Origin of the sequence: Streptosporangium sp. CA-135522, from assembly GCF_050949235.1 — a bacterium.
Taxonomy (GTDB): domain Bacteria; phylum Actinomycetota; class Actinomycetes; order Streptosporangiales; family Streptosporangiaceae; genus Streptosporangium.
In genome coordinates this window covers 2,262,104-2,490,250 of sequence record NZ_CP192026.1, presented here as the reverse complement: position 1 = coordinate 2,490,250, position 228,147 = coordinate 2,262,104, and the positions used below count along the sequence as shown (strand labels likewise).

Here is a 228,147-nt window from a genome sequence, read left to right as displayed (position 1 = left end):
GCCAGGTTGGCGTGGGTGGCCGCCACGCCCTTGGGACGGCCCGTGGTGCCGGAGGTGTAGAGGATCTGCGCGAGGTCTCCGGGGTCGGGGTCGACCGTCTCGTAGGACGTTTCGGCCCGCAGGCCGGCGACCGTGGCGGTCCAGCCGACCTCGGGCGCGGCGAACCCGCCCGCGTGGACGACTCCGCTCGCGCGGCAGTGCTCCAGCATGAACCGCAGGTCAGCGGAGGCGAGCCGGTCCGACAGCGGCACGGCGGCCGCACCGGCGGCCAGCACTCCGCAGAACGCCACGGCGTAGTCCGCCCAGTCCGCGCTCCCGAATACCAGACCCACCCGATCGCCACGGGCGACACCGCGCGCCACCAGCCCGTTCGCGACCACGACGGATCGCTCGTACCACTGGAGGTAGGTGAGCGGCGCCGAGCCGTGCACGATCAGCGCGACCCCGTCGGGGTCGGCGGCGGCCCGGTCTCTGAGCAATTGGGGAACGGTCAGGTTCACCATGTGAACCTCCCAATAAAGATCGGACGTATATGAGCTCGATGCGCACGGGCACCCGAGCCACAACAGGAAAGAATCTTTACTATTGTAAAACGAGCGACAGTCTTACATGATCGCCACGGCCACGCAAGCCCTTCGGCGAAGGTCGGCGAAGCGACGGGAAGCCCTGCCCCATAGGGCCTTGCGCACCCCGGACAGAGGTGTAACACTAACCACCCGGAACTAACTGAAAGGTTTCTTTCCAGAAAGAACCCTTTCCCATTACGTGCTCAACTCGGCAAATATGCGCGGAGCGGGCTTTCGCATACCCATTTTTCTCGCCCTCGCGCGAAGGGGAGCCCGCGGCCGACGAAGGAGCTCTGCGTGCTTCAGCCAGAGACCGTTTCCCCCGGCCAATCAGGGACGGAATATCCGCTGTCGTACGGCCAGCAGCGGCTGTGGTTTCTCCACCGGCTCGATCCCGGCGACTCGACCTACAACACATCCTATGTTTACAGGTTGAAAGGTCGCCTTGACACGACCGCGTTGGAGGCCGCGTTCACCGCGGTGGCCGCCCGGCACGAGAGCCTGCGGACCCGGTTCGGCGAGGCGGCCGGACAGCCGCTGGCGATCGTCGACCCTCCCGCGCCCGTGACCGTGGAGCGGCTGACCGCCGAGGACGGGCAGGAGGCCGTGACCCTGGTCTCCGCGCTGACCAACACGGCCTTCGACCTGCGTGCCGCACCCCCGTTCCGGGTCTCGCTGATCGAGCTCGGCCCCGATGACCACGTGCTCTGCGTCGTCCTGCACCACATCAACGGCGACGGCTGGTCGCTGAACGTGCTCCGCTCCGAGGTCGCCGCCCACTACGGCAGCCACGGCGCCGCTCCCCTGCCCGAGCTCCCCCTGCAGTACGGCGAGCACGCCCGTGCCCAGCGCTCGGCCGACACCGGGCTGCGGTGGTGGGTCGAGCGGTTGACCGGGGTGCCGCCCCTCGAACTGCCCGCCGACCGGCCACGTCCCGTGCAGCGGACCGGCGCGGGTGGCGAGATCGACTTCCGGATCGAGGCGGACGTGGCCGGGGCGATCCGGGACCTGGCCCGCCGCGCCCGCTGCACGCCGTACATGGTGCTGCTGGCCGCCTACCAGGTCCTGCTGGCCCGGCACACCGGGCAGGACGACTTCTGCGTGGGCACCCCGTCGGCCGGCCGCGACAGCACCGAGCTGGAGACCATGATCGGTTTCCTCTCGACCACGCTGGCCCTGCGCTGCGACCTGTCCGGCGACCCCACCTTCGGCGAGCTGCTCAAGCGCACCCGGCGGATCGTGCTGGACGCGCTCTCCCGGCAGGACGTCCCCTTCGAACGGCTCGTGGCCGAGCTCGACGTGGAGCGCGACCTCAGCCGCACCCCGCTGTTTCAGACCCTGTTCGCCTTCCACACCCACGGAGAGTGGGCCGAGCCGCTGCCCGGCCTCATCGCCACGCCCTTCCCGCACGGCTGGTCCCGGGCCCGGCTCGACCTGTCGATGGACATCTCCCCCGCCGATGGGGGCCACCTGCTCGGCAGCGTCGTCTACAGCACCGACCTGTTCGACCGTGACACCGTGCAGCGGCTGGTCACCCGGTTCCTGGAGCTGCTCGCGGCCGTCGTGGCCGACTCCGAGGTCGCGGTGAGCTCGCTGCGGATGCTGCCGCGGGCGGAGCTGGAACTGCTGCGGGAGTGGAACCGGACCGGCGCCGAGCTGCCCGGGACGACGCTGGTCGACCTGGTGCTGGAGCAGGCCGCCGCCACCCCGGACGCCATCGCGGTGCAGAGCCCGCGATCCCTGCCGGACCCGGGCTCCACGGCGGGCGCGCTGACCTACGCCGCGCTGGTGGAGCGGGCCGCCGAGCTCGCCCGCCGGCTCGGCGCCGCGGGCATCGGCCGCGGGTCACTGGTCGCGGTCCGGATGGAGCGCGGCACGGACATGGTCGTCGCGCTGCTGGGCGTGGCGATGAGCGGCGCCGCCTACCTCCCCGTCGACCCCGACTACCCGCCGTCCCGCGTCGCGTACGTGATCGAGGACTCCGCGGCCGCGCTGGTGCTGACCGGCCTCGACGACCTTCCACCGCTCTCACCGCTCTCACCGCTCTCACCGCTCTCACCGCTTCCGCCGTTCTCACCGCTTCCGCCGTTCTCACCGCTTCCGCCGCTTTCCCGGGGAACCGCCACGCTCGCGCGCCCCCGCCCCGACGACACCGCCTACGTGCTCTACACCTCGGGGTCCACCGGACGCCCGAAGGGCGTGGTGGTGCCGCACCGGGCGCTGACCAACTTCCTGCTGGCGATGCGGGCGCTGGTCGGCTCCTCACCCCGGGACGCGTGGCTGGCGCTGACCTCGCTGTCGTTCGACATCTCCGCCCTGGAGATGTATCTGCCGCTGGTGACCGGCGGCCGGGTGGTCGTCGCCGACGCCGAGACGGCCCGGGACGGCGCCCTGCTCGCTCGCCTCGTCCGGGACGCGGGCGTGACCCACGTCCAGGCGACGCCGTCGGGCTGGCGGGTCCTGCTCACCGGCGACCTGCCCCGCGTGGTGGGCCTGACCGGCGGTGAGCCGCTACCGCCCCGCTTCGCCCGCGAGCTGCGGCCCCGGGTCGATCGGCTCGTCAACGTCTACGGCCCGACCGAGACCACGATCTGGTCCACCGCCTGGGAGGTCCCCGAGGACCCCGGCGAGATCGTCATCGGCCGCCCGATCGCCAACACCACCGTCCACATCCTCGACCCCGCCGGCGGCCCCTGCCCGATCGGAGTGCCGGGCGAGCTGCTCCTCGGCGGCGCGGGAGTGGCGACCGGCTATCTCGGCCGCCCCGCGCTGACCGCCGAACGCTTCGTGCCCGGTCCGGACGGCTCCCGCCTCTACCGTACGGGCGACCGCGCCCGCCTGCGGGGCGACGGCACCCTGGAGTTCCTCGGCCGCACCGACAACCAGGTCAAACTACGCGGCCACCGCATCGAGCTGGGCGAGATCGAAGCCGTGCTCGACGCCCATCCCCGCGTACGGCAGGCCGTCGTCGCCGTGCGCGGGGACCGGCTGGTCGCCTTCATAGTGCCGGCCACGGCCGCCGGAGCGCTGGAGGAGGCGCGTGAGCACGCCGCGCGGGAGCTGCCCGGCTACATGGTGCCCAGCGTGTTCGCCGAGGTGGAGGCGTTGCCGCTGACGCCGAACGGAAAGATCGACCGCAACGCGCTGCCGGACGCGGACGAGGGGCCCGAGCCGAACGCGACGGCGCCGCGCACCCCCGGCGAGCGGCTGGTCGCGCGGGTCTTCGCCGAAGTGCTCGGGGCCGCCGAGGTCGGGGCGCACGACGACTTCTTCTCCCTCGGCGGCCACTCGCTGCTGGCCACGATGGTCACCGCGCGGCTGACCGCGCTGTCCGGCGTGGAGTTGGCCGTGCGGGAGGTGTTCCTTCGGCCCACGGTCGCCGGGCTGGCCGAGCTGGTCGAACCGGCCGGGAAGGCCGGAAAGGCCGACGGGCCGCGGCCCAGGCCCGAGGGGACCGCTGCGCCGCTGTCCTTCGGCCAGGAGAGGCTGTGGTTCCTCAACCGGCTCGACCCGGACGACGCCTCCTACAACATGTGCCTGGTCCGGCGGTTGCGAGGCCCCCTGGACCCGGCGGCGCTGACCGGGGCCCTGGACGGCACGGCGGCCCGCCACGAGAGCCTGCGCACCCGGTTCCCCGAGGTGGACGGCGCGCCCGCCGCGGTCGTCGACCCGCCGGGCCGCGTCCCCGTCGACCGGGTGAGCGCCGCCGACGAGAGCGAGGCGTCGGAGCTCGTCGCGACCCTGACCAACGCGCCCTTCCCCGACCTGGCCTCCCGGCCGCCGCTGCGGGTCACGCTGATCAGGATCGGCGAGGACGAGAACGAGGACCATGTCCTGTGCCTCGTCATGCACCACATCCTCGGTGACGGCTGGTCGCTCAACCTCCTCTTCGAGGAGTTGTCCCACCTCTACTCCGGCCGCGCCGACGCGCTGCCCCCGGTGCCGCTCCAGTTCGGCGACGTCGCCCGCTGGCAGCGCGAGCGCGACACCGGCGACCTGCTCGCCTACTGGCGGGACCGGCTCGCCGACCCGACCCCGCTGGACCTGCCGGTCGACCGGCCGCGCACCGCCGGGGCCGTCCGGCGCGGCGAGGTGGTGGAGGCCCGGCTGACCTCGGCCGAGGCCGACGCCCTGACCCGGCTGGGCAGGGAGCACGGCGCCACGATGTTCATGGTCCTGCTCGCCGCCTACCAGGTGCTCCTGGCCCGGCATACCGGGCGGAGCGACATCCTGGTCGGCACGGCCACCGCGGGCCGGGACCGGGTCCAGCTCGAACCGGTCGTCGGCTATCTCAGCGACACCCTCGTCCTGCGCGGCGACCTGTCGGCCGACCCCGCCTTCACCGACCTGCTGCGCCAGACCCAGATCAACGTCCTGGACGCCTTCTCCCACCAGGGCGTCCCGTTCGAGGAGCTGGTGACGGCCCTGCGGACCGAACGGGACCTCACCCGCACGCCGCTGTTCCAAACCATGATCATCCTGCACACGCAGGACGCCGGGCACGCCCACGACGCCTTCGCCGGGCTGACCACCACGGCGTTCGAGCACGGCATGCGGCAGGCCAAACTCGAACTGGCGCTGGAGGCCTGGCAGGACGAGCACGAGCTGCTGATCAACCTGGTCTACGACGCCGAGCTGTTCGACCGGGCCACCGTCGAAGGGCTGGCCGCGCGTCTGCGCCTGCTCCTCACCGCGCTGCCCCGTGTCGCCGGCGAGCGGGTCTCCGCGCTGCCGCTGCGCACCGCGGACGACGACGCGCTGCTCCGGCGCCTGTCGCAGGGGCCGGCCCAGCCGCCGGCGACCACCGTGCCCGACCTGTTCGCGGCGGCCGTGCGCGAGACCCCCGACGCGGTCGCGGTCGGGTGCGGGGACACCCTGCTCACCTACGCGGAGCTGGACTCACGCGCCGACGGGCTGGCCGCGCTCCTTCGGGCGCGCGGCGTCGTCCCCGGCGACGTGGTCGGCGTCCGGCTGGGCCGCACCCCGGACGCGATCGCCGCGCTGCTCGCCACCTGGCGGGCCGGAGCCGCCTACCTCCCGCTCGACCCCGACTACCCCGAGGACCGGCTCGCCTTCCTGGTGCGGGACAGCGGAGCGTCCTGCGTGCTCGCCGATGCCGTGCCGTACCCGGAGACAACGGAGACAGCGGAAGCCGCTCCGCGTGACGCCGTGCCGTACCCGGAGACAGCGGAAGCCGCGCCGCGTGACGCCGTGCCGTACCCGAAGGCTCCGCGGCCCGCGCCGCACGACGCCGCCTACGTGATCTACACCTCCGGCTCCACCGGCACGCCCAAGGGCGTCGTGGTCGAGCACGACGGGCTCGCGGCGCGGGTGGCCTGGATGCGCGAGGCGTACGGCCTGCGTCCCGGCGACCGGGTGGTGCAGTTCGCCTCGCTGAGCTTCGACGCCCACGCCGAGGAGATCTATCCGGCCCTGGCCGCCGGAGCCCGGCTGGAGCTGCTGCCCGACGGCGGCGTCACCCTGCCCGACCACCTGGACCGGGTCACCGTGCTCGACCTGCCGACGGCCTACTGGCACGCGCTGGTCGACCAGATCGACGAGATCGCCTGGCCCTCGACGCTGCGCCTGGTGATCCTGGGCGGCGAGCAGGTGCACGAGGCCGCGGTGGCCCGCTGGCGGGAGCGCTTCGGCGACCGGGTGCGGCTGGTCAACACCTACGGTCCCACCGAGGCCACGATCATCGCCACGGCCGCCGAGCTCGACGGCGCCCCGGGAAGGCCACCGATCGGCAGGCCCGTCGGCGGCACCCGGGTCATGGTCCTGGACGGGCACGGCGAGCCCGTGCCACCGGGAGCGCCCGGCGAGCTGTGCGTCACCGGAGCCGGGGTCGCCCGAGGATATCTCGGCAGGCCCGCGCTGACCGCGCGGCGGTTCGTGCCCGGCCCCGGCGGCTCGCGCGTCTACCGGACCGGGGACCGGGCGCGCTGGCGGGGCGACGGGCAGCTGGAGTTCCTCGGCCGCGACGACGACCAGGTCAAGGTCAGAGGCTTCCGGGTCGAGCCGGGCGAGATCGAAGCCGGTCTCCTGACCCACCCCGGCGTCGGCCAGGCGGCCGTGGCCGTGCGGCAGGAGACCCTGGTCGGCTACGTCGTCGGCACGGCCACCGGCGAGGAGCTGGGCAGGCACCTGGCCGGTCTGCTCCCCGCCCACATGGTCCCGGCGCTCTGGGTGGGCCTCGACGCCCTGCCGCTGACCCGCAGCGGCAAGATCGACCGGGCCGCGCTGCCCGCGCCGGAGGTCAGGGCCGAGGCGAGGACCGCCCCGCGCGGCGACGCCGAGCTGCTGGTGGCCGACGTCTTCGGCGAGGTGCTGGGCATCGAGGAGATCGGCGCCTTCGACGATTTCTTCGCCCTGGGCGGGCACTCGCTGCTCGCCACCCGCGTCATCGCCAGAATCCGCGCCCTCGTCGAGGTGGACGTGCCGATCCGCACCCTGTTCGCGCGGAGCACCGTGGCCGGGCTCGCGGCCGCGGTGGAGGAACTGCTGGTCGCCGAGCTCGACGAACTGTCAGATGAGGAGGCCGCCCGCCTCATGCGAACGCCTCACGGAAACGGGGAGCCCAGATGAGTCACCGCGTCGTGGTCAACCACGAGGAGCAGTATTCGATCTGGCCGGTCGGCCGGGATCTGCCGGACGGCTGGCGGGAGGAAGGCGTCCACGGCACCAAGGAGGAGTGCCTGGCCCACATCGAGCAGGTCTGGACCGACCTGCGCCCGCTCAGCGCGAGAAGGGCCGCAGATGTCTGACGAATGGATCTGGATATCCACCGACGAGCGCGGACACCGCGCGGGAGGAGCCGGCGATGGTTGTTAGGGAACGGCTGGCCGCGATGGTGGCCACCGCGTCGGACGGCGCGGTCACGGCCAAGGAGGCGCTGGCCGCGACGGTCCCGCTGTCGGCGCTCGGGGTCACGTCCCTGGCGCAGATGCGGCTGATCGACGCGGTGGAGACCGAGTTCGGAGTCGAGATCGACCTGTCGGGCGACGGGCTCGGCCTGCTGGACGACCTGGACGCGCTGGAGCGCCACATCGCCGCCGCCGGTCGCGTCGGCTCCTGACGAGCAGTTCCAGAAAGCGTTTCGGAACGGGGAGAGGCACATGGACATCCGGTTCTCGGGGAGCCGGTCGGGTACGGCTCCGCTGACCTGGGGGCAGCGGGCCATCTGGGACGCGATCCAGAAGACGGCACCGGACGACCACTACTTCAACTTCGGCCGTGTGCTCGCGGTGCCCAGGCGGGCCCGGCCGCTCACGGTGGAGCGGGCCGCCGAGGCCCTGGGCGCGCTGGTGGCGCGGCACGAGTCGCTGCGGACAAGGCTGGGGACAGGGCAAAGGGCAGGGCAGAAGCCAGAGCGGGGATCAGAGCGGAAGACGAGGCAGAAGACAGGACCGTCCCAGGTGCTGGCGGCCTCCGGCGCCATCCCGGTCACCGTGTCGGACGGCGATCCGGACCGGCTGCTGGAGACCCTGGCGGAGAAGGCCTTCGCCTACGACGGCGAGTGGCCGCTGCGGGTCGGCCTCGTGGTCGCCGCCGAGGCCACGGGGCCGACCGTCACCCACATCGTGCTCGTCTTCTGCCATCTGGCGGCCGACGGCCTCGGCGCGGAGGTGGCGATCACGGACCTGCGGTTGTTGCTGCTGCGCGGGGCCGTACCGGGTCCGGTGCCGCCCTCGCCGCTGGACCTGGCCCGCTGGCAGGGGTCGGAGCAGGGGCTGCGGGTCGCCCGGATCGCCGCCGAATACTGGGAGAAGGAATACCGGCGCATTCCCCCGACCATGTTCGACTGCCCCGTGGCCGCACCGGACAGCCCGCCCGTCTGGCGGGCGCGGATCGTCTCCCGGGCGCTGGACATGGCCGTCCAGCGGATCGCCGCCGTGCACGGTGTGAGCACCTCGACCGTGCTGCTGGCCGCCTCGTCCGCGCTGGTCGGCACCGCGACCGGCCACGACGTGTGCGCGATGCTGCCGATCGTGGGCAACCGCTTCCGCGGCGACACCGCCAACGCGGTCACCACGCTCTCCCAGGAGGGCCTGTTCGTGCTGGACCTGCGCCAGGGCGGTTTCGCCGACCTGCTGAAGGCGGCCAGGCCCGCCGCCCTGCGCGCCTACCGCTCGGCCTACCACGATCCGGACGACCGGGACCGGCTGACCGAACGGGTCGGCCGGGAGCGGGGCACGAGGATCCACCCCTACTGCTGCTTCAACGACATGCGCTTCGTCGACCGGGTGGACGCCTCCCACGACGAGCAGACGGTACGGCGGGCGATGGACGAGACGACCCTGACCTGGCCGCTCAGCCAGGATCAGCTCAACTGCCGGTTCTGCCTGCACGTGACCGCCGAGCCCGGTGGGCTGGGCGTCTCGCTGACCGCCGACACCCGCTTCCTGCCCCGGCCCGCCATGGAACGCTACCTGCGCGATCTGGAGTCCCTGCTGGTCGAGGCGGCGTTCCACGACGTGCTGGAGCCGGTGGGGTGACGGTGTACGCCTACGCCGAGGCCACCTCCTGCGTCCAGGGGGGCGCGCTCCGCTTCCACCTCGCCCGTGCCTCCCGGGCTCCGCTGCGCGGCTCGGTCCTGGTGGAGGACGTGGCCGCGGACGTCGCCGTGCTCGACGGGGAGTTCGGTGGGCCGCTGTGGACGCTCGACGTGCCCGCCGACCTGCCGAGCTCGCTCTACCGCGCGACGTTCACCGCCGACGACGACGCCTCGGACGACGCCTCGGAGGTCTACTTCGCCGTACGGGCCGCCCGGCCACGCTCGCCGATCCTGCTGTCGATCCCCTTCCCTACCTGGCAGGCCTACAACCGGGCGGGCATCCCCGGCGAGTCCATCTACTGGACCGAGCAGGCCACCCGGGCCGCACGCGTCTCCTTCGACCGGCCCGGCGGGGGTCCGCCCCCCGAGCGCTGGGAGGAGGGGATGCTGCGCTGGCTGGGTCCGGCCGGATACGACGTGGACCACTGCTCGGGGCTGGATCTGCACGACGGTTCCGCGCTGCTGTCCGGTTACCGGCTGCTGGTGGTCAACGGCCATGACGAGTACTGGTCGGCGGGCATGCGCGACAGCGTCGAGGAGTTCGTCCGCCGCGGCGGCAACCTGGCCGTTTTCTCCGGCAACACCTGCTGGTGGCAGTTCCGGCTGGAGGACGACGGGCGGACCATGGTCTGCTACCGCGACGCGGTCGCCGACCCGATGGCCACCGTGGAGCCCGGGCTCACCACGGTCGAGTGGTCCAGCGCGCCGGTGAACCGTCCGGAGAACGCCCTGACCGGGGTCAGCTTCCGGCGCGGCGCCGGAACGTGGGGACCGTACATGAAGCTGATGCACGAGGAGACCTACACCGTCCGCTTCCCCGAGCACTGGGCCTTCGACGGAACCGGGCTGGGCGAGGGCGCCACGTTCGGCCGGGGCGCCCTCGGCTACGAGACCGACGCCTGTGACTTCGTCGAGGTGGACGGTGTCCCGGTGGCCACCGGCCGCGACGGCACCCCGCCCTCCTTCGTCATCCTCGCCACCGCCGACCTGCGTCATTGGCACCGGTACGGCCAGGGCGGCATGGCCACGATGGGCGTCTTCGGCCTCGGCGCCGGGACGGTGTTCACCGCCGCCACCGTGAACTGGGGCAACACCCTGCACGATCCCACCGTGGACCGGATCACCCGCAACGTGCTGGACCGGCTGTCGCGCCCGTCCGCCGGGTGGGAGGTCATCGGCCCCGCCTGCTCGCTGCGGGCGCTGACCGCGTGCGGCTCCTGGCTCTACGGCGTGGGCGCGGACGGCTCGCTGTACCGCAGGGAGGTCTCCGGCCAGAACCTGCGCTGGCACCGGCTCGACTCCGGCGGCGGCGTCGTCGCCATGGCCACCCCGCGCGAGGCGTCCACCACCAGGCCCGTCGGCCTGTACGGTCTGACCGCCGATGACCGGCTCGTCTATCGCGACCCCGGCCCCGCGGGCGCCTGGACCGTGCTCGGTGAGGCGCCCTCCGGCGGGGTCGGGCTGGCCCTGGTCGACGGCGACCTGTGGGCCGCCACCGCCGACGGCGGGCTGTGGCACCTGCCCCCGGAGACCTCCGGTTGGACGCTGGTCGAGGGCGAGGCCGGCGCCGTGGCCCTCACCGCCATGAACGGCCGCCTCTACGCCGCCGACCTCGCCGGCCGCATCCGCACCCGGCTGCCGACGACGGCCGCCACCGGGTGGGCCGACCTCTGCTCGGCCGGCGGCTGCACCGTCCTCACCGCCCACGCCGGCCGGCTGATCGGCGCCGGCGCCGGCCGTCCCCTGTCCTGGCGCGCCCCCGTTCCCGACCTCCGGATCCCCTACGGCCCCGCCGCTCAGACGGATGTGGGGCCGTAGACGGCGGAGGCGGCCCCGGTGGTCATGGCCCAGTAGCGGTCGCCGTAGGACCAGTGCCACCACTCGGTGGGGTAGTTGACCAGGCCGGCCGAGCCCAGTGCGGCGCCGAGGAGGTCGCGGTGGTGGCGGGCCTCGGGCGACAGGCCGGAGGCGCCGGTGTAGCAGGCGCCGTCGCTCTGCTCGGGGGTGGCGTTGAGCGGGGTGCCCATGTCGAGCTCGTCCCCGTCCTCGGTGCACAGGGTCAGGTCCACCGCCGCACCGGCGGTGTGCGGGGCGACCGAGACGGGTGAGACGTATCGGCTGGCCGCCACACAGATCTCCTCGGGCGACATTTCCGGAAATATCACACGCAACTCCGCCGAGTACTCCTCGAAGATCCGCTGCTGCATCGCCTGCGGGCGATAGCCCTCCACTACCAGCAGCCGGTAACCGGCCGGGAGCTGCGCCTGCGCGTCCTCCAGCCGGATCAGCAGCCCCTCCCGCAGGTGGGCGAAGGCTCCCTCGGAATCCGCCAGCCGCCCGTCCACCCGCAGCCGCCCCCGGACGTCGGCCAGCCGTTCCCCGGACTCCTCGACGGGGATCGCCGTGACGCGGGGATCGGAGATCAGAACGATGTCGTGCATAGCCGCAATTCTCACACCGTCTGCGAGAAGACCTGTTCCCGGGCCTGCTGCAGAGCCGAGTCCAGGGCGCCGCGCAGCACCGGATTGCCGCGGACCTCCGTCGTCACCACCCTCGGCTGGCTCGGGCAGATCCTGGCCACGGCCTCCTCGACCCCGGCGGCGAGCGCGGCCCCGCCGGCCCGGCCGACGTCGCCGCCGAGCACGATCAGCGCGGGGTCCAGGACCACGGCCACCGCGGCCACGCCGACCGCCAGCCGCTCGGCGAGCTCGCCGAGGAAGCTCTCGGCGCCGTCGGCGACCGCCGTACGGACGTAGTCACCGACGGAGCTCTCGGCGGGACCGCCCGCGGAGTCGCCCGAAGATCCGCCCGTAGAGCCGCCTGCAGAGCCGCCGAGGGGGGCGCCGTCGACGCGGTGCGCACCCGCCAGGCCGATCACGGCGTCGCCGCCGACCAGGCGCTGGAACGAACCGGACTGGGGCTCGCCCACGTCGGTGGGGAGCGGCTCCCCGGGAACCGGGAGCCAGCCGATCTCACCCGCGCCGCCTGTGAAGCCGCGATGCAGGCGTCCGCCGAGCATGACCCCGAGGCCCTGGCCGACCCCCGCCCACACGAGCACGAAGTCGTCCATCCCCAGCGCCGCGCCGTGGGAACGCTCGGCCAGCGCGGCCAGGTTCACGTCGTTCTCGATCGTCACGGGGACGTCGAGGTCGTGGTGGAGCCCGGCGAGCACGCCCGCGTGCCAGGAGGGCAGATCGAAGGAGAAGCGCACGTCGCCGGTCCGGGGATCGACGACGCCCCGGGTGCCGATCACGAAGGCGCGCAGCTGGTCCAGGGTGATGCCCGCCGACTCGCACGCCTTCCGCACGGCGCTGTGCACGAGCCGGACGGGGTCGTCGTGGCTGTTGGGGTCCACCGAGATCTCCGCGACGATCTCTCCGGTGATGTCGGCCACCCCCGCGCTGATCCGGTCCGGCAGCACGTCGAGGCCGGCGACGAAGGCGCACGAGGGCACGACGCCGTACAGCGCGGCGTTGGGACCGCGCCCGCCGGCCTGCTCGCCGACCACCGCGACGAGGTCGCGGTCCTCCAGCCTGGCCAGCAGCTGACCGGCGGTCACCTTGGACAGGCCGGTCTGTTCTCCCAGCTCGGCGCGGGTCAGCGGGCCGCTGGACAGCAGGAGCTCCAGCGCCGCGCGGTCATTGAGCTGGCGCAGCAGCCGAGGCGTCCCCGGACGTTTGGACAAGATCGGCTCCCCCGTCACGATCCGCTAACGATCGTTTCTTTTAAGAAAGTTTCTTGTTAGTTTAACCGTAGTCAGCCCGCAGGCAAGAGTCACAGCAGGCTGCGGGATGTCAGAGCGCCGACCGTGAGGAGGCGCCTTCGACCAGGTGTGGCGAGGCATGGGGACCGCGCCGGCACCCGAAGCGCGACCCCGACGCGAAGCCGGGAAGGGAGAACCCCGAAGTGAAAATCACGAAGATCGCGGTTACGACTGCTACCACTGCCGCCCTGGCCCTGGGCCTCGCCGCTTGCGGCTCCGACAGCGAGCCCGCCAAGAGCGCCGAGCCCCAGGCCGGCGCCTCCAGCGCCGCCGCCGGCCCGAAGTACGCCGGCCAGACGCTGACCATGTGGCGCCTCGGTGACAGCAACCCGGCCGCCCAGAAATACATGGACGAGCTGAACGCGGCCTTCGAGAAGGAGTCCGGCGCCAAGGTCAAGCTTGAGTGGATCCCATGGCCGCAGGTGAACGACAAGTTCACCGCCGCCGCGGCGGGCGGCGCCGGCCCCGACGTCACCGAGATCGGCAACGACCAGGTGCCGCTCTGGCAGAGCCAGGAGGCCCTGGCCCCGGTCACCGCGCTGGCGGAGGGCGACGACCAGGCCCAGATCCCGAAGAACCTGCTCGGCCTGGAGACCATCGACAACGAGGTCTACGCCCTGCCCTGGGGCGCCGGTTCCCGCGCGGTGCTCTACCGCAAGGACTGGTTCAAGGACCTCGGCATCGAGGTTCCGAAGACCTGGGACGAGTTGGTCGCCGCGGCCAAGAAGATCCAGGAGAAGAAGGGCAAGGACGTCGACGGCTTCGCCTTCAACGGCGGCTCCGACGCCAACCACCTGCTCGGCGCGTTCGCCTGGTCCGAGGGCGGCGAGTACGCCGTCAAGGAGGGCGGCAAGTGGGTCGGCAAGGTGACCGACCCCAAGTTCAAGGCCGGTTTCGCCACCTACACGAGCCTGGTCACCGACGGCCTGTCCGGTAAGTCGCGTCTCACCCAGAACACGGTGGACATCCGCAAGCGGTTCGCCAACAACAAGGTCGGCATGTACCTGACCGCCGGCTGGGACCTGCCCGGCATCGAGGTGGACAGCAAGGGCAAGCTGAAGGCCGACAAGCTGGCCTTCTTCCCGCTCCCGGCCAAGTCCGGCGGTGAGGCCCCGTCCTTCTTCGGCGGCAACGACCTCGCCGTCTGGGACAGCGCCAAGAACAAGGAGCTCGCGGCCGACTACATCAAGATGGCCACCAGCAAGGAGTGGGCCGGCCGTTACGCCACCGAGGGCGGCCTGCTGCCGATCTACCCCGAGGCGCTGGCGAAGCTGAGCTCGGACCCGGCGCTGGCCCCGTTCGCGGCGGCCTTCGCCAAGGCCAAGGCCTTCCCTGCCGACCCCAACTGGACCGAGGCCAACGAGACCAAGGCCGTGCTGCAGAACGCCGCGCGGTCCGTAATCGAGGGCAAGGCCACCCCTGACGAGGCTCTCACCAAGGCCAACGGGGAAATCGAAGAGATTCTGAACCAGTAGTCACATGACGAACACGTCTACGATCGCCCGGGGCGGAGGCAACCCCTCCGCCCCGGGGCGGCGCCGCCACAGCTCGCAACGCCCCGCCAAGGCCAGCGGGCTCCCTGCGTGGGTCATCCCGTACGTCCTGCTCGCGCCCGGCCTGCTGGTGATCGCTGGACTGCTGCTCTACCCGCTCGTCCAGATGATCGTCATCTCCTTCCAGAAGGTCGGCATCCCCCAGATCAACGGCAAGAAGCCGGCGAGCTGGGTGGGCTGGGAGAACTACACCAAGGTCCTCGACAACGAGATCTTCTGGTCCTCGCTCCGCAACACCGTCGTCTTCGCCGTCATCACGGTGACCCTGACGCTGGTCCTCGGGACCGCGGTGGGCACCCTGCTCAACAAGCTCGGCAAGAAGATGTCCACGTTCGTGGTCGTCGGCATCATGTCCGCCTGGGCCGTGCCGCCGGTCGCCCAGGGCGTCATCTGGCGCTGGCTCTTCGACGCCGACGCCGGAATGATCAACTGGTCGCTCAACCTGCTCCCGGACTGGCTGTCCGACCTGCTGTTCGGGCGGGCCGACTGGACCGGCGAGCCCTGGCTGAACGACGCGATCACCATCTACGTCGTGCTGATCATCTGCGTGGTCTGGGCGTCGTTCCCGTTCATCGCGGTGTCGGTGCTGGCCGGTCTCAAGGGCATTCCCACCGAGCTCTACGAGGCGGCCAGGGTCGACGGGTCCACCCCCTGGCGGACCTTCAGGAAGATCACCTTCCCGTTGCTCAAGCCGGTCTTCTCGGTGCTGACGATCCTGTCCATCATCTGGAACTTCAAGGTCTTCAGCCAGCTGTACGTGCTGATGAACGGGCCGACCAACCGCGAGGCCTTCAACCTGTCCATGTTCTCCTTCGCCGAGGCCTTCCGCAGCCCGCCGAAGATGGGCACCGGCGCGGCGATCGCGGTGATCCTGACGCTGCTCCTGCTCGTCATCACCGCCGTCTACGTCCGGCAGATCGTGAAGACGGAGGAGATGTGATGACTCCGATCGCACGCAAGCGCCTCGGGAAGATCGCGCTCAACACGGCCGGCGTCCTGGTCTTCGTATTCGCGGTGTTCCCCGTCTACTGGATGGTCTCGACCTCCTTCAAGACCAACGACCAGATCTTCACGACGAAGTTCATCCCGTTCCCCACCGAGTTCACTCTCGACCACGTGGACCGGATCCTCACCGAGGGCGTGGCCGGCAACTCCATCTGGCTCTACATGCGCAACAGCGCGATCGTCGCCCTGGGCACCGTGTTCATCGGCGCCGTCCTCGCGCTGCTGGCGGCCACCGCCATCGCCCGCTTCACCTTCAAGGGCCGCACCAGCTTCCTGGTCCTGCTGCTCATCGTCCAGATGATCCCGGCCGAGGCCCTGCTCATCCCGCTCTTCCTCAACGTCAAGCGGCTCGGCCTCTACGACCAGCTGCTGGGCCTGATCGTCATCAACGTCGGGCTGACCCTCCCCTTCGGCATCTGGATGCTGCGCACGTTCGTCGCCGCGGTGCCCAAATCCCTGGAGGAGGCCGCCTGGATCGACGGCGCCAGCCGGTTCACGACCTTCTGGAAGGTCCTGTTCCCCCTGGTGGCCCCCGGCCTGGTGGCGACGAGCATCTTCTCGTTCATCACCGCCTGGAATGAGCTGATCTTCGCGCTCATCCTGATGTCGGACTCCTCGGGCTACACGATGCCCGTCGCGCTGCAGTTCTTCTTCGGACAGCGCGGCACCGACTGGGGCGCCATCATGGCCGGCTCCACGATGATGACGATCCCGGTCGTCATCTTCTTCCTCCTGGTGCAGCGGCGGATGGTCACCGGCCTCGTCGCGGGCGCCGTCAAGGGCTGATCCCCTCTGGCGCTGGTACGGCCGCGCGCCCACAAGGCGCGGGCCGTACCAGCCCTGTCCACGTCCGACCCCCCTATCCTCAGGTAAGGAATCAGGTAGCGCCATGTCTGAGTACATCGCGAACTCCAGCGATCAGGGGCTGCGTCGCCTCGCGGCCGGCACGTTGCTCGTCGCCTTCCAGGGCACCACCGTCCCCGAATGGGTTCTCCGGGATCTGGAGAACGGTCTCGGCGGCGTCACCCTCTTCGGATTCAACGTCGTCGATCCCGCCCAGCTCTCCGCCCTCACCGCCCGCCTGCGCGAGGCCGGCGAGCCGATCGTCTCGCTGGACGAGGAAGGCGGCGACGTCACCCGGCTCGACTACCACGTGGGCAGCCCCTACCCCGGCAACGCCGCCCTCGGCGCCGTCGACGACGTCGAGCTGACCCGGCGTGTCTATCGCTCCATCGGCGACGATCTGGCCCGCTGCGGCGTCAACCTGGACATGGCCCCGTCCGCCGACGTGAACACCGCCGACGACAACCCGGTGATCGGCACCCGCTCGTTCGGATCGGACACCGCGCTGGTCGCCCGGCACACCGTCGCGGCCGTCCACGGCCTGCAGTCGGCCGGCGTGGCGGCCTGCGTCAAGCACTTCCCCGGTCACGGCGCCACCCGCCAGGACTCCCACCTGGAGGTCCCGCTCGTCGACGCCTCCCTCGAACTGCTACGGGAACGCGAGCTCGTGCCCTTCCGCGCCGCGATCGACGCCGGGACCAGGTCCATCATGACCGCGCACGTGCGGGTTCCGGCCCTGACCGGCGCGATCCCCGCCACGCTGTCGACCGCCGCCCTGACCGGCCTGCTGCGAGGCGAGCTGGGATACGACGGGGTGGTGGTCTCCGACGCCCTGGACATGAAGGCCGTCACCGACACCTACGGCCTGGCCGGCGGCTCGGTGCTCTCGCTGGCCGCCGGGGCCGACCTGCTCTGCCTCGGCCCGCTGCCCACCGAGGACGACGTCCACCGCATCATCGACGAGATCGTCGCCGCGGTCGGGGACGGCCGGTTGCCGCCGGCCCGGCTGGAGGCCGCCGCCGAGCGGGTGGCCCGCCTGCGCGCCTGGTTCGGCACTCCCCGGTCGGGTGCGGCCGAGGAGAACGTGATCGGCCTGACCGCCGCCCGTCGCGCGGTCAGCCTCACCGGCTCGGCGTCCCCGCTGGTCGATCCGCTGGTGGTCGAGGTGGACACCCCGCCGACCATCGCGGTCGGCGACGTGCCGTGGGGCCTCGCGCCGCTGCTGCCGCAGGCGGAGGTGGTCCGGGTCAAGCCCGAGGCCGCGGACGTGCCCGGCATCCTGGAGCGCGCCATCGGCCGCTCCCTGGTCGTCGTGGTCAAGGACGCCCACCGCTACGCGGCCAGCCAGTCGGTGGTGTCGGCGCTGCTCGCCTCACGCCCCGACGCCACGGTGGTGGAGATGGGCCTGCCGATCTGGCGCCCGGAGGGCGTCACCTACCTCGCCACGTACGGCGCCGCGCGCGCCAACGCCCAGGCCGCCGTCGAACTGCTCGGCGTCTGACCTCGCATCCTCCGGGCCGGTACGGCCCGCGCTCGGGAGGACCCCCCTGAGCGCGGGCCGTACTGTTCTCGCCGTTCGGGACGGGAGTCCAGGGTGGAAGTTCGGGACAGGAGTCCGGGATGGAAGCTCGGGGCGGGAGTCCAGGGCGGGAGGGAACCGAACCGGTCGGTCACCGAAGCTCCTCGCCGGGTTCGGGACGAGCCGGCGGAAGGTCCGCGACCCGCGCGTGCGGCTCGGTGGCGATGGTGCGCAGCAGGGCGCGCAGGTCTCCCGCGATGCGAGCCACGTCGTCGTGGCCGAGCGCGGTGGGGTTGAAGCGGAGACCGAGGGTGAGGCTCATATCCCCGTCCACGGCCTGGACCTGCAGCGCGCCACGGGCGGTGCCGTTGAAGACCGTCCACTCCACGCCGGTCCCGAGACCGGGAAAGCGCGGCGCGGATACCCGCCTGCGGTAGCCGAGCAGCACCGGGGCGGAGGTCGCCGCCGGCGGCGCGTGCCGGAACCGGTACAGCTCACGCAGTTCGGCCCGGACCGCGCGCAGGTGGGCGGGGAAGCCCTCGCCGGGTTCCGGGCACGGGACGAACGGCACCTCCGCGACGAAGTTCCCGATGTGGTGCCGCGTCTCGCCGGTGCGGGTGCCGAGAGCGAGGGCGAGCGGCGAACCGGTGGTGCCGTAGCCGCGCAGCAGTACGCCCACCGCCGCCACCAGCAGCTCGAACCTGGTCGCGCCGAGCGTCGCGGCGGCGCCGACGAACGCCTTGAACTCGGCTCCGCCGAGCACCATCTCGATGATCTCGCCGGGGCCGACGCCGCCGGGATTCGCGCGCAGACCGGGCAGCACGAGCTCGGCGGGTTCGCGGTCGCGCTCCTTCCAGAACACCCCGGCACCGCCGTCCTCGGGACGCTGCTCGCCGTACGGCGCGGCCAGCCGGGGCAGCGGGGCGCGCGAGAAGTAGGCGTCGGCCAGGTCGCGCAGCAGCAGGTCCTTGGAGGCGCCGTCGAAGACCGTGCCGTGCGCCGTGAAGATCAGCCGGTTGCGGTCCCGTCCCAGCCCGGCCAGCGTGAACCGGGCGAGCGGGCCCCGGTCCGGGTCGAAGGGGCAGGCGACCTCCGCCGCGGCGAGCTCCGGGTAGCGCGCGGGGGACGAATCGACCCGGACGACCCGGGCCCGGCCGAGCACCGGGTGTCGTGCGGCGACGGCGGCACATGCGCCGAGCAGTGCCGGGACGTCAAGTGGGCCGTTCAGGTGGAGCGCCAGCGGGATTCCCCGGAGGTCGAAAGGGGCGTGCGACATCCTGTCCGTCTCCCTCGTGGGTGACTTCTCTTCGTGCGGGTGGCGGGGGCATGGGTCACCCCGGACAGTCAACTATTAGGAAAGTTTCCTTTTTATTTACGCAATCCGAATGCTACACATGTGGTACGCCTGAAACAAGCGACTCGCGAGGAACCCAAGCAGGAGGCATTGATGATCGTTCGCGGTGGACCGGGTGGCGTGAGCCCAGAACTGGCCCGGCTTGCCGACACCGTCCTGCAACCCGGGTTCGTGGGCGTGGAGGTGCCCGACTGGCTGCGCAGACGACTTGGCGAGGGCCTCGGCGGGGTCGCGCTCTACTCCCGCAACCTTGTGGACGGCGTGCAGGTCAGAGCGCTGACCGCCGCCCTACGGGCGGAGAACCCGGACGTGGTGATCGCCACTGACGAGGAGGCCGGTGACGTCACCCGGCTGGAGGCGCTCACCGGCAGCTCCCGCCCGGGAAACCTCGCCCTCGGCGCGGTGGACGACCCCGGGCTGACCAAGTCGGTCGCCCGCGGAGTCGGGCACGACCTGGCCGAGGCCGGCATCACTTTGAACTACGCCCCCGTGGTGGACGTCAACTCCGATCTGGACAACCCCGTCGTCGGCACCCGCGCGTTCGGCTCCGACCCGTGGCTGGTGGCCCGGCACGCCCGCGCGTGGGTCACCGGCCTGCAGTCGGCCGGGGTGGCCGCCTGCGCCAAGCACTTCCCCGGCCACGGGGCCACCGCCGTGGACTCCCACAACGACCTGCCGACCGTGTCCTACACCTCCGAAGAGCTCGCCGCCACGACGCTCCCGCCCTACCGGGCCGCCATCGAGGCCGGGGTCCAGGCCGTGATGACCGGCCACCTGCTCGTCCCCGCCTACGACCCCGACTCCCCCGCCACGATGAGCGGCCGCATCCTGGTCGGGCTGCTTCGCGAGGAGCTCGGCTTCGACGGCCTGATCGTGACCGACGGCGTGGAGATGCCCTCGGTAGCCGAGCGGTACGGCGTGACCGGCGCGGCCGTCCGCGCCCTGGCCGCCGGGGCCGACGCCGTCTGCGTGGGCGGCGAGCGCAAGGGGGCCGGCGTGGTCGGCTTCATGCGCAACGCCATCATGGCCGCCGTGATCGACGGCACCCTGCCCGAGGAGCGCCTGGCCGAGGCCGCCTCCCGGGTGCGCCGCCTGGCGGCGTGGTCGGCCGAGCAGCGCCGGGTCACGTGGGCCACGGACCGGACGGCCCTCGCCTCGACTGGTCTCGCGGCGGCCCGGCGCGCCGTACGGGTCCACGGCGAGGGCCTCCCGCTGACCTCGGCGCCGCAGCTGATCGAGTTCGTGTCCGAGACGAACATCGCCATCGACCGGACCACCCCGTGGGGTGTCGCCGCACCGCTGACCGGGCTGCTGCCCGGCACGACCGCGCTACGGCTCGGCGCCGACGACCCGCTCCCGCCGCTGTCCGGCGGGCGCCCGCTGGTGATCGTGGTGCGGGACGCCCATCGGCACGCCTGGGTGTCGGCCCGGCTCGACACGCTGCTGTCCGGGCGGCCCGACGCGGTCGTGGTGGAGATGGGCCTGCCGGGCCCCGAAAGGCCCGGCGGCACGCACATCACCACCTACGGCGCGACGAGCGCGTGCGGCCAGGCGGCGGCCGAGCTCCTGGCCGGTCGTTCCTCGACGGTCCTCACCGGCTCACGCTGAGACGATCCGGTCCCCTCCCACGGGCCGGTGCGGTCCACTTCCGCGGACCCCGTGGTCCCTTCCGCGGGACGGTGTGGCTTCCTCCGGCGGGCCGGCGTGGTCCCCTCTCGCGGGCCACACCGGCCCGCGCCGAAGGAACCGGTCGATTCTCGACGGCCCACACCGGTCCTCCCTGCCCGCAACGGGCGCGAACCGGGAAAGACCGCCTGCTTCATCGGGGCTCTCAGGACGTGAAGATCTCCTCGCGCGCCTGCTCCAGAGCCGCGATGACCGCACCGCGCAGCACCGGGTTCCCCGTCACCTCGCTGGCCATCACCTGCGGGCGGACCGGGCAGATCCGAGCCACCGCCTCCTCGATCCTGGAGGTCAGCGCGCCTCCGCCCGCCTGGCTGACCTCTCCGGCGAGCACCACGAGCCCGGGGTCGAGCACGACGGAGACCGACGCCACCCCCAGAGCCAGCCGTCCGGCGATCTCATCCAGCAGGGGTTCGCCGCGCTCCCCCGCCGCGACGGCCGCCGCCACGCATTCGGCGGCGGCCCCCTCGAAGCCGTGGCCGGCGGCGAGCTCGGCCACCGCCTCGGCGCTGACCAGCGACTGCAGGCCGCCCGCGAGCGACGGGAGCCGTCCGGGCACCGCCCGCACGTCTTCGGCCAGCGGCACACCCGGCACCGGGAGGTAACCGATCTCGCCCGCGCTGCCGGACCGGCCGCGGTGCAGCCGGCCGCCGAGCACGACGCCCATGCCGATGCCCCGGCCGACCCAGAGCAGCACGAAGTCGTCGACGCCGCGCGCCGCGCCCAGGGTGTGCTCGGCGACGGCGACGAGGTTCACGTCGTTCTCGATCTTGATGTCGCGACGCAGGTCACGGGCGAGCGCCTCGTGGATGCCCTCGTGCCAGCCCGGCAGGTCGAAGGAGAACTGCACGTCCCCGGTCCGGGGATCGACCACACCCGGGGTGCCGATCACGACCGCCCGCAGCTTCGACAGCGCGACCTTGGCCGACCGGCATGCCTTGACGACCGCGCTGTGCACGAGGGCGACCGGATCGTCGTGCCCACTCGGCGCGACCGTCACCTCGGAAACGATCTCTCCATGAATATCCGCGATGGCGGTGGTGACGAATTCCGGGCCCACGTCCAACCCCGCCACATAGGCAGAAGATGGAATAATCCCATAAAGCGCCGCATTGGGCCCCCTGCCGCCCGCCTGCTCTCCCGCCACCTCGACAAGGCCGCGCTCCTCCAGGCGAGCGAGCGTCTGTGACGCCGTCACCTTGGAAAGGCCGGTGAGCTCCCCGATCTGACCCCGCGTCAGCGGTCCCGAGTCAAGCAACAGCTCCAGGGCGGCCCGGTCGTTGATCTCCCGCAATAGCCTGGGCACGCCAGGACGTCGCTCCATACGCATGCTTTCTTGTTCGCCGTTTCCCCGTCGCTTTTACATTCGGATAAGAATAGTGGTTTTATTCATTAATAAAGCTTCCTGACAGCTTAGCCCCGCGCCGGCCCCTCAGCGGGCGCAGGGGGCACTCCTCGCCACATCGCCGCCATCTCACCGCCCTATCGCCGCCACCTCACCGCCATGTCGCCGCCCTCGCCAGCCCGTCCCGCCGCCCTCCTCCGCCGGAAAATCCACCCTTGCGACGCGCGCCCGCCGCGTGGAACACTCCCGAAAACGGTAAAGGTTCTTTTCAGTAAGAGCCTTGGCGCGTGGGGCGAGGCAGGCTCGACATGAACACCGTCAACAAGACCGCGGCCATCAGGATCGCAGCCGACTACGCAGGACGACCGACCCGCAACGGGCCCGTCACGATGGGGCAGGCCAACATGGCGCGTTGCGTGCTCCGCGACCCGCCGCTGCACATGAACTTCCGCGTCACCAAGCACCTTCCCGCGAGAACGACCTTCACCGCCGTCGCCGAGGCGGTCGGACGGCTGATCTCCCGGCACGAGAGCCTCCGGACCACGATCCGCTCCGGCGTACAGAACGTGCCCGGATCCGGGACGTTGCCCATCGAGGTGCACGACATCATGGCCGGCGATCCCGGAGAGGGCGCCGCCACCGAGCACATGGTGGACGAGCTCGCCGAGGAGATCGGCCTGCGGATGCAGGGCGTCCGCTTCGACGTGGAGACCGAGTCGCCCATCCGGGTCGCCGTGATCACGGAGCGGGAGGCGCCGCGCCGGGCGGTCTTCGTGCTGCCCCACACTTCGGTGGACGCGATCGGCCTGGCCACCGTCATGCGCGAGTGGGAGCGGCTGATCCGGGGCGACGCCGTGCCCGCCCCGTGCTCGACGCAACCGCTCGACCTGGCGATCTCCGAGGGCACCCCGACCGCCCGGCGCCGCACCGTGGCCGCGTTGCGACACTGGGAGACCCGGCTCAGGCGGGCGCCGCAGGCCATGTTCGCGATCGACGAGACGGCCCGCGCCGACGCGCCGCCCGACGCCGACGCGATCCGCCCCCGGCTGCGGGTACGCTCCGCCGTGGCGAGCCAGGCACTGGAGGCCGTCGCGGGACGCACCGGGGCCAGCCACTCGGTGGTGACCCTCACCGCGCTGGGCGTGCTGATCGGCCTGCGGACCGCCCAACGGACCTGCGTGATCGCCTCCCTGTCGAGCAACCGGGTCCGTCCCGAGCTGCGCGACTACGTCGGGCCGCTGGCCCAGGACGCCCTGATCGCCGCCGACCTCGACGTCCCCACCTTCGACGACGCGGTTCGCCGCTTCCGCGCCGCCTCCCTGGCCGGGTATCAACACAGCCGGTTCGACTCCGCCGCGCTCTGGGAGGTCATCGAGTCCGTCAACGCCGAGCGAGGCGTCGACTTCGCACGCGACTGCGTGTTCAACGACATGAGCGGCGTCACCGTCGCCGACCGGGAAGCCCCGCCGCCGTCCGACGTCGAGTGCGACTGGCTGCCCGAGGCTTCGCTCCCGGCGCATCTCGCCCTCTGGGCCAACCGGCTGCGGGAGGAGGTGGACCTGACGTTCTGGATCGACCCCCGGGTGATGTCCCGGACGGAGGCGGAGGACTTCGGGACCGGGCTCGTCAGGCTGCTGATCGAGGCCGGGCGGCGGGTGATTCCGGTGGCGGAGATCGCGGCCGTCTCCGGGGTCACACCCGTCGTCCACGGTCCGGGCTGGGTCCACGTCGACTCCTGCTGGGTGAACCTCGACGCGGTGAGGCGGCTGGTCGGCGAGGCCGTCCGCGGACGGCCACACCACGTGACTCATGACGCCGACGGCCGTCTGACCTGCCACGTCACCTCCGGTACTCCCGCGGAGATCCACGCCGCCTGCCTGGCCCTGCTGCCGGGCCGTACCTCCGCCATGGCTCCGCACCACTACGTCGTCCACTCACCCGCGCCCGGGAACGCCTGGCTGCACCGGCCTGTGATCACGGAGGGTAACGGACGTCAACTCGATTCTTTCCCGCCCTCGCGCATAAGCAGTCAATAACAGGCGGGATAATCGATTACATGCGTCTATCCGCTCGTGTCGACTATGCCCTGCGTGCCGCCGCCGAACTCGCCGCCGCCGGCGACGGTCCAACCACCGTGGGTGAGCTGGCCAAGGAGCAGGACATGCCGCCCAAATATCTGGAGAACATCCTTCTGCAGATGCGCCGGGCCGGCCTGGTCCGCGGTCAGCGCGGCCCCGAGGGCGGTTATGTGCTGGCTCGCCCGGCGACGGAGATCACCTTGGCGGATGTGATCCGCGCCGTGGACGGTCCGCTGGCCAACGTGCGGGGCGAGCGCCCCGAGCACGTCGACTATCGTGGCCCGGCCGAGTCGTTGCAGCAGGTCTGGATCGCGCTGCGGGCCAGCGAGCGAGCGATCCTGGAGGAGGTCACGCTCGACAACGTGGCCACCGGCGCGCTTCCCGAGCGTGTCCGCCAGCTCGCCGCCGACCCTTCCGCCTGGGACTGAGCGAGGTCCCGTGCCCGAGGGCGACGTCGTCTACCGCACCGCTGGACGGCTCGGCCACGCACTCGACGGCCGGGTCCTGACACGTTCCGACTTCCGGGTGCCACGCCACGCCACGGCCGATCTCACCGGCCGGAGCGTGCTGGAGACCGTCTCGCGCGGCAAACATCTGCTCACCCGGGTCGAGGGCGGCCTGACCGTGCACACCCATCTGCGGATGGAGGGGAGCTGGCAGGTCTCGCCCGCGGGCCGCGGACTGCCCCCGGGCGACGTGATCCGCCTGGTGCTGGCCAACGCCGACTGGCAGGCCGTGGGCGTACGGCTCGGCATGGTCGATCTGGTGGCGACCGGCGACGAACATCGGCTCGTCGGGCATCTCGGCCCCGACCTGCTGGGAGCGGACTGGGATCCGGCGGAGGCCGTGCGGCGGCTGACGGGGAGACCGGGGCTGGCCATCGGAGAGGCGCTGCTCGACCAGCGCAATCTGGCGGGGATCGGCACGATCTATCGAGCCGAGACGTTGTTCCTCGCGGGGGTCTCGCCGTGGCGGCCGGTGGGGGCGATCGAAGACGTGGGAAGGATAGTGGCGCTCGCACGGCGGTTGCTGCACGCCAACAGGGAGCGTGAGAAGCGCGTGATGACGGGCGATCCTCGCCCGGGTCGGGGCATGTGGGTCTACGGCAGGGCAGGAAGACCATGCCTGCGCTGTGGGTATCGGATCAGTCGCGGGGAGGTAGGGGCACAGCCGCAAGAGCGGCTGATCTTCTGGTGCCGTCGCTGCCAGCCGGGCGAACCGGCGGACTAGGCGGCGACCATGTCGTTGACCTCAGGGAAAACGGAGTCCGAGATGGCACCCGGCACGGTCTCGGCGATCGGCAGGCGCTCCCGCTCGGGGACATCGCCGGCAAGCACCGGGGCGTGCTGGAGCTCGGCCAGCGCGAACTGGTCGGAAACCTCTCGGAGCACCTGTGAAAGCGGCACACCCAGGGCACCGCAGATTGACGCGAGCAGTTCGGAAGAGGCCTCCTTCTGCCCACGCTCCACCTCGGACAGGTATCCGAGAGAAACACGAGCCAGTGTGGACACCTCACGCAAGGTGCGACTCTGCCGCACCCTCAGCCGCCGCAACACGTCACCGAGCAGCTGACGCAGCAGGACCATCTGTCGCTCCCTCCCCGGCGCGGGCGCCTTCACGACACTCCGCGCGATCGGTTCGTGCCGCCCGTTCTTCGAACGCGACCCTTGGTACATACTCCTCGCCGTCATCATCGCTTGACCTTTACCTCACTCACATCTCCACCGTACCTGTATGGACCGACACCGCGGCAGACCGTGGAGAGCATGTTCGCTGGGGACGTAACGCGGTAATCACCCGGAATGTTCCCCCAAGTTCGACTCAAGCACACCTTGAAGTAGGTCTACGGCTTCATTGACTGTTGCTTGCCGAATCTCCTCACGCGACCCGGCAAGGTGGAGATCTCGGTGCCATACCCGTCCGTCGGGCCCGCTAACGGCCAGATGCACGGTGCCGACCGGTTTACCGTCCTGCGGGTCGGGACCGGCCACCCCGGTGGCGGCCAGGCCGTATGTGGAGCCGGTGAGCCTGCGCACACCGGCCGCCATCGACGCGGCCACCTGCGGGTGCACGGCTCCCTCGCGCTCCAGCAGATCGGCGGGGACACCCAGCAGGCGGTGCTTGAGGGCGGTGGCATAGGAGACGACCCCGCCCACGAAGGCCGCCGACGCGCCGGAGGGGCCGGTGAGCGCCGCGCCGATCAGCCCGGCGGTCAGCGACTCGGCCACGGCCACCGTCTCACCCTTGCGGACGAGCAGCGAGAGCACGTTGGTGGCGGCGAGCAGGCGGTGGCTCATCAGGCACGCGCCCGCTTCGCCACCTGCCGCAGCTTGATGGCGCGAATCACGTAGTCGAGTCCGGTGGCCACGGTCACGACGACCGCGGCGCCCATGACGGCCCAGCGGATCGGCACGGGAACGTCCGGCCACATGTAGGAGACGATCGCCGCGATCTGCAGCACGGTCTTCACCTTGCCGCCGTAGCTGGCGGGGATGACCCCGTGCCTGATGACCGCGAACCGCAGAAGGGTGACACCCAGCTCCCTGCCGAGGATCACGGCGGTGACCCACCAGGTCAGCTCCTCCAGGACCGAGAGGCTGATCAGCGCGGCGCCGATCAGAGCCTTGTCCGCGATCGGGTCGGCGATCTTCCCGAAGTCGGTGATCAGACCGTAGCGACGGGCCAGCTCCCCGTCGAGCAGATCGGTGAGTGAGGCCACCAGGAAGACCACCAGCGCGGTGACACGCCAGCCGGAACCCGGCAGGAAGAGGCAGACCACGAAGAACGGGACCATCGCCAGCCGTATCACCGTGACGACATTGGCGATGTTCCACGCGCTCACTTTGGGGCGCGCGGCTGCCGCGGTCGAGTCAGTGCCGGTCTCTGGCGGGTTGGTCATACGCTCTCCCGGCCCGGTGGCGCGTTCACGAGGCGGCCTTGATACGGGCGATGAGGTCGACCCCTTCGGAGTCGACCACGACGGCCCGGACGATCTGACCGGGGACCAGGCCGATGCCCTGGACCGTGACGGAACCGTCGACCTCCGGCCCCTGGTGGGCCGCGCGGCCTTCGTAGCCGCCGTCACCGAGGTCTTCCTCGATGAGGACGTCCACCTCCGTGCCGATCCGCTCCTCGGCCCGCTGGGCCATGAGCTCCTCGGCCAGCTCGGTGAGCGCGGCCACCCGGGCGTCCACGGTCTCCTGGTCCAGCTTGCCGGGGAGCGAGGCGGCCTCGGTGCCGTCCTCGTCGGAGTAGCCGAAGACGCCGATCACGTCGAGCCTGGCCTCCTGGAGGAAGTCGACCAGCTCGCCGAACTCCTCCTCGGTCTCGCCGGGGAAGCCCACGATGAAGTTGGAGCGCACGCCTGCCTCGGGGGCGCTCTCCCGGATCGTCTCCAGCAGGCCGAGGAAGCGGCTGGGGTCGCCGAAACGGCGCATCCGGCGCAGCACCGAACCGCTGGCGTGCTGGAAGGAGAGGTCGAAGTAGGGGGCCACGCCCTCGGAGGAGGCGATCATCTCCAGCAGGCCCGGACGCAGCTCGGCCGGCTGCAGGTAGCTGACCCGCACCCGCTCGATGCCGTCGGTGGCGGCCAGCGAGGGCAGCAGCTTCTCCAGCGCCCGCAGGTCGCCGAGGTCCTTGCCGTAGGAGGTGGAGTTCTCGCTGACGAGCACGAGCTCCTTGACGCCCTGCCCGGCCAGCCAGGCGGCCTCGCCGAGAAGCTCGGCGGGGTCACGCGAGACGTAGGCGCCGCGGAAGGCGGGGATGGCGCAGAACGTGCAGCGCCGGTCGCAGCCGGAGGCCAGCTTCAGCGAGGCCACCGGACCGTCGCCCAGGCGCTTGCGAAGCGGCCGTGGACCGCTGGCCGGGGCCACGCCCTCCGGCAGCTCGCCGTGGCCGGGGATGTTGGTCTTGGGGGCGGCGGCACGCTCGACCGGCGAGATCGGCAGCAGGGTCCTGCGGTCGCGGGGACTGTGCGGGACGAGCGGTTTGCCCGCCAGCACATCGTCCAGACGCGTGCCGATCTGGGTGTAGTCGTCGAAGGAGATGACGGCCGACGCCTCGGGCAGCGCGTCGGCGAGCTGGTCGCCATACCGCTCGGCCATGCAGCCCGCGGCGACCACCTTGGCCCCGGAGTCGGCCGCGGCGAGCAGCGTGTCGATGGAGTCCTTTTTCGCTGAGTCAATGAAGCCGCAGGTGTTGACGACGATGACATCGGGGTCGTCGTCGCCCACCTGCCAACCGGCAGCCTCAAGACGCGCAGCGAGCTCCTCGGAGTCGACCTCGTTGCGCGCGCAGCCCAGTGTGATCAGCGATGCGGTTCGGCGGGATGACATGGTGAACACTACGGTATCGGGAGTTGGCCACTACCGATGCACCTCCCCCGCCTCAAGCCCGCCTCGGGCTAGCGCGTCTGGGGCGCGGGGGCCTCGTAGGAGCGGTTGAGGATCTGTCCCGAGGGCCCGGCCGTCCCGAGGTTCTTCCCGTTAACCTGCAGCAAGAAGGCTCCGCCGTCGCCGAAGGTGACCTTCACCCCCTTCTTGGCCTTCCACACGGAGGTTTTACCCGCCTCCAGCATGCCGGAGAAGAGTTTTCGTCCTCCGCTCTCCCGCACGTCGATCCAGGACGAGCGCTTGGCCTTGACCTGGAAGACGACCTGGTCGCCTCGCTCGCCGGTGGCCAGCGAGGCCGCCCGGCGCGTCGGGCCCGGCTTGCCGGGCGCGTCCGGCGGAGAGGCCGACGGCGGCGGCACCGCCGGCACCGAGGCCGGACGGACCTCGGCCGTGGGCGTGTCCTCCCCGCCCATCGCCTTGACCACGCCGAACACCACGACGATGGCCAGCGCCACCGCCATGGCGGTCGTCCAGTTGGGCGACCGGTTCTCCCGGATCTTGATGGGCGTGTCGGCCTGGAACACACTGGCCGCCCGCACCGGCAGCGGCACGCCACCGTGCAACTCGTCGTACTCGTGCACCATGGCCTCCGGGTCCAGCCCGACGACCTTGGCGATGTTACGGATGTGACCCCGCGCGTAGAAGTCTCCCCCGCACTGGGAGAAATCGTCCCGTTCGATCGCGTGGATCAGCGCCTCGCGAACGCGCGTGCGCGCGCTCAACTGCCCGACTGTCAGACCCGCCGCTCGACGCGCCTCTGCCAGATCGCTGCCAATACTCATAGCGCACGCCCCCCAGCCCCCGACGTTGCGTAGTGGATCCTATTCAATCAGTAACCGAACGGGGGTCGTACGCTGGGGGGTCATTCTCCGCGCAGGTCAGCCAGGAGGCCGGCGAGCTCGTCGGGTTTGACCATCACCTCCCGGGCCTTCGAGCCCTCGCTCGGACCCACCACGTTCCTGCTCTCCAGCAGGTCCATCAGGCGGCCCGCCTTGGCGAAGCCCACCCGCAGCTTGCGCTGGAGCATCGAGGTGGAGCCGAACTGGGTGGTCACGATCAGCTCGGCCGCCTGGATCAGCAGGTCGAGGTCGTCGCCGATGTCCTCGTCGATCTCCTTCTTGGCGGTCGCGGCGGCGGCCACGTCGTCGCGGTACTCGACCGCCATCTGGGCCTTGCAGTGAGTGACGACCTCGTTGATCTCCTTTTCGGAGACGAAGGCGTTCTGCAGCCGCATGGGCTTGCTCGCGCCCATCGGCAGGAACAGCGCGTCGCCCTGCCCGACCAGCTTCTCGGCGCCGGGCTGGTCCAGGATGACCCGGCTGTCGGCCAGGCTGGAGGTGGCGAACGCCAGCCGGGAGGGCACGTTGGCCTTGATCAGGCCGGTGACGACGTCCACCGACGGGCGCTGGGTGGCGATCACCAGGTGGATGCCGGCGGCGCGGGCGAGCTGGGTGATGCGGACGATGGAGTCCTCGACGTCGCGCGGGGCGACCATCATCAGGTCGGCGAGCTCGTCGACGATGACCAGCAGGTAGGGGTAGGGCTGGTAGACCCGCTCGCTGCCCGGCGGCGGCACGAGCTTGCCCGCGCGCACCGCCTTGTTGAAGTCGTCGACGTGCCGGAAGCCGCTGGCGGCCAGGTCGTCGTAGCGGCGGTCCATCTCGCCCACCACCCACTCCAGCGCCTCGGCGGCCTTCTTGGGGTTGGTGATGATCGGCGTGATGAGGTGCGGGATGCCCTCGTAGACGCTGAGCTCGACCCGCTTGGGGTCGACCAGCACCATCCGGACCTCGTCCGGGGTGGCCCGCATCAGGATCGAGGAGATCAGGCCGTTGACGCACACCGACTTACCGGCGCCGGTGGCGCCGGCGATGAGCAGGTGCGGCATCTTGGCCAGGTTGGCCACGATCGTGCGGCCCTCGACGTCCTTGCCGAGGCCGACGATCATCGGGTGCTGGTCCGCCTGGGCCACCTGGGAGCGCAGGATGTCGCCCAGCGACACCAGGTCCTTGTCGGTGTTCGGGATCTCGACGCCGATGGCCGACTTGCCGGGGATCGGGCTCAGGATCCGCACGTCGGCCGACTTGACCGCGTAGGCGATGTTCTTGGTGAGCGCGGTGACCTTCTCGACCTTGACTGCCGGGCCGAGCTCGATCTCGTAGCGCGTCACCGTCGGCCCGCGGGTGAACCCGATCACCTGGGCGTCGATGGTGAACTGCTCCAGCACGCTGGTCAGCGCGTTGACCACGACGGTGTTGGCCTTGGTCTGCGGCTTGGGCGCGCTGCCCGGACGCAGGAGCTGCGAGTCCGGCAGGGTGTACGGCCCGGCCTGCGGGGAGAGCACCAGCTGCTCCACCTTGCGCGGCGCGGGAGTCGGCTCCGGCGGCTCGGCCCGGCGGACCGGCGGCTCCTCTTCCTCCTCTGCCAGACCGGGCACGATCTCCGGGGAGTGCTCGACGGGCGGCTTGCCCTGCGCGTCGGTGACGACCGGGGTGTCGTAGGGCTTGATGTGGTCGCCGACCTCGGGCCCCTCGTCCGGCTTCTTGCGCGGGGTCCGCTTCCTGGGCGCGCGTGGTGTGGCGGGCAGATCCCTGTTGAAGAGCATGTGCCGGATCTCCGCCAGCCGCTCCGGGATCCGGTGCACCGGCGTGGCGGTGATCACCAGAACTCCGAAGCCGGACAGGATCAGCAGCAGCGGGACGGTGATGAAGGCGGGCAGGATGCTCGCCGGGGGCGCCGAGACGACGAAGCCGATCATGCCGCCGGCGGCCGACACCTTGTCCATGCCGTCGGTGCCGCCTCCCGACGGGTACGGCACGTCGTGCGCGACGTGCACGACGCCGAGAACGCCGATGGTCAGGGCGGACCACCCGATGCTCATCCGGCCGGTGTCGGCGTTCTGGTCCGGGTGGCGCAGCAGCCGCCAGGCCAGCAGCGCCAGCAGGATGGGGATCAGCCAGGCCATCGATCCGAACACGCCGCGCATGACGGCGTTGACCACCTCTGAGACCGCGCCCGTACTGTCCCGCCAGGTCATCGCGGCCAGCACGATCGCCCCGGAGAAGACCGCCAGGCCGAGCCCGTCGCGGCGGTGGACCGGGTCCAGCTCGCGGGCGTTCTGCCCGAGGGCCCGCGCCGCGCTGCCGATGCCACCCGCGAGCAGCATCCAGATCCCCATGAACAGCTTGCCGATCATGGTGAAGACCCAGCCGATCGGGTCCTGGTTCGGGGTGACGGGCCTGCGGGCCGAGGTCGTGGTCTTCGCCCGCGTGGTGGAGACCCGCCTGGCGGGGGCCCTGCGGGGCGAGGAGGACCCGGACCGGCCAGAGGACCCCTTGGCGGGGGTCTTGCCTGAGGCGCCTTTAGACGTACGGGTGGCCATGCTATTGAGGCTAACGAGACGGGTGATGGATCGCGTGGAGGCTCGCCGGAGGAGGTGCGGACCGTACCCGAACGCGCGCGGCGAATCAACGATCGCCACACGGCCCGATCACGCGGCGGAGCGTCGGCGGGGGTGGCGCGTCCACTCCCGCCGCACCCGTCTCCCTTCGGAGCCCGGCTCATCGAGCCTGTCAGGTGGGCTTGAAGATTGTTTCATTACATAGAACATAATCCCTTTAAATGGGAAATCTTCCGAGTCGGCTATCTCCGCACCTCCAAAGAAGCACGTTCTGTCCTATGTATTGACATCATGTTTTATGTAGTGGAACCTCCTCACCAAACAGGACGTTGGGAGGAGACGCATGTCCGCACTCGACTGGTCCGTTCTGGGGGCGTACTTCCTTGTCATGATCGGCATCGGCGTGTGGTCGAAAGGTCGCATCAGGACCGTGGTCGACTTCTTCACCGCGGGGGGCCGGATCCCCTGGTGGCTGTCCGGCGTCTCCCACCACATGTCGGGCTACAGCGCGGTCATGTTCGTGGCGTTCGCGGCGGTCGCCTACACCTACGGCCTGGCCATGTACGTCTGGTGGGCGCTGACCATCGGTATCGGCGTCGGCATCGGCGCGTTCGTCTGGGCGGCCCGGTGGAACCGGCTGCGCTCCAAGCACGGCGTGGTCTCGCCGCTGGAGTATCTCTCCCGCCGCTACGACCTGCCCACCCAGCAGGTGCTGGCCTACAGCGGCGCGCTGCTGAAGGTCGTGGACATCGCGGCCAAGTGGGTGGCGATCTCCATCCTGCTCAGGGGTTTCGCGGGAATCCCGATCCAGTGGGGCATCGTGGTCACCGGGGCCGTCACCCTCGTCTACATCACGGCCGGCGGCCTGTGGGCCGACGTGCTGACCGACTTCGGGCAGTTCGTCATCCAGGGCGTCGCGGGGGTCGCCATGTTCGCCGCGATCATGGGACACCTGGACGGCGTCGCGACGCTGTGGACGATGTGGGACAGGCTGCCGCCGGGGCACGGCGATCCGTTCGCCGGGCCGTACACGACGACGTTCTTCCTCGCCCTGCTGTTCATCAAGACCTTCGAGTACAACGGCGGCATGTGGAACCTGGCCCAGCGCTACATGGCCTCCCCCTCGGGCTCGGCGGCCAGGCGCTCCGCACTGCTGTCCAGCGCGCTGTGGCTGGTCTGGCCACTGGTGCTGTTCATCCCGATGTTCGCCGCGCCGCTCATCGTGCCGGGCCTGGCCGACGCCGAGGAGGCCTACGTCCGGCTGGCCCAGACCCTGCTGCCGCAGGGCGTGATCGGACTGGTGCTCGCCGGATTCTTCTCGCACACCATGGCCATGGTCGCCTCCGACGCCAACGTGATCTCCTCGGTCATCACCAGGGACATCGCACCGGTGATCGTCCGCAGGGTGCGCGAGCTCTCCGCGCGGGCCGAGCTGACCTTCGCCCGGGTGACCACGTTCACCTTCGTGCTGGTCAGCATGGCGATCGCGATCCTGACCGAAGGCGAGGGCGTCGTCCTGAAGATCGTCGTCGATCTGGTCGCGGCCACGATGGGACCGATCTCGATCCCGCTGATGCTGGGCATGCTGCCCTGGTTCAAGCGGAGCGGCCCGACGGCGGCGATCACTTCCTGGGCGGCGGGTCTGGGCGTCTGGGCATGCGTCAAATGGATCGTCGAATCCAAGGACACCACGATGGTGGTCGGGGTGCCGCTGGTCACCTCGCTGGTCCTCTACGTGGCGATCGGGCTGCTGAAGCCGGAGAACCGGCACGACCGCGACGCCCTGGTCGACTCGCTCGGCGCCGACCCCGGCTCCGAGCGGGCCGCCGCGACCGCCTGAGGGCCACCGGCGCGCGCGGCCGTCGCCGGGCAGCGTCGGACGGCATGAGGAGGGGCCGGGTCCGCCCGGCCCCTTTCCCCGCGCCTACTTGTCCGCCTCCAGGACGCCGCCGTTGGCCACGTCGGTCTTCTCGATCTCCGAGAAGACGATACGCACCGCCTCGGGGCGGACTTTCAGGATGCCCACGGCGGCCTCCGTCACCGCGGTGACGAACTCGCGGCGCTGGTCGAGGGTCCGGCCCGAGAGCAACTCGACGGTGATGTTCGGCATGCTGTCCTCCCGCTGCACGATGTTGCATGACATGAGATCACATCCCGTTACATGAAACAAGGAGTCGACGCGGGCGACGGAACGCCGGGCGAGCCGCCTACGCGGCCCGGAAGCCCTGCCCGTCCGAGGCCCACCTTTCGTCCCCCCGGCGGCCGGCCCGTGGCCCGCCTCGCGACATGTCAGCGGTGGGCGGCGGGTGCCGGGGCGCCGAGGGCGAGGGAGACCTCACGGGCGGCCGCGACGACCTCGGGCGCGAACTGCTCGACGTCGTCGCGGCTCATGTCCATGGCGAGGGCGGAGATCGAGATGCCGCCCAGCACCTGGCCGGTGTGGTCGAAGACCGGGGCCCCCACGCACAGGACCCCGGGAAGGTTCTCCTCGTCGTCCAGCGCGTAGCCCCGGGCGCGCACCTCGGCGAGATGGGCCAGCAGGCCTTCCACGGTCGTCAGCGTCTTGGGAGTCATGCCGGGCAGACCCGTGCGGGCGCAGACGGCGCGGACCTCCTCGGCGGAGAGCTGGGCGAGCACGGCCTTGCCGATGGCGGTGCAGTGCAGGCGCAGGCTCATGCCGACGCGCGAGGGCATCTGGTACGGCCGGCGGCCTTCGAGCTTGTCGACGTAGACCGCCTCGTCACCGCTGCGGATCGCGAAGTGCGTGGTGTAACCCGTGCGTTCGTGCAGGACGCTCAGCGCCCCGGAAGCCTGGCGGGCCGGGTCGAACCGGCTCATGACACGACCCGCCAGGGTGAGGATGCGGGGACCCGGTTCGTAGCCCCCGTTCCCGTCGGGCCGCGCGAACCCCCACTCGACCAGCGACTGAAGGATGCGATGGACGGTCGACTTGGACACACCCGTCGCCACGGCGATGTCGGTGACGCGGTGGTGCTCGGCGATCGCCTCCAGCACCGCCAGCGCCTTGTCGATGGAACTGCCTTCCCTGACCACGATCGTGAGCCTACTGGTCAACGCGCCAACCAGCCTCCGTCCACCGCCAGCACATGACCGTTGACGTAGTCGGAGGCGCCGGACGCAAGGAAGACCGCGGCGCCCACGAGGTCCTCCGGCTCGCCCCAGCGGCCCGCCGGGATGCGCCCTCTGATCTCGGCCTCCCGGACGGGGTCCGCGCGCAGCCGCTCGGTGTTGCCGGTCGCGATATAACCCGGGGCGATGGCGTTGACCTGCACCCCGCGGGCCGCCCACTCGCACGCCAGGGCTCGGGTGAGCCCCGCGACGGCGTGCTTGGCCGCCGTGTAGCCGGCGACGTTGACGCCTCCCTGGAAGGACAGCATGGAGGCGATCATGATGATCTTCCCGGAGCCCCGGGCGAGCATCCGCGCGCCGACGGCCTGGCTGAGCAGGAAGGTCGCGTCGAGGTTGACGTCGAGCACCTCGCGGAAGGCGGCGTGGGAGTGCTCGGCGGCGGGTGCCCTGCGAATGATCCCCGCGTTGTTGACCAGCACGTCGATCGGTCCCAGACGCCCGGCCGCCTCGACGATGCGGCCGGGATCGGACAGGTCGAGGATCCACCGGCCGGCCCGCCTGCCGGTCTTGCGCACCTCGGCCTCGACCTCGTCCAGGCCGTCGTCGCGCCCGTGCAGCACGATGTCGGCCCCCGCCTCGGCCAGGCCCACCGCGAGGGCCCGGCCGATCCCGGTCCGCGCGCCGGTGACGAGGGCGGTCTTGCCCTCCAGGGAGAACATCAGCGCATCTCGCCGATCGCGACCTGCTCCATGTCGTCGAAGGCCTGGTTCTCCCCGCCCATGGCCCAGACGAAGGAGTAGCTGTGCGTGCCGAATCCGCAGTGCACCGACCAAGGCGGCGAGATCACCGCCTGGCGGTCGGCGACCACCAGGTTGCGGGTCTCGTCGGGCCGGCCCATCAGGTGGATCACCCGCTGGTCCCCGGGCAGGTCGAAGTAGAGGTAGATCTCGGTCCTGCGCTCGTGGGTGTGGCAGGGCATGGTGTTCCACATGCTGCCGGGCTCCAGCACGGTCACGCCCAGCACGAGCTGGCAGCTTTGGATGCCCTTGGCGTGAACGTACTTGTAGATCGTGCGGTCGTTGGAGCCCTCCCGGCCGCCCAGCCGGACCGGCTCGGCGTCCTCCAGGGTGGCCCTGACCGTCGGGTGGCCGGTGTGCGCGGGGGTGGAGACCAGGTAGAACACGCCGCCCTCGAAGCTCACCTCACGGGCCCCTCTGCCGACGTAGAGACACTCCTTGGGAGCCAGCTCGTACGGCGTGCCGTCCACCGTCACCACTCCGGCCTCGCCCACGTTGACCACACCGAGTTCGCGGCGCTCCAGGAAGTGCTCCGCTCTGAGCGGGTCGGGGCAGGGCAGCTCGAGCGGCCCGTCCCCGGGCAGCGCGCCACCGACCACGACGCGGTCCTCGTGGGAGTAGAGCAGGCGGACCTCCCCGGGCACGAAGAGCTGCTCCGCCAGGAACCGGCGGCGTAGCCAGTCGGTCGTCGCGCCGGGGATCTGGTCGGGTGCCGTGGCGTGCCGTACCTCCATCGACCCTCCATGTGTTCTATTACATGAAATTGAAGGCTGCTACATAGAACAAATTGAGCATACAACGCCGCCTTTCCCGGCGCATCCGCCGAAAAGCGCCGCCGGCAGGAAAGGGCTCCCGCCGTACCCGGTGGGAGCCCCGCAGACCGTCAGGGAGTGACGGGGATGTTGGTCAGGCCCTTGCCGCCGGTGGAGGTGTTGGAGGAGTACACGACGTTCTTGGCGGAGCAGGACGACTGGTTGTTGACGTGGATCGCGTAGCCGGGAGCCGCGCCGAGGTCGAACCGGTTGGCGCGGAAGACGTTCCCGCAGCCGTAGGGCGAGTAGACCGTCTGCACCCGAGCGCCCTCGGTGTAGGGGTTCACCCCGGTGTTGGACTCGATCAGGTAGCCGTCGCCTTTGATGTCCAGCCAGCTGTCGCCGGAGTTCTGGTTCTGCTCGCCGGTGCCGTCGAAATGGTTGCCGCGGATGACACCGCCGTCGGTGCCCTCCTTGGCGTCGACGGCCTCGGCGGCGACGTTCGGGCCGATGGTGTTGCCGATCACCTGCACGTCGCGGGTGCGGTCGACGCCGTCGGAGCCGCCGAAGCACGACCAGTTGCTGTTGGCCGAGCCGATGTAGACGCCCTCGCCGTACTGCGGCTTGACCGTTCCGACGTCGGTGACCGTCGAGTTCCTGATCACTCCGCCGGAGCTGCCCTTGCGGAAGTGGACGCCCTCCTCCTGGATGTGGTGGACGTACACCCCGTCGATCACCGTGTCCACGGCGCCGTCCATGACGATGCCCTTCTTGGAGTCGCGCACGGTGAAGCCGGTCAGGCGCCAGTGCCCGGCCCCGTTCAGGTGGAGGCCGTAGGCCAGGTGACCGGACGGGCAGCCGGAGGCGGCGTCGAGGTGGTCGTTCTCCAGCACCGCGTTCCGCGACCCGGTCAGGGTGATGGGGGCGGTGGCCGTACCGGAGACGGTGGCGACGAACTCGTCCTTGTAGACGCCGTCGGCCAGCTTGATCACATCACCCGCGCGGGCGCCGGCGAGCGCGGTCTTGAGCTGGGCCGGGGTGCCCACCTCGACCACGCGACCGCCGCCGGTCGGGGTCGGCGTCGGCGTGGGGGTGGGGGTGGGGGTGGGGGTGGGGGTGGGGGTGGGCGTGGGGGTGGGGCTCGGCGCGGGCGTGCCGCCGGGCCCGTACAGTTCCAACTCGTTCACGGTGAACCCGCCGGTCCCGGCGAACTGGCTGCCGTAGAGCTGGAGGTACCGGGTGGTGACGTCGACGGTCACCTCGTCCGTCCCGCCGTCCAGGCCGGTGCCGTTCTGGAAGGTGCTCCAGCCGCTTCCGTCGGAGGATCTGCGGAATTTGTAGGAGGTGCCGTAGCCGCTCCCCCATCGGACCACGATCCTGGTGATCCGCTGGGGCGAGCCGAGGTCGACGTTGATCCAGTTGGGCTTGGCCGTGGAGGACTGCCAGGCGGTGGCGGGGTCGCAGTCGACGGCTCTGGCGGCGGTGGCGGCACCCGAGTAGACGGTGACGGCCCTGCCGCAGGCCAGGTTCCCGGCCGGTCCGGTCACGGTCGGCGTGGGAGTCGGCGTGACGGTCGGCGTGGGCGTGACCGTGGGAGTCGGCGTGACCGTGGGGGTGACGGTCGGCGTGGGAGTCGGCGTGGTCCCGCTCTTGAGGAACAGCGAGCCCGTGCCGTCGGTCCCGGTGGCGTTCACCCCAGAGTCGGGTGCCGCGGAATAGTCCACGGTCTCGCGGGAGGCCCAGTCCGGGATGGTCGTCCCGCCGGTCGCCAGGTGGGCGAAGACCGCCGGGTCGGCCGCCGAGCTGCCGAACTGGTAGATCCGCCGCCGGTCGGCGTAGGGGGCGAAGTCCGTGTACGGGCCGCCCGCGCCGGTCTGCTTGCGCAGCGTGTTTCCGTAGAAGACGTTCTGCGGGCCGGAGGATCCCGACCACTTCAGCGCCTTGGGTCCGGCGCCCCACCAGATGGGCCACCACGTCGAGTCGTCGGGCGCCGAGCCGCCCTCGTCACCACAGTTGGAGCGGCAGTTCTTGGACGCGTGCTCGAACGGCACGTTCACCGTGTTGCCCTCGAAGAGGTTTCGCCGTTCCCAGCCACCGTGCAGGTTCAGGTCGGAGTCGAGGTCGTTGCCGAGGGCCACGTTGCCGGACGCCGACCACTGGAAGGTGAAGTGGCGCAGGTTGCGGCTGGTGTTTCCGGCGTAGAGGGAGTCCCAGACCCGCGAGCCCCGGAAGTAGCCGTTGCCTCCCTTGCCCTTGTTCCACGAGCCGTCCAGAGTCGTCTCCTGGACCTGGACGTTCTTGGCGTTCTCCGTCACCACCGGGTGCGAGCCGGTCATGTCGGTGTGCACGCGCCGGATCCAGGAGTTCACCGCCCACTTGAGCACGATGCCGTGCAGGGCGTATTCGGGGGCCATGTTGCCGTAGTCGTGCACGGTGTCGGCCCGGTTCAGCGCGTAGGTCCCGCCGCCGAGCTTCGGCAGACCGGTCATGTCCTGGCCGATGGTCAGGTCCTCGATGCCGACCCCCTGAACGACCTTGAGCGGGGTGACGCGGCTGGGATAGGTCGTGCCGCCGATCGCGGCGGAGCCGTCGGAGGTGGAGTCCACCGGCAGGTCGAACTCCAGGGGCTTGTCGATCGTGACGGTCCTGGCCGCGGTGTCGACGGCGGAGATCTGGAAGATCTGCGCCCGCATGTGCTGGTTCAGGTATCGGGTGGAGTCGGTGGCGGTCTGCCGCTGGTAGAACTTCACCGAGTTGGCCGCGCCCACCCATAGGTAACCGCCGGCCTTGAAGTTCGTCATGGAGGCGTTGTTCGCCAGGTGGATGAGCCTCTCCCCGGTCAGCGCGGAGAACCCGGCGGCCTTGGCGCGCAGCGCCACTCCGCCCGCCCAGTGCTGGTTGACGCTGCCCTCGAACAGGTCCTTGCGGTCGGCCGGGGCCGCGGCGTACTCGCCGGCGTATTTGGCCGCCACCTCCCGGGTCTGTACCCGGAACAGGCCGCGGCCCGGCCAGATCCAGCCGCCCTTGGCCGATCCCGAGGTCATGCCGTCCTCGTCCCAGTCGCTGCCGTCCGGGGTGAGGCTGTCGTAGCGGGTGTTCGCGTCGGGCCGGAAGACCACCGAGGTCCGCCCCGCCCCGGCCCCGCGGATCACCAGGTAGTCGGCGTCGAGGGCGATCTGCCTGCCGACGTCGATCCACCCGGCGGGCAGGGCGATCAGGGAGAGCCTGGCGTAGCCGGCGCCCGGCGAGCAGGCCGTCCGGACGTGGTCGACGGCCTGTTGCAGGCCGGTGGAGTCGTCGGCGCCGTCGTCGGGCCGGACCCCGTAGGTGGTGGCCAGCTCGGCGGCGGTGATCTGGCAGGCGCCGTCGGGGTTGATCTCGTCCGGTCCGGGGAGGGCGGCTCCACCCCGGTATCCGGCCTTGCTCCAGTCGGGAAGGCCGGGCACGGGTGCGCGCCGGTTGGCGCTGGTCAGGTCGGGCAACTGCGCGGCCGCCTCCTGGACGGTGGCCGTCGAGGCGCCCATCGCCGGGGGATCCGCGCCCGGCAGGACCGAGGCCAGGGCGAGTGCTGTGAGGGTGGCGGTGGTCGAGACGACGGCGGCGGAGCGCCACGATCGCGGGGGGTGCGTGGTGGGCATGTCGCGTTCCTAGGTCGGTCCCGCCCCGGACTCTGCCGGGGCGGGGACGTGGGGCGCACGCTGTGGGGACTGACCGCGGTTGACGAGGAACGTACGACCCGCGCGAAGACGAAGTCAAGTTAGTAAAGTTTATTTACAAGCATGAACGCCCATTACGTGGCAAACCAACCCATTAGTACATGAATCAGCGGGAATTTGGCCGCCCGGGACACCGCCCGGCTCAAAGTCCTACCAGGAGCCGCCAAGTTCGCGGGTGCAGAAGACCCCGCCCACCAGGGCGTGGACGGGGTCGGCGAGGTCGGGTTCGCCGTGCGCGGCGATCAGGGCGGCCGCGTACGGCTCGGCGTCGTCCTCGGGGTGGTAGCCGATGGCCCGGCCCTCCTCCAGCGACCACCAGCGGCGGGTGTTGGCCGAGACCCCCCACACCACGTGGAAGCCCGTGGCGGCGAGGGACGCCTCCACCAGCCTGGCGCAGTCACCGGGCGACAGCCAGGTGGACAGCCCCCGGGTGTCCGCCGGGCTCTCGGCGCAGGAGCCCAGCCTGATCACCACGACGTTCATGCCGAACCGGTCGTGGTAGAGGCTGCCGAGCGCCTCCATCGCGACCTTGCTGACCCCGTAGAAGGTGTCCGGCCTGGGGAACAGGTAGTCGGGGGCCTCGGCGGGCCGTGCCGTACCGGACGTGCGCGCGAGCGCCCGATGACCGGAGGGAGGCTGCGGCGCGTCCGGCGCTCGCAGGTCGCGGGCGGCAGACCGCACCGCACCGGGCGTGCGGGGATGGAAGCCGACGGCGTGATGGCTTCCCGCCAGCACGACGTGCCGGACGCCGGCCCGGCGGGCGGCCTCCAGCAGGACGTAGGTGCCGTGGACGTTGACGTGGAGGGTGTCGGCCCAGGGCCGCTCACGGCTGAGCCCGCCCAGGTGGACCACCGCCACCACCCCCCTCATGGCCGCCGCCACGGCCGCCTCGTCGGTCAGGTCGGCCGTGACCGCCTCCTCCCCCGGCTCGGGGTCGACCGGGACGAGGTCGAGCAGGCGCAGCGTCCGGCCAGGCCGGGCGAGGCGGGGGCGGAGCATGGCGCCGACGCGCCCGGCGGCGCCGGTGACGAGAACACGCATGATCATCTCCCTTGAGGGTCAGACGGCACCGTTGCGCAGCAGCTCGGTGATCTGCCGGGCGGCCTGCACCAGCGTGGCGACGATGTGTTCGCGGTGGGCCTCGTCGAGGCGGGCCAGCGGCACGGACGCGCTGATCGCGTCGGTCACCGGCACCCGGTACGGCAGGGCCACCGCGAAGCATCCGAGGCCTGGCACGTTCTGCTCGCACTCGCTGGCGTAGCCGTTCGCCCGTGCCTGTTCCAGCTCGGCCAGGAGCAGGTCGCGGTCGGTGGTGGTGTGCGGGGTGAGGGGGGCCAGCACCTCGGGCACCAGCTCGGCCGCCTCGGGGTGCTGGGACAGGACCGCCCGGCCGAGAGCGGTGGCGTAGGCGGGCTGCCTGCGCCCCACCCGCGAGGTGAAGCGCAGGTGGTGCTGGGACTCACGGCTGGCGAGGTAGACCATGTCGGCGCCGTCCAGCCGGGCCAGGTGCACGGTCTCGTTGATTTCTCCCCTGACCTGCTCCAGGACGAGCGCGGCGGCCCTGACCACGGGGTCGCGGTCGAGGTAGGAGGTGCCGACGAGCAGGGCGCGCACGCCGATGCCGTAGGCGGAGCCGGCGAGGTCGCACTCGACCCAGCCCCGGCCGATCAGGGTCTGCAACAGCATGTAGAGGCTCGACTTGGGATAGCCCAGCTCGCGCTGGAGCTCGGCGAGGGTCAGCCACCGATCGGCCCGCGCCAGCGCCTCCAGCAGCTCGACCGTGCGATCGGCCGACTTGACGGGTGCCCGCACATCCATCCCCACTCCTCTGTCCTGACGACTGCTCGTCTGCCCTGACGGCTGCTTCACGGTCACCGTCACGAATGCCGCCGCGGCGTTTCGCCGAGACCGCGCCGATGCAACAAGCGCGTTACGCGCTATTGACACCACCTGAGGTGATTTTTACAGTTGCCGCACGCTGTTCACAAATCTGACCAACGTTCATATTTATGAATGGAGTGCGAGATGCCCACCCCCCGCGGCCTCATGGCCGGGCTAGCGCTCGTCAGCCTCACCGCCGGCCTCACTGTCGGCGCCACCGCCTGCGGCTCGTCCGCGTCCGAAGATGACAAGGCCCTCGAACTGTGGACCCGCTCCACGCCCGCCTCCGCCGAGGTCTACAAGAAGGTGATCGCCGCCTTCACCGCCAGGACCGGCGTCAAGGTCGACTACGTCCCCGTCTACGAGAACTTCGAGAAGAAGATCCAGGAGGCCGCGGCCGCCAGGGACCTGCCCGACGTGGTGATCAACGACGTCAGCCTGCTCGGCCCCGCGGTCGGCCAGGGCCTGGTCGTGCCCGTCGACAAGGCCTCGATCGCCGGTGCCGGGGACACCCTCGATCGCGCGTGGAGCCAGGCCAGGGCCGCCGACGGCAGGTTCTACGGCGTGCCGTTCTCCGTCCAGGCCATGGCCACCTTCATCCGCAGGGACTGGCGCGAGAAGCTCGGCAGGGACCTGCCGAGGACCTGGGCGGAACTCGTGACCCTGGCCAGGGACTTCCAGACGAAGGACCCCGACGGCAACGGCCGGGACGACACCTACGGCATGGTCGTACCCGCCTCCACCGAACGCGGCTACACGGCCTGGTGGGCCGCCTCCTACCTGTGGCAGGGCGGCGGCGACTTCCTCACCGAGTCGGGCGGCCGGTTCACCCCGGCCATCGACCGGCCCAAGGCCGTGGAGTCGGTGAAGTGGATGCAGGACCTGTTCTGCAAGGACAAGGTCGTCGTCCCCGGCGCGCTCACGCTCATCACCGACGACGCCCACCCGTTCTTCGAGACCGGCAAGGCGGGCGTCTACCTGACCGGCCCGTGGATGATGGGCCGCTTCGACAAGAATCTCGGCAAGGACAAGTACGAGGTCATCGCCTCCCCTGCCGGGCCCGAGGGCCAGGCCGTGCTGGGCGAGGGCGAGAACGTCTACCTGATGGCCGGGTCGAAGAAGACCGCCGAGCAGAAGAAGCTGGCCGAGTTCCTGATCAGCGCCGAGGGCCAGCGGCTCGGCATGAACACCGACCAGCCCAACCCCGTCGTCCGGCTCCCCGTCAACAAGGGCGTCGACGTGCTCGCCGAGCGCAAGGACGAGCGGTGGGCGACGGTCAAGCAGGTCTACGAGGGCTCCGGCAGGCTGTTCCCGCAGGTGCCGAACTGGCAGCCGTTCCGTCAGAAGACCGCCGAGACGCTGAACTCGCTCTTCGCCACCTGTGACGCGGACGTGCAGGGCGCGCTCACCAAGCTGGCCGGAGACTACCGCGCGGAGTTGGCCGAACAGAAGGTCTCCACCGGATGACCATGACCCGTCGCGTCTCCCGTACGGCCGCCGCCGGCCGTACGGGCACCTCCCGCGAACGGTCGAGGCGCCGCCGCCCGCCCCTCCACTGGATGTTCCTGGCCCCGGCCCTGTTGCTCTTCCTGTATTTCAAGTACGTCCCGATGGCCCAGGGTGTGTGGCTGAGCTTCTTCAAAGTCCAGCCGTTCCTGGGCGACGAGTGGCTCGGCCTGGAGAACTACCGGCAGGTGTTCACCGACGAGTCCTTCCGCAGGGCCGCCGGCCACACCCTCGTCCTGGCGGTCGCGCAGACCGCCGGGGCCATGCTGGTGGGATTCGTGCTGGCGCTGCTGCTGGAGGGCAGGGCGCGCACGCTCTGGTTCGTGCGCTCGGCGGCGTTCCTCCCGGTGGTCGCGGCCGTCGCGGTCGTCGGCGAGGTATGGCGGCTGCTGTACTTCCCCGGCGGCGAGGGCATGCTCAACATCGTGCTCGGCTGGTTCTCAGCCGGCCCCCAGGGCTTCCTGGACGACCCCGGCTCGGCGCTGTGGTGGGTGATCGTCGTCGGAATCTGGAAGCACGCGCCGTACGACATGATGATCATCCTGGCCGGGCTCGCCGGGATCGACCGGCAGCTCTACGAGGCGGCGTCCCTGGACGGGGCCACGCTCGGGCAGCGCATCCGCCACGTGACGCTGCCCGCCCTGCGGCCGGTCGTGACGATCCTGACGACCCTCGCCTGCATCCGCGGCCTGCGGGTGTTCACCGAGGTCTTCGTGCTCACCGCGGGTGGCCCGGCCGGATCCACCGACGTGGTCATGACGCGGATCTACTCGCTCGGGTTCGAGTCGGGCGACATCGGCTTCGCCTCCGCGGGCTCGGTGGTGCTGTTCGTCACCACGCTGGTCCTCACGGTCGCGGTCACCCTCTACCGCAGGCGGAAGGAGACCTGATGTTCGACACCACGCTCGGCTGGGGATGGGGGCGCGGGCATCCCGTCGCCACCGGGACCCGGATCCTGCTCTACGCCGCGGTGATCGTGGTCTTCTGCGGACCGCTGCTGGCGGTCTTCTCCGGGGCGTTCGACGCCGCCGCCGACCCCACCCGGATGTCACTGATCCCCCGAAACCCCACGCTGGAGAATTTCAGAGTCGCCGCCGACCAGGGCTTATGGGGATATTTCATGAACTCGGTGGTCATCGCCGGCGGGGCGCTGCTGCTGCAGGTGTCGGTCAGCGTGTTCTCCGCCTACGCCCTGGCCCGCAGGCGCTTCCGCGGGCAGGCGTTCGTGCTGCTGGCGATCCTCGCCACGATGATGCTCCCCGAGGAGGTCATCGCGATCCCTCTCTCCCTGGTCCTCGGCGACCTGCCGTTGCTCGGTCTCGACCTGCGCGGCACGATGCTCGGCGTGATCCTGCCGCTGGGCGGCTGGGGATTCTCCATCTTCGTGCTCAGCGAGTTCATGAAGGAGATCCCGGTGGAGCTGGAGGAGGCCGCCCGGGTCGACGGTGCGAGCGAGATGCGGATCTTCGGGCAGATCGTCCTGCCGCTGTGCCGTCCTGCCCTCGGTGTCATCGTCATCTTCGGCTTCACCATGATCTGGGACCAGTATCTGCTCCCGCTGATCGTGGCCCGCACGCCCGACGACTACACCCTGACCGTCGCGCTCGCCTCGCTCCGGTCGGATCCGAACGTCGGGCCCGGTGCCTTGCTCGCCGGCGCTCTGCTGGCGCTGCTGCCCAGTCTGATCGTCTATTTCGCCTTCCAGCGCACCTTCCTGTCAGGACTGGTCGCGGGCGCGGTGAAAGGTTGATACATGCGTCTTGACGGTGTTCTCTTCTTTCCGGTGACCCCCTTCGACGGCGACGGCGGCCTGGCCTGCGAGATGCTGGCCGACCACGTGGCCGAAGGGGTCGCGTCCGGCGCGGGAGGGGTGTTCACCGCGTGCGGAACGGGTGAGTTCAACGCCCTGAGCCTCCGGGAACACGAACGGGCGGTCGCCGTCGCGGTGTCGGCGACCGCGGGCCGGGCCCCGGTGCTGGCCGGGGCGGGCGGCGCCCTGCCCTTCGCACGGGAGTGCGCCCGGCAGGCCGCCGCCGCCGGGGCCGACGGCCTGCTGCTGCTCCCGCCGTACCTGGTCAGCGCTCCCGCCGACGGCCTCGTCCGCTACGCCCGCGAGGTAGCCGCCGTCACCGACCTGCCGATCATCGTCTACCAGCGGGCCAACGCCCGCTTCACGCCCGCCGCCGCGGCCGCGCTGGCCCGCATTCCCAACATCACCGGTTTCAAGGACGGCCTGGGCGACCTCGACCTGCTGCAGCGGATCATCCTGGCCGTCCGGGACGCCACCGATCGCGAGTTCACCTTCTTCAACGGCATGCCCACCGCCGAGATGACCGTTCCGGCCTACCGGGGCCTCGGCGTCACCCTGTACTCAAGCGCGGTGTTCTGCTTCGCGCCGGAGGTCGCGCTCGGATTCCACCGGGCCGTCACCGCCGGCGACGAGGTCCTGGTCCAGCGGTTCCTCGGCGAGTTCTACCGCCCACTGGTGGAGCTGCGAGACCTGGTCCCCGGCTACGCCGTCGCGCTGGTCAAGGCGGGGGTACGGCTGCGCGGCCTGGACGTCGGCGGGGTCAGGGCCCCGCTGGTCGACCCGGCGCCCGAGCACGTCGCCCGGCTGGAGACGCTGATCGCCACCGGCCTGGACATCGCCGGGACGTGAGGCCGCACGATCCACACCATGACCCGCATCACATCGCCGGGACGTGGGGCCGCACGATCCACACCACGATCCGCATCACGAGGAGCGAGCCATGCTGATCCGGGAGATCCGCGTCACCCCGGTCGCCTTCCGCGACCCTCCGCTGCTCAACGCGGCAGGAGTGCACGAGCCGTGGGCCCTGCGCACCGTGGTGGAGGTCGTCACCGACGAGGGCCTGACCGGTCTGGGGGAGACCTATGGCGACCTGGCCCACCTGACCCGGGTCCGGGCCGCGGCGGACGAACTGGCCGGGCTCGACGTGCACGCCCAGCACGCGATGTACGCGGCGGTGACCCGGTCGGTCGGGGCGGACGTGGTCACCGACAAGCACGGGCTGACCGGCGCCGCCACCCGGGAGAAGACCGTTGACCGGGTCTTCTCCCCCTTCGAGGTGGCCTGCTGGGACATCAGGGGCAAGGCGGCCGGGCGACCGGTCGTGGACCTGCTCGGCGGACCGGTCCGCGAGGCCGTGCCCTACAGCGCCTACCTGTTCTACAAGTGGTCCGGCCACCCTGGCGACCCGGACGACGGCTTCGGGGCGGCGCTCGACCCGGTGGGACTGGTGGAGCAGGCACGGCTGCTCATCGGTGAGCACGGTTTCGGCTCGATCAAACTCAAGGGCGGGGTGTTCCCGCCCGGGGAGGAGATCGAGGCGATCCTCGCCCTGCGTGAGGCGTTCCCCGGCCACCCGCTCCGGCTGGACCCGAACGCGGCCTGGACGGTCGAGACCTCGATCGAAGTGGGCCGGGCGCTCGCGGGGGTGCTGGAATACCTGGAGGACCCGACGCCGGGCATCGAGGGGATGGCCCGGGTCGCCGCCGAGGTCCCGATGCCGCTGGCCACCAACATGTGCGTGGTGACCTTCGAGCACCTGCCCCCGGCGATCCGGCGGGGGGCGATCGGGGTGCTGCTGTCGGACCATCACTACTGGGGCGGCCTGACCCGTTCGACCCAGCTCGCCCGGCTCTGCGCCACGTTCGGCATCGAGCTGTCCATGCACTCCAATTCCCACCTGGGCATCAGCCTGGCCGCCATGACCCACCTCGCCGCCGCGACCCCCAACCTCGGCCACGCCTGCGACACCCACACCCCCTGGCAGGACGGCCAGGACGTCATCGCTCCCGGCGCCCTGCGCTTCGTCGACGGCGCCGTCCCGGTGCCCACGGGTCCCGGCCTGGGGGTCGAGCTGGATCGCGACGCCCTGGCCGTGATGCACGAGCGGTACCTCAAGTGCGGCATCACCGCCCGCGACGACACCTCCTACATGCGACGCTTCGATCCTTCCTTCTCCGCGAGGAGACCCCGCTGGTAGCCGCGTCCACGCCCGAGGAGACCCCGCTCGTCGGTAGCCGCACCCGCGTCCCAGGGAGACCCCGCTCGTCGGTAGCCGCACCCGCGTCCGAACCCGTGAGGAGACCCCACCGATGATCGAACCCGCGAGGAACCCCCGTCGGTGACCGCTCCCGCGCCCGCGCGGAGACCGTCCCCCGCGAACGTGGTCTACGTCTATCCGTGGGACGTCCTGGGTGACCCCGCCGCACCGGGCCGGCTCGCGGCACTCGGGGTGGACGCGGTGGCGCTGACCGCCTCCTACCACTCGGTCAGGGCCGCCACGCCGTACCATCCCCGGCACCGGGTCGTGGACGCCCACGCCGCCTGCTACGTACCGGTCCGCGCCCGGGCCTGGACCGGCCGCCTGGTCCCCGCGACTCCGTCGTGGACGCCGCCGGACGCGTTCGTGCGGGCCAGGGACCTGCTGCGGGCCGAGGGCCTGGCCGTACACGCCTGGACCGTGCTCACCCACAACTCCCTCCTCGGCTCGGCCCACCCCGGCCTGACCGTCCGCAACGCCTTCGGCGACGCCTACCCCTACGCGTTGTGCCCCTCCCGCCCGGAGGTCGTCGAATACTGCCGCACCCTGGTCCGGGAGGTCGTCGAGCTGGGCGAGCCGGACGCCCTGACCCTGGAGGCCTGCGGCCCGCTCGGCTTCCGCCATCCGGGGGCACATGAGAAGACCGAGGGCGCCGACTGGAGAAAGGCCCAGGCCGACCTGCTGTCCCTCTGCTTCTGCACGGCCTGCGCCGCGCGTTACCCCGCGGGAACGCGCGCCCGGGTGCGGGCGGGAGTGGACGGGCCGTCCCGCTCGATGGAGGACGCGCTCGGCGATCTGGCACCGGCCGTACGGCAGGCACGCATCGGACTCGCCTCTAACCTGCGCCGAGCCCTGGTCGCCGAGGCCCGGCGGGTGAGACCCGGCCTGCCGATCAACCTGCACGGCAACTCCGACCCCTGGGCGGCCGGGTCCTTCTCCACGGTCGCGCCGCCCGCCGAGAAGGACGTGGGCCTCGGACCGGAGCACGGCAGGACCGGCGGGCCGGAAAACGGCCAGGTGGCCGGAGAGCGCCCCGGACCAGAGCACGGCAGGACCGACGGGCCGAAGAGCGGCGAGATGGTCGGAGAGCATCCCGGACCGGAGCCCGGGGTGGACGTCCTGGTCGGCAACTGCTGGGGCACCGTGGCATCCGACACCGCCAACCTCGCACGCCTGCGCGCCCTGGCGGACCGGACCACCCGGATCGGCGCCTATCTCCTGATCCTGCCCCCACGCCCCGCCGACTCCGGCGAGCTCCTCCGCCTGATGCGCGCCTACGTCGCCGCCGGAGCGCAGGAGTTCCACATCTACCACGGCGGCCTCGCCTCGGCCGCCCGTCTCGAAGCCGTGACCACCGCCCTGACCGCCTTCCGGACAGGGAGCGACGCCTCCGGCCCCAAGGCGAGACGCGATCGTCGCGGCACGGTTCCTCCGGACGGGATCAGCTGATCACCGGTGAGGCGACGACGGCCGTGATGTCCACCTGCGGACGAGCGTGTGGGCGTGGATCTCGCGAGATCCACGCCCACACCCGCGCCTGTGTCAGACCTCGATCACCACGGGGACGATCATCGGCCGGCGGCGGTAGGTGTCGCTCACCCAGCGCCCGACGGTCCGGCGGACCACGCGGCGGATCTGCTGGACGTCGATCACACCGTCGGCCGCGTGTTCTTCCACGGCCTTCTCGATCTGCGGGAGGACCTCCTCCAGCCGATCGGGGTCGATGCCCGACCCCCTGGCGTGGATCTCCGGGCCGCCGGTCAGCTTGCCGGTGGCGGTGTCGACCACGATGACGACGGAGATGAAGCCCTCCTCGCCCAGGATCCGCCGGTCCTTCAGCGCGAAGTCGGTCACGTCGCCCACCGAGGTGCCGTCCACGTAGACGTAACCGACGGGGACCGCTCCCACGACCTTCGCGCGGCCGTCGAGCAGGTCGACCACGACGCCGTCCTCGGCGATCACGATGTGGTCGTCGGGCACCCCGGACAGCGCGGCGATCTTGGCGTGCGCCCGCATGTGCCGCCACTCGCCGTGCACCGGCATGAAGTTGGACGGCCGGGTCACGTTGAGCAGGTAGAGCAGCTCACCCGCGGCGGCGTGCCCGGAGACGTGCACCTTCGCGTTGCCCTTGTGCACCACGCGGGCGCCCCAGCGGGCCAGCCCGTTGATGACCTTGTTGACCGCGGTCTCGTTGCCCGGCACGAGCGAGGAGGCCAGCAGCACGGTGTCGCCCTCGGCGACCCTGATGGGGTGGTCGCGGTTGGCCATGCGCGACAGCGCGGCCATCGGCTCGCCCTGGGACCCGGTGCAGATCAGCACCACGTCCTCCGGCGGCCAGGTCTCGATCTCCTTGGAGTCGACGATCAGGCCCGGCGGCACCTTCAGGTAGCCGAGGTCGCGGGCGATGCCCATGTTGCGCACCATGGAACGGCCGACCAGCGCGACCTTGCGACCGTGGTGGTCGGCGGCGTCCATGACCTGCTGGACACGGTGGACGTGGGAGGCGAAGCTCGCCACGATCACACGCTTCTCCGCGGTGCGGATCACCTCGTCGATGACCGGCGCGATCTCCCGCTCGCTGGTGACGAACCCCGGCACCTCGGCGTTGGTCGAGTCGGACATCAGCAGGTCGACGCCCTCGGCGCCGAGCCTGGCGAAGCCGCCCAGGTCGGTCAGCCGCCCGTCGCTGGGCAGCTGGTCCATCCGGAAGTCACCGGTGTGCAGGACGATGCCCGCGGGCGTCCTGACGGCGACGGCCAGCGCGTCCGGGATCGAGTGGTTGACCGCGAAGAACTCGCAGTCGAACGGCCCGAACCGGTGCCGCTCCCCCTCGACGACCTCCAGCTTGACCGGCTGGATGCGGTGCTCGGTGAGCTTGGCCTCGATCAGCGCCAGCGTCAGCTTCGAGCCGACGATCGGGATGTCGCGACGTTCCCGCAGGAGGTACGGCACGGCGCCGATGTGGTCCTCGTGCCCGTGGGTGAGCACCACGGCCTCGACGTCGTCCAGGCGATCCCGGATGTATTCGAAGTCGGGCAGGATCAGGTCGATGCCCGGCTGGTCGGGCTCGGGGAACAGCACCCCGCAGTCGACGATCAGCAGGCGACCTTCGTACTCGAACACCGCCATGTTGCGGCCGATCTCACCGAGACCGCCCAGCGCGACGATGCGCAGCGCGCCTTCGGGCAGCGCCGGCGGCGGCCCGAGTTCGGGATGGGGGTGACTCATTCGGCCACACCTCTCTTACAAGCCTCGGCGGATCCCCCGGCGGTCAGGACTGCTCCCTCGCCGAGCACTCCGGCCTCCATCGGACCGCTGTGTCCTCTGTCGCTCAAACTCCCGCTCCTCCCCAATGCGGCCGCTACCGGCCACCACGTTCCTTCTCATGACACAACCCCGTCGGACAGCTTCACGCCGCCCGCGATCAAGTCTTCTCTCAGCCGCGCGACCTGCTCCTCGGTGGCCTCCACCAACGGCAGTCGCGCCGGTCCCGCGGATCGCCCCACCAGGGCCAGCGCCGCCTTCGCCATGATCGCACCGCCGGCCTGCGTCATGATCCCGGAGACCACCGGGAGCAGCCAGCGATGGACGGCGAGCGCGCCGGACATCTCACCCGAGCGATACAGCTCGATCATCGCGGCGATCTCCGCGCCCACGACGTGCCCGACGACGCTGACGCACCCCGCGGCCCCGACCGAGAGCCACGGCAGGTTGAGCGTGTCGTCGCCCGAGTAGAACGCCAGGTCGGTGGCCGCCATCACCTGTGATCCGGCGAACAGATCGGCCTTGGCGTCCTTCACCGCGACGATCCGCTCGTGGCGGGCCAGCCGTAGGAGCGTGTCGGTCTGGATCGGCACACCGCTGCGGCCAGGGATGTCATAGAGCATAACCGGCAGGCCGGTGGCGTCGGCCACGGCGGTGAAGTGGCGGTAGAGCCCCTCCTGCGGGGGCTTGCTGTAGTAGGGCGTCACCAGCAGGAGACCGTGGGCCCCGGCGCGCTCGGCGTCGCGGGCCAGCTCGACACTGTGGTGGGTGTCGTTGCTGCCCGCTCCGGCCACGACGGCGGCGCGGTCGCCGACCGCCTCGACGACGGCGCGCAGGAGGCGCGCCTTCTCCTCGTCCGAGGTGGTCGGGGACTCACCCGTCGTGCCGCTCACGACGAGGCCGTCGTTGCGCTGCTCGTCCACCAGGTAGGTGGCCAGGCGCTGCGCGCCCTCGTAGTCGACCGCGCCGTCGTCGGTGAACGGCGTCACCATGGCGGTGAGCATGCGGCCGAAGGGTGCGTCGAAGGTTCCAGTTGGCGCTGCCATAGACCGAACGGTACCTGGATCCGCCCAAACGGTGGACCCCGCCACCCCGCCTAGCCTCGGGACACGCCCGGACTCAATGGTCGATACCCGTCGAGACACCCCCGCTTCCCGTCGTACGGGGGGATACATCGCGCCGATCGACGACCCTTCGCCTTCGCGGTCGGGGTACGGCCACCGGATCGATGACTGCGCCGCATGAGAGAAAAAAGAAGTAAGAGGATTTATGTCCCCTTTACTGCGGCCCGTACCTGCCGTTCACATCAAAGAGACCGCCGATATGTGCTCGGGGGTACACACATCGACGGCCTCTACCGTTGAATCGCGGATGCTTACGCGGGTGTTACACCGACTCTGAGATATTTTCCGCTACTTTTCAGCGCGGCCGCAAAGTTGGAGCTCCAAATCGCCGCCATTACCCTGAGTTGTCCATCGAATACGGCAGGATGGGGCATCGCCTGTCGAACCCAGGGATGGACACGTGGCAACCTCCGATCCGGTCTACCTGCGCGTCGTCGCCGATATCCGCCGTCAGATCGTCGACGGCTCCCTTCCCCCCGGCGCGCCGATCCCCTCCCGCGCCCAGCTCACCCGTAAGTACGGCGTCGGGGAAACGGCCGCCCGTCACGCGCTGCGCGTGCTCGCCGCCGAAGGCCTGATCGTCGGCCGCGTCGGCTCCGGCCACTACGTCAGGGCCCAGCCGGTGCTGCTCCCCCTGCACCGCTGGCGCCCGCAGGACCACCACTCCCCCTTCGGCGCCGACATCGCCCAGTCGCAGGGCGGGCGCGCCACCTACGACCGGCGGGCCGAGCACGCGGAGGCCACCCCGGAGATCGCCCAGCGCCTGCGCCTGGACGGCTCCGCCCCGGTGACCCGCACCCATTACGTCTTCCGGGGTGACGGCAGGCCGGTCCAGCTCGTCACCTCCTACGAGCCCGCCGAGTTCGGCGAGCCCTCCGGCGAGGAGAACCCCCGCGGCCTGGTCGCGCGCCTGTCCGCGCTCGGCGTCAAGGTCACCGAGATCGTCGAGCAGGTCTACACCCGCGTCCCCCAGCCCGACGAGAGCGACGTCCTCGCCCTCCCGGCGGGCGTGCACGTCCTGCACGTGGAGCGCACCCACTGGGCCGGCGACCGCCCGGTGGAGACCAGTGACATCGTCATTCCCGGCGACCGCTTCCGCCTGGTCTACTCCCACTCCCTGCAGCCCTAGAGGCAAGGCCCGGGACGACCGGCCTGTTCTCCCGGGTCGGAGGCGCCGATCGCGTGTCAAGGGCACGCCCTCGGCGGCCGGCCGGGCGAGCCGCACCGGCGGGAACCCGTCAGCGCGCAGGACAGACCCGGCGGGAACCCCCGGCCCGCAGGACAGACCTGGCAGAAACCCGTCAGCGCGCAGGACAGATCTGGCGGGAACTCTCGAAAGGACGTGGCCTCACTCAGACCCCCGGCTCACCGTTATCGCGACCTCCATCCCCACGACCTCTCCCTGCTCCATCAGTCCGATCTGGCGCAGGCGAGACAGATTCACGCCCACCCCACGTTCCTCCGCCACGGCGAGCAGGGCGAGCACGGCCGGATGCGTGACGCCGTCGACGACCATCACCGGGTCCTCGAACCGCCAGCGCACCACCAGCTCGGGCGCCGCCTCGATGGTGCCGCTCTCGACCGTCCACCCCGGCATCGACCATCCGGCGGGCAGCGGATGTGCGACCGGCCAGCAGCACAGCGTCTCGATCTCGGTGTCGCTGCCGGACGCGGCCCGGAACGCCGACCAGAACGACCCGGTCGGCGCGTTGCCGGCTTTCGACAGCGCCTGCCACAGCGCGCCGAACCCCTCGTTGAACCGTTCGTTCGCACGGTCGACGTCTCCGGTGGGATCGTCGTCGTCGCGCAGCATCGGAAACACGACGCCCGCCCAGTGCTGCCGCTCCGTCCGGCGCTCCTCCACCTGCCAGTCGTGACGGTCCTCGCCACTCAGCAACCGGTCGAGGGTGTCGAGCGCGCTGTCCTGGCGCTTCCGCTCCGCCAGCACCCGGGCGCGGTACTCGGCGAGCATCGCGGTGGCCGCGGGGGGATCGGCCAGGAACCGGGGGGCGTCGGCCAGCGGAACACCGGCCGCGCGCAGTGTCTTGAGCCGGATCGCCACCCCGAACTGGGACGCGCTGTAGCGCCGGTGCCGCGACCAAGGGTCGACCGAGGTCGGCTTCAGCAACCCCTGCTCGTCGTAGAGGCGCAGTGCCTTCAAACTCAGTCCGGTCAGTTCCGCGAATTCGCCGATGCTCATCATGGGGCCAGTGTGCGACCTCCCCCAAGGGCAGGATCCACCTGCCCGCCACGGTGCCCGGCGAAGTCGCGGTCGCTGGAGGGTGTAGCTCGTTCTCGGGGACCTTTTGAGCTGGGCGGTTGGGCTTGGGGTGCGGGTCCCGGGGTCGCGGCACGCTGCCGGAACTCGATCGGATGCGGTGCGGGCATGACACGCTTCCTTCCCCGTTGACACACGGCCCCCGTTGACACACGGCCGGCTCAGGTCACGTGTACATGGAGACCATTTCCGCCACCTGCGACAGGCCGGTCTACGGCGAGATCATGTCCCCTTCTCGAAGGACTTCCGATCGACGCCACGGCGCGGGCGGAGCGGGCGAGCGGGGCCGTCACGGCCGGAGGATGCGGGGGCATCCGCGGGCTCAGCGGGTGGTGAGGGTGCGTGCCCTCCGGGTGGGCACGCACCGCTCCTTCTCAGGCCGGCCGGGTCACTCGGCCACCGTGAAGTAGACGGCCGGATCAAGGGAGTTGAGTGCGATCCAGCGCTGCGCCGTCGCTTCGGCGGGCGCTTGGCCGCCGCCTGCCGAAGCGAGGAAGAAGCCCTGCACGTCGAGAGCGATGCGGGGATCGTCGTCGATGCGACGCGCCATGTCGTAGTAGACGGCCAGCTCATGGACGCACCGCGGGGTGGCGGCCGGGCAGGAGCAGTCGACGCTGTCGAGGACCGGCGCGGGCGAATGGCCCGCGTCGGCGGTCGCGCGGTACAGATCGTCGGTGAGCAGGGGCTGGATGCCGCTCAGCTGGCGGGAGATCTCGGCCGTCGCCCCCGCGGACATCGGCGCGACCTCGATCGTGACCACCGAGGTGCCGCGACCTCGGTGCACGACGGCGCGCACGGTCCGGCCGTCGAACGTGATCTGCACCTTCCCGTCGCGTGCCATGCGCCGCGCGCTCGGCAGCTGGGGATCGGGACGGGTCTGGCGCAACAACTCGGCGAACCGGACCCAGTCCTTGCCCCACTTCGTGTAACCGTAGTCGTGGGCGGCCATGGTCAGTTGACTCGCTTCCGGCGCAGGACCTCGATGAGACGATCGTCGTCCAGGCGGGTCAGCTCGGCGACGCTGGACATGTCGGCGATGTCCGACAGCGCGGACTTGCGGTTGTGCATGGCCGCGATGTGCTCCTCGACGGTGGTCCCGGTGGTCAGGGTGGTGACGGTGACCGTGCGGGTCTGACCGATCCGGTGGACCCGGTCGGACGCCTGGGCCTCCACGGCCGGGTTCCACCACCGGTCGAAGTGGATGACGTCGGCGGCGCGCGTGAGCGTGAGCCCGGTGCCCCCGGCCTTCAGGCTGAGGACGAGCACCTTCGGACCGTCGTCGGACTGGAACCGGCGGACGATGTCGGCCCGTTGTTCCTGGTTCAGGCCGCCGTGGAAGAAAGGCGTACTCACCCCGAACTGTTCGGCGAAGTGCCGCACCAGCAGCTCACCGGTCTGCCGGTACTGGGTGAAGACGAGGCTCGGAGAGTCGTTCTCCAGGTTGTTGGCTACGATGTCGGTGCACAGGTCGAGCTTTCCCGACCTGCCCGACAGCTCACCGAGGTCGTCCGTGATCAGGCCCGGATGGTTGCAGACCTGCTTGAGCGAGGTCAGGACGGCGAGCACCTTGGTCTGCCGCTGGGCGCCGCTGCCGAAGCCGTCGTCGATGACCTGCTCCAGCAGCCGGTCGTACAGCCTCTCCTGCTCCTCGGTGAGGTCGCAGATGAGATCGGCGTGGATCTTCGGCGGGAGCGACCCCGCGACTTGGGACTTCTTCCGCATCAGCACGACCGGCTCGATGGCCCCGCGCAGCCGGGCGGAAGCGGCCGGGGAGCCGTCCGCGATCGGCCGCACGAAACGATGGCGGAACTGCGCCCGGTTCCCGAACAGGTGCGGTGCGACCAGATTGAGCAGGGCCCACAGCTCGTCGAGGTGATTCTCGACGGGCGTCCCGGTCAGGGCGATCCGCACGTCGGCCGCGATGGCGCGCGCGGCCTTCGACACCTGCGTACGGGGGTTCTTCAGGACCTGCGCCTCGTCGAAGACCGCGGTGCTCCACTGGATCCCCGCCAGGGCCGGGCTGTGCGTGCGCAGCGTGGGGTAGCCGGTGAGCACCACCGTGCCGCTGTCCACCGCGGGCAGCGGCCCGCCGCGCCAGGTCGTGGCCCGCAGGTCAGGTGCGAACCGCGTGATCTCGTGTGCCCAGTTCCCCACCAACGACGTGGGACAGACCACCAGTTGCGGCCCCTTTTCGGCCCGTCCGGCGACACAGCCGATGGTCTGCAGGGTCTTGCCGAGTCCCATCTCGTCGGCCAGCACCGCGCCGCTGTGCGTCTCGATGGTCTCGCGCAGCCAGCTCACCCCGCGTACCTGATACGGGCGCAGCTTGGCGGTGAGCGCCGTACGCATCTCGGCCCCCACCGCGGTGGTGCGGCGGAAGACGCCGCTCGCGTGCTCCGGCGTCGTGACGGCGACACCTGTGGCGTCGGGGACCGCGTGCGCGGCGATGGGCAGAGCCGACTCGCCGCCCGCGATCCACGACCGCCAGACGTCCACCGACCGGCCGGGCGAGTCGAGGGGCACGGCCACGAGCCGGTCCGGCTCGATCAGCACGCAGTCGACGTCGGACACCTTGAGCCTGCCGAGGTCCGGCGTCGGGACGACCAGGGGGACGGTCTGGACGTCACCGACCGGCGGGGCCGGCCCCACGGCGCCGTCGGCCCAGGTCCACAGGGCGAACATGTGCCGGTCGGGCAGGTACGTGGCCTGACTGTCCGACCGCGTCTCGGGGAGTTTCTGTCTGGTTCCCATGGCGTCAGCGGGTGCCCACGTCGGCGCCCTCGCGGGCGGTCAGGTCCTCGTCCCCAGCCCGGGGGGCCGTCTCGTCCGCAGCCCGGGGGGCCGTCTCGTCCGCGGTCGGGCCGCCGTCCCGCGCGGGCTCCGGCTCGCCCCCGGCAGCGGCGGGCTTGCGGATCGCGCGCAGGGCGAGCAGCAGCACGGCCGCGCCGAAGAGCGCGATGAACATGATCCAGACCGCGCCGACATGCATGGCGTGGACGAACGCGTCGTCGGCGGCGCGCCCGAGCGCGGGCAGGTGGGACGTGGTGGCGACGTGTCGCGCCTGTTCGGCGGAGACCCGCGCCTGCTCCCGTACCGGTCCGGGGACACCGTCCAGCGACGGCTCGATCGCGCGTCGGTACACGATCGACATGATCGTGCCGCCGACGGCGATACCGATCACACTGCCGGTCTGGCGCACGGTGTTGGTGACGGCCGACCCGGCACCGGCCCGCTCCAGCGGCAGCGTGCTGATCAACGCCGCGGTCACCGGGCCGAGCACCATGCCGATGGACAGGCCCTGGACTAGCAGCACGACCTCGATCCAGACGAGGGGCGTGTCCAGTCCGAAGAGCCCGTACGCGCCCATGGTCAGCGCCGCGACGATCAGCGCCGGCACGGCGACGAGCCGCAGCGACCAGCGGTGCACCAGGCGGGCGCCGACGGGCGCGCCGAAGATCGCGCCGAGCGCGGTCGGGAGGCCGGCCAGGCCCGCCTCGATCGGCGAGTAGCCGCGCGCGCCCTGCAGGTAGAACGCGTTGTAGAAAGTGACCGCGGATATGGCGAACAGGAGCAGGCCGAGCGCCGCGTTGCCGCCGCCGAACGCGCGCTGGGCGAGCAACCGGGGATCAAAGCTCGGCATCTTGCTGCGCAGTTCGACGCGGACGAACACGGTCAGCAGGATCAGTCCGACGACGATCGGCGCCCAGACGTCCGTACGGCCCCAGTCCGCCGCCTGACCCGCGCGGATCAGTCCGTAGGCGAGCGCCGCGAGGCCGGTGATGGACAGCAGCATCCCGGCCGGGTCCAGCGGTCGCACGACGGGGCTGCGGAAGTTCGGGACCAGCAGGGCGATGCCGATCAGCGCGAGGACCGCAACCGGGACGTTGACCAGGAAGACCGAGCCCCACCAGAAGTGGTCGAGCAGCACACCGGCGAGCACCGGGCCCGCGGCCATGCCGACACCGGCGGAGGTCGAGGAGATGGCGATCGCGGTCGACCGCGCCGGGCCGGTGAACGTCCATATGAGGATGGCCAGGTTGGCCGGCATGATCAGCGCGCTGCCGACGCCCATCGCCGCCCGCGCGGCGATGAGCTGCCCCGCGTCCCCCGCGTACGCCGCCCACACCGAGGACGCGGCGAATACCACCAGGCCCGTCGCGAGCACGGCCCGGTGGCCGAAGCGGTCGCCCAGCGCACCCGCGGTGAACATCAAGGTGGCGAAGGCCAGCGTGTACGAGCCGGTGGCCCACTGCAGCTCGGCCGGGCTGGCGTTCAGCCCACGGACCGGGTCCGCGAGGGTCTCCAGGGTGGTACTCAGGACGGTGTTGTCCAGCCAGATCAGCAGTGAACACACCATGAGAACGGCAAGAATCAACTGCTGCCTGGACTTCGGAAACGTGGATGCAGTCATGAATACCTTCGGATGCGGTCTGGAAAAGCTGACGAGCGGACCGACCGTAGGCAACCATCGGGCGTTTGTCAATTCCCGGGCGGCCGGTAACGGTCGGCGATTTTCCGGCACCCCCGAGGGCATGCCACCAAGTGTTCTGTCAATTCTTGAAGATGTGAGCGGGCCGGCGGTTTAGTGCGCTCCCGTGGGCATACCGCCAAGCGCTCTGTCAATTCCTGATCCCGTTGTTTGACTTCGCGTGAATTCCGTGCCCCACCCCGTGTTCTGCCTCTGCTCCGCGCCCTGTCCCGCCCCGTGTACCGCGTCGTGCGCTGCACCGGAAGCAGGAAGGGGGGCGCCAGCGCCGGTGCGGCCGCTCCCGGGGCCCGTCCTGGAGCCGCCGGGAGCGGCCGAGTACCCAGACGGCCACCCCGTGCGGGCGGTCCTTTCGGCCTGCCGGTTCAGCAGGCCGAACGTTCTTCCCCGCGTATTTTTGGAATAGGAGGATTGGAATTCACCCGGGTCGGTGGAACGGAAGCCGCCGGGGTATTCATGGAGAGGCAGGGGACAGAGCTGACCGCATTCTCACTAGGGTGTCGCTCGTCCGCAGGGAAAGGAGAGGCGCACCCTGGATCAGGTTTTCTCTGGCGGTTCTTCTATTCGCGCCCACCAATTGATTTTCTGACCGGTGGCCCCGAAGGCTTCGTTCAGTCGGTTGCTGAGATCGCGAAAGGTGCCGCGCTCGGGTTGCTGTTCAGGCGTCCAGGTGACGTCGCATTCCTCGCAGAGGAGGAAGCCGATCCGCCGCCCCGTACTCGGTAGGGCTTGACCCATCCCCGACCGCGTCGAGGACACCGCTGTCGCCTGTGCATGCGGCCATGCTTTCCAACTGGAAAGTGTTCGTCACAATGGCACGCCCAGTGAGAGGTCAGACCGTGAGGTCGTATTCGGCCCGGTAGGTGCGTTTGTGTTCTTGGTGGCTGTGGTAGCGCAGGTAGGGTTCCAGGTCCCCGTTCGTCTGGACAGCGTGGAGGGTGAGGACGGCTTCGGCTTGGATCAGGTCGAGCCGGTGGCGGGCGCCGTCGACCAGTACCACCCGGATTCTTCGGTGTCCGGGATCGCGGGCTTCGGCCTGATCGAACGCCGCGGCGATGACATGCTGGGCGCTCTCGGCGACTGAGCCGGTCAACCATTTCCCCATCGCCCGAGGCCTGGGCCTAGGTGCGCGGTCGGCGCTGCGGCTGCCGCCGGGCGGGGCGATGACGTCGTGCGGTCGGCGCGGAGCGGGCTCGGTGTCGTAGACACAGGCCAGAGTCGCCATGCGCTTGCGTCCGTTCTTCTCGCCCGAGGCGAGCCGGGTGCGGAACCGGCCCGCCCGGGCCGCAGCGGCTTTGGCGGTCGCGGGCCGCAGCGCTTCGGGTCTCATCACGATGCCCTTGGCGTCAACGGTCAGCACCAGCAGCGTCCCGGCGGTGCACGGGACAGGCGTCTGCCGGCTGTAGAAGGCGCTGATATCAGTGGCGGCGGCCACGACGAGGTCCTCGATCTGACGTTTCCCGATCACCGGCCCGCATCTGCGCCAGATCGCGTTCTTGCTCCCTACCGAAACGGTAGAAGACACGAGCCAACCCCCGCCAGCCCCCAACCCGTAAACCACCAGCTCAGAGGCTCCCTGCAGACGAGCTACACCCCCGGAGGGGAAGAACCTGCCGCACGACCACCGATCCTCCCGGTCCTCCCCCGGGCGGGACGCACGCCGGTGTCCGCGAGGGGCACCGGAGCCCGTCCCGCCCTTCGAGCCGGAATGTCGGTGCCCCCTGGTAAAACCGACCTGGTTTCCCGAGCCGGAGGTGCCGATTGCGTGTCAAGGACATGCCCCCCAGCGACCAGCCGCGTGAGCGGCTCCTGTCGAACGGCGCGACGGCCCTGGCCGATCGGGAGCTGCTCGCCCTGCTGATCGGTTCGGGAAGCCGGGGCGCCAACGCGGTCGAGCTCGCCTCCCACCTGATCGCCCACTGCGGCGACCTGCGCGGCCTGGCCCGCTCCGACGCCCACCGCCTGATGTCCGTCCCCGGCATCGGCCCGGCCAAGGCCGCCCGCGTCATCGCCGCCTTCCACCTCGTACGGCAGGCGCAGTCGGAGCCGGAGCGCCGCCGGATCACCTGCTCGGGAGACCTGGCCGCCGTCGCCTCCCCACTGCTGCGCGGCCTCGGCCACGAGCGCGTGGTCGTCGTGGTCTGCGACCCGAGCGGCGCGGTGACCCGCAAGTCGATCGTCAGCGAGGGCGGCAGCGACCACGCCCCGGCCCCGGTCCGCGAGATCGTCACCACCGTCCTCACCTCCGGCGGCTCCTCTTTCGGCCTGGCCCACAACCACCCCAGCGGTTCCCTCGAACCCAGCCCCGCCGACCTGGAGGTCACCGCCCGTCTCACCGAGGCCGCCGAGACCGTCGGCCTCCGCTTCCTCGACCACGTGATCGTCACCGACACCGCCTGGCGCCGCATCGCCTGCTGATGCGCCGCTCACCGGCGTTCCCACTCGGCGTCCCCGTCCGGCGGCGGTTCCGTCCGGCGGCGGTCACGGCCCACCGGCGGCTCCGCTTGACGGCGGCTCCGCTTGACGGTGGTCCCGCGCCACCCGGTTGGCGCGGGACCACCATCGGCTCCCGGCGGGCGGTCGTGTGGGATGGCCCGCCGGGAGCCGGTCCCGGCGGATGATGGGAAGGAATGCCCGCCGGGAGCCTTGGTTGGTGGCCCCGCGTCCGCCCTTCAACGGATGCGGGACCACCGCCCTGCCTCCCCGATCGTCATCGGCCCATCGGAGAGGCAGGGAGCCATGAAACGCCCTGACGGAGCGAAGGCCGCCGGGCGTGCCTACCGGGCCGTCAGCGGGCGCTGCCGATCAGCAGGCGGAGCCACAGCTCCTCCACCTGCCTCGAGCGCGCCCAGGGCGACTCGTGCACGATCACCGCTCCCCTCCGCCGATGTGTCCTCCGTACGAACATCAGCCCACCCGCCTGGCACAGCTCGTAGAAGGTCGCCCGGCAGTCACAGGTGTGCTCCTTCACCCTCACCCGATCGGTCCTCGGCACCTCCGGCCGCCAGTCGATCGACTCGTGCGCCGCCTGCAACGGTGCAAGGTGATGCCCGTGATGCCGCTCCCCCCACACCACGGCCACAGCCAAAGTTCACCTCTCAGTTCTCGTCCGATCACTCAGAGAGCATAGTTCACCTTAATTCCATTGGTCCAGTACACCTATTCATTAGTCGACTAGACGTCTAGTTTCTGGCTAGACGTACCTTTTGGTCTATCATGCGGAGCATGCTCGACCGTGAGGGCCCAGTGCCGGTCTACAAGCAGGTCGCCGAGATGATCCGTACGCGCATCGTGGCCGGCGATCTCGGACCTGGCGAAGCCGTGCCCAGTGAGGCCGAACTCGAGATCGAGTACGGCATCGCCAAGACGACGGCACGCCGAGTCGCACGAGAACTCCGCGAGCAGGGCCTCGCGTACACGATCCAGGGCGAGGGCACCTTCGTCGGCGAGCCCGGAACCCCGAGGCCGGCCGACAAGGTTCCCGTGTATCAACAGATAGCGGCAGGGATCCAAAGTCAGATCAAGGCGGGCGAACTGCTGCCGAACCGGCGCGTCCCCAGCGAGAAGGAACTGATGCGCAAGCACGGCGTCGCGAAGGCCACGGTGCGCCAGGCGATGGCCTTCCTGCGCGATCAGGGATGGGTGTTCACCGTGGAGTATCGCGGCACGTACGTGTCACCCACCGAAAACTGGCCTCACTCGACAAAGTAACCAAGATGCCTGCAAAGCAGTCACCGTAGGTCTAGTACTCATATCGATTGGTGAAGTCCACCGCTCCATCGCGCAGGCCGCCCCGCTACCGTGTGGCCGCGCTAGATCGCGAGGGCGACACCCATCTGTACGTTCAGATAGCCGACGTCATTCGGCAACGCGTTCTTGGAGGTCGGCTCGCCTCGGCGATGCCGTACCGAGTGAGACCGAACTGCGCAGCGAGTTCGGCGTCGCCAAGGACGATCCGGTCTCGCTATTCGGCGTCGGCGTCGGGGTCGGCCCGGACGCCGAAGGTCACCGAGGCGAGGTCCTCGCCGTCCACCTCCAGCGCCCAGGTGTAGCGGCCGGGCGCGAGGGAGAGCGAGTGCACGCTGATGGCGAAGCTGGAGTGGATGTCCAGGCTCCTGGCCAGCTCGTCGAGCTCGGTGTCGGCCGGGTTGACCGCGAGCTGGCCGCTGAACCTGAGCGGCCGCTCCCGCCCGGCGGCGGAGACCATGACCGGCTCGCCGTCCTCGCCGGCCAGGCCGAGGGTGAAGGTGTGGTCGGTCCTCGCCTCGTTCCACGGCACGCGCAGGAAACCCGCGATCGCCGTGGAGGGCAGCTCCGGGCCGGTCAGCGACCATCCGGCACCCAGCATGCTGATCTTCCCGGTCGCCCGGTCGGTGCTCGCCGAGTCGCACAGCACCAGGAAACCCTGCATCAGCCGGCCGCCTGCCTGAAGTCGAGGCTGACGACCCCGCCCGTCGTCCCACGGGCGGCCGTGGTGCCGCCCTCGCCGTCGAGCCGGATCCGCGCGGGGGAGGCGGCGCGCGTCCGCGCCGGCAGCTCGTCCGAGGCGCGCACGAGGTGGGAGACGTCGGCGCCGACGGCGAGAGCGTAACGGCGGATCGTGGACAGGTGGGGGTCGCCGCCCAGGCGCTCGAAGTCGGAGACCGCCGGCTGGCTGCGACCCATGCGCTCGGCGACCTGCGCCTGGGTCAGGCCCCGCGCCCTGCGCAGCCGGACCAGGGTCTCGATGAGGCGCATGTCGCGCTCGATGGCCTCGCTCTCGCGCCGCACCTCGGGATCGTCCAGATCGATGCCGAGCAGCTCGGCGATCTGCGGGTCCGTCACGGTCCGCCTCCTCGTATCGGCTTAACCTTATATTCTCCGCAACCAGTCGGCCAATCTCCTCCCGGCGAGCTCCTTGACCCGATCCTGGGCTCCTCGCCCCCCTTTCTTGTGGAAGGCGAGCCCCAGGAGCACGTGCGCCTCCTGGGGACCGAGGGCGTAGTAGAGCCGGTATTCCGTTCCCTCATGGCTCAGCCGGGCCTCGTACAGCCCCTTGCCCAGCGAGCCGGTGTCGCGGGGCAGCGCCTTCCCGAGCTGGACGCGCGTCATCAACGCGCCGAGCTCCTTCAGCGGGGGCCCGCCCGCCAGCACCCTGCGGATCTCCTTGCTGACCACGGGCTCGCCGGAGGAGGACGCGTACAGCAGCCAGACGGCCTTCGGCTTGTCCACGCCCGCCCCCGTCCCGTGACCGCGCCGATCGAGACCAGGGTGTCGAATGTAACGCTCCGCACCGAATCCGGCACGCACCGACGCGTCATCGGCTTGGACACCGTTCTCGCCGCCCCGGCGGCCGACCGAGGAGTCAGCTCATGTCCCGGCCCGCGACCGCAGCACCTCCAGGGCTCGGTCGGCGTGGACCTGCATGCCGGTCTCGCTGTGGATCGCTTCGAGGAGACGGCCGTCGGCGTCGATGACGAAGGTCATCCGGCGAGTGAGGAAGGGCCCCACCGCGATCGTACGGCGGGCGCCGAGCTTGCGGGCGACGACTCCGTCCGGGTCCGACAGGAGGGGAAAGCCCAGCCCGTAGGTCTCGGCGAAACGCTTCTGCCGGTCGACCGTGTCACGGCTGATCCCGACCCTGGTCGCCCCCACGGCGGCGAACTCGGCCGCCATGTCCCGGAAGTGGCAGCTCTCCGCCGTGCATCCCGACGTCATCGCCGCCGGATAGAAGAACAGCACCACCGGCCCCTTGGTCAGGAAGTCGCCGAGCCGCCGCGCCGTACCGGTCTCGTCGAGGAGCTCGAAATCCTCGACCACGTCTCCAACCGCGAGGCTTCCGCCCACGACATGTCCTCCCTGTGTCACCGACCCGCGTCGCCGGAGCCCTCCTGACGTCCTGTCCGGCATGTGATGACGGACAGGCCCGGAAGCCGGCGTTCGGACCCCATTGTCCGCCGGGTCCCGGCCGAGGAACAGATCTCCGGCGAATCGGACCGGTTCCCGGCGCCGAAACCGTGATCGCGACGGCGGCCGGCCCGCGCGCCCAGATGACGCCACCCCAAGTGATCAATAGATTGCCGACCGTCATGTCCGACCGTTCCAGCAATGGGAGAGCTCTGTGCGCCACCGGTTTCTCGCGGCCCTCGCCACCGTCCCCCTGATCGCTCTCGGCACCGGCGCCGCGCCCGCCTCCACCGGATCCGCATCCGCATCCGCATCCGCCGAATCCGCCGAGTCCGCCGCACGGGTCCGCTACGTGTCCCTGGGAGACTCCTTCTCCTCCGGCTCCGGCGCCGGAGACTACGACCCCGACAGCGGGTTGTGCCGCCGCAGCGCCAACTCCCATCCGGCCCTGTGGGCCCGAGCCAACCATCCCGCCACCTTCACGTACGACGCCTGTGGCGGCGCGGTGACCGACGACGTGGTGGAAAGGCAGATCCCCGACGCCCTGAACGACGACACCAGCCTGATCACCATCACCGCCGGCGGCACCGACGCCGGTTTCGAGGCCGCCGTCGTCAACTGCATCGTGGCCGGCAGCGCCGCCGAGAGCTGCAACCGCGTCCTCGACGAGGCCGGGCGGTACGTCGACCAGGAGCTCCCCGGCAAGCTCATGCGGACCTACGACACCATCCGCGCCGCCGCCCCGGACGCGGAGGTCTTCGTCGCCGGCTACCCGCATCTGTTCGAGCTGGGCCGTCCCCTCGGCTGCGGCGTCGTCGAGTGGAGGCGCAAGCGCATGAACCAGCTCGTCGACCACCTCGACGAGATCATCCAGGAGCAGGCCGAGAACGTCGGATTCGGCTACGTCGAGGTGCGCGACACCTTCGCCGGGCACGGGGTGTGCGCGGCCGGCGGGGTCGGCCGGGAGTGGATCACCCGCATCGTGCCGGCGAACACCTGGCAGTCCTATCACCCGAACAGGCGTGGGCAGTCCCTGGGCTACCTCCCGGCTCTCACCGCCGCCATCGGCTGATCCGCCCACCACCGCGTCCCCGACATCGTGCCCCCGCACCGCGCCCCACAACGCGGTCCGCCGGCGCGCCTCCGGTCACCACGCGGCCCGCCGGCGCGCCTTCGGTCACCGGCCCCCATCTGCGCGCGGGCGGCGTGCCCGCCGGTCCGGTCCTCACACACGCCGGCGCGGTCTTCGCGCGGGGGCACCATCTCCACGCACTCCACGCACGCAGCCATGACCTCCACCCGGCGCCACGGCCGACGCGTCTAGCCCGGCAGCTTGGCGGCGAGGATGTTGATCTTGTTGATGGCCGGCGGCGCCGCGAAGAGGTCCGGGGCCTGCTCCATCAGGGCCTTGGCGACCTCACCCGACAGGTGGGAGTCGCGGGACGACTCGTCGGGGAAGGCGTCGAAGATGCCGAAGAGCGTCGGGCTCATGCGAAGCGCGAACCAGGCGGTGGTTCCGGGCTCCGCCTCGACCAGCGGGAGTGCTCCGTTGAGGAAGCTCTCCACCTCGGCCTCCTTGCCCAGCTTGGCTTCCAGCAGAACGAGTAATCCCAGGGCGACCATGTCCCCTCCTGAGGATTCCGGCAAGATTTCGCTCTCTCCCCTCAGCGTCTCCGCGACAGGACCATGACTACACCGCCCGCCGCCCCGGGACCCCTACGCAAAGACCCGCCATCATCCCCGGCAGGTCATGTCCCGGTCCGCTCCCGCAAGACTTCCGAGACCCGGCCGGCTCCGCCGGACCATGCCGCCCGTCTCCGCGCCCGGGACGGCGCGCAGAGGTGGAAAACGCGCGCCGTACGCTCGGCCGGCGGCTGAACGAGATTCACACCTCCCGCCGCCACATCGGCAAAACCGTCATTGTGAGTACCACGGATTTCATGCCCCGGCTTCTCGCGCAAGCGTGGGACAGGCTTCAGAACATGGTGTTCGCGTTCGCGGCGTGCTCCGGAACGGCCTGCACCACATCCCAGTGCTCAACGATGCGGCCGTCCTCAAGCCGGAAGATATCCATCGCCGCACTCCCGCGATCTTCAGCCGACACCTTCAACAGACTGTGAGTGACCACCAGATCGCCTTCGGCCACCGTTCGCTTGATGTCAATGCTGAGTTCGGGGAATTGCCCGATAAATCCAGATATCGCCGCCACGAACCCTTCAGGGCCGTCCGCCGCGTGGGGGTTGTGCTGGATGTACCCGCCCCCGACATATTCGGCCGCTGCTTCCGCAGGCTGCTTGGCGTTGAAGGCCAGTTCGAGGTAGGCCCGCACGACCTGCCTGTTGCGCTCAAGATCGATCACGGCGTGGTTCCTTTCGCCCGGTCGTTGTACGGCCCTCACTCCACCAGACCCTTCCAGCACCGGGGAAACACCGCTTCGGTCTTGCGCTATACCCTACGGGTATGGTCGATCTTGAGGTCCGCGAGCTCCGCTACTTCCAAGCCGTGGCCGAGGAACTCAACTTCACGCGGGCCGCCCGGCGGCTCGGGATCGCGCAGCCGCCGCTCTCCAAAGCGATCCGCCAGATGGAACGCCGCCTTGACACGAACCTCTTCGTGCGCAACAGCCACCAGGTCGCCCTTACCCCGGCCGGGCTGAGGCTGCTCGACGAGGCGCGCCGCGTCCTCGACGCCGTCTCCGCCGCCGTGCATCGCACCCGCAGAGCGGCACGTTCGGCCCTGATGATCACCGCGAAGCCGTGTGTGACGACCGACCTCCTGCGACACATCGTGTCGGCGGTCACCGGCTTGCCTGATGCCCCGCGTATCGAGGTCGCCGTCAGCGGTTACGGTGAGCAGTCCGGCATGGTGCGCGACGGCCGCGCCGATCTGGCCCTGCTGGGCTCGCCGTACGATCTGCGCGGCCTCGACGCCGAGCCGCTCGTCGCCGAGTCGAGGGTGGCGGCACTCCCGCGCACCCACCCGCTCGCCGCCCGCGCGAGCCTGGCCTGCCGCGATCTCGCTGATCTGCCGATGCCGCAGTGGCCGAGCGCGAATGCCGCCGAACGGGACTACTGGGCGGGCCGTGACACCGTCCCGAGCGGTGAGCCGCTGATCGGCCCGACGGTCCACGACAACTCCCAGCTCCTGGAAGCCGTCGCGCTCGGCCAGGCCGTCGCCCTGGTCCCTGCTTCGTTCGCGAAGTGGTACATCCGAGACGACATCGTGTACCGCCCGGTACGCGACGCGAGCGAGTACACGATCGCCATCGCCTGGCGTGAGGGTCTGCGCGATCCGTGGATCGCCCGGGTGGTCCATGCCGCCGTCAAGATCACGGCCGGTGCCGTGGACCTCGCGGAACCCGCCTGACGGCATGCCGGAACGCCGAGGGAGGCCGGCGGAACGTGGAGCCGCCGCGCTCCCGGATGACGCGACGCCGTTCCGTTCCCGACCTGCGGCACACCATCATGGTCGGCAGGGCTAGAACACCGGGATGACCTCCTCGGGGTCGAGGAAGTCGACCTCGACGCCCTCGATGTCGAGCTCGGGTATCGCGGGGAACTCGATGCCCCAGCGTTCCACGATGGCGCGGATCTTGGCCATGGCCACCCGCCAGTTGTCGGCCTGCTCCTCGTAGGAGAGCACGCCGAGACCGCCGTCGCGGGCGTGGTCCATCAGGACGCGGTGGTTGTGCAGGAAGTACGGCGGCAGCTCCCAGAAGCCGCCCGGCGGCTCCCACAGGATCATCGACAGGAAGACGAACCCGGCGCGGAGCTGACGGGTGATCATTGAGCGGGTGTCGTCGGTGAGGCCGGGCCACTCGTTCTCCAGGATGGTCATGCAGATCTGGAGATGGCGTGACTCGTCGCGGCCGATGCGGTGGAACATCTCGCCGAACACGGGGTGGTCGGTGCCGCCGGCCATGCCGCGGAACAGGGTGGAGGCGGCCATCTCCCCCATCATGAAGCTGGTGAACAGCACCGGCAGGGTGTATTTGCCGACGGCGCTGCTGTAGCCCGTCCAGTAGCGGCCGCCGTTGTGGTAGAGCCAGCCGATGTTGTTGTGGGCGGCCCTCTCCAGGTCGGTGGCCGGAGTCCAGTCGAGCGGCCCGCCCGGCCAGAGCTTGGCGATGGTGCGCTGGCAGCACTCCTCGTGGTTCATCTCGTCACGCGTGATCGAGAAGAAGCACTTGCGGACCGGATCCTCCTCGTGCTTCTCGAACGCCTGGATGGTGGCGCGGGCGAAGACCGCCGGGCCCGAGGCGTCGAAGTTGGCCAGCACGGAGAACCAGTACATGATCCCCAGGCGCTGTTCGACGGTGAAGTCGTCCGGGTCGAGGCCGTCCCAGGGGAGGTCGGCGGGGTTCCAGACCATGCGCTTGGACTTCTCGTAGATGGCCGCGAGCTTGGTGGTCTCGACCCGCCATTCCATGGGGTAGATGTTCGGCTGGGGGATCTCCGGGGCCGGCCAGAAGCCGCCCTCGGGAATCGACAGGTCCGCCATGACTCCACCCCTTATGTGACAGATACAGCTCACATCCTGCGCTCGGATGTCACATCTTTCAAGAGCGTGCCCGCTGGGTCATGGCGACACACACGAGGACGGCCAGCGCGGCCGCGACCGTCGCCGGGCCGAACCGCTCCCCGAGAAGGAGCCAGGCCCACAGCAGCGTCAGCAACGGCTGCGCGAGCTGGGTCTGCCCGGCTCGGGCGATGCCCCCGGCGGCCAGGCCCGCGTACCAGGGGATGAAGCCGAGGAACATCGAGACCAGTCCCACGTAGGCGAACCCGGCCAGCGACACCGCGCTGGGCCGTACGTCGGTCGCCAGTGCCAGCGCGACCGTCACCGGGACGGTGAGCGGGGCGGCCACGACGAGGGCGTAGGAGATCACCCGCCAGCCGGGGGTCTCGCGGGCCAGCCGCCCGCCCTCGGTGTAACCGACGGCCGCCGACAGCAGCGCTCCCACCAGGAGCAGGTCGGCCCCGGTGGCGTGGCCGCCGCCCCGGCTGAGGGTGAAGGCCGTGATCGCCACCGCGCCCAGACCGCACGCCACCCAGAACAGCGGCCGGGGCCGCTCTCCCCCGCGCAGGACGGCGCAGGCGGCGGTGGCGGCGGGCAGCAGCCCGGTGACCACCGCCGCGTGGGAGGCGCTCGCTCCGGCGTCGAGCGCCAGCCCGCTGAAGAGGGGGAAGCCGAACACCACGCCGACCGCGATGACGAGGTAGGACCGCAGCTGGGACCTGGGCGGCAGCAACGGCACCCTGGCGGCCATCAGGCAGATCAGCGCCGCGACGGCGGCCACCGCGGCCCGCCCGATCGCCACGAGGTAGGGGTCGAACCCCTCCATCGCGAAGACCGTCGCCGGGAACGAGCCCGAGAACGACAGCACCCCGAGGGCGGCGAGCGCGCTTCCCCGCCATGCCGTGCCGGGGCGCGCCGGGTTGGCGCCGACCGCTACTCCGCTCGGGACGATAACGCTATCCTTAGTACTCATGAATGACGATAGCAGTATCGTCCGTCTCGCCGCCATGATCCGGGAGGAGACGGAGCGGCTGCGCCCCGGAGACAGACTGCCATCGAGCCGGGAGCTGATGCGGTTGCACGGCGTGAGCCCGGTGACCGTGTCGCGCGCGCTGGCCCGGCTCGCCGCCGAGGGTCGCGTGATCACCAGGCCCGGCAGCGGGACCTTCGTCGCCCCGGCGGTCGCGCGGACCGGCGGCACGGCGGACCTGTCCTGGCAGACGGTGGCGCTCGGCGACCGGGTGGTGGACGACACCGACGTCATCGGCCTGCTCACTCCCCCGCCGGACGGCGTCATCCCGCTCACCGGCGGCTACCTCAACCCGGCCATGCGCCCGTCCAAGGCCCTGTCCGGCGCCGCCTCCCGCGCGCTGCACCGCCCCGACGCGTGGTCGCTGCCGCCCCTGACCGGCATTCCGGAGCTGCGCGGGTGGTTCGCGCAGGAGGCGGGCGGCGACATCACACCGTCCGACGTCCTCGTCGTCAGCGGCGGGCAGTCCGCCCTCACCCACGCCTTCCGCGCCCTCTCCGCCCCGGGCACCCCGATCCTCGTCGAGACCCCGACCTACCCGGGCGCGCTCGCCGCCGCACGGGCCGCCGGGCTTCGCGCGACGGCCGTGCCCATGGACCGCGGCGGAGTGCGCCCCGAGCTCCTCGCGGAGGCCTTCGCGGTCACGGGCGCGCGGGTCTTCTTCTGCCAGCCGACTCTGCACAACCCCACCGGCGCGACCCTGAGCGCCGAACGGCGCGGGCAGGTGCTCGCGATCGCCCGGGCGGCGGGGGCGTTCGTCGTCGAGGACGACTACGCCAGATATTTCGCGGCGGCCCCGGCTCCGGCCTCGATGATCTCGATGGACGCCCACGGCACGGTCGTGCACATCAACTCCCTCACCAAGGTCCTGGCGCCGAGCATGCGCGTCGCCGGGATCACCGCCCGGGGTCCGGCCGCGCGGCGGCTTCGGGCGAGCCAGATCGTGGAGGCGTTCTTCGTCGCCCGGCCGCTCCAGGAGACGGCGCTGGAGTTCGTCGGCTCGCCCGCCTGGCCGCGCCATCTGGCCGGGCTGGGCGTCGAGCTCACGGCGCGCAGGGACACGCTCGCCGCCGCGCTGACCGCCCGGATGCCCGCCGCCGAGATCCATCTCCTCCCCCGGGGCGGCCTGCACCTGTGGGTACGGCTGCCGCCCGACCGGGACGAGGACACCGTGGTGGAGGCGGCCCGGCGGGCGGGTGTCCTGGTGAGCCCGGGGCGCATCTACTACCCGGCCGAGCCCCCCGGCCCCCGGATACGGGTGACCCATTCGGCGGCCCTGCACCTGCCGGAGCTGGTCGAGGGGGTGCGGCGCCTGGCCACGGCGCTGGAGGGCCCCTGAGAGACGGCCCGGCACGGCGCTGGAGGGCAACCTGAGAGGCGGCTCGGTACGGCATTGGAGGGCACCTGAGAGGCGGCTCGGTACCGCACACCCCTCTGCGACACAACACCTCTCAAAACGCCATGCAGGTGTCGCAGTGAATACAACCCCCTAATGGCATACAGTGGTTGCGAAGAGGTGATTGAACGATGAACAACCCCTCCGACCTGGTGTGCGACTTCGTCAACAGCTACGACGTCGAGAGCGGGGCCGACGCGATACCGTCCCCCGCGGCGCTGGCCGCGTGGCTGGGCAGACGCGGCCTGATCGGCCCGGCGGACACCGCCGGCGACGACGACCTGGCGGCGGCCGTGGAGCTCCGCGAGTCCCTGCGCGCGGCCCTGCGCCGCAACCACGCCCCCGGCCACGCCCCTGACGGCGACCCCGACGGCGCCCCCACCGGCGAGCCCGGTGGCGAGCCCACCGTCGCCCCCTGGCCAGGAGTGCCTCACTCCTTCGCCGGCCTCCCGCTGCGGATGACGCTGACGACCGGCGGGCCCGTCCTCGAACCGGTTCACACCGGCGTGCCCGGCGGGCTGGCCAGGATCGCGGCCGCGGTGCTGGACACGCGCGCCGACGGGACGTGGCCGAGGTTGAAGGTGTGCACCGAGAGCACCTGTCAGTGGGCGTTCGTCGACCTGTCCAAGAACCGCTCGCGCTCCTGGTGTTCGATGAAGGTCTGCGGTAACCGCACCAAGACTCGGGCATATCGGGCTCGCCGCCAGCCCGAGGCGGGTTCACGTCATCCGTGAGTCGGATTCCCCGATACGGTGTAGGAGCCTGTCTCGGGGATCCACCCGCCTGATGCCCGCTCGCGTGGCACGAGACCCACGAGACGGCGCTTCCTGAGGCGACGGCAGACGGCAGAGAAGGAGCGGGCCGAGATGGCAGACGTAGGCGTGCGGGCGGCTCGGCACGATGATGTCGCCGCGGTGACGAGCACCCAGATCCGCGCCTGGAAATACGGTTACCGGGATTTCCTTCCCGAAGGACCGCTGGAGCAGATGACCGGCCCGGCCGCCGAGGAGATGTGGCGGCGCCAGTGGGACGAGGCGATCGTCACCCCGCCGTCCTCCCGGCATCGGGTGCTGGTCGCGGTGGAGCAGGTCGTCCTCGACACCGACGCGTTCCCGGCACTGGGTCCCGGCGGGATCGAAGCGGCCGCGGCGATGCGCGGCGCCGAGCGCGTGGTGGGCCTCGCCTCGCACGCACCGGCCGAAGATCCCGATCTCGATCCGACCACCACCGCCGAGATGCTCACCTTCCTGGTGGATCCCGACCACGTCCGGCGCGGACACGGCAGCCGCCTGCTCAACGCGACGGTCGACTACCTCCGTGACGACGGCTATCACACCATCGTCACCTGGGTGTTCGCCGACAACCACGGCCCGCTCGGCTTCCTGGAGTCGGCCGGTTGGGGCGAGGACGGCGCCGAGCGGGTCCTGAACATAGGGCGGCCGGTGCGGATGATCCGCCTGGCCACCGACATCAGCTAGCGTCGGCGGCGCCGGGACCTGCCCCTTCGGCCGGTCCCGGCGCCGCCGGCGGCAACCGCCCGAGAGGAAACCCGCAACACCATGGCCACCCCGAGCCAGTGGATCGCCGGCGCCCGTCCGCGCACCCTCCCCGCCGCCGTCGTCCCCGTCGTCGTCGGCACCGGCGTCGCGATCGGATACGGCGGAGCGATCTGGTGGCGAGCCCTGCTCGCCCTGTTCGTGGCGCTCGCGCTGCAGGTGGGCGTCAACTACGCCAACGACTACAGCGACGGCGTGCGCGGCACCGACGACGAGCGCGTCGGCCCGATGCGCCTGGTCGGCTCGAAAGCGGCGACGCCCCGTCAGGTCCTCGGCGCGGCCTTCGGCTGCTTCCTGGCCGCCGCGGTGGCGGGGCTGGCGCTGGTCGTGGCCACCGGCGCGTGGTGGCTGGTGCTGGTCGGCGCGGTGTCGATCGCGGCCGCCTGGTTCTACACCGGCGGCTCCAGGCCCTACGGCTACCGCGCGCTCGGCGAGATCTCGGTGTTCGTGTTCTTCGGCCTGGTCGCGGTGACCGGCACCACGTTCGTGCAGCTCGAATGGCTGCCCTGGACGGCGCTGGCCGCCTCGGTCCCGGTGGGTCTGCTGGCCTGCGCGATGCTGGTGGTCAACAACCTGCGCGACATCGTCACCGACGGCCCGGCCGGTAAGCGCACCATGGCCGTGGTGCTCGGCGACACCCGCACCCGCGCCCTCTACACCCTCTGCCTGGTCCTGCCCCTGGTGATCGCGCCGGTCATGGCGCCGTGGCAGCCGTTCACCGCACTGGCCGTGCTGTCCGCGCCGCTCGCGATCGCCCCGGTCAAGGCCGTCAGGCAGGGCGCGACCGGCCGGGCCCTGATCGCCACCCTCCAGCAGACCGGCCGCTTCCAGCTCGTCTACGGCCTGCTGTTCACCATCGGCCTGGCACTGCGAGCCCTTTAAGAACGATCACCTTGGAGACCGATACAGGCCGGGTACCCCAGGCTCGTACTGTTCGACAACAGGCCCACCCGTTCCTCTTTGATTCACTGAACGTGAATGTTCAATGACAAGGTTGGAGGCGCCGTGGCCGTCGAGCAACGCGGGATCGAGCTGGTCTCGCCGTCGGAGAGGTACGGCCGGCCGCGAGATCTGCTCTTCCTCTGGAGCGGCACCACGCTCGGCATCTTCACCCTGGTCTACGGCACCGTCGTCGTCTCCCTGGGGCTGAGTTTCCCGCAGGCGGTCATGGCCATCGTGATCGGCAACCTGCTGGCCTTCCCGCTCGTCGGCCTGACGAGCCTGCAGGGCCCGGCCGTCGGCACCTCCACGATGGCGATCTCACGGGCGGCGTTCGGCCCCAAGGGTGCCCGGGCGCTCAGCTTCTTCGGCTGGATCAACATGGTCGGCTTCGAGGCCGGCGGCATGGTGCTGATCACCTTCGCCTCGCTGGCCCTGCTCGACCAGGCCGGGGTCACCGGCCAGAGCGCCGGCCTGAAGATCGGCGTGATCGTCGTCGCGGCACTGATCCAGCTCGTGCTGCCGCTCATCGGGCACGCCGCGGTGATGAAGGCGCAGAAGTACTTCACCTGGGTGTTCGTCGCGATGTTCGCCGTCATGGGCGTCCTCATCGCGCCCAAGGTGCAGGTCGCCCCAGGCGACGGCGCCGACTTCGCCACGTTCACCATCGCGGTGGCGCTGGTCATGTCGGCCGGTGGGCTGTCGTGGGCCCCGCTGGGCAGCGACTACTCGCGCTACCTGCCGGCGAGCTCCAGCAAGAAGGCCGTCTTCGGCTACGCGATGTTCGGCGGGCTCGTGCCGTACATCCTGCTGATGACACTCGGCGCGGCCGTCGCCACCGTGGTCAAGGACGCCGGCGACCCCGTCTCCGGCCTGCCCGGCGCGCTGCCGTCCTGGTTCGTGGTGCCCTACCTGCTGCTGGCGATCGTCACGCTGTTCGCGGTCAACACCACCGACCTCTACTCCTCCGGACTGAACCTGCAGGCCTCCGGGATCAGGATGAGCCGGTCCCTGGCGGTCGTGCTCGACCTGGTCATCTGTGTCGCGATCACCTGTGTGGCGGTGTTCTCCGACTCCTTCAACACGATGCTCAACACCTTCCTCGGCCTGCTGATCATCTGGCTGGCCCCCTGGGCGGGCATCTACCTCACCGACTGGCTGCGGCGCAGGGGCCGCTACGACGCCGAGGGCCTGTTCGCCGACGGCGGGCCGTACCACGGCAGCGGCGGCATCCGCTGGACCGGCATCGTCGCGCAGGTCGTGGGCATGATCGCAGCAGCACTCTGGATCAACTCGACGGCTTTCACCGGACCGCTCTCCCAGGCCACCGGCGGCTCCGACTTCAGCATCTTCGCGGGCTTCCTCGCCGCGGGCCTGGTGTACGCCGCGCTCGACCGGCGCCCCGTCCCCGTGCCCGTCGCGGCCTGACCTGCGCCGGCCGGCGCCGCCTGACCCATGGCGGCCGGCCCATGCCGCCTGACCCGCACAGCCTGACCCGCGGCGGCCGGCCCGTGCCGCCTGAGCGGCGCCTCCCGCCAAGCGCCACCCACCCCGCGCTTCCCGACCCGAAAGGCATTCCCGCGAAAATGGTCGACCGCATCCTGCTCGACGTCGCCTACGGACGGCGTCCCGCCGACACGATCATCACCAACGGCACCCTCGTCAACGTGCTGACCGGTGAGACCTATCCCGCCGAGATCGGCATCAGCGGCGCCCGCATCGCCACCGTCGGCACGGATCTCCCCCGGGGCCCGGAGACGAAGGTCATCGACGCCGCGGGCGGCTACCTCGTCCCCGGTCTGATCGACGGCCACCTGCACATCGAGTGCAGCAAGCTGTCGGTGACGAGCTTCGCCGACCTGGTCGTCCCCTACGGCACCACCAGTGTCGTGTCCGGCCTGGACCAGATCCTCGTGGTGGACGGCCTGCCCGGCGTGCGCGGCTTCCTGGACGAGGCCGCCCGCACCGGCATGCGCATCTGGTGGGGCGCGCCCGCCAAGGCCCCCTACACCGTCCCCGAATCGACCGTCGGGCACACCTTCGGCCCGGCCGAGCACCGGCAGGCCCACGAGTGGCCCGAGTGCGTCGGCATCTGGGAGACCGTGCAGGAGTTCGTCGAGCACGGTGACGAGGCCGTCATGGAGGCGCTCGACCTGGCCGAGCGGCACCGGCTGCCCGTCTTCGGCTGCGCGCCGCTGTCGGACCCGCGCCGGATCAGCGGCCTGGCCGCGGCCGGGATCCGCCTGGACCACGAGTCGTACTCGGCCGAGGAGACGCTGGACAAGCTCCGCCGGGGCATCTACGCCATCGTGCGCGAGTCGAGCGTCGCCCACTTCCTGGAGGAGAACATCAAGGTGGTCTCCCAGGTGGGCGCCCGCCGGGTGGCCTTCTGCACCGACGACGTACACGCCGCCGACGTGCTCGCCGGGGGGCACATGGACAAGCTGGTCCGGATGGCGGTCGAGGCGGGCGTGGACCCGGTGACCGCGATCCAGATGGCCACGATCAACTGCGCGGAGATGTATCGGATCGACCATCTGGTCGGCAGCATCGCCCCCGGCCGGTTCGCCGACGTGCTGATCGTGGACGACCTGGCGGACTTCCGGGTGCGCGAGGTCGTGGCGGGCGGCACGCCGGTCGCCCGGGACAATGCGATGATCACCCCCTCCGCTCCCCCCTCCCGCGGTGCGGTGCGCCCCTTCCCCGTCTCCGAGCTGTCGGCCGACGACATCGTGCTCCGCGCGCCCGAGGGCGCCGCCACGGTGACCGCGCTGGCCATGAGGATGTCCCCCGAGCAGGTCTTCGTCCGCAAGCGGCACGACGTCACGCTCGCGGTGACCGACGGGATCGTGGAGCCGTCCGTGGAGCGGGACGCGCTCTACATCACGGTCGTCGAGCGCTACGGCAAGACCGCCAACCGGCCGGTCGCCCTGATCAACGGGTTCGGCATCACCAGGGGCGCGATCGCGACCAGCGCCGCCCCGGACGACAACAACATCATCTGCGTCGGTGCCTCCCGCTCCGACATGGCCCTGGCCGTCAACGAGGTCGCCAGGGCCGGCGGCGGCCAGGTCGTCGTGGTGGACGGCGAGGTCCTGCAGCTGCTGCCGCTACCGGTGGGCGGCATCGTCTCCGACCTGCCGGCCGCCGAGATGGCCGAGGCCGAGAGCCGCCTGGACGACCTGGCCCGCGAGCTGGGCTGTGCGCTGCCCTCCCCGCTGATGTATCTGTTCTTCCTGTCGATCACCGCGATCCCCGACTACGCCATCACCGACCTCGGCCTGGTCGACTGCGTCAAACTTGAGGTCATCGACCCGATTCTCTCCTGGAGCTGACAATGAAGGATTTCATCGGAGGCCTGCCCAAGTGTGAGCTCCACCTGCACATCGAGGGCACCCTGGAACCGGAGCTCAAGTTCGAGCTCGCCGAGCGCAACGGCATCGACCTGCCCTACGCCTCCGTCGAGGAGATCCGGGCCGCCTACTCCTTCGACGACCTGCCCTCCTTCCTGAAGATCTACTACGAGGGCATGGACGTCCTGCGAACCGAGCCCGACTTCTACGACCTGGCCATGGCCTACCTGCGCAAGGCCGCCTCACAGAACGTCCGCTACGCGGAGATCTTCTTCGACCCGCAGGCCCACACCTCGCGCGGCGTGCCGTTCGACGTCGTCATCCGCGGCCTGCGCCGGGCGCTGATCGACGCCGAGACCCAGCTCGGGGTGCGGGCGCAGCTCATCATGTGCTTCCTGCGCGACTTCCAGGCCGAGTACGCCATGGCGACGCTGCTGGAATCCCTTCCCTACCGCGAGTGGATCGTGGGCGTCGGCCTCGACTCCGACGAGAAGGGCAACCCGCCGGCGAAGTTCAAGGCGGTCTACGAGCGGGCCCGGCAGGAGGGCTACCTGCTGACGATGCACTGTGACGTCGACCAGGAGAACTCCACCGAGCACATCCGCCAGGCCATCGAGGAGATCGGCGTCAACCGCATCGACCACGGCGTCAACGCCCTGGAGGACCCCTCGCTCGTCGAGGCGATCCGTGCCAGGGGGCTGGGCCTGACCTTGTGCCCGATCTCCAACGGCTACGTGACCGACTCGATGAAGGCCGACGCGATCCGCCGGATGCTCGACCTCGGCCTGCGCGTCACGATCAACTCCGACGACCCGGCCTACTTCACCGGCTACGTCCAGGAGAACCTCGCAGCCCTCGCCGAGGCGCTGAAGCTGTCGCAGGAGGAGCTCGTCCAGCTGGAGCGGAACGCCTTCGAGATCACCTGGCTGCCCCGCCATCTGAAGGACGCCTACCTCGCCGAACTCGACGCCTACGCCGCCGCGCCCGGCGCGTCCTGAGAGGTCCGGCGGCTGCGGGGGGCGTCCGGGACGGGTCCCGGACGCCCTTGTGGACTCCCGGGCGGGCCGCCGGCGGGTCAGCGCATCCTGAGTGCCAGCAGGAAGTCGACCCGCTCGTCCAGGGCGTTGAGCGACCGGCCGGTCAGCTCCTCGATCCGCTTCAACCGGTAGCGCAACGTGTTGACGTGCACGTGCAGCCGGTCGGCGGTCGCCGCCCAGGAGCCCGACTCCTCCAGGAACGTCTCCAGCGTCTCGACCAGGTCCGTCTGGTGCGCAGCGTCATACTCCTCCAGCCGTCCCAGCAGCCGGGTGCGGAAGGAACGCCGCAGCTCCCCCGGGATCGCGGCGATCAGCGAGCGATGGGAGCTGACGTCGTCCCCGGTGATCGCCGACACCCGGCCTTCGCCCAGCTCGGCCAGCGTGCGAGCATGCCTGGCCTCCTCGATCAGGCTGCTCAGCGCGGCCGGTCCGGTGGTGACGCTGCTGACGCCGATCGTGATCCGGGCGGCGCCCAGCCCGGCCTCCAGCGTGGCGGCCCCGGCCAGCATGTGGGAGGTCAGTTCGGCGGCGCTGTTGCCCGCCAGCGGGACCAGCGCGACGGCCTCACCGCCCACCGCCGTCGCCACGCCCGGCGCCAACGGCCGCAGCAGCTCGTCGAGCACGGCGACGCCCACCTCGTCCGCGCGTTCGGTCCCCTCGACCGCGAGCGCCACGGCCAGCAGGCCGTCCTCGGTCTCGATGTGCAGGGTGTGCAGCCGCGACACCACCCCCGGCAGATTCGCGTCCCCGGAGGCGAGCAGCCCCAGCAGCTGGTCGAGCACCCGCCGCTCGATCCGCTGGGCCGCCTCCAGCCGGGAGCGCTCCAGCGCCACCAGGGCGGCCAGCTCCACGATCAGGTCCTCGTGCTCGCCGCCCGCACGCACCTGCTCCCCGGCGTAGGCCAGGAACCAGTTGGCGATCCGGTGGGGAGCTCCCCTGCTCACCGGGAAGACCGACAGCACGGTACCGTCGGTCTGCACCGCCGTACCGGGCAGGAAACGCGCCGACAGGAACGCGTGCGCCAGCCGTTCGCCGGCCCCGGCGGGCAGCGGCTGCGAGCCCACGATCACCCGGCCGGTCGCCGACATTACCCAGCAGGGCACGTCCAGCTCCCCCGCCACCGCGGTGACGACCTTGCTCAGGCTCCCGCCGTCCACGAGGGTGCTGGCCAGCCGCCTGCGGGAGCCGTACGGCCGGCTCGGGGTGGCGCCGAACTCGTCGATCAGGGCACGCAGGACGTGTTCGGTGAGCGTGCTGAAGGAGACCTCGACGCCGAGCGCGAGCATCGGCAGCCCGGCGTCGGCGCAGGCGTCGATGAGGTCGGCGGGCGGAACCTTGAGTGCGGTGCCGGAGCAGAGCGCGGCGACCTTGGCCTCGACCAGCGCGGCCACGAAGCGCCTGGCGGAGTCTGGGCCGTCGTGCCAGGTCAGCTCGGTCAGGACGAGCTCGCCGGCCTTGAGGAAGCGGCCCGGCTCGATCAGGTCGGTGGTGGCGATGCCACGGACCCGGCGATCGAGCAGATCGTGACCGCTGAGCACCTTCAGCCCCAGGTGGTCGGCCTGGCACAGGTCCCGCAGGCGCATACCAGTAGGTTAGCCGCGGCTCAGACCGGCCAGGACTCGCGCCGCCAGGCCGCGTCCCAGAACAGCCACTCGTAGCGCGCCGTGGTCAGCGCGTGCTCGCACAGACGTGCCCGATCGGCCTCCGGCAGCGTCAGGGCCACCTCGTCCAGCAGGTCGAGCACCCCGGCGACGGTCTCCTGGTAGTGCTCGTTGCCGTAGGTCTCGATCCACCAGGCGTAGAGCGGGTCGGGCGACGACTGCTTCAGCAGCTCCTCGCCGACCTTCGCGTAGATCCAATAACACGGCACGATCGCGCCCAGCGCCTCGGGGAAGGTGCCCAGATGACAGGCGCGCAGCAGGTAGGAGCCGTAGCCGACGGTGGTGGGCGTGGCGCCCTCGCCCCGTGCGTCGCCCTCGTCCATGCCGAACGCGGCCAGCAGCTCGACGTGGAGGCTGTGCTCCACCTCCACCGTGCGCGCCGCGTCCCCGGCGAACCGCTGCACCACGGCCGGGTCGGCGGCCTTCACCCCGCAGGCCGCCAGCGCCCGCGCGTAGTCGGGCAGGAAGTGCGTCTCCTGCACCACGAAGTGCCGGAAGACCTCACGCGGCAGCGTCCCGTCGGTCAGTCCGGCGAGGAACGGGTGGACCAGGATCTCACCGTAGACACCCTCGACGACCTGCCACACCTCATCACGGAACCGGCTCACGCCAGCGATGCTACCGGCATCACGATCGCGGAGAGTTGACTAAACCAATACGGTCGTCCATATTGGAGGGGTGGCCAGACCATCGAAGAAAGAACAGATCCTGAGCGAAGGCCTTGAGGTGGTGCGCCGCCGAGGGTTCAACGCCGCCGGAGTTCGCGACATCACCTCCGCGGCGGGCGTGCCGCAGGGCTCTTTCACCAACCATTTCGCCTCCAAGGAGGCGTTCGGGCTGGAGATCCTCGACCGCTATTTCACGGACGTGCGCTCGGTCGTGGCGGTCACCGTGGAGGAGGCCGACCACGCGCCGCTGGAGCGGTTGCGGGCCTACTTCGACGCGATCACCGACCGGCTCGAGGAGCGCGGCTGGCACCACGGCTGCCTGATCGGAAACATGAGCCTGGAGGTCACGGAGCACAGCGAGACGATCCGCGCCAGGCTTGCCGAGATCTTCGCCCAGTGGCGGGAGCCGTTCGCGCGATGCCTGCTGGAGGCCGAGGCCGCCGGTCAGATCCGGCTCGGCGTGCCGGCCCTGGAGCTGGCGGATTTCCTCATCACCTCCTGGCAGGGCGCCATCCTCCGCATGAAGGTCGAGCAGAGCCCCGAACCCCTGGAGCGGTTCAAGCGCATCGTGTTCACCACCGTCATCCACCTTTGAAAAGGAAGAACCAATGGCATATCCCCAGGTTTCCCCGATCAGCGTTTCCCGGATCAGCGCGGCCGACACCCACACCCGCGAGCGAACCCGCGTCCTGGACACCGAGATGAGTCACGTCGAGGTGGGCAGCGGTGACCCGATCGTGTTCCTGCACGGAAATCCGACCTCCTCCTATCTGTGGCGCAACATCATCCCCTCCGTCAGCGACCTCGGCCGGTGCCTGGCCCCCGATCTGGTCGGCATGGGCCGCTCCGGCTCCGCGCCCGACGGCGGCTACCGGTTCGACGACCAGGTGCGCTATCTCGACGCGTGGTTCGACGCCCTGGGTCTGACGGAGAACGTCACACTGGTCCTGCACGACTGGGGTTCGGCGCTCGGTTTCCACTGGGCCGCCCGTCACCCGGAGCGGGTCAAGGCGATCGCCTACATGGAGGCGATCGTCCAGCCGCGGCTCTGGTCGGACTTCACACACGGCCGCGACGAGCTGTTTCGCGTGCTGCGCTCCGACAGGGGAGAGCCCCTGGTCCTGGAGGAGAACTTCTTCGTCGAGACGGTCCTGCCCAGGAGCGTCATGCGCGCGCTGACCGACGAGGAGATGGCGGCCTACCGCGCCCCCTTCCAGACGCCCGACTCCCGCCTGCCGACGCTGGTGTTCGCGCGGGAGCTGCCGATCGACGGAACCCCCCGCAACGTCGCCGAGATCGTCGAGGAGTACGGGCGCTGGCTCTCGCAGAGTCCCGTCCCGAAGCTGTTCGTGGCCGCCGAACCCGGAGCCCTGCTCGTCGGCCGAGCCGCGGAGTTCGCCCGGAGCTGGCCGAACCAGCGCGAGGTCACCGTCAGCGGAATCCACTATGTCCAGGAGGACTCCCCCGTCGAGATCGGAACCGCCCTCCGCGACTTCCTGCGAGATCTGTGACTTCCCGCGCGACCTGTGACGCGGACGCGGCGCACCTCAGAGAACACGGCGCGCCTCAGAGAACGCAGTGCTCTTCAGAGAACGCGGCGCATCACGACGCGGGGGGCGAGCTCGATGCCCAGCTCCCGCTCATGAGCCACCAGCGCGGCCAGCTCCGGTCCCCATTCGGCGGGATCGAGGACTGCGAAGCCCCGCTGGGCATACCACGGCCCGTTCCACGGCACGTCCCGGAACGTCGTCAGCGTCACCGCCGCCGAACCGGTCGAGGCCGCGTGGTCGCAGACCGCTTCCAGCAGGCGTCCGCCGACGCCCCGGCGGCCGTGATCCGGATGGACGGCGAGCTGGTCGAGGTGGACCAGCCCGTCCACCCGGCCGATCATCGCGAACCCGACCGGAGGAGCCCCCGCGACCAGGACCCGTGACGGGTCGCGGGTCTCCTCGATCATCGTCGTCCCCTCCGGGAAGACGATGCCCACCTGGGCGAACACCCCGTCGGCGGCGGTCTCCACCGCCGCGAGCCCCGGCAGCTCGCCGGCCTCGGCCCAGCGCACCTCAGTCGAGGTCGAAGATCGATTGCTTTCCATGGAACGGAAGGATATAGCGGCAGCGCACGCAGATCATCAGGGTTATCCGGTGGGTGCTCATCCCCCACAGACCTTCCATCCTGCCCTGCTCCTGCTGGAACTCCGTCCCCTCGCAGAGGGGACAGGCGAGCTCGGATCGCGTCATATCCGGTAGGACGGACGGCTCCCCGCAGGAGTTCCTCGTCTACAGGTCGAGCAACGGCTCCAGGCCGACGGTCAGCCCCGGGGTCTCCCCGACCCGGCGCACGCCGAGCAGCACGCCCGGGGTGAACGACGAACGGCTCATGGTGTCGTGGCGGATGGTGAGGAGCTCCCCGTCGCCGCCCAGGAGCACCTCCTGGTGGGCGATCAGTCCGGCCAGCCGCACCGCGTGCACGTGAATACCCTCCACCTCCGCGCCGCGGGCTCCGTCCAGCTCCGCGCTGGTCGCGTCGGGCATCGGCCCGGCCCCGGCCTTGCGCCGCGCCTCGGCGACCAGCTCGGCCGTACGGCGTGCGGTGCCGGAGGGCGCGTCGGCCTTGTTCGGGTGGTGCAGCTCGACGATCTCGACGGATTCGAAGTAACGGGCGGCCTGCTGGGCGAAGTGCATCATCAGCACGGCCGCGATGCCGAAGTTGGGCGCGATCAGCGCATTGACGCCGGGGTTGTCGTCCAGCCAGCCGCGGACGGTCGCCAGGCGCCCGGCGTCGAAGCCGGTGGTGCCGACCACCGGGTGGATGCCGTGGGAGATGCACCATTCGAGGTTGCCCATGACGACGTCGGGGTGGGTGAAGTCCACCACCACCTCGGAGCCCGCGAGGCCCTCGATCGGGTCGTCCTTGTCGACGGCCGCGACCAGCTCCAGGTCGTCCGCCGCCTCGACGGCCTTGCACACTTCGATACCGACGCGCCCGCGGGCGCCGAGAACTCCAACCCTGATCACGGCCCCAAGGCTATACCGTCCGACCTCGCGGAACCTCGCCGCCGTACCCGCTCCGGACGACGGTTCGCGGGCGAGGCCGGCGCCGCAGGACGCCGAACCGCCACAGCAGGTGCCGCAGGGCGACGGTGACCGTGAGGATCACGATCGCGGTGAGGATCAGATCGGCCGCCCGCCGCAGACGCCGGTGCTCGGCTGACGCCGGCCGGGAGAACGCGAGCGCGTCGCCCGCGATGGGCAGACGACCCCGTTGCGCTGCCATCCCCGGGCAGCGCAACGGCCCCGGCGCGCCGACGCCGGGGCCGTTCACCGCCGGACGGCTAGCCTTCGACGACCCAGCCGAAGTCCTTGTCCTCGTAGGGGCCGATGACCGCGAGGGTCGTCGGCCGGGTGAGGACGTCCTTGGCGACCTCGGCGATCTCGTCCGCGGTCACCGCGTCGATCCTGGCGAGGACGTCGTCGACCGAGAGCAGCTCGTCGTAGACGAGCTCGCCCTTGCCGATCCGCGACATCCGGGAACCGGTGTCCTCCAGGCCGAGCACGAGGCCGCCGCGCATCTGGCCCTTGCCGCGGACGATCTCCTCCTCGGTGAGGCCGTCGGCGATCACCCGGAGGGTCTCCTCCCGGCAGATCTTCAGCACGTCGTCGATCTTCGACGGCAGGCAGCCGACGTAGATGCCGAACTGGCCGGTGTCGGCGTAGGCGGAGGTGTAGGAGTAGGCGGAGTAGGCAAGGCCCCGCTTCTCCCTGATCTCCTGGAACAGCCGCGAGGACATGCCGCCGCCGAGGGCCGCGTTGAACACGCCGAGCGCGAAGCGCCGCTCGTCGGTCCGGGTGAGGGCGGTCGTGCCGAGGACCAGGTTGGCCTGCTCGGTCGGCCGGTGCACCACCCGGGTCCCGGGACGGGCCTCGGCGCCGGGGCCGGACAGACGCGGGGCGATCGGCGAGGCGTCCCCGCCCAGGGCCCCGGCCCGCTCGTAGGCCGCGGCGACCAGGGCCACGACCTGCTCGTGGGTGACGTTGCCCGCCACCGACACCACGGTGTGCGTCGGCAGGTAGTAGCGGTGGTAGTACTCCGCGATCCGGTCGCGGCTCACGGCGTTGATCGAGTCGACCGTGCCGAGGATCGGCCGGCCGACGGGCGTGTCACCGTACATCTCGGCGGAGAACTGCTCGTGCACCATGTCGGAGGGGTCGTCGTCGTGCATGGCGATCTCCTCCAGGATCACGCCACGCTCGGCCTCGACGTCTTCCGGGGTGATGAGCGAGGAGGTCACCACGTCGGCGAGCACGTCGATCGCCACCTGCAGGTCCTCGTCGAGGACCCGCGCGTAGTAGCAGGTGTACTCCTTGGCGGTGAAGGCGTTGATCTCCCCGCCGATGCCCTCGATCGCCGCCGAGATCTCCAGCGCGTCCCGCGTGGGGGTGCCCTTGAACAGCAGGTGCTCAAGGAAGTGGGAGGCCCCCATGTGCTCGGGGGCCTCGTCCCTCGATCCGATGCCGACCCACATGCCGACCGCGACGGAACGCACGGTCGGCATGGACTCGGTCACCACCCGGAGCCCACCGGGGAGGACGGTGCGCTGCACGACCCCGGCACCGTCCTTGCCGGGGTGCAGAGTGGTCGTGATCACGAGTTGCGGTCTTCTCCCCCGCGGCTGCCGCCGCTGGTGCGGGTGCGGGTGCGGCGGGGCCGCTCCTCGCGGGGCCGCTCGTCGGCGCCGGACGCCGGGGGCTGCTCCTCGGCGGGGGCGGCGTCGTCGCCGCCCTCGGCCTTGGCCGCGGCCTCCTTCTCGATGACCTCGACCGGAACCAGGGAGAGCTTGCCGCGCGAGTCGATCTCGGCGATCTCCACCTGGATCTTCTCGCCGACGTTCATGACGTCCTCGACGTTCTCGATGCGCTTGCCGCCGTGCAGCTTGCGGATCTGGGAGACGTGCAGCAGGCCGTCCTTGCCCGGCATGAGGGAGATGAAGGCGCCGAAGGCGGCGATCTTGACGACCGTGCCCAGGTAGCGCTCGCCGACCTCCGGCATGTGCGGGTTGGCGATGGCGTTGATCGCCGACCGGGCCGCCTCGGCGGACGGGCCGTCGGTGGCGCCGATGTAGATGGTTCCGTCGTCCTCGATCGTGATCTCGGCGCCGGTGTCGTCCTGGATCTGGTTGATCATCTTGCCCTTCGGGCCGATGACCTCGCCGATCTTGTCGACCGGGACCTTGATCGTGATGATGCGCGGGGCCGTCGCGTTCATCTCCGCCGGGGAGTCGATGGCCTCCTGCATCACGTCGATGATGGCCAGCCGGGCGCCCTTGGCCTGCTTCAGCGCGGCGCCCAGGACCGAGGCGGGGATGCCGTCGAGCTTGGTGTCGAGCTGGAGGGCGGTGATGACCTCCTTGGTGCCGGCGACCTTGAAGTCCATGTCGCCCATGGCGTCCTCGGCACCGAGGATGTCGGTCAGCGTGACGTACTGGTCGCCCTCGTTGATCAGGCCCATCGCGATGCCCGCGACGATGCCCTTGAGGGGGACGCCCGCGTCGAGCAGCGCCATGGTCGAGGCGCAGACCGAGCCCATGGAGGTCGAGCCGTTGGAGCCGAGCGCCTCGGAGACCTGGCGGATCGCGTAGGGGAACTCCTCGCGGGCCGGCAGGACCGGGACGAGCGCCCGCTCGGCGAGCGCGCCGTGACCGATCTCACGGCGCTTGGGCGAGCCCACGCGGCCGGTCTCACCGGTGGAGTACGGCGGGAAGTTGTAGTTGTGCATGTAGCGCTTGGTGCGCTCGGGGTTGAGCGTGTCGATCATCTGCTCCATGCGGAGCATGTTCAGGGTGGTGATGCCCAGGATCTGGGTCTCGCCGCGCTCGAACAGGGCCGAGCCGTGCACGCGGGGCACGACGTGGACCTCGGCGTTGAGCTGGCGGATGTCCTTGACGCCACGGCCGTCGATGCGAACGCCCTCGGAGATGACCCGCTCGCGCATGAGCTTCTTGGTCAGCGAGCGGAACGCGGCGCCGACCTCCTTCTCGCGGCCCTCGAACTCGGAGCCGACCTTCTCGGCGGCCAGCGCCTTGACGCGGTCGAGCTCGCTCTCGCGCTCCTGCTTGCCGGCGATGGTCAGCGCCGCGGCGAGCTCGTTCTTGACGGCGTTGGTCACGGCCTCCAGGACGTCGTCCTGGTAGTCGAGGAACAGCGGGTACTCGGCGGTCTCCTTGGCGGCGACCTTGGCCACCTTGGACTGCGCCTCGCACAGGACCTTGATGAAGGGCTTGGAGGCCTCCAGGCCCTGGGCCACGGTCTCCTCGGTCGGCGCCACGGCGCCCTCCGCGACGAGCTTGAGCGTGTCGCGGGTGGACTCGGCCTCGACCATCATGATCGCGACGTCGCCGTCCGGCAGGACGCGACCGGCGACCACCATGTCGAAGGTGGCGTTGGCCAGCTCCGAGTGGGTCGGGAAGGCGACCCACTGGCCCTCGATCAGCGCGACGCGGACGCCGCCGATCGGGCCGGAGAAGGGCAGCCCGGCGAGCTGGGTGGACAGGGACGCGGCGTTGATCGCGACCACGTCGTACAGGTGCTCGGGGTTGAGCGCCATGACGGTGGCGACGACCTGGATCTCGTTGCGCAGGCCCTTGACGAACGACGGGCGCAGCGGCCGGTCGATCAGGCGGCAGGTGAGGATGGCGTCCTCGGAGGGACGGCCCTCACGGCGGAAGAACGAGCCGGGGATGCGGCCCGCGGCGTACATCCGCTCCTCGACGTCCACCGTGAGGGGGAAGAAGTCGAGGTTCTCCTTGGGGTTCTTGGACGCGGTGGTCGCGGACAGAACCATGGTCTCGTCATCGAGATAGACGACGGCGGAACCCGCCGCCTGGCGTGCGAGCCGCCCGGTCTCGAACCGGATGGTACGCGTGCCGAACGAGCCGTTGTCGATAACGGCTTCACTGCTGTGGACACCCTCCACGGGGGACCTCCTTGTGGTCGGTCGCCCGCGTCCACTCAGGCACGCGTCTCGCGCCTGAGTCGTCTTCTTGCCGGCTCCCCGTAGGTGCAGCGCCGGTCTTCGATCGAAGCGCCCGGTTCCGTATGGCTTACGCCATGATGACCGGGGGCCACTACCGAGGACCGGCCCTCCGACGCCGTGGGGCGCGCTTGCTGGCGGACGCGGGGCACTATCTCGGCTATTCAGTTTGCTCAGTGAGACGGCGTCTTCGCGGCGCGACGCGCCGGGATGCGTTCACATGAGATGAGGGAGCGGCGCGAGCGCCGCTCCCTCACAATTCTATCGGCGCAGGCCGAGCCGCTCGATGAGCGAACGGTAACGCGTGATGTCCTTGCTCTGCAGGTACTTCAGCAGACGACGGCGACGACCGACGAGCAGCAGCAGGCCGCGGCGGCTGTGGTGGTCGTGCTTGTGCGTCTTCAGGTGCTCGGTGAGCTCGCTGATGCGCTTGCTCAGCAGCGCGATCTGCACCTCGGGGGAACCGGTGTCGGTCTCTCCCTTGGCGTACTCACCGATGATCTGCTTCTTGGCGGCGGTGTCGAGCGACACGTCTCTCCTTGGAATCCTACGGGCACGCGTGATTTACAAGATGCCCGAGCGACCGTGCGTGCCTACAGTCGCCGTGGCGAGATCAGCGCCGGGGTTGTGACGCCACCGGTTACAGAGCTGACATGCCAGGTTACCATCAGCCCCCACGCGCCCGCACACCCCGAGGGTCCGGGCTTCCGTCGGCCGGGCGGGCTCCCGCCCGGCCGGGGACGTCGCCAGAAGGGGCCGGGACGGCCGTTCAGCCGCTCCGGTGGACCACCCTGCCACCGACGATCACGGTCTCCGTTCGCACCTCGGGGATGCGGGCGGCCGGGATCGCGAAGAGGTCCTCGGACATGATCACCAGGTCGGCGAGCTTGCCGACGGTCAAGGAGCCTCGGTCGTGGTCGCAGAAGTTGGCGTACGCCGAGCCGAGGGTGTAGGCCCGGATGGCGGTCTCCAGCTCGACGCTCTCCCCCGGCATCCACGCCGGTCCGCCGTCGAGGCCCCGGCGGGTGACGGCGGTGTAGATGCCGATCATGGGATCCATCTCGGCCACGTTCCAGTCGCTGGAGAACGCCAGCACCGCCCCCGCCTCGTGCAGCGAGCGCATCGGCCAGGCCTTGGCCCATCGCTGCGGGCCGACCGCCGCGGCCCAGTCGTGGCCGGGACCGGCGATGTCGGGCGAGCAGTGCCGGGGCTGCATGCAGGCGACCACGCCCAGCGAGGCGAAGCGCGGCACGTCCGCCGGGTCGAGGCATTCCACGTGGACGATCTGGTGACGGGCGTCGCGGCGGCCGTTGACCTCGAAGGCGTGCTCGACGGCGTCCAGCACGGTGCGGATGCCCCGGTCGCCGGTGGCGTGCACGAACGCCTGGAAGCCCGCGGCGTCCAGCTTGGCCAGCAGACCGGCGAACTCCTCCGGCGGATAGAAGGTCTCCCCCCGGTGCGAGTGCCCGCAGTAGGGCTCCAGGAGCGCGGCGGTGCGCGGCTCCACCACATCGTCGATGTAGAGCTTGAGCGGACCGACCCGGAACCACTCGTCGTCGTGCTCGGCCGCCGCGGCGGCGAAGTCGGCGAGGTCGGCGTCGCTCGTCCCCCGCGGGTGGAACAGCGCCACGATCACCCGGGAGCGCAGCCGCCCCTCGGCTCTGGCCCGCTCGAACAGCGGCAGGTCCTCCAGCGAGTTCTGCGGCTCGACGATCGTGGTGATGCCGAACGCGGTGGCCATGTCGAGGCTGTCCAGCAGCCGGGGATACCCGCGCTCCGGACTGGCCCACGGCACGCCCAGCCCGGCCAGCGCCCGCTGCCCGTCGCGCGAGAGTCCCCGGACCGCGAACTCGGTGACGAATCCGGTCGGCTCGCCCGACTCGTCGGTCTCCGCGACGCCGAACGGCAGGTCCGTGTGGTCGCGGTCGATGCCGAGCAGCCGCATGGCGACGGTGTTCAGCCACATGGTGTGCACGTCGTAGCCGAACACGAAGGCGGGCAGACCTTCGGTGAGCGGGTCCAGGTCTGCGGCGTGCGGCATTCGCCCGCCGGGGATGGCGGAGTACGCGAACGCCTCGCATTCGATCCACCCGGCCTCCGGGTTGGCCTGCCGCCATCGCGCGATCCGCCGCCCGATCTCGTCGAGCGAATCGGCTCCGGCGAGCTGGACGCACGCCTGGTCCGAACCCAGCCGGACGTGGTTGTGCGCGTCGACGAATCCCGGCAGGACCAGTCGTCCGCCGGCGTCGATGGTCCGGGCGGCGGCGGGAGCGTCGGTGTCGGAGCCGATCCAGGTGATCCGCCCGTCCCGTACGGCCAGCGCCTGCGCCCACGGCAGCGAGGGATCGACGGTGTGGATGCGCGCGTTGCGCACGAGGAGGTCGTTCATCGTGTCAGTCCTCGCTGGTCGTCACGACCCACCGGCTCGCCGAGCGGGGGCGCAGGTAGAACAGGTAGTAGGCGGTGAAGAGCGTCACGATGACGCCCGCGATGGCCAGGTCCGCGAACGACTGCTCGATCAGGGCGTAGGCCAGTGCGGCGATCACCGCGATCGGGATCACCGGCCACAGCGGCATCCGCCAGGCGGGGGTCTGGGCGTGGGCGGCCGTGCGGGCGCGCAGCGCCGCCACCGCGATCAGCAGGGAGACGATCGTCAGGACGACCGACGTCACCCCGAGCAGTCCCTCGATGTCGAACAGCGCGGCCATGAGCGCGCCGGGCAGGCCGATGGCCAGGGTGCTCACCCAGGGGGATCCCCACCGGGGGTGAAGCTTGGTCAGGGCGTGGTTGACCGCTTCCGGCCAGGCGCGGTCGCGGCCGGAGGCGAAGATGACTCGGCCGTTCTGCAGGGCCATGACCAGCACCGCGTTCAGGATCGCGATGGCGATGCCCAGGTTGATGAAGGTGGCGAAGCCGGGGCCGGCCCAGGCCCGCACGTAGTCGGGGAAGGTGCCGTTGACCAGGTCGTCGAGTGAGCCGACGCCGAGCACGGCGGCCGCCGTGGGCACGATGATGACGACCCCGGCCAGGCCCAGCGCCCAGAAGACGGTGCGCGGGACGTTCAGGCGCGGGTTCTTGATCTCCTCGTTGAGGTAGACCGCGGAGCCGAAGCCGTTGAAGGAGAACATGGTGACGGTGAGCCCTGCCATCAGGATCGCCAGGGAGAACGCCGAGAGGCCGCCGTGGCCGTCCGGCACCACCGGGGAGACGAGCACCGACACCTCACGCTGGGTGTGGGCGAAGCCGAGCCCGGCGACCACCGCGGCGGCGACGATCTCGATGGCCAGGAAGATCCCGGTGATGAACGCGTTGGAGCGCACGTCGAGCACCGCGAAGAGGGTGGCCAGCAGCATGACGACCGCGCCAGCGATCGAGCGGTCCACCGTGAACAGGTCGGAGATGTAGTCGGCGGTGCCCAGCGCGATGATCGGCGGGATGATCACCAGCAGGACCGCCGACAGGCCGAAGGTGACCCATCCGGCGAAGCGCCCCAGAAGCGTGGTGACCATGGCGTACTCACCGCCGGAACTCGGCGCGAGCGTGCCCAGCTCGGCGTAGCAGAAGGCGATGCCGACCGACACGACCAGGCCGGCCAGCAGGGCGATGACCGCTCCGCCACCCTGGCCCGCGAGCACCTCGGGGACGATGATGAACAGCGACGAGGTGGGGGTGACGCACGACAGGGTCAGCATGACCGCGCCGAAGAGGCCGAGCACCCGAGGCAGGGAGGGTGCCACTTGTTGCTTGAGCACGGGGGAGGACTCCTCACGTGGCGATCATTTGAACAGCATTCAAATAATTTGAATGCCATTCAAAATGCACTGCCGTACAGTCAGACGTCAAGAGTTCGCCGGGACCCTTTACCGGAACGGGGCAAAATGGCACGACGGCGGCTGGAACGTCCACGTGAGCAGATGCTTGAGGCGGCGATGGAGGCGATCACCGAGAACGGTCTCGCCGAGCTGACGATGGCGGCGCTGGCAAGGCGGCTGGGCACCAGCGGCGGCCATGTCCTGTACTACTTCGGCAGCAAGGACCAGGTCCTGCTGGAGACCCTGCGCTGGAGCGAGGACCGGCACGCGCTGACCAGGAGCACGTTGCTGGCCGCCGGGGGGAGCGCGATGGACCGCCTGCGCGACTACGTGGCGGTCTATCTGCCCGAGGGGGCGGGCGACCCGCGCTGGCTGCTCTGGGTGGACGTCTGGAGCCGTACCCCGGCGGTGCCCGCGCTGCGCGAGGGCCAGATGGAGATCGACCTGGGCTGGCACCGCGACCTGATCACCCTGCTGGAACGGGGCGTGCGGGAGGGCGAGTTCGCCGCCGCCGACCTGGAGTCCTTCTCGGTACGGCTGCGCGCGATGCTGGACGGCTTCAGCACCCAGATCGTGATCGGCGTGCCCGGAGCGAGCCGGGAGGAGTCCATGGCCCACGCCCTGGCCTACGCCCGGCAGACGCTGGGGGGACCGCCCGAGCCCGCCGGTTGAGCGGCGGGCCGCGTCGGCGCCGACCGCTCGGGCGCGCCGACGCCGACCGCTCAGGAAGTGAGGCGGCGGGCCTCGTCCACGTCGGCGTGCATCTGGTCGATCAGCGCCTCGATCGAGTCGAACTTGACGTTGCCACGCAGCCGGGGCCCGAAGTCCACGGCCATGTGGGCGCCGTAGAGGTCGAGGTCGTCACGGTCGAGCGCGTAGGCCTCGACGGTGCGCGGCACGCCCTCGAAGGTGGGGTTGGTGCCCACCGAGATGGCCGCGGGCCAGCGCTCGCCGCCGTAGACCGCGGGCAGGTTGCCCGTCGAGATGCCCTGCAGCCAGCCGGCGTAGACGCCGTCGGCGGGGATCGCGGTGAAGTCCGGCGACTCCACGTTGGCGGTCGGGAAGCCGAGCTGGCGGCCGCGCTGGTAGCCGCGGACGACCACGCCCTCGACCCGGTGCGGACGGCCGAGCGCCGCGGCGACGGCCTCCATGTCCCCGGCGGCGAGCCGTTCGCGGATGAGAGTGGAGGAGATGGTCTCCCCGTTGCTCACCAGCGGGACCGCCTCCGCCACGAAGTCGTACTTCTCGCCGAGGGTCTGCAGGGTCTCGACGTCTCCGGAGGCCTTGTGCCCGAAGCGGAAGTTCTCCCCCACCACGACCCCGCCCGCGTGCAGTCGGTCGACCAGCACGGTCTGCACGAACTCGTCCGGGCTCATCCTGGAGAACTCCAGCGTGAACGGCAGCACGCACACCGCGTCGACGCCGAGGGCGGCGAGCAGCTCGGTGCGGTGCCGGGCCGTCGTCAGCCGGGGTGGGTGCGTGCCCGGCCGCACCACCTCCTCCGGATGCGGGTCGAAGGTCACCACGACGGAGAGCAGCCCGAGCTCACCGGCCATGGCGACGGCACGCGCCACCATCTGCTGGTGGCCGCGGTGAACCCCGTCGAAGACGCCGATCGTGATGACGGACCTGCCCCAGTCTTCGGGCACGTCGTCCAATCCGTGCCAGCCTCGCACCGCAGCCTCTTCCCCTTGTAGCGGATCGACCCCTAAAGCCTGCCATGCTCGGGGACCATCCCTCCAATCGGGGAGCTCGTTGGAGGGCGGCGGACCGCCTGACGTCGGCTGATGCGAACCACCGCGCACCGGGCCGCGCGCCCGGCGCCACCGTGTCACACGGAACACCGGGCCGGGCACACGAACACCCGGCGCCACCGTGTCACACGGAACACCGGGCCGGGCACACGAACACCCGGCGCCACCGTGTCACACGGAACACCGGGCCGGGCACACGAACACCCGGCGCCACCGTGTCACACGGGACGGCGGGTCAGGGGACGAACACCGCCAGCGATTTGGTGATCTTGCCGTGCTCCTCGGCCAGGGCCAGGAGCGTGCCGTCCGGCCCGAACACGCCGATCGGACCCTCGCCCAGTCCGAGCGAGGGCAGCCGCCCGCCGTGCGCGACGATGCCCGCCTCCTCGGCGGTCACGTCGCGGCGGGGGAAGGCCGCCGCGACCGCGTCGGCCATCGGCAGGATCACACAGTCGGCGGAGAGCTGCTCGACGGTGCGCGCCATCGACAGGTCGTACGGTCCAACGCGGGTGCGGCGCAGGTAGGTCAGGTGGCCGCCGGTGCCCAGGGCCGCCCCCAGGTCACGGGCGAGCGCACGGATGTAGGTGCCGCTGGAACAGGTCACCGAGACATCGACGTCGAGCAGGTCGCCGGCGCGGCGGATGCCGGTGATCTCAAAGCCCGACACGGTGACCGGGCGAGCCCGGAGCTCGACCTCCTCCCCCGCCCTGGCCCGCTTGTAGGCCCGCTCGCCGTTCACCTTGATGGCGCTGATCTGCGGCGGAACCTGCATGATCGGTCCGGTCAGGGCGGCGACGCCCTTCCTGACCTCCTCCTCGGCGACCTCGGCGGCCGAGGCCGTCGCGATGACCTCGCCCTCGGCGTCGTCGGTGTTGGTGGACTGGCCGAGCCTGATCGTGCCGTCGTAGCCCTTCTCGGTGAGCGCGAGGTGGCCCAGGAGCCGGGTGGCCTTCTCCACGCCGACCACCAGCACTCCGGTGGCCATCGGGTCCAGGGTGCCCGCGTGGCCCACCTTGCGGGTGCCCGCGATGCCGCGGAGCTTGCCGACGACGTCGTGCGAGGTCCACTCGGCGGGCTTGTCAACGATGATCAACCCGCTCGGCGGCGGGATGCGCTTGGCGCGAGCCGTACTCATATTCGGATGGTCCTTCTGCGAGAGTGCGCGGAGGCTACAGGAGTGCGCGGAGGTTCGCCATCGTCTGCTCGACGGGCAGGTGGGAGGTGAAGCCCGCAGCCTTGGTGTGCCCACCGCCGCCCAGCGCGGCACAGACGCGGGAGACGTCCACCGCGCCCTTGGAACGGGTGGAGACCTGCCAGGCGCCGTCGTCGTCCTCCTTGAGGATCACCGCCACATCCGCCTCCTCGGTGCGCCGGATCACGTCGATGATCCCCTCGACCTCGTCGTACGGCAGGCCGTAGGCGGCCCGGTCGGCCCGGGTGACGAACGTCCAGACCAGGCCCTCCCCCACCTCCGGCTCCAGCTTCACCCGGTCCAGGACGGCACCGAGCACCCTGAGGTAGCCGAACGGGGAACGGTCCCACAGCTCCCGGGAGATCTCCTCCGGGTTCAGTCCCGTGGCCACCAGCCGGGCCGCCATCAGGTGCACCCCGGAAGTCGTGGAGGAGTGCCGGAACGAGCCGGTGTCGGTGACCAGGCCGGCGTACAGGCAGGTCGCGATGGCCTTGTCGAGCGGCAGGCCGAGCCGGTGGATCAGCTCCTCGGCGAGCACGGCCGTGGCCGCGGCACCGGGGTCGACCAGGTTGAGCGTGCCGAATTCGGTGTTGGACGGGTGGTGGTCCACCACGATCAGCTCGCGGGCCTTGACCGCGTTCCCGATGAGCGTACCGAGCCGGTCGACGATGGGGACGTCGAAAGTGACCATCAGCTCCGGCACGGCCGGGTAGTAGTCGGGCTCGGCCAGCAGCTCCTGCCCGGGCAGGAAACCCAGCAGCCGGGGCACCCGGAAGCGGCGTTCCCCGAAGGAGGCCGTGACCCGCTTTCCCGCGGCGCGCAGCGCCAGGCCGAGCGCCAGCATCGAACCGAGCGCGTCGCCGTCGGGCGAGATGTGGCAGGCCAGCGCGACCTCTTCGGCGGAGGAGATCAGGCCGACGGCCCGATCCCAGTCATGGACCGGGATCGGACCTCCCGCACTCAGCTCGGGCGTCACGTCGCGGGGTGTCCCGCCCGCTCTGACGGTTCGTCGTCGCTCTCGTCGAAGTCGGCGTCGTCCTCGTCGGGCTTGCGGTACGGGTCGGCCTCGCCGGCGTGCTGGGCCCCTTCGGCCTTCTTGGCGATCTCGGCGTCCCTCACCTTGGCCTCGGCGAACAGACCGTCGAGGTGGCGGGCGCTGTCAGGGAGCGGGTCGTGGGTGAACGTCAGCGTCGGAGTGTGGCGCAGACCCGTCTGGCGGCCCACCTCCGAGCGGATGAGCCCCTTGGCGCTCTCCAGCGCCGCGGCGGAGTCGGCCCGCTCGGCCTCCGAGCCGAACACGGTGTAGAACACCGTGGCCTCGCTCAGGTCATTGGTGATCCGCGTGTCCGTCACGGTCACGAAACCCAGCCTCGGGTCCTTGATCCGACGCTCCAGCATCTCGGCCACGACCTGCTGGATACGATCGGCGATCTTACGTGCGCGTGCGGCGTCCATATTCGCTCCCCCCTTCTCACAGTAACGACCGGACACGAAGGGCGGCTCCGCGACCGGTCATCGCTGTAACTAGTCTTCGTCCTCGTTGTAGAGCCGATGCCGGGCGGACAGCAGCTCGATCTCCGGATGGAAGGCGATCAGGCGCTCGCAGTCGTCCAGCACCGCGCCGCAGTTGGCGGCGGTGGCCGAGACGACCGCTATCCCGATCTCGGTACGGCGGTGCAGGTCGAGATGGCCGGTCTCGGCGACGGCCACGCCCGGAAACCGTCGTTGCACCTCGGCGATGATGGGACGCACCACGGAGCGCTTCTGCTTCAGCGAGTGGACGTCGCCGAGCAGGATGTCCATTGTCAGGGCACCTACATACATGTTGAGTCATCCGCCACGGCTGTCACCGTGCGCCGGCGGCGCCGGGGCGCCCGCCGGCCGAAGGTGGTGCTCACCCGACGGGTGAGGCCTTCGGCCGGCGAACGACCCCTTTGCCGAACCGGAGCATCAGACGCGCGGCTTCTCCCGCATCTCGAACGTCTCGATGACGTCGTCGATCTTGATGTCGCTGTAGCCGACACCGATACCGCACTCGTAGCCCTCGCGGACCTCGGTCGCGTCGTCCTTGAAGCGACGCAGCGACGACACGGTGAGGTTGTCGGAGATGACGACACCGCCACGGATGATCCGCGCCTTGCTGTTGCGGACGATCGTGCCCGAACGGACCAGCGCACCGGCGATGTTGCCGATCTTCGGCACCTTGAAGACCTCGCGGACTTCGGCGGTGCCCATCTGGACCTCTTCGAACTCCGGCTTGAGCATGCCCTTGAGGGCCGCCTCGATCTCCTCGATCGCCTGGTAGATGACCGAGTAGTAGCGGATGTCGACGCCCTCGCGCTCGGCCAGGTCGCGCGCCCGGACCTCGGGACGCACGTTGAAGCCGATGATGACCGCGTTGTCGTCGGCGACCGCCAGGTTGACGTCGTACTCGGTGATCGCACCGACGGCGCGGTGGAGCACCCGCAGGCGCACCTCGTCACCGACGTCGATCTTGAGCAGCGCGTCCTCGAGAGCCTCGACCGAGCCGGAGACGTCACCCTTGATGATGAGCTTGAGCTCGTCGACCTGGCCCTTCTCCATCTCGCTGAAGAGCTCTTCGAGGGTGCGTCGACGGCCGGACCTGGCCATGTCCGCGATGCGCTTGCGAGCCGCACGCTGCTGGGCGATCTGGCGCGCCATCCGGTCGTCGGTGACGACGATGAAGTTGTCACCGGCACCCGGAACCGCGGTCAGACCGAGGACCAGCACCGGACGCGACGGGTCGGCTTCCTGAATCGCCTCGCCGTTGTCGTCCAGCATCGCCCGGACGCGGCCGAAGGCCTCGCCACAGACGATCGAGTCGCCGACGCGGAGCGTGCCGCGCTGGACCAGCACGGTCGCGACCGGGCCGCGACCCTTGTCGAGGTGCGCCTCGATGGCGACGCCCTGGGCGTCCATCGTGGCGTTGGCCCGCAGGTCGAGCTCGGCGTCCGCGGTGAGCAGGATGGCCTCGAGCAGGTTCTCGATGCCGGTCCCGTTCTTGGCGGAGATGTCGACGAACATCGTGGTGCCGCCGTACTCCTCGGCGACGAGGCCGTACTCGGTGAGCTGGGCACGGACCTTGCTCGGGTCGGCGCCCTCCTTGTCGACCTTGTTGACCGCGACCACGATCGGCACGTCGGCCGCCTGGGCGTGGTTCAGCGCCTCGATGGTCTGCGGCTTCACACCGTCGTCGGCCGCGACCACCAGGACGGCGATGTCGGTGACCTTGGCACCACGGGCACGCATGGCGGTGAACGCCTCGTGACCCGGGGTGTCGATGAAGGTGATCCGCCGGTCTTCGCCCTCGTGCTCGGTGGCGATCTGGTAGGCACCGATGTGCTGGGTGATGCCACCGGCCTCGCGCGCCACCTCGTTGGTGTTGCGGATGGCGTCGAGCAGCTTGGTCTTACCGTGGTCGACGTGACCCATGACGGTCACCACCGGCGGCCGCGCGACCAGGTCGGACTCGTCGCCCTCGTCCTCACCGAACTCGATGTCGAAGGTCTCGAGGAGCTCGCGGTCCTCCTCCTCCGGGCTGACCACAAGCAGGTTGTAGTCGAGCTCGGCGGCCAGGAGCTGCAGCGTCTCCTCGTTGACCGACTGCGTGGCGGTCACCATCTCGCCCAGGTGCAGCATGATCTGCACCAGGGACGCCGGGTTCGCGCCGATCTTGTCCGCGAAGTCCGCAAGGGAGGCGCCACGTGACAGACGGATCGTCTGACCGTTGCCGCGGGGAGCCTGCACGCCGCCGATCGCCGGGGCCTGCATGTTGTCGAACTCTTGACGCCGCTGGCGCTTGGACTTGCGACCACGGGTCGGACGTCCGCCCGGACGACCGAACGCACCCGCCGTACCGCCGCCGCGGCCACGGCCGCCGCCACCACCGGGACGACCGGCGAAACCGCCGCCGCCACCACCGGGACCACCGGTTCCGGTGCCGGGACGACCTGCGCCGCCGCCACCACCGGGACGACCGGCGAAACCGCCGCCACCACCGGGACGGCCACCGCCGCCACCGGGACGACCGCCGCCGCCACCGCCACCGGGACGGCCACCGCCGCCCGGACCGGGACGGCCGGCACCGCCGCCGCCGGGACCGGCGGGACGGCCCTGGGGCATCATCATCGGGCTGGGACGGGGACCGCCGGGACGCGGACCACCGGCACCGGCGCCACCGCCGGGACGCGGACCACCCGCACCGGGACCCGGACGCGGACCGGCCGCACCGGGAGGACCGGAACGAGCCGCGGGCGGACGGGGACCGGCCCCGTCGCGCTGACCCTGCTCGCGGGGACCGCGGTCCTCGCGAGGACCGGGACGCGGGCCACGGTCGCCGGGGCCGCCGTCACGACCGCCGGGACCGCCCGGACGCGGCGGCCGGGCCTGGCCCATGCCGCTTGCGTTGGAGGAGAACGGGTTGTTACCCGGACGCGGGCCGCGGGGACCCGGACGCGGACCCGGCTTGGGACCGGGACCACCCGCACCGGGAGCGCCCGCACCGGGCCGGGGGCCCGAAGGGGCTCCACCCGGGCCACCGGAGGGACGGCCTTCCGGACGCGCCGCCTCGGGACGGGCCGCCGGAGCCGGACGCGGAGCCGGCCGGGGGCCGGGCTTCGGACCGGGGGCGGCGGGACGCGGAGCCTCGAACCGCGGCGGCTGAACCGGCGACGGCTGCTGCTGCGGCGGCTGAGGCGCCTGCTGCTGGGGCTCCGGAACCGCGGGCGGGGCCTGCGGCGCGGGGGCCGCGGGACGCATCGCTGCGGGTCCGGGCCGGGGGCCCGGCTTGGGGGCCGGTCCCGGCTTGGGAATAGAGGACGGTGCCGCGGCACCGCTTCCGGCCTGGCTCTCAGCCGGCCGGGGGGCCGCCTGCGGCGGCCTGGGCGTCCTGTTGCCGCCCCTGTCGGACGAGCCCCTGGGGGGACCGCCCAAAGCTTCCGTGAGCCTGCGGACTACCGGTGCTTCGATAGTCGAGGACGCCGAACGCACGAACTCGCCCATCTCCTGGAGCTTGGCCATGACGACCTTGCTCTCCACACCGAACTCCTTGGCGAGCTCGTATACCCGGACCTTCGCCACTGCACTCCCTTACTCGGCCCGGGAGGCAGTGCCGCCGGACCGTCGTTACGTAGACGTACTCATCGCCGCATGCTCATCAGGCGCTCATAGCTATCTGACCAGCCCATCAACTCGGCGTCCTACATGACAGTTGGCAACCATTTCACCCGATCCTTTCAGCGTGAACCTCTTCCAGATGGCCTCGCACCCGCGACAGATCGAGCGGACCCGCGACACGAAACGCGCGCGGAAACGCTCGGCGACGCTCGGCGAGTGCCAGACAGCTCAGGGAGGGATGCAGTGAAGCACCACGCCCCGGGAGCCGTCGTCGCAGGTCAGGGACGATAACGCCCTCGACCACCACCAGGCGGAGCAGCTCGGAGGAAACCGTGCGAACCCGGCAGCCCACACACGTTCTCAGTGGGGCGGCCTGGCCACCATATTCCAGCTTACCGTGTGGACGCATCTGCGGAACCGGCCGCATCCCCCGCTTGTGTGTCCGGGCGGATGTCGATGCGCCATCCGGTGAGCCGAGCGGCCAGCCGGGCATTCTGCCCCTCCTTGCCGATGGCCAGGGAGAGCTGGTAGTCCGGCACGGTCACCCGGGCGGCGCGCCCCTCGGCGTCGATCACCTCGACGTTGGAAACACGGGAGGGCGAGAGGGCATTCCCCACGAACTCCGCGGGATCGTCCGACCAGTCGATGATGTCGATCTTCTCACCGTGCAGCTCGGCCATCACGTTGCGCACGCGCGACCCCATCGGGCCGATACAGGCGCCCTTGGCGTTCACGCCGGGCCGCCGCGACCGCACCGCGATCTTGGTCCGGTGGCCGGCCTCGCGCGCGACGGCCGCGATCTCGACCGTCCCGTCGGCGATCTCCGGCACCTCCAGGGCGAAGAGCTTCTTCACCAGACCCGGGTGGGTGCGCGACAGGGTGACCGACGGGCCCTTGTGGCCCTTCTTGACCTGGACGACGTAGCAGCGGATGCGCTCGCCGTGAACGTATTCCTCACCCGGGACCTGCTCGTTGTGCGGGAGCACGGCCTCGATCTTGCCGAGGTCCACCAGGACGACCCGCGGGTCCTTGCCCTGCTGGATCACGCCGGCCACGAGCTCGCCCTCACGGCTGGCGAACTCACCGAAGTTGATCTCGTCTTCGGCGTCCCTGAGCTGCTGCAGGATGACCTGCTTGGCGGTGGTCGCGGCGATGCGGCTGAAGTTGCCCGGGGTGTCGTCGAACTCCCTGAGCACCTCCCCGCTCTCGTCGTCGAGCTCAGCGGCGAAAATGGTCACGTGCCCGGACTGCCGGTCGAGTTCGGCGCGCGCCTTGGCGGCCGCGCCCTCGCTCCGGAAGTATGCGATCAGTAGCGCGTCCTCGATCGCCTTGACGACCAGGTCGAAGGAAATGTCCTTCTCCCGTTCCAGGCTGCGCAGGACGCTCATGTCGATGTCCACGAGGCTCCCCCCCTTAGCCTTCGTCGCCGTCTTCGCCGTCATCTTCGGCGTCGTCCAACCGGCGGAATTCCACCTGCACCCGGCCTCGGGTCAGGTCCTCATAATCGATGCGGCGCGATGCGCCCGCGATGTCCAGCTCCACGCCGGTCTCGTCGGTGGCGACGATCCGGCCCTCCACCGAGGTGCCGTCCCGCAGGTCGGCTTTGACCAGCCGCTTCACCGCACGGCGCCAGTGGCGCGGCTCGGTGAGCGGGCGGTCGACTCCCGGAGAGGAGACCTCCAGCACGTAGGGGGTGGCCCCCATCGCGTCCCCGGCGTCCAGCGCGGCGGAGACCGCGAGGCTGACCTCGGCGACGTCGTCCAGGCTCACGCCACCGTCACGGTCGACGACGACGCGCAGCAACCGCCGCTTGCCCGCCGGTGTGACCGTGACGTCCTCCAAGTCGAGCCCTTCGGCTCCGACGACGGGTTCCAGAAGCTTCATCAGGCGGTCGCGGGATGTGGCGCTGCCCATGCCGACCTCCCATTGTCACGATCTCAAGCCGGGCGGACCTCGCCCTTGCGGTTCACCAGCCTATCCACACCAGGGCGTGGAAAGAGCGCCACTCGGTACGGCGAGCCCGTCCGAGAAGCGAGGTGAGCGCGATTGCCAACCCGTACGATGCTAGAGGCGTCAGCAGCCCACACATAACCGGAGGTAGTCCCGTGCGTTCCCTGTCCCGGCGCACACTGCTGCGGGGCAGTGCTCTCGGGGTGGCCGCCGCGGCGGTCGCGGGGTGCGCCGCCGAGGATCCCGCGCCCCCCAGAGCCGAGCCCCCCGACCCGGAGACCGTGCTGCTCAAGCAGTTGATCGCGGACAAGGAGCGGACGATCGCGCTCTACTCGTCGATCGCCTCCGACAAGCTCGCGCCCTTCAGACAGCGGCACGAGGCCCACCTCGCCGAGCTCCGCAGGCGGCTGCCGCCCGCTGCCGCGACCGCCTCCGTCCCGCCTTCGGGCACCCCGGCCCCCTCACCCTCGGGCGCCCCGTCGCCGCAGCCGAAAGCATCCGTGCGAAGCCTGCGAAAACTGGAGCAGAAGGCGGCGGCCCTGCGTCCCCGCCAGCTCGACGGGGCCTCCCCGGCACTGGCCCAGCTGATCGCCTCCATCGGCGCCTGCGAGGCCGCGCACGCCCAGGCCCTGGCGAGGCCGCTGTGAGGGCCACCGTAAGAGTCACTGCGGGGGCCACTGTGAGAGCCGCTGTGAGGGCCGACCAGGCCCTCGGTACGGTCCTGGCGGCCGAGCACGCGGCCGTCTACGCCTACGGGGTCATCGCCGCCAGGACCGCGGGGGGCCTGCGCGTCGCCGCGACGGACGCCTTCAACGATCACCGGGCCCGCCGCGACCGGCTCCGCGCCCTGATCATCACCCGTGGCGGCACCCCGGCCGAGCCGAGTTCGAGTTACGAACTGCCGGTCACCCCGTCCACCACGGCCCAGGCCGTGGATCTCGCCGTGCTGGTCGAGCGGGGGGTGATGGGCGCCTATCTGGAGCTGGCCGCGTCCGCCGACCCGGCTTTGCGGAAGATGGCCGCACTGGCCATGCAGGAGTGCGCCGTGCGCTCCTACGGCCTGCGCCCGGACATCGAGGCCTTCCCCGGGATGCCCGCGCGACCCGATCCCGCCCCCACGGCGACTCCTCCGCCGTCGTGATCGCGCGCCGTCCCCGTCCGCCGTCTCCGTCCAGGTTTGGATCAGCGCTCAGGGGTAGCTGAGCCCGCGCCGGCACATTCAAGAGAGGGAGGAAGAGATGGGCTGGGGATATCGGAAGTCTCTGAAGTTCGGTCCGTTCCGTCTGAACCTGTCGCGCGGCGGCGTCGGCCACAGCTGGGGAAACCGTGCTTTCCGGGTCACCAAGACGGCCGACGGCCGGCGCACCCTGAGCGTGAACCTGCCCGGAGGCTTCCACTGGCGCAAGAGTCTCGGTAGCGGCTCCCGGTAACCGGCGGGCTCGCGGCGGGCCGCCCGGCAGGCTCTCAGCGAGCCGCCCGGCGGGTCGCCCGGCAGGCTCTCAGTGGGCCGCCCGGCGGGTCGCCGGCGTTTCCCACCGGTCTCGCCGGGCACAGTGTCCACATGGGAGACGAAACGGACAATTCGGTCACAGTGATCCCGTGCGAAGACGGGCCGCTGTTGCTGCGCGGGCCGTTCACGCTGATGACTCAGGACGGGGCCGTCGTCGATCCCGGCAGGGCCACGGTGGCGTTGTGCCGATGCGGACGCTCCTCCGTCAAGCCGTTCTGCGACGGCTCACACAGGCCGGCCGGATTCCGCGCGCCGAGTGAGCCGGATACGGCGGGCGAGCCGATGGAACCGGCCTGACGGCGCGCCCTGAGCAGGCGTACGGAGTGCGCCGCGGTCCGCATCCGGCGGCCGGAGTAAGGGACCCCGCCGCGGACGAACCGGTCCGCCAGGGCCAGCCAGCTGCAGGTGGCCCGCTCCAGCACCCATACCGGGGCGAACAACGCGGTGGTGAAGGGGAAGACCCGCCTGCCGCCGCCCCTGTGACGACCGATCTCGGCCAGCCCCACCGCCAGCGCGGCGCCGGCCAGGACCGTCCCGTACCGCCGCCGCAACAGCCCTGCGGCCAGCGCGGGCAGGATGGCGAGGAAGAGCAGCATCCGGGCGGGCTGGGCCAGGTCGTCGTAGGCCTGCCGTACCCGCTGGGACCAGAACCTCGCCGGATCGGGTGGAAGGCGGCGGACGTAGAGATCGCGAGGGCGGCATTCGCGTCCGCCGTGGGAGCGGACCGTGCGGATGAGCTCCAGGTTCTCGAACAGCACGTTCCCGTCGTAGCCGCCCATCTCCAGAAAGGTCGACCGGCGCACCCCGAACGTGCCCGGGTAGTCGGCGCCGAAGCTGCGGTTGAGCAGCGCTCGGGCGGTGTCCCAGCGAGCGTGCCAGGGCAGCGGGTCGAAGTAGTTCTGCGGCCGGACCAGGTCGACGGTCCGCAGCAGGACGTCGATCCTGGCCAGCTCCGCCGCGTCGTAGCGGACGTCGTCGTCGGCGATGATCACATGCTCCGCGCGGGCCCGGCGCATCCCGGTGATCACCCCGGCGACCTTGCCGTTGGCGAAGTCGAGGTCACCGTCGGGCGGCACATGCCGGGCGAACCCGCTCCAGAGGGCCGCGTGCCGTTCGAAGAGCGGGGCCGGAGAGCCGTCGACGACGACGACCCGCACGATGCGGCCGAGCCGGCGCAGGTAGGCGGTCAGCTCCCGCACGCCCGAGTCGTCCTCCCAGCGCAGCGGCAGCACGTAGTCGAGGTCCATCACCGGCCGCCCACCGCCAGACCGGCCTCGCGCAGTGACGTGGTTCCCCGTCTCCAGCTTCCCAGGACATGGTCGGCGAAGAGCCGGTCGAGCGTGAGGGCGCAGGCGGCGCCGTACAGGACGTCCTCGGCCAGGGCGGGGGACGCGGCGGCGAACCCGCCGCACATGTCGTGGGCGGCGATCTGCTCGTGAACGGCGTCGGCCTGCACGTGCTCGTCGTAGAAGCGGCAGGCCGCCGCGTCGCCGCCCAGCCGCCGCAGGCCGCGGCCGTACCTGCGGTTGGGCAGCGATGACGTCATCTCGAAGGCCGCCAGGTGGCCCAGCAGGGCGCCCCGGCGTCGCCGGTGGAGACCGAACAGCGACATGGCGTTGCCGATCGCCAGCGTGATCGCCGGGACCCGGTCGAGATGGGCCCCATAGGAGTCGTCCAGGTCCAGCATGCGCATCGTGGCCCGGAACAGCTCCGAGTGCATCCGTTCGAGCCGGCCGCCGCCGTACTCGTCGGCCTGGATCTCCACGAGGGCGGCCTTGGCACGACCGCGCAGCCGGGGGATCGCCCACGTGTGCGGATCGCCCTCCTTCAGGTGGTAGATCGACCGGTGGGCCACGAACTCGCGGAACTGCCCGAGATCGGCCTTCCTCTCCAGGAACGCCGCGAGGGAGGGGCCGTCGTCGGCGGCGGCCACCAGTTCGGCCAGGGCCCTGCGCATGTGCATGGGCGCCGCCAGGGGCGGACGCGGCTCGGACGGCGTGAGCGGCGGGCGCGGCACGATCTCCGCGAGGCCGTCCTCGAACCGCCGTTCCAGTGCCTGCCGCGCGCCCAGCAGCGACGGGTTCCACTCCCACCCGTCGTCCACCTCGTCGAAGCCCTGGTAGTGCAGCTCGTAGCAGACGAAGAGCGCGAGCTGGAGATCCTCGTCCTCGACGGCCGGCTCCCCGGCGAGCTCCGGCGGCAGGTCGAACGCGTGCGGCGGGCGTGCCAGCCGTTCGAAGAGCAGGCCGGTGAGGGGGCCTCGGGGTGCGGGCAACTGCATCACGGTCTCCCGGAACGGCGAAAGGCTCGGTGAAGGGCTCGGTGAAGGGGCCGGCGCGGGTCAGAGGCGATAGACCGACACATGCGCCCGGCTGTCGTCGGCGAACGGGGCGCCGCGCCAGTCGGCCCAGCGATGCTCGCGTTCCATGCCCGCCAGGCGCGCCATCAGGTCGAGCTCGGCCGGCCAGGCGTAGCGGTGGTTGGCGGGCAGGAGCCGCAGGCCCTCGGACGTCATATTGATCTTGGTCGTGTACATCATCTGGTCGGCCGGAGACAGCCGCGCCGCCTCCGCGAAGACCCTGTCCTCACTCAGCGACAGCAGGCGCAGCGCCGTCCCGTTCCGGAACGCCGCCAGGTCGGGCACCCAGGCCTCGACCACGAAACGGCCGCCGGGCCGCAGATGAGCCGCCGCGTTGCGGAAGCAGTCGACCTGGGCGTCCTGCGACGGCAGCGCGAAGATCGTGTTGACGGCCAGCACGACCAGGTCGAACTCGCCCTCGACCCGGGTCCGGGCGAAGTCGCCCACCGTGACCGGGATGCGGTCGCCGCCGGGCTTGGCGCGCATCACCTCCACCATCTCCGCCGAACCGTCGATGCCCGTGACGGTCAGCCCCCGCTGCACCAGCGGCAGGGCCAGCCGGCCGGTGCCGATGCCGAACTCCAGAACGGGTCCTCCCCCGGCGAGCTCGTGGAGCCGGTCCACCGCGGACTCGGTGCAGGCGTCGGCCATGGTCATGTCGTAGACATCGGCGATGGCGCGCCCGTAGGCGGACGCGTCGAACACCTGCGCCATGAAACCCCCCGTCGATCCCTTGTGAGACCGATCTTCCCGTGGGGTGACCTGCGGAAACACAGGCGGGGCCGGAGGACGCGAGGAGGCGAGGCCGGAGGACGCGAGGAGGCGAGGCCGTACATGCGAAGGAGCGGCCCGCCGGTGAGGGCGGGCCGCTCCCTTCCCGAGCGGGCTTCAGGCCCGGCGAGCGGGCCGGCGCTCAGGCACGGCAGGCGGTGTCGGGGTCAGGCGCGGCAGGCGGCCACGACCCGGTCGGCGGCCTCGGCGACGGGGATCTCCTCCTTGGTCCCGGTCACGCGGTCGCGCAGCTCGACGACGCCCTGGGCGAGCCCTCGGCCGACCACCAGGATCGTCGGCATGCCGAGCAGTTCGGCGTCCTTGAACTTCACGCCCGGGGAGACCCCGGGACGGTCGTCCACCAGGACGCGCAGACCGCGCGCGTCCAGGTCCTCGGCGATCCGGGTCGCGACCTCGATCTGGTCGTCCTTGCCGGTGCCCACGATGTGGACGTCCGCCGGGGCGACCTCACGGGGCCAGACCAGGCCGAGCTCGTCGTGCTTCTGCTCGGCCAGCACGGCCACGGCGCGAGAGACGCCGACGCCGTAGGAGCCCATGGTGACCCGGATCGGCTTGCCGTCGGGACCGAGGGCGTCGAGCTTGGCCGCGTCGGCGTATTTGCGGCCGAGCTGGAAGATGTGCCCGATCTCGATGCCCCGGTCGATGGACAGGCCGGAGCCGCAGACCGGGCAGGCGTCGCCGGCGCGGACCTCCGCGGCCTCGATCGTGCCGTCGGCGACGAAGTCGCGACCGGCGACCACGCCGGCGGCGTGCTTGCCGGGCTCGTTGGCCCCGGTCACCCAGGCGCTGCCGTCGACCACGCGGGGATCGACCAGGTAGCGGATGCCGAGGTCCTTGAGCACCTGCGGGCCGATGTAGCCGCGGACCAGGCCGGGGTGCTTGGCGAAGTCCTCGGCCTCGAAGATGGCGGGCTCGCCGGGGGCCAGGGAGGCCTCCAGCCGCTTGAAGTCGACCTCGCGGTCGCCCGGCACGCCGACGATCAGCGTCTCGGTCTTGCCGGAACCGGGGGTCGTGACCTTGACCACGATGTTCTTGAGCGTCTCGGCGGCGGTGACGCCCAGGCCGTGGTGCTCGTTGACATGCTCGACCAGCGACTCGATGGTCGGGGTGTCGGGGGTGTCGAGGACCCGCAGAGCCGGCCGCTCGCCGGTGATCGCGGCGGGGGCGGGAGTGGTGACCGCTTCGGCGTTGGCCGCGTAGCCGCACTGGTGGCAGGCGACGAAGGTGTCCTCGCCGGTCGCGGCGGGCGCGAGGAACTCCTCGGAGGCCGAGCCGCCCATCGCGCCGGAGGTGGCGAAGCAGATCTTGTAGGTGATGCCGAGGCGGTCGAAGGTCCTGATGTAGGTCTCGCGGTGCCGCTCGTAGGAGCGCTTGAGACCGTCGTCGTCGAGGTCGAAGGAGTAGGAGTCCTTCATGACGAACTCGCGGCCGCGCAGGATGCCGGCCCGGGGGCGGGCCTCGTCGCGGTACTTCGTCTGGATCTGGTAGAGCGTCACCGGGTAGTCCTTGTAGGAGGAGTACTCCCCCTTGACCATGTCGGTGAACATCTCCTCGTGGGTGGGACCGAGGAGGTAGTCGGCGCCCTTGCGGTCCTTGAGGCGGAAGAGCGTGTCGCCGTACTCCGTCCAGCGGCCGGTGGCCTCGTAGTACTCGCGGGGCAGAAGGGCGGGGAAGAGCACCTCCTGACCGCCCATGCGGTTCATCTCCTCGCGCACGATGCGCGTGACGTTGTCCAGGACCATCTTGCCGAGCGGCAGCCAGGAGTAGACGCCGGGTGCGACACGACGGACATAACCGGCGCGGACGAGCAGCTTGTGGCTCGGGACTTCCGCGTCTGCCGGGTCGTCCCTCAGCGTTCGAAGAAACAACGACGACATGCGCAGCAGCACGGCTACTCCTAGCTAGCAGGGATCGATGGCTACAGGCTATCGACTCGCGCAAGCCGGTTGTCTGCGATCAGAGGCCGACGACGAAAACGAAGTAGGCGGACGCGATGATCAGCGCCACCAGCGCCGAGCGGAGCCGGGCGCTCCCTCGCCGCAACGACAGCAGCAGTCCCGTGGCGAGCGCGACCACGATCAGGGCGCTCCACGGCCAGAATCCGGGGACGTACTGCGGCCCGTCGGGCAGCGCCTTGTTCATGCCGTCGATCATGACGAGCCCGGCCAGCGCGCCGCCCGCGAGGTCCCCCCAGAGGTCCTCGTGCCTGGTGAAGTAGGCCAGCAGGCCGAAGCACGCGAGGGTGAAGAGCGTGAAGTTCAGCTTGACACCGTTGGTGCCGAGGCTCAGGAAGTCGCCGCCCGACTTGAAGATCGAGGCGGCCAGCAGCGCGATGATCGGGCCGAACGTGGCGAGCGCACTGGTCAGCGCCGCCCAGCCGAGGCTGGCGGCGGTGCGTCCCACGACGACGACGAACAGCACGTAGGCATAGGGCTCGTAGATCGCGTACAACCCGTCGGGCCCGTAGGAGAGCACCGCCCCCAGGGCGCCGAGAACCATCCCGCCGACGAACGAGAGCACCATGTGGAGCACGATCGCCCGCTCGTGGCGATCGTCGGCGAGAAAGGCGGCCGTGTAGTTCTGATCCAGCGCGTAGTTACGGTCAACCGAAGCCACTGATCCCCCGATCCACATCTACTTGTGGCCATCTGCAGTGTATCTGACCTGCAAAAATGCACAAAAAGTGGCAAATATCCTTTAGCAAGCAAACGCTTGGTTATGCTATGTGGGTGAGCCTGACCGAGGATCAGTCCGAACTCCGCGCGACAGTCCGCTCCTTCCTCGCCGAGCGCCCCGGAGCCGCCTGGCGCAGGTTCGCCGCCGAGCTGGGGGCGGCGGGCCTGGCCGTCCCCGAGGAGTACGGCGGGGCGGGGTGCGGGATGGCGGAAGTGGCCGTCGTATGCGCGGAGCTGGGCCGCGCCCTGGCGCCCTATCCCTACCTGTCGACCGTGGTGCTGGCCGCAGAGGCGATCAAGGCCGGTGGAGACTCGGCCGCCATGACCCGGCTGCTGCCGGGCATCGCGGACGGGTCCGTCACCGCGACCCTTCTCTTCCCCGCCGATGCCGATCTAACCTTGAGCGAGGGGAAGCTCACAGGAGTCGCCCGTCACGCGCTGGACGCCGAGGTGGTGCTGGCCTTCGTCGGCGACGAGCTGGTCGAGGCCGTCCCGTCGTCCCGCACGCCACACGCCTGCCTCGACCAGACCCGCCCGCTCACGACGTTCGCCTTCGACGCCGTCCCGGTCGTGCGGGCGGGCGACGGCACGACCCGCGACCGGATCCGCGACCTGGGCGTCACCGGCCTGGCCGCCGAGCAGGCCGGCGGCGCCGCCCGTTGCCTGGAGACCGCCGTGGCCTACGCGAAGGAACGCCACCAGTTCGGCCGCCCGATCGGATCCTTCCAAGCCGTCAAGCACAAGCTCGCCGACCTGCTGCTGGTGGTGGAGTCCGCCCGCTCCGCCGCCCTGGCGGCCGCCCGATCCGCGGCCGCGGATCTCCCCGTCCGGGCCGCCATCGCCGGCTCCTACTGCACCGAGGCCTACCTGACCGCCGCCGGCGAGAACATCCAGGTCCACGGCGGCACCGGGGTCACCTGGGAGCACTCCGCCCACCGCCACTTCAAACGCGCCACCGCCGACGCCCAGCTCTTCGGCCCCCCGCAGGCGCACCGTGCCCGCCTGGCCGCCGCCGCCGGCCTCTGAGGTCGCGTCGGCGGAGTCGGCTTGTTGCCGTTCCACCCGGCTGGTAATCTCGCCAAGCGAGCGCTTGGTTAAGTGAAGGGCTCGTCACCGGGGAACGGATGTGACACTACGGAGGCGTGGATGACGTCCCTACGGATCAGCCTGGGATATGAGCTGGAGGTCCGCGGGCGTTCCCGCGAGGTCGAGCAACAGGCCTTCCACAATGTGATCGACCAGGTGGTGCTGGGAGACCGGCTGGGCTTCGACACCGCCTGGTTCGTCGAGCACCACTTCACCCGCGGCTTCTCCCACTCCTCGGCCCCCGATCTGGTGCTGGCCGCCGCCTCCCAGCGAACCGAGCGGATCCATCTGGGATTGGGGGTGGTGCTGTTGCCCTTCCAGTCGCCCATCCGCACGGCGGAGCGGGTCGCGACCCTCGACGTCATCTCCGGCGGCCGGGTGGAGTTCGGCACCGGCCGAGGCGCCTCCCCGCTGGAGTACCAGGCCTTCCGGAAACCGTTCGAGAAGTCCCGGCAGATCTGGGAGGACTCCCTGGAGGCGACCCTCGCCATCTGGCGGGCCGACGGTGAGCCGATCAGCCGGTCCAACGAGTTCTTCGAGATCCCCGACGTGGCGGTCTACCCGCGTCCGGCCCAGGTGCCGCACCCTCCCGTGTGGGTGGCGTCCACCTCCCTGGAGGGATATCTGGCCGCCGCCAAGCACGGCTACAACCTGCTCGGCATGACGATGCTCAAGGGCATCGACGACGTCGCCGAGGACATCGCCGCCTACCGGCAGTGCCTGGCCGACAACGGTTTCGACCCCGACAGCCGCCGGGTCGCGCTGATGATCCCGTGGTTCGTCGCGGAGACGCGCGAGCAGGCGTTCGAGACCGCCGCCGACCCGGTGCTGTGGTACATCCGGCGCCAGGTCAACCTGGTCACCCCACCCGACTACTACGACGCCAGGCACGCCACCCACAGGGTCCTCGGCCAGCTCGCGGCCGGGATGCCGCCAGAGGAGGCCATGGCGACGCTTCGCGAGCACCACATGGTCGTGGTGGACGACGTGGAGGGCTCGCGCAAGGCGGCGGCCCGCATCGCCGAGGCCGGAGCCACCGACCTGATTTTGCAGGCGCAGGTGGGCGGCCTCGCCCACGAACACGTCTGCGAGTCGATGAGGCTGTTCATGGCCGAGGTGGCGAAATGACCGCCGACCGGATCCGGACGCACGACCGCGACGGCGACGTGGCCGCCCGGACCGGGACCCGCGACCGGGACGAGGCGGCGGCCACCGGCGCGACGACGTGGCGGACCCGTGGCGACCTGGCCGCGGCCGGCCGCACCGCGACCGGCCTGCTGCTGGTCTCCGCGGACGCCGGCAGCGTGGTCCCCGCGGAGGGTGGGCTCGAGTCCTACCGGGCCGCGCTGGAGGCGGCGGGGGTGGGAGCGGCCGACCGGGTCGTGGTGGCGCTGTCCGGGGACGGGGAGCTCGCGGGCGCCCGGTGGGCGCAGGCCGCGGCCGAGGTGACCCGGGCCGCCGCCTCCGTGGGCCCCCGCGGCCGGCTCCGGCTGCACCACGCGCTGGAGTCCCTGGGGGCGACCGCCCTGGTGATCACGCCGACCGGGGCCATGGATCTGCTGGCCCGGCTGCACCTGGAATTCCTGCTCGACCCGTTGGACCTGGGGCTGCGGCACGTCATCCTGACCGGGGAGATCGCCTCCCGGCGGACGATGGCGCACCTGGCGGCGGAGTTCGAGGCGAAGATCACGGAGGTCTACTGCTCGCCGTTCACCGCGGTGCCGCTGGGATGGCGGTCCTCGGAGACGGCGCCGCTCACCCCGCTCACCCCGGGGGCGATGGGCCTGGCCTCGTTGGAGAAGGACGAGCTGCTGGTGCCCCCGTACGCCGCCGGCCTGGCCGAGCTGGTCGTCGCCGGCCCGGTGACCGACCCGGTGACCAGCCCGATGACCAGCCCGGTGACCGGCACGGTGACCGGCCCGCCGACCGGCATGACCGGCGCGGTGCTCCGTACCGGGCAGGTCGTCCGCGTGCCCGCCGGGGACGCGATCCCCGCGCCCGAGCACACCGTCGGCGACCATGTGCTGATCCGCGGGGTGTGGGTGTCTCTGGACCGGATCGAGCGGGCGCTCGGCAGGATCGACGGGGTCTCGGGCTGGGAGCTGGGCGTGTCCCGGCAGGGGACGCTCGACGCCGCCGTCCTGACGGTCGCCTTCAACCGGGCGAGCCTCGTCGAGAACCCCATGTGGAGATCGCGTATCCAGCAGTCGCTCAAGGCGCTCACCCCGATCACGATCGCCGTCGAGGTCTCCCGGCAGGTCGTGGAGGCCGGTCCCCGGGGCGTGGTGAACGACGCGCGAGGCCACCACCTGGGCAGGGACCGTACGGCCGTGACCCGCTGATCCGCTCCCCCGAAAGGCGCGACCGGCATGGAAGTACCCGGCTGGGGGACGATCCCCCGGATGCTCCGCGACCAGGCCGAGAACCATCCCTCCGACGTCGTCGTGGCCGACGGCGGGACCCGCATGTCGCTCGCCGGGCTGCGCGCCCGGGCCGGCGCCGTCGCCCGGGGCCTGATCGCCCTGGGCGTGCGGGCCGGAGACCGCGTTGCGAGCTGGGGGCTGAACGACTCGCACTGGGTGGTGGGCGCGTTCGGCGTCTGGGACGCCGGGGCGGTGCTCGTGCCGCTGTCGTCGCGTTACAAGGGCATCGAGGCCGCCGAGGTGCTCCGCAGGACGGGGACGAGCGTGCTGATCACCGGGCCCGGCCCGGACGGCGTGGTCTTCGCCGACCTGCTGGCCGGCGCGGCGGGCGGCCCCGCCCAGGGACGGCCCTTCGAGGACCTGCCGGAGCTGCGGCACGCGATCGTGCCCGACGAGCTGGAACGGCCTGGCGCGACGCGGTTCTCGCGGCTGCTCGCGGCCGGATCGCGGGTCGGCCGCGCCGAGGCCGAGGAACGGGCGCTGGCCGTACGGCCGGACGACCTGTGCGAGATCATGTCCACCTCCGGCACCACGGGGACGCCCAAGGGCGTCATGCTGGAACACGGCCACATGCTGCGCGGCTACTGGGACTGGGCGGAGGTCGTCACCCTGCGACCGGGTGATCGCTATCCGGTCGTCGCGCCGTTCGCGCACGGTTTCGGGCTCAACGCCGGACTGCTGGCCTCGGTGATGCGCCGGGCCACGATGATGCCGATCCGGCTGTTCGGCCCGGAGCTGCTGACGGAGCTGATCCGGGACGAGCGGATCACGATCCTGGCCGGCCCTCCCACGCTGTTCCACCGGCTGCTGGAGGAGGGCGGCGTCGGGGAGCACGCGCTGCGCGTGGCGATCTGCGGCGCGGCGTCGGTCCCGGCCGAGCTCGTCCGCAGGCTGCTGGAGCGGATCGGCCTGGAGCGCATGATCAACGCCTACGGGCTGATGGAGGGCACGGTCGTGTCCATGACGAGGGCGGAGGACCCCGTCGAGGTCGTGGCGTCGAGCACCGGCCGCCCGATGCCCGGCGTCGAGGTCAGGATCGTCGACGACCACGGCGTGGAGGTCGCGCCAGGCGAGCGTGGTGAGGTCGTGGTGCGGGGCTACGGGGTCATGCGCGGTTACTGGGACGAGCCGGACAGAACGGCCGAGGTGATCAGGGACGGCTGGCTCCACACCGGCGACGTCGGCGTCCTCGACCCCGAGGGCAACCTCGCGATCGTGGATCGCAAGAAGGAGCTGTTCATCGTCGGCGGGTTCAACGTCTCCCCCGCCGAGGTGGAGGGACTGCTGCTGCGGGAGGGCTCGCTGGCCCAGGCCGCGGTGATCGGGATGCCGGACGAGAGAGCGGGCGAGGCCGGATGGGCCTTCGTGGTCCCTCGGTCGGGCGTCACCGTCGATCCGGAGAGGATCGTCGCCTGGGCCCGGGAGAACATGTCCAACTACAAGGTGCCCCGGCGGGTGATCGTGGTGGACGCACTGCCCGCCAACGCCAACGGGAAGATAGACAAGCGGGCCCTGCGCACCCGGGCGGCCACGCGGTAGCGGGTGACCGTACGGCGGCCGGAGACCGCGAGGACGGCCACCGGAGTGGGTAGGACGGATGTATCCGGGCGGCGCCGGAACCCCCGCCGGGGACGGCTACGCGCCGGCCGCGCGAGCCATCTGGATCACTTCGGCCTGTCGAGGCCGGCAGGGTGGGCCCCGTTGATACAGAATCGCGTTCACGACAGCCAGCGCCTAGTAGGGCTTGGTTACCTTGGATGGTGAGGGTGTGTCTCCCGTTCGGGGGTGACAGGGGTGACACCGCAAGAACTCGAGGCCGTGCAGGAGCGGTTGGAAGCCTTCGCCGCTGAGATGTTCGACTGCCTGGGCCGGGCTGATCGGCGCCGGTGGAGTGAACGGCATGTGCGCGGGCTGCTGACCGACGGGGCACGCAAGTCGATGGAACCGATGGCTAGCCGGTTGGGCATGGACCGGCAGGGCTGCAGCAGTTCCTCACCGACGCCCCGTGGGCGCATCAACTGGTTTTGGCGCAGCCGGCCTGGCGGATGAAGGTGGTGATCGGCCCGGTGGCGTGGGTGATCGATGAGATGTCCTTTCCCAAGGACGGCGAGGAGTCGCCGAGGGTGGCCTGGCAGTACTGCGGAGCGTTGGGCAAGGCCGCCGACTGTCAGGTCGCCCCGAGTGTGCATCTGGTCACCGACGCCGCCTGCTGGCCGGTGAACTGGCGGCTGTTCGTGCCCGAGCAGTGGGATCCGTCCTCGCCGCGAGCGCAGGATCCGGCCGCGGTGGCAACGCGGTGGTGCCGGGCCCGGATCCCGGACGATATCGGGCACGTGCCCAAGGGGCAGCTGGCCATTGACATGCTCGACGAGCTGAGCAGTTGGGGGCCGGATCCACCACCGGTGGTCACCGATGAGGGTTATGGCCAAGACGACCCAGAGCAGCCGACGATCGAGCCGAATATCCACCGCGCCCACCCGAACGCCGTATTGCGGTTCACCCCGGCTGCAAGAGCAGCAGCGGTGACGCTGCCGTCCTCCCGGTCCAGTGCCTCGAAGAACCTCGCCTTCAGCACCTCAAAACCCATGATCCCCGCAGCTCCCTGACTTCAGGGTGTTGCGGGGATCATTAGAACCCAAGAGTGGCCGGCGGGGGCGTCTCCACGTCTGCCTGCCCCGGCCGGCGCTCCCGCCGCACCCTGAGCACAGCAAAAGGCGAACTCCTCGCCCCAGCACGACGTCTCACCTGATATGGCTCCCCGACGCTCCCTCATATCGCTGATCGTGCTGACGCTCCTCCTGGGCACCGCACTCGCCGCAGGCATGTGGTGGCTATTGGCAATGGCATGGGAGGCAATATGGGGGCCGCCGATGCTACCCGCCACCAACTCATAGAAGCCTCCCCGTCCGCCTGCGCACGATCATCCCGCTCGGCGAGCATGGGCGGCATGACCTGTGCCCCTGACGAGCCGTCGGAGTGGCTCCACAAGCGCATCATGGCCGCCCTCGCACTACGCGTCTGGAGGAGCTACGCCAGCAGACCGCCGAGGACGGCGAGATCGAGGCGTAGCCGCACAACGCGGCTACGGCGCGACGCGCTCGATCTCGATGGCCAAGACGCCCAGAGCCTCCCTCTCCGGCCCGTAGACGTGGCGGATGGCGGCCGGACGTCGCGGCTTCCGAACAATGCTGGCCACGCCTCGGCGAGTACCATCTACTCTTTATGGGGCAGTGGTCAATCTGATGAGGAGCCATCCTCCGGGACCCAAAACTGGAGCGTAAAAAGGTTAATTCGGTAGATATGACGAGGAAAGCTCGACTCCTGGTCATTGTCTACGAATTTCGAGCACACGCGTGTGTTCCAGAGCGTCATCTCCCGCTCTAAGTCGAAGTCTGAATAGTAGCTCACCTCACCCTCAACGCTGCTCACTCCGCAAACCCGGCCGGACGCGAAGAACAGTGAGCCGGTCCACAATTCCTCCCACGTCGGGTCAACAGATGGATGACCGTCCCATCGTTCGTAGCGTACGTAAACCCTGGAATCAGGTTCCGCACACACGATGATCGCGTTCGGTCCTGTTGCTATCCGCTGGCCCAGGCCAGGCCCGCGGAGATCCCAAATGCCATGCTGCCTGGGGCGTAGGTCTTTGGCAACCTCCAGGTCTGCGAAGCAGAAGAAATCTTCTATTTCTATTCCGTCGGAGCACTCGGCGATAATTCTTGTCATGTCTCCTACAGTTCTGTCGGGGCGGGGCCGGTGGCCCGTGTCCGCATCATAGACGCGGACACGGGCCACCGGCGGCTCCTACTTGAGTCGCATGTAGAACTTATCGGTTCTAAGGATCCGGTTGTTGGAGTACCAGGCTGTCAGCACTGCACCGTACCCTTGATTCTGGGCCTTGCTGAGCATCTGGACTGAGAAGTTATGCCGCGGCTTGGCGAAGGCGGCGCCCTGTTCGGTTGAAGCGAATGGAAACTCGTCACATTCCATGCCCGGTTGCTTAGTGACGGCTTCCCCGAATTCCAACTGACAGACCTCGTATGACATCGCATGGTTGGTCTTCCGGTCCGGCGAGTACCTTGTACGCGACAAGGGGTTGCGCGGAGTGCTACCAGGAATCGTCTTAGCCTGGGTCAAGTCGGGGAAGGTCACGCCGCCAGGGACAGGATTGGTATGCGCACCAGGGGTCAACGCCCGTTTGATATGGTCGTATATCTGGTCGACCTTGACGTTCTTTTCGTTCACGTCGTTCCTAGCGAAGGACTGCGCGGGAATGGCGTCCATGACCACGCAACCACCCACGGATTCGCCGTTTGCGTTCTTGTTGTGCCACTTAATGAGCGGCGACGTGTCGCACCTGATGGTGAAGGACCGGTAGCCAGCTGCGCTGTGCAGGCCCTCAAAGTCGCGGGCTATAGACGATCAGCCCAGGGCGCGATCATGAGCACGTGGACAATCCGATCGAGTTCCTCCGAGCCCGCTGGGGCGAGGAGGAGGCTGACGCCCGCCTCGCCTCCGCGGTGTACGGCAAGTCCTGGTGGTGGAACCCGGCCTTCGGCCTGGTGAAAGGCGACCCAGACGACAGCGAGGCTACGTCGATCTTCTCCCTCGGCGAGGAGACCGTCGCCGAGGTGTGGAGCGAGGTCGGCCCGCACATCGCCCGCCACGACCCGGCCCGCGTGCTCCGCGACATCGAGGCCAAGTGGCGGATGCTGGAGCTGGCGCAGGACATGCTCGCCTCGCCAATCGAGCCAGGCGCCGGCCAAGACCTCCGCCTGTTCGCCCTGCCGTACGCCGACCACTCCGACTACCAGCCGGAGTGGAAGCCGTAGCCGAGTCCGATTCGGTTTCGGTGTGAACCTCCCGCACTCGGCCGACGTCCAACCCTGTGAGGCCCTGGCGTGCGGCCAACGGGCCTCGCCTTTCCTCCGAGGCGCTACCGCCCCTGCGGACGATCATCCCGCGGCGCGAGTATGGCGGCATGGATGACGATGGCCTCACAGCAGCCCTGACTCGTCTCACGGACGATTCCCGCCGGACATGGCGAGCTCAGATCGCCGGAGCCTCCGACGAAGAGGTCGCGGCCATCATGCAGGCGCCCGCGTTCGGCGAACAGTAGCCGCATAATGCGTTACCTACGCTTCTCCAGCGCGGAGTAGCCACGAGCACAAAGAAGAGACATGATGCCCTCCACAAGCTCCCCGCTGAACGACAAATACGCCAGGCTGCCCCTTGAGGAACTTGGCCTCACGGTGCGGGCGTACGCCCCTCTTAAGCGTGCGGGCATAAACACGTATGGCGAGCTGGTCGCTCACAGTGAGCAGGGTCTGCTGGCGATCGAGCGCAACGGTCCCATGTATGTCGAGGAAGTCAAACGAAGGCTTGCCGCTATCGGCCTGTCCCTGCAGCAGTCCCCTGCCGTACCGCGCTGAAGTAACGAGGGCATCCTGCTGACCGCCAGCGCGTGATTACCCGGCCGCGTGAGCGTGCTCGCCGAGGAGGCGACCGTGAAGCTCATCGACAACACCATCGGCGAGGAAATCCCCTGCTGGACCCGCGTCCCTGATCAGGAAGGACGCTCTTGCCTCGTTGAGCACCTCGTGGACCGATGGGATGGAAAGTTCGTTCTCATCTCACATGCAGATGCATGCGCTCACCTGGTTCCGCCCGCTTCCCTCGGCGCGCGGATCGAGGAGTAGCTGCCCCCTTCGCGACGAGAAGCCCCACTCAGCACGGGCAGGGACTGTCTACTGTCCGGATCGGTTCCGGCGCGCCCGTAATCCGGGCATAGGGGTGACACGTCCCCTCTGTGAGGAGGGATCATGGCATCACTCGACGCCCTCGCGGACGGTCTCTGGGTAGAGCTCGTCCTGGCCGAGGTACTCCACCACGAGGCCGAACGGCTCACCGACGGCTGACAGTCCGGTCCCGCCTCCCGCGAGAGGAGGCGGGACCGAGAAATACAACAGATCTACGCAGCGGCAAGCCTCACAGGCTCCGGGAGTAGCCGGATACCGGTCACGTCGAAGACATCACGGGCCAGGCTTCGCAGGACTGCGTTGAAGGACGCCGCGGTGGCGCCGTCGTGGACAGTGAGGGTGAGGGTCCGGAGAGTCGAGCAGAACACCCCCGATGCGAGCCGGCTGCCAGGATGGTGCCCGACGGATTGGAGCAGCCATCCGGCACTGGCTCGCAGAACGCCGTAGTCATCGCGGTGAACCGCGCCGCCCGCCGCGCGAACCACATCGGCTTGAGCCGTGGTGATGGGCGGGTTGAGGAAGACCGACCCCGCCTGGCGGGCGTCCGGACCGCTGCCCGGGAGGGTCAGGCCGCGCCGGCAGCGGTCGGTCAGGACGCCCTGAGCCGCCTCGGCAAGCGGGGGTCGGGCGCCGAGGGGGATGTCGAGCGCGTGGGCGAGGTATTGGTAGGTGACCGGGGCGGCGCACGCGCTGCGGGTCAGGCGCAGCACGGTCTCAAGGATCGTCCATCGGCCCGGGTAGGCCTTGAAGATGCTGGTGCGGTAACCGAAGCAGCAGGCTGCGGGATGGAATGTGACGCGCTGCCGGCGGGTCCAGTCGTAGACGGTCAGGCGGGTGAGGGTGTCGGATATCTGCTGGCCGTAGGCGCCGGTGTTCTGCACTGGGGCGGCACCGACGGTGCCGGGGATCCCGGTGAGGTATTCGGTTCCGGACAGGCCCTCGCTGACGGCGAAGGCGACGAGGGCCGCTAGTGGTTCGCCGGCCTGGGCGGTGACTTCCACAGTGTCGTCAGCGAGTGGGCGTACGGCGATGCCGCGGGTCGCCATGCGGATGACGGGTCCGGGGTATCCGTCGTCGTCAGCCAGGGTGTTGCTGCCGCCGCCGAGGACGAACGGTGCTGCATGGTCCGGTAAGACGGCGTGGGTGAGATCGGGCCAGACGACGGGGTCGGTGTGGGTGAGTAGCCGGGCTGCGGGGCCACCGAGGCGCAGCGTGGTGTGATCGGCCAGCAGTTCACCCATTGAGTGCCTCCGGACGCCGGGTGGCGGAGATCGTCTTCATCGCGAGGGTCCGCAAGGGTGCGATTCGGGTGCGGGCGGGCCCGTGGTAGAGGGCGTTGGTGCAGATCACCAGGTAACGACCGGCGTCCGGGGCGAGGTAGAGACTGGTGCCGGTGAAGCCGTGATGGTAGGCGACGTGGCCGCCGGCGGTGAGGATCCACGACAGACCACGACCCAGGCCCGGCTCGATTTCGGCTTGCGGAACGAGGCTCACTCGCAACCAGTCGCCCAGGCTGCCACCGTGGGCGTAGGCGGCGAGCAGCTCCCGCGCGTACACGGCCAGGTCCCTCGGGGTGGAGAAGACGCCGGCGTGCCCGGCCACCCCACCCATGAGCGCGGCGTTGTCGTCGTGCGCGGCGCCCCAGATGCGCGGCGCGCCGGGGATGCGCTGCTCGGTCGGTGCGACCTGCGGGCCGCGACCCACCGGCCCGTACACCATGGACCTCAACCCCATGCTCTGCCACAGCTCGCCGGCGAGCACGTCCAGCGGCCGACCGTGGACGTGCGCGAGCGCCAGGCCCAGGAGGATGTAGCCGCGGTTGATGTAGCGGTGACGGCCCGGCGCCTCCTCCAGCGGCTCACGGCACAGCAGCTCGTGCAGTGGCGCGTCCGCCCCCCGGTAATGGTCCAACCGGGTCGCCGCCCGCAGCCCCGCAATGTGGGCCAGGAGCTGACGCACGGTCGCCTCACCGCTCGGCGCTTCGCCGCTCATGACCGGCAGAGCATCCCGTACGGGCGCGTCCACATCGAGCAGCCCGGCCTGCGCGGCCTGCCCGACGAGGGGCCATGTCGCGATGACCTTCGTCAATGAGGCGACGTCGTACACCGTGGCGTCGGTGGGGACCGCATCGCCCAGCTCGGAAGCGATGACGCCGGCGGTGAGGACCTGACGCTGCCCGTCAACGGTGCCGCAGACGACGACGCCGCCGGGGGTGGCGCCGTCGGCGACGACCTCCTGCAACGTCTCCTGGAGGCGGGCGGTGTCATCGGCGGTGAACGGTACGGCGGGCATCAGGGGGCCTCCAAGGTGGCGGTGATGTCGGCTCCCAGCGTGGCGAGGTTGGCCAGTAGATGGCCGTAGCCGCGCCGAAGGTGGTACATCCCCCGGATGGTAGAGGTGCCCTCAGCGGTTAGGGCGGCGATCAGCAAAGCGGTCACGGCGCGAATGTCCTGGGCCGCCGCGGTGGCGGCGTGCAGGTGTGCGGGTCCGCGCAGGCTGATGGCCTGGCCGGTGGAGGAGATGTCGGCACCGAAGGCCCGCAGACCCTTGATATGAGTGTCGCGGCAGGGGTACACGCGCTCGGCGATCAGAGAAGGTCCCTGGGCCTGGGTGAGCATCGCCGCGAGCTGTGGTGCGGTGTCGGTGGGCAGAGCCGGGTGCGGGCCGGTGGCCACGTCGATGCCTTGCAGGGGGCCGTTCGGGGTCGCGTGGACACCGCCGTCACCGTCGTCGGTGAGGCTGATGCCCGCCGCGGACAGAGCTGCAGTGAGGCCGTCGGGGAAGGCAGCGGCGGTGATTCCATCGAGGTGGACGCCGCCGCCGGTGGCGGCAGCGGCCATGATCATGGTGGCCGCCTCGATGCGGTCCCCGGCCACCGTGAAGTCACCGCCGCCGATCCGCTCGCTGCCGCTGACGTGCAGTCCTTGGTCGTCGAAGTGGATTCCGACGCCGCACTCAGCCAGGAATCGAGTGGTCTCGGTGACCTCCGGCTCGACCGACGGATGCGTGATCAGGCTGGTACCCGAGGCGCGGGCGGCCAGCAGCATAGCCGTCACTGTCGCCCCCAGGCTCGGCCCGTACGGAGTGGCCACATCCACGGTGAACGCCTGTACGCCGCCCGGTCCGCATCGGGCGCGGATGCTGGTGGCGTCGGCGGTGACTTCGGCGCCGGCGGCCTCCATCGCCGCCAAGTGCCGGTCGATCAGACGAGGGCAGAAGGCATCCCCGCCGGGGTAGGGAAGGGTGACCTGGCCGGCGCGGGCCAGCACCGCGGACGCCAAGACGACGGTCGTCCGCACCCGGCGGCCAAGCTCCGGGTGGATGACCGGGCACACGGTCGCAGCCGGGGCCACGGCGAACCGGCCACCGTCAGCGGCGACGTGGACCCCGGTGTAAGCCAGGATCTGCGCGCACACTCCGGTGTCGAGGATGTCCGGGGCGCCGACGAGGACGACTGGGGCATCGACCAGCAGAGTGGCGGCGTACAGGTGCAGGGCGATGTTCTTACTGCCCTGCACCGGGATGCGCCCGGTCAGAGGTCGCCCACCGGTGACTTTCACGACAGCGGCCTCCAGGCCGGCGCGAGTGGGGGTGATGGTCATGGCCGTCACCGCATCCGCGAGCCGGCGGGCAGGAAGCCGCCGATGTGGTCGCGCGGGTAGATCACCGTACCGGGGCCGATCAGCGTGCCCGGCGACAGCACGGTCCCGGCCGGCAGAGCGACCTCATCGCCGATGACGGCGCCGAACTTCGTCTGCCCGGTGCCGATGCGCTGCCCTCCGATGGTGACGGTGATTTCCTCGATCGCCGGTTCGGCGACCGGCCCACGATCGCACCGGAGCCCGGTAGTGGAGCAGAAGGCGCCGATGTTGACACACCGCCCGATCACTGAGTCGCCGACGAAGGAGGGATGTTTCATAAGAACGCTGCCGGTCAGCAGACTGCGAGTGATCTCCGCGCCGAAACCGATCCGGCAGCCGGGGCCGATCACGGTGTGGTCGCGAACCAGGGCACCGGCGGCCACGATCGCTCCGGTGCAGATCAACACCGGGCCGATGACTTGAGCACCCGCCTCGATGCGCGCGCCGGCCTGGATGATGACTTCACCGCAGAGCAGGGCGCCGGTCTCCACGATGCCGCATGGCTCAGCGTGAAGGCCCGCGACGGAGAGGCGGTCGAGATCTGCGGCCATGGTCGCCTTGATGTCGAAGACCGTCGAGCATGACCGCAGCAGCCTCGTGATGTAGGAGCCGAGGCCGTCGGGTTGGAAGTAGTAGTCGGGAGCGAGCTGGGCGTGTGCAGGTGGGGCCGTGCACGAGTTGGGGATCAGCTGCATCAGGACCTCCTGAGGAACGTGACCGGGGGTAACGGCCTGCTGGGTGCGGGTTGCCTGTCCCTAGGCCATCGCATCCGGCCCGGCTACGGGATGGGCGCTGCCCTGTGCTGCAAAGACGTTTGCGTCAGATGCAAATCCGCTGACAGAGCGTCGCAGCGTGACTACGGTGAGAGGGCGCAGTCTCAGCTACCGGCGGGGACGGATATGGACGCAATCGGCAGAGCACAACCGGCTCCCGAGGCAATCGCGGCTCCCGGAGAGCTCGTACGTCAGGCCCGGCAGGCACAACGACTGACGCTGACCCAGCTCGGCCGGCTCACCGGCTACTCCGCGGCCCAGGTCTCTCGCTACGAGCGGGGCATCTCGCCGATGACCGACATCACCGTGCTGCGGTGCTTCGCTGCCGCGCTCAATATTCCGCATCGGGCTTTCGGCCTTGCCCCGCCCCAGCCGAAGCTGCGACACGGTCAAGCGACCGTACCAACTACCGCATATCCCTGCCTGCCCGCTCATAGGGTGGGGAAGATCCAGCGGGAGGATGGTGAAGGTCCGATGCGGCGGCGGAATTTGCTGGCGAACTTGGCGGTCACGGCCGCCGCAGCCGCCGGTTCCCGATTCCTTGGAGGCGGTGCTGTCCAGGCGGATGAGGCACTGCTCGGTGAGATACTCGTCGCCGGCCTGCGAGACGCCATGCTCGGTTTGGGCGGCAACTTAGCGGACCCGCCACCTGGGCAGCTGCCCGCGGAACTCTCGCGCGCACTCACCGACTTCCACACCTGCCGCTACGGCAGCCTCGCCGTGCGCTTGCCTCGGCTGATCCGCGCAGGGCACACACTCAGCGGCAGCGGGACGGATCATCATGCGCTCCTCGCGCAAAGCTACGTCCTGGCGACTCGGATGCTCGTCAAGCTCGACGAGCAGCAGCTCGGCTGGATGGCCGCCGATCGCGCACGCCAGTTGGCCGAGGCCGGAGATGATGTGCTCACGACAGCGGAGGCCGCGCGACAGCTCGCCGTACTCGCGCGAAAGGCCGGCTGGAACGATCAGGCGATGTCGATCGCGCTGGCCGCCGCGGACAACCCCAGTCTGCGCAGCGCTGGACAGGCCGGTACCGCTGAGCGCGGCCTGCTGATCCAGTCGGCGGCCTACACCGCCGCCCGCGGCGGTGACCGCAAAGGCATGCGGCAACTCACCGCCGAGGCAGCCGCCATCGCAGGCGAACTCGGCGGGACCACCCTGCTGCGCGACCACGGAGGCGGATTCAGCCCGGTCACCGTCCAACTGCATCTCATCTCGGCGGAGAACTCCGCGGGAGATCCCGCCGCGGCGTTGAGCGCCGCCCGCGCGATCGCGCCGCAGAGCCTGCCCAGCGTGGAGCGCCGCTCCCGCTATTACACCGACATCGCCGCGGCTTTCGCCCAGTTGGGCCGCCGCGACGACTGCGTGCGCGCGCTCCTGACCGCCGAACACCATGCCCCGGAGGAAACACATGCCCGCCCAGCAGTGAAATCCCTCATCTCCGGTCTGCTGGTGTCCGGACGCACGGCACCCGAACTGCGCGGCCTTGCCGCTCGTAGCGGCGTCCTCGCCTGATCGGCGTACGGTGCGAGACGTGACCGGATACGGATGGGACGACCTCCCCGGCGAGGTACGCGACGCAGTCGAGGTCGAGTGCGGGACGATCCAGCACGCCACCTCACTGCCGGGCGGTCTCACCGCCGGCGTCGCCGTCCGCCTGGACGCGACCCGCGGGCCGGTGTTCCTCAAGGCTCTGCCCGCGGCGTCGCCGTCCGCGCCGCTCTACCTGAGGGAGCAGCACGTTGGCGTTGCTCTGCCTGAGGGTGTGCCCGCTCCGCGGATGCTGTGGAGCGGGCACACCGCAGGCTGGGTCTGGCTGGCGTTCGAGCACGTCGAGGTCCGGCGCCCTGTCGTCCTCTCTCCTGGCTCGCCGGACGTGGCCGACGTCGTCGACATTGTCCGCGTCCTGGGCGAACTGCTCGTCCCGAATCCGGCCGCCGAAGTGCCGCCCGTCGCCGACAACGTGATGTTCCTGACCCGCCGCGCGGATGCGCTCCTGGCTGATCCGCCCTCCGACCTGGCGAGCCTGCCCGCCTATCGGGCCGCCCGTGCCGGCCTGGACATGGACGCACTCGCCGGCGACACGTTGCTGCACGCTGACTTCCATGAGGGCAACCTCCTCGCCGGCCCGGCCGGGGTGCGGCTCATCGACTGGGGGCTCGCCTGCCAGGGCGCCGCCTGGGTGGAGATCGCACTGCTGATCCCGCGGCTGATCCTGGCCGGCCACACCCCCGAACAGGCCGAGGTGCTCGCCGATCAGTTACCCGCGTGGAAAGCGGCACCGGAGGTCGCTGTCACCGGGCTCGCGGCCGTGTGGTCGCTGTTCCGCGAGTTCGTCGCCCGTAACGGCCCCGAACGAATCCGCGCCTCACGCGCCCGCGCTGCCGAGGCCGGCCGGGCGTGGGTGGAGTACCGCACCAGCTGAGTCCAGACATGGCGAAGAGCCCTCGTCCAGCTCTTAAGTTCTAGCGGTCGTCGCAACACCCCAGCTCGGGTGGGGAATTTCTGTTGTCCGGATCGGTTCCGACATGACCATAAACCGCCGATTCGGAGCTGTATCTGTTCTACTCGCTGACCGCGCCGGTCGAGGAGATCGAGACCTACCTCAAGGATCTCGACACGCTGCTGAACGAGGGCCGGTGGAGGCAGCGCTCAGACGGTCTGTGGGTCAAGATCGAATGATCGAGCACGCCTCCGGCCTGTCCAGCGGCGAACCGCAGACTTTGCGGGTCCTTAAGGTCGCCGAAGGTATGAGCGAGAGCTGTCCAAGCAATGTAGCCATGGCGTTACATCCGAAAGCTCGACAGGGTATTGCTTGTTTTGCAGGTTATGGCGTTTTTGAGAACCACGACGGATCCGGTTCAGTTAGCTATCGCCTAGGAGGCGACGTGTCACTGCGAGTCGCGATTGTCGGGTCGGGACCTGCCGGGATCTACACGGCCGAGGCACTGATGAAGCAGGCCCCGGGGGCCGTCGAGGTGGACGTGATCGAGCGGCTGCCCACCCCCTACGGCCTGGTGCGCTACGGCGTGGCCCCCGACCACACCTCGATCAAGTCGATCGCGGACTACCTGCGCCGGATCCTGGAGCTGCCGAACGTCCGTTTCCTGGGCGGTGTGGAGCTCGGCAAGGACGTCGGCGTCACCGACCTGCTGGACTGCTACGACGCGGTGGTCTACTGCACCGGTGCGATGGTGGACCGCCGGATGGGCATCCCCGGAGAGGATCTGCCGGGCAGCGTGGCGGCCACCGACTTCGTGAACTGGTACTGCGGCCACCCCGACATGCCCGCCGACCGCTTCGTCCTCGACAGCCCGGAGGTCGCGGTGATCGGCGTGGGCAACGTGGCGGTGGACGTGGTGCGCGTCCTCGCCAAGAGCGCCGAGGAGCTGCGTGCCACCGACGTGCCCGACGAGGTGCTGACACGGCTGGCAGGCAGCCAGGTGAAGGCCATTCACATGATCGGCCGGCGGGGGCCCGAGCACGCCAAGTTCACGCTGAAGGAGCTGCGGGAGCTGGGTGAGCTGACCAACGCGGACGTGTGCGTGCGGCCGGAGGAGGCGGTGGCGGACGTCACCGAGGCCTCCAGGCAGATCCGGGGGAACGTCGAGGTGCTGCAGGGCTGGGCCGCCCGCGACCCGCTGGGCCGCCCCCGGCGGCTGGACGTGCGGTTCTGGATGCGCCCGGTCGAGATCCTCGGTGAGGACCGGGTGGAAGCGCTCAAACTCGAACGCACCCGGCTGGTGGACGGCCGTGTCGTGGGCACCGGCGAGTTCGAGACCCTTCCGGTGGGCATGGTCCTGCGTTCGGTCGGCTACCAGAGCGTGCCGCTGCCCGGCGTCCCCTTCTCCGACGCCACCATGACCGTGCCGAACGAGGCCGGCCGGGTGCGTGACCGCGAGTACGTGGCGGGCTGGCTCAAACGCGGCCCCACCGGCGTGATCGGCACCAACAAGTCCGACGCGGCCGAGACGGTCCGCACCCTCCTGGCCGATCTCGCCGGTCGCGAGCCGGTACGGCACGCGGATCTGGACGGCCTTCTCTCCTCCCGGGGCGTCTCCCCCATCACCTACCGTCACTGGCTGGCCATCGAGGCGGCCGAGGCGGCCCTGGCCAGGACCCTGGGCCGAGGGGAGCGCGTCAAGCTCCTCGGTCTCGACGCCATGCTCGCCGCCTCCGGCCGGTGAGCCGGACGGGTGAGCCGGACGGGTGAGCCGGGCCGTTGGGTCCCTCGCCCGCTCCGGCGCTAGGGTGCGGTGCCGGCGGCACGTTCACGAGGAGTACACCACCATGCGCGTCACGCTCACCGATCCGCAGGCTCTGATCCCGGGCTTCGAGGAGACCTACCGCGAACAGTCGTCGAGATATCCGGCGACGACGACGCGGTGGCAGCCGGTGCACACCGTCTACGTCCCGGCCGACCGGTTCGACGCCCGGACGGTGGCGCGGTGGAAGAGCACGGCGCTCGACCTTTTCCAGCGGCACATGCCGGTCGAGGAGCTGAGCGGGTTCCTCGGGACGGACCACGCGCCGACGGTGCGGGCCGTGCACGAGAAGGTCGCCGCGAAGCTCGCCGGAGAGCCGGTCGAGGACCTGCGGGTGGACTTCGAGGACGGCTACGGCCTGCGTCCCGGAGAGGAGGACGGCGACGTCGCGCGAGCCGCGCAGGCCGTCGCGGCCCTGCACGCCGACGGGACGCTCCCCCGCCGGTGGGGGCTGAGGGTGAAATCGTTCGCCGACGGCGACCCGGTCCGGAGCGTCCGCACGCTGGACGGTTTCCTGACCGGCGTGATCGAGCGGGTGGGGCACCTGCCCGAGGGATTCGTGGTCACCTTCCCGAAGGTCCTGATGAGGGACTACCTCGACCAGTTCGCCGGATGCCTGGAGTCGCTGGAGCGAGGGCTCGGCCTGGCCGAGGGCACGCTCCGCTTCGAGATGCAGGTGGAGGCCCCCCAGACGGTGCTGTTCCTCGACTCCGACCTGGCCCGCTCGCTCGGGGGCAGGCTGGCCGCGGCGCACTTCGGCGTCTTCGACTACACGGCGAGCTGCTCGCTGCCCCCGCACGAGCAGCGGCTGGACCACCCGGCCTGCGACCACGCCCGGCACGTCATGCAGACGGCGTTCGCCGGGACCGGGGTGGAGCTGTCGGACGGCTCGCTGGCCGCCTCTCCCGCCTCCGACGACGAGCACGCCGTGCGGGGCCTGTGGCGGCGGCACGCGGCGCTGGTCGAGCACTCCCTGAGCCACGGCTTCTACCAGGGCTGGGACATGCATCCCTCGCACCTGGTCAGCCGCTACATCGCGGTCTACCACTTCCACCTGGCGCATTACCACGAGTACGCCCGGCGGGTGCGCGACTGGGAGGAACGGCGGACGGCGGACGGCGGCGTGCTGGACGAGCCCGCCACGGTCAAGACGATGGCCGCCGCCCTCCGCCGCGCCGACCTGGCCCTGGGGAAGGCGTGACCGCACGAGCCCTTGCGGTTCCCGTGACCGGGTGAATCCTTCGGAGCCGGTGACCGCGCGGGTCCTGGGGAAGGCGTGACCACGCGGGCCCGCCGCGCTTCGCGAGGCGCCTTCCCGCGGGTCAGTCGATCAGCGCCCGCCACTGGCGGACCAGCCGCACGTCGACCGGGTCGGACCAGGAGGCCCGTACGGCGCTGCCGACGTGGAAGGCCCGCACGCCGTACTCCAGGAGCACCGGGACGTGCCCCGGCCTGAGCCCGCCGCCCGCCAGGATCAGCGGGCCGTCGCCGGCCTCACACCGGCTCTTGAGCGTTCGCAGGCCGTCGGTCACGCCGCCGGGCGCCCCCGAGGTGAGCACGGTGGCGAGGTTGGGCAGCAGGCGCACGGCCCGCCAGCTCGCCTGGGTGTCGGCGGCGTGGTCGACCGCCCGGTGGAAGGTCCAGGGCAGCGGGGCGACAGCGTGGATCAGCGCCTCGGTGGCGGCCAGGTCGACCACCCCGGCGGAGTCGAGGAAGCCGAACACGAACCCGGCCGCGCCCGCCTCGGCGAGGATCTTGGCATCGCGCCGCAGACCCTCCAGCGACTCGGGCGTGGCCAGGAACGAGGCCTCACCGCGCAGCATCACCATCTGCGGCAGCGCGCACTCCTTGGAGATCGCCGCGACCGTCTCCGCCGCCGGGGTGAGCCCGTCCGCCGCCATGTCGACGACGATCTCCAGACGATCGGCGCCGCCTTCTTCCGCCGCGACGGCATCGCGTACGTCGAGCGCGATCACCTCAAGCAAGGATCCGGTCATGGGGTGAGGCTATCGGATGACTTTGTCCTGGGATCGCCGTGGTTCAGACATGCTGCCGCACGGATGATCCACGACGGTCCGCGAAGGGCAGCGCGCTGCCGGGGGCGCCGCCCCGCAGGCCTCCGGCCCGTTGGAACAGCGCACCCGAGGCGCGGTGCGGCAGATCGACCGTGCGGAGATGGGCGAAACGCTGGCCCCGATAGTAGTCCTGCAACCGCCCGTTGTCCTTGGAGCAGTCAAGCCGGAGCCATCTCCGGCCCACGGCCAGCACCCGCAGGCCCGCCCAGTCGAGCAGCGCCTCCCCCAGTCCGCGGCCGGAGTGGGCGCGGGCCACGGACAGTTTGTGGACGTAGAGCGCCGACCCCGGATCGTCGTCGGCGGCCCAGAACTCGGGGTCGGCGTGGCCGTCCAGGGCGATGGTGGCCGCGGGTCCGTCCGAGGTGTCCAGCAGGTACATGGTTCCCTCCTCGATCAGCGGGGCGATGCGCTCGGCGGGGAAACCCCCGACAGGCCACTGGCGCACGCCGCGGCCGTTCAGCCAGCCGGCCGTCTCCGCCAGGAGCGCGAGCACTCCCTGGAGGTCGTCGGCGGTGGCCCTGCGCATCGTGAGGTGGTTGGTGACGGTGGGGCTGACGGTGTACGAGTGCATGGTTCATCCCTTCGTTGCACGAGGTGTGCGGGAGGACACGGAGAGTGGCCAACTGATGACGCACGGTATCCATGCCTGGCTAGGCGGAACGCCTAGGGATCCGAGGTAGGCGGGGGCGGGGGCCCGCGCCTCTTCGTCCGGCGGACGCGGCCCGATGGCCGCCCGCGACCGGGACGGAACCGGGGCCGCCCGGTCAGGGCGGCCACCAGGAGGTCAACGGCTTTCCAGCTCGTATCTGATCAGGTGCTTGTCGGCGGGAAGCACCGACACCGCGACGCGCACGGGGGCGTCGCTCTCGTCATAGCCGACCCGGACATAGACCACCACCGGTGTTCCCGACTGGAGCTGGAGCCGCTCGGTCTCCGAACTGGTGGGCATTCGCGCCCAGATGTCGTCCACCACCCGGACCTGGGCGTGGCCGAGCTCTTCCAGCACCCTGTTGGCACCGCGCATGATGTCGCCGGGACGGGCGATCTCGGAGTCGGCGACCAGCGTCAGCGGGAAGTAGGAGTCGTTGGTGTTGTACGGCTGGCCGTCCACGAACCGCAGCCGGCGGCGGACCACGGCGAGTCCCTCGTCGGACAGCTCCAGCCTGCTGGCGATCTCCTCGGCCGGCTGCACGATCGAGACCTCGATCTCCTGACTGGGCTCGCGGCCCTCCTGGGAGACCGCCCAGGCGAAGGCCTCCCTGGTCTCCAGGGGCTGCGGCTGAAGCTCTCGCTGCGGATGGATGAGCAGCGGGCGGCGCTCCCTGACCACGGTCCCCCGGCGCGGGGTGCGGGTGACCAGGCCCTCGTTGACCAGCTCGCCGAGGGCGAGTCGCACGGTGTTGCGACTGACCTGGTGCACCAGCATGAGTTCCGCTTCGGTCGGCAGCTGATCCCCCGGTCCGAGCGCACCGGAGTAGATGGTCCTCCGAAGTTCGGAGGCCACCAACTGATACAGCGTTGACCGTGCCATTTAGTCCCCTTTGTGCCAACAAAACTAGACGATCTGGTTCTAGCGGGGAACAGCCCCTTGACCCAACCTCCCGCAACCCGCATTATCCAATCGTTGGTACAAATCCATCGAAAGGTCAGCGAGGGGGTGGAAGCCGGTGCTGCCGGTCCGCGCGGACACGCCATACCTGCCCTGGCGCGACCCCTGCGAGGCGACGCGTTTACTGCGCTACGCGTTGCACCGTCAGGGATTCACCCACACCTACCAGAGCAATGGGAATGGGATGTCCGTGCTTTCGGTACAAACCGATTTGACGGTTTGGTGCAAAAGCGGCCTTTTCGTGTGGAGCGAGGACGGCCGCGAGACCACCCATCCGGCCGACGACCCGGTCGGGACGGCACGTCTCATCTCACGGCACTACCGCAGACCGGCGCCCGGCGGCGATCCCTTCGACCACGATCCCTTCGAGGAGAGGATGGTCTCCCGGGCTCACGCCTCCCCTCCCACCGACTCCGCGCGCGACTAGACGGTGCTAGGACCCCAACCCTCGCCGGGGTCCTCACACCGCCGCGCCGGGGCGGAACGCGTCCTGGCGGGTCCCCCACGCCCGCCAGGGCGCGTTCCCGTCAGGGCGCGGCTCGCCGGTTCCGGTGAGCCGCGTCCTGCCTCCAGAGGGCGGGCGGTCCGGGAACCTCCCCTCGCCTCCTCCCGGACCGCCCGATCCGCCGGCCGCGTCACTCCAGCGGCCGCCAGTTGATCAGAGAGAAGCCCTCCTCCACGACGGTGAAGACCGCCCGGGCGGGCCGACCGGCGACCGGCGGCTCCGGCACCGCCCAGTTGCCGTACATCACGCACTCGGGCGCCTGCGACAGCCGTACCGTCACCACGACGTAGGGTTCGGTCGCCCCGGGGAGGAAGGGCTGGTGGCTGACGATCCAGCTCTCGACGCGGCCGGTGGGGGCGATCGGCTGCCAGTGCCACCGGTCGGTCCGGCAGCGGTGACAGTAGGCTCGCGCCGGGAAGCGCAGCGTGCCGCAGGAGTCGCACCGCTGGACGACGAACTCGTGTCCGGCGACCCGTTCCCACCACTGCGCGGAGTCGCGATCGGTGACCGGGCGCATGCTCATCCCCTCCGCAGGATCAGGGCCGAGGTGGCGGGCAGGATGTAGCCGGGCTGAGCGGTGGACAGGGCCACCTCGGCGCCGTCCACCTGCCTGTCGCCGGCGTCGCCCCGCAGCTGCGAGACGGCCTCGGCGATGTGGTTGACGCCGTGCACGTATCCCTCGGAGAGGAACCCGCCGTGCGTGTTGACCGGCAGTTCGCCGCCGAGCGCGGTGGCGCCGGAGGCGACGTACGGCCCGCCCTCGCCCTTGGCGCAGAACCCGTAGTCCTCCAGCTGAACGATCACCGAGTAGGTGAAGCAGTCGTAGATCTCGGCCACGTCGATCTCGGCGGGACCGACACCCGCCTGGCGGTAGAGGCGGGGGGCCAGTTCGGCCGCGGCGGTCACGGTCACGTCCGTGCCACCGCCGGACAGGAAGGAGTCGCCGCCGCCCCAGGCCGCCGCGGAGATCAGCACGGGCGGCCGCCTCAGGTCCCGCGCCCTGTCCGCGCCGGTGATGACGAGCGCGCAGGCGCCGTCGGTCTCTAGGCAGCAGTCGAGCAGCCGGAACGGCTCGGCGATCCACCGGCTGTTCAGGTAGTCGTCCAGGGTGATGGGGGCGCGCATGAGCGCGCGGGGGTTCTTGACCGCGTTGGCCCGCTGGGTGACGGCGAGCCGGCCGAAGTGCTCGGGCCGCGTGCCGTACTTCTCCATGTGGGCGCGGGCGAACATCGCGTACTGCTGCGGCGGCGCGAAATACCCGTACGGCGCCTGGTACTGCACCTCCGGGCTGACCGGCAGCCCCCGGCCCGTGCCGCCCATCCGGAACTCCGAGCGCGCGTTGATCGCCCGGTAGCAGACGACCGTCTCGGCCACCCCCGCGGCGACCGCGAGCGCGGCCTGCCCGACCACCGAGTGGGAGACGCTGCCGCCGCCGAACTGGTCCAGGTGCCAGGCCGGCCGATGGATGCCCAGCGCGGGGCCGACCACCGAGGGGGCCGCGGAGTCGCCGACCCGGTGGGTGGCGATGCCGTCCACGTCGTCGGCGGTCAGACCGGCGTCCTCCAGCGCGGCCAGGACGGCCTCGCAGGCCAGGGTCAACGTGCTGACTCCGGAGTCCTTGGACAGCCGCGTGTATCCGACCCCCGCGACGGCCGTACGGTCCCGGAAACCGCCCACGCGCACCTCCCCGAATACAAGCAAGCGCTTGGCCAGAGGCTAGGTCGGGCGGATCGGGCGTGTCAACGGCGGGACATCGGCACGCCGACGGACGGACAGGACGGCGGGCGGACAGGACGGCGGGCGGACAGGACGGCGGGCGGACAGGGCCGCAGACGGAGGGGCACGCCAACGGACGGGCGGGACGGCAGGCGGAGCGGGGCGGCACTTTTTCCGCCTCCTCCCTGTTATCCAAGCAAGCGCTTGGTACTATGAGTGGAGACGGTGGCGGACACCGTCCGCCACCGAACTTCCCTCGGGGGCCGACCTGGCGCGATCGAGGAGGCGAGTGCGACCATGAGCACCCACGCGGCCCGGCTGCTGGAGCCGGAAGGTCACCTGCGCGTCACCCCGGACGGGCACGGGATCACCGCCAACGGAGTCGCCATGCACAGCGGCCTTCCCCAGGGCCCATCCGACGGAGCCGGGCACCCCCCGCAGGCCGTGGACGGCAAGTGGTTCCGCTCCGTGCTGGGCCACTTCGCCACCGGCGTCGTGGCCATCACCGCCGTCGATCCCGACAGCGGCGAGCCGTGCGGCCTGGCCGCCAACTCCTTCACCTCCGTCTCGCTGGACCCGCCCCTGGTGGCCTTCTGCGTGGCGCACACCAGTACGAGCTGGCCGCGCCTGCGCGCCGCCAAGACGCAGACGGTCAGCGTGCTCGCCGAGCACCAGGAGCAGGTCTGCGCCGCGCTCGCCGGCAGGGGCGGCGACAAGTTCGCCGGCCTGGAGTGGACCGAGTCACCCGGCGGCAACCCGGTGATCGCAGACGCGCTGGCCTGGATCGACTGCTCGGTGGAGGCGGAGCACCCGGCGGGCGACCACGTCATCGTCGTCGCCCGGGTCCACCAGCTCGGCCTCCAGGGTGACGGCGGCCCACTGCTGTTCTTCCGGGGCGGCTACGGCCGGTTCCGCACATGACCCTGCGCGAGGAGATCCGCTCCTGGCTGGCCGAGCACCTGAGCGGCGAGTTCGCGCACGCCCGCGGCCTGGGCGGGCCGGGCCGCGAGCACGAGGGCCACGACGTCCGTCTCGCCTGGGAACGACTGCTCGGCCGGGCCGGGTGGACGTGCCTGGGCTGGCCGAAGGAGTACGGCGGGCGGGACGCGACGCTGGAGGAGCAGGTCGCCTTCCACGAGGAGTACGCCCGCGCGGCGGCTCCGGCCCGGGTCGGGCACATCGGCGAGGGGTTGATCGGACCCACCATCCTGGACCACGGCACCCGGGAGCAGAAGCGGCGCTTCCTGCCCCCCATCCAGCGGGGCGAGGAACTGTGGTGCCAGGGCTACTCCGAGCCCGGCGCGGGCTCGGACCTGGCCGGCGTGCAGACCCGCGCCCGTCTCGAGGGCGGCGAGTGGGTGGTCACCGGCCAGAAGGTGTGGACCTCGCTGGCCCACGTGGCCGACTGGTGCTTCGTGATCGCCCGGACCGAGCCCGGCTCGCAGCGGCACCACGGGCTCTCCTACCTCCTGGTCCCGATGGACCAGCCGGGGATCGAGGTCCGGCCCATCGTCCAGATGACCGGCACCAGCGAGTTCAACGAGGTCTTCTTCGACGGCGCCCGCACGGCCGCCGCCAATGTCCTGGGCGTTCCCGGCGAGGGCTGGCGGGTCGCCATGGCCACCCTCGGGTACGAACGCGGCGCCTCCACCCTCGGCCAGCAGATCGGTTTCCAGCGGGAGTTCGCCCAGGTCGTGGAGACCGCGCGGCGTACCGGGGCGGCCGAGGACCCGGTGCTGCGCGACCGGCTGGTCCAGTCGTGGCTGGAGCTGCAGATCATGCGGCTGAACGCGCTGCGCACGATGACCTCACTGTCGGCCGGGGAACCGGGCCCGGAGGTGTCGATCGGCAAGCTCTACTGGTCGGAGTGGCACCGGCGGCTGGGCGAGCTGGCCCAGGCCGTCCAGGGCCGGGAGGGTCTCGTCGCCGACGGCCCGCCGTACGAGCTGAACGACCTGCAACGGCTCTACCTGTTCAGCCGCGCCGACACCATCTACGCCGGATCCAGCGAGATCCAGCGCAACATCATCGCCGAACGCACCCTCGGACTGCCCAAGGGCTGAGCCGGCCCGGCCCGTCCGCCCTCCCACGCACCCGCCCGCCGTCGCGAGAGCGTCGTCGTGAGAATCGAGAACGGAGTCCCGATGGCGACACCTCCCCCCTACCCCCGCGCCCACGGCCTGCTCGCCGGAAAGGTCACGCTGGTCACCGCGGCGGCCGGGGCGGGAATCGGGTACGCCACCGCCCGGCGCTGCGCCGAGGAGGGCGCGACCGTGGTCATCTCCGACCGGCACGAACGGCGGCTGGGCGAGGCCGCCGACGCGCTGGCCGAGCTGACCGGGGTGAAACCGCTGGCGGTGCCGTGCGACGTCACCTCCGAGGCCGAGGTCCGGGCCCTGTTCGACACGGTGGCCGAGGCGCACGGACGGCTGGACGTGGTGGTCAACAACGCCGGCCTGGGCGGCACCGCCAAGCTCGTCGACATGGCCGACGAACAGTGGGACGCGGTGCTCGACGTGACCCTCACCGGCACGATGCGCTGCACCCGGGCCGCCCTGCGACGGATGGTCGCGCAGGGCTCGGGGGTGATCGTCAACAACTCCTCGGTGATCGGCTGGCGTGCCCAGGAGGGGCAGTCCCACTACGCCGCCGCCAAGGCGGGGGTGATGGCCCTGACCAGGTGCGCCGCCGTCGAGGCGGCCCCGCACGGCGTCCGGGTCAACGCGGTCGCCCCGTCCCTGGCCATGCACCCCTTCCTGGCCAAGGTGACCAGCGACGAACTGCTCGCCGAGCTCACCGCCCGCGAGGCGTTCGGCCGGCCGGCCGAACCGTGGGAGGTGGCCAACGTGATCGTCTTCCTGGCCAGCGAGTACTCCACGTACATGACGGGTGAGGTCGTCTCGGTCTCCAGCCGGCATCCGTAGCGAGCGGCCGGCGCCGGTGGAGGTTCCCGGCGCGGGCGAGGCGGCGGATGCGAGCGGTTCCCCGTCCGGGTCACCTGTCGCCACACTCGTGGAACGCTCCAAAGGACAGCACACAAAATGTGAAATATCACTACCTAAAGTCCGTTACTTATTTGTGTTCAGATCAGTCCCTATTCAGGAGATATGAAATATGACATGTTACGCGTGATTCTCCCTCCCCTCCGGAAGGAACCCCCCACGTGCGCAAGCTCATCACCCTGCTCGCGGCCGGGCTGATCGGGACGACCCTGGGCGTCTCCGCGCCGCCCGGCCCGGCCTCGGCGAACCCGAACCCGGACCCCAAGATCCCCGCGGTCAAGTCCGGCGACGGCGACCACCCGGACGTGCTCGACCCGATCGCCGCCGAAGAGCGGTCCCTTCGGACCAAGGCCATGGAGCAGACGTTGTCCGCCTCCCGGCCGCGCGAGCTCTCCTCGAGCAAGGTCAAGATCGGCGGGCGGTACGTCGAACTCGCCCTCGAACGCAAGGACAAGATCTTCACCGTCCTCGCCGAGTTCGGCGACAAGATCGACAACGCGACGCTGTACAACGGCCAGATCCGCTACGGCGGCGTGCCCGGACCGCTGCACAACCGGATCCCCAAGCCCGAGCGGGGCTACGACAACCACACGCTCTGGCGGCCCGACTTCAATCGGGCCTACTACCGGGACGGCTATTTCAACGACACCCCGGGCGCCAACTCGCTGCGCAACTTCTACCGGCTCCAGTCCGCCGGCCGGTACGACTTCGACGGTTACGTCTCCGACTGGGTGAAGGTCCCCTACAACGAATCCCGCTACGGCACCCCGCGCTGCGCCGGCGGCCTGGACTGCGACACCCCCCTGTTCGACTTCGCCAAGGACTCCGCGAACGCCTGGTACGAGGCCGAGCGCGCCAAGGGGCGCAGCGTCGCCGACATCACGGCCGAGCTCAGGTCGTTCGACGTCTGGGACCGCTACGACTACGACTTCGACGGCAACTTCGACGAGCCCGACGGCTACATCGACCGTTTCCAGGTGATCCACGCCGGAGTCGACGAGACCTGGGGCGGCGGCGCGCAGGGCGCGGACGCGCTGTGGGCCGTCAACCACGACGCCTACTGGAACCTGCGCGGCCGATCCGGCCCGGCGGGCAACCTGCGGGGCGGCACCGAGATCGGCGACACCGGCATCTGGGTCGGCAAGTTCCTGACCGCCGGTGAGAACAGCGGCGTCGGCCTGATCGCCCACGAGTACGGCCACGACCTGGGCCTGCCCGACCTGTACGACGGCGGCGGAAGCAACAGCGTCGAGTTCTGGTCGCTCATGTCCAGCGCCTCGTACCTGAGCAAAAAGAACGGGCAGAGCGGTGAGTATCCCGGCGACCTGGACGCGTGGAGCAAGCTGCGGCTCGGCTGGCTGTCCTACGAGAGGGCCAAGGCCGCCACGCCGTCCACCCACACCCTCGGCGTGAGCTCCTACAACACCGCCGACCCGCAGGCCGTCGTCGTCGATCTGCCGCCCCACACGGTCAGCACCGAACTGGTCGACCCGGTTCAGGGCTCCCACCAGTGGTGGAGCGGCAGGGGTGACTATCTCAACGAGACGCTCAGCCGCCAGATCGACCTCACCGGGGTGACGTCGGCGGTCCTGAACGCCAAGGTCTGGTACCAGATCGAGCAGGACTTCGACTACCTCTACGCCGAGGTCTCCGAGGACGGCAAGGTCTGGAAGCCGATCGGCGGCACCGTCGGCGGGCAGCCGATCCCCAGCGTCGACGGCGTTCCCGGCATCACCGGCCGCAGCGGCTGGACGGACCTGAGCCTTCCGCTGGACGCCTACGCGGGCAAGAGGATCCAGTTCCGCTTCCGCTACGTCACCGACACCAACACCGCCGAGAACGGCTTCATCGTCGACGCCATCACCGGCGCCGTCACCGACGACGTGGAAAGCGGCGACAACGGCTGGAGCGCGGTGGGCTTCAGCCGTACCGGCAGGATCGGGACCAAAGCACACCCCCGCGCCTACATCGCCGAGAACCGGCGCTACACCGGCTACGGCGCCTACCTCGAGACCGGGCCCTACAGCGGCGGCTTCGCCAACGACCCCACCCGGCGCGACGTCTACGAGCACTACCCCTACCAGGACGGCGTCCTCGTCTGGCTCTGGGACACCTACTACACCGACAACGCCACCCGCGACCACCTCGGCGAGGGCATGATCCTGCCGATCGACGCCCACCCGGTTCCCCTGCTCTGGAAGGACCACACCGCGGTCAACGGCAGGCTCCAGGTCTTCGACGCCACCTTCGGCCCGACCCCCACCGACCGCCTCTCCCTCCACAAGGACAGCGCCAGGACGGTCTTCTCCCCGCTCCCCGGCGTCCCCGCCTTCAACGACCACACCGGCGTCTACTGGTACAGCACCAACCCCCGGCAGGGCGTCCGCCCACCCGACACCAACACCGAGATCAGGGTGGTCAAGGAGGCCGGCAACGGCCTGCGCACCACCATCGCGGTCGGTCCCGCCTCCCAGCCGGCCCCCTGACCGGCCCTTGGTCGCCGCCTGCCCGGCCCGCCGCTCCCGGTGCGGCGGGCCTCGTGCCCCGCGCTCCCCGCGCCGCCGGGGCCGTGCACGGCGAACGGTCGGAACCGAACCCTCGCCATTCATTATGTGATGTGATATTTCACATTACATGCCTTCTGACGCGCTCCTCACCCGCCTCGCCGCCACCGGGCGGTTCACCTACGGCTCCCCCCGAGCCCTGACCGTCTCCTCCGACGGCTCGCTGGTGCTGTTCCTGCGCTCCAGCGGGCCCGAGGACCCCGTCGAGCGGCTGTGGGCCCTCGACGTCGCCACCGGCGTGGAGCGTCTTCTGGCCGAGCCGGCGGAGGGTCCGCACGAGTTGCCGCCCGAGGAGCGGGCCCTGCGCGAGCGGACACGTCTGTGGGCGCCCGGCATCGGCTCCTACGCCGTCGACGGCCCCACGGCGGTTTACGCGCTGGGTGGGCGACTGTTCCGGGTGGACATCGCCACCGCCACCGTGGCGGAGGTCCCGGTAGCCGGTCCCGCCTTCGACCCCCGGCCGTCCGGAGACAGGATCGCCTATGTGACCGCCGGACGGCTCTACGTCCACGAGAACGGCGGCAACCGCCTGGTCGCCGGCGAGTCCCACGTCACCTGGGGCGTGGCGGAGTTCGCCGCCGCCGAGGAACTCGGCAGGCACCGCGGGCACTGGTGGGCGCCCGACGGCTCGGCGCTCCTGGCCACCCGGGTGGACGAGACCCGCGTGCCACGCCACCCCCCGGCCGACCCCGCGCAGCCCGCGACGGCGACGCCGGAGCCGGCCTATCCGCAGGCGGGCGGACCGAACGCGGCCGTCGAGCTGCATCTGCTCGGCCTGGACGGCGCGCGCAGGCAGATCCTGTGGGACGACGTCAGATACCCCTACCTCACGGCGGTGGACTGGAGCGAGCAGGACCGCCCGGTGATCACCGTGCTGGACCGGCTCCAGCAGAACGGGCTGCTCCTGGCGGTCAACCCGGCCACCGCCACGACCTCCCCCCTGGCGCGGCTCTCCGACCCGCTCTGGATCGAGGCCGTGCCCGGCACCCCCTCGCTTCTGGCGGACGGCCGGGTGCTGACCACGGTCGAGGCGCACGACACCCAGGCCCTGGCCGTCGACGGCACCGTGCTCACCCCCTCGTGGCTGTACGTGCGGCGCGTCGCGGGCTTCCTCGGTGACGACCTGCTGGTCGAGGGCAACGAGGCGGATCCCGCCGAGCAGCACGTCTACCGCCTCGGGCCGGACGGCACGACGGCCAGGATCACCCATGAGCCCGGCGTGCACAGCGCCCTGACCGGCGGCTCGACATTGGTCCTGACCAGCGGTTCCATGGAGACCGCCCGCACCCGGCGGGTCGTCCACCCCGGCGGTCTCGTCCAGGACCCCGCCGTGGAGATCCGCGACCTGTCGGCGGCGTCGCCGTACCGGCCGCGACCGATCCTGGATCGGGTGACCGAACACCGCCTGCCCTCCGCGGTGCTCTACCCGAGCGGGCACGTGCCCGGGGAGAGGCTGCCGGTCCTCCTCGACGTGTACGGCGGGCCCGGCTACCAGGCGATCGCCGCCGAGTCCGGCCGGTGGATCCGCAAGCAGTGGTGGGCCGACCAGGGCTTCGCGGTCGTGACGATCGACAACCGGGGCACGCCGAACGTGTCGGCCTCCTTCGGCCGGGCGATCTTCCGGCGCTTCTCGCAGGTGGCGCTGGAAGACCAGGTCGCGGGGTTGCACGAACTCGCGGGCAAGCACCCCGACCTCGACCTGTCCAGGGTGGGCGTGCGCGGCTGGTCCTACGGCGGTTACTTCGCCGCGCTGGCCGTACTCCGGCGGCCCGACGTCTTCCACGCCGCCTGCGCGGGCGCCCCGCCCACCGACTTCCGCTGGTACGACACCGCCTACACCGAGCGCTATCTCGGCCTGCCCGATGAGAACCCCTCCGGATACGACGCCGACTCGCTGATCGCCGACGCTCCCGGACTCGAACGGCCGCTGCTGCTCATCCACGGCCTGGCCGACGACAACGTCCGCCCGCTGCACACCCTGCGCCTGTCGGAGGCCCTGACCGAGGCCGGGCGAGCGCACTCCACGATTCTGCTCCCCGGTGTCAGTCACATGACCCCGGACGGTGTCGCGGAGGACCTGATGGCGGCCGAGCTCGACTTCCTGCGCCGCGCTCTCCCCTCCTGAGGAGCCGCCCCGCTCCCGGTGCCCGCCGTACCGGCGCCGGGAGCGGACCCATCACGCTCCACAGCGGTAACGAGTGTATAAATCCGGCAATACGACCCCATAACAGCATCGGCAGCCACCGAAGCCTTCGTGGGAACTGCGTTACAAATTGGCGCTATGACAGACGCCTCCTTCTCCGCCAGCAAGGACGCGATCCGGCGCGCCGGTCTGAACGCCCAGGAGGTTCACGAGAACCTGAGCTCCCTCGCCGCCACGGACTTCGCCGAGCTGACCCCGGGAGCGCTGGGAATCATCGGCGAGCCGGCTCGGTGGCGCCACAACCTCGGCCAGGGGGACTTCCACCGCAGGATCGGCACGGGAGCAGAGTCGGCGCAGGGCATCTCCTCGGGAATGCACGCGACCGCCGAGGGATACGTCACGGCGGAGGACGCCGCCATCCAGGCCCTGCTCGCCCGCGCCGGTCAGACCAGCAGGCCCGACATCTACTCCGACGAGATGAGGGAGCAGCTCCGCTCCGTCCATCGGCCGCAAGGGCAGCCGTGGAAGGGAGGCGTACTGGCGGGCACGGCCGTCATCTCGGCGGGCGCCGCGTGGAGAGCACCCGGAGTGTTGCGGGCGTTCGAAGAGGACATGAAGAGGTGGAAGCCGGGCTCCGTGGAGCTGGCCCGCCTGCAGAAGATGAGCGGGCGGACCAACGCGCTGCTCAGGATGGCCTCCATGACGAGCTGGAACGCCGCGATCGCCTGCGCGATCTGGATGACCGCGATGGCCTTCGACGACGACAACGTCAACCTTGTCATGGGGGCGTGGCGGGAAAAAGCCGAACGGCTCGGCGTCATCTTCGGCGCCGGCGACCCCACGAACCGGGAGGCTCTCGCCACGGCCTGGGAAGGGCAAGCGCAGAGCGCCGCCGATCGCAAGCTCCGCGACTTCGTCACCGCGGGCATCCAGCTCGCCGACCGCGCGGTGGCCAAGGCCCACGGTCTTCAGGAGGCGGTCAGGCATCTCAACTGGTTGCACGACACCGCCTTCGCGATAACGGTCGAACAGGTCTGCTTCATGCTGGTCCTGAACGCCCTGAAGGCGTTCCATCCGGGGGCGGCGCTCGGAACCGAGATCGCCGGCCGGCGCCTCGCCATGACCATCATCACCATTCACGGCGCCATCACCGCCTTCACGCTCGGGAGGACCTTCATGGACGTGGGCGAGGATTTCACCGAGAAGCAGTCGCCGAGGATTCCCCCGCAGGACTTCCCGATGATCGTCGTGTGACCCGTCGCGGTGCACCCGCCGTCCCGGCGCGACGTCGCCCGCCGGGGCCCTCGGCCCAGCGCCGGAAGCAGGCGGACCGGGCCGTCTCATTGGCACGTTCCACATCCGTGATCTTTCACGTGTGGCGAAGTCCCCGCCTTTGCCTCTAACGTGCGCATCATGACCACCGATGGGCGCTCGGCGCACATTCTCGACGTCTTGATCACCGAGTTCGGTGAATCCATCAAGCGTGACCCGGCCGCCTTCCGTCGCAAGTTCCGGAAGATGGCCGCCTCCCCGTTCGCCTTCTACCGGGGCAGCGCCAGCCTGTTCTACGCGGACATGACCGGGACGTTCGCCGACGACTCCTTCCTCGACGACCGCACCGGCCGGGTATGGATCCACGGCGACCTGCACGCCGAGAACTTCGGCACCTACATGAACGCCTCGGGCATCCTCGTCTTCAACGTCAACGACTTCGACGAGGCCTACGTCGGCCCTTACGTCTGGGACCTCAAGCGCTTCGCGGCCAGCATCGCGCTCATCGGTTACGCCAAGGCGCTGTCGGACGAAGTGATCACCGAGCTGGTGGCCCGGTTCGCCCGCGCCTACCTCGCCGAGCTGACCGCCATCTCCGAGGGCGGGGACGACGCGATCGGCTCGCTGACCCTGGAGACCACCACCGGCGTGCTCCACCGGGTGCTGCAGGTGGCCCGGCTGAACACCCGGGTGGCGCTGCTGGACGCCGAGACCACCATCGACGACTTCGACCGCAGGTTCGCCGCCATGGACGGCCGCTACCCGGTCGACGAGGAGACCCGGCGCACGGTGGAGGCGGCCTTCCTCGACTACCTGACCACGCGGCCCGCGGTCTCCGAGGTCGAGCACAGGATCAAGGACTTCGCGCTCCGGACGGGGGTGGGCATCGGCTCGGCCGGGCTGCCCTCCTACAACATGCTGCTGGAGGGCCACACCCAGGCCCTGGAGAACGACGTCATCCTCTACATGAAGCAGGCCCAGGTCCCGGCCGTGGCCCGGCACATCACCGACGAGAAGGTGCACGGCTACTTCAAGCACCAGGGTCACCGCACGGCCGAGTCGCAGCGCGCCCTGCAGGCCTACGCCGACCCCTGGCTGGGCTACACCACGCTGAACGGCGTCGGCCAACTGGTCGCGGAGGTCTCCCCCTACTCCGCAGACCTGGACTGGGGTGACGTCAACGAGCCGGACGAGCTCGCCTCGGTGATCGGCGACCTCGGCCGGGCGGTGGCCCGCATGCACTCGGTGGCCGACGACGAGTCCAGCCACGACCTGGTCGACTTCTCCACCGAGGACGCGATCGTGGCCGTGATCGACGGCGACGCCGACGGCTTCACCGCCATGCTCGTCGATTTCGCCCACTCCTACGGCGCGCAGGCCAGGACCGACCACGGGCTCTTCGTCGACCTGTTCCGCAACGGGCGCCTGCCCGGTCTCTGAGCGGACGGCTGCCTGCCCGGCGTCGGCGGGCAGGCAGCCGCGGACTATCCCCGCCGTACCCCGGCGTAGTGGCAGGCTGCTTGAGAGTCCGCCGCGGAGGGGAGCACGGGCAGCGGCTGCGACCTGCACCGCCCGTCGACCCCGGCCTCGGCCGCCGCGCCCGCGGCCAGGACCTGGCAGCGCGGGTGGAAACGGCAGCCCGAGGGGACGCGGGTGGGGTCCGGCGGCTCGCCGCCCAGCACCACCGGCGACGGCGACTCCGGGAGCACCGACAGCAGCGCCTGCGTGTAGGGGTGGGACGGCGACTTCAGGATCTGCTCCACGGGTCCCGACTCGACGATCCTGCCGAGATACATCACGGCGACGCGGTCGGCGATGTTCCAGGCCAGCCCCAGGTCGTGGGTGACCACCAGGGCCGACAGGCCCAGCTCCTCGCGCAGTCGCAGCAGCAGGGCGAGGATCTCGCCGCGGACCGAGGCGTCCAGCGAGGCCACCGGCTCGTCGGCGACCAGGACCCGGGGGTCCAGCGCGAGGGCTCCGGCGATGACGACGCGCTGCCGCTGCCCTCCGGACAGCTCGTGCGGGTAGGAGTGCAGGAACCGTTCCGGCGGGCGCAGCCCGGCCCGCGACAGCGCCGACGCCACCCGCTCCTCCTCGTCGGGCAGGCGGTGGATGCGCGGCCCCTCGGCCACCGCCTCGTAGACGGTGTGCCGGGGGTTGAGCGAACCCGTCGGATCCTGCAGCACGAGCTGCACCTCACGGCGGTAGGCCTTCAGCGCGCGCGAGGAGTAGGACAGGGGCGTCCCGCCGTACAGCACCGAGCCCGAGGTGGGCCGCTCCAGGCCGAGCAGGGTGCGCGCCAGCGTGGTCTTGCCGCAGCCGGACTCGCCCACCAGCGCGACGATCTCGCCCTCGCCCACCTCCAGATTCACCCCGTCCACCGCGCGGGCGCGCCGCCCGCGCGAGGAGAACTCCACGTGCAGATCCCGGGCTTCGAGCAGGCTCATGCGACCCCCTCCGTGGAATGCGCGACCGGGACGTCGGGCCCTTCCGCACGGGCCCCCTCCGGCAGGACGTGCACGCACGCGGCGGCGTGCGAAGCCGGGAGGCCCTCTTCGGTACGGCCGCCGCCCACCGGCCACAGCTCCACCTCCCGCGTGGCGCACATGGGCAGGGAGACCGGGCAGCGGGGGTGGAAGGAGCAGCCTGCGGGCAGATTCCGGGGATCGGGCGGGTCACCGCCCAGGCCCCTGGGCGCCAGCCGGGAGGCGGGGTCGCCGACCGTCGGGAAGGCTTCGGCCAGCGCCCGGCCGTAGGGGTGGCGGGCGTCCCGGGAGACCTCGTGCGCGGGACCGGACTCCACCACCCGCCCGGCGTACATGACCGCCAGCCGGTCGCACATCGCGGCCAGGACCGACAGGTCATGGGAGATCATGATCAGGCTGATGCCGTGCTCGGCGATGAGCGAGCGGATCAGCGCGAGCACCTGCGCCTGGATCATCACGTCCAGGGCGGTCGTCGGCTCGTCGGCGATGATCAGGCGCGGCGAGCAGGCCAGCGCCATGGCGATCATCACGCGCTGGCGCTGCCCGCCGGACAGCTCGTGCGGGTAGCCGCGGGCGCGCCAGGCGGGCAGGCCGACCTGCTCCAGCAGCTCCCCCACCTTCCGCCGCGCCGCGGCCGGGGTGGCCAGCCCGTGGACCAGTAGCGGTTCGGCGATCTGGTCCTCGATCCGCCGCACCGGGTTCAGGGCGTGCTGCGCCCCCTGGAAGACCACCGAGGCCGACGCCCACCGCACCGCGCGGAGCCGTCCCCACTTCATCGTGAGGACGTCCTCGCCGTCCAGCAGGATCTCCCCGGTCACCCGGGCGTCCCGGGGAAGCAGCCGCAGCAGGGCCATGGCCAGCGTCGACTTGCCCGACCCCGACTCCCCGGCCACACCGAGTGCCTGACCCGCCGCCAGGTCCAGCGACACCCCGCGCACGGCGGGCACCTCGCCCGAGGCGGTCCGGTAGGTCACCGCGACGTCGCGCAGCTGAAGCAGACTCATCGGGAAACTCCCCGCAGGCGTGGGTTGAGCACGGCTTCCAGCGCGCGGCCGCACAGCGTGAACGCCATGACGACCGCGACGATGCACAGGCCGGGCGCCAGGATGTACCACCACGCGCCGGAGGTGGCGGCGCCCCAGTCGTAGGAGCCGCGGAGCATGCCGCCCCACGACACCTTGCCCGAGTCCGCGCCGAGGAAGGCCAGGGTCGACTCGGCGACGATGGCGCTGGCCACCTGCAGGGTCGTGTTGGCCAGCACCAGCGGGGCCACGTTCGGCAACACGTGCCTGGTCATGATGTGCCAGTGCCCCGCGCCGAGAGCCCTGGAGCGTTCGATGTACGGCCTGGCCTCGACCGACAGGGTCTGCGCCCTGATCAGCCTCGCGGTGGACGCCCAGGAGGTCACGCCGATCGCCAGGATGATCGTGGAGGTGCCGCCGCCGAGAATGGCCGCGAGCACCAGGGCCAGCACGAGCGACGGCAGGACCAGGAACCAGTCGGTGATCCGCATCAGCACGGCCGACGTCCAGCCGCGGAAGTGACCGGCCGCGATGCCCATCACGGTGCCGATGGTCATGCTGAGCAGCGCCGACATGAAGCCGATGAGCAGCGAGACGCGCGAGCCCCACAGGATCATCAGCAGGATGGACCGGCCCGACTCGTCGGTGCCGAACGGGAAGTCCAGGCTCGGGGCGGCCATCTTGGCCCCCGTCGCCCTGGTGACGTCCATGCCGGCCGGGTCGGTGACCAGCGGGGTGAGCAGGGCCAGGACGACGGCCGCGATCAGGATCGCCGCGCCCCACAGCCCGGCCCGCTGCCGGCGGTAGTCCCGCCAGAAGCGCGACAGCGCCAGCTTGCGGCGGGTCCAGGTGACGCTCACGCCGACCTCACCCTCGGGTCCAGGACGTGGTAGGCCACGTCGGCCAGCGTGTTCATGACGATCACCGCGGTGCACACCACCATGAAGGTCCCCTGCATCACCGCGAAGTCGGGCCCCTTGATCGCCTCGTAGAACAGCAGGCCGAGGCCCGGCCAGGAGTAGACGGTCTCCACCGACACCGCTCCGCCGACCACGAACCCGATGTGGATGAACACCAGCGTCACGGTCGGCAGGAGCGCGTTGGGCACGGCGTGGCGCCGCCGTACCTCGTCGTCTCGCAGACCCTTGGCACGCGCGGTGGTCACGTAGTCCTGGCCGATCTCGTCGAGCAGCGACGAGCGCATGACCAGCAGGTACTGCGCGTAGACCACGGCGACCAGGGTGAGGCAGGGCAGCACCAGGTGATGGGCGACGTGCAGGAGGTAGAGCGGCCCGTCGGGCGCGTCGACGTCCTCCATGCCGCGGGTGGGGAAGATTCCCGGGATCGGGCCCACCCCTGCCGCGAAGACCATCAGCAGGAGCAGCCCCAGCCAGAACGTCGGCACCGACCACAGGACCAGCGACAGGCCGGTGGAGAAGCGGTCGAACCGGCTGCCGCGGTTCCACGCCGCCCTGGTGCCCTGCCACAGACCCAGGCTGACCGAGATGACCAGCCCGGTGCCCACGAGCACCAGGGTGGGGCCGGCCCGGTCCGCGATGAGCTCGGTGACCGGGCGCTTGTACTCGTAGGACGTGCCGAGATCGAGCCGGAGGGTCCGCAGCACGAAGTCGAGGAACTGCTGCATCAGGGGCTTGTCGAGTCCCATCCGGTGGCGCAGCAGGTCGAGCTGATCCGGGCTGAGCGGCACGTCGCGCGTGTAGGCGATCGCCGGGTCGCCGGGGATCAGGCGGAACAGGAAGAAGGTCGCGACGATGACCATGCCGATGCTGAGCGCGGCCCCGCCGGCCTTCGTCAGCGCGTAGCGCAGCGTCGTCCGGTGGGCGCCGCCCTCCCTGCCGGGGGCCGGCGCCGGTTCGGCGTCGGGTCCGGTGTCGGGCCGGCCGTCCGGCCGGATGCCGGGAGACACGCCGGGAGATGTGCCGGCAGGTACGGTCATTGAGACGTCACTCGCGTTCGTCCGCTACGGAGCGACGCCGCCTGGCCAGGAGGAATCCTCCCCCGCCCAGGATCACCACGGCCGCGGCGAGGCCCACGACGAGGCCGGTGTTGGAGCCGCCGCCCGAGCCCGCCGCCGGGGTGGCCACCGCGTCCAGGGAGTAGACGGGCCAGTAGCCGCTTCCGCCGTACAGGAGGCCCTTGTCCTCGGGGATCGGGGTGATGCTGGTGATGCGGTCCTTGCGGTAGCCCTCAAGGTCGTTCGGGTAGTAGAGGGCGATGACCGGGGCGTCGGTGTAGAGGCGTCGCTGCATCTGCTTGATGATCTCGGCGCGCTTGGCCCGGTCGAGTTCGCTCAGCTGCTGCTGGTAGAGCTTCTCGTACTCAGGGTCGCAGTAGAACGACTCGGTGCCGCCGCCCTCTCCGCTGGCCGTGGGCCTGCGGCTGCACAGGTGGGTGGCCAGGACCTCCTCGGGGTCGGGGTTGACCGACCAGCCGCTGATCGCGATGTCGAACAGGCCGGTGAAGCCGGTCTCCTCGGTGAACTTGTTGGAGTCGAGCTTCCTGGTCGTCAGCGCGATGCCGATGTCCTTGAACCAGCCGGTCAGGAACTGCGCGAGCTTGTCCTCGACGGGTGTGTCGGTGTGGATGCTGAAGCGCATCTCCAGCTTGCGCTTGCCGTCGGGCATCGTCCGGATCCCGTCGGAGCCCTTCTTGTATCCGGCGTCGTCGAGGATCTTGTTGGCCTTCGCGGGGTCGTGGGTGACGAGGTCGTCGCCCTCGGCCTTCCAGAAGAAGTCCTGGTACATCGGCGGGATGATCGATCCGTCGGCCGGCACGGCGAGGCCGTTCTGCACCTGGTCGACCAGGGCCTTCTTGTCGATCGCGTAGTGGATGGCCTGGCGGACCTTCGGATCCTTCAGCGCGGGGTGCCCGTCGCCGACCGGCTTGTCGTCGTTCGTCCGCGCGCCGTGGTTGATCTGCAGGTAGGCGGCCCTGCGGCCGGGGGTGTTCCACTGCACGATGTTCGGATCGCCCGCCAGGGCCTCGAACTGGGGGGCGGCCAGGCGGCCGATCAGGTCGATGTCGCCCTTCTTCAGCCCCGCGTTGGCGGCCTCGGGGTTCTCGTAGAACAGGACGTGCAGCTCGTCGATCTTGGGGGCGCCGCGCCAGTAGTCGGGGTTGGCCTTCAGCTTGACGTAGGCGTCCTTCTTGTACTCGGTCACGATGTACGGGCCGCTGCCGACGATCGGATACCGGTCGTTGTCGAACTTGCCGATGTCCCCGACCGCCTCCCAGACGTGCTTGGGCACGATCGGGATGGGGTTGTCCAGCATCGAGGCCTGGGGCTTCTTGGTCTTGATGACCAGGGTCCGGTCATCGGCCGCCGTGACGCTCTCGAAGTTCTCCACCGCCGGGCCGTTGGACTGCTTGGCCGCGTCGACGGTCATGATCGTGTTGAAGGTCCACGCGGCGTCCTGCGCGGTGACGGGCTTGCCGTCCGACCATTTGGCGCCGGCGCGGATCTTGAAGGTCCAGGTCAGCTTGTCGTTCGAGGTCTCCCACGACTCGGCCAGGTCGGGGCTCGGCTGCAGGGTCTTGGAGTCGGGAACCGTCAGGAACCCGTAGATCCACCGGTGGATCGACGACGAGACCAGCCGGACCGCCAGGAACGGGTTCATGGAGTCGACGGCCTGGGTCACGCCCAGCCTGACGATCTTCTTTCCCGCCTCGGGCGCCCGTCCGGCCAGCGCCTGTGTCGCCGGGAGTGTCGCCAGCACCAACGCCAGGCCTAACGCGGCCAGCCGCGCGCCCAATCTCCTCATGGTGTGCCCCATCTTCGAACCGGTGATTCGTTGTAAACGAAGGCACACCATAGGGATGCCGCATGTCAACGAATGATGGAAGATTGTTTCATTCTCGTTTCCATAGATGGTGTTAATTTTCAACCAACCGGTCGGTATGGACGGAGCGACCGGCCGTGGGGCATGCTGCGGAACATGACTCTGTTCTCGGTGGAAGGCAAGACGGTCGTCGTCACCGGAGGCTCGCGGGGCATCGGCCGGATGATCGCGGCCGGGTTCGTGGCGGCCGGCGCGACGGTCTACATCTCCTCGCGCAAGGCCCCCGAGGTGGAGAAGACCGCCGCCGAGCTGGGCTGCTTCGCCGTACCGGCCGACCTGTCCACCGAGGCCGGCGCCCATGTGCTCGTGGAGGCGGTCTCGGCGCGGGAGTCACGGCTGGACGTGCTGGTCAACAACGCCGGGGCGACCTGGGGCGCGCCGCTGGAGGAGTATCCGGAGCACGCCTTCGACAAGCTCTGGGGGATCAACGTCAAAGGCGTGTTCTACCTGACCCAGCGGTTCCTGCCGCTGCTGCGCGCCGCCGCGAGCCCCGCCGACCCGGCCAGGGTGATCAACATCGGGTCGATCGACGGGATCCGGGTGCCCGCGATGGAGAACTACGCCTACTCCGCGGCCAAGGCCGCCGTGCACATGCTCACCCGCCACCTGTCACAGCGGCTGGCCAGGGAGTCGATCACGGTCAACGCCATCGCGCCGGGCCCGTTCGAGTCGAAGATGATGGCCTTCGCCCTCGACGACCCGGCCACCCGCTCGATGATCGAGTCCCACGTGCCGCTGGGCCGCATCGGCACCCCGGAGGACATGGCCGGAACCGCGATCTTCCTGTCGTCACGGGCCGGAGCCTACGTGACCGGGGCGGTCATCCCGGTGGACGGCGGCATCTCCGCCCACGGGGCGACGTCCTAGAAGACCACCGAAAGTCCTGCCGGTGGAGGGGGTCTCGGCTGGGATGCCCCTTACCGCTGTGCGCTGGAAGGGATGATCACCCGGATGCCGTCCGCGCGAGTCGGCCGGCCTGGACCGCGGGCAGACTTCATGGATCCCGGTCAGCCGCTCTTGCCCGGGAGCCGCTTGCCGAGATTGGTGAACAGCAGGATCAGGCCGGCGGTCAGCAGGATGTGGCCGAGCCCGGCGATACCGGAGATCACCGGACTCGTCTGAGCACCGAGCACGGTCTGGGTGCCGTGGACGGTCATCATGAGCACGGTCAGCGCGAGACCGGTGTTGTAGACCCAGAAGAACCAGGTGAAGAGCCTGCTGGCGGTCAGGGTGAACAACTTCTCCAGCATCAGCACGATGAGGAAGAACAACATCCCGAGGGCGAGCAGGTGGGTGTGCACGACCCCGAGCTGGGTGTCGCCGGTGAAGTCGTTCAGCTTGGTGATCTCGCGGTAGTACAGGCCGCTGACCACCCCGACGATCATGTAGATGTGGGCCGTGTGGAGGATCTTCCTCATGCTGAAGGACGGTCCTTCCAGGCGGTGCTGTCGCGGAAGTAGGTGTCGTAGAGCTCCTGGACCTCCAGCAGGCTCTGCGGCGCCACCTTGCCGTAGGCGATGCGCTCCAGGTGGCGGAAATACTCGAAGCGTTCGACGCCCGGGGTGATGACGATGAGGATGTCGGCGTCCTCGCCCGGAGCGGCGGCGAAGGCGTGCGCGAAGCCAGGCGGGACGACGACCAGGTCGCCGCGTTCGGCGGTGACGATCTGGTCGCCGGACAGCAGCTGGGCAGTGCCGTCCAGCAGGTAGAACAGTTCGGCCGAGCCCGCGTGATGGTGCGGCTTGGCGCCGTCGGCGCCGTTGATCAGGGTGACCCGCTGCGCGGACAGCGCGCCGCCGGTGGAGCCGCTGTCGGCCAGCAGCCGGATGGTGGTCGGAGCCCGGCCGATCACTTCGGCCTCGGCGGAGCGGACGATCACGGACTCGTCGAAGTCCGGCACGATCAGGGACATCTGCGATTTCCTTACCGGGTGGGGGTTGTCAGGACTGGTCGCGCGTTTCTCTGAGGATCAGCAGTCCGGTCGCCAGCATGACTGCCGCGGTGGCTCCGTGGATGCCGACGGCGGCGGACGTCGACCCGCTGTGCGCCAAGATGGTCATCATGTCCCCGATCGGGGTGCAGGCCTCGACCAGGAGCACCCAGCCGAGGGCGCGCCGGTGGCGCGTCACGAGCAGCACGAGGAGGATCAGGCCGGAGACGATGTCACGGACGCCCTTGAGAACGAGGAAGCCGTCACCGTCCCCCTGCGGCCAGCTCGACAGGCCGAAGTTCGGGGCCATCGATTCCGGGATGAGCGTGTAACTCACACCGACGTACAAGATGAACAGGGCGCCAAGAGCGGCCAGAACGGTATTGACGGTCTTCAAGGACATGGCAGTTCTCCTTTCCGGTGGGCTGCCGTAGATCGGCCGGTGGGCTGCCGTTGATCGGCGCGCCGCGATGGAACGGGGTCATATGGCCCCTCACGAAGAGCTCACCTGTCAGGCCTCGGCCGGGGCGACCCATTCGACCAGCCGGACCACGATGCCGTTGGGGTCGGTGAGCTGGAACAGCCGCTCGCCCCAGGGCTCAGTGCGCAGCGGCATGGTGATGGTGGCTCCTTCCCCGCGGAGCTGTTCCTGCTCGGCGGCGATGTCGGTGACGGTGAAGGCCACGATGACGCCGCCCACGTGCTGCCCCCTCTGCTCGGGCGGCAACACCTCGGTGCCGCGGCTCAGCAGCACGATGTCGGCCGCCGCGTCGTCGCGGACGAGAGAGATGAACCCCTCGGCCGCGACGGCTTCCCGAAACCCCAGGTGGGTGGTGAAAAACTCACCCGAGGCGGTCACGTCATCGACGTTCAGCGAGACGGTGGTGGTGGTGATGTTCACTGATCCCCTTACGAAACAAGCCGAAAAGGTGTTTTCAGGCAGTGCCCAGCCTCGGGCAGCACCCTGACCGGGATCAACGGCGGATCGGGTAGCGTTCCGTAACCTGACACTTAACGAAATATGGGTGTTCATGGAGCTGCGAGATATCGAGATCTTCCTGACTTTGGCCGAGGAGCTGCACTTCGGCCGGACCGCCGAGCAGTTGCACGTGTCCACGGCGCGAGTCAGCCAGTCGATCAAAAAGCAGGAGCGACGCGTCGGCGCCGCCCTGTTCGACCGCACCAGCCGTACGGTGACCCTGACCGCGATCGGCTGCCGGCTACGCGATGACCTCCGGCAGGGATACGACCTGATCCAGGCCGGTCTCGCCCGCGCGACCGCCGCCGGCCTCGGAGCGAGCGGGACACTCCGGCTGGGCGTCATGGGCGCGCTGGGAAACGAACTGCGCCCGGTGATCGACGCGTTCCGCGCCCGCCACCTCGAATGCGACGTCCGGCTTCAGGAGTTCCACTTCACCGACGCCTTCACCCTGCTGCGCGAGAATGCCGTCGACGTGCAACTGATGTGGTTGCCCATCCGCGAACCCGACATGAGTGTCGGCCCTGTCACGCTGACCGAGGGCCGCGTGCTCGCGATCGCAGCCGACCATCCGATGGCCGTCGAGAAAGCGGCCTCGATGGAGGACCTCGGCGACCATCCCGTCCTCGCTCCCGCAGCAGGACCGCCGGACTACTGGATCGAGGCCATGGCGCCCAGTCGCACGCCGAGCGGACGCCCCGTGCCTCGCGGCCCCGCCGCCAAGACCTTCCACGAGGTTCTCAGTCTCGTCGCCTCCGGGCAGGGTGTGTGCCCGCTCAATGCGCATGTGGCGCGCTACTACACCCACCCCGACATCGTCTTTCTGCCGATCCTGGACGCCTCGCCGACCGAATGGGCACTCGTCTGGCGCACCGGAGCGGAGAGCCCGCTCATTCGCGCCTTCGCCGGAACGGCACGCCAGATCGGCCCACGCCCCATCAATGATCACAGCTCTGACCGAGCTCGGGCCTGAAGAGCGAAGCAACGGCCGTCGTCACCCGTCTCGGTCGCAGGGCGGATCGACCATCGCGCTGAGACGGACCCGCGACCGAGGGCCCGCCGGTTGCGGACGGCCACGTCGTGGATCTCCGGGACGACCTTCACGACCTCGGCGACGAAGGCGCGGCCGACCTCGAAGCGTCGCGCGCCCTGCTCCGGGCGTACGCCGTACCGGTGCGGCCGGGGGCGTCAGAGCGCCTCGGCCAGCGCGCAGGCCAGGTTGGCCGCGCCGTCGGGCGTGTAGCGCAGGAACAGGTAGGGCTCGGTGAGCTCCACCTCGATGAGGACCGGGCTGCCGTCGGGCAGCCGGACCAGGTCCACGCGGGCGTAGAGCAGGTAGGGACACTGGGCGAGGACCCGCTCCGCGAGGGCGAGCTGATCGGGCTCGGGGTCGCGGAGTTCGGGCTCGCGCGCCTCCTGCCCCGGTGCGGCGGTGTTCCCGGCGAGCATCGGGTTGCGCCGGACGGCGTGGCTGAACCGGCCGCCGAAGTAGAGCAGCGAGGTCTCCCCCTCGGCCTCGACCATGTCCAGATAGGGCTGGATCATCGCGGTCTGGCCATCGGCGACCAGCGTGGCGGCGTGGGCCAGAGCCATGTCCCGATCTCCGGTTCTGATCGCGTCACGAGCACCGGACGACACCGTGGGCTTGACCACGTACTCGTCGAGGACCGGGAAGTCCACGGCCTCGCCCGGCGCGACCCAGTAGGTGGGGATGGCCAGTGCCTTCAGATCCCGCAGGTAGGTCTTGTCGGTGTTGCGCTCCAGCACGGCGACCGGGTTGAACAGCCGGGTGACGGACTCGACGCGACGCGCCCAGTCGAGGAACTCCGCCCGCCGGATCACGTAGTCCCAGGGAGAGCGGACCACGACGGCGTCGAACGCGGCCCAGTCGACCTCCGGATCGTCCCAGCGCGCGATATGCCCGGCGATCCCCACCTCGGCCCAGGCCGCGAGGGCGGGCTCCTTCTCGTCGTCGAACCCGTCCGGATCGGCGAACGTCACGTACGCCGCGGAAGCGCTCACGAACATCCCCTCATGTCAAAGCGCCGAATATCCCCTCATCTCAGCATTGACCAAATATTAGGGACTTCACACAAGTGATTTCCGGTGGCGGATATGGCCTGTCAGGCCATATCCGCCGGTCAGATCGCCTCGGCCAGCGCGCGGGCCAGGTTGGCCGCCGCGTCGGGCGCGTAGCGCAGGAACAGGTAGGGCTCGGTGAGCTCCACCTCGATGAGGACCGGGCTGCCGTCGGGCAGCCGGACCAGGTCCACCCGGGCGTAGAGCGTGCCGGGGAGTTCGGCGAGCACCCGCTCGGCCAGGGCGAGCTGATCGGGCTCGGGGTCGCGGAGCTCACCCCGGTCGTTGTCCCGGTCGAGCACGAGAGGGTTGTCGGTGAGCATCGGGATGCGCCGGATGGCATGGCTGAACCGGCCGCCGAAGTAGAGCAGCGAGGTCTCTCCCTCGGCTTCCACCATGTCCAGGTAGGGCTGGATCATCGCGGTCCGGCCCTCGGCGGCCAACCGGACCGCGTGGGCCTGAGCCTCCGCGCGGTCACGGGTCCTGATCGTGTCACGGGCTCCGGACGACACCGTGGGCTTGACCACGTACTCGTCGAGGACCGGGAAGTCGGCGGCCTCGCCCGGCGCGACCCAGTAGGTGGGGATGGCCAGTGCCTTCAGATCCCGCAGGTAGGTCTTGTCGGTGTTGCGCTCCAGCACGGCGACCGGGTTGAACAGCCGGGTGACGGACTCGACACGGCGCGCCCAGTCGAGGAACTCCTGCCGCCGGTCGATGTAGTCCCAGGGGGTGCGGACCACGACGGCGTCGAACGCGGCCCAGTCGGCCTCCGGGTCGTCCCAGCGCACGATGTGCCCGGTGATCCCCGCCTCGGCCCAGGCCGCCAGCGCGATCTCCTTCTCGTCGTCGAACCCCTCCGGGTCCGCGTAGGTCACGTATGCCACGGAAACACCCATGAAATGTCCTCTTATGTCAGCACCAAATAGCTGGAAGGGACATTACACAAGGCGCGTGTGCGACGGTGAATCGCATCCCGTGCGTGCACGCCGCGACGAACGGGGGTTCCGTTTGGATGAGTTCGGGTGACAGCAGGTTCCATGTCCGGCTTGGATGAGTTCGGGTTACAGCAGGTTCCATGTCCGACTTGGACGAGGTCGGGTGACAGCAGGTTCCATGTCCGACTTGGATGAGTTCGGGTTACAGCAGGTTCCATGTCCGGCTTGGACGAGGTCGGGTGACAGCAGGTTCCATGTCCGACTTGGACGAGGTCGGGTGACAGCAGGTTCCATGTCCGGCTTGGACGAGGTCGGGTGACAGCAGGTTCCATGTCCGGCTTGGACGAGGTCGAGTGGCTGCCGGTTCGTGCTACGGCGGGTGGGTGTTCCGGCCGGCCGTCTCGGTTGCGATCTCGCGATTCAGGCCTCCGGCCTGGCGGGCGCGGTGGTCGCGGGCTTTTTATACGCCGGCCGGAACACCCACCCGCCTCCGCGCCCTTCTGCCTCGCCGTACGGCGTGCGGGCCGTAGCCGCTCCCTTTCGGACCGCCCAGCCTGCGCTATGACGCTGAAGCGATCGTGACGGAGCCGTTCAGGGCGCGTCGCCGTAGCTGAAGCGTCGCTTTCGAAAGGAGCGCAGGGCCGGGCACCACAGGAACGATCTTCGGTGGGCGCGAAGGTGCCACCTCGCGCTGTCGGCCACATGGAACCAGACCGCGTTGCCCGCCTCGTCATGGTGGGCGCCCCATCCGGCCGCCATCATCTCCACCAGGAACAGGCCGCGCCCGCCGTCGCCGTCGGCGTCGGCCGCGTGGATGAAGGGAACGCTCGTCGCCGATCCGCCGTCGATCACCTCGACGTGGTCATGCCGCCGCCGACGCCCAGGCACACCATCACCGAGCCGTCGCGCGTGCGTCCCGAGCCGGAGTGGACGATCGCGTTGGTGACCACCTCGCTCAGCGGCAGCACCACGTCGTCGAGGACGGCGTCGGTGGTTCTCGACGCCGCAGACACGAGAACTATGCTGATGGACGCGTCGAAGAATCTGATGTGAGTGTCCGTTGGAAGGGGCGTGGGGTGTCCAGCCCGATAGACCTGACTGACGCTGTATGGCAAAAGAGTTCGTACAGCGGAGCCAACGGGGACTGCGTGGAAGTGGCGAACATGGGTGATGTCGTGGCCGTTCGGGATTCCAAGAACGCCGAGGGTCCCAAGCTCGTCTTCTCGGCGGCGGACTGGGCCGCCTTCCTGGGACGGATGAAGGCCGGAGACTTCGACACGCGTCCCTGATCGCCAGGCCCCCTGTTCGGCGTCGGACGCCGCCTCAGGGCGAGGAGGCCCCGTAGACCGGTTCCGGTTCGGCGGCTTCGGCCAGGAGTTCGGCGACCGCCACGCCGACGTCGGCGGGTTCCCAGCGGGTGCCCGAGTCGACGCGCGGCCCGTGCCGCCAGCCGTCGGCCAGCGAGATGACGCCGCCCTCGACCTCGAACACCCGTCCCGTGACGTGGGCGGAGCCGGCCGATCCCAGCCAGGTCACCAGCGGCGCCACGTTGGCCGGGTCCATGGGGTCGAAGCCGCTGGCGGGCCTGGCCATCGTGGCGGCGAAGACCTCCTCGGTCATCCGGGTGCGCGCGGCCGGGGCGATCGCGTTCACCGTGACGCCGTAGCGGCCGAGCTCGGCGGCGGCCACCTGGGTCAGCGCCGCGATGCCCGCCTTGGCCGCGGCGTAGTTGCCCTGCCCGACGCTGCCGAGCAATCCGGCGCCGGAGGAGGTGTTGATCACCCGGGCGTTCACCGGCCCGTCCGACTTGGCGCGCTCCCGCCAGTGCGCAGCCGCGTGCCGCAGCGGCAAAAAGTGACCCTTGAGGTGGACGCGGATCACCTCGTCCCACTCCTGCTCGGTCATCGACACCAGCATCCGGTCGCGGACGAACCCGGCGTTGTTCACCAGCACGTCCAGCCGCCCGTAGGCGCTCAGCGCCATCTTGACCAGCCGCGCCGCGCCGTCCCAGTCGGCGACGTCGTCGCTGTTGGCCACCGCCTGGCCGCCCAGGGCGCGGATCTCCTCGACCACCTCCAGCGCGGGCCCGCCGGAACGGCCGGACCCCTGGGGGCCGGTGCCGAGGTCGTTGACCACGACCTTCGCGCCCTGCCTGGCGAACTCCAGGGCGTGTTCCCGCCCGATGCCGCGTCCGGCCCCGGTCACGATCACCACACGCCCGCCGCAGATACCACTCATGTGCCAGGTCCCTTTCGCCGTGATCATGCAGAGTTTCCCGGGGGTTCACCCACCGTGTCCAGAGGCGATCTCCCGCCACGCGGGGATCTCGCCACCGCCGTTCAGGAGGACCTCGGCCCCGGTCACGTAGCCGGGGGCGGCCAGCCACAGGCACGCCCCGGCCACGTCCTCGGGCAGGGCCATCCGGCCGGCGGGGATGGCCGCGCCCATCCGCCGCACCCCCTCGGGCCCGCCGTAGTGACCGGCGGCGCTCTCGGTCTCGGCGAGGCCGACGACCACCGTGTTGACGCGGACGTGCGGCGCCCACTCGGCGGCCAGGCAGGCGGCCAGGTGGTGCAGGCCCGCCTTGGCCGCGCCGTAGGCGGAGGTGCCGGGCGAGGGACGCGTGCCGCTCGAACTGCCGATCATGACGATCGAGCCGCCGCTCGCGTGCAGGAGCGGGTGGGCGCGCTGGGCGACCAGCAGCGGGGCGGTCAGGTTGAGCTCGACGATCCGGGCGTGCAACCGCGGCGAGGTCCCGGCCAGCGGCGCGTACGGCGAGCCGCCCGCGTTGTTGACCACCGTGTCGAGCCGCCCGTGGCGCCTCTCGACCTCCCAGAACAACCGGTCCACGTCCTCCGGGTCCCGCACGTCGGCCGCCACGAACGTCGCACTCCCGCAACTCCCGGCGTCCGCCGAGCCTCCGGCCGGGGGCTCCCCGCGCCCGCACACGACCACCTCGGCCCCGGCGGCGAGGAAGGCGGCGGCGATCCCCGCGCCGATCCCCCTGGTCCCGCCGGTCACCAGCACGACCGACCCGGCGTAGTCGTAGGAGATCCGCATGACGCCCTCACCATCTTCCGCCCGGCCCGTCGCGTGCTACCGTACCAAGCAAGCGTTAGGTGCGAACAGTGAGGCGCGATGGCAATCACTCTGCACGGCGGCGGACCGGTCGCCGAGGTGGTCGTGGAGGTGCCCCCGGTCAACGCGTTGACCGTCTCGGGCTGGTTCGAGCTGGCGCGGGCCGTGCGGGAGGCCGGACGCGACCCCGGCACCCGCGCCGTGGTGCTGCGCGCCGAGGGCCGCGGGTTCAACGCCGGGGTGGACGTCAAGGAGATGCAGGCCACCGCCGGGCACGCCGCCCTGGTCGGAGCCAACCGGGGGTGCTTCGCGGCGTTCGCGGCGGTCTACGAGTGCGAGGTCCCGGTGATCGCCGCGGTGCACGGCTTCTGCCTGGGCGGCGGTGTCGGCCTGGCGGGCAACGCCGACATCGTGGTGGCCAGCGAGGACGCCTATTTCGGCCTGCCGGAGGTGGACCGCGGCGCGCTCGGCGCGGCCACCCACCTGGCCCGGCTGGTCCCCCAGCACCTGATGCGCGCCATGGTCTACACCTGCCGCACCGTCACCGCCGCCGAACTGCACGCCTTCGGCTCGGTGCTGGAGGTCGTCCCCCGCGACAAGCTGCGCGAGGCCGCCCTGGAGGTCGCCTCCTCGATCGCCGGCAAGGACCCCTACGTCATCCGCCGGGCCAAGGAGTCGCTGAACGGCATCGACCCGGTGGACGTCAGGCGCAGCTACCGCTTCGAGCAGGGCTTCACCTTCGAGCTCAACCTGATGGGCGCCGGCGACAGGCACCGCGAGGCGTTCATCTCCAGAACCGACGGGACGCCGGAGGAGGCGGGATGACCGGCAAGGTGATGACGATCGAGGAGGTCGTCGGGTCGCTGCGCAGCGGCATGACGGTCGGGATCGGCGGCTGGGGCGCGCGGCGCAAGCCGATGGCGCTGGTCCGGGCGATCTGCCGCTCCTCGATCGAGGATCTGACGATCGTCTCCTACGGCGGCGCGGACGTCGGGCTGCTGTGCGCCCACGGCAAGGTCCGCAGGGTGGTCGCGCCGTTCGTCACGCTCGACTCGATCCCCCTCGAACCGCACTTCCGCGCCGCCCGGCAGAGCGCGGCCGTGGAGTTCACCGAGTACGACGAGGGCATGTTCATGTTCGGCCTGCTCGCCGCGGCGCACCGGTTGCCGTTCCTGCCGACCCGCGCCGGGCTCGGCTCGGATGTGACGCGGGTCAACCCCGGCCTGCGGACCGTCCGCTCGCCCTACCCCGACGGTGAGGAGCTGATCGCGGTCCCCCCGCTGACCATGGACGTCTCTCTCGTCCACCTCAATCGGGCCGACCACCGCGGCAACGCCCAGTATCTCGGCCCCGACCCCTACTTCGACGACCTCTACGCCAAGGCGGCCGAGCGCTGCTACGTCTCCTGCGAGCGCCTGGTCGACACCGCCGACCTCCTCAAGGAGGGGCCGGTCCAGTCGCTGCTGATCAGCCGGTCCATGGTGACCGGCGTGGTGGAGACTCCGGGCGGCGCCCACTTCTCCTCCTGCGAGCCGGACTACGGCCGCGACGAGGCCTTCCAGCGGGCCTATGTGACCGCCGCCGCCGACCCACAGGCGTGGAAGGCGTTCCGGGAGCGCTACCTGTCCGGCGACGAGGCCGCCTACCAGGAGGCCGTACGGCGGGCGCGGGAGGACGGATGAGCACCGGCACCGCGGGCGGCACCGTGGGCGGCACTGTAGGCGACACCGTGGGCGGCGCGGCCGGCGTCACGGGCACGGCATCGGATCTCGGGAGGAACCTGTGACGACGACCACCGCCACGCGCGCCGAGGTGTGCGTCGTCGCATGCGCGGAGGCGTTCCGGGGAGACGGGGAGATCCTCGCGGCGGGCATCGGCGGCGCGATCACCGTGCTGGCCGCCCGGCTGGCCCGGCTCACGTTCGAACCCGGCCTGCTCACCCATGACGGGACCTGTCTGCTGACCGGGGACGTGCCGCCGCTGGGCGAGACGCCCGAGGTGGTCGAGGGCTGGCTGCCGTTCCGCGACCACCTGTGGCTGGTGCTCAACGGCAGGCGGCACGTCATGCTGGGGGCCAGCCAGATCGACCGGTACGGCAACAGCAACATCTCCTGCATCGGCGACTGGGCCAGGCCACGGTCCCAGCTTCTCGGCGTGCGCGGCGCCCCGGGCAACACCGTGTGCGACCCGACCAGCTACTGGATCCCCAAACACTCGCCCCGCGTGTTCGTGCCGAAGGTGGACATGGTCAGCGGCGTCGGCCACGACCGCGCGGCCGGAGCGGGGCCGAGCGCCTATCGCCACCACGACCTGCGCCGGGTGGTCACCGACCTGGCCGTGCTGGACTTCGACACTCCCGACCACTCGATGCGGCTGGCCTCGGTCCACCCGGGCGTCACCGTGGCGGAGGTCATGGAGCGGACCGGTTTCCCGCTCGCCATGCCGGACACGGTCCCCGAGACCCGCTCGCCCACCGGCGAGGAGCTCCGCGTCCTGCGCGAGATCCTCGACCCCGCCCGCCTGCGCGACCGCGAGGTCCCCGACCCCCGGCCGGGCGATCCGCAGGCCCCGTCCCCCGGCTCCCGGCAGGACGGCGGAGCCCCCCGGCGAGATCGCGAGGCCCCGGCGTGACCTCCGATCCCGGACCCGCGCCTCCCCCCGCCGATGTCCCGGCCCCGCCGCCCGCCCTGACCACCCGGCTCACCGAACTGGTCGGCTGCCGGTATCCGATCGTGCAGACCGGCATGGGCTACGTGGCCGGCGCCCGATTGGCCGCGGCCGCCTCCGGCGCGGGCGCCCTGGGGATCATCGCGGCGGCCACGATGCCGGTCGAGCAGATGACCCGGGCCATCCGGTCGGTCAGGGAGCGGACGGACGCCCCCTTCGGGGTGAACATCCGCTCCGACGCCGACGACGCGCGCGAACGGATCGACGTCATGATCCGCGAGGGCGTCCGGGTCGCGTCGTTCGCGCTGGCCCCCAAGCGGGAGCTCATCGCCCGGCTGAAGGACGCCGGGGTGGTGACGATCCCCTCGGTCGGCGCGCGCAGGCACGCCGAGAAGGTCGCCGCCTGGGGCGTGGACGCGGTGATCGTGCAGGGCGGTGAGGGCGGCGGGCACACCGGGGCGGTCCCGACCACGGTGCTGCTCCCCCAGGTGGTGGACGCGGTGGACATCCCGGTGATCGCGGCCGGTGGCTTCTTCGACGGGCGCGGGCTGGTCGCCGCCCTGTCGTACGGCGCCTGCGGGATCGCGATGGGCACCCGCTTCCTGCTGACCTCGGACTCCACGGTCGGCGACGAGGTGAAGAAGGTCTACCTCGGCATGTCCGACACCGTGGTCACCAGCCGGGTGGACGGCGTCCCGCACCGCGTGCTGCGCACCCCCTTCGTCGACTCCCTCGAACGCTCCCGCCTGCGCCTGCTGCGCGCGGTCGCCAACGGTGCCCGGTTCAAGCGGCTGTCGGGCATGTCCTGGGCGGGGATGATGCGCGAGGGCCGCCGGATGAGGCACGGACGCGACCTGACGTGGGCCCAGGTCCTGCAGGCGGCCAACACCCCGATGCTGCTGCGGGCCGCCATGGTGGAGGGGCGCGCGGATCTCGGTGTCATGGCCTCGGGCCAGGTCGTCGGGGTGATCGACGACCTGCCGAGCTGCGCGGAACTGGTCGGCCGGATCATGTCCGAGGCGCACGCCGTACTGGACCGCCTGCCGCGCCGGTAACCGCCTTTACGAAGTATGTCCGTTTTGATGCGGCGGGCAGAGCGGAACCGGGATCGCGTTCCGGAGCGGCCGGCGCCGCGTGCCGCCGGCCGCGCCGAGGCCGGTTCCTCGCGGATCAGCGGACACCGCGGACCCGCCAGATGAGGAGGCCACCGGTCGCCGACAGCGCCGCGGAGCAGAGGAAGAGCCCCGGATAGCCGCCGGCGTGGGTGATGACGACCGAGGCGATCGGCGGTATGAGCACGTACGGCAGCGACCCCATGAGATTGGCCAGCGCCATGTCCTTGCCCCGGTCCGCCGAGGCCGGCAGCACCTGGGTGACCAGGGCGGTGTCGACGCTGAGGTAGATCCCGTACCCGACGCCGAGGACGGCGGCCGCCACCAGGGTCATGGCCCAGGTCGGCGCGAGGGCGAGCGGCAGCGCCGCGATCGCCATGATCAGCCCGCCCGCGCAGACCAGCCCGCGGCGGCGTCCCAGCCGGTCCGACAGCCAGCCGCTCAGCACCACCAGCGCCACCGTCGCGGCGCTGTGCACCCCGATGACGATCAGGAGGCCGTCGTTGACGCTCTGTCCCGGGAACAGCTTCTCGTAGTCCAGCACGTCGGACAGGAAGTACGGCAGGTAGAGCGTCCCAAGCCCGTACCCGAAGCCCATGACGAACCGGGTGACGAGCGCCCACACGAAGTCCGGGCTGGTCCGCGGGCTGATCCGGTAGCCGGCGAGGAAGGCCCGGGGCGAGAACGGCTCCCGGTACCGCGGGGGCAGCGGAGCGTCCTCGGTGACCGCGGCGAACACCAGCACCAGGACGGGAAGCACCGCGATCACCAGGTAGCCGGCCTGGATCCCGCTCACCAGCCCGACCAGCACCCCGCCGACGATGAGGGCGCTCGCCTGCGGCACCGTCGCCCAGCCCAGCACCACTCCGCGCTGGCCGGCCGGCACCCGGTCGGGAACGACCGGGCTGAGCCCGGCACCCAAGATCGTGAACCCGACCGACAGCAGCAGTGCTCCGACCGCCACTCCGATCACCGTGTGCTGAAGTCCGGTGAACAGGCAGGCGGCGACGCACACCAGCGCGCCGCCTGCCATCCACGGACGGCGACGGCCGAAGCGCCCGATCGTGCGGTCGCACAGCGCCCCGGCCAGCGGGGCGATGACGATCCCGGAGACCGCCCCCATCACGCTCACCCAGGCGTAGCCGCCGATCTTTCCCGAGGGGTCGATGGCGGCGATCTGCTCCGGCATCAGAAACGTGCTGGGAACCTGCATCGGAATCTGCAGGCCCATATTGGCCAGCAGGAACGCGGCGACCCAGCCGGCTCCGACCCGCCGGGTCGGCTCGGCCAGCGCCTCGGGGAGGGGGTCCGCCGCGATCCCGGTCTCCGGCGTGTCGGGGGTCATGTCAGAGCTCTCCAAAAGGATTCCGCGCCGTCGGGCTCACCCGGAGGGTTTCGCCGTCAGGCTCGCCGGAGGTGGTCCTCGCCGTCAGGCGAGGCGCCGGAGGTGGACGAGTTCACTGGTGGTGTCGAAGGTGAGCAGCGGCGGCAACCCGTGGGAGAGCAGAACCGCGCCGTGGTGGACCGCGCCGGTGGCCTCGTCGCGGTAGCGGGCGGCGGGATCCAGCGCGGCGAGCCGGATCGGCGCGCCACCGCGGGGAAGCGAGCTGGGTTGGAAGAGGAAGACCACGGTCTCGCTCGCGTCCGCGGAGACGTACTGCACGGCGGCGGTCCCGGCCTCGGGCGGGCTCAGCCGGTACTGCGCCCCGCCGTGCACGATCGGGCGGATCTTCTTGTACTGCTCGACCAGTCCCGCGGCCCAGGTCATCTCCTCCTCGGTCCACCCGCGCAGATCCCCGCCGATGCCGAGCGCTCCGGCCATCGCGACGTGGAAGCGGTAGCGCAGCGGAGCGCACCGGGCCGTCATCGCGTTCGGGGAGTCGGTCACCCAGGCGCCCATCGCCCGTACCGGGTAGATCTGGCCGAAGCCGTGCTGGATGGCCACCCGCTCGGCGGCGTCGGTGTTGTCCGAGGTCCACAGCTGGTCGACGTGGCGCAGCATGCCGAGGTCGGTACGGCCCCCGCCGCCTGCGCAACCCTCGATGAGCAGGCCCGGATGATCGGCGCGCAACCGGTCGAGAATGCCGTGGACGTTGCGGACGTGGTCGATCCAGAGCCGTTCGGGGTCCGGGTGACCGGGCTGGCCGGCCTCGCTGAAGGACCGGTTCATGTCCCACTTGAGGAAGGCGATGTCGTACTCGGTCAGCAGCCGGTCCAGCCAGGTGTGCGTCCACTCGGCGACGTCGGACCGGGCCAGGTTGAGCACGAGCTGGTTGCGGCTGGTGGTGCGGGTCCGGTCCGTCTGGTGCAGGACCCAGTCCGGGTGGGCCCGGTAAAGGTCGCTGTCGGGGTTGACCGCTTCGGGCTCCACCCACAGACCGAACTTCATGCCCAGCCCGCGCACCTTGGCGATCAGCGGGCCGAGCCCCTCGGGGAACCGGTCCGGGTTGGGCCACCAGTCGCCCAGCCCGGCGGCGTCGCTGGTGCGAGCCCCGAACCAGGCGTCGTCCACGACGAACAGTTCCGCGCCCAGCCGGGCGGCCCGCTCGGCCAGTTCCACCTGCTGGTCCTGTGAGATGTCGAACTCGGTGGCCTCCCAGGAGTTGAAGATCACCGGCCTGACCTCGGCCGGGGCGGGCAGGACGTGCGAGGCGACGTAGGAGTGCCAGGCGCGGCTGGTCCCGCCGAACCCGTCGCGCGCGTACAGGCCCGCGAACACCGGGGTGGTCAGTTCCTCGCCCGCGCCGAGCCGCCAGGTGAGTCCCTCGTGCCCGAATCCGCCGGTCCAGCCGGCCCGGCCCCGTGGATCGCGGTGCAGGGTGATCCGCCAGCTTCCGCTCCAGGCCAGCGCCGCGCTCCAGACCTCGCCGTGTTCCTCCGTCGCCTGCCCGTCGTCGGCCATGAGCCACGGGTTGGCGTGATGGCCGGTGACCCCGTGGCGGCTGGTGAAGACGGTCTCGCCGACCGGGACGCCGAGACGGCGGAGCTGGAACTCCCTGCCCCATTCGCCGACCACGTGGCTGGCCCGGTAGTCCCGCAGGTGCGGGAGCGTCCACTGCGCCGAGTCGAACCGCAGGATCTCGACCGGCTCCACGGCCCGTACGGTGGCCCAGCGCTCGATCACGTCGCAGTCGCCGAACACCCGGTAGTGCAGGGTGAGCCGCAGTTCCCGGCTCCGGTCGGCGAAGTCGATCCGCAGCTCTCCGTCATCGATCCGGTGGCCGAGGTGGCGCCATTCCACCCCGCGGGTTCCGTCGCCGTATCGCACGGTCAGCGACGGGGTCCCGAAGCGCAGGCCGCCCTCGACGGCCAGTTCCTCCCCTCCGGGGTCGTCGTCGCCGGGATGCCGCGCGGAGATCCCGACGGCCTGTTCCAGGGTGAGTGGCGCTCCCCAGTGGACGTGCCGGGGGGCGTCGCCCTCGTCGAGGCGGAGCGCGTACGACGAGGACGGGGTGGTCAGCAGCCAGAGCTTGGCCGCCGGGTCGAAGAAGATCATCAGCATTCCATCCAGACGGCGGTGTCGGCCGGCAGCAGGCCACCGTCCAGCGGCGCGCTGCCCAGCAGCACCTTGCCGGGCGGGAGCTCCACCGGCTCGGCACCGGTGTTGAGCACGAACAGGAATCCGGGGTCCCGGGTGAACGTCACGGTCTGCTCTCCCGCGTCCGTCCAGGCGAGGTCACCGGCGCCGAGCGCCGGGTGGTCGCGGCGCAGCCGGAGCGCGGCCCGGTACAGGCTGAGCGTCGAGGCGGGGTCGGCCGACTGCGCCTCGACGGTGCCGGCGGCCCAGTCCGCGGGCTGCGGCAGCCACGGCTCGCCCGTGCCGAAGCCGTACGGCGCGGACTCTCCGCTCCACGGGAGCGGGACCCGGCAGCCGTCCCGGCCGAAGACGGCTCCGCCGGTCCTGGTGTAGATCGGGTCGTCGCGCCGGTCGGCGGGGATGTCCAGGACCTCGAAGAGCCCGAGCTCCTGGCCCTGGTAGAGGTAGGCGGAGCCGGGCAGTGCGAGCAGCAGCAGCGCCGCCGCCCGGGCCCGCCGCCGGCCGAGCGAGTGGTCGACGTCGACCTCGCCGCGCAGCGCCTCCTCGGTGGGGTTGCGGATCAGTTCCTGGTCGACTCCGAGCCGGGTGGCCAGGCGCGGCGCGTCGTGGTTCTCCAGCACCCAGGGGGCCCGGACGTGGGAGCCGGACGTCAGGGAGCGGGAGAGCTCGACGGAGGCGCGCAGGTCGGCGGCTCGCCACGGGGTTGTCATCAGCGTGAAGTTGAACAGCTGGTGCAACTGGCCGTCCGCGAGGTAGGGCCGCAGGTGCTCGCGTTCCTCGGACCACATCTCCAGCACCGCGACCCGGTCACCGGGATAGGAGTCCAGGATCTCGCGCCAGGTCCGGTAGACCCTGAACAGCTCGGGCCGCCCGCTGTAGGGGGCGGAGGGGTCGTCGGGGAGCATCCCGGGGGGCAGGTCGGGCAGGTTCTCCGCTTTGAACAGCGCGTTGGCCACGTCGATCCGGATCCCGCCGGCGCCCCGGTCCAGCCAGAACCGCAGCGTCTCCTCGAAGAGCGCGGGCACCTCGGGGTGGCGCCAGTCGAAGTCGGGCTGAGCGGAGTCGAACAGGTGCAGGTACCACTGGCCGTCGCGGACCCGCGTCCACGCGGGTCCGCCGAAGAACGACTGCCAGTTGTTCGGCGGGGCGTCCCCGATGCCGTCCCGGAAGATGAACCGGCCGCGTTCGGGCCCGCCCGGGGCGGACTCCAGCGCGGCCTGGAACCACGGGTGGGCGGCGGAACAGTGGTTGGGCACGATGTCGACGAGGATCCGCATGCCGTACGAGGCGGCGTCGGAGACCAGGTCGTCGAAGTCGGAGATCGTGCCGAACCGCGGGTCCACTCCCCGGTGGTCGCTGACGTCATAGCCGCCGTCGGCCATCGGCGACGGATAGAACGGATTCAGCCAGATCGCGTCCACTCCGAGCTCGGCAAGGTACGGCAGGCGTGCTCTGAGTCCGGGGAAGTCTCCCTCACCGTCCCCGTTACCGTCGGCGAAACTTCGCGGATACACCTGGTAGACGACGGCCTCGTCCCACCACGGCATATGACCAGCTCCTCAATATGAGCCACAATCATGTTTATGTGAGCGCTCATAGTAGGGAGGCCGTACGCTCTTGCCAATCCCCCTGACGCGAGCCGAGCGGAGCCGCCCGGACGGCCACGGCCGTCGCCGCAGACTTCCTGGGCCGCTCGCCACGGCCCGGCGAGAGCTACTCCGGAGCGGCGCCCGAGGCTCATGAGCCGAACCCGGAGTACACGGCCGCCCTGACCGGATGCCCGAAGGGCTGACTCCTCCGCCGGTGCCGCGCCCCGGTGTCTCGCCGGGGCGCGGCGGGGGATTCACGAAATGAGGAATTCGGCGGCGGCCTGGCCGCAGACCCGGGCGGAGCCGTGGGTGGCGATGTGGAGGGCGCCGAAGTCGGAGCGGCCGGGCAGGCCCATCTCGATCACGATGGCGTCCGGCCGGGCGGCCAGCAGGTGGTTGAGGGCGTCCGCCTGCCAGGGGTGACGGTGGGCGTCGCGCACGACGGCGACCAGGGGGCGGTCGGCCGCGGCGGCCAGGGCGGATTCGATCGCGCCGCCGGTGGCGGTCGAGGCGTCCAGGCGGGCCACCGTGGTGCCGGGCAGAAGCTTGCCGAGGGGTTCCCCGACGCCCCAGGGGGTGTCCTTCTCGATCGCGAGGTTCGTCTCCGGGGCGAGCTCGACCACGTGGGGCGGGGCGACCAGCGGGAGGACCACCGACGCGGAACGACGGGTGATCCGCAGGGCTCGCCGGGCCGCGGCCAGGCCGATCGGGACGTCGCCGGGGCGGGCGGGCGCGGAACGGCGGACGTGTCCGGTGGACGCGCCCCACAGGGCGAGTTCGCAGACCCGTTCGGCCGCGTCGGCCAGCCGCTCCTCGGCCAGCCGGCCCTCGATCACGGCGTCGGCGATGGCGTCGCGCACCGCGATCGCGGTCTGCTCGTCGGCGTGCTCGCCGCCCACGCAGATCGCGTCGGCGCCTGCGGCGAGGGCCAGCACCGAGGCGCCGCCGATGCCGTGCGGGCCGGAGACGGCGGCCATCTCGATGCCGTCGGTGACGATGACGCCGTCGAAGCCCAGCTCGATCCGGAGCAGGTCGTGCAGCACCCGCCCGCTGAGCGTGGCGGGCATGGCGGCGTCGAAGGCGGGGACCAGCAGGTGACCGGTCATGACCGTGCGAACGCCCTCGGCGACGGCCGCGCGGAAGGGCCGCAGTGCCACCTCCTGGAGCTCCTCGACGGTGGCCGTGACCAGCGGGACGCCATGGTGGGAGTCGACGGAGGTGTCGCCGTGGCCGGGGAAGTGCTTGGCGCAGGCGGCGACGCCGGTGGACTGCAGGCCCCGGATCCAGGCCGCGGTGTGCCGGGAGACCAGGTCCGGGTCGGCGCCGAAGGAACGCAGGCCGATGACCGGGTTGTTCGGGTTGGAATTCACATCCGCCGACGGGGCGAAGTCGAGGTTGACGCCGGCCAGGGCGAGATCGCGGCCCAGATCCCTGGCGATCTCCTCGGTGAGCTCGACGTCGTCGACGACGCCGAGGGCGAAGTTTCCCGGCCGAGTGCTTCCGGCCGCGGCCTCCAGGCGCGTGACCTCCCCCGACTCCTCATCGATGCCGATGAGGACCTGCGGGTTCTCCGCGCGGAGGGCGGCGGTCAGATCGGCGACCTGGGACGGGGTGGCGATGTTCCGGGAGAAGAGCACCACTCCCGTCAGACCGTCGGACAGACGGCGGCGGAGCCAGTCGGGCGGCGCCTTTCCCTCGAATCCCGGGAGAACGACCGTGTCCGCCAGACGAAGCAGCTCTGAGCCGCGCTTCATGCACCCTCCTCGCCTGACGGCCGGCCGGCACCTGATGCCGAGGACACGCAGACACCATGTTGTTCCAGGCTCCCCCGGGAAAGCGCTCCCAGCGGCTTGGCGCAAATCTAATAGGAAACTTTCCTAATTGCTAGAGGGCTGACCATGAGCCTTCGACTCCGGATCCAGCGATCAGAGTGACCATTGGGACTGGAGGTGCCCGGCCGGCGCGGGACTCCCCGGCCGGAAGCGCCGCCGCCACCGTCTCCGACGAACAGCTCGACGTCTCCGCGGATGCCCGCCACCCGGACGGCCCGGACGGCCCGGACGGCCCGGACGGCCCGGACGGCCCGGACGGCCCGGACGAGATCTTCGGGAGAGGTGCGTCCGGTCGCGTTCACCGCGCGTCACGACCGCCGAGGGTGAGCATGCCGTCCGCTTCAAGGTCCACCCGCGACCCGAGATGGCGGCCGATCCGGTTGAGAACCGCCTGAAGCCACTCGGAGTCTTCCCGCGAGGCGCGATGAAGTCGCATCTGCCGGGCCCGCATGGGCGCCATCCGTAAACCGGCCAACTTTCCGGAGTCCGGATCCAGCGACACGAAATACAGCAGTCGCAGGTCGTCCCGGTAGTCCTCGTAGCCGGTGATGCCCTCGTAGTCGTCGATGAAATCACCACAACCGTGCAGGATGAGCCTGCCGCGATAAACCTCGATGGGTCGGGGATGATGCGAGGAATGCCCGTGCACGACGTCGACGCCGCCGTCGAGCAGCGCGCGCGCGAAGCGGATCTGATCTCGGGAGACGCCGTAACCCCAGTTGGAACCCCAGTGGACCGACGCGACCGCGATGTCACCGGGACGCTTCGCCTGGCGCACCCGATCGGCGACCTCTGCCGCGTGGGCGTCCGACGGTTCGGGGACGAAGTCGACGCCGGCCCGATCCCGGGCCGCCGCCCATCCCGGCGGAATGCCGCTGGACGCCGTTCCGAACGAGAAGACCAGGACCCGCCCGCCCCCGCCGACCGCGACGACCGCCGGTCGCCGCGCCTGGCTCGCGTCCCTTCCCGCCCCCGCCGCCCGAAGCCCTGCCCCGGCCAGAACGTCGAGCGTCTCTTCGAGCCCCCGGCGGCCGAAGTCCAGCACGTGGTTGTTCGCCAGCGCACAGACATCAGGCCGGGCCAAGGCCAGGCAGGGAAGGTTGTCCGGATTCATCCGGTAGTGCACGGCCTTCCATGGCGCGAACTCGTCGCTTCTCGTGATGCTCGTCTCCAGGTTCACCACCCGGACATCGGGCGCGGCCTCGTCGAGTGCCTCCAGGGCATCTCCCCAGGGCCAGGAGAAGTCGACCGGACGAGAGATCCGGCCGTTCACCGCCTCCGCCAACTCGACGTAGGCCCGGGCGTCCCGGACGTACCTCTCGTGCAGCGCCGGATCACCGGGTCGCGGGAGGATCTGGTCGACACCGCGACCGAGCATGACGTCGCCGCAAAGGGCCAATGTCACCAGGTCGGCGCGCACGTTTTCATGCTAAGCACGACCCGGCCGCCCCATGCCCTGGCCTTGCACCGCGACGGGGAGAAAGACCGCCGTCTGGCGATACCCACGAGGGCATGCCGGGCCGGATCTCACCGGACGACCGGGCCTCAGAGTCGTTCGATGATCGTCACGTTGGCCTGGCCGCCGCCCTCGCACATCGTCTGCAGGCCGTACCGGCCGCCGGTCCTCTCCAGCTCGTGCAGCAGAGAGGTCATCAGCCGGGCGCCGGTCGCGCCGAGCGGGTGGCCGAGGGCGATGGCGCCGCCGTTGGGGTTGACCCGGGCGGGGTCGGCGCCGGTCTCCTTCATCCAGGCCAGCACCACGGAGGCGAACGCCTCGTTGACCTCGACGGCATCGATGTCGCCGATCGACAGGCCCGTTCTGCGAAACGCGTGCGCGGTGGCGGGGATCGGGGCGGAGAGCATCATGATCGGGTCGTCACCGCGCACGGACATGTGGTGGACGCGGGCGCGCGGCGTCAGGCCGTGGGCGCGGACCGCCCCCTCGGAGGCGACGAGCAGCGCGGCGGCGCCGTCGGAGATCTGGGAGGAGACGGCGGCGGTGAGGCGCCCGCCGTCCACGAGGGTTCTGAGGGCGGCCATCTTCTCCGGCGTGGTGTCGCGGCGGGGGCACTCGTCGGTGGTGACACCCTCATAGGGGGTGATCTCGGCGGCGAACCGGCCCTCGTCGATGGCGCGCAGCGCCCGCAGATGCGACTCGTAGGCGAATTCCTCCATGTCGAGCCGCGATATGTCCCACCTGGCGGCGATCATCTCGGCGCCGCGGAACTGCGAGACCTCCTGCGTGCCGTACCGGGACTGCCAGCCCTTCGATCCCGCGAAGGGGCCGTCGAAGCCGAGCGCCTGCCCGGCGGTCATGGCGTAGGCGATCGGGATCCGGCTCATGTTCTGCACGCCACCCGCCACGACCAGGTCGGAGGTGCCGGACAGGATCGCCTGGGCGGCGAAGTGGACCGCCTGCTGGGAGGAGCCGCACTGGCGGTCGACCGTGACGCCGGGCACCTCCTGCGGCAGGCCGGCGGCCAGCCAGCAGGTGCGGGCGATGTCCCCGGCCTGCGGGCCGACGGTGTCCACGCAACCGAACACGACGTCGTCCACCGCCGAGGGGTCCACGCCGGTGCGCCGGAGGAGTTCGCCGATCGCGTGCGCGCCCAGATCGGCGGGATGGGCGTAGGCCAGACCGCCGTTCCTGCGGCCCACGGGAGTCCGGACGGCGCCGACGATGTATGCCTCAGCCATTGCGTTCCCTTCGGTAGGAGCCTTCCGATAGGGTAGCAAGCGCTTGGTTACATACAAGGGAGGGGATGAGCTGGCGCGTTAATGCGAACAAGCGATTGCGCAAGGGCTCATAATGGGAGATGTGAACACGCGAAAGAACTCCGGCGGCGCGACCACCACTCCGGTCAAGCGCCAGGGCACGGCGAAGCGCGCGGCCTCATCAGGCTCCGCCTCCGAGCGCCGGGACCACCTCGTCAAACTCGCCGCCGAGCTTTTCGCCCGCAAGGGCTTCCAGGCGACCACCGTCCGCGAGATCGCGGAGGAGGCGGGCATCCTGTCCGGGAGCCTGTACCACCACTTCGACTCCAAGGAGACGATCGTCGACGAGGTGTTGACCACCTTCCTCGACGACCTCGTCGGTCGCTACCGCGCCGCCCTGGAGCAGGAGGGCGAACCCCGCGCAATCCTTTCAGAGATGGTGCGCATCGGGTTCAGCACCCTCGAACCGCACCGCGCGGCGATCACCGTCATGCAGAACGACTGGAACTACCTGCGTTCCCTTCCCGGCGACCGCTTCGACTACCTGGTGAAGGCCGAGGACGAAGTCGAGCGCATGTGGGTGGAGCAGATCAAGCTCGGCCAGGCGGCGGGCCAGTTCCGCGCCGACGTGGACCCCAAGCTCACCTATCGCATGATCCGTGACACCATCTGGGTCGCGGTCCGCTGGTTCCGCCCGGGCGGCCGCCTCAACACCACCGGCCTCGCCGAGCACTACATCACGGTCCTGTTCGACGGCCTGGCGACCGGCGAGCGGAGCAGTCACAAGGAGTGACGCCCGCGAGGGGAGCCCGCCGCGCCGAGCACGGCCGGCGAGGGACGAGTCGTCCGCGAAGCGAACGAGGAGTGGTGAGCGAGCGTGGAAGCCGCGAGCGAACCCGACGCAGCGAGCGCAGCGGCCGGCGAGGGACGAGTCGTCCGCGAAGCGAACGAGGAATGGTGAGCGAGCGTGGAAGCACTGCACAAGGCCGTACGGCTCGCACTCAGCGAGGTGGCGGACCCCGGCAAGGCTCCGGTCATGCAGGCTTACATGAAGTCGGACATGCCTTTCCTGGGGGTCCAGTCCACGCCTCGCCGTACCGCGTTGAAGAGGGTCTTCGCCGAGCACGTCTTCGAGACCGCGCCCGAGTGGCGCAGAGCGGTGCTGGCGCTGTGGCGTGACGCCGAGTACCGCGAGGAGCGCTACGCGGCGATCGAGTTGACCGGGCATCGGTCGTACCGGGGGTTCCAGAGCCTCTACGCGCTGCCGATGTACGAGGAGATGATCGTCACCGGCGCCTGGTGGGACTACGTCGACGACCTCGCCGTCCACCGCGTGGGCGGCCTCCTGTCGGCCTTTCCCGACACCATGCGCCCGCTCATGCTGGAATGGGCCCGCGGCGGCGACCTGTGGAAGCGCCGTACGGCCATCCTCTGCCAGAACAGGTTCAGGTCCGCCACCGACACCGGCCTGCTCTACGCCTGCATCGAGCCGAGCCTGTCCGACACCGATTTCTTCGCCCGCAAGGCGATCGGCTGGGCTCTGCGCGAGTATGCCAAGACCAACCCCGGCGAGGTCGTCCGCTATGTCGACCACATGGGCATCAGCGGCCTCAGCCGGCGCGAGGCCCTGAAGAACGTCCCCGCCACCCGTTAGGCCGTCATCTCAGCTGAGCGGAAGCGGTGTAATCCCTGTCACACCGCTCCCACCTGGGGATTCTTCGGTTTTACCTGCTTGTGATCGCATCCCGCGAGATAACGAAACAGCCACTGGTCAGGCCGGCGGCATGATCGATGGGAACGCCGCACTTCACGAACATCTCCTGAAGCCGACGTCGGCCCCGGAACGGCCTCCGTCGTCCTGGCGACGAGAGGCGCTGGAGCCGGCCGCGCTGTTCATGGCGGTCGGTGTCGGCTGAATGCGTCCGCGACTCACGGGGAGATCAGGAACGGCAGGCCGAGCTCGTTGAGCTGGGTGGGGCTCAGTGACCGCCCACACCAGGTTCCACCGCGGCTTGAGGCTTTCTCATCCATCGGCCCAGCCCCGTTGACGGCAGGAGACGGAAAAGTCTCCGGGGACAGTTCAACGACAGCCTTGAAGTCATGAGTGCTGGCGACTACGAACAGCGCGGCGGCGCGAAACCCGCCATCGAGACATTCGGCCTGCGGCTGCGCTGCGGACCGGCCGAGACGCGGAACGGCTTCATGGCCGTGGCCGGCGAGTTCGAATCTGGGGAGGCACAAGGCGGCCGTCAACGAATGGTGGAGGTGAGCGCGTGAGCCTCACTTCTCCCTCCGCCCCGCCCGCGTGGCGGGAGTTGCTGGGCCGGGAGTACCTCGGCGCGGCGATCGTGCTGGCCGGCGGGGTGCTGGTCGGTGCGATCACCATCTATCTGGCGGCGAGTCTGCTGCCGACCGCGGTGGCCGATCTCGGCGGCGGGAGTTTCTACGCCTGGAACATGACGGTCTACCTCGTCGCCATGGTGATCACGACGATGCTGACCAGCCGGTTGCTGTCCCGATGGGGGAATGTCGGCGCCTATCTTCTCGGCTTCGCCATGTTCACGGCGGGCTCGCTGGCCTGTGCGCTGAGCCCGGCGATGGCGATGCTGCTGGTCTCCCGCGGTGTGCAGGGGCTGGGCGCCGGGCTGTTGTCCGGGTTGGGGTTCGCCGTCATCCGTTCGGCGCTGCCGGCCCGGCTGTGGACGCGCGGCGCCGCGCTGATGTCGGCGATGTACGGCGTGGGGAACTTCGCCGGTCCGGCGCTCGGCGGGCTGTTCGCCCAGTTCGGGTCGTGGCGGCTGGCGTTCGGGCTGATGGCGGTGATCGGGGCCGGGTGTGGCGCGATCGTGCCCCGTGTCCTACCGCGCAGCGAACGCGGCGACACGCGGGTGCCGATTCCGGCTGGGTCGCTGCTGCTGGTCACGGCAGCCGCCGGGGCCGTGAGCATGGCGGGGGTCGTGGTCGGCACGCTCGCGAAGGCGGCCGGTATCGGGGTGGCGCTGCTGCTGGTGGCCGGGTTCGTCGTCCATGAGCGGCGCAGCGAGCTTCGGGTCTTTCCGCGTACGACGTACCAGCGGGGTTCGTCGTTGAAGTGGGTCTACCTGACGCTGGGGCTGCTGGCCTTCGGCGTCGCGGTCGAGTCGTTCCTGCCGCTGTTCGGCCAGCGGCTGGCCGGGCTGCCACCCCTCGTGGCGGGGTTCTTCGCCGCGGCCATCTCGTTCGGCTGGTCGGTGACCCAGATCGGCAGCTCGTCGGTGACCGGGGAGCGTGCGGTGCGCCGGCTGCGCGTGCTCGGCCCGGTGCTGCTCGCACTCGGTCTCCTCGTCCAGGGGCTGTTGCAGCGAGAGGACACGCCGATCTGGCTGGTGCTCGTGTGGGTGCCGGTGCTGTTCGTCGCCGGGGCGGGAATCGGCCTGGCTTACCCGCACCTGTCGGTGGCCGCGATGTCCAGCGTCTCCGATCCGGCGGAAGGAGGGCGGGCAGCGGCGGCGATCGCCACCGTGACGAGCCTGTCGATCGCGTTCGGCACGGCGGTGGCCGGGGTCCTGGTCAACCTGGCCGGCGCCTCGATGCTGGAGGCGGCACGGTACGTGCTGTTCGGACTCGCGATCATCTGCGCGATCGGCGCTCTGACCGCGCACACCGCCAACCGCACGAGCCGGACGGACCCGGCCGATCAGGCCCCGCTTCACCAAGGCTCGTGACCGGGTGTCCGGCTCAGGACCTCGATTTCCTGTTCAGCACACGCCCGACATCATCACTGACCGCATTCGATACAAGGAGAGCCCATGGCTGACGCCCTGTCAGAGCCGCAGATGTTTCCGATGGCCCGCGCGAAGGAATGTCCGTTCGATCCGGCACCGGAGCTGGGCCGCCGGATCGAAGAAGCGCCGATTTCGCGCGTGAGACTGTGGGACGGCAGCACCCCGTGGATGGTCACCCGTTACGCGGATGCTCGCGCGGTGCTCGCCGATCCGCGCGTCAGCGTCGACGTCGCACAACCTGGCTTCCCGCACACCAATGCGGTGAGCAAGGCTCGCGACGCGCAGATGAAGACGCTGATGCAGATGGATGCGCCGGAGCACACCGCGCAGCGGCGGCTTATGACGGCAGACTTCATGATCAAAAGAATGGAGGCGCTGCGGCCCAGGATCCAGCAGATTGTTGATGACCTCATCGATGAGATGCTCGCCGGTCCGAATCCGGCCGACCTGGTGGAGGCGATCGCGCTACCGGTTCCCTCGCTGGTGATCTGCGAGCTGCTGGGCGTGCCCTACGCCGACCGCGCCTTCTTCCAGCGGGTGGCGGGCGCGCTGGTCATGGATGAGGGCGATCCCGCCCAGGCCATGGCCGCCAGCGAGGAGCTCAACGTCTACTTGGACGCCTTGGTGGCGGAGAAGAACGCCGAGCCGGGCGACGACGTCCTCAGCAGGCTGGCCGTCGAGCAGTATCGGAGCGGCGCGATGACCCGGCGGGAGATTTCCACGATGGGTCAGCTCCTTCTGGTGGCCGGGCACGACACCACCGCGAACATGATCGCGCTGGGCACGGCCGCGTTGCTGGCGCACCCGGAACAGCTGAGCGCGGTCCGTGACGGCGACCCCGCGCTGGTGGCCAACGCCGTCGAAGAACTTCTGCGCTACCTGTCCATCACCCACACCGAGGCCCGCCGCGTCGCGCGGGAGGATCTCGAGATCGGCGGCCGGCTGATCCGCAAGGGCGAAGGCATCATCGTGGTGAAGAGCATCGCCAACCGGGACCCGTCGGCCTTCCCCGCCCCTGACGCTCTCGATGTCCATCGCAAGGTCCGCCACCACGTCGCCTTCGGTTATGGCGTCCACCAGTGTCTGGGCCAGCCACTGGCCCGAGTGGAACTGCAGGTCGTGTACGGCACCCTCTACCGGCGCATCCCCACCCTGGCCCTGACCACGCCGCTGGAACACCTGACGTTCAAACACAACGCGGTCTTCTACGGCGTCCGCGAACTGCCCGTCACCTGGTAAATCACAGAAGGAGAAAGCGTATGAAAGTCACCATCGATCAGGACGCCTGCACCGGCTCGGGGCAATGCGTCCTCATCGCACCCGAAGTGTTCGACCAGCGCGACGAGGATGGCATCGTCATGCTCCTCCAGGACAGCCCGGAACCCGGGCTGCAGGAGGGCGTCGGTGAGGCCGCCCGCATCTGCCCGGCCCTGGCGATCACACTGACCGCGTCGTGAACCAGCCCGCTCGCATCGTGGTCGTAGGTGCTTCGGCGGCCGGTCTGACCGCCGCCGAAACCCTGCGCCGGAACGGATTCACCGGTTCATTGACCATGGTCGGAGAGGAACCGCGACCGCCCTACGATCGACCGCCGCTGTCCAAGCAGATCCTGCGCGGCAGGTGGGACACCGACCGCGTGGCGCTGCGCCGCCACGACGCCCTCACCGCCCTGGGCGCGGACTGGCTGCTGGGCATCACCGCCCTCGCCCTCGATACCGACGCGCGCGAACTCACCCTCTCCGACGGCAGCGTGCTGGCCTACGACGGGCTGGTGATCGCTACCGGGGTCACCCCGCGGCACCTGCCCGCGGGACACGAACTCGGCGGCGTACATGTGCTGCGCACCCTCGACGACGCCCTCGCCCTGCGGAAAGGGCTGCTCGCCGCCAGCTCGGTGGCCATCGTCGGCGCAGGCTTCCTCGGTTCGGAGGTCGCCGCGGTCGCCCGAGAACTCGGCCTGAACGTCACCTTGATCGATCCGCTTCCCGCGCCGATGATCCGCCAGTTCGGAGACCACGTGGCGCAGCTGTGCGCCGAGCTCCACACGCGGCATGGTGTGCGCATCCGCTCCGGCACCATGGTCACCGGACTGACCGGCCACGATGGCCGGGTGAACGGCGTGAATCTGGACAACGGCGTTCACGTGCCGGCCGACCTGGTGCTCGTGGCCATCGGCGCGACGCCGGCAGTCGGCTGGCTGGCCGATAGCGGACTGAACCTGGGAGACGGCGTGGAATGTGATCAGAGGTGCCAGGCCGCACCCGGCGTCGTCGCCGCCGGCGACCTCGCCTCCTGGCAACACCCTCACCTCGGGCGCATGCGCGTCGAACATCGGATGAACGCCACCGAGCAAGGCACCGCCGCCGCGGAAACGCTTCTGGGGGCACAAGCCTCGTTCGCGCCCGTGCCCTACTTCTGGACCGACCAATACGAGGTGAAAATCCAGGCGTACGGCCTCACCGGTCGCGACGGCGAATTCCACATCATCGCCGATGACCCCACCACCCACCGGTTCGCCGCCCTTTACGGCATCGACGGCCGCGTCACAGGCGCCGTGACCTGGAACCTACCCCGGCAGGCACGCGCCCTTCGCCACCATGTCGCTGAGCGAACCCCCTGGCGGCCGGCGCTCCAGCATGCCGCCACCATATGACAAGGCGACCTCTCGGCTCACGAACCATCTCAATGTCAGAGATTCAAGACCATCGCACAAGGAGGCGTTCACAAACGATCGGAACAACGTGTTGACCGACATCCGCCACAGGCTCACGTCGTAGCAGGCCAAGAGGGAAACCGCAGTCGCCGGCCAGGATTTTCTCGGCTCAATCGGCGTTCCATGCGTCGATCCAGGCCCGGATATCGGCTTCGGGTTCCTTGACGCTGCGGTGCGTGCAGCGGCGCAGCATGCGGGTGGCGTGGTCGCCGCAGATCAGACACACCTCCAACCCGGCCGGGACCGCCGCGTCGATCTTCTTGAGAAACGCCGGCCGCGACACCCCGACCTGCTCGGCCACCTCACCGATCGTCGGGGTATCGGCCTCCTGTGACGGCTGGGCACAGGCCGGCACGATCCGGGCCCGCATCGCCGACGCCTGAGCGGTGCTCCGGCGGCGCGTCCGCCGCTCCGGCTCCGCTCGTTCCTCTTCGCTCGGGATCACCGGCGGCGGCTTCGGGCCTGGTCGACTCATACATCAACCATGAAACGAATTAACGACTCAGGACACCGGACGAGTAGCCCCGATGTGTCGGGCGGGTAGTCCGCGTACCGCTCTTGCCGGGCATGTGGACGCAAGGGATCTTGCTTGCCCAGGGTGTCGGTGGGGACCTGTTCAATGTGTTTCATGGAGATGGATACGCAAAGGCGTGGGTTGTTCTGGGATGTGCTGGAAGGGCGGGTACCGCCGCCGCCTGCTGCGGTGCTTCTGGGATGGGAATTGGTCGGCGTCGATCCGGAGCAGGGGACCATCGAGGTGGCGTTTGAGGCGGGCGATCAGTTTGCGAACCCCGTAGGTGTGATCCAGGGCGGGTTCTTGGCCGCGATGCTCGATGACACCTTGGGTCCGGCGCTGGTCGCGACGTTGCCGGAGAACCACTTCGCGCCGACTCTCGATCTCCATGTTCAGTTCCTCCGTCCCGCCCGCCCCGGACGGCTTCTGGGACGGGGGCGAATCGTGCAGCGCGGCAAGGATGTGTGCTTCCTTGCCGGTGAGCTGATCGGCCCCGACGGCAGGCCCGTGGCCGTGGCGACCGCGACCGCACGAATCCAGATCGTTCGTTAGTGGGTGTTTGATCACGGTAATCCCGTTTGGCCCATGGGTCGCGTCTTGCCTGTCCAGGTGTACTCGGTCATGACGTTGGTGACAGGCGGCTGATCGGTGGAAGCCGTCGAGTGCGCCGTGACGTCGTCCGGCCCTTCCCAGCAGATATACCAGGTCAACGCATATTGCCAGCGTTTGCAATCATATGCGCATGCAACTATTGTCAACGCCTGTATCTGTTGTAGGACGTGTCGTGAGACACCAGGAGGGCTCCATGCCTCTCGCCCTGCTCGCGCTGGCCATCGGCGCCTTCGGCATCGGCACCACCGAGTTCGTGATCGCAGGCTTGCTTCCCAGGGTGGCCACGGACTTCTCCGTCTCCATTCCCACCGCCGGTTACCTGATCTCCGGCTACGCCCTCGCGGTCACCGTCGGAGCACTCCCGATGACCCTTCTGGGCACCCGGATGCGTAGAAAGCACCTGCTCCTCGCCCTGATGGTGGTCTTCATCGTGGGCAACGTGCTCTCCGCGCTCGCGCCGGGCTACGGCGTGATGATGGCCGGCCGCGTCGTCGCCGCGTTCTGCCACGGCGCGTTCTTCGGCGTCGGTTCGGTCGTCGCGGCCGACCTCGTCGCGCCCGACAGGCGAGCCAGCGCGATCGCCTTCATGTTCACCGGCCTCACCCTCGCCAACGTGCTCGGCGTGCCGATGGGGACCTTCCTCGGCCAGAGCTTCGGCTGGCGCTCCACGTTCTGGGCCGTGGCCGCCCTCGGCGTCATCGGCCTGATCGGCATAGCGGCGCTCGTCCCCGACCAGCCGCGCTCCACGACGGCCCGGATCGGCGCCGAACTGGCCGCGCTCCGCAACCCGCAGGTGTGGCTCGCCGTCGCGACGACCGCGCTCGGCTTCGGCGGCGTCTTCGCCTCCTTCACCTACATCACGCCGATGATGACCGAGATCGCCGGCTTCTCCGAGGGCGCCGTCAGCTGGCTGCTGGTGCTGTTCGGTGTCGGCCTGGTGATCGGCAACCTGCTCGGCGGGCGCTTCGCCGACCGCGCCCTGATGCCCAGCCTGTACATCACACTGGCCGGTCTCGCACTGGTCCTGGCGGTCTTCACCCTCACCGCACGGGCGCAGATCCCCGCGATGATCACGCTCTTCCTGCTCGGCGCGTTCGGCTTCGCCACCGTCGCACCCCTGCAGACGCGGATGCTCGACAACGCCAGGAAAGCGCCGACGGTCGCCTCCGCCGTCAACATCGCGGCCTTCAACCTGGGCAACGCCCTCGCCGCCTGGCTCGGCGGGCTGGTCATCGGCTCCGGCCTCGGCTACACCGCACCCAACTGGGTGGGCGCCCTGCTCGTGACCGCCGCCCTCGGCGTCACGGCGATCTCGGCCCTGCTCGACCGCCGTACGGCACCGGCCCGGCGGCCCGAGACGCAGCTCGCCTGACAGCGAGGACGTGGGTGAACGCCTCCCGGTGGGATCCGGCTCACCGTCTGACCAGCCTCGTCTGACCGGCCTCGTCTGACCGGCCGCGGTGTCTTCGAACGGATCCGCCGATCCCGGCCGGGACGAAGCATCCCCGGCGGGCGCGCTCGCGCCCGCCGGGGACGGGCCGGGATCCGCTAGCTGATCGTGTAGGGGTCGCCGTAGACCTTCCAGGACAGCGGGGTGTCCAGGTCGAGGTTGCCCTTGTTGAGGAAGACCCGCTGCGCGGTGTCGACCCGGCTGGTGTCCTCGTGCGCCTCCTCGGCCCTCATCGCGACCTTGCGCGCGTCGAGGAACGCGTGCAGGTATTTGACCTCGTCGCCGCCCTGCGCCGGCGGCTTCGCCTTCTTCAGGGCGTTCTTGCGGATCGAGCTGAAGCTCTCGGAGTCGTCGCCGTCACCGTGCATGACGATCGCGTCGTAGTAGATGAACTGGCCCAGGGCGCGCAGGCCGTCCTGCTTGGCCTGCTGGACCGCCGGGTTGAAGTAGACCCGGTCGCGCTCGTCGTTCTGCGCCTGCTGGAAGACCTTGTCCTTGGCCGCGGTGGCCCAGTCCTTCGGATAGTTCGGGTCGAGGCCCTTGTGGGAGTCGGTGCCGTTGACCTTGCGCAGGGCGGGCAGGTATTTGGCGAGGACGTTGCCGGGCTTGCGCTGGGCGTAGAGCTCGACCAGGTCGAGCATGTCGCCGGTGCCGGAGCAGAATCCGATGATCCCGGCCGTGTAGCCGCGCTCGTCATCGATGTCCTCGATGTACTTGTACTGCGCCTTCCAGTTAAGAGAGGAGTTCTCCGCACTGGATACGATCTGCATGGCGATGTCCTTCTTACGCGGGTCGGTGAGATCGACCGCGGCGGTCACCGACTGCTGCGAGGACGCGGAGGAGGCCGGGGCCTGCTCGGCCGCGTGTCCGGGGGGCGCGAAGGCGACCAGGGCGGGGGCGGCGGCCACGACCGGGACCAGGAGGAGTCGCAGGGCCCGGCGACCGGAGCGCGAATCTGACGAGATGGGCACGTGTCTCTCCAGAGGGGTGGTGGAGGAGCGACCGGAGGCGAGAATCATTCGCCCCCTCGTTAGGAAACTTTCCTAACGAACCTAACCGTCGATACGGCGCACGCGTCAACCCGTTCTCCCTTAAATGCGAAATATGATCTTCTTAAGGGAAGGTTAACCGGCTACTTGAGCGCCCCGGCGGTCAGACCCTTCTGGATCTGGCTCTGGAAGAGCGTGTAGACGATCAGCATGGGCAGGATGGCCATGCTCAGCGCCGCGAACAGGGCCGACCAGTCCGCGTCGTAGCCGGCGGCGGTGGAGATCTCCGCGATGCCCTGCGTGAGCACCCACTTCTCCCTGTCGGAGGTGAGCAGGACCAGCGGGAGCTGGTACTGGTTCCACTGGCCGAGCACGTTGAAGACGGTCACGCTGACGATGCCCGGCTTGGCCATGGGCAGCATGATCTGGAAGAACACCCGGGTGTGCGAGGCTCCGTCCACGAAGGCCGCCTCGGCCACCGCTCCCGGCAGGGTCCTGAAGAACGCCGCGAGGAAGAAGACGGTGAACGGCAGCGAGTAGGCGATGTAGACCAGGATCAGGCCACCATGGGTGTTGAGGCCGATGAAGCGGCCGATCACCGGGAGCGTGCCCATGTTCTGCACGACGAAGAACAGCGGGGTCAGCGCCAGATAGACCGGAAACGCCAACCCTGAGACGAACAGCAGGTAGACGGCCCGGTTGCCGCGGAAGCGGTAGCGGGCGAGCACGTAAGCGGCCATCGAGCCGAACAGCATGGTCCCGAACGTGCCGAACCCCACGACGACGACACTGTTGATCATGTATTGGCCGATGTGCGCCTGCTCCCACGCCCTGGCCCAGTTGTCGAAGCGGAGCGAGGCCGGCAGCGACCAGGCGTCGCCGAAGATCTCGTCCTCACTCTTCACCGAGGCCAGGAACGTCCACACGATCGGCACCGCGACCAGGACCGTCCACACCAGCAACGCGACGTGCGTCAGAGCCGACAGGGGGCCGAGTCGCCTCCTGCGCTCCTGCCGGGCGTAGGCCCGGCTCCGGGAAACCACCGCGTCCGCCACTCAGAACTCGATTCGCTCACGCCGCGACAGGCGCAGGGCCAGCGCCGCGAACCCGACGATGAAGAAGAACAGCACCACGCCCATCGCGGAGGCGTAGCCGAACTTGAAGTACTCGAACGCGTTGCGGTAGATCTCCGCCGCCATCACGGTCGTGGAGTGGTCGGGTCCGCCATGCTCGGCCGTCATCACCCACACCACGGCGAAGACGTCCAGTGCGGCGATGCCGAGATAGACCCAGCCGACCTGGATGGTGTCCCACAGCAGGGGCAGCGTGACCCGGAAGAACAGCTGTGCTCCCCCGGCGCCGTCGATAGCCGCCGCCTCGAACATGTCGCGCGGGATGGAGGCGATGCCCGCCGAGAAGAGCACCACGTAGAAGCCGACCGCCTGCCAGACCAGCACACCGAGGATCGCCCACAACGCGATCCCGGTGTCGGACAGGAACCCGACCGGCTCGAACCCGAGAGCCATCAACGGAGCGTTGAGCATGCCGCTGCGGTCAGGCCTGAAGACCTGCTGGAACAGGACCGCGACCACGGCGACGGCCAGCACCTGGGGGAAGAAGAACACCACCCGGTAGAACTTCGACCCCCAGATGCCCCCGGTGCCGCCCCGCCCGCCCGCGTTGAGCAGGAAGGCGAAGAAAAGGGCGATCCCGATGGTCAGCAGCGGCATCAGGATCAGCAGGATGAGGTTGTGGCCCACCGCCTCCCAGAAGACGTCGTCGCCGAGGAGCCTGCGGAAGTTGTCCACCCCCACGAACCGCGGGTTGGCGTTCACCCCGCGCCAGTCGGTGAGCGCGATGTAGAAGGCCTGCGCGTAGGGGGCGATCACATAGATCAGATAGAGCGCCACCGGGACCGCGAGGAACCCGGTGACGAACCGCGTCCTGCCGTGGTTCACAGCTCGCTCCCCGCTCCTCGCCCGCCTCGCGGACCGCCCGTGCCTCGCGGACCGCCCGTGCCTCGCGGACCGCGCCGCTCACCGCGCCGGGTCCGCTCCGCGCCATGGTCGCCCACCGTTACCTCTTGAACTTCTTCACCGAGGAGTCGTTCTTGATCGAGTCAGCCTTCTGCTGTGCCCGGTCCATCCACTGGTCGACGGTCAGCTTGCCGCTCATGAGCTGCCCGGTCGCCGCGGCCACCTCGTCGTGCATCTCGGCGTACCACTTGCGGAACAGGAACCAGACGGTGTTGTCGCCCGCCGCGGCCAGGGCGGCCGAGGCGCTCTTCAGGCCCGGCTTGAGCGTGCGTCCCTCGCCCGCGCCCTTGACGACGGTCAGCGTGGAGACCAGCTCCATGAACTTGCCGGCCCCCTCCTTGGAGAGCATCGCCCGCATGTACTCCAGGCCCGCCCGCGGATTGGCCGACTTGGCCGACACGATGTACTCCTCGCCCGGCTGGGCGTGCAGCGTGCCGTACGGCAGGGCGTCGGAGGAGCCGAAGTCGGGCAGCGGGAACATCGCGTAGCCGAAGTCGGCCGGGGTGGAGTCCTTCTGCTCGTTCTCCAGCCAGGAGCCACAGGGCAGCATGGCGACCTGGCCCTTGTTCTGCGCCGTCTGGGTCTGGACGTGGTCCAGGCCCGCCGTGCCCTGCAGGAGGTATTTGGCCCCGATCTCGGCGAAGGCGGTCGCGGCCTGCTTGACCGGGTCGGCCTTCCAGGCGCCGTCCTCCAGGTTGTCGATGTTCTTCAGCACGTCCTTGCCGCCGATCTTCGCGGCGAGCGTGAGGATGGTCTCGTAGATGTAGTAAGGGTGCTTGCCCGCGTAGGTGAACGGCGCGGTCTTGCCGGACTTCTTGATGGTCTCGCAGAGCGCCAGGAACTCCGCCCAGGTCTTGGGCGGCTGCCAGCCCTCCGCTTCGAAGAGCTTCTGCGAGTACCAGATCCCCCAGACGGTGTTGGCGTAGTTCATGACGTACGGCTTGCCGTCGTAGCTGCCCAGCTCGATCGCGGCGGGGTCGATCGTGTCGCGCACCTTGACGGCGGGGTCGTCCCAGCTCGGCGCGTCGTACAGGGGCGTGAGGTCGGCGAGCTGGCCGTCCTGGACCAGGGCGCCGAAGTCCATCGCGTTGGCGCCCGAGTTGTTGACGACCTCCGGCGGGTTGCCGCCGGCGAAGCGCGGCTGGAGGGTCTTGGCGACCTCCTTGGTCGTGTTGTGCTTGATCTCCATCTTGGGGAACCTGGCCTTGACCAGTGGCTCGTGGATGTCCTTGGCATAGGCGTCGCCGAAGCCGCCGTCGAAGATCCAGACCTCCAGGGGCCTGCTCTCGACCAGACCGAGCGGGTTGGCCGCGCTGGTGGCTCCGGCGGCCGGCTGCGCCGGGGAGGCGCCGCCGGAGCCGGCGGGGCTGGCGCAGGCCGACAGGGCCGGCAGGGCGAGCCCCGCCAGAACCGCGCTGCGCAGAAGCTCGCGCCGGGACAGGTGAGTCATGCTTCCTCCTGCAGGGGAATGGTCAGGCACCTCGCCGGATCCTTCCGGCATAGCGGTCCTCAAGAGCCCGGTTGTGCTCGTCGCCGCCGATCGTGTTGACGGACCGGTAGACCGGCGGGGTCCGGCCCGCCTCGATCAGGCCGCGCACCACCTCGGCCACGACCATCTGGGCCAGCAGCGCCGAGGTGATCGTGGAGACCGCGCCGAACACGCCGCCGTCCGGAAGCGGCATGATCGCGTCGCCGTACGGGGCCCCGTTGTCGAGCACCACGTCGGCGAGGTCGAGCAACTTGCGGCCCGAGGGGTGGCGGGAGGTCATCTCGGTGCTGTGCTGGACGGAGGTCAGGGCGATCAGGTGGTGCCCTTCGTCCTTGACGATGGAGGCCAGCTCCACCACCGATCCGTTCACCCCGGAGCTGGAGATCAGGATGAACACGTCCTGCGGCCGGACGGGGGCCAGCTCGTAGATCCGCCGGGCGATCTTCGGATCGCGTTCCAGCTCGCTGGGAGCTCCCCTGAGCACGTCCACCGGGGCGTCGCCGTACAGGACGACGTCGCGCAGCGCGAGCCGGTTGGCGGGGACCAGGCCGCCCGCGCGGCCGGCGATCTCCATCGCGATCGCCTCGGAGTGGCCCGAGCCGAACGCCTGGATCACCCCGCCGTCGAGCAGCGAGCCGACGATCAGCCCGGCCGCCTTCCCGACCGCGGCCCTTTGTGTCTGGGAGACCTCGTCCACCAGGGCCTTCACTTCATGGACGTAGTCGGCGGCCCCGACGTCGACTCCGCCGTCTCCTCTGCTGTCCCCTCCGCTGTCCATGGTCAGCTCCTCTCCACGCGGTGGCTCTCCAGTGCTCGGACCGTCAGTTCGAACGCCTGGCTGGTCCGCTCGTAGGTGCGCTGCGCGACCGCGACGTAGACGGCGTCGAGCACGAAGAGCTGGGAATGGACGGCGGCCAGGCCGCCGAGTCTGAAGGTGGTCTCCCGGCTCGCGGTGGTCAGCACCAGGTCGGCGAGGTCGGCCAGCGGGGAGCGCGCGAAGGAGGTGACCGCGACGGTCAGCGCTCCCCGGTCCCCGGCCTCGGCGAGCGACTCCAGCACCTCGCGGGTGCGCCCCTGGTGGGAGATCCCGATCGCGACGTCGCCCTCGGCCAGTAGCGCCGCGTCGGCGAGCGCCTCATGGGCGTCGGCGTGGCTCCAGCAGGGCACCCGGATCCTGCGGAGCCGTCCGCCGATCATGGCGGCCGCCCCGCCGCTGACGGAGACCCCGAAGATCAGCACCCGCCGGGCCGCGACGATCGCGTCAGCGATCTTGGCCACGACGCCCGCGTCGAGCTGGGCCGCGGTCTCCTGGATGAGCCGGGAGTCGGCGGCGGCCATCACACCGATCGCCGTGTCGAGCGGGTCGGTCGGGCCGATCTCGCGGCCCACGTTGGCGTCCCAGTTGGCCTGCGCGGCGCGGCCGGTCTCGGTGGCCAGCGCGACCCGCAGCCCGGCGTATCCGGTGAAGCCGAACACCCGGCAGAACCGCGTGACGGTGGCCGGTGAGCTGCCGCTCCGCTCGGCGAGCGCGATGATCGTCGAGCGGGCCGCCTCGGCCGGATCGGCCAAGATGGCCTCGCCGACCCGGCGCAGAGCTTCGGGCAGCGCGGGCGTCTCGGTCTGGATGCGCCCGAGTGCTCCTGCTGCCACAGGCATTCCTTTCACCCGAAAAGCGATTTGGTGAAAATTATTCTTAAGCGCGGCGCCCGTCAAGACCCATCCGAAAAAGCGGTGTCGCGGTGACCTCAACGTAACTTGGCGATCTCCGTGTCATCCGCGACCGGAGCGAAGGCCCTTGTCTCCCCACCGGCACGACCACTGTCTCCCCACCGGCACGACCACTGCGGGCGGGGGCGCGGGCCGTCGGCCCGGGGTCCCTGCCGAACAGCCCTGCCGAACGGGCTTCGGGCGGCCCGGCTCAACCGGGCTCAACCGGACTCGGCCGGACTCAACCGGACTCGGCCGAGCTCAATCGGGCTCAGCCTGGCTCAACAGGGCCGGACCAGCAGCGCGGCGCTGCCGTAACTGCCGCCGAACCCGGTCACCAGCGCCGTCTCCCGCCCCGCCCTGAGCTCCCGTACGGCCTGCGCCACGTTGTTGAGCCCGTGCACGTAGCCCTCCGACAGCAGGCCGCCGTGCGGGTTGACCGCGGCGTGGCCGCGCCGGAGCAGGAACTCCCCGAGCTCCGCCCGCCCGACCAGGCCGAAGTCCTCCAGTTGCCGGGGCACCAGCCAGGAGTAGGCGTCGTAGAGCAGGGCGGCGTCGACGTCCGCCGGACGCATGCCCGAGGCCTCCCACAGCATCGGGGCGAGGTGAGCGGAGAAGATCGCGCTGACGTCGGGTGATCGGTCCATGGACGAACAGCCGGGGCCGCCTCCCCTGACCACGGTGTGAATCCGGGGGGCGTCGGGCGCGAGCCGTACGTCGCGGACCACCAACGCGCAGGCGCCGTCGGTCTCCTGGCAGCAGTCCACGGTCCGCAGCGGCGAACACACGTACGGCCTGGCGAGATACTCCCGCAGGGGCAGCGGGTCCCGGCGCAGGGCCCGCGGGTTGGCCGCGGCGTTGTCACGTGACTGGGCGACGACGGCGTGCAGGTGCTCCTCGGTGAGGCCGGTCTCGTGCAGGTAGCGCTGGGCGGCCATGGCGAACATCGGGATCGGCCCGGCCATGCCGTAGGGGACGGTGAAGAGTTCCTGAGGGCCGGTGGAGACGGTGTTCATGCGCTTGCCGGAGCGGCCGTTCAGCGCCCGGTAGACCAGCACGTTGCGCGCGAGTCCGCAGGCGACCAGCATCGCCGCGTCGCCCAGGACGGAGGCCGCCTGGGTGCCGCCGCCGGTGATGTCGTTGTGCCAGCCCAGTTTCTCGATCCGCAGCGCCCTCGCCACCTGGACCACCGGGACGGAGTCGTTCATGTGATAGCTGAGGATCGCGTCGATCTGCCCGGCCGCCACGCGGGCGTCGGCCAGCGCGGCCCGGGACGCCTCGACCGCGAGCTCCAGCTCGGTCCTGCCCGACCGGCGCGTCAGCGCCGTCATCCCGATCCCGGCGACGGCCGCCCTGCCCCGCATGTGGCTCCCGAGAGGTCGTGTCGCCCGCCGAGGCGGGGCGCGATCCGCCCCGGCGGGCGACGTCCGTGGGCCGGGGAAGGCCGGAGATTCTCCGTGAGGATCTCCTGGATCGCGGCCGTCGCCCGTCACGCTAGCCCGCGCAGACAACTTAGGCAAGCGCTTGCTCGGTTCAATGCACGGTAGGCTGGGTGAAGATCCACAGCCACGTGTTAGGTGATCATGCTAGATCAACGACTCCGGCCCACCACGCCGTACGCCGCCCTCGTCTTCGACTGTGACGGCACCCTCGTCGACACCGCCGCCGCCAACGAGACCGCGTGGCGGACCGCGCTGGCCGACTGGCAGGTGGAGCTCGATCCGGCGTGGTATCAGGCCCGTACCGGGCTGTCGGGCGATCGGCTGCTGACCGAGCTGGAGATCGAGACCGGCATCGAACTGGACCAGGCCGCGATCCGGGCGGCCGCGCTCGACACCTACCAGTGGCTGATCCCCACCGTCGCCCCCCACCCGCGGGTGGCCGCCGTCGCCGAGGCGCACCGGGGCCGGGTGCCGATGGCGGTCGCCTCCGGAGGCCGACGCGAGGCGGTGGAGGGGACCTTGCGCGCCACCGGCCTGCGCCCGCTCTTCGACGCCGTGGTCACCAGGGACGACGTCCGGTACGGCAAACCGGCTCCCGACGTCTACCTGCTGGCGGCACGGCTCCTGGACGCCGCCCCGCACACCTGCGTCGCCTACGAGGACACCGACGAGGGGATCGCCGCCGCGCTCGCCGCGGGGATGACGGTCATCGACGTCCGTCCCGCGCTCCAGGACGGACCATGAGCGGGGGCGGGCGCCCGGCCTCGAACGCGGGCGACCCGCGACGCGCGAACGACATCATTGGCTAGCTGTACTATCCAATAATGCGGATATCCCAGCTCAGCGCCGCGTCGGGCGTCCCGATTCCCACGATCAAGTACTACCTGCGTGAAGGTCTGCTCCCCGCGGGAGAGCAGACCTCGGCCACCCGCGCGGAGTACGGCGAGAGCCATGTGCGCCGGCTGCGGCTGATCCGCGCGCTGCTGGAGGTCGGACGGCTGCCCATCGCGTCCATCCGCCAGGTGATCGCCGCCGTGGACGACGAGGACATGGACATGCACCATGTGCTCGGCACCGCCCACTACGCCATCGCCCCCACGGTCGAGGCCCACGCCGAGGACGATGACTGGCGGCGCGCCCGCGACGAGACCGACCGCCTGATCGCCGGCCTCGGGTGGCTCATCGATCCCGAGGCACCCACCCGCGACGAGCTCGCCCAGGCCATCCTCACCCTCGGCCGATCCGGCATGCCCGCCACCGGGGAGACCCTGCGACCGTACGCCGAGGCCGCCGCCCGCCTGGTCGACTACGAGATCGGCACCATCCCCTTCGACGGTCCCCGCGAGAGCGCGGTCGAAGCCCTGGTCGTCGGGACCGTCGTGAACGGCCGGGTCCTCGACGTGATGCGCCGCCTGGCCCACGAATCCGCCTCCGCCCGCCTGTTCGGCGTCTTCGAGGACTGACGTCCCATGGATGCCACAGACCACGGATGCCACAAATGCCACAGATGGCATGGATGCCACGGGTGCGGCCCGGCGCCGTCCGGGCCGCGAAAGGGCAGCTCACAGCCGCGAAAAGAGCATGTGCAAAGTTTCTTCACCCCTTCTGCCTGGCAAAACGGGCTTGAGTAACATCCTGTTCACATTCGGGCAACAGATGCGAAATCGCGACTTGCGACTCTTTGAGAGCAGCAGCCCTCTTCCTCCTCAAGGACTCCGCCGATGACCTTCAAGGCTGAATACATCTGGATCGACGGCACCGAGCCGACCGCCAAGCTCCGTTCGAAGACCAGGATCCTGGCCGACGGCGCCGAGCTCCCGATCTGGGGCTTCGACGGATCCAGCACCAACCAGGCCGACGGTGGCTCCTCCGACCGCGTGCTCAAGCCGGTGTTCGTCTGCCCGGACCCGATCCGCGGCGGTGACAACGTGCTGGTGCTCTGCGAGGTCCTCGACATCGACATGACCCCGCACTCCAGCAACACCCGCGCCGCCGCCGTCGAGGTGGCCGAGAAGTTCGCCGACCAGGAGTCGTGGTTCGGCATCGAGCAGGAGTACACCTTCTTCAAGGAGGGCCGCCCGCTCGGCTTCCCGATCGGCGGTTTCCCCGCCCCGCAGGGTGGCTACTACTGCGGCGTCGGCGCCGACGAGGTCTTCGGCCGCGAGGTCGTCGAGAAGCACCTGGACCTGTGCCTTGAGGCCGGCCTGGCGATCTCCGGCATCAATGCCGAGGTCATGCCCGGCCAGTGGGAGTTCCAGGTTGGCCCGGCGGGCCCGGTGGAGGTCTCCGACCACCTGTGGATCGCCCGCTGGCTGCTCTACCGCGTCGCCGAGGACTTCAACATCGCCGCCACCCTCGACGCCAAGCCGGTGAAGGGCGACTGGAACGGCGCCGGCGCGCACACCAACTTCTCCACCAAGGCGATGCGCGAGGGCTACGACCCGATCATCACCGCCTGCGAGGCCCTGGCCACCAACGCCCAGGAGCACGTCAAGCACTACGGCGCCGGCATCGAGGAGCGCCTCACCGGCCACCACGAGACCGCCCCGTGGAACAAGTTCAGCTACGGCGTCTCCGACCGCGGCGCCTCGGTCCGCATCCCGTGGCAGGTCGAGGTGGACAAGAAGGGCTACATCGAAGACCGTCGCCCCAACGCCAACGTCGACCCCTACCTGGTGACCCGCCTCATCGTGGACACCTGCTGCTCCGCCCTGGAGAAGGCCGGCCAGGTCTGATCCGCGCGAAGGCCGCGACCGCCCTGCCGGGGGCGGTCGCGGCCTTCGGCGTTGCGCCGGGGGCGGGAGCGGGCTCCCGGCGTTCCGCAGATGCGGATGCGGATGCGGATGCGTTCGAGCCGCTGACAAGACGAGACGGTTCGGCTCGCTCTTGGTATATTCGCCGGATGAAGACGCCCAACCCGACCCGCCGTAGCGAGCAGTCGCGCCGGGCCATCCTGAGCGCCGCGATCGCCCTGCTCGGCGAGCTCGGCTACGCCAAGCTGACCATCGAGGCGATCGCCGCCCGCGCGGGCGTGGGCAAGCAGACGATCTATCGCTGGTGGCCGTCCAAGGGCGCGGTGCTCGTCGACGCGGCGCTGTCCCTCAGCGAGGACGAGGAGGGCTCCATCGCCCTGCCCGACACCGGCGACCTCAGGGCCGACCTGCGGGTCGTGCTGCGGGCCATCGTCGACGAGTACAACGACCCCGCGTTCGACACGATGACCCGGGCGCTCACCGTCGAGTCGCTCACCGACCCCAAGCTCAACGCCGAGATCACCGGACGCGTCCTCAGACCGCTCCTGGAGGTCACCAAGGACAGGCTGCGCGCCGGGCAGGAGGCCGGTCAGGTGAGCGAGGAAGTGGATCTCGACCTCGCCGTAGAGGTGCTGTACGCGCCGATCTACCACCGCTGGATGCTGCGCACCAATCCCCTGACCCACGCCTACGCCGACACCGTCCTCGACCTCGCCCTCAAAGCCCTGGGACCGCTCCCCTGAAACACGCGTGGCACCCCTGTCCGCCGGGCGCCGGATCACTCATAACGAATCCGATTCGGCTTCTGCTAAAGATCACCGGAAGGCTTTCGACACCGATTCGGTGAGGCGATTTCGCGACCGGAATCCATGTCGGTAAATACAAAGCCCAATCAGGTGCTTTAGGACACCACAAAACTGTCGCCGCGCACCGTACGATGACTGCGATGCGGGACGTAGTGGAACAGTTGCAGCGCCTGGGCATGTCGGGTTACGAAGCCAAGGCCTATGTCACGCTGGTCGGCTCCGGGCAGCCGCTCAACGGTTACGAGGTGGCCAAGCGTTCGGGCGTGCCACGCAGCACGGTCTACGAGACGCTGGGCAAGCTGGTGGCCAAGGGAGCCGCCTACGAGGTGCGCGGCGCCGAGGACGCCACCGACTACCTGCCGCTGCCACCCCGATCCCTGCTGGAACGCATGCGCCGGGAGTTCGACGACTCGATCGAGTCGCTACAGGCCTCGCTGCCCACGATCGTGGCGCCGCCCCAGGCCCACCTGATCCACAACCTCAAGGACTCCGAGGCGTTGCTCGCCCGGGCCGAGGACGTGGTGGCCGGCTCGCACACCGACCTGTTCATGTCCATCTGGCCCGAGGAGATGCGACGGCTGTCCCCGCTGGTCAGGCGGGCGGTCGAGCGTGGCGTCGAGGCTTCGGTGATGCACTTCGGCCCCGCCCAGGACGCGGTCGGGCACCTGTACGAACACCGCTTCTCCACTCCCGACGTGGTCATGGAGAATCTGGGCTGCCGTCTCCTGGTCGTCGCGGGCGACCGGCGCGAGGCCCTGGTCGGCGGGTTCCTGAACGGCACGGCCTGGGGCGTCTACACCGAGGATCCGGCCGTGGTCCTGATGGCCGTGGAATACATCAGGCACGACATCGCCCTGCAGATCATCGCCGACCGGGTCGGGCACGAGTCGCTGCGCGAGTTCTGGACCAGCGACCCGGAATTCACCCGCCTGCGCGCGGGCCAGGGCCGCCCGGCCGCCCTGCTTCGCGCCGCGGGATGCCCCGCCCCCGACCTTCCGGCAAGGTGATCCGCCAACAGCGGATGTGACATCCTTCGAAGGAGGTTGTCCCATATCGGGGGAAGGTAGGTCATGGACAAGCCGGTCATCATGACGGTCGACGACGATCCGGGGGTCTCGCGGTCGGTGGCGCGCGATCTACGGCGCCGTTACGGCAGTTCCTACCGCGTCGTCCGGGCCGACACCGCGGCCGAGGGGATGGAGAGCGTCCGCCAGCTGCGACTGCGGGGCGACGACGTCGCGGCGATCCTCGCCGACTACCGGATGCCCCAGATGAACGGCGTGGAGTTCCTGGAGCAGGCCATGGACCTGTATCCCCATGCCCGCCGCGTGCTGCTGACCGCCTACGCCGACACCGACGCGGCGATCCAGGCGATCAACGTGGTGGACCTCGACCACTACATGCTCAAGCCGTGGGACCCGCCGGAGGAGAAGTTCTACCCGGTCCTCGACTCCCTGCTCGACGCCTGGCACCGCGCCGACCGGCGCGAGTCCGCCGAGCTGCGGGTGGTCGGGGCGCGCTGGTCGGCCAGGTCCTACAAGATCCGTGACTTCCTGTCCCGCAACCAGGTGCCCTACCGCTGGATGCTGGCCGACGACCCCGAGGGCGCGCAGTTGCTCGCCGCGGCCGGTGAGGACGACGAGATCAGCCCGGCCAGGCTGCCGGTGGTCATCACCTCCGACGGCACGAAGCTCACCGCCCCGAGCACTTCCGAGCTGGCCATAGCCGTGGGCCTGTCCACCTCCCCCGCCACCGACTTCTACGACCTGATCGTCATCGGCGGCGGTCCCGGCGGGCTGGGCGCGGCGGTCTACGGGGCCTCGGAGGGACTGCGCACGGTCATGGTCGAGCAGCACGCCTCCGGCGGTCAGGCCGGCCAGAGCTCCCGCATCGAGAACTACCTGGGCTTTCCCGACGGCGTCTCCGGCTCCCAGCTCGCCGAACGCGCCCGCCGTCAGGCGCTGAAGTTCGGTGCCGAGCTGCTCACCGCGCGCAGGGTCACCAGCCTGGAGGTCAAGGGCCAGGCCAAGGTGGTCGGCTTCGCCGACGGCAGCAGCATCGCCGCACACACCGTGATCCTGGCCACCGGCGTCTCCTACCGGCGGCTGACCGCGCCCGGCCTGGACGACTTCGTGGGCCAGGGGGTCTACTACGGCGCGGCCGTGACCGAGGCCCCCGAGTGCAGGGACCATGACGTCTACATCGTGGGCGCGGCCAACTCCGCGGGCCAGGGCGCGGTCTACCTGTCGGGATACGCCAGCACGGTCCATCTGATCGTCCGCAGCGACGGGCTGGAGAAGTCCATGTCGCACTATCTGATCGAGCAGATCTCGAACATCCCCAACATCGAGGTGCACACCGGGACCGAGGTGATCGGCGCGGAGGGTGAGGACCACCTGGAACGGCTCACGCTGAAGGGGCCGGACGGCGAGCGGACGGTCGACGCCGAGTGGCTGTTCGTCTTCATCGGCGCCCAGCCGTTCACCGACTGGCTCGGCGACACGATCGAGCGCGACGCCAGGGGATTCGTCCTCACCGGACCCGACCTGACCGCCGCCGAGAACCGTCCCCGCAACTGGCCCCTCCGCCGCGAGCCGTACCACCTGGAGACCAACGTCCCCGGGGTCTTCGCCGCCGGAGACGTCCGCGCCGACTCGATCAAGCGGGTCGCCTCCGCGGTCGGCGAGGGGGCGATGGCCGTGGCCCTCGTTCACCGCTATCTGGAAAAGGCATGACGGAGCGAGTCCAGGACCCCGCCGGGCACTGCGTGTGGACCATGGGCGACCAAGGAGCTCTTATGATCAGCAAAGACGTGCTGCGCGGGCTGTTCCTCTTCGAGAAACTCGACGACGAGAAGCTGGAGTGGCTGGCCTCCCACGGCGAGGAGCGCGAGTTCGACGCGGGTGTGACGATCATCCGGCAGGGTGACCCGTCCGAGTGCTTCCTCGTGCTCATCGAGGGCGAGGTCGTCATGTCCACCGAGACCCCCGCCGGGGTGGTCACCATGACCCCCACCTCCCAGCCCGGGGTCTACGCCGGAGCGACCTCCGCCTACCTGGGTGACCGCGCCCCGGCCACTTACTTCCACTCGCTGCGCGCGACCAAGCCCTCGCGGCTGTTCGCGCTTCCGGCCAAGAAGTACGGCCTGATGATCGGCCAGTGGTTCCCGATGGCCGTCCACCTGCTCGACGGGGTACGGCTCGGCGGGCTCGCCCAGCGCGAGATCATCGACCGGCGGCAGCGGCTGACCGCGCTCGGCACGATCACCGCCGGGCTCACCCACGAGCTCAACAATCCCGCGGCCGCGGCCGTGCGCGCCGTGGGCGAGCTGCGGGACAAGACCCGGTCGTCGCGGCGGCGGCTGGCCGAGCTGACCGAGCTGGGCATCTCGGCCGAGCGGCTGCGCGCGTTGATCGACATGCAGGAGAGCTGCGCGGAGAAGGCCACGAAGGTGCCCCCGCGATCCCCGCTGGAGATCTCCGACGCCGAGGACGAGCTGGGTGACGCGCTGGAGGAGGCGGGGGTGGACGAGGGCTGGGAGCTCGCACCGCCGCTGGTGGCCGCGGGGTTCGGTCCCGGCGGGCTGGAGAAGGTCCGCAACGCGGTCGGGAACGAACACCTGTCCTCGGCGATGCACTGGCTCGCCGAGGCCACCGAGATCTCGCAGATGCTGGACGAGGTGACCGACGCGACCGAGCGGATCTCCTCGCTGCTCGCCTCCGCCAAGCAGTACTCCCAGATGGACCGGGCGCCCTACCAGACGGTGGACGTCCGGGAGCTCCTGGAAAGCACGCTCACCATGTTCCGGGGCAAGATCCCGCCGGGGATCAGCGTGGCCACCGACTACGACCCCGAGCTGCCGCCGATCCCCGCCTACGCCGGGGAGCTCAACCAGGTGTGGACCAACCTGATCCACAACGCGCTGGACGCCATGGAGGGCACCGGCACGCTGACCGTCCGCACCCGCCTGGAGCACGACACGACCGCCCTGATCGAGATCTGCGACACCGGCCCCGGTGTCCCCGAGGAGTTGCGGGAACGGATCTTCGAGCCGTTCTTCACCACCAAGGCCGTCGGCGAGGGCACCGGCCTGGGCCTGGACATCTCCTTCCGCATCGTGGCCGGCCGGCACGGCGGCGACCTGCGCGTCGAGTCGGTGCCCGGCGACACCCGCTTCCAGGTACGGCTGCCGCTGGCCGAGCTCCTCGTCCCCTGAATCGCCCGTGCGATCCGGGATTCCGGGCGTCACGCGGGCCTGACGTGACGCCGTCGGCGAGCCCGCCCCCTCACCGCCGGCGCACGGCCGTAGGCGCCGGCGCTCAGCCGTAGGCGTCGGCTCGCCGTAGGCGTCGTCGGCGGCATCGGCGGCGGCGCTCAGCCGTAGACTCCGCCGACCATGTCCATCAGGCGGGCCAGGACCAGGGCGCCGGAGGCTCGGACGCCGTCGTGCTCCAGCTCGTTGGTCACCCAGGTCCGCACGTTGCCGACCGTGCGGGCGGTCCGCATCGACAGCTCCTCGTCGACGTACATGTCGTCGTAGTAGACGACGGCGGCCACCGGGACCCGGTTGGCGGCCAGCCGTACCGGATCGTAGAGGGCGGGCCAGTCAGAGGCGGCGGCGAGGATCTCGGCGGCGCCCCTGAACGGGCGCAGGGCGGCGATCTCGTCGAACATCCAGGGGTAGATCATTTCGCCGACGGGCAGCAGCGGCTCGGCGTCCTCGGCGAACTCCTCGGGCAGCAGCCGGTGCGCCGACCAGGCGGTGGCCGCGCCCTGGGCGTAGACCGACTCGTGCAGGACCGCGTAGAGGGGGTTGCCGACGAAACCGGTGGCCATCATGACCTCGTACAGGAACAGGTCGGAGAGCCGGTCGCCGTTCCAGGCCTCCTCCAGCACCCAGTGCAGGTACTGCGGGCCGTCGCTCATCCCCAGGCACAGGCCCATGGTCTGCAGGCGGCGCACGGTCAGCAGGTCGCCGTCGGGAAGCAGGACCTTCTCACGGCGCAGGTGGGCGGCGATGGCGTCCAGCCGGGCGGAGTCGCCGGGGTAGCGGGCGAAGTAGCGCTCCGCCTTGCCGCGGACCCGCGGATAGGTGCGGGCGTAGACGTCGTCGGCGGTGGCCTGGAGCCCGGCCAGGCCACCGGTGACGTAGCAGGCCGCCAGCCCCTCGGGGGCCCGGGAGAGGTAGGTCAGCGTGATGAATCCGCCGAAGCTCTGGCCGAGGCTCTCCCACGGCCGGTCACCGCAGAGCTCACGCCGGATCAGCTCGGCGTCGGCCACGATGGCGTCGGCGCGGTAGTGCCGCAGTAGAGCGGCGAGCTCGGCGTCGGTCCCGGTGACCGTCCTGGCGGTGATCGGGGTGCTGCGGCCGGTCCCCCGCTGGTCGAGCAGCAGCACCCGGTGGGTCTTCAGCGCGTGGCCCAGCCAGCCGTCCGCCGTGGCCGGCCTCGGGGCCTTGCCGCCGGGACCGCCCTGGAAGAAGACCAGCCACGGCAGGTCCTGATCCCGCTTGGCCGGATCCACCGCCTCTCGCGCGAAGACCTCGATCGTCGGACCGCCGGGGTCGGCGTGGTCGAGGGGGACGGTGAAGACATGGTCGGTGAGCGCGACACCGGGCAGAAGGACTGTCACCCGAGGAACGTTACCGGCTGCGCCATTCCCGATACCTCGGGCGTTCCCGGGCGTGGTCGGCGAAGACCCGCGCCGCGAGATCCCGTACGGCCGGCACGTGGGCGGCCAGCCCGCCCTGGGGATGCCACACGAGTAGATGCCGCATCATCAGCGGGTCGCCGCGCATCGGGCGGATGACCAGCCCATCGCTCTCGGCGAAGGTGGCCCGGCACGGCGCGATGGCCCGGCCGGAGATGACGATCTCCCTGATGGTCCAGGCGTCCGCGGCCTGGTGCGGCGCGTGCGGAACGAATCCGGCCCGGTGGCAGGCCGTGCGGAAGCACTCGGGCCAGCCGCCCCCGTCGGGCGGCGACAGCACCCACGCCTCCCCTGCCAGGTCGGCCAGGTCGAGCTCGGCGTGGCCCGCCAGGGGGTGGCCGCCGGCGAGCGCCACGAACACGGGCTCGGCGGCGACCTGTTCGTGGCGCAGCGGCGGGACCGGGCGCAGTTCGTGGCCGACGTAGTCGACGACCACGGCCGCGTCCAGGCGCCGGGCCGCGACCAGGTCGCACAGGAGCCGCGGCGCCGCGTCGGCGTAGGAGGTGACCTCCCGGCCGCCGAGCAGGTCGCCGAGCCGGTCGACCAGCCCGACCAGGATCGGCCCGTCGATCCCGCCGAGCCGTACCGGGCCGCCTGCGGGGCGGGCGGCGGCGCCGAGCAGCAGCTCGTCCATGCCGCTCAGCACGGTACGGGCCCGGGCGAGCACGAAGTCGCCGAGCGGGGTGGGGCTGGCGCCGTGACGGTCACGGTCGAAGAGCCTGCCGCCGATGATCCGCTCGATCCGCTGGAGCTGCGCCGAGAGCGCGGGCTGGGTGGTGCCCAGCAGGGCGGCGGCCCGGGTCAGGCTGCCGGTGTCCGATATGGCACACAAGACGCGCAGGTGCCGCAGTTCCAGGCTCACCGCACGAGCGTAAGCCCCCATCCCACTTTCCATCACTCCCCGGTGATGGAAAGCCGCTGAGCTGCGCTTATCTCCACCTTCCCGATTCCGGCGGGCCGTCTTGTCACCTTCACGTGATCGAGGTGTTACCGCCCGGCACCGAAGATCAGCGCATCTCACGACATTTCTTGAAAGGAATTCCTGTGCGCCGAATCTTCCTCCTGGGCGCGGCGGCCGTGGCGACCGCCTGCGCGATCGCACCGGCCGCCGCCCCCGCCCTGGCCGCCGCTCCGGCTCCGGTGCCCACCCCGACCGATTCGACGACACCGAGCAGGCCGGTCGAGGTCTTCGCCGAGGACGGCACCATCACCCGTGCCCGGGTTCCCGCCACCGCGGGCCCGAAGGCACGCTCCCTCGCCACGTCCGCGGCGAAGCTCACCCCCGTCGAGGTCAACGGGCCGAGCGCGAACCGGATCGATCTGGTCTTCGTCGGCGACGGCTACACCGGGGCCGAACTCGGCGTCTACGGCGACCAGGTGGCCGCGAAGTGGGCGCTGCTGTCCGGCCGTGAGCCCTTCAAGAGCTACCGCAGGCTGTTCAACGTCTGGCGTGTCGACATCCCCTCGCCCACCTCCGGCGTGAGCGGCGACCCCGCCCGCGACGTGGTCAGGAACACCCCGCTCGGGATGACCTTCTGGTGCGACGGCCTGGAGCGGCTGCTCTGCGTGAACGAGGAGCGCGCCAAGGCCTACGCCGCACTGGCTCCCGACATGGACCAGATCGCCGCGATGGCCAACTCCGTCAAGTACGGCGGCGCGGGCTACACCGACGAGGAGATGGCGACCTTCTCCGGCGGCAACGAGCGCGCCGGAGAGGTCCTGCCGCACGAGCTCGGTCACTCGCTGGGCGACCTGGCCGACGAGTACGACTACTACGCCTACCCGGGCGACGGCAGCCGCTATGACGGCCCCGAGTTCGCCGAGGTCAACGTCAGCGTGCGCGACGCCGAGCGCATGCGCGCCGAGCGGGCCAAGTGGTGGTACTGGCTCGGTGCGCCCAGCCCCGACGGCGACGTCGTCGGCGCCTACGAGGGCGGGTACTACACCCAGTACGGCGTCTACCGGCCCACCTCCAACTCGCTGATGAAGTCGCTCGGCCGCGAGTTCAACTCGGTCGGCAGGGAGAAGATGATCCAGTCCTTCTACGCGATCGCCCGGCCGATCGACGCCCACACGCCCGACGACCTGCCGGTGGGGCGCAAGTCGACGCTCTCGGTGACCCCCGCGCCGATCCCGACGCTGTCGGTGCGCTGGTACCGCGACGGCAGGGAGCACCGGCCCTGGCGGGGCCGCACGTCGGTGGAGGTCAACGGGATGGGCGACGGCGGCACCGTCACCGCGGTCGTCTCCGACGGGACCGCCGACGTGCGCGACCCGGACTACCGCGAGAAGTTCCTGACGCAGTCCGTCACCTGGACCGTCCGCGGCAACCACTGATACGCTCGACCAAGCGAGCGCTTGGTTACGTACGGTCCGCCGTACCCGAAGCGCGGCACGGGACACACGGAGACGACCGCCAGGGGACAACCGATGAAGTTCTCGACCTTCCACCTCTTCCACCGGTTCGACGGCCAGAGCTTCAAGGACGTCTACGACTACCACCTTGAGCTGGTCGAGCTCGCCGAGGAACTGGGCTTTCACGGGGTACGGCTGGCCGAGCACCACTTCCGCGACTACGGCGTGGTGCCGAACCTGTTCACGATGCTGGCCCACATGGCCGCGCGCACCGAGAGGCTGCGGCTGGGGACCGGCATCGTGGTCCTCCCGCTGCACAACCCGGTCCACGTCGCCGAGGAGGCGGCCATGGTGGACGTGCTCTCGGGAGGGCGGCTGGACCTGGGCATCGGGCGCGGCTATCAGAGCTTCGAGTTCGAGGGCTTCGGCATCGACCTGGCCGAGGCCCGCGACCGGTTCAACGAGGCCCTGGAGGTCGTTCTCGGCCTCTGGGGCAGCTCCTCCTTCGGGCACGAGGGCAAGTTCTACCGGACCGGCACCGAGGTGGAGCTCGTTCCCCGGCCGGCCCAGACCCCGTTCCCGCCGATCCACGTGGCGGCGGTGTCCCCGGAGACCGTGACCATGTACGCCGAGCGCGGCCTGCCCATCCTGGCCGATCCCGCGGCGCCCTTCCGCAAGGTGGTCCAGGCGGCCGAGACCTGGCGGGACACCGCGGGGCGGGCCGGGCACGAGGTGTCCGCGGCGGAGCTGGTGGTCGCCCGCAGCGTCTACGTGGCCCCGACGGTCGAGCAGGCCCGCGAGGACCAGGCCAGGTTCGAGACGATGTTCGACCGGTCCCGGATCTTCAACGACAAGAGCTCGCCGATCGACTCCCGGACCGGCAAGGCCGCCCAGGGGTTCGAGTACTACCAGGACCGCTATCTCAAGGGCGGTTCGGTCTCCGCCGACTTCCGCTGGGAGCAGCTGGAGGTCATCGGCGACCCCGAGCGGGTGATCGGCCAGATCCGGTTGCTCCAGGACGCCGGGTTCGCCGACCTGCTCTGCGACTTCGGCAGTACCAGGCCGATGCCGCTGGAGGACATGAAGAAGGTCATGCGCTTCTTCGCCGCCGAAGTCATGCCAGCTTTCAACTGATCTGTCCCGTACGGCTCGGGCCGGTCACGGATGGAAGGGCGCGGGCCGTACGCCATCCCCCAGCAGGAGGCGCGATGATCCATCGGTTGACCCTGTCCGACGTCCTGTCCGAGCACGCCCGCAGCCGCCCCCTGGTGACGGCGGTGGTGGACGGCGAGGCGCGGCTCACCTATCCCGAATTCGACGAGCGGGTCACCCGCCTGGCGAACGCGCTGGCCGCACGGGGTGTCGCCGCCGGAGAGCGGGTCCTGTGGCTCGGCCGCAACAGCCACGCGGTGCTGGAGCTGCTGCTCGCCGCCTCCCGGCTCGGCGCGATCTTCTGCCCGGCCAACTGGCGGCAGTCCGCCGACGAGCTGGCCTTCATCGTGGACGACCTCGTCCCGAAGGTCGTCGTGTGGGAGTGGTCGGAGGTCGTCGCCCCGCTGAGCGGTGACGGCTGGATCCAGGCGGGCGCCGCCTACGAGGCGTTCCTGTCCGAGGGGTCGGCCACCCCCGGCCCGGAGGTGCCCGCCGGCATCCTCTCGGGCGGCCCCGTCGGGGTCTTCGCGAGCGGATCGACCGGCACTCCCCCGGACGCGCCCGCCTCCGCGCCCGGTGACGACTCGGCCCCGGTGCTCGCGCTCTACACCGCCGCCTTCGACGGCCGCCCGAACGCGGCCCTGCTCAGCAGCGCGGCGCTGATCGCGCACAGCACCGCGCTGCTGGTGGTCCGCCAGATGGAGGACGGTTTCACCTTCCTCTGCAACGGCCCGCTGTTCCACGTGGGCACGATGATGTTCTGCCTGGCCACCCTGCAGATCGGCGGGACGAACGTGTTCACCCCGGCGTTCGACGCCCAGGAGGTCTGCCGGCTGATCGACGCGGAGAAGGTCACCCAGGCGTTCCTGTTCGGCCAGATGATCGACGCGGTGGCGGAGGCGAACAAGGACGGCAAGTACGACCTGACGTCCCTCCGCTTCGTCTCCCACTCGGCCGAGTGGGACGCGATGACGACGGTGGACGACTCTCCCTGGTGCCGCTCCAAGATGGGCGGCTACGGCCAGACCGAGGTCGGCGGCATGCTGACCTTCCTCGGCCTCGCGCCGGGCGCCGCCGGACTCGCCGGGCGACCGTCGCCGCTGGTCCAGGTGCGTCTGCTCGCCCCCGACGGCAGCGAGGTGCCCACCGGGGAGGTGGGCGAGATCTGCGCCCGCGGCAAGTCGCTTTTTTCCGGTTATTTCAATAGACCCGAGCTCAACGCGGCGAAGAGCCGCGGCGGCTGGCACCACACCGGCGATCTCGGCCGGCGCGAGCCCGACGGCACGATCACCTTCATCGGCCCCAGGCTCCGCATGATCAAATCCGGCAACGAGAACATCTATCCCGCCGAGGTCGAACGGGCGCTGAAGACACATCCGGCCGTCGCCGACGCCGCCGTCATCGGTGTCCCCGACGATCGGTGGCGGCAGGCCGTGAAGGCCGTCGTGGTCCTCGACGGCGAGGCCACGGCCGAGGACATCGTCGAACACGTCCGCACCATGTTGGCCTCGTACAAGAAACCCAGGCACGTCGACTTCGTCGAGACCATCCCCAAGAAGGGCTTCACCCCCGACTACGACGCCCTCGACGCCGCCCACGGCGGAGGAGGCTACCCCGGCTCCTGACGGGACCGGTGGGCGCACCCGTCCCGGTCCGGCCACCGGGTCCGGGTGCGTCCACCCACCGGCCGGCGCACCCGGACGACCCCCGCCCCCTCCGCGAGGAGGCCGCGGAGGAACCCTCAGTCCGCGGCTCGGCCACGGAGGAACCCCCCGTTCGTCACGGGAGCAGCAGGCCCCAGTAGAGAGCCCACGGGATGAACACCGTCCCGGCGGCGAGCAGGAGGCCGAGCCGTACCCTCTCCCCTCGCGCCACGGAGGCGCGGGCGCGACGCCAGGCCAGCGCGGTGTGGATCGTGGCGACCACCGAGGCCAGCGCGAGGACCTGCAGCGCCAGCCAGACCAGCGGGCGCCCCGCCACCACGGGCCCGGGAACGGCCAGCTTGCCACCGGTCGTCAGCAGGTAGAACAGGTAGAAGAACGAGCCGAGCACCGCCACGAGCCCGCCGGCGCCGAGCAGCCGCGCGCTCCCGGTCACCGGGATCCGTGAGCGGCCGCGCAGGCGCCGCACCAGCGCGACGAGCGGGTAGCCGGCGAAGGCGACCAGGAACAGCACCAGGGCGGCGAGCTGGACCTGCGCCGACTCCCACCAGGCGGGGGGAGCCATCGGCACGGTCGAGGAGGCCTGCTCGGGGGCGGGTCCGGACGTCCGCGCCGTCGGCGGCCTACCGGCCGTGACGTCTCCGACCCAGGATCCGACCAGGTCGGCGTAGCCGGGCGCGAGCTCGGGCAGCCGGGTGACGCCGCCGTCGGGGGTCTGGTGGGCGGCGTGGTCGGCGCCCGGGAAGAAGTGGAACGCGTAGTGCCTGTTGCCGCTCTTCTCCAGCGCCCTGGCGAACAGCGGCGGGCTCTCCCTGGGCGGGGTCAGCAGGTCGCGGGTGCCCCAGATGCCGAGCACCGGCTGGCGCAGGGCGGTTATGACCGGCTCGGGGTCGTAGTAGGGCTCGGGGAACATCCCGCCGTCGGCGATCACCCGATACAAGTTGGGTTCGGCCCGATCGACGAGCGGGCCCGACACCCCCGCCTTGCGCAGCCCGGCCATCACGGCCCAGGCCTGCTGCCGCAGCGGCGGCAGCGCGTTGGCTCCCACGAGCACGACGAAGGCGATGTCCCGCGAGCGCGACGCCGCGAGCGGAGCCACCCAGCCACCCTCGCTGAGCCCCCATATGCCGACCTTCGCCGGGTCGACGCCCGGCTGGGAACGCAGCGCGGCCACGGCGCCGAGCGCGTCGTCGGCGAGCTGCGAGTAGGACCGCCGGAAGAGCGAATAGCCTTCCGAGCGCTTGTCGTAGATCAGCACGGACAGGCCTTTTCGGGCGAACTCGACGGCCTCGCCCATCAGCTTCTCTCTTGGCGTGCCCGTGCCCGCGCCGTGCACCAGGACCATGCCCGGGCGCGTGGGCTTCGCCATGGCGGGCGACAGGACCGTGCCATGCATGGCGAGGCCTCCGCTGCCCTGGAAGCTCACCTCTGTCGCGCTCAGGTCAGAGGGTACGGCGGGAGCGGGCGGTGCCGCGGCGGCCGCCGTCGCCGCGGGGGCGAGCAGGCACAGGACGGCGGCCATCGCCGGAAGGATGCGTCTCATACGCCGAGGATATTCTGCAGAGACTTCTCGGCAAAGACCTGTCTGCAGATATCGTTCTGCAGGACTAGGCTGCTCATCATGAAGGATGAAGAGGCGTTCCTGATCGACGACCCGGACAGGCTCAAGGCCCTGGCCCATCCGATGCGACGGCTCATGCTGCGCCACCTGAGCGTGCATGGCGCCGCGACCTCGACGACCCTCGGCGAGCTGCTCGGCGCCAAGACCGGCACGACCAGCTACCATCTGCGCCAGCTCGAAAAACACGGCTTCATCGAGGAGATCCCCGAACGCTCGACCGGCAGGGAACGCTGGTGGCGCAAGGCCGCGGGGCCCAGAGACATACGGGTGCCCACGCCCGACCAACTCGCCCCCGCCGATCGCCCTGTCCTCGCCGAGTTCCTCCGGATCGGCATGGAAGAGGATCGCGAGCTGTTCGAGCGCTTCCCCGCCGCCTACGGGCGCGACCCCGACTGGGCGAAGGCATCGCGCGGCATGGGCCGGATGACCAAGGCGGAGTTCGCGGAGTTCTTCGACGCCTACATCGCGCTGCTGATGAAGTACAACCGCCGCGCCGAGGACGCGCCCCCCGGCTCGCGCCCGATATACATCCGGCTCTTCGCCCTTCCCGCCGACGAGTCTTGACCAAGACCCGCCCGCAGGCGACGCGGTGGCCCGGTGGCCCGGTGGCCCGGTGGCGCGTCAGAGTCCCCAGGGGGTCGACGACCTCACCGATGGCCGCCGTGGGCGAGGCCGGCGACCGCGCCGACCGGCTCGCCACCTCTGGAACGACCCGGCTTACCGGATGTTCCGGATGCCCCGGTCCGGCCCGCGATCGCGGTCAGCTCCGGGTGACACGCTCGGGCACGCCCGACAGCGTGGATGATCGTTTTCTCACGCCGGGAGGCTACCGATCTCCACTTGTAGGTCGCTGAGATCTCAGTTGCGTCCCGGGGAGCAATGGTCAGGTCCCGTGGATGAACATCTTTCAAGTGGCTCAGATCGTCGACGCCCTTTTGGAAGAGCCTTGGGAGACCGATGTTCGGCGCCCGACCTACGCTGGGAAGGTTCCGGCAGGTCAGCCGGTTGAGGAGGAAGCCATGACGAAGTTCATGGACGTCCATCACGGCATGATGGGCATCACTGATCAGCAGCTTCACGAAGCACACGCCGCCGATCTCGCCATACAGGCCGAGGAGGGGGTGGTCTTCGAGCACGCGTGGGCCGACCCGGCCGAGGGCCTCATCTACTGCCTGTCGGAGGCTCCCGACGCGGAGGCCGTCCAGCGCATACACCAGCGGGCAGGTCACCCCGCCGACGAGATCCACGAGGTGCCGCTGACCGTCTGACCGCTCAGCGGAACGCACCGACCAGGGCGGCGAATTCGTCAGGAGTGACGATCCTGACGTCCAGGCTCTCCGCCTTGGTTCACTTGAGCAAGTGACGACCGTGGGCTAACACGATCTCAAACGGAACTCCACCTCACACCGCCCAGGACGCGGTTCGGCGCGCCGGGCCGTCATGTCGTCGTGGGCGGCCCGAAATCGCCGCTTGTGGCCTTGCGAGCCTGGGCGTGGTGCGCCGGGTCGGCCTTGATCCGAGCGGTCGCCCGCCGGCCCGCGATGACTTCCTGCGCGGTGACATCGACATCCAGTTCCGCGGCGTCAGAGAGCGCCTCCACCAGTTCAAGGGTGAAGGCGCGCAGTTCGGCGGAGGTGAGGTGACGGACCCGGGGGAAGACTTCGGGCATGGCGATGACCAGCGCGCGGGCGGTCGGATCGTGCTTGATCAGGGCGAGGAACAGCACGCCGGTGACCCGGGAGTAGACGGCCCATCCCGTACGGCTCGCGGCGGCGAACCGGCGTCCGATTCGGTGTGAGCTTCACAGCCCGCGTTCGATCATGTCGATCAGCAGGTGGGTGGCCTCGTCGGCCTGGGCGTCCTGCAGACCGCGCAGCGGCCCGTCGATGAGCAGGGCGGCCAGGCCGTGCACGCCGGCCCAGACGATGAATTCGGCGCCCGGGCGGTGCTCGGCCGACATCCGGCCGACGGTGACCAGGTCGTCGAGTGCGGCGCCGAGCAGTTGGAAGGGCGTGAGCCCGCTGGTGCCCGCCGAAGGGGCGGCCTGGGCCTGGCTCATGTCGGCGGGAACGAAGAACGCCGTGCGAAACAGCCCGGGTTCGGTGCGGGCGAAGCGCAGGTAGCCGGTGCCGACGGCGCGGAAGCGCGCGCAGGCGGCCTGGACCGGGTCATCGAGCCGCGGCAGGTCGGCCTGCTCGGTCTCCATGGTGTGGGCCAGTTCGGCCATGGCGGCCAGGGAGACCGCGTGGATGAGGGCGTCGCGGTCGGCGAAGTGCCGGTAGGCGGCGTTGGGGGCCACACCCGCCCGGCGGGTGGCCTCGCGCAGTATCACCGCCTCGGGTCCGCCGGTACGGGCCAGGGCGAAGCCGGCCTCCAGTAGCGCCTGGCGCAGGTTGCCGTGCCGGTAGGTGCGGCGTTGGGGCGGTGCGGCCCGCTCGGACATGTCTCACTCCCTTATGTGGACAGCATCTACATTCATGTGTATCGTTCCAGCCGTCCACCAGATGTGGACATCGTACACAATGGGGAGATCATCATGAGCAGGCTGGTCGTTTCCACCTTCCTGTCCCTGGACGGTGTGATGCAGGGCCCCGGCGGCCCCGGCGAGGACGACTCCAACGCCTTCCCGCACGGCGGCTGGCTGGTCCCGCACGTGGATGAGGAGTTCGGCCGCATCATGGATGAGCAGTTCCAGCGCGCCGACGGCATGCTCCTGGGCCGCCGCTCCTATGACATCCTGTCGGCGCACTGGCCCCACGTGCCCGACGAGGAGGGTGGCGCAAAGATCAACAGCATGCCCAAGTACGTCGCCACCACAACGCCGATGACCGCCACATGGCGCAACACCCAGGTCCTGGTGGGCGAGGCCGCCCAGACGATCGCCGCCCTCAAGAACCGCACCGACGGCGAGATCCTCGTGCAGGGCAGCAGCGACCTCATCGCCGGCCTGCAGCGGGCCGACCTGATCGACGAGTACCGCCTGCTGATCTTCCCCGTCGTGCTGGGCGAGGGCAAGCGGCTGTTCGCCCCGGGCACCGTCCCGGCCGGACTGAAGCTCACCTCGGCCGCCACGACTCCCGCCGGCGTCATCTACGCCACCTACGAGCGCAACGGCGCACCCGTCTACGGCACCGTCGCCCCGGACGCATAACAGCGTTTTCCCACGGCCGGGACCCGATCACGGGACCGGTTGCGGGCCGTCACGGCCCACGGCTCGCCGCCATGCGCTGCGGGCCGCGCCCCCCGGTCCGGTATCGACCCCACTGCCCGACCAACTGCCCGACCAGCGGGCCGAGCAGAGCATCCGGTCCCGACCAGACCGGATCCGAATCACGGAAGGTTGTTCCATGCGAGTGCGAGTCAAGGATTTCGATCACCTGGTACTCAACGTGCAGGACGTCGAACGGGCCCTGGAGTTCTACTGCGGACCGCTGGGCCTGGAGCCGGTCCGGGTGGATGAGTGGCGAGCCGGTGAGGTGCCGTTCCCGTCGGTGCGGGTCAGCCCGACCACGATCATCGACCTGCTCGGCCGCCCGCGCGCCGAGTCGAACGTGGACCACATCTGTCTGGTCGTCGAGCCGCTGGACTGGCGGCAGATCATCGCCTCGGACGTGTTCACCGTGCTGGAAGGCCCCGTCGGCCGCTTCGGCGCCCGAGGCGAGGCACAGTCGATCTACGTTCGGGATCCGGACGGCAACACCATCGAGCTGCGCTGGTACCCGCAGGACGCGAAGGACTGAATCCCGCCTGCTTCGGCGCCGGCGGCACAGGTGGCCGTTGAGAAGACGGGCGCGACGGTCGGCCAGATGCGCGCCGCGGCGGACACTCCGCTCCGGGGTGTCGGCGCCGAGCACCGTCGCCGAGCACCGTTCGGGCGGAATCCGGGCGGGGGCGCCCGGGACGGCGTTAGAGGATCGCCAGGGGCGTGATCGGGCTACCGGTGCCCCCTTCGATCCGCAGGGGGGCGGCGACGAACACGAAGTCCTTGCCCGTACGGCCCGCACACGCCGCACCCAGCTCCTCCAGCCAGAGCATCTCGGCCAGGTGGATGCCGTGCCGCCACAGCAGGATCATGTGGAGGTCGTCCTCCAGCCCCTCGTCGGCGAGCTGGCGGGCGTTGAGGCCGCCGATGGCGGCGTTGTCGGAGGCCACCACGGCGACGTCGCGGGAGGCGAGCCAGCGGCCGGCGTCGGCGGACAGGCCCGGCTGGCCGGACCAGTACTCCTCGGGGGAGTCGTTCCACACCAGGGGCCAGCCCGTGCGGACGACGGCCACGTCGCCGGGCCGTACGTCGTCGCAGATCTCTCGCAGCAGGTCGCCGGAGACGCGCAGGTCCACCGGGAGGTGCTCCAGGCCCAGGTGGCGGGGAACGTCGAAGAGCACCGCCCGGGCCACGACGCCGCCGACGGTCTCGATGCCGCACCGGGTCGCGCCGTACGATCTGACCCGGGCGGCCGGGTGGCCGTTGTAGAGCTCCTCCCCCGACCACATGTGGCACAGGGCGTCCATGTGGGTCGTGGCGCCGTGGTGGGTGACGACGATGGCGTCGTCGGCCACACGCAGACCCGCGCCGATGGGACGGGTCCCGGCCGCGTAGTCGCCGCCGTCGATCGACATGAAGTGCTGCGGCAACGGGCGGCCCCGCAGGTGGGGAACCGTCGCCGGGGCAGGTGAGGAGGTCGCCCCCCTGATGGGCATGGCCAGGCTGATCACCTGTCCGGTGGCGGCCGAGGCGAGGGCGGCCAGGACCGTGGCGGGAGTCAGCAGGTTCAGGGTGCCACGCTGGTCGTCTGGGCCGAAGCGGCCCCAGTTGTTAGGCTCGGTTACCAAGCAAGTGCTCACTTTCATAGGGACGGGTCATGACGGTGGTTCACGGGCAGTGCGATCCCCGGTTCTCCCGGGTGCGCGAGGTGTTCGACGGGCACTTCGCCGGCGGCGAGGAGCTGGGCGCGGCGTTCGCGGTATTCCTTGACGGCGAGCCGGTCGTGGATCTGTGGGGCGGGGTCGCCGACCGGCGCGGCGGGCGGCCCTGGGAGCGTGACACTCCGGCGCTGACGTACTCGTGCACCAAGGCGGTGACCGCGACGGCGGTGCTGCTGCTGGCCGAGCGCGGACTGCTCGACGTCGGCGCGCCGGTCGCGGACGTGTGGCCGGAGTTCGCCCGCGGCGGCAAGGATCGGGTCACCGTCGAACACCTGCTCACCCACCAGTCCGGGCTGCCGGTGATCGAGGAGCCGGTCCCGGTGGAGGAGTTCGAGGACCAGGCCGCCATCGCCGACCGGCTGGCCGGCCAGAGACCTATCTGGGAGCCGGGCACCGCGCACGGCTATCACGCGCTGACGTACGGGTTCCTGCTCGGCGAGGTGATCCGCCGGGTCTCGGGCAAGTCCGCCGGCGAGTTCGTGGCGGCCGAGATCGCCGGGCCGATGGGGCTCGAACTCTGGCTCGGCGCGCCGGACGGCGTGGCGGCGCGGGCGGCGCGGCTGTCGGCCGGGGAGCGTCCCAAGCCCCCCGATCCCGTGGACACCCCGCGACCTTCCGGCCACGCGGACACCAGCCTCCAACGGCCCGGGCCCGCCGCTCCCGAGAGCGCCGCCCCGGTCACGCGCGACCCGCTGACGGAGATGTCCAGGGCGGCGCTGGACAGGGACAGCCTGATGAACCGGGCGCTGGGCAACCCGCCGATCCACCGGCTGCAGGGCGGCGCCAACCATCCGGTCATCATGCGTTCGGGCTGGCCGGCCGTGGGGGCCGTCGCCACGGCGCGGGGCCTGGCCGGGTTCTACCGCGACCTGGTCGCCGGACGGATCCTGCGCCCGGAGACCCTGCGCGACGCCCTGCGGCGGCGGGTCGGCGGCCCGGACCGCGTGCTGGTCATCGACAGCTCCTTCGGATTGGGATACATGCGACCGGCCATGACCTTCCTGACCCCCGCCAGGGGCGCGGAGTCCGCCTTCGGCCACACCGGCATGGGCGGGTTCCTGGGTCTCGGCGACGTCGAACACGGCCTGGGCATCGGCTACACGATGAACAAGATGGCCAACGCCGTCTCGGGCAGCCTGCGCGCCCACCGCCTGACCGAGGCCGTCTACGCCTCCCTCTAGCCTCAATGCATCGTGATGCCGCCGCTGACCGACAGGATCTGGCCCGTGATGTAGGCGGCCCTGTCGGTGCAGAGGTAGGCGACCAGGCCCGCCACGTCCTCGGGGGTGCCGAGGCGGCGCAGCGGAACGCTCCGGGCGAGCCTGTCCACCAGTTCCGGCTTCTCGGCCGCCACGCGGCGGAGCATCGGGGTGTCGGTGGGCCCCGGGCAGATCACGTTCGAGGTCACGCCGGCCCGGGCGGCCTCGCGGGCGAGAGTCTTGGCCAGGCCGAACAGCCCGGCCTTGGTGGCGGCATAGGCGCCCTCGCCGCCCGACCCGGCCCGCGCGCCGTCGGAGGAGATGAAGATCAGACGCCCCCGGCCGCGCTCGGTCATCCCGGGCAGCAGGAACCGGGTGAGCAACATCGGGCCGCGCAGGTTGACCTGCCACATCAGGTCCCAGGCCGCCGGGTCGCTGGCGACGAACGGCTCGACGATCGACACGCCGGCGTTGTGCACCAGGATGTCCGCCGCCTCGGCATGCCCGCAGAACTCCGCGATGGACCCCGGATCGGCCAGATCGACCCGCAGTGCCCTGGCCGGCGCCCGCGGCCCGCTGGGCGCCCCGACCCTCGTGCCCAGCCCCAGCGACTCGCTGTTCAGCTCGTCGGCGATCGTGGCGGCGCCCTCCTCGTCCATGTCGGCCACGACGAGCCGGGCGCCGAGCGAGGCGAGGTCGCGGCAGATGGCCGCGCCGATCGCACCGGCTCCCCCGGTCACCACCGCGGTGCGGCCGTCCAGCCTCAGTCCCTCCATCATCTCCAGATCTCCACGAGGTCGGTGGCGGCCACCCGCGCGGCCAGCAGGCTGACGGTGTTGTCGAGTACGGCCCGCGCGTAGTCGTCGGGGACCCCCGCCACGGCATCGGTCACCACCGCCACCCGGTAGCCGAGGTTGACGGCTTCCAGGGCGAGGCCGGGGATGCCGAGGTTCAGGGAGAGCCCGACGGCGACGACGGCCGAGACGCCGAGCGAGCGCAGGGTCGCGTCCAGCGAGGTTCCGGTGAAGGGCGAGAACCCGTGGTAGCGGCGCGACTCGAGGTCTCCGGGGTCGAGCAGCGCGGGCAGGACCTCGATCGCGCCGGTGCCCTCCAGCATGTGCGCGGGATCTTTGAGCAGGGCGGTGATGAACGGACAGTTGGCGGTGTGCGAACCGGCCCGGTCTGCGCGGAAGGCGGCGGTGCAGTGGATCACCGGGATCCCGGCCGAGCGGGCCGCGGCCAGGACGCGGGAGGCGTTGGCCACCACGTCGCGCCGCGCACACACCTCCACCAGATCCGGAAATCTCGCTAGATCACCGACGACGCCGCGCTGCATCTCCATCACCAGCACCGCGCTGTGCCCCGGTGCGACCAGCGATCCCAGATCGACCGGCATTCGACCTCCAGACACCCGAGCGCTTGCTTGGTCATCGGCCAGAGCCTAACACGCGACCGGCCGCCGGTCCGGCGCGGCCACTCCGGCACTCTCTGGCAAAATTCGCGAACCGTGACAACCGATCACGGGGGTGAGACCGTCGAACAAGTGACGGCGCTCGGAGGGGGACTGGATGGTTCCGGGTTACCACGAGGTGCGAGAGCTCGGCGTCGGGGGCGGCGGCCGGGTGGTACTGGCCACCTACACCCCCACCGGCGCCTACGTGGCCCTCAAATACCTGAACGCGACCCTGAAGGGCGACGACGGGTTCCTGGCCCGCTTCCGCGAGGAGGCGCGGATCATGGTGGAGTTGCGCGACCCCAACGTGGTCCGGTTCTACGAGTACTACGAGGACGTGCTCGACGCCGCGATCGTGATGGAGCTGGTGGACGGCGTCGCACTCAGGAGAGTCCTGTCCGACCACGGCACCACGAGCCCCGAGGCGGCGCTGGCGGTGCTCAAAGGCTCACTGGCGGGCCTGGCGTCCGCCCACTCCGCGGGGATCGCGCACCGTGACCACAAGCCGGAGAACGTGCTGATCCAGGCGGACGGCACCGGCAAGCTGACGGACTTCGGCATCGCCGCCCCGACAGGGGAGGCGGGCGTGCCGGCGGGCACCCCGCACTACATGGCGCCCGAGCGGTGGGCCGGAGGACCGGCCGACTCGGCGAGCGACATCTACGCGGCGACGTGCGTGTTCTTCGAGTGCCTCACCGGGCGCGCGCCGTACCGGGCGGACCACCCCGCCACGCTCATGCACCGGCACCGTACGGCACCGATCCCGGTGGAGGCGGTGCCGAGCTCGGTGCGGAAGCTGGTCGCCCGGGGCATGGCCAAGGATCCCGCGGACCGCCCGCCGACAGCCCACGCGTTCATCGCGGAGCTGGAGGCGGCCGCGCTGTCGGCCTACGGGCCGGAGTGGGAGCAGCGCGGGCGCCGGCACCTGGCCGAGCTCGCCACCCTGCTGGCGCTGACGTTCCCGCTGGCCAAGCCCGCACCGAGGGCGGGCACCCCGGTCGCGCGAAGCGTGATCGGCCGCATGGGCGGGATACGCCGCCCCCGGCCCGGCCCCCGGGTCATGGCCGCGGCGGCCGTGATCACCGTCGCGGTCACCGCCGGGCTGGTCTCCGCCGGCCGGGCATCGGACCGGCTCTCCGCCGGAACGGTCTTCACTCCCGGGCCGGAGTCCTCCGCGGCCGAGAGCGAGCCTTCGATGAGGAAGCCCGCAGGAAAGGGCACGGCGCCCTCACCGCCCGAGCCCGTCACCACCTCCGGGCCGTCGCGACACGCCACCGCCGATCAGGTCACGCCCTCCGCGCGGGGTGCCAGCCCGAACCGTTCGACGAACCGCCCGGCTCGGCCCACCCCGGACCCGTCGAGGACTCCCCCGGCGGCACCGAGCCCCACCCTCCCCGCTCCCTTCCCCGTGACACCGCCACCCGCGCACGCGGTCAGCGGCCTGACGATCGCCGGGATCGACGCGAGCGGCGCCACCGTCGCCCTGCGGGCATCCACCACGGCCGGCGTCGTGCTGACCGTCGGGTTCGCCGAAGGACAGGACCGCGAGCGGCTCACCGAGGCGCCCCCGCGCAGCTTCACCCTCGCCGGGGCCGACGCCTACTCCCCCACCGTCCCGCACGCCTTCACGGTTCCGGGCTGCGGGCAGACCCTCTACCGGCGGGTCACGGTCTCCACCTCGCCGCAGGCGACCGGCGGGCCGCGAAGCCGCACGGTGGAGGTCAAGGGCGGCCCGTGCCCGTCGCCCTCCGTCAAGAGCGTGGACATCACCTCTTTCGACGGCACCACGGTCCGCTTCCGGGTGCGGACCGGCGGCCCCTCGGCGGTGACCGTGAAGCTGGGATTCACCCAACAGGTCATCGGCGGCGAGGGCGAGCAGACCGGCGGCACCCAGGTGCTGGAGCTGTCCGGCCTGACCGAGTACGTGCGCGAGGCCGTCGTGAGGTTCACCATGCCGCCCGGATGCAGCGGGTACGGCGGATACGTCCATCGGGTGGTGACGCTCACCACCGTTCCCGGCAGCGGCGCGCACTCCCGCGAGATGAGACTCCCACTCCCCGCGTGCACACCGGATCCGACTCCCTCCGGAGCCGAGCAGCCCGCCGACGGCGAGCCGGCCCCGGACGGATCCACGGGCGGCGACACCCTTGTGAGCGAACCAAGCGTGCGCTAGCTTGGCGATCGATGACCAGTGACACGCTCACCTACTGGGATGCCTGCCGTCGCGGCGAGTTGGTCATTCAACGCTGTACGGCCTGCGCCCGGCGGGTGCACCTGCCCGCTCCCGAATGTCCCCACTGCGGCGGCGCCGACCTGCCCTACGAGCCCGTATCGGGGGTGGGTCGTGTGCACACGTTCACCGTGGTGCACCGCTCCTTCGTGCCGGAGTTCCAGGGGCGGGAGCCGTACGTGCTGGCCTGGATCGACCTGCCCGAAGGGGCTCGGGCGTTCGGGCGGGTGGTGGACTGCGCACCGGAGCGGGTGCGGATCGGCATGCCGGTGTGCGTCACTTTCATCGACGACCTACCGCAATGGAGACCGACATGAGCAAGCTCGGCAATGTCCTGATCCCCGTGGACGACCTGGACAAGGCGATCGCCTTCTACTCGGACGCGCTCGGCCTGGCGGTGCGCTTCCGCGACGGCGACCGATTCGCGGCCCTGGACGGCGGGGGCGCCACGGTCGCGCTGGTCGCGGCCGGGGAACGGGTGACGGGAGAGGTCACCGCGCCGTCCTACAAGGTCGGCGACCTCGCCCGGGCCGTACAGGAACTGACCGGGGCGGGCGCGGAGATCGTGCGCGAGCCGGAGACCGGGCCGCACGAGATCAGAGCCGTCCTCCGCGACCCGTCGGGCAACGTCTTCGTCCTCTACTCCTCCCTCTGACCTCTGCTCCTTCCTCTGACCTCTGACGCCGTCCTCCGCTCCGTCCTCTGATCCCTTCTGGTCCTCTCTGACACCGCCTCCCTCTGATCCCTTCTGACGCCTGATCCCCTCTGACGCCTCTCCGTCCCTGCCTTGACGCCCTCCCCCGGCACCCTCTCCCTCTCCTCCGGCGTCCCTTCCCGCCGGTCCTTCACCCCTCTGCGTCCTCTGCCTGTTCCTCTGCGTCCTCTACTCCCCCCTCTGGCCGGAGGCCACAATGGCGCGATCCCCCTACGGCAACTACGCCTACGCCGTCCTCACCGCCAACGCCCTGCGCACTCCCGACAAGGTCGCGCTGACCTACTGCGGCGAGCGCGGCTTCACCTACTCCGAGCTCGACCGGATCGTCGACCGGCGCGCCCATGCCCTGGCGGCGGCCGGAATCGAGCCGGGGCGGCGGGTGGCGGCGCTGCTCAACGAGACGCTGCACGTGGCCGAGGTCTATCTCGCGGCGGCCAAGCTGGGCGCGGTCACCGCGGCGCTCAACCCGTACTGGCCGGTGGACACCCTGCGGGAGGTCGTCGCGCACTCCGGTGCCACCGCCTTCGTCTACGACTCCACGGTCGAGCAGGTCGTCGCGGGGATCCGCCCGCGGCTGCCCGATGTGACCAGCTGGATCAAGGTCGGCGGCCCCGGCGAGGAGGCCGTGGACCTGGACGCGCTGACCGCCGGCGCCCCGGACGAGGAGTTCGCGCCAGAGGGCTCCGGCGACGACCCACTCGCGCTTTACTACACCTCGGGAACCACCGGCCTGCCCAAGGCGGTGGTCCACACGCACGCCTCGTCACTGGCGACCGCACGGATCTGGACGGACGTGCCGCGCGCCGAGGACTCGGTGCTCGGCACCGGGGCGATCATCTGGGGCATCGGCTTCCCCGCGCTGGTCGGACCGGCCCTGTACGCGGGCATGCGCCTGGTGCTGGAGCAGGACTGGGGGCCGGCGAACTTCCTGAAGGTGGTCCCCCGCGAGAAAGTCACCCACGTATCGCAGATCCCGTCGTTCTACGCGGCGCTGCTCGGGTCCGACGACCACGCCGGGGTGGACCTGTCGTCCCTGCGGGTCATCATGCTGGGCGGCGAGCCGCTCCCGGCGGCGCTGCTGGCCAGGATGCGGGAGCGGCTGCCGGACGCCGGCGTCTACTGCTACTACGGCCAGACCGAGGCCCCCTACACCTGCTTCGGCCGGGTGGACGACGGCAGCACGCCGCTCGGCTCCTCCGGCAGGGCGAGGATCGGCAACGCCGTACGGATCACCGGGCCGTCCGGCGGCCGGGTGGTCGGCGAGATCGGGGAGATCAACCTCGCCGGACCGCACCGGATGGCGGGCTACGACCGGCTCCCCGGCAGAACCGCCGAGGTGCTCCACGGCGAGTGGTATGTCGGTGGCGACCTGGGCGTCCTTGGCGAGGACGGCAACCTGACCGTGCTCGGGCGCCGGGAGGACGCGATCCTGAAGGGCGGGGTATGGTCGCAGCCCTCGGCGGTCGAGGAGGCCGCGACGGCACTGGACGGCGTGGCCGAGGCCGGCGTGGTGGGTGTGCCCGCGCACGTCGACGGCCAGGAGGCGGTCGAGCAGAAGATCCTGCTCGCGGTGGTCGCCCGCTCGGGGCATTCGCTCGACCCGTCGAAACTCGCGATCGCGCTCGCCGAGTCGCTGCCCGCCCACCGGCGTCCCGACCGCGTCGTGGTCGCCGATGAGCTTCCCCACTTCCAGGACGCCTCCGGTGGACCCGGCAAGCTGCTGCGCCGCGAGATCCGGGAGAGGTACCGGCACCTCGTGGAGGGGGCATGAACGGACGCGACCTGTCGGCGACGGCGACCGCATTCCCCGAGCACGAGGTCAAGGCGCTGCTGCGGGAGGCCGGTGTGCCGGTGCCGCGCGGCGCCACGGCCGCCTCCCCCGAGGAGGTCGCCGGGGCGGCCGACGGGCTGACCCCGCCGCTGGTGCTCAAAGCCTTCGGACCCGGGCTGGTGCACAAGTCGGATTCCGGCGCGGTACGGCTGGCACTCGGCGACCCCGCCGAGGCCGCCGAGGCCGCGGCCGGGATGCTGCGCGAACTCCTGGCGCAGGGCATCACCCCGGACGGGTTCCTGGTCGAGGAGCAGGCCGCGGCGGGGGCCGAGCTGATCGTCGGCGTCGTCCGAGACCCGAGTTTCGGGCCCGTCCTGCTCACCGGGCTCGGCGGCGTCTGGACCGAGGCCCTGCGCGACACGGCGGTGCGCCTGTGCCCGGTCTCCGAGGCCGACGCCCGGCGGATGCTCGCCTCCCTGCGCGGCGCCCGGCTGCTGCACGGCTATCGCGGCCGCCCCGCGGTGGACCTGGACGCCCTGGTACGGCTGCTCCTGGCGATCGGCGGCGACGGCGGGCTGTGGGAGCGGCTGGAGCTCGGCGAGTTCGAACTCAACCCGGTGATCGCCACCGAGCGAGGCGTCATCGCGGTCGACGCCCGTTACCTGCCCGCCGGCCGCGCCTCGGACGTGACGGAACCCGCCGGGGACCGCCCCGCCGTACCGGCGTCGGGGGGAAACGGCGGTGGGCGGCCCGAACGGCCCGCCGGAGGCGACACGGGTGACGGCCCGGTCGCGCGGACCGACTTCACGGCTCTGTTCGAGCCGCGGGCCGTGGCCGTGGTGGGGGCGTCCACCGGCAGGCCGAACTTCGGGAACATGTTCCTGGAGTTCTACCGGGCCACCGGCGTGCCGCTGGTCGCGGTGCATCCGGAGGCCGACGAGATCGACGGGGTGCCCGCCGTACCGACGCTGGCCGACGCCGACGCCGACTACGCGCTGGTGGCCGTGCCCGCCGGGCGGTGCGCCGAGGTCGTACGGCAGGCGGCCGGCATCCCGTTCGTGCAGGTGATGAGCGGCGGGTTCGGGGAGGCGGGCGCACCGGACCTGGAGGCCGACCTGATCGGGGCGGCGAGGGAGGCGGGGACGCGGCTGCTCGGCCCGAACTGCATGGGCGTCTACAGCCCGCGCGGCGGTCAGACGTTCGTCGGCGGCGAGCCGGGGCCACCCGGGCACGTGGCGCTGATCTCGCAGAGCGGCGGGCTGGCCGGGGAGGTCGTCAAGGTCGGCGAGCGGCGCGGGCTGGCGTTCAGCCGGGTGGCCACGGTGGGCAACTCCGCCGATGTGACCCCGGCCGAGCTGTTGCGCTGGCTGGCCACCGACGAGCACACCTCGGTCGTCGGCATGTACCTGGAGGACCCTCGTGAGGGGCGCGCCCTGTTCGAGTCCCTGATGTCCGTGCGCGGACGCCTGCCCGTCGTCCTGCTGGTCGGCGGCCGGAGCGTCCAGGGCCGGCGGGCCGCCGTCTCCCACACCGGCGGTCTGGTCGGCGACGACCGTGTCTGGCGGGCACTGGCCGAACAGGCCGGCGTCACCCTGGTCACCGGGCAGGACGACCTGATCGGGGTCCTGACCTTCTTCCAGGCCCACGCGGGCCGTCTGACCGCGCCGGCGGGCGGCGCGGCGCGCGCTCTCGTCTCCGAGACCCGCCCGGCGACCGGAGCGGCCGGGGGCGCCGGCTCCGCGGTGCTGGTGATCGGGCCGAGCGGCGGAGCCGGCGTCCTGGCGGCCGACGCGTTCGACGCCGCCGGACTCTCCCTCGACGCGTTGCCGCAGGACGCGCGAGACGGGTTGAAGGCCCTCGGGATCGGGGTGGGCAGCTCCCTCGCCAACCCCCTGGAGATCCCGGTGGGACCGCGGGGCCGTCCTGAGCTGGTGCGGGAGGCCATCGCGGCGATCGTGGCGCGGCGGCCGTACCCGGACGTCGTCGCCCACGTGAACGTGCAGAGCTTCTTCACCTACGGGACCTCGGCCGAGCCGTTGTACGCCTGCGCCCGCAACCTCGCCCGCGCCCAGGAGGACCTGCCCGGCGTCAGGGTCACCCTGGTCACCAGGAACGGCGAGTGCGCGCCGCCCGGAGTCGAGGACGAGGTCCGTGCGATCGCGGCCGGTGCCGGAATCCCCGTCTATCGTTCGATGGAGGCGGCCGCCGTGGCCGTCGCCGCCGCCAAACGTTTCACGCGAGGAGCTTGAGATGGGTCTGTTGGACGGCAAGGTGGCCCTGATCACTGGCGGGGCTCGGGGCATGGGCGAAGCCCACGTGCGCCTGTTCCTGGAGGAGGGCGCGCGGGTCGTCTTCGGCGACGTGCTCGACGACGAGGGCAAGGCGCTCGCGGAGGCCACCGGGGCGGTGTTCGTCCACCAGGACGTGACGGGGCCGGAGGACTGGCGGCGGGCGGTGAACACGACCGTCGAGACGTACGGCAAGCTTGACGTCCTGGTCAACAACGCCGGAATCCTGAAATTTCGGCGGATCGCGGATATGACGCTGGATGAGTACGACCGGGTCCTCGACGTGAACCTCAAGGGCACCTGGCTCGGCGTCAAGTCGGTCATCGAGCCCATGAAGGCCGCCGGCCGGGGCTCGATCGTGAACATCTCCTCGGTCGAGGGGTTCATCGGCGCCGAGGGCCTGTCGGCCTACGCCGCCTCCAAGTTCGGCGTGCGCGGCGTGACGAAGGCGGCGGCCCGCGAACTCGCCCGCTTCAAGATCCGGGTGAACTCCGTCCACCCCGGGGCCATCAACACCTCCATGGCGGTGGACCCGGAGATCGCGGCCGAGGTGGACGGTGAGGCGTTCCTGAAGTCCATGGTCATCAAGCGCTTCGCCAAACCGGTCGAGGTCTCCCACGTGGTGGCCTTCCTCGCCTCCGACCGGGCGAGCTACTGCACCGGCAGCGAGTTCACGGTGGACGGCGGCATGCTCACGGGGGCCGGCTATTGAGGACCACCGCCGAGAACCCGCCACCGAGAACCCGTCGCTGACAGCCCTCCGCTGAGGACCGGCCGTCGAACGCCGGTCGGGAGCGGGCCGCCGAGGCGTGGCTCCCCCTCACCGCCGGCGATCGGCGTTCACCGCGATGCGGAAGCGCGTCGAAAACGGTCTGGACATAACCTTGATTACGTTGGACCGATTCCAGCGCATGGTGATCGACTGGGGCGCGACCGGCGCGAGGCGCTGATGAATGTGATGACATCGACCACCTCGAAGCGGCGGCGGGCAGCGGGCCTGCCGGCGGAGGTGACCAGTTTCGTGGGGCGTCGGCACGAAGTGGCCGAGGCCAAGCGTCTGCTGTCCGGGGCGCGCGTGGTGACCCTCACCGGAGTGGGCGGGGTCGGGAAGACCCGGCTGGCCCTGCGGGTGGCGGCCGACGTGCAGCGGGCCTTCCGGGACGGCGTGTGGCTGGTCGATCTCGCCGGGCTCGATGATCCGGAACTGCTCGTGCCGTCGGTGAACGAGGCCCTGACGATCCGGGACCACTCCTCCCGGCCTCCCCTTGAGGTGCTCGTCGATCACCTGCGCGACAGGCAGGCGTTGCTGGTCCTGGACAACTGCGAACATCTGCTGCACGACTGCGCCGTGGTGGTCGAAACGCTGGCCCGCTCCGCGTCCGCCGTACAGGTCCTCGCCACCAGCCGTCAGGCCCTGGGCATCGCCAGCGAGCAGACGCTGCCCGTGCCGACGCTTCCGATGCCCGACCCCGGGGCCCCTCAGCCGTCCATCGAGTCGCTGGCGCAGTGCGACGCGATACGCCTGTTCGTCGAACGGGCGCGGGCCGTCCTGCCGGATTTCGCCCTCACCGTCGCCAACCGGGACGCCGTGGAGCGGATCTGCCGCCGGCTGGACGGCATCCCGCTCGCGATCGAGCTGGCGGCCGTGCGGCTGCGGGCGCTGTCCGTCGAGCAGTTGCTGGCCAGGCTGGACGACCGGTTCCGGCTGCTCACCGCGGGATCGCCGGCGGCGCTGCCCCGCCAGCGGACGCTGCGCGCGCTGCTCGACTGGAGCCACGCCCTGTGCACCGAGCAGGAGCAGCTGCTGTGGGCGCGCACCTCGGTGTTCTCCGACGGCCTGGACCTCAAGGCGGCCGAGGTCGTCTGCTCCGGAGACGGACTCACCCGCGAGGAGGTCGTCGACCTGGTGATCGGGCTGGTGGACAAGTCCATCCTGATCAGGGACGACCACCCGTCGTACCCCTCGGCGGCGCGCTACCGGCTGCTGGAGACGATCCGGCACTACGGCCGGGAGCGGCTCGTGGCGTCCGGCCAGGAGGCGGCGCTGCAGCGGCGACACCGCGACTATTACCGGGAGTTGGCGGCGCAGGCGCGTGCGCAGCGGTTCGGCCCCGGCCAGGTGCTCTGGTTCGGCAGGCTACGGCGTGAGCACGCCAACCTGCGCGCCGCCCTGGAGCACTGCTTCGCCGAACCGCAGGAGGCCGCGACCGGTCTGGACATGGCCACCGATCTGCTCTACCACTGGATCACGAGCTTCTACCTCCGGGAGGGACGCTGCTGGCTCGACAGAGGGCTTCGCGCCGTCACCGAACCGGGCGAGGCCCGTGCCCGGGCGCTGTGGGCCGGCGCCTGGCTGGCCATCCTCCAGGCCGATGTCGACTCGGCCGCGGCGATGCTGGAGGAGGCCCGAACGCTCGGGGAGCGGCCGGGGCAGGAGCCGGTCCTGGCCTACGTCGCCCTCTACTCCGGGATGATCGCCATGTATCGGGGGGACGTCGAGTCGGCGGTCCCGCTCTACGAGGAGGCGGCCGCCCGGCACCGCGCCACCGGTGATCCGACGGGCCTGGCACTGGCGCTCATCCGGCTTTCCCTCACCCACTCTTTCCGGGGCGACTTCGCACGCGCCGTCTCCGCCGCCGAGGAGGGTCTCGCGATGTGCGAGGCCCGTGGAGAGGGCTGGCACCGGGCATACACGATGATGGCGCTCGGCATCGCGGTCTGGGGTCAGGGCGATGACCGACGCGCGGTCGAGCTTGAGATGGAGAGCCTGAGGTTCAACCGCTCGCTCGACGATCCGATGGGCGCCGGGACCAATCTGGAGGTGCTCGCCTGGATCGCCGCCACCCGGGAGCAGTACGAGAAGGCGGCCATGCTGCTGGGAATCCTGGAGACCGTCTGGCGGGAGACCGGGGCGCCGCTGTCCGGATTCGGACACATGGCCCGTTATCACGATGAGTGCGAATCCCGTACCCGGGAGGCGCTCGGCGAGCCGGCCTTCGAGGCGGCCGTCCGGCGCGGTGCCCGCATTCCCTATGAGGAGGCGCTTGCCCTCGCCCTCGAAGAGGAGGCGCCCGGTGGCGAGCCTTCCGGGGAGGCCGAGCGGCCGTCACCGCTGACCCGCAGGGAGACGGAGATCGCCCGGCTCGTCGCCCAGGGGCTGAGCAACAAGGAGATCGCGGCTTCGCTGGTCATCTCCCAGCGCACCGCCGAGGGGCACATCGAGCACATCCTGAACAAGCTCGGCTTCCACTCCCGCGCCCAGATCGCCGTCTGGATCGGCGAGCGGGAGCGGGACACCGACGGCGGCCCTTCCCCTGCCTCTGAGGGCCGGCGTCTGAGGGCCGACGGCTCCTAGGCGTGGCAGTGGACCGGGGTGCTGCGCCCGTCGGGCAGGAGTCCTCCGGTGTCGTCGAAGACCACCACACCGTTGCAGAGGAGTCCCCATCCCTGCTCCGGGTGGAAGGCCACCAGGCAGGCGGCCTCGTGATCAGGCGCGTCTGCGGGCGGGCACGGAGGTTGATGTTGACACATGGGTCGTACCTTCGATCCTTTGCTGGCTGCGGTGGAGCCTTACCGACTCGATCAGCATGTCCTCCGACAAAAGAAGGTCAGAACGGGGTAAATACCTACTCCCATACCTATTTATCCCTTCAGCTGGAAGGAGATCGGCCCCCGGACCCGTCCGCCCACGTCCGGGGTGTGACGAACAGCCCGAGGGCCTCGACCAGCGCGGTGCCGTCGGGAAGGGCGATCCGTCCCTCCGCCCAGGCCTTCCGGCCTTCGGATCGGGTGTGCTCGGCGGTCGCCACCAGCGGTTCGCCGTACGGGACCGGGCGCAGGTAGCGCAGCGTCAGGGTGGCGGTCATCCCGGCGACGCCCGCCACCGCGACGGCGTGGCCCAGCATGTGATCGAGGATCATGGCGCTGATCCCGCCGTGGACCGAGGCGGGCGGCCCCTCGTGGGTGGGGCGGAAGCTCAGCTCGGCGCGGGCCGTCCGCTCCGGGGTGGTCTGGACGACCAGCGGGAGGGCGTGCGGGTTGGCCGAGCCGGTGACGGCGTTGCCCGCGTGCCGGGGCAGGCCGTCGGGGCCGAGCTCGAAGGGCTGGGGAGAGTCCCGGTGGCGGGCGCGCAGGCGCCGGGTGAGCACGGCCAGCTCGGCGGTGACGGCGGCGATCTCGCTTTCCGGCACGTCCGTCAGCACGACCGCGTCGACCAGGTCGCGGGCCTGCTGGGTGAGGACGGCCAGCGCGGCCAGGACGGCGTCGGCGTCCTCGGCGGGGGCGAGATCGGTGGTCATGAACTCACCTTAGAACACGTTCTACAGAACCGCATTCGGTCTCGTTCCAGGGCCCTCGACCCGGACAGCGGCAAGATTTTTTGTTTGACCGGTTTAGTCCGAAAAAATCCCTATAACGGGGCTGACGTCGGCTTTTGTCGATCAGGTGAGGCGGCAATCCCTTGGTGTGTTCTTTATCTCGTCTTGACCTTCGGCTTCTTCCGGGTAGCCTCCCAGGTCACGGAAGACAACTGACCAATGGTGCCGCCACACGCGTCACGATCGTCCCCCCGGATCGGTCCGCGTGCACGCGCCATCGCTCAACCCGTCTCCCGGTAGCCGGGTTGCGAGGGCGGCGCGACCATGTCTCCATGGCTGCCGGGGGTCGCGAAACCTTTTATGACCCCTGAGATGCAGAAGTTCATCGAACTACTGGAGAGCGAGCTCGGGTACTCCGAGAAGAGCGGCGGCTACACCAAGTTCGGCCACTGGTACGGCAACGACGTCGAGGTGGACGCCGACTACACCGCGGCCCCCTGGTGTGACATGTACCTGTCGTGGGCGGCCCACAAGCTCGGCTACGAGGACTGGGTGGGGCAGTTCGCCTACACCGTCTACCACGCCGAGTGGTTCAAGGAGCAGGACGCCTGGGGCACCACCCCCGAGCCCGGAGCCATCGTCTTCTTCGACTGGAGCGGTTCGAAGAAGATCGACAAGATCGACCACGTGGGGATCGTCACCAAGGTGACGGGCAGGACGATCCACACGATCGAGGGGAACATCGACGGCGGCGTCGCCAAGCGCAAGGAGCGCGACACCGGCAAGGTCGTCGGCTACGGATACCCCGAGAAGGTCAAGGCCCGGCTGGACAGGGAAGCGACCCAGAAGCAGACGGTCATCACCAGCGCCGACATCCAGGCGAACAACTCGGTCGCGCTCGACCCCGCGCCCAACCTGCTCGCGATGGTCCCTCCGCCCGGCCTTTCGAGGGAGACCGACACGGCGACGAGTCCCGTCTCCGCCGGGGTCCGCGCCAAGCACACCAAGCCCGGCCCCAAGCACGCCAAGTCCCCCGCCACGGACAGGCAGCAGGCCAAGGCCACGCCGGAGAGCACCCCGAAGGTCGTCGAGACCCCCGCCCAGTCCCAGATCTCCGCCGGCCGTACCACCACACCCGGCAAGCACGCCAAGCCCGCCACCGCCGACACCAACGCGATCGCGGCCACCCCCGCCGCGCTCAGCAGCGGCCTGTCCCCGCAGGTTCCCCAGCTCGGCACCCCCGCCGTGCTCGCGCCGGTCCTGCTCGCCGCGGTCGCGATCCTCGCCCACGCCAAGACCAAGCAGTCGAGGGTACGGCTGGCGTTCGCCGAGGGGGAGGCCGCGCCCGCCCGCCCGTCGCGCCGCACCCCGGGTCGTCGCCGGGCCCCCGGACGCCGCCGGATCACCAAGGGCGCGCCCGTCCTCGCCGAGGAGAGCCGGATCATTCGGGAGACCGTCCCGGAGACCACGCTCCCGCAGGCCGCGACCGCCGATTTCCCTTCGGTCACGACCCCGCTCGCCCACGTCGGGGAGCCCGTCCCGGCGGGCCTCGTCGAGGAGGTCACCCTGACGGGCCAGGTCGGAGAGGCCACCCTGACGTCTCGCGTCGAGGAGACCGTCCTGACGGGCCCCGTCGAGGAGAGCACCCTGGCGAGCCTGGTGGGAGAGGCCGGCCTGGTCACCCTCACCAATGCCGAGCAGGCCAGCCTCGCGCGGGCGGAGGAGGCCATCCGGACCAGTCTCGCCCGCGCCGGGGAGACCGGCCGGGACGACTTCTTCCGTCCCGGCAGGATCGGGACGACAGGTCCCGCCCGTGGCGGGGAGAGCGGCCCGGCCAACCGGCGCCACGACGGCCCTCGCGCCCCCTATCAGGGCAGGCGCCGCCTCCGCGAGCGTCCGGTGGTCGAGTCCTCCACCTTCGTGCAGGACGCGCCCCTGCGCGGCCGGCGCCATCGCCGATCCGAACCCGTGGTCAGCACGACCATCCCGACCGGGCCGCTCGCCACCGCGCCCGCCGACGCCCTGGTACCCGACGGCTATCGGGGCCGCCGCCGGGCACGGGTGCCGGTCTGAGCGCGCGGAAGTCGGGCTTCGACGGCCCTGCCTGACGGGGTCCCCGGCGGGTCCCGACCTGACGGGGTCCCCGGCGAGTCCCGACGGCGGGTCCCGGCGGGTCTCGACGGCGGGGTCCGATTCAGGGAGAGCCGGTCGGGAGGCAGTCGGCGGCGAAGGCCGCCAGACCCGCGACGGCGTCGCGGCCGCGGCGCCAGGGCCGGACGATCATCCGATCCACCCCGAGCCTCTCCCACCGGGGGATCTCGGCGAGGCCGGTGAGTTCGTAGGCGTGCGCGGTGACCGAGAACGGGCGGTCGTCGCGAAGCCCTGCGAGCCTGTCGAGCCGGGGACGGATCGTCTCCAGAGAGTGCGGCATGCTGATCCAGCCGTCACAGAGCCGGGCGGCCCGTCTCAGGGCCGCGTCCGACTCGCCTCCGGCCAGGATCGGCAGCCGCTCCTGGACGGGCTTGGGCTCGAAGGCGACCTCGGGAAAGCCGTAGAAGCGCCCCTCGTGCGCGACGACCGGCTCCGACCACAGCCGCCGGGTCACCTCGATCGCCTCGTCCAGCCGGGCTCCCCGGGTGCCGAAGTCCACCCCGGCCGCCCTCCACTCCCCCTCGTACCACCCGGCGCCGACCCCGCAGATCGCCCTGCCGCCCGACACCCGGTCCAGCGTTGCGAAGGCCCGCGCCGAGACGAAGGGATGGCGCAGGGCGTAGAGGTGCACCGCGGTGCCCAGCCGCACCCGGGAGGTCAGCCCGGCCAGCCAGCACAGGTAGGCGGGGGCGTCGTACAGCGGGGTGACCGGCGAGATGCCGGGTCTGCCGGTTCCGGGATAGCGCGCCAGCGACAGGTCCGTGGCGAAGACCAGGTGTTCGGGCAGCCAGACCGACTCGAAGCCGAGCTCGTCCGCCGCGACCGCGACATCCCGCCAGGCGTCCGGATGGAGCAGTCCGAGAGGAACGCCGAACCTCATCTCCGCCCTCCCCGCCCGGTGTCCCGCCACGTACCGGTCACGGCCACCTCCCCGGTGCGGCGGTCCCGAGGATCGCGGCCCGCAGCCGTGCGCGGTGCAGGGCGATCCCGCCGTAGGCGGCCGACAGCGACCACACCCGGGCGAGCCAGAGGTGCAGGTCGAGTTCGTCGGTGTAGCCGATCGCGCCGTGCACCTGCAGGGCGGTCCCCGCCGCCAGCTCGGCGGCCTCACCCGCCGCGGCCTTGGCCGCGCTGACGTCCCGGTCCACGGTCGGCGCGTCCCGGTCCACGGCGAGGGCGGCGGCGTAGACCACGGGCGCGGCGAAGTCGACCGCGACGGCGACCTCGGCGAGCCGGTGTTTGACCGCCTGGAACGCCCCGATCGGGCCGCCGAACTGCCGTCGGGTCCGCGCGTAGCCGACCGTGGTGTCCAGCAGGTGCCTGGCCAGACCGACGAGCTGGGCGGACACCGCGACCGTCACCGCGCGGACCGCCGGGGTGATCTCGGCCCGCAGCCGGATCGCCTCCCGCGATTCCACGCCGAACAGCGGTCTCGTCCGGTCCACCCCGGGCTGGGGTGTCAGCCGCGCCGCGTCGGGCCGGACGGCGTACGGCACGCCCCCGCGCTCCACGATCAGCAGATCGGCCAGGTCGGCGTCGGGCAGGTAGGTCTGGTCGCCGATCCGCACGCTCACCCGCAGGTCGCCGGCGGCGAGCTTGATCGACACCGGGTCTCCGGCCAGCAGCAGGGGGGCGGCCACGGCGGTCTCGGCGACCGGGCCGGGCAGCGCGGCCCGGCCGATCTCCTCGAAGGGAAGGACCGCGTCGGCGAGCCCCAGGCCGAGGCCGTCGTACTCCTGCGGGACCAGCAGCCCGAACAGCCCGATCTCGGCGAGCTGCGGCCAGGCGGGGGTGCGCTCGCTTCGCACGGCCCCGGCCGGGCAGTGGGCCCCGAGCACGTCCCGGACCGTCGCCGCCAGGGCGAGCTGGTCGTCGGTGAATGCGAAGTTCATCGCGGCAGCCCCAGGACGCGTTCGGCGATGATGTTCCGCTGGATCTCGTTGGTGCCGGCGTAGATCGGACCGGCCAGGGAGAACAGGAAGCCGTCCAGCCAGCGACCGCCCTCCTCGGCGTCGGGGGCCCCACGCTCCAGCAGGCCGCGTTCGCCGAGCAGCCGGAGGGCGAGGGTGTGCATGCGCACGTCCAGTTCGGACCAGAACACCTTCCCCATGCTGGACGCGGAGCCGATCTCCTCCCCCGCCGCCAGCCTGCGGGCGGTGCCGAAGGTGTGCAGCCGGTAGGACTCGGCGTCCAGCCAGGCCCGCGCCACCTGGTCGGCGAGGGCCGGGTCGGTGTCGGCCGACCGGGCCAGCCGGACCAGCCGGTCGGCCGTCGCGAGGAACCGGCCAGGGCTGCGCAGGGTGAGACCGCGCTCGGAGGAGGTGGTGGCCATCGCGATCCGCCATCCCTCGCCCGGAGCCCCCAGCACCAGATCGTCGGGGACGAACACGCCGTCGAAG

207 protein-coding genes and 2 pseudogenes (2 of these 209 only partly in view) are annotated in these 228,147 nt (G+C 70.6%); 98 read left to right on the top strand and 111 right to left on the bottom strand.

The genetic code is table 11. From position 1 onward, the window contains the following. Positions 1–503, bottom strand: partial view of a class I adenylate-forming enzyme family protein gene (locus tag ACQPYK_RS11860; RefSeq protein ID WP_433254109.1) — the beginning only. The gene continues 946 nt to the left of window position 1, outside the view; 503 of the gene's 1,449 nt are visible here — the first part of the coding sequence; the start codon lies at positions 501–503; its stop codon lies beyond the left edge, outside the window. Positions 504–863: 360 nt separating this feature from the next. Between ACQPYK_RS11860 and ACQPYK_RS11855 the strand changes: the two genes are divergently transcribed. Genes ACQPYK_RS11855 through ACQPYK_RS11835 form a run of 5 tightly spaced genes read left to right on the top strand, consistent with a single transcriptional unit; the run spans position 864 to position 10,941 of the window. Then, complete coding sequence (locus tag ACQPYK_RS11855; RefSeq protein WP_433254107.1) at positions 864–7,154, top strand: amino acid adenylation domain-containing protein; 6,291 nt, start codon at positions 864–866, stop codon at positions 7,152–7,154. After that, positions 7,151–7,333, top strand: a complete 183-nt coding sequence (locus ACQPYK_RS11850; RefSeq protein WP_433254105.1) for an MbtH family protein — start codon at positions 7,151–7,153, stop codon at positions 7,331–7,333. Before ACQPYK_RS11855 ends, ACQPYK_RS11850 begins: the two co-directional genes overlap by 4 nt. Before the next feature lie 56 nt (positions 7,334–7,389). Then, on the top strand, positions 7,390–7,644 hold the full coding sequence (locus tag ACQPYK_RS11845; RefSeq protein WP_433254103.1) for an acyl carrier protein: 255 nt from the start codon (positions 7,390–7,392) through the stop codon (positions 7,642–7,644). Between the two features lie 40 nt (positions 7,645–7,684). Then, positions 7,685–9,064, top strand: coding sequence for a condensation domain-containing protein (locus ACQPYK_RS11840; RefSeq protein ID WP_433254101.1), 1,380 nt, complete (start codon positions 7,685–7,687; stop codon positions 9,062–9,064). Beyond that, positions 9,061–10,941: a N,N-dimethylformamidase beta subunit family domain-containing protein gene (locus ACQPYK_RS11835; protein WP_433254099.1), complete on the top strand. Its 1,881-nt coding sequence runs from the start codon at positions 9,061–9,063 to the stop codon at positions 10,939–10,941. Before ACQPYK_RS11840 ends, ACQPYK_RS11835 begins: the two co-directional genes overlap by 4 nt. Here the strand turns inward: ACQPYK_RS11835 and ACQPYK_RS11830 are convergent. Both ACQPYK_RS11830 and ACQPYK_RS11825 read right to left on the bottom strand, forming a co-directional pair. Further along, on the bottom strand, positions 10,920–11,564 hold the full coding sequence (locus ACQPYK_RS11830) for a M15 family metallopeptidase (RefSeq protein ID WP_433254097.1): 645 nt from the start codon (positions 11,562–11,564) through the stop codon (positions 10,920–10,922). The two genes, ACQPYK_RS11835 and ACQPYK_RS11830, sit on opposite strands and share 22 nt — an antisense overlap. 11 nt (positions 11,565–11,575) lie before the next feature. Continuing rightward, positions 11,576–12,808, bottom strand: coding sequence for an ROK family protein (locus ACQPYK_RS11825; RefSeq protein ID WP_433254096.1), 1,233 nt, complete (start codon positions 12,806–12,808; stop codon positions 11,576–11,578). A gap of 221 nt (positions 12,809–13,029) precedes the next feature. Here ACQPYK_RS11825 and ACQPYK_RS11820 point away from each other — a divergent pair, with 221 nt between their 5' ends. The 4 genes from ACQPYK_RS11820 (at position 13,030) to ACQPYK_RS11805 (ending at position 17,788) form a co-directional block, all read left to right on the top strand. Beyond that, the gene (locus tag ACQPYK_RS11820) at positions 13,030–14,361 is read left to right on the top strand and encodes a sugar ABC transporter substrate-binding protein (RefSeq protein ID WP_433254094.1); all 1,332 of its coding nucleotides are present in this window, start codon (positions 13,030–13,032) and stop codon (positions 14,359–14,361) included. Between the two features lie 4 nt (positions 14,362–14,365). Further along, positions 14,366–15,379, top strand: a complete 1,014-nt coding sequence (locus ACQPYK_RS11815) for a carbohydrate ABC transporter permease (RefSeq protein WP_433254092.1) — start codon at positions 14,366–14,368, stop codon at positions 15,377–15,379. Further along, a complete protein-coding gene (locus ACQPYK_RS11810; protein ID WP_433254090.1) occupies positions 15,379–16,230 on the top strand; it encodes a carbohydrate ABC transporter permease in 852 nt (283 codons plus the stop codon). Before ACQPYK_RS11815 ends, ACQPYK_RS11810 begins: the two co-directional genes overlap by 1 nt. Before the next feature lie 103 nt (positions 16,231–16,333). After that, positions 16,334–17,788 carry a glycoside hydrolase family 3 protein gene (locus ACQPYK_RS11805; protein ID WP_433254088.1) on the top strand — a complete coding sequence of 485 codons (1,455 nt, stop codon included), beginning with the start codon at positions 16,334–16,336 and terminating at the stop codon, positions 17,786–17,788. A 169-nt stretch (positions 17,789–17,957) separates the two neighbouring features. On the opposite strand, the gene ACQPYK_RS11800 is transcribed toward ACQPYK_RS11805, so the two are convergent. Next, complete coding sequence (locus ACQPYK_RS11800) at positions 17,958–19,082, bottom strand: condensation domain-containing protein (protein WP_433254086.1); 1,125 nt, start codon at positions 19,080–19,082, stop codon at positions 17,958–17,960. 171 nt (positions 19,083–19,253) lie between these two features. Between ACQPYK_RS11800 and ACQPYK_RS11795 the strand changes: the two genes are divergently transcribed. Then, positions 19,254–20,768, top strand: coding sequence for a glycoside hydrolase family 3 protein (locus tag ACQPYK_RS11795; RefSeq protein WP_433254084.1), 1,515 nt, complete (start codon positions 19,254–19,256; stop codon positions 20,766–20,768). Between the two features lie 223 nt (positions 20,769–20,991). On the opposite strand, the gene ACQPYK_RS11790 is transcribed toward ACQPYK_RS11795, so the two are convergent. Further along, a complete protein-coding gene (locus ACQPYK_RS11790) occupies positions 20,992–22,167 on the bottom strand; it encodes an ROK family transcriptional regulator (protein ID WP_433254082.1) in 1,176 nt (391 codons plus the stop codon). Between the two features lie 308 nt (positions 22,168–22,475). Here ACQPYK_RS11790 and ACQPYK_RS11785 point away from each other — a divergent pair, with 308 nt between their 5' ends. From ACQPYK_RS11785 to ACQPYK_RS11775, 3 genes are read left to right on the top strand one after another with little or no spacing between them, the layout of a single operon-like run. Beyond that, positions 22,476–24,224 carry a condensation domain-containing protein gene (locus ACQPYK_RS11785; protein WP_433254080.1) on the top strand — a complete coding sequence of 583 codons (1,749 nt, stop codon included), beginning with the start codon at positions 22,476–22,478 and terminating at the stop codon, positions 24,222–24,224. A 20-nt stretch (positions 24,225–24,244) separates the two neighbouring features. Then, a complete protein-coding gene (locus tag ACQPYK_RS11780; RefSeq protein WP_433254078.1) occupies positions 24,245–24,694 on the top strand; it encodes an RrF2 family transcriptional regulator in 450 nt (149 codons plus the stop codon). A gap of 10 nt (positions 24,695–24,704) precedes the next feature. Continuing rightward, the gene (locus ACQPYK_RS11775; protein WP_433254076.1) at positions 24,705–25,496 is read left to right on the top strand and encodes an Fpg/Nei family DNA glycosylase; all 792 of its coding nucleotides are present in this window, start codon (positions 24,705–24,707) and stop codon (positions 25,494–25,496) included. Here ACQPYK_RS11775 and ACQPYK_RS11770 read toward each other — a convergent pair. From ACQPYK_RS11770 to ACQPYK_RS11745, 6 genes are all read right to left on the bottom strand, one after another. After that, positions 25,493–25,852 (bottom strand): helix-turn-helix domain-containing protein, encoded by a 360-nt coding sequence (locus ACQPYK_RS11770; protein WP_389934848.1) that lies wholly within the window; start codon positions 25,850–25,852, stop codon positions 25,493–25,495. The two genes, ACQPYK_RS11775 and ACQPYK_RS11770, sit on opposite strands and share 4 nt — an antisense overlap. Positions 25,853–26,059: 207 nt before the next feature. Further along, positions 26,060–26,563 carry a CinA family protein gene (locus ACQPYK_RS11765; RefSeq protein WP_433254073.1) on the bottom strand — a complete coding sequence of 168 codons (504 nt, stop codon included), beginning with the start codon at positions 26,561–26,563 and terminating at the stop codon, positions 26,060–26,062. After that, complete coding sequence (gene pgsA / locus ACQPYK_RS11760; RefSeq protein ID WP_433254071.1) at positions 26,563–27,165, bottom strand: CDP-diacylglycerol--glycerol-3-phosphate 3-phosphatidyltransferase; 603 nt, start codon at positions 27,163–27,165, stop codon at positions 26,563–26,565. Before pgsA ends, ACQPYK_RS11765 begins: the two co-directional genes overlap by 1 nt. A 25-nt stretch (positions 27,166–27,190) precedes the next feature. Next, on the bottom strand, positions 27,191–28,600 hold the full coding sequence (rimO, locus tag ACQPYK_RS11755) for a 30S ribosomal protein S12 methylthiotransferase RimO (protein ID WP_433254069.1): 1,410 nt from the start codon (positions 28,598–28,600) through the stop codon (positions 27,191–27,193). 68 nt (positions 28,601–28,668) lie between these two features. Then, positions 28,669–29,439: a helix-turn-helix domain-containing protein gene (locus ACQPYK_RS11750; RefSeq protein WP_433254067.1), complete on the bottom strand. Its 771-nt coding sequence runs from the start codon at positions 29,437–29,439 to the stop codon at positions 28,669–28,671. An 80-nt stretch (positions 29,440–29,519) separates the two neighbouring features. Then, positions 29,520–32,039, bottom strand: a complete 2,520-nt coding sequence (locus ACQPYK_RS11745) for a DNA translocase FtsK (protein ID WP_433254065.1) — start codon at positions 32,037–32,039, stop codon at positions 29,520–29,522. Positions 32,040–32,400: 361 nt separating this feature from the next. Between ACQPYK_RS11745 and ACQPYK_RS11740 the strand changes: the two genes are divergently transcribed. Continuing rightward, positions 32,401–33,897 carry a sodium:solute symporter family protein gene (locus ACQPYK_RS11740; protein WP_433254063.1) on the top strand — a complete coding sequence of 499 codons (1,497 nt, stop codon included), beginning with the start codon at positions 32,401–32,403 and terminating at the stop codon, positions 33,895–33,897. 84 nt (positions 33,898–33,981) lie between these two features. Here the strand turns inward: ACQPYK_RS11740 and ACQPYK_RS11735 are convergent, their stop codons facing one another. The 7 genes from ACQPYK_RS11735 to ACQPYK_RS11705 all read right to left on the bottom strand — a co-directional run bounded on the left by ACQPYK_RS11735 (position 33,982) and on the right by ACQPYK_RS11705 (position 42,230). Further along, on the bottom strand, positions 33,982–34,200 hold the full coding sequence (locus ACQPYK_RS11735) for a tautomerase family protein (RefSeq protein WP_433254061.1): 219 nt from the start codon (positions 34,198–34,200) through the stop codon (positions 33,982–33,984). A 146-nt stretch (positions 34,201–34,346) separates the two neighbouring features. After that, positions 34,347–35,132 (bottom strand): IclR family transcriptional regulator, encoded by a 786-nt coding sequence (locus ACQPYK_RS11730; RefSeq protein WP_433254059.1) that lies wholly within the window; start codon positions 35,130–35,132, stop codon positions 34,347–34,349. Beyond that, positions 35,129–35,866 (bottom strand): SDR family oxidoreductase, encoded by a 738-nt coding sequence (locus ACQPYK_RS11725; RefSeq protein WP_433254057.1) that lies wholly within the window; start codon positions 35,864–35,866, stop codon positions 35,129–35,131. The genes ACQPYK_RS11730 and ACQPYK_RS11725 overlap by 4 nt, the downstream gene beginning before the upstream one ends. Then, positions 35,866–36,678, bottom strand: a complete 813-nt coding sequence (kduI, locus tag ACQPYK_RS11720; protein WP_433254055.1) for a 5-dehydro-4-deoxy-D-glucuronate isomerase — start codon at positions 36,676–36,678, stop codon at positions 35,866–35,868. The genes ACQPYK_RS11725 and kduI overlap by 1 nt, the downstream gene beginning before the upstream one ends. A gap of 149 nt (positions 36,679–36,827) precedes the next feature. Beyond that, entirely contained in the window at positions 36,828–40,334 is a 3,507-nt protein-coding gene (locus ACQPYK_RS11715; protein ID WP_433254053.1) for a discoidin domain-containing protein, read from the bottom strand. 228 nt (positions 40,335–40,562) lie between these two features. Continuing rightward, a complete protein-coding gene (locus tag ACQPYK_RS11710) occupies positions 40,563–41,453 on the bottom strand; it encodes an NAD-dependent epimerase/dehydratase family protein (protein ID WP_433254051.1) in 891 nt (296 codons plus the stop codon). An 18-nt stretch (positions 41,454–41,471) separates the two neighbouring features. Next, entirely contained in the window at positions 41,472–42,230 is a 759-nt protein-coding gene (locus tag ACQPYK_RS11705) for an IclR family transcriptional regulator (RefSeq protein WP_433254049.1), read from the bottom strand. Positions 42,231–42,437: 207 nt separating this feature from the next. Between ACQPYK_RS11705 and ACQPYK_RS11700 the strand changes: the two genes are divergently transcribed. The 6 genes from ACQPYK_RS11700 to ACQPYK_RS11675 all read left to right on the top strand — a co-directional run bounded on the left by ACQPYK_RS11700 (position 42,438) and on the right by ACQPYK_RS11675 (position 49,318). Then, complete coding sequence (locus tag ACQPYK_RS11700; RefSeq protein WP_433254047.1) at positions 42,438–43,760, top strand: ABC transporter substrate-binding protein; 1,323 nt, start codon at positions 42,438–42,440, stop codon at positions 43,758–43,760. After that, positions 43,757–44,689, top strand: coding sequence for a carbohydrate ABC transporter permease (locus tag ACQPYK_RS11695; protein WP_433254045.1), 933 nt, complete (start codon positions 43,757–43,759; stop codon positions 44,687–44,689). Before ACQPYK_RS11700 ends, ACQPYK_RS11695 begins: the two co-directional genes overlap by 4 nt. Next, positions 44,689–45,549, top strand: a complete 861-nt coding sequence (locus tag ACQPYK_RS11690; RefSeq protein WP_433254043.1) for a carbohydrate ABC transporter permease — start codon at positions 44,689–44,691, stop codon at positions 45,547–45,549. Before ACQPYK_RS11695 ends, ACQPYK_RS11690 begins: the two co-directional genes overlap by 1 nt. 3 nt (positions 45,550–45,552) lie before the next feature. Continuing rightward, positions 45,553–46,458, top strand: coding sequence for a 5-dehydro-4-deoxyglucarate dehydratase (locus tag ACQPYK_RS11685; protein WP_433254041.1), 906 nt, complete (start codon positions 45,553–45,555; stop codon positions 46,456–46,458). Positions 46,459–46,549: 91 nt separating this feature from the next. Further along, complete coding sequence (locus ACQPYK_RS11680; RefSeq protein ID WP_433254039.1) at positions 46,550–47,809, top strand: glucarate dehydratase family protein; 1,260 nt, start codon at positions 46,550–46,552, stop codon at positions 47,807–47,809. A gap of 141 nt (positions 47,810–47,950) precedes the next feature. Beyond that, complete coding sequence (locus ACQPYK_RS11675) at positions 47,951–49,318, top strand: hypothetical protein (RefSeq protein WP_433254037.1); 1,368 nt, start codon at positions 47,951–47,953, stop codon at positions 49,316–49,318. A 93-nt stretch (positions 49,319–49,411) separates the two neighbouring features. Here ACQPYK_RS11675 and ACQPYK_RS11670 read toward each other — a convergent pair whose 3' ends face one another. Continuing rightward, positions 49,412–51,097, bottom strand: coding sequence for a ribonuclease J (locus ACQPYK_RS11670; protein WP_433254035.1), 1,686 nt, complete (start codon positions 51,095–51,097; stop codon positions 49,412–49,414). A gap of 155 nt (positions 51,098–51,252) precedes the next feature. Next, entirely contained in the window at positions 51,253–52,179 is a 927-nt protein-coding gene (dapA, locus tag ACQPYK_RS11665; RefSeq protein ID WP_433254033.1) for a 4-hydroxy-tetrahydrodipicolinate synthase, read from the bottom strand. A 478-nt stretch (positions 52,180–52,657) separates the two neighbouring features. Here dapA and ACQPYK_RS11660 point away from each other — a divergent pair, with 478 nt between their 5' ends. Next, positions 52,658–53,386: a GntR family transcriptional regulator gene (locus tag ACQPYK_RS11660; protein ID WP_433254031.1), complete on the top strand. Its 729-nt coding sequence runs from the start codon at positions 52,658–52,660 to the stop codon at positions 53,384–53,386. A gap of 219 nt (positions 53,387–53,605) precedes the next feature. On the opposite strand, the gene ACQPYK_RS11655 is transcribed toward ACQPYK_RS11660, so the two are convergent. The 5 genes from ACQPYK_RS11655 to ACQPYK_RS11635 form a co-directional block, all read right to left on the bottom strand. Continuing rightward, the gene (locus ACQPYK_RS11655) at positions 53,606–54,460 is read right to left on the bottom strand and encodes a MerR family DNA-binding transcriptional regulator (protein ID WP_433254029.1); all 855 of its coding nucleotides are present in this window, start codon (positions 54,458–54,460) and stop codon (positions 53,606–53,608) included. Between the two features lie 463 nt (positions 54,461–54,923). Next, positions 54,924–55,484, bottom strand: coding sequence for a hypothetical protein (locus ACQPYK_RS11650; RefSeq protein ID WP_433254027.1), 561 nt, complete (start codon positions 55,482–55,484; stop codon positions 54,924–54,926). Positions 55,485–55,486: 2 nt separating this feature from the next. Continuing rightward, positions 55,487–57,286 carry a DEAD/DEAH box helicase gene (locus tag ACQPYK_RS11645; RefSeq protein WP_433254025.1) on the bottom strand — a complete coding sequence of 600 codons (1,800 nt, stop codon included), beginning with the start codon at positions 57,284–57,286 and terminating at the stop codon, positions 55,487–55,489. A 4-nt stretch (positions 57,287–57,290) separates the two neighbouring features. Further along, the gene (locus ACQPYK_RS11640; RefSeq protein WP_433254023.1) at positions 57,291–58,946 is read right to left on the bottom strand and encodes an MFS transporter; all 1,656 of its coding nucleotides are present in this window, start codon (positions 58,944–58,946) and stop codon (positions 57,291–57,293) included. A gap of 907 nt (positions 58,947–59,853) precedes the next feature. Further along, complete coding sequence (locus tag ACQPYK_RS11635) at positions 59,854–60,489, bottom strand: hypothetical protein (protein WP_433254021.1); 636 nt, start codon at positions 60,487–60,489, stop codon at positions 59,854–59,856. 293 nt (positions 60,490–60,782) lie between these two features. Between ACQPYK_RS11635 and ACQPYK_RS11630 the strand changes: the two genes are divergently transcribed. Beyond that, complete coding sequence (locus ACQPYK_RS11630) at positions 60,783–61,439, top strand: JAB domain-containing protein (protein ID WP_433254019.1); 657 nt, start codon at positions 60,783–60,785, stop codon at positions 61,437–61,439. 370 nt (positions 61,440–61,809) lie between these two features. Here ACQPYK_RS11630 and ACQPYK_RS11625 read toward each other — a convergent pair whose 3' ends face one another. Continuing rightward, positions 61,810–62,103, bottom strand: coding sequence for a hypothetical protein (locus tag ACQPYK_RS11625; protein WP_433254017.1), 294 nt, complete (start codon positions 62,101–62,103; stop codon positions 61,810–61,812). A gap of 143 nt (positions 62,104–62,246) precedes the next feature. Here ACQPYK_RS11625 and ACQPYK_RS11620 point away from each other — a divergent pair, with 143 nt between their 5' ends. Then, positions 62,247–62,732 (top strand): GntR family transcriptional regulator, encoded by a 486-nt coding sequence (locus ACQPYK_RS11620; RefSeq protein ID WP_433254015.1) that lies wholly within the window; start codon positions 62,247–62,249, stop codon positions 62,730–62,732. A 253-nt stretch (positions 62,733–62,985) separates the two neighbouring features. On the opposite strand, the gene ACQPYK_RS11615 is transcribed toward ACQPYK_RS11620, so the two are convergent. The 4 genes from ACQPYK_RS11615 to ACQPYK_RS11600 all read right to left on the bottom strand — a co-directional run bounded on the left by ACQPYK_RS11615 (position 62,986) and on the right by ACQPYK_RS11600 (position 64,847). Further along, entirely contained in the window at positions 62,986–63,432 is a 447-nt protein-coding gene (locus ACQPYK_RS11615; RefSeq protein ID WP_433254013.1) for a DUF6941 family protein, read from the bottom strand. After that, the gene (locus ACQPYK_RS11610) at positions 63,432–63,845 is read right to left on the bottom strand and encodes a helix-turn-helix domain-containing protein (RefSeq protein ID WP_433254011.1); all 414 of its coding nucleotides are present in this window, start codon (positions 63,843–63,845) and stop codon (positions 63,432–63,434) included. The genes ACQPYK_RS11615 and ACQPYK_RS11610 overlap by 1 nt, the downstream gene beginning before the upstream one ends. Before the next feature lie 27 nt (positions 63,846–63,872). After that, a complete protein-coding gene (locus ACQPYK_RS11605) occupies positions 63,873–64,232 on the bottom strand; it encodes a type II toxin-antitoxin system RelE/ParE family toxin (RefSeq protein WP_433254009.1) in 360 nt (119 codons plus the stop codon). 138 nt (positions 64,233–64,370) lie between these two features. Next, on the bottom strand, positions 64,371–64,847 hold the full coding sequence (locus ACQPYK_RS11600; protein ID WP_433254007.1) for a peroxiredoxin: 477 nt from the start codon (positions 64,845–64,847) through the stop codon (positions 64,371–64,373). 274 nt (positions 64,848–65,121) lie between these two features. Here ACQPYK_RS11600 and ACQPYK_RS11595 point away from each other — a divergent pair, with 274 nt between their 5' ends. Beyond that, positions 65,122–65,979, top strand: a complete 858-nt coding sequence (locus ACQPYK_RS11595) for an SGNH/GDSL hydrolase family protein (RefSeq protein WP_433254005.1) — start codon at positions 65,122–65,124, stop codon at positions 65,977–65,979. A gap of 248 nt (positions 65,980–66,227) precedes the next feature. Here the strand turns inward: ACQPYK_RS11595 and ACQPYK_RS11590 are convergent, their stop codons facing one another. Then, entirely contained in the window at positions 66,228–66,530 is a 303-nt protein-coding gene (locus ACQPYK_RS11590) for a putative quinol monooxygenase (RefSeq protein WP_433254003.1), read from the bottom strand. 352 nt (positions 66,531–66,882) lie between these two features. Beyond that, on the bottom strand, positions 66,883–67,266 hold the full coding sequence (locus ACQPYK_RS11585) for a nuclear transport factor 2 family protein (RefSeq protein ID WP_433254001.1): 384 nt from the start codon (positions 67,264–67,266) through the stop codon (positions 66,883–66,885). 101 nt (positions 67,267–67,367) lie between these two features. Between ACQPYK_RS11585 and ACQPYK_RS11580 the strand changes: the two genes are divergently transcribed. Further along, positions 67,368–68,273, top strand: a complete 906-nt coding sequence (locus ACQPYK_RS11580) for a LysR family transcriptional regulator (RefSeq protein WP_433253999.1) — start codon at positions 67,368–67,370, stop codon at positions 68,271–68,273. Positions 68,274–68,384: 111 nt separating this feature from the next. Here the strand turns inward: ACQPYK_RS11580 and ACQPYK_RS11575 are convergent, their stop codons facing one another. Both ACQPYK_RS11575 and ACQPYK_RS11570 read right to left on the bottom strand, forming a co-directional pair. Then, the gene (locus tag ACQPYK_RS11575; protein ID WP_433253997.1) at positions 68,385–69,407 is read right to left on the bottom strand and encodes a hypothetical protein; all 1,023 of its coding nucleotides are present in this window, start codon (positions 69,405–69,407) and stop codon (positions 68,385–68,387) included. 58 nt (positions 69,408–69,465) lie between these two features. Beyond that, positions 69,466–70,398, bottom strand: coding sequence for a DMT family transporter (locus ACQPYK_RS11570; protein ID WP_433253995.1), 933 nt, complete (start codon positions 70,396–70,398; stop codon positions 69,466–69,468). Between ACQPYK_RS11570 and ACQPYK_RS11565 the strand changes: the two genes are divergently transcribed. The 7 genes from ACQPYK_RS11565 to ACQPYK_RS11535 all read left to right on the top strand — a co-directional run bounded on the left by ACQPYK_RS11565 (position 70,397) and on the right by ACQPYK_RS11535 (position 78,697). After that, positions 70,397–71,794: a PLP-dependent aminotransferase family protein gene (locus ACQPYK_RS11565; RefSeq protein ID WP_433253993.1), complete on the top strand. Its 1,398-nt coding sequence runs from the start codon at positions 70,397–70,399 to the stop codon at positions 71,792–71,794. The two genes, ACQPYK_RS11570 and ACQPYK_RS11565, sit on opposite strands and share 2 nt — an antisense overlap. Positions 71,795–71,982: 188 nt before the next feature. Next, complete coding sequence (locus ACQPYK_RS11560; protein WP_433253991.1) at positions 71,983–72,585, top strand: CGNR zinc finger domain-containing protein; 603 nt, start codon at positions 71,983–71,985, stop codon at positions 72,583–72,585. Between the two features lie 132 nt (positions 72,586–72,717). After that, the gene (locus ACQPYK_RS11555) at positions 72,718–73,329 is read left to right on the top strand and encodes an N-acetyltransferase family protein (protein ID WP_433253989.1); all 612 of its coding nucleotides are present in this window, start codon (positions 72,718–72,720) and stop codon (positions 73,327–73,329) included. Between the two features lie 81 nt (positions 73,330–73,410). Beyond that, the gene (locus ACQPYK_RS11550; RefSeq protein ID WP_433253987.1) at positions 73,411–74,289 is read left to right on the top strand and encodes a 1,4-dihydroxy-2-naphthoate polyprenyltransferase; all 879 of its coding nucleotides are present in this window, start codon (positions 73,411–73,413) and stop codon (positions 74,287–74,289) included. Between the two features lie 96 nt (positions 74,290–74,385). Further along, positions 74,386–75,774: a purine-cytosine permease family protein gene (locus tag ACQPYK_RS11545; RefSeq protein WP_433253985.1), complete on the top strand. Its 1,389-nt coding sequence runs from the start codon at positions 74,386–74,388 to the stop codon at positions 75,772–75,774. 158 nt (positions 75,775–75,932) lie between these two features. Beyond that, on the top strand, positions 75,933–77,681 hold the full coding sequence (locus tag ACQPYK_RS11540) for an adenine deaminase C-terminal domain-containing protein (RefSeq protein ID WP_433253983.1): 1,749 nt from the start codon (positions 75,933–75,935) through the stop codon (positions 77,679–77,681). 2 nt (positions 77,682–77,683) lie between these two features. Continuing rightward, positions 77,684–78,697, top strand: coding sequence for an adenosine deaminase (locus ACQPYK_RS11535; RefSeq protein WP_433253981.1), 1,014 nt, complete (start codon positions 77,684–77,686; stop codon positions 78,695–78,697). A gap of 77 nt (positions 78,698–78,774) precedes the next feature. Here the strand turns inward: ACQPYK_RS11535 and ACQPYK_RS11530 are convergent, their stop codons facing one another. Both ACQPYK_RS11530 and tenA read right to left on the bottom strand, forming a co-directional pair. Next, the gene (locus ACQPYK_RS11530; RefSeq protein WP_433253979.1) at positions 78,775–80,319 is read right to left on the bottom strand and encodes a PucR family transcriptional regulator; all 1,545 of its coding nucleotides are present in this window, start codon (positions 80,317–80,319) and stop codon (positions 78,775–78,777) included. 20 nt (positions 80,320–80,339) lie between these two features. Beyond that, positions 80,340–81,005, bottom strand: a complete 666-nt coding sequence (gene tenA / locus ACQPYK_RS11525; RefSeq protein WP_433253977.1) for a thiaminase II — start codon at positions 81,003–81,005, stop codon at positions 80,340–80,342. Between the two features lie 70 nt (positions 81,006–81,075). Between tenA and ACQPYK_RS11520 the strand changes: the two genes are divergently transcribed. Next, entirely contained in the window at positions 81,076–81,660 is a 585-nt protein-coding gene (locus tag ACQPYK_RS11520) for a TetR family transcriptional regulator C-terminal domain-containing protein (RefSeq protein ID WP_433253975.1), read from the top strand. Between the two features lie 13 nt (positions 81,661–81,673). Beyond that, a complete protein-coding gene (locus tag ACQPYK_RS11515) occupies positions 81,674–82,576 on the top strand; it encodes a haloalkane dehalogenase (protein ID WP_433253973.1) in 903 nt (300 codons plus the stop codon). Between the two features lie 74 nt (positions 82,577–82,650). Here ACQPYK_RS11515 and ACQPYK_RS11510 read toward each other — a convergent pair whose 3' ends face one another. From ACQPYK_RS11510 to ACQPYK_RS11475, 8 genes are all read right to left on the bottom strand, one after another. Continuing rightward, positions 82,651–83,160 carry a GNAT family N-acetyltransferase gene (locus ACQPYK_RS11510; RefSeq protein WP_433253971.1) on the bottom strand — a complete coding sequence of 170 codons (510 nt, stop codon included), beginning with the start codon at positions 83,158–83,160 and terminating at the stop codon, positions 82,651–82,653. A 184-nt stretch (positions 83,161–83,344) separates the two neighbouring features. Next, the gene (gene dapB, locus ACQPYK_RS11505; protein WP_433253969.1) at positions 83,345–84,082 is read right to left on the bottom strand and encodes a 4-hydroxy-tetrahydrodipicolinate reductase; all 738 of its coding nucleotides are present in this window, start codon (positions 84,080–84,082) and stop codon (positions 83,345–83,347) included. 10 nt (positions 84,083–84,092) lie between these two features. Further along, positions 84,093–84,341 carry a hypothetical protein gene (locus ACQPYK_RS11500; protein ID WP_433253967.1) on the bottom strand — a complete coding sequence of 83 codons (249 nt, stop codon included), beginning with the start codon at positions 84,339–84,341 and terminating at the stop codon, positions 84,093–84,095. A 58-nt stretch (positions 84,342–84,399) separates the two neighbouring features. Further along, positions 84,400–85,710, bottom strand: a complete 1,311-nt coding sequence (locus ACQPYK_RS11495) for a M16 family metallopeptidase (protein WP_433258767.1) — start codon at positions 85,708–85,710, stop codon at positions 84,400–84,402. Continuing rightward, a complete protein-coding gene (locus ACQPYK_RS11490; RefSeq protein ID WP_433253965.1) occupies positions 85,710–88,037 on the bottom strand; it encodes a polyribonucleotide nucleotidyltransferase in 2,328 nt (775 codons plus the stop codon). Before ACQPYK_RS11490 ends, ACQPYK_RS11495 begins: the two co-directional genes overlap by 1 nt. 318 nt (positions 88,038–88,355) lie before the next feature. Beyond that, a complete protein-coding gene (rpsO, locus tag ACQPYK_RS11485; protein ID WP_086576834.1) occupies positions 88,356–88,625 on the bottom strand; it encodes a 30S ribosomal protein S15 in 270 nt (89 codons plus the stop codon). Between the two features lie 238 nt (positions 88,626–88,863). Continuing rightward, the gene (locus tag ACQPYK_RS11480) at positions 88,864–90,483 is read right to left on the bottom strand and encodes an amidohydrolase (RefSeq protein ID WP_433253962.1); all 1,620 of its coding nucleotides are present in this window, start codon (positions 90,481–90,483) and stop codon (positions 88,864–88,866) included. A 4-nt stretch (positions 90,484–90,487) separates the two neighbouring features. Beyond that, positions 90,488–91,846 (bottom strand): APC family permease, encoded by a 1,359-nt coding sequence (locus ACQPYK_RS11475; RefSeq protein WP_433253960.1) that lies wholly within the window; start codon positions 91,844–91,846, stop codon positions 90,488–90,490. 126 nt (positions 91,847–91,972) lie between these two features. Here ACQPYK_RS11475 and ACQPYK_RS11470 point away from each other — a divergent pair, with 126 nt between their 5' ends. Next, the gene (locus tag ACQPYK_RS11470) at positions 91,973–92,578 is read left to right on the top strand and encodes a TetR/AcrR family transcriptional regulator (protein ID WP_433253958.1); all 606 of its coding nucleotides are present in this window, start codon (positions 91,973–91,975) and stop codon (positions 92,576–92,578) included. 50 nt (positions 92,579–92,628) lie between these two features. On the opposite strand, the gene ACQPYK_RS11465 is transcribed toward ACQPYK_RS11470, so the two are convergent. The 9 genes from ACQPYK_RS11465 to rimP all read right to left on the bottom strand — a co-directional run bounded on the left by ACQPYK_RS11465 (position 92,629) and on the right by rimP (position 101,902). Then, positions 92,629–93,582: a bifunctional riboflavin kinase/FAD synthetase gene (locus ACQPYK_RS11465; RefSeq protein ID WP_433253956.1), complete on the bottom strand. Its 954-nt coding sequence runs from the start codon at positions 93,580–93,582 to the stop codon at positions 92,629–92,631. 313 nt (positions 93,583–93,895) lie between these two features. Then, positions 93,896–94,795 carry a tRNA pseudouridine(55) synthase TruB gene (truB, locus tag ACQPYK_RS11460; protein ID WP_433253954.1) on the bottom strand — a complete coding sequence of 300 codons (900 nt, stop codon included), beginning with the start codon at positions 94,793–94,795 and terminating at the stop codon, positions 93,896–93,898. A gap of 34 nt (positions 94,796–94,829) precedes the next feature. Continuing rightward, positions 94,830–95,828 carry a DHH family phosphoesterase gene (locus ACQPYK_RS11455; protein ID WP_433253952.1) on the bottom strand — a complete coding sequence of 333 codons (999 nt, stop codon included), beginning with the start codon at positions 95,826–95,828 and terminating at the stop codon, positions 94,830–94,832. After that, positions 95,825–96,307: a 30S ribosome-binding factor RbfA gene (rbfA, locus tag ACQPYK_RS11450; protein WP_433253950.1), complete on the bottom strand. Its 483-nt coding sequence runs from the start codon at positions 96,305–96,307 to the stop codon at positions 95,825–95,827. The genes ACQPYK_RS11455 and rbfA overlap by 4 nt, the downstream gene beginning before the upstream one ends. A 69-nt stretch (positions 96,308–96,376) precedes the next feature. Beyond that, the gene (locus ACQPYK_RS11445; RefSeq protein ID WP_012888847.1) at positions 96,377–96,676 is read right to left on the bottom strand and encodes a DUF503 domain-containing protein; all 300 of its coding nucleotides are present in this window, start codon (positions 96,674–96,676) and stop codon (positions 96,377–96,379) included. Positions 96,677–96,802: 126 nt separating this feature from the next. After that, a complete protein-coding gene (infB, locus tag ACQPYK_RS11440) occupies positions 96,803–99,952 on the bottom strand; it encodes a translation initiation factor IF-2 (RefSeq protein WP_433253948.1) in 3,150 nt (1,049 codons plus the stop codon). Positions 99,953–100,094: 142 nt separating this feature from the next. Then, the gene (locus tag ACQPYK_RS11435; RefSeq protein WP_433253946.1) at positions 100,095–100,397 is read right to left on the bottom strand and encodes a YlxR family protein; all 303 of its coding nucleotides are present in this window, start codon (positions 100,395–100,397) and stop codon (positions 100,095–100,097) included. Continuing rightward, positions 100,381–101,376, bottom strand: a complete 996-nt coding sequence (nusA, locus tag ACQPYK_RS11430) for a transcription termination factor NusA (RefSeq protein ID WP_433258766.1) — start codon at positions 101,374–101,376, stop codon at positions 100,381–100,383. The genes ACQPYK_RS11435 and nusA overlap by 17 nt, the downstream gene beginning before the upstream one ends. A gap of 25 nt (positions 101,377–101,401) precedes the next feature. Then, entirely contained in the window at positions 101,402–101,902 is a 501-nt protein-coding gene (gene rimP / locus ACQPYK_RS11425) for a ribosome maturation factor RimP (RefSeq protein WP_433253944.1), read from the bottom strand. Between the two features lie 191 nt (positions 101,903–102,093). On the opposite strand from rimP, the gene ACQPYK_RS11420 reads away from it, so the two are divergent. The 4 genes and pseudogenes from ACQPYK_RS11420 to ACQPYK_RS11405 all read left to right on the top strand — a co-directional run. Continuing rightward, on the top strand, positions 102,094–102,585 hold the full coding sequence (locus ACQPYK_RS11420) for a twin-arginine translocation signal domain-containing protein (protein ID WP_433253942.1): 492 nt from the start codon (positions 102,094–102,096) through the stop codon (positions 102,583–102,585). Between the two features lie 32 nt (positions 102,586–102,617). Next, the gene (locus tag ACQPYK_RS11415; protein ID WP_433253940.1) at positions 102,618–103,079 is read left to right on the top strand and encodes a ferritin-like domain-containing protein; all 462 of its coding nucleotides are present in this window, start codon (positions 102,618–102,620) and stop codon (positions 103,077–103,079) included. 97 nt (positions 103,080–103,176) lie between these two features. Continuing rightward, positions 103,177–103,368, top strand: coding sequence for a DUF4236 domain-containing protein (locus ACQPYK_RS11410; protein WP_433253938.1), 192 nt, complete (start codon positions 103,177–103,179; stop codon positions 103,366–103,368). Positions 103,369–103,499: 131 nt separating this feature from the next. After that, positions 103,500–103,622 (top strand): annotated as a pseudogene (locus ACQPYK_RS11405) (hypothetical protein); the annotation flags it as partial. Here ACQPYK_RS11405 and ACQPYK_RS11400 read toward each other — a convergent pair. The 5 genes from ACQPYK_RS11400 to ACQPYK_RS11380 form a co-directional block, all read right to left on the bottom strand. Continuing rightward, positions 103,586–104,695 carry a glycosyltransferase gene (locus ACQPYK_RS11400; RefSeq protein ID WP_433253936.1) on the bottom strand — a complete coding sequence of 370 codons (1,110 nt, stop codon included), beginning with the start codon at positions 104,693–104,695 and terminating at the stop codon, positions 103,586–103,588. The pseudogene ACQPYK_RS11405 and the gene ACQPYK_RS11400 sit on opposite strands and share 37 nt — an antisense overlap. Beyond that, positions 104,695–105,729 (bottom strand): iron-containing redox enzyme family protein, encoded by a 1,035-nt coding sequence (locus ACQPYK_RS11395; RefSeq protein WP_433253934.1) that lies wholly within the window; start codon positions 105,727–105,729, stop codon positions 104,695–104,697. The genes ACQPYK_RS11400 and ACQPYK_RS11395 overlap by 1 nt, the downstream gene beginning before the upstream one ends. A 60-nt stretch (positions 105,730–105,789) precedes the next feature. After that, positions 105,790–106,521, bottom strand: coding sequence for a class I SAM-dependent DNA methyltransferase (locus ACQPYK_RS11390; RefSeq protein WP_433253932.1), 732 nt, complete (start codon positions 106,519–106,521; stop codon positions 105,790–105,792). Between the two features lie 224 nt (positions 106,522–106,745). Further along, positions 106,746–108,488, bottom strand: coding sequence for a proline--tRNA ligase (locus ACQPYK_RS11385; protein WP_433253930.1), 1,743 nt, complete (start codon positions 108,486–108,488; stop codon positions 106,746–106,748). A 67-nt stretch (positions 108,489–108,555) separates the two neighbouring features. Continuing rightward, positions 108,556–109,215, bottom strand: coding sequence for a hypothetical protein (locus ACQPYK_RS11380; protein WP_433253928.1), 660 nt, complete (start codon positions 109,213–109,215; stop codon positions 108,556–108,558). A gap of 113 nt (positions 109,216–109,328) precedes the next feature. Between ACQPYK_RS11380 and ACQPYK_RS11375 the strand changes: the two genes are divergently transcribed. The 5 genes and pseudogenes from ACQPYK_RS11375 to ACQPYK_RS11355 all read left to right on the top strand — a co-directional run bounded on the left by ACQPYK_RS11375 (position 109,329) and on the right by ACQPYK_RS11355 (position 115,389). Next, on the top strand, positions 109,329–110,300 hold the full coding sequence (locus tag ACQPYK_RS11375; RefSeq protein ID WP_433253926.1) for an acyl-CoA dehydrogenase family protein: 972 nt from the start codon (positions 109,329–109,331) through the stop codon (positions 110,298–110,300). Between the two features lie 120 nt (positions 110,301–110,420). Continuing rightward, positions 110,421–111,488 (top strand): LLM class flavin-dependent oxidoreductase, encoded by a 1,068-nt coding sequence (locus tag ACQPYK_RS11370; protein ID WP_433253924.1) that lies wholly within the window; start codon positions 110,421–110,423, stop codon positions 111,486–111,488. After that, positions 111,485–112,702, top strand: coding sequence for a hypothetical protein (locus ACQPYK_RS11365; RefSeq protein ID WP_433253922.1), 1,218 nt, complete (start codon positions 111,485–111,487; stop codon positions 112,700–112,702). Before ACQPYK_RS11370 ends, ACQPYK_RS11365 begins: the two co-directional genes overlap by 4 nt. A 27-nt stretch (positions 112,703–112,729) precedes the next feature. Further along, positions 112,730–114,322 (top strand): AMP-binding protein, encoded by a 1,593-nt coding sequence (locus tag ACQPYK_RS11360; RefSeq protein WP_433253920.1) that lies wholly within the window; start codon positions 112,730–112,732, stop codon positions 114,320–114,322. Positions 114,323–114,634: 312 nt separating this feature from the next. Beyond that, positions 114,635–115,389: pseudogene (locus tag ACQPYK_RS11355) on the top strand (IS701 family transposase). 628 nt (positions 115,390–116,017) lie between these two features. Here the strand turns inward: ACQPYK_RS11355 and ACQPYK_RS11350 are convergent. Both ACQPYK_RS11350 and ACQPYK_RS11345 read right to left on the bottom strand, forming a co-directional pair. Next, positions 116,018–116,509: a hypothetical protein gene (locus ACQPYK_RS11350; RefSeq protein WP_433253918.1), complete on the bottom strand. Its 492-nt coding sequence runs from the start codon at positions 116,507–116,509 to the stop codon at positions 116,018–116,020. 78 nt (positions 116,510–116,587) lie between these two features. After that, a complete protein-coding gene (locus tag ACQPYK_RS11345; protein ID WP_433253916.1) occupies positions 116,588–117,067 on the bottom strand; it encodes a NucA/NucB deoxyribonuclease domain-containing protein in 480 nt (159 codons plus the stop codon). A gap of 164 nt (positions 117,068–117,231) precedes the next feature. Between ACQPYK_RS11345 and ACQPYK_RS11340 the strand changes: the two genes are divergently transcribed. The 3 genes from ACQPYK_RS11340 (at position 117,232) to ACQPYK_RS11330 (ending at position 118,482) form a co-directional block, all read left to right on the top strand. Next, positions 117,232–117,615, top strand: a complete 384-nt coding sequence (locus ACQPYK_RS11340) for a DUF6221 family protein (protein ID WP_433253914.1) — start codon at positions 117,232–117,234, stop codon at positions 117,613–117,615. A 351-nt stretch (positions 117,616–117,966) separates the two neighbouring features. Continuing rightward, positions 117,967–118,215, top strand: a complete 249-nt coding sequence (locus ACQPYK_RS11335; RefSeq protein WP_433241479.1) for a DNA-directed RNA polymerase subunit alpha C-terminal domain-containing protein — start codon at positions 117,967–117,969, stop codon at positions 118,213–118,215. A gap of 75 nt (positions 118,216–118,290) precedes the next feature. Then, complete coding sequence (locus ACQPYK_RS11330; RefSeq protein WP_433241482.1) at positions 118,291–118,482, top strand: hypothetical protein; 192 nt, start codon at positions 118,291–118,293, stop codon at positions 118,480–118,482. A 272-nt stretch (positions 118,483–118,754) separates the two neighbouring features. Here the strand turns inward: ACQPYK_RS11330 and ACQPYK_RS11325 are convergent, their stop codons facing one another. Genes ACQPYK_RS11325 through ACQPYK_RS11310 form a run of 4 tightly spaced genes read right to left on the bottom strand, consistent with a single transcriptional unit; the run spans position 118,755 to position 122,878 of the window. Continuing rightward, positions 118,755–119,783, bottom strand: a complete 1,029-nt coding sequence (locus tag ACQPYK_RS11325) for a UDP-N-acetylmuramate dehydrogenase (RefSeq protein WP_433253912.1) — start codon at positions 119,781–119,783, stop codon at positions 118,755–118,757. Continuing rightward, complete coding sequence (locus ACQPYK_RS11320) at positions 119,776–120,834, bottom strand: serine hydrolase domain-containing protein (RefSeq protein ID WP_433253910.1); 1,059 nt, start codon at positions 120,832–120,834, stop codon at positions 119,776–119,778. Before ACQPYK_RS11320 ends, ACQPYK_RS11325 begins: the two co-directional genes overlap by 8 nt. Next, a complete protein-coding gene (locus ACQPYK_RS11315; protein ID WP_433253908.1) occupies positions 120,834–122,144 on the bottom strand; it encodes a UDP-N-acetylglucosamine 1-carboxyvinyltransferase in 1,311 nt (436 codons plus the stop codon). Before ACQPYK_RS11315 ends, ACQPYK_RS11320 begins: the two co-directional genes overlap by 1 nt. A 5-nt stretch (positions 122,145–122,149) precedes the next feature. Further along, positions 122,150–122,878, bottom strand: a complete 729-nt coding sequence (locus ACQPYK_RS11310) for a hypothetical protein (protein WP_433253906.1) — start codon at positions 122,876–122,878, stop codon at positions 122,150–122,152. A 90-nt stretch (positions 122,879–122,968) separates the two neighbouring features. Between ACQPYK_RS11310 and ACQPYK_RS11305 the strand changes: the two genes are divergently transcribed. The 4 genes from ACQPYK_RS11305 (at position 122,969) to ACQPYK_RS11290 (ending at position 128,422) form a co-directional block, all read left to right on the top strand. Then, positions 122,969–124,471 (top strand): helix-turn-helix domain-containing protein, encoded by a 1,503-nt coding sequence (locus tag ACQPYK_RS11305; protein WP_433258764.1) that lies wholly within the window; start codon positions 122,969–122,971, stop codon positions 124,469–124,471. A gap of 19 nt (positions 124,472–124,490) precedes the next feature. Continuing rightward, on the top strand, positions 124,491–125,381 hold the full coding sequence (locus ACQPYK_RS11300; RefSeq protein WP_433253904.1) for a phosphotransferase family protein: 891 nt from the start codon (positions 124,491–124,493) through the stop codon (positions 125,379–125,381). 463 nt (positions 125,382–125,844) lie between these two features. Continuing rightward, complete coding sequence (locus ACQPYK_RS11295) at positions 125,845–127,143, top strand: FAD-dependent oxidoreductase (RefSeq protein WP_433253902.1); 1,299 nt, start codon at positions 125,845–125,847, stop codon at positions 127,141–127,143. Positions 127,144–127,246: 103 nt separating this feature from the next. Next, the gene (locus tag ACQPYK_RS11290; RefSeq protein ID WP_433253900.1) at positions 127,247–128,422 is read left to right on the top strand and encodes a DUF6986 family protein; all 1,176 of its coding nucleotides are present in this window, start codon (positions 127,247–127,249) and stop codon (positions 128,420–128,422) included. A 121-nt stretch (positions 128,423–128,543) separates the two neighbouring features. On the opposite strand, the gene ACQPYK_RS11285 is transcribed toward ACQPYK_RS11290, so the two are convergent. From ACQPYK_RS11285 to ACQPYK_RS11275, 3 genes are all read right to left on the bottom strand, one after another. Then, the gene (locus tag ACQPYK_RS11285; RefSeq protein WP_433253898.1) at positions 128,544–129,218 is read right to left on the bottom strand and encodes a copper homeostasis protein CutC; all 675 of its coding nucleotides are present in this window, start codon (positions 129,216–129,218) and stop codon (positions 128,544–128,546) included. A gap of 43 nt (positions 129,219–129,261) precedes the next feature. After that, positions 129,262–129,867 (bottom strand): GNAT family N-acetyltransferase, encoded by a 606-nt coding sequence (locus tag ACQPYK_RS11280; RefSeq protein WP_433253896.1) that lies wholly within the window; start codon positions 129,865–129,867, stop codon positions 129,262–129,264. Between the two features lie 213 nt (positions 129,868–130,080). Then, positions 130,081–130,827 (bottom strand): GntR family transcriptional regulator, encoded by a 747-nt coding sequence (locus tag ACQPYK_RS11275; RefSeq protein WP_433253894.1) that lies wholly within the window; start codon positions 130,825–130,827, stop codon positions 130,081–130,083. A 319-nt stretch (positions 130,828–131,146) separates the two neighbouring features. Here ACQPYK_RS11275 and ACQPYK_RS11270 point away from each other — a divergent pair, with 319 nt between their 5' ends. Beyond that, positions 131,147–131,332 (top strand): hypothetical protein, encoded by a 186-nt coding sequence (locus ACQPYK_RS11270; RefSeq protein ID WP_433253892.1) that lies wholly within the window; start codon positions 131,147–131,149, stop codon positions 131,330–131,332. A gap of 208 nt (positions 131,333–131,540) precedes the next feature. Here the strand turns inward: ACQPYK_RS11270 and ACQPYK_RS11265 are convergent, their stop codons facing one another. Together ACQPYK_RS11265 and ACQPYK_RS11260 are read right to left on the bottom strand one after the other, a co-directional pair. Continuing rightward, positions 131,541–131,927, bottom strand: coding sequence for a Zn-ribbon domain-containing OB-fold protein (locus ACQPYK_RS11265; RefSeq protein WP_433253890.1), 387 nt, complete (start codon positions 131,925–131,927; stop codon positions 131,541–131,543). A 2-nt stretch (positions 131,928–131,929) separates the two neighbouring features. Beyond that, positions 131,930–133,087: a thiolase C-terminal domain-containing protein gene (locus ACQPYK_RS11260; protein WP_433253888.1), complete on the bottom strand. Its 1,158-nt coding sequence runs from the start codon at positions 133,085–133,087 to the stop codon at positions 131,930–131,932. 336 nt (positions 133,088–133,423) lie between these two features. Here ACQPYK_RS11260 and ACQPYK_RS11255 point away from each other — a divergent pair, with 336 nt between their 5' ends. The 7 genes from ACQPYK_RS11255 to ACQPYK_RS11225 all read left to right on the top strand — a co-directional run bounded on the left by ACQPYK_RS11255 (position 133,424) and on the right by ACQPYK_RS11225 (position 143,547). Continuing rightward, positions 133,424–134,047, top strand: a complete 624-nt coding sequence (locus ACQPYK_RS11255) for a flavin reductase family protein (RefSeq protein WP_433253886.1) — start codon at positions 133,424–133,426, stop codon at positions 134,045–134,047. Beyond that, complete coding sequence (locus ACQPYK_RS11250) at positions 134,044–135,189, top strand: acyl-CoA dehydrogenase family protein (RefSeq protein ID WP_433253884.1); 1,146 nt, start codon at positions 134,044–134,046, stop codon at positions 135,187–135,189. Before ACQPYK_RS11255 ends, ACQPYK_RS11250 begins: the two co-directional genes overlap by 4 nt. 81 nt (positions 135,190–135,270) lie before the next feature. Next, positions 135,271–136,050: an SDR family oxidoreductase gene (locus ACQPYK_RS11245; RefSeq protein ID WP_433253882.1), complete on the top strand. Its 780-nt coding sequence runs from the start codon at positions 135,271–135,273 to the stop codon at positions 136,048–136,050. Positions 136,051–136,289: 239 nt separating this feature from the next. Next, positions 136,290–138,614, top strand: a complete 2,325-nt coding sequence (locus ACQPYK_RS11240; RefSeq protein ID WP_433253880.1) for an immune inhibitor A domain-containing protein — start codon at positions 136,290–136,292, stop codon at positions 138,612–138,614. A 148-nt stretch (positions 138,615–138,762) separates the two neighbouring features. Continuing rightward, complete coding sequence (locus tag ACQPYK_RS11235; RefSeq protein WP_433253878.1) at positions 138,763–140,817, top strand: prolyl oligopeptidase family serine peptidase; 2,055 nt, start codon at positions 138,763–138,765, stop codon at positions 140,815–140,817. Positions 140,818–140,973: 156 nt separating this feature from the next. Then, positions 140,974–142,089, top strand: a complete 1,116-nt coding sequence (locus tag ACQPYK_RS11230; RefSeq protein WP_433253876.1) for a hypothetical protein — start codon at positions 140,974–140,976, stop codon at positions 142,087–142,089. 159 nt (positions 142,090–142,248) lie between these two features. Next, on the top strand, positions 142,249–143,547 hold the full coding sequence (locus tag ACQPYK_RS11225; protein WP_433253874.1) for a DUF2252 domain-containing protein: 1,299 nt from the start codon (positions 142,249–142,251) through the stop codon (positions 143,545–143,547). Between the two features lie 44 nt (positions 143,548–143,591). Here the strand turns inward: ACQPYK_RS11225 and ACQPYK_RS11220 are convergent, their stop codons facing one another. From ACQPYK_RS11220 to ACQPYK_RS11200, 5 genes are read right to left on the bottom strand one after another with little or no spacing between them, the layout of a single operon-like run. Beyond that, positions 143,592–144,554 (bottom strand): ABC transporter ATP-binding protein, encoded by a 963-nt coding sequence (locus ACQPYK_RS11220; RefSeq protein ID WP_433253872.1) that lies wholly within the window; start codon positions 144,552–144,554, stop codon positions 143,592–143,594. Next, on the bottom strand, positions 144,551–145,597 hold the full coding sequence (locus ACQPYK_RS11215; RefSeq protein WP_433253870.1) for an ABC transporter ATP-binding protein: 1,047 nt from the start codon (positions 145,595–145,597) through the stop codon (positions 144,551–144,553). The genes ACQPYK_RS11220 and ACQPYK_RS11215 overlap by 4 nt, the downstream gene beginning before the upstream one ends. Next, positions 145,594–146,475: an ABC transporter permease gene (locus ACQPYK_RS11210; RefSeq protein WP_433253868.1), complete on the bottom strand. Its 882-nt coding sequence runs from the start codon at positions 146,473–146,475 to the stop codon at positions 145,594–145,596. Before ACQPYK_RS11210 ends, ACQPYK_RS11215 begins: the two co-directional genes overlap by 4 nt. Further along, positions 146,472–147,542, bottom strand: coding sequence for an ABC transporter permease (locus ACQPYK_RS11205; protein ID WP_433253866.1), 1,071 nt, complete (start codon positions 147,540–147,542; stop codon positions 146,472–146,474). Before ACQPYK_RS11205 ends, ACQPYK_RS11210 begins: the two co-directional genes overlap by 4 nt. Before the next feature lie 37 nt (positions 147,543–147,579). After that, a complete protein-coding gene (locus ACQPYK_RS11200; protein ID WP_433253864.1) occupies positions 147,580–149,397 on the bottom strand; it encodes an ABC transporter substrate-binding protein in 1,818 nt (605 codons plus the stop codon). Positions 149,398–149,571: 174 nt separating this feature from the next. Between ACQPYK_RS11200 and ACQPYK_RS11195 the strand changes: the two genes are divergently transcribed. After that, complete coding sequence (locus tag ACQPYK_RS11195; protein WP_433253862.1) at positions 149,572–150,342, top strand: SDR family oxidoreductase; 771 nt, start codon at positions 149,572–149,574, stop codon at positions 150,340–150,342. A 140-nt stretch (positions 150,343–150,482) separates the two neighbouring features. Here ACQPYK_RS11195 and ACQPYK_RS11190 read toward each other — a convergent pair whose 3' ends face one another. From ACQPYK_RS11190 to ACQPYK_RS11175, 4 genes are all read right to left on the bottom strand, one after another. Further along, positions 150,483–150,893, bottom strand: a complete 411-nt coding sequence (locus tag ACQPYK_RS11190; protein ID WP_433253860.1) for a DUF2871 domain-containing protein — start codon at positions 150,891–150,893, stop codon at positions 150,483–150,485. Then, entirely contained in the window at positions 150,890–151,387 is a 498-nt protein-coding gene (locus tag ACQPYK_RS11185; protein WP_433253858.1) for a cupin domain-containing protein, read from the bottom strand. Before ACQPYK_RS11185 ends, ACQPYK_RS11190 begins: the two co-directional genes overlap by 4 nt. Positions 151,388–151,415: 28 nt before the next feature. After that, entirely contained in the window at positions 151,416–151,808 is a 393-nt protein-coding gene (locus ACQPYK_RS11180) for a DUF4267 domain-containing protein (protein ID WP_433253856.1), read from the bottom strand. A 108-nt stretch (positions 151,809–151,916) separates the two neighbouring features. Next, positions 151,917–152,306, bottom strand: a complete 390-nt coding sequence (locus ACQPYK_RS11175) for a VOC family protein (RefSeq protein WP_433253854.1) — start codon at positions 152,304–152,306, stop codon at positions 151,917–151,919. Positions 152,307–152,436: 130 nt separating this feature from the next. Between ACQPYK_RS11175 and ACQPYK_RS11170 the strand changes: the two genes are divergently transcribed. Then, positions 152,437–153,357, top strand: a complete 921-nt coding sequence (locus ACQPYK_RS11170; RefSeq protein WP_433253852.1) for a LysR family transcriptional regulator — start codon at positions 152,437–152,439, stop codon at positions 153,355–153,357. Between the two features lie 215 nt (positions 153,358–153,572). On the opposite strand, the gene ACQPYK_RS11165 is transcribed toward ACQPYK_RS11170, so the two are convergent. The 4 genes from ACQPYK_RS11165 to ACQPYK_RS11150 form a co-directional block, all read right to left on the bottom strand. Continuing rightward, the gene (locus ACQPYK_RS11165) at positions 153,573–154,412 is read right to left on the bottom strand and encodes an ATP-grasp domain-containing protein (RefSeq protein ID WP_433253850.1); all 840 of its coding nucleotides are present in this window, start codon (positions 154,410–154,412) and stop codon (positions 153,573–153,575) included. A gap of 113 nt (positions 154,413–154,525) precedes the next feature. After that, on the bottom strand, positions 154,526–155,359 hold the full coding sequence (locus ACQPYK_RS11160) for an ATP-grasp domain-containing protein (protein ID WP_433253848.1): 834 nt from the start codon (positions 155,357–155,359) through the stop codon (positions 154,526–154,528). 630 nt (positions 155,360–155,989) lie between these two features. Further along, the gene (locus tag ACQPYK_RS11155; protein ID WP_433253846.1) at positions 155,990–156,250 is read right to left on the bottom strand and encodes a hypothetical protein; all 261 of its coding nucleotides are present in this window, start codon (positions 156,248–156,250) and stop codon (positions 155,990–155,992) included. Next, entirely contained in the window at positions 156,247–156,411 is a 165-nt protein-coding gene (locus tag ACQPYK_RS11150; RefSeq protein ID WP_433253844.1) for a hypothetical protein, read from the bottom strand. Before ACQPYK_RS11150 ends, ACQPYK_RS11155 begins: the two co-directional genes overlap by 4 nt. Positions 156,412–156,447: 36 nt before the next feature. On the opposite strand from ACQPYK_RS11150, the gene ACQPYK_RS11145 reads away from it, so the two are divergent. Beyond that, positions 156,448–156,687 (top strand): DUF397 domain-containing protein, encoded by a 240-nt coding sequence (locus ACQPYK_RS11145; RefSeq protein ID WP_433253842.1) that lies wholly within the window; start codon positions 156,448–156,450, stop codon positions 156,685–156,687. A gap of 34 nt (positions 156,688–156,721) precedes the next feature. Here ACQPYK_RS11145 and ACQPYK_RS11140 read toward each other — a convergent pair whose 3' ends face one another. Beyond that, complete coding sequence (locus ACQPYK_RS11140; RefSeq protein ID WP_433253840.1) at positions 156,722–157,636, bottom strand: SDR family oxidoreductase; 915 nt, start codon at positions 157,634–157,636, stop codon at positions 156,722–156,724. 45 nt (positions 157,637–157,681) lie between these two features. Beyond that, positions 157,682–158,458 carry an SDR family oxidoreductase gene (locus tag ACQPYK_RS11135; RefSeq protein WP_433253838.1) on the bottom strand — a complete coding sequence of 259 codons (777 nt, stop codon included), beginning with the start codon at positions 158,456–158,458 and terminating at the stop codon, positions 157,682–157,684. Positions 158,459–158,536: 78 nt separating this feature from the next. On the opposite strand from ACQPYK_RS11135, the gene ACQPYK_RS11130 reads away from it, so the two are divergent. From ACQPYK_RS11130 to ACQPYK_RS11115, 4 genes are all read left to right on the top strand, one after another. Beyond that, positions 158,537–159,301: an enoyl-CoA hydratase family protein gene (locus tag ACQPYK_RS11130; protein ID WP_433253836.1), complete on the top strand. Its 765-nt coding sequence runs from the start codon at positions 158,537–158,539 to the stop codon at positions 159,299–159,301. After that, positions 159,298–160,158, top strand: coding sequence for a CoA transferase subunit A (locus tag ACQPYK_RS11125; protein WP_433253834.1), 861 nt, complete (start codon positions 159,298–159,300; stop codon positions 160,156–160,158). Before ACQPYK_RS11130 ends, ACQPYK_RS11125 begins: the two co-directional genes overlap by 4 nt. 100 nt (positions 160,159–160,258) lie before the next feature. Further along, the gene (locus ACQPYK_RS11120) at positions 160,259–161,107 is read left to right on the top strand and encodes a CoA-transferase subunit beta (RefSeq protein ID WP_433253832.1); all 849 of its coding nucleotides are present in this window, start codon (positions 160,259–160,261) and stop codon (positions 161,105–161,107) included. Further along, positions 161,104–162,198, top strand: a complete 1,095-nt coding sequence (locus tag ACQPYK_RS11115; protein ID WP_433253830.1) for an NAD(P)H-dependent flavin oxidoreductase — start codon at positions 161,104–161,106, stop codon at positions 162,196–162,198. Before ACQPYK_RS11120 ends, ACQPYK_RS11115 begins: the two co-directional genes overlap by 4 nt. 115 nt (positions 162,199–162,313) lie before the next feature. On the opposite strand, the gene ACQPYK_RS11110 is transcribed toward ACQPYK_RS11115, so the two are convergent. The 6 genes from ACQPYK_RS11110 to ACQPYK_RS11085 all read right to left on the bottom strand — a co-directional run bounded on the left by ACQPYK_RS11110 (position 162,314) and on the right by ACQPYK_RS11085 (position 171,911). Then, positions 162,314–163,600, bottom strand: coding sequence for an MFS transporter (locus tag ACQPYK_RS11110; protein ID WP_433253828.1), 1,287 nt, complete (start codon positions 163,598–163,600; stop codon positions 162,314–162,316). 84 nt (positions 163,601–163,684) lie between these two features. Continuing rightward, entirely contained in the window at positions 163,685–165,751 is a 2,067-nt protein-coding gene (locus tag ACQPYK_RS11105) for an alpha-galactosidase (RefSeq protein WP_433253826.1), read from the bottom strand. Further along, entirely contained in the window at positions 165,751–167,340 is a 1,590-nt protein-coding gene (locus tag ACQPYK_RS11100) for a glycoside hydrolase family 13 protein (protein WP_433253824.1), read from the bottom strand. The genes ACQPYK_RS11105 and ACQPYK_RS11100 overlap by 1 nt, the downstream gene beginning before the upstream one ends. Before the next feature lie 296 nt (positions 167,341–167,636). Then, positions 167,637–169,136: a glycoside hydrolase family 3 protein gene (locus tag ACQPYK_RS11095; RefSeq protein ID WP_433253822.1), complete on the bottom strand. Its 1,500-nt coding sequence runs from the start codon at positions 169,134–169,136 to the stop codon at positions 167,637–167,639. A gap of 376 nt (positions 169,137–169,512) precedes the next feature. Continuing rightward, on the bottom strand, positions 169,513–170,634 hold the full coding sequence (locus ACQPYK_RS11090) for a CapA family protein (RefSeq protein WP_433253820.1): 1,122 nt from the start codon (positions 170,632–170,634) through the stop codon (positions 169,513–169,515). Between the two features lie 125 nt (positions 170,635–170,759). Then, positions 170,760–171,911, bottom strand: coding sequence for an acetyl-CoA C-acetyltransferase (locus ACQPYK_RS11085; protein ID WP_433253818.1), 1,152 nt, complete (start codon positions 171,909–171,911; stop codon positions 170,760–170,762). Positions 171,912–172,032: 121 nt separating this feature from the next. Here ACQPYK_RS11085 and ACQPYK_RS11080 point away from each other — a divergent pair, with 121 nt between their 5' ends. From ACQPYK_RS11080 to ACQPYK_RS11050, 7 genes are all read left to right on the top strand, one after another. Further along, the gene (locus ACQPYK_RS11080; protein WP_433253816.1) at positions 172,033–172,722 is read left to right on the top strand and encodes a TetR/AcrR family transcriptional regulator; all 690 of its coding nucleotides are present in this window, start codon (positions 172,033–172,035) and stop codon (positions 172,720–172,722) included. 174 nt (positions 172,723–172,896) lie between these two features. Continuing rightward, positions 172,897–173,583: a DNA alkylation repair protein gene (locus ACQPYK_RS11075; protein ID WP_433253814.1), complete on the top strand. Its 687-nt coding sequence runs from the start codon at positions 172,897–172,899 to the stop codon at positions 173,581–173,583. 446 nt (positions 173,584–174,029) lie between these two features. Next, positions 174,030–174,206: a hypothetical protein gene (locus ACQPYK_RS11070; RefSeq protein ID WP_433253812.1), complete on the top strand. Its 177-nt coding sequence runs from the start codon at positions 174,030–174,032 to the stop codon at positions 174,204–174,206. Further along, complete coding sequence (locus ACQPYK_RS11065; RefSeq protein WP_433253810.1) at positions 174,203–175,633, top strand: MFS transporter; 1,431 nt, start codon at positions 174,203–174,205, stop codon at positions 175,631–175,633. Before ACQPYK_RS11070 ends, ACQPYK_RS11065 begins: the two co-directional genes overlap by 4 nt. A gap of 84 nt (positions 175,634–175,717) precedes the next feature. Beyond that, positions 175,718–176,932: a cytochrome P450 gene (locus ACQPYK_RS11060; RefSeq protein ID WP_433253808.1), complete on the top strand. Its 1,215-nt coding sequence runs from the start codon at positions 175,718–175,720 to the stop codon at positions 176,930–176,932. A gap of 20 nt (positions 176,933–176,952) precedes the next feature. Beyond that, positions 176,953–177,150, top strand: coding sequence for a ferredoxin (locus tag ACQPYK_RS11055; RefSeq protein ID WP_433253806.1), 198 nt, complete (start codon positions 176,953–176,955; stop codon positions 177,148–177,150). Next, positions 177,147–178,346, top strand: a complete 1,200-nt coding sequence (locus tag ACQPYK_RS11050; RefSeq protein ID WP_433253804.1) for an NAD(P)/FAD-dependent oxidoreductase — start codon at positions 177,147–177,149, stop codon at positions 178,344–178,346. Before ACQPYK_RS11055 ends, ACQPYK_RS11050 begins: the two co-directional genes overlap by 4 nt. A 169-nt stretch (positions 178,347–178,515) precedes the next feature. On the opposite strand, the gene ACQPYK_RS11045 is transcribed toward ACQPYK_RS11050, so the two are convergent. Further along, positions 178,516–178,776, bottom strand: a complete 261-nt coding sequence (locus ACQPYK_RS11045) for a hypothetical protein (protein ID WP_433253802.1) — start codon at positions 178,774–178,776, stop codon at positions 178,516–178,518. A 258-nt stretch (positions 178,777–179,034) separates the two neighbouring features. Here ACQPYK_RS11045 and ACQPYK_RS11040 point away from each other — a divergent pair, with 258 nt between their 5' ends. Together ACQPYK_RS11040 and ACQPYK_RS11035 are read left to right on the top strand one after the other, a co-directional pair. Further along, positions 179,035–179,472, top strand: coding sequence for a PaaI family thioesterase (locus tag ACQPYK_RS11040; RefSeq protein ID WP_433253800.1), 438 nt, complete (start codon positions 179,035–179,037; stop codon positions 179,470–179,472). Between the two features lie 253 nt (positions 179,473–179,725). Beyond that, positions 179,726–180,904: an MFS transporter gene (locus tag ACQPYK_RS11035; protein WP_433253798.1), complete on the top strand. Its 1,179-nt coding sequence runs from the start codon at positions 179,726–179,728 to the stop codon at positions 180,902–180,904. A 176-nt stretch (positions 180,905–181,080) separates the two neighbouring features. Here the strand turns inward: ACQPYK_RS11035 and ACQPYK_RS11030 are convergent, their stop codons facing one another. The 7 genes from ACQPYK_RS11030 to ACQPYK_RS11000 form a co-directional block, all read right to left on the bottom strand. Next, entirely contained in the window at positions 181,081–181,953 is an 873-nt protein-coding gene (locus ACQPYK_RS11030) for a chitosanase (RefSeq protein ID WP_433253796.1), read from the bottom strand. Positions 181,954–182,114: 161 nt separating this feature from the next. After that, positions 182,115–183,026 carry a carbohydrate ABC transporter permease gene (locus ACQPYK_RS11025; protein ID WP_433253794.1) on the bottom strand — a complete coding sequence of 304 codons (912 nt, stop codon included), beginning with the start codon at positions 183,024–183,026 and terminating at the stop codon, positions 182,115–182,117. Next, on the bottom strand, positions 183,027–183,929 hold the full coding sequence (locus ACQPYK_RS11020; RefSeq protein ID WP_433253792.1) for a carbohydrate ABC transporter permease: 903 nt from the start codon (positions 183,927–183,929) through the stop codon (positions 183,027–183,029). It abuts the gene before it with no gap. A gap of 118 nt (positions 183,930–184,047) precedes the next feature. Next, on the bottom strand, positions 184,048–185,457 hold the full coding sequence (ngcE, locus tag ACQPYK_RS11015) for an N-acetylglucosamine/diacetylchitobiose ABC transporter substrate-binding protein (RefSeq protein ID WP_433253790.1): 1,410 nt from the start codon (positions 185,455–185,457) through the stop codon (positions 184,048–184,050). A 22-nt stretch (positions 185,458–185,479) separates the two neighbouring features. Beyond that, positions 185,480–186,274, bottom strand: a complete 795-nt coding sequence (locus tag ACQPYK_RS11010) for a sugar isomerase domain-containing protein (RefSeq protein WP_433253788.1) — start codon at positions 186,272–186,274, stop codon at positions 185,480–185,482. A gap of 2 nt (positions 186,275–186,276) precedes the next feature. Next, the gene (locus ACQPYK_RS11005) at positions 186,277–187,152 is read right to left on the bottom strand and encodes a MurR/RpiR family transcriptional regulator (RefSeq protein WP_433253786.1); all 876 of its coding nucleotides are present in this window, start codon (positions 187,150–187,152) and stop codon (positions 186,277–186,279) included. A 332-nt stretch (positions 187,153–187,484) separates the two neighbouring features. Then, positions 187,485–188,567: a thiolase C-terminal domain-containing protein gene (locus ACQPYK_RS11000; protein ID WP_433253784.1), complete on the bottom strand. Its 1,083-nt coding sequence runs from the start codon at positions 188,565–188,567 to the stop codon at positions 187,485–187,487. Between the two features lie 219 nt (positions 188,568–188,786). Here ACQPYK_RS11000 and ACQPYK_RS10995 point away from each other — a divergent pair, with 219 nt between their 5' ends. From ACQPYK_RS10995 to ACQPYK_RS10965, 7 genes are all read left to right on the top strand, one after another. Then, positions 188,787–189,389 carry an HAD family hydrolase gene (locus ACQPYK_RS10995; protein WP_433253782.1) on the top strand — a complete coding sequence of 201 codons (603 nt, stop codon included), beginning with the start codon at positions 188,787–188,789 and terminating at the stop codon, positions 189,387–189,389. Between the two features lie 80 nt (positions 189,390–189,469). Continuing rightward, on the top strand, positions 189,470–190,108 hold the full coding sequence (locus tag ACQPYK_RS10990; RefSeq protein ID WP_433253780.1) for a MerR family transcriptional regulator: 639 nt from the start codon (positions 189,470–189,472) through the stop codon (positions 190,106–190,108). Between the two features lie 258 nt (positions 190,109–190,366). Next, positions 190,367–191,380 carry a glutamine synthetase gene (gene glnII, locus ACQPYK_RS10985; RefSeq protein ID WP_433253778.1) on the top strand — a complete coding sequence of 338 codons (1,014 nt, stop codon included), beginning with the start codon at positions 190,367–190,369 and terminating at the stop codon, positions 191,378–191,380. A gap of 167 nt (positions 191,381–191,547) precedes the next feature. After that, the gene (locus ACQPYK_RS10980; protein WP_433253776.1) at positions 191,548–192,141 is read left to right on the top strand and encodes a TetR/AcrR family transcriptional regulator; all 594 of its coding nucleotides are present in this window, start codon (positions 191,548–191,550) and stop codon (positions 192,139–192,141) included. A 203-nt stretch (positions 192,142–192,344) separates the two neighbouring features. Continuing rightward, positions 192,345–193,211 (top strand): TrmB family transcriptional regulator, encoded by an 867-nt coding sequence (locus ACQPYK_RS10975; RefSeq protein ID WP_433253774.1) that lies wholly within the window; start codon positions 192,345–192,347, stop codon positions 193,209–193,211. 63 nt (positions 193,212–193,274) lie between these two features. Then, positions 193,275–194,939: an FAD-dependent oxidoreductase gene (locus ACQPYK_RS10970; protein WP_433253772.1), complete on the top strand. Its 1,665-nt coding sequence runs from the start codon at positions 193,275–193,277 to the stop codon at positions 194,937–194,939. Positions 194,940–195,001: 62 nt separating this feature from the next. After that, positions 195,002–196,420 carry an ATP-binding protein gene (locus ACQPYK_RS10965; protein WP_433253770.1) on the top strand — a complete coding sequence of 473 codons (1,419 nt, stop codon included), beginning with the start codon at positions 195,002–195,004 and terminating at the stop codon, positions 196,418–196,420. Positions 196,421–196,578: 158 nt separating this feature from the next. On the opposite strand, the gene ACQPYK_RS10960 is transcribed toward ACQPYK_RS10965, so the two are convergent. Both ACQPYK_RS10960 and ACQPYK_RS10955 read right to left on the bottom strand, forming a co-directional pair. Continuing rightward, positions 196,579–197,835, bottom strand: coding sequence for an alpha/beta fold hydrolase (locus ACQPYK_RS10960; RefSeq protein WP_433253768.1), 1,257 nt, complete (start codon positions 197,833–197,835; stop codon positions 196,579–196,581). A 10-nt stretch (positions 197,836–197,845) separates the two neighbouring features. Continuing rightward, positions 197,846–198,775 carry a LysR family transcriptional regulator gene (locus ACQPYK_RS10955; protein WP_433253766.1) on the bottom strand — a complete coding sequence of 310 codons (930 nt, stop codon included), beginning with the start codon at positions 198,773–198,775 and terminating at the stop codon, positions 197,846–197,848. 182 nt (positions 198,776–198,957) lie between these two features. Between ACQPYK_RS10955 and ACQPYK_RS10950 the strand changes: the two genes are divergently transcribed. The 3 genes from ACQPYK_RS10950 to ACQPYK_RS10940 all read left to right on the top strand — a co-directional run bounded on the left by ACQPYK_RS10950 (position 198,958) and on the right by ACQPYK_RS10940 (position 203,045). After that, a complete protein-coding gene (locus ACQPYK_RS10950; RefSeq protein ID WP_433253764.1) occupies positions 198,958–200,250 on the top strand; it encodes a M64 family metallopeptidase in 1,293 nt (430 codons plus the stop codon). A 93-nt stretch (positions 200,251–200,343) separates the two neighbouring features. Then, positions 200,344–201,402 (top strand): LLM class flavin-dependent oxidoreductase, encoded by a 1,059-nt coding sequence (locus tag ACQPYK_RS10945; RefSeq protein ID WP_433253763.1) that lies wholly within the window; start codon positions 200,344–200,346, stop codon positions 201,400–201,402. A 74-nt stretch (positions 201,403–201,476) separates the two neighbouring features. Further along, the gene (locus ACQPYK_RS10940; RefSeq protein WP_433253761.1) at positions 201,477–203,045 is read left to right on the top strand and encodes an AMP-binding protein; all 1,569 of its coding nucleotides are present in this window, start codon (positions 201,477–201,479) and stop codon (positions 203,043–203,045) included. Positions 203,046–203,199: 154 nt separating this feature from the next. Here ACQPYK_RS10940 and ACQPYK_RS10935 read toward each other — a convergent pair whose 3' ends face one another. Next, entirely contained in the window at positions 203,200–204,624 is a 1,425-nt protein-coding gene (locus ACQPYK_RS10935; RefSeq protein WP_433253759.1) for an alpha/beta hydrolase, read from the bottom strand. A 78-nt stretch (positions 204,625–204,702) separates the two neighbouring features. Here ACQPYK_RS10935 and ACQPYK_RS10930 point away from each other — a divergent pair, with 78 nt between their 5' ends. Further along, on the top strand, positions 204,703–205,266 hold the full coding sequence (locus tag ACQPYK_RS10930) for an ArsR/SmtB family transcription factor (RefSeq protein WP_433253757.1): 564 nt from the start codon (positions 204,703–204,705) through the stop codon (positions 205,264–205,266). 455 nt (positions 205,267–205,721) lie between these two features. Next, positions 205,722–205,970, top strand: coding sequence for an SCO4226 family nickel-binding protein (locus tag ACQPYK_RS10925; RefSeq protein ID WP_433253755.1), 249 nt, complete (start codon positions 205,722–205,724; stop codon positions 205,968–205,970). 170 nt (positions 205,971–206,140) lie between these two features. On the opposite strand, the gene ACQPYK_RS10920 is transcribed toward ACQPYK_RS10925, so the two are convergent. Together ACQPYK_RS10920 and ACQPYK_RS10915 are read right to left on the bottom strand one after the other, a co-directional pair. Then, positions 206,141–206,428, bottom strand: a complete 288-nt coding sequence (locus tag ACQPYK_RS10920) for a hypothetical protein (protein WP_433253753.1) — start codon at positions 206,426–206,428, stop codon at positions 206,141–206,143. 75 nt (positions 206,429–206,503) lie between these two features. Then, the gene (locus tag ACQPYK_RS10915; protein ID WP_433253751.1) at positions 206,504–207,145 is read right to left on the bottom strand and encodes a TetR/AcrR family transcriptional regulator; all 642 of its coding nucleotides are present in this window, start codon (positions 207,143–207,145) and stop codon (positions 206,504–206,506) included. 93 nt (positions 207,146–207,238) lie between these two features. On the opposite strand from ACQPYK_RS10915, the gene ACQPYK_RS10910 reads away from it, so the two are divergent. Beyond that, a complete protein-coding gene (locus ACQPYK_RS10910; protein ID WP_433253749.1) occupies positions 207,239–207,853 on the top strand; it encodes a dihydrofolate reductase family protein in 615 nt (204 codons plus the stop codon). A gap of 196 nt (positions 207,854–208,049) precedes the next feature. Continuing rightward, a complete protein-coding gene (locus ACQPYK_RS10905) occupies positions 208,050–208,442 on the top strand; it encodes a VOC family protein (RefSeq protein WP_433253747.1) in 393 nt (130 codons plus the stop codon). 166 nt (positions 208,443–208,608) lie between these two features. Here the strand turns inward: ACQPYK_RS10905 and ACQPYK_RS10900 are convergent, their stop codons facing one another. Continuing rightward, positions 208,609–209,532, bottom strand: coding sequence for a cyclase family protein (locus ACQPYK_RS10900; protein ID WP_433253745.1), 924 nt, complete (start codon positions 209,530–209,532; stop codon positions 208,609–208,611). Positions 209,533–209,561: 29 nt separating this feature from the next. On the opposite strand from ACQPYK_RS10900, the gene ACQPYK_RS10895 reads away from it, so the two are divergent. Further along, complete coding sequence (locus ACQPYK_RS10895) at positions 209,562–210,806, top strand: serine hydrolase domain-containing protein (RefSeq protein WP_433253743.1); 1,245 nt, start codon at positions 209,562–209,564, stop codon at positions 210,804–210,806. Positions 210,807–210,808: 2 nt separating this feature from the next. Here the strand turns inward: ACQPYK_RS10895 and ACQPYK_RS10890 are convergent, their stop codons facing one another. Both ACQPYK_RS10890 and ACQPYK_RS10885 read right to left on the bottom strand, forming a co-directional pair. Then, positions 210,809–211,600: an SDR family NAD(P)-dependent oxidoreductase gene (locus tag ACQPYK_RS10890; protein ID WP_433258762.1), complete on the bottom strand. Its 792-nt coding sequence runs from the start codon at positions 211,598–211,600 to the stop codon at positions 210,809–210,811. After that, complete coding sequence (locus ACQPYK_RS10885; RefSeq protein WP_433253741.1) at positions 211,600–212,220, bottom strand: cysteine hydrolase; 621 nt, start codon at positions 212,218–212,220, stop codon at positions 211,600–211,602. Before ACQPYK_RS10885 ends, ACQPYK_RS10890 begins: the two co-directional genes overlap by 1 nt. A gap of 172 nt (positions 212,221–212,392) precedes the next feature. Between ACQPYK_RS10885 and ACQPYK_RS10880 the strand changes: the two genes are divergently transcribed. The 7 genes from ACQPYK_RS10880 to ACQPYK_RS10850 all read left to right on the top strand — a co-directional run bounded on the left by ACQPYK_RS10880 (position 212,393) and on the right by ACQPYK_RS10850 (position 222,636). After that, positions 212,393–214,450 (top strand): protein kinase domain-containing protein, encoded by a 2,058-nt coding sequence (locus ACQPYK_RS10880; protein ID WP_433253739.1) that lies wholly within the window; start codon positions 212,393–212,395, stop codon positions 214,448–214,450. An 11-nt stretch (positions 214,451–214,461) separates the two neighbouring features. Beyond that, positions 214,462–214,824, top strand: a complete 363-nt coding sequence (locus ACQPYK_RS10875) for a Zn-ribbon domain-containing OB-fold protein (protein WP_433253737.1) — start codon at positions 214,462–214,464, stop codon at positions 214,822–214,824. Continuing rightward, the gene (locus ACQPYK_RS10870) at positions 214,821–215,162 is read left to right on the top strand and encodes a VOC family protein (protein WP_433253735.1); all 342 of its coding nucleotides are present in this window, start codon (positions 214,821–214,823) and stop codon (positions 215,160–215,162) included. The genes ACQPYK_RS10875 and ACQPYK_RS10870 overlap by 4 nt, the downstream gene beginning before the upstream one ends. A 256-nt stretch (positions 215,163–215,418) precedes the next feature. Then, the gene (locus ACQPYK_RS10865; protein ID WP_433253733.1) at positions 215,419–216,993 is read left to right on the top strand and encodes an AMP-binding protein; all 1,575 of its coding nucleotides are present in this window, start codon (positions 215,419–215,421) and stop codon (positions 216,991–216,993) included. Further along, complete coding sequence (locus ACQPYK_RS10860; protein ID WP_433253731.1) at positions 216,990–219,242, top strand: acetate--CoA ligase family protein; 2,253 nt, start codon at positions 216,990–216,992, stop codon at positions 219,240–219,242. Before ACQPYK_RS10865 ends, ACQPYK_RS10860 begins: the two co-directional genes overlap by 4 nt. Position 219,243: 1 nt before the next feature. Continuing rightward, entirely contained in the window at positions 219,244–219,993 is a 750-nt protein-coding gene (locus ACQPYK_RS10855; RefSeq protein WP_433253729.1) for a glucose 1-dehydrogenase, read from the top strand. Between the two features lie 246 nt (positions 219,994–220,239). Next, positions 220,240–222,636 carry an ATP-binding protein gene (locus ACQPYK_RS10850; RefSeq protein WP_433253727.1) on the top strand — a complete coding sequence of 799 codons (2,397 nt, stop codon included), beginning with the start codon at positions 220,240–220,242 and terminating at the stop codon, positions 222,634–222,636. Here ACQPYK_RS10850 and ACQPYK_RS10845 read toward each other — a convergent pair. Both ACQPYK_RS10845 and ACQPYK_RS10840 read right to left on the bottom strand, forming a co-directional pair. Next, entirely contained in the window at positions 222,633–222,812 is a 180-nt protein-coding gene (locus ACQPYK_RS10845; protein WP_433253725.1) for a DUF5999 family protein, read from the bottom strand. The genes ACQPYK_RS10850 and ACQPYK_RS10845 overlap by 4 nt on opposite strands. A 119-nt stretch (positions 222,813–222,931) precedes the next feature. Continuing rightward, positions 222,932–223,579, bottom strand: a complete 648-nt coding sequence (locus ACQPYK_RS10840; RefSeq protein WP_433253723.1) for a PaaI family thioesterase — start codon at positions 223,577–223,579, stop codon at positions 222,932–222,934. A 390-nt stretch (positions 223,580–223,969) separates the two neighbouring features. Between ACQPYK_RS10840 and ACQPYK_RS10835 the strand changes: the two genes are divergently transcribed. Then, complete coding sequence (locus ACQPYK_RS10835; protein WP_433253721.1) at positions 223,970–225,670, top strand: CHAP domain-containing protein; 1,701 nt, start codon at positions 223,970–223,972, stop codon at positions 225,668–225,670. 121 nt (positions 225,671–225,791) lie between these two features. Here the strand turns inward: ACQPYK_RS10835 and ACQPYK_RS10830 are convergent, their stop codons facing one another. The 3 genes in view from ACQPYK_RS10830 to ACQPYK_RS10820 are tightly spaced (at most 37 nt apart) and all read right to left on the bottom strand, a layout consistent with a single transcriptional unit that may run on beyond the window. Beyond that, positions 225,792–226,628: a TIGR03619 family F420-dependent LLM class oxidoreductase gene (locus ACQPYK_RS10830; RefSeq protein WP_433253719.1), complete on the bottom strand. Its 837-nt coding sequence runs from the start codon at positions 226,626–226,628 to the stop codon at positions 225,792–225,794. 37 nt (positions 226,629–226,665) lie between these two features. After that, a complete protein-coding gene (locus ACQPYK_RS10825; protein WP_433253717.1) occupies positions 226,666–227,640 on the bottom strand; it encodes an acyl-CoA dehydrogenase family protein in 975 nt (324 codons plus the stop codon). Beyond that, a protein-coding gene (locus ACQPYK_RS10820) for an acyl-CoA dehydrogenase family protein (protein WP_433253715.1) crosses the window boundary here: on the bottom strand, positions 227,637–228,147 show its 3' end. It continues 635 nt past the right edge of the window; only the last 511 of its 1,146 coding nucleotides appear in the window; the start codon falls outside the window, past its right edge; it ends in the stop codon at positions 227,637–227,639. Before ACQPYK_RS10820 ends, ACQPYK_RS10825 begins: the two co-directional genes overlap by 4 nt.

Coding starts and splice junctions, on each gene's coding strand:
- ACQPYK_RS11850 (WP_433254105.1), top strand. CDS start 7,151: ATGAGTCACCGCGTCGTGGTCAACCACGAGGAGCAGTATTCGATCTGG.
- ACQPYK_RS11845 (WP_433254103.1), top strand. CDS start 7,390: ATGGTTGTTAGGGAACGGCTGGCCGCGATGGTGGCCACCGCGTCGGAC.
- ACQPYK_RS11840 (WP_433254101.1), top strand. CDS start 7,685: ATGGACATCCGGTTCTCGGGGAGCCGGTCGGGTACGGCTCCGCTGACC.
- ACQPYK_RS11830 (WP_433254097.1), bottom strand. CDS start 11,564: ATGCACGACATCGTTCTGATCTCCGATCCCCGCGTCACGGCGATCCCC.
- ACQPYK_RS11815 (WP_433254092.1), top strand. CDS start 14,366: ATGACGAACACGTCTACGATCGCCCGGGGCGGAGGCAACCCCTCCGCC.
- ACQPYK_RS11810 (WP_433254090.1), top strand. CDS start 15,379: ATGACTCCGATCGCACGCAAGCGCCTCGGGAAGATCGCGCTCAACACG.
- ACQPYK_RS11805 (WP_433254088.1), top strand. CDS start 16,334: ATGTCTGAGTACATCGCGAACTCCAGCGATCAGGGGCTGCGTCGCCTC.
- ACQPYK_RS11800 (WP_433254086.1), bottom strand. CDS start 19,082: ATGTCGCACGCCCCTTTCGACCTCCGGGGAATCCCGCTGGCGCTCCAC.
- ACQPYK_RS11795 (WP_433254084.1), top strand. CDS start 19,254: ATGATCGTTCGCGGTGGACCGGGTGGCGTGAGCCCAGAACTGGCCCGG.
- ACQPYK_RS11790 (WP_433254082.1), bottom strand. CDS start 22,167: ATGGAGCGACGTCCTGGCGTGCCCAGGCTATTGCGGGAGATCAACGAC.
- ACQPYK_RS11780 (WP_433254078.1), top strand. CDS start 24,245: ATGCGTCTATCCGCTCGTGTCGACTATGCCCTGCGTGCCGCCGCCGAA.
- ACQPYK_RS11770 (WP_389934848.1), bottom strand. CDS start 25,852: ATGGTCCTGCTGCGTCAGCTGCTCGGTGACGTGTTGCGGCGGCTGAGG.
- ACQPYK_RS11765 (WP_433254073.1), bottom strand. CDS start 26,563: ATGAGCCACCGCCTGCTCGCCGCCACCAACGTGCTCTCGCTGCTCGTC.
- pgsA (WP_433254071.1), bottom strand. CDS start 27,165: ATGACCAACCCGCCAGAGACCGGCACTGACTCGACCGCGGCAGCCGCG.
- rimO (WP_433254069.1), bottom strand. CDS start 28,600: ATGTCATCCCGCCGAACCGCATCGCTGATCACACTGGGCTGCGCGCGC.
- ACQPYK_RS11750 (WP_433254067.1), bottom strand. CDS start 29,439: ATGAGTATTGGCAGCGATCTGGCAGAGGCGCGTCGAGCGGCGGGTCTG.
- ACQPYK_RS11745 (WP_433254065.1), bottom strand. CDS start 32,039: ATGGCCACCCGTACGTCTAAAGGCGCCTCAGGCAAGACCCCCGCCAAG.
- ACQPYK_RS11740 (WP_433254063.1), top strand. CDS start 32,401: ATGTCCGCACTCGACTGGTCCGTTCTGGGGGCGTACTTCCTTGTCATG.
- ACQPYK_RS11735 (WP_433254061.1), bottom strand. CDS start 34,200: ATGTCATGCAACATCGTGCAGCGGGAGGACAGCATGCCGAACATCACC.
- ACQPYK_RS11725 (WP_433254057.1), bottom strand. CDS start 35,866: ATGTTCTCCCTGGAGGGCAAGACCGCCCTCGTCACCGGCGCGCGGACC.
- kduI (WP_433254055.1), bottom strand. CDS start 36,678: ATGGAGGTACGGCACGCCACGGCACCCGACCAGATCCCCGGCGCGACG.
- ACQPYK_RS11715 (WP_433254053.1), bottom strand. CDS start 40,334: ATGCCCACCACGCACCCCCCGCGATCGTGGCGCTCCGCCGCCGTCGTC.
- ACQPYK_RS11710 (WP_433254051.1), bottom strand. CDS start 41,453: ATGCGTGTTCTCGTCACCGGCGCCGCCGGGCGCGTCGGCGCCATGCTC.
- ACQPYK_RS11705 (WP_433254049.1), bottom strand. CDS start 42,230: ATGGATGTGCGGGCACCCGTCAAGTCGGCCGATCGCACGGTCGAGCTG.
- ACQPYK_RS11700 (WP_433254047.1), top strand. CDS start 42,438: ATGCCCACCCCCCGCGGCCTCATGGCCGGGCTAGCGCTCGTCAGCCTC.
- ACQPYK_RS11695 (WP_433254045.1), top strand. CDS start 43,757: ATGACCATGACCCGTCGCGTCTCCCGTACGGCCGCCGCCGGCCGTACG.
- ACQPYK_RS11690 (WP_433254043.1), top strand. CDS start 44,689: ATGTTCGACACCACGCTCGGCTGGGGATGGGGGCGCGGGCATCCCGTC.
- ACQPYK_RS11685 (WP_433254041.1), top strand. CDS start 45,553: ATGCGTCTTGACGGTGTTCTCTTCTTTCCGGTGACCCCCTTCGACGGC.
- ACQPYK_RS11680 (WP_433254039.1), top strand. CDS start 46,550: ATGCTGATCCGGGAGATCCGCGTCACCCCGGTCGCCTTCCGCGACCCT.
- ACQPYK_RS11670 (WP_433254035.1), bottom strand. CDS start 51,097: ATGAGTCACCCCCATCCCGAACTCGGGCCGCCGCCGGCGCTGCCCGAA.
- dapA (WP_433254033.1), bottom strand. CDS start 52,179: ATGGCAGCGCCAACTGGAACCTTCGACGCACCCTTCGGCCGCATGCTC.
- ACQPYK_RS11655 (WP_433254029.1), bottom strand. CDS start 54,460: ATGATGAGCATCGGCGAATTCGCGGAACTGACCGGACTGAGTTTGAAG.
- ACQPYK_RS11650 (WP_433254027.1), bottom strand. CDS start 55,484: ATGGCCGCCCACGACTACGGTTACACGAAGTGGGGCAAGGACTGGGTC.
- ACQPYK_RS11645 (WP_433254025.1), bottom strand. CDS start 57,286: ATGGGAACCAGACAGAAACTCCCCGAGACGCGGTCGGACAGTCAGGCC.
- ACQPYK_RS11640 (WP_433254023.1), bottom strand. CDS start 58,946: ATGACTGCATCCACGTTTCCGAAGTCCAGGCAGCAGTTGATTCTTGCC.
- ACQPYK_RS11620 (WP_433254015.1), top strand. CDS start 62,247: ATGCTCGACCGTGAGGGCCCAGTGCCGGTCTACAAGCAGGTCGCCGAG.
- ACQPYK_RS11615 (WP_433254013.1), bottom strand. CDS start 63,432: ATGCAGGGTTTCCTGGTGCTGTGCGACTCGGCGAGCACCGACCGGGCG.
- ACQPYK_RS11590 (WP_433254003.1), bottom strand. CDS start 66,530: ATGGTCGCCCTGGGATTACTCGTTCTGCTGGAAGCCAAGCTGGGCAAG.
- ACQPYK_RS11580 (WP_433253999.1), top strand. CDS start 67,368: ATGGTCGATCTTGAGGTCCGCGAGCTCCGCTACTTCCAAGCCGTGGCC.
- ACQPYK_RS11575 (WP_433253997.1), bottom strand. CDS start 69,407: ATGGCGGACCTGTCGATTCCCGAGGGCGGCTTCTGGCCGGCCCCGGAG.
- ACQPYK_RS11565 (WP_433253993.1), top strand. CDS start 70,397: ATGAATGACGATAGCAGTATCGTCCGTCTCGCCGCCATGATCCGGGAG.
- ACQPYK_RS11570 (WP_433253995.1), bottom strand. CDS start 70,398: ATGAGTACTAAGGATAGCGTTATCGTCCCGAGCGGAGTAGCGGTCGGC.
- ACQPYK_RS11560 (WP_433253991.1), top strand. CDS start 71,983: ATGAACAACCCCTCCGACCTGGTGTGCGACTTCGTCAACAGCTACGAC.
- ACQPYK_RS11555 (WP_433253989.1), top strand. CDS start 72,718: ATGGCAGACGTAGGCGTGCGGGCGGCTCGGCACGATGATGTCGCCGCG.
- ACQPYK_RS11550 (WP_433253987.1), top strand. CDS start 73,411: ATGGCCACCCCGAGCCAGTGGATCGCCGGCGCCCGTCCGCGCACCCTC.
- ACQPYK_RS11545 (WP_433253985.1), top strand. CDS start 74,386: ATGTTCAATGACAAGGTTGGAGGCGCCGTGGCCGTCGAGCAACGCGGG.
- ACQPYK_RS11540 (WP_433253983.1), top strand. CDS start 75,933: ATGGTCGACCGCATCCTGCTCGACGTCGCCTACGGACGGCGTCCCGCC.
- ACQPYK_RS11535 (WP_433253981.1), top strand. CDS start 77,684: ATGAAGGATTTCATCGGAGGCCTGCCCAAGTGTGAGCTCCACCTGCAC.
- ACQPYK_RS11530 (WP_433253979.1), bottom strand. CDS start 80,319: ATGCGCCTGCGGGACCTGTGCCAGGCCGACCACCTGGGGCTGAAGGTG.
- ACQPYK_RS11515 (WP_433253973.1), top strand. CDS start 81,674: ATGGCATATCCCCAGGTTTCCCCGATCAGCGTTTCCCGGATCAGCGCG.
- ACQPYK_RS11510 (WP_433253971.1), bottom strand. CDS start 83,160: ATGGAAAGCAATCGATCTTCGACCTCGACTGAGGTGCGCTGGGCCGAG.
- ACQPYK_RS11500 (WP_433253967.1), bottom strand. CDS start 84,341: ATGGCAGCGCAACGGGGTCGTCTGCCCATCGCGGGCGACGCGCTCGCG.
- ACQPYK_RS11480 (WP_433253962.1), bottom strand. CDS start 90,483: ATGAACGACCTCCTCGTGCGCAACGCGCGCATCCACACCGTCGATCCC.
- ACQPYK_RS11470 (WP_433253958.1), top strand. CDS start 91,973: ATGGCACGACGGCGGCTGGAACGTCCACGTGAGCAGATGCTTGAGGCG.
- truB (WP_433253954.1), bottom strand. CDS start 94,795: ATGAGTACGGCTCGCGCCAAGCGCATCCCGCCGCCGAGCGGGTTGATC.
- rbfA (WP_433253950.1), bottom strand. CDS start 96,307: ATGGACGCCGCACGCGCACGTAAGATCGCCGATCGTATCCAGCAGGTC.
- ACQPYK_RS11445 (WP_012888847.1), bottom strand. CDS start 96,676: ATGTATGTAGGTGCCCTGACAATGGACATCCTGCTCGGCGACGTCCAC.
- ACQPYK_RS11435 (WP_433253946.1), bottom strand. CDS start 100,397: ATGCGTCCACACGGTAAGCTGGAATATGGTGGCCAGGCCGCCCCACTG.
- nusA (WP_433258766.1), bottom strand. CDS start 101,376: ATGAGCGTCCTGCGCAGCCTGGAACGGGAGAAGGACATTTCCTTCGAC.
- rimP (WP_433253944.1), bottom strand. CDS start 101,902: ATGGGCAGCGCCACATCCCGCGACCGCCTGATGAAGCTTCTGGAACCC.
- ACQPYK_RS11410 (WP_433253938.1), top strand. CDS start 103,177: ATGGGCTGGGGATATCGGAAGTCTCTGAAGTTCGGTCCGTTCCGTCTG.
- ACQPYK_RS11400 (WP_433253936.1), bottom strand. CDS start 104,695: ATGGACCTCGACTACGTGCTGCCGCTGCGCTGGGAGGACGACTCGGGC.
- ACQPYK_RS11395 (WP_433253934.1), bottom strand. CDS start 105,729: ATGCAGTTGCCCGCACCCCGAGGCCCCCTCACCGGCCTGCTCTTCGAA.
- ACQPYK_RS11390 (WP_433253932.1), bottom strand. CDS start 106,521: ATGGCGCAGGTGTTCGACGCGTCCGCCTACGGGCGCGCCATCGCCGAT.
- ACQPYK_RS11370 (WP_433253924.1), top strand. CDS start 110,421: ATGACGTCCCTACGGATCAGCCTGGGATATGAGCTGGAGGTCCGCGGG.
- ACQPYK_RS11365 (WP_433253922.1), top strand. CDS start 111,485: ATGACCGCCGACCGGATCCGGACGCACGACCGCGACGGCGACGTGGCC.
- ACQPYK_RS11360 (WP_433253920.1), top strand. CDS start 112,730: ATGGAAGTACCCGGCTGGGGGACGATCCCCCGGATGCTCCGCGACCAG.
- ACQPYK_RS11350 (WP_433253918.1), bottom strand. CDS start 116,509: ATGACAAGAATTATCGCCGAGTGCTCCGACGGAATAGAAATAGAAGAT.
- ACQPYK_RS11345 (WP_433253916.1), bottom strand. CDS start 117,067: ATGGACGCCATTCCCGCGCAGTCCTTCGCTAGGAACGACGTGAACGAA.
- ACQPYK_RS11335 (WP_433241479.1), top strand. CDS start 117,967: ATGCCCTCCACAAGCTCCCCGCTGAACGACAAATACGCCAGGCTGCCC.
- ACQPYK_RS11325 (WP_433253912.1), bottom strand. CDS start 119,783: ATGGGTGAACTGCTGGCCGATCACACCACGCTGCGCCTCGGTGGCCCC.
- ACQPYK_RS11320 (WP_433253910.1), bottom strand. CDS start 120,834: ATGCCCGCCGTACCGTTCACCGCCGATGACACCGCCCGCCTCCAGGAG.
- ACQPYK_RS11315 (WP_433253908.1), bottom strand. CDS start 122,144: ATGACCATCACCCCCACTCGCGCCGGCCTGGAGGCCGCTGTCGTGAAA.
- ACQPYK_RS11310 (WP_433253906.1), bottom strand. CDS start 122,878: ATGCAGCTGATCCCCAACTCGTGCACGGCCCCACCTGCACACGCCCAG.
- ACQPYK_RS11305 (WP_433258764.1), top strand. CDS start 122,969: ATGGGCGCTGCCCTGTGCTGCAAAGACGTTTGCGTCAGATGCAAATCC.
- ACQPYK_RS11290 (WP_433253900.1), top strand. CDS start 127,247: ATGCGCGTCACGCTCACCGATCCGCAGGCTCTGATCCCGGGCTTCGAG.
- ACQPYK_RS11285 (WP_433253898.1), bottom strand. CDS start 129,218: ATGACCGGATCCTTGCTTGAGGTGATCGCGCTCGACGTACGCGATGCC.
- ACQPYK_RS11280 (WP_433253896.1), bottom strand. CDS start 129,867: ATGCACTCGTACACCGTCAGCCCCACCGTCACCAACCACCTCACGATG.
- ACQPYK_RS11275 (WP_433253894.1), bottom strand. CDS start 130,827: ATGGCACGGTCAACGCTGTATCAGTTGGTGGCCTCCGAACTTCGGAGG.
- ACQPYK_RS11265 (WP_433253890.1), bottom strand. CDS start 131,927: ATGCGCCCGGTCACCGATCGCGACTCCGCGCAGTGGTGGGAACGGGTC.
- ACQPYK_RS11255 (WP_433253886.1), top strand. CDS start 133,424: ATGAGCACCCACGCGGCCCGGCTGCTGGAGCCGGAAGGTCACCTGCGC.
- ACQPYK_RS11250 (WP_433253884.1), top strand. CDS start 134,044: ATGACCCTGCGCGAGGAGATCCGCTCCTGGCTGGCCGAGCACCTGAGC.
- ACQPYK_RS11245 (WP_433253882.1), top strand. CDS start 135,271: ATGGCGACACCTCCCCCCTACCCCCGCGCCCACGGCCTGCTCGCCGGA.
- ACQPYK_RS11235 (WP_433253878.1), top strand. CDS start 138,763: ATGCCTTCTGACGCGCTCCTCACCCGCCTCGCCGCCACCGGGCGGTTC.
- ACQPYK_RS11230 (WP_433253876.1), top strand. CDS start 140,974: ATGACAGACGCCTCCTTCTCCGCCAGCAAGGACGCGATCCGGCGCGCC.
- ACQPYK_RS11225 (WP_433253874.1), top strand. CDS start 142,249: ATGACCACCGATGGGCGCTCGGCGCACATTCTCGACGTCTTGATCACC.
- ACQPYK_RS11220 (WP_433253872.1), bottom strand. CDS start 144,554: ATGAGCCTGCTCGAAGCCCGGGATCTGCACGTGGAGTTCTCCTCGCGC.
- ACQPYK_RS11215 (WP_433253870.1), bottom strand. CDS start 145,597: ATGAGTCTGCTTCAGCTGCGCGACGTCGCGGTGACCTACCGGACCGCC.
- ACQPYK_RS11200 (WP_433253864.1), bottom strand. CDS start 149,397: ATGAGGAGATTGGGCGCGCGGCTGGCCGCGTTAGGCCTGGCGTTGGTG.
- ACQPYK_RS11195 (WP_433253862.1), top strand. CDS start 149,572: ATGACTCTGTTCTCGGTGGAAGGCAAGACGGTCGTCGTCACCGGAGGC.
- ACQPYK_RS11190 (WP_433253860.1), bottom strand. CDS start 150,893: ATGAGGAAGATCCTCCACACGGCCCACATCTACATGATCGTCGGGGTG.
- ACQPYK_RS11185 (WP_433253858.1), bottom strand. CDS start 151,387: ATGTCCCTGATCGTGCCGGACTTCGACGAGTCCGTGATCGTCCGCTCC.
- ACQPYK_RS11180 (WP_433253856.1), bottom strand. CDS start 151,808: ATGTCCTTGAAGACCGTCAATACCGTTCTGGCCGCTCTTGGCGCCCTG.
- ACQPYK_RS11170 (WP_433253852.1), top strand. CDS start 152,437: ATGGAGCTGCGAGATATCGAGATCTTCCTGACTTTGGCCGAGGAGCTG.
- ACQPYK_RS11165 (WP_433253850.1), bottom strand. CDS start 154,412: ATGTTCGTGAGCGCTTCCGCGGCGTACGTGACGTTCGCCGATCCGGAC.
- ACQPYK_RS11160 (WP_433253848.1), bottom strand. CDS start 155,359: ATGGGTGTTTCCGTGGCATACGTGACCTACGCGGACCCGGAGGGGTTC.
- ACQPYK_RS11140 (WP_433253840.1), bottom strand. CDS start 157,636: ATGAGTGGTATCTGCGGCGGGCGTGTGGTGATCGTGACCGGGGCCGGA.
- ACQPYK_RS11135 (WP_433253838.1), bottom strand. CDS start 158,458: ATGCGGATCTCCTACGACTACGCCGGGTCGGTCGTGCTGGTGACCGGC.
- ACQPYK_RS11130 (WP_433253836.1), top strand. CDS start 158,537: ATGGCAATCACTCTGCACGGCGGCGGACCGGTCGCCGAGGTGGTCGTG.
- ACQPYK_RS11125 (WP_433253834.1), top strand. CDS start 159,298: ATGACCGGCAAGGTGATGACGATCGAGGAGGTCGTCGGGTCGCTGCGC.
- ACQPYK_RS11110 (WP_433253828.1), bottom strand. CDS start 163,600: ATGACCCCCGACACGCCGGAGACCGGGATCGCGGCGGACCCCCTCCCC.
- ACQPYK_RS11105 (WP_433253826.1), bottom strand. CDS start 165,751: ATGATCTTCTTCGACCCGGCGGCCAAGCTCTGGCTGCTGACCACCCCG.
- ACQPYK_RS11100 (WP_433253824.1), bottom strand. CDS start 167,340: ATGCCGTGGTGGGACGAGGCCGTCGTCTACCAGGTGTATCCGCGAAGT.
- ACQPYK_RS11095 (WP_433253822.1), bottom strand. CDS start 169,136: ATGAAGCGCGGCTCAGAGCTGCTTCGTCTGGCGGACACGGTCGTTCTC.
- ACQPYK_RS11085 (WP_433253818.1), bottom strand. CDS start 171,911: ATGGCTGAGGCATACATCGTCGGCGCCGTCCGGACTCCCGTGGGCCGC.
- ACQPYK_RS11070 (WP_433253812.1), top strand. CDS start 174,030: ATGAGTGCTGGCGACTACGAACAGCGCGGCGGCGCGAAACCCGCCATC.
- ACQPYK_RS11060 (WP_433253808.1), top strand. CDS start 175,718: ATGGCTGACGCCCTGTCAGAGCCGCAGATGTTTCCGATGGCCCGCGCG.
- ACQPYK_RS11055 (WP_433253806.1), top strand. CDS start 176,953: ATGAAAGTCACCATCGATCAGGACGCCTGCACCGGCTCGGGGCAATGC.
- ACQPYK_RS11045 (WP_433253802.1), bottom strand. CDS start 178,776: ATGCGGGCCCGGATCGTGCCGGCCTGTGCCCAGCCGTCACAGGAGGCC.
- ACQPYK_RS11040 (WP_433253800.1), top strand. CDS start 179,035: ATGGAGATGGATACGCAAAGGCGTGGGTTGTTCTGGGATGTGCTGGAA.
- ACQPYK_RS11035 (WP_433253798.1), top strand. CDS start 179,726: ATGCCTCTCGCCCTGCTCGCGCTGGCCATCGGCGCCTTCGGCATCGGC.
- ngcE (WP_433253790.1), bottom strand. CDS start 185,457: ATGACTCACCTGTCCCGGCGCGAGCTTCTGCGCAGCGCGGTTCTGGCG.
- ACQPYK_RS11010 (WP_433253788.1), bottom strand. CDS start 186,274: ATGGACAGCGGAGGGGACAGCAGAGGAGACGGCGGAGTCGACGTCGGG.
- ACQPYK_RS11005 (WP_433253786.1), bottom strand. CDS start 187,152: ATGCCTGTGGCAGCAGGAGCACTCGGGCGCATCCAGACCGAGACGCCC.
- ACQPYK_RS11000 (WP_433253784.1), bottom strand. CDS start 188,567: ATGCGGGGCAGGGCGGCCGTCGCCGGGATCGGGATGACGGCGCTGACG.
- ACQPYK_RS10995 (WP_433253782.1), top strand. CDS start 188,787: ATGCTAGATCAACGACTCCGGCCCACCACGCCGTACGCCGCCCTCGTC.
- ACQPYK_RS10990 (WP_433253780.1), top strand. CDS start 189,470: ATGCGGATATCCCAGCTCAGCGCCGCGTCGGGCGTCCCGATTCCCACG.
- glnII (WP_433253778.1), top strand. CDS start 190,367: ATGACCTTCAAGGCTGAATACATCTGGATCGACGGCACCGAGCCGACC.
- ACQPYK_RS10980 (WP_433253776.1), top strand. CDS start 191,548: ATGAAGACGCCCAACCCGACCCGCCGTAGCGAGCAGTCGCGCCGGGCC.
- ACQPYK_RS10975 (WP_433253774.1), top strand. CDS start 192,345: ATGCGGGACGTAGTGGAACAGTTGCAGCGCCTGGGCATGTCGGGTTAC.
- ACQPYK_RS10970 (WP_433253772.1), top strand. CDS start 193,275: ATGGACAAGCCGGTCATCATGACGGTCGACGACGATCCGGGGGTCTCG.
- ACQPYK_RS10965 (WP_433253770.1), top strand. CDS start 195,002: ATGATCAGCAAAGACGTGCTGCGCGGGCTGTTCCTCTTCGAGAAACTC.
- ACQPYK_RS10945 (WP_433253763.1), top strand. CDS start 200,344: ATGAAGTTCTCGACCTTCCACCTCTTCCACCGGTTCGACGGCCAGAGC.
- ACQPYK_RS10940 (WP_433253761.1), top strand. CDS start 201,477: ATGATCCATCGGTTGACCCTGTCCGACGTCCTGTCCGAGCACGCCCGC.
- ACQPYK_RS10935 (WP_433253759.1), bottom strand. CDS start 204,624: ATGAGACGCATCCTTCCGGCGATGGCCGCCGTCCTGTGCCTGCTCGCC.
- ACQPYK_RS10930 (WP_433253757.1), top strand. CDS start 204,703: ATGAAGGATGAAGAGGCGTTCCTGATCGACGACCCGGACAGGCTCAAG.
- ACQPYK_RS10925 (WP_433253755.1), top strand. CDS start 205,722: ATGACGAAGTTCATGGACGTCCATCACGGCATGATGGGCATCACTGAT.
- ACQPYK_RS10915 (WP_433253751.1), bottom strand. CDS start 207,145: ATGTCCGAGCGGGCCGCACCGCCCCAACGCCGCACCTACCGGCACGGC.
- ACQPYK_RS10910 (WP_433253749.1), top strand. CDS start 207,239: ATGAGCAGGCTGGTCGTTTCCACCTTCCTGTCCCTGGACGGTGTGATG.
- ACQPYK_RS10905 (WP_433253747.1), top strand. CDS start 208,050: ATGCGAGTGCGAGTCAAGGATTTCGATCACCTGGTACTCAACGTGCAG.
- ACQPYK_RS10895 (WP_433253743.1), top strand. CDS start 209,562: ATGACGGTGGTTCACGGGCAGTGCGATCCCCGGTTCTCCCGGGTGCGC.
- ACQPYK_RS10890 (WP_433258762.1), bottom strand. CDS start 211,600: ATGGAGGGACTGAGGCTGGACGGCCGCACCGCGGTGGTGACCGGGGGA.
- ACQPYK_RS10885 (WP_433253741.1), bottom strand. CDS start 212,220: ATGCCGGTCGATCTGGGATCGCTGGTCGCACCGGGGCACAGCGCGGTG.
- ACQPYK_RS10880 (WP_433253739.1), top strand. CDS start 212,393: ATGGTTCCGGGTTACCACGAGGTGCGAGAGCTCGGCGTCGGGGGCGGC.
- ACQPYK_RS10875 (WP_433253737.1), top strand. CDS start 214,462: ATGACCAGTGACACGCTCACCTACTGGGATGCCTGCCGTCGCGGCGAG.
- ACQPYK_RS10870 (WP_433253735.1), top strand. CDS start 214,821: ATGAGCAAGCTCGGCAATGTCCTGATCCCCGTGGACGACCTGGACAAG.
- ACQPYK_RS10865 (WP_433253733.1), top strand. CDS start 215,419: ATGGCGCGATCCCCCTACGGCAACTACGCCTACGCCGTCCTCACCGCC.
- ACQPYK_RS10860 (WP_433253731.1), top strand. CDS start 216,990: ATGAACGGACGCGACCTGTCGGCGACGGCGACCGCATTCCCCGAGCAC.
- ACQPYK_RS10855 (WP_433253729.1), top strand. CDS start 219,244: ATGGGTCTGTTGGACGGCAAGGTGGCCCTGATCACTGGCGGGGCTCGG.
- ACQPYK_RS10850 (WP_433253727.1), top strand. CDS start 220,240: ATGACATCGACCACCTCGAAGCGGCGGCGGGCAGCGGGCCTGCCGGCG.
- ACQPYK_RS10845 (WP_433253725.1), bottom strand. CDS start 222,812: ATGTGTCAACATCAACCTCCGTGCCCGCCCGCAGACGCGCCTGATCAC.
- ACQPYK_RS10840 (WP_433253723.1), bottom strand. CDS start 223,579: ATGACCACCGATCTCGCCCCCGCCGAGGACGCCGACGCCGTCCTGGCC.
- ACQPYK_RS10835 (WP_433253721.1), top strand. CDS start 223,970: ATGCAGAAGTTCATCGAACTACTGGAGAGCGAGCTCGGGTACTCCGAG.
- ACQPYK_RS10830 (WP_433253719.1), bottom strand. CDS start 226,628: ATGAGGTTCGGCGTTCCTCTCGGACTGCTCCATCCGGACGCCTGGCGG.
- ACQPYK_RS10825 (WP_433253717.1), bottom strand. CDS start 227,640: ATGAACTTCGCATTCACCGACGACCAGCTCGCCCTGGCGGCGACGGTC.